Origin of the sequence: Salicibibacter cibarius, assembly GCF_016495725.1 — a bacterium.
Taxonomy (GTDB): Bacteria; Bacillota; Bacilli; order Bacillales; family Marinococcaceae; genus Salicibibacter; species Salicibibacter cibarius.
Window position 1 is genome coordinate 230,686 of the sequence record NZ_CP054705.1, and the last position, 230,686, is coordinate 461,371.

Here is a 230,686-nt window from a genome sequence, read left to right on the forward strand (position 1 = left end):
GGTATACTGGGGGCATCCCTCGATATCAACCTCAAAGGAAGGTGTTTATTGTGTTACAAGAGCAAGACATTATGGATGTTTTAAAACAAATCAAAGATCCCGACCTGAAAAAAAGCATCGTAGAAACTGATGGTGTTCGGGATATTCGTATAAAAGACGGCGACAATGTGAGCTTGAAAATTGCACTGGCAAAAACGGGGACAGGCGCGCAAATGCAAGTACAGCAAAACATTGTTTCCGTTGTTAAAGAAGCCGGCGCGTCCCAAGTAGGGCTCCGGTTTGAGGAACTTTCAAAAGAAGAAGCCGCACAGCACGGAGATCCGGGAGAACAAGAAGAAGGCGACGGGGGTCTCTTGAGTGAAAATAGTCCGGTCAATTTTATTGCGGTAGCCAGCGGGAAAGGCGGCGTCGGAAAATCGACGGTTACGGTTAATTTGGCAGTGTCACTAGCTCGTCAGGGAAAGAAAGTGGGCATTATTGACGCGGACATATACGGCTTCAGTGTTCCGGATATGATGGGAATTGAAAACCGCCCGACCGTTGAAGGAGACAAAATACATCCTGTTGAACGCTATGGCGTGAAAGTCATTTCCATGGGTTTTTTCGTTGAAGATAATGCCCCGGTGATTTGGCGCGGGCCTATGCTCGGAAAAATGTTAACCAATTTTTTCAATGAAGTCACATGGGGAGACTTGGACTACCTCATTTTGGACTTGCCTCCGGGGACGGGCGACGTTGCGCTTGATGTCCATTCCATGCTTCCGGAATCTGATGAGATTATCGTCACGACGCCACACGCGACAGCAGCGTTTGTAGCTGCCCGCGCGGGTGCGATGGCGATCAAGAGCAACCATCGCGTGTTAGGGGTTGTTGAGAACATGGCCTATTACGAAAGCAAATCAGGGGAAAAAGAGTATGTATTCGGCCAAGGCGGCGGCGAACGTCTAAGCGAAGAGCTTAAAGCTGAATTGCTCGGCCAGATCCCGTTGGGCCAACCCACCATCGATGATGATGACTTTGCCCCTTCCGTTTATGAAAAAGAGCATCCGATCGGAAAAATGTATGAAAATATCGCGACACGTGTCATTGAGCGGAAAGAGGGCGCTCGCGTCAAATCGCCATTTGAATAAAAACGAGAAGGTGAGGCCGATGTGATGGCCTCACCTTTCCATGTTATTCCGATGGAAAGCGCCTGCTATTTCGATTTGAAAAGCGCGGGCGGCAAAGTAATCCCCCAAACGGAGGTCGAGCCGCTCTGAGAGGAACAACAAGCCGCGGCGGCTTGTATTGCGTAGAGAATGCAAAGTCGGCACAAATCCGTACGGCGAACAAACCTGGAGGTCAATGGAGACTTCCCTTGATGCCAGAACCCATGTCCTAGCTTCCTCTATGGTGCCTGCGGATCTAGAACGGGTGTTTCAGGAAGAAATTCTTGGCACACATCACTAATGCAAGGAGGCTTAATTACCCGATCATGAGGAAGACATTCGGTCGTCAACAACAGTTGTTTCTGGCCCCTAACCCGGACAATTGACCGCCTCATGGCGACCGGAAAAGCGGTCGGTTTTCGTTTTCGGTCGCCATGACCGCTTTATGACGACCGTAATGGCCTGAATCGAAAGCGTTCGGGCGTCATAGCCGCTTCATGGTGACCGAAAAGGCTTGTATCAAAGATATTCGGTCGGCATGGCTGCCTCATGGCGCCCGAACGAGCGATTGGCTTTTGTCTTCGGTCGCCATGACCGTTTCATGAAAACCGGGAGTCCTGCTTCGAGGGAAGATGTTCGGTCATGGACGAGAGTAATTGATCCCTTGACTCGGGCAGTGACCGTTTACCCTGGTTTGAAGTCCCAATCCAGGCTTCCGGTCGTCGGTGTGATCACTTATTTCAGCCATGCTGTACTAGTGCCGGCATTACCACAGGAGATGGCGAAACCTAAAACCATCAGAGGGGGGTAAAAAGAATGCCTCTGATGAAAGTTTTACTTTATCCACCTTCGCCACCACTTCCGCCGCTGCTGCCGTCTTCTTCTTGATCGCTGTCTTCCTGATTATCGCCGCCACCGTTACTTTCTTGTGAATCGCTCCCCTCCTGTTGTTGCTGTTCCATTAAGTCGGAAAGCTGTTGCTGGAAATTAGGGTTATCAAAGGCTTCCTCGATGGCGGTCTGCATCTCTTCCCGGAACGTTTTGCTTTTCAATAGTTTCACGTGTTCTTGTTGCATCTCCGGATCCTGCATAACTTCCATCATCATCTGTTGGTACTCCGGATCTTTCATTAAACGTTTTAAGATCGCTTCATTTTCTTGTTGCATACTTTTGGCGACGTTTTCTTGAAAGTCAGGCTGTTGCATGACTTCTTGAAAATATTGTTGTCCGTTTTCAGATGTCAACGTCGTCTGAACGGTATCTTGCACAAAATCTTGCTCCATGAGTATGGATGCTTGCATATCTTCGTCCGTTAAAACTTCCTCCAAAGCAGCTTTGCCGTCTTCGGTTTTTAACACATCGGTGACCATTTCCTTTGTATTTTCAAATTCTTGGGGTTCGTTCCCGGATGAGCCGCCCTGGCTTTGCAAGGCTGCGCAACCGGTCATGAATAATAAGAGCAAAATAAGAAAAAGCGCCTGCTTTACGCCCAATGCCATTCCCCCCTTTTTCTTTCTCCATACTACTATGAAGCATTCCGTGACAAATTATGCAACGACTGGTGTTTTGCGCGAGCGATTGATACAATCAGGATGGTGGAATTTAAAGTTAAGGAATGATTTTGTGAACTCCAGAAAAGTCGTTTTTTTATTTTTCTCGACGATGCTTGTAGGTGCCTTTGGAGGCGCACTCGTTGGCACTGTGCTATATGATCCGCTTTTTGCAGAGGGTGGCTTTTGGAACTTCATTTTCGGATTTATTTGGTTGCTAGGCGTTGGCGCGGCAGTAAGTGCTGTAGCACAGATGGGTTATTTTGCGTACTTGCTGTTAAACCGACTTGCTTTATCGCTGTTCAAGACGAAAAGGCTTTGGAACCGGGTACAGCTTTTTTTAATCGCTTTTGTTTTCTTTGATCTGTTCTATTTTCGTTATCTCGCCTATGCAACCGAGGGTGAAACGATTTGGGGCTATTTGCTAACGCCTACACTATTGCTCTTGTTTGCGGCGATTGTCGCGTATTTCAAACAACGGGAAACCCATCGGGGCGCATTCATCCCTGCGTTTTTCTTTATGTATGTCATTACGACGATTGAATGGGTGCCCGCACTTATTATTCCGGAAGTGAACGACAGCAGTTGGCTGTGGATTTATCTTGCGCCGTTGTTATTTGCAAACACGTATCAGTTGATGATGCATCATCGTTTGCAGCGCAACGAGCGAGTTTAGGCAATCGAGGGTTCGGGAAACATATGAGGAAAGCTTAAGCAGAAGGGGTCAAAGACACCATGGTAAAAGAGATTTATGACGTCATCGGCATCGGGATCGGGCCGTTTAACCTCGGACTTGCCGCCTTAATAGAAGAGGGAGCACCCGATTTAAAGGCCCGTTTTCTTGAAAAGGAACCGACATTTGAATGGCATCCGGGAATGCTGATTGACCAAACGGATTTGCAAGTGTCTTTTCTTGCGGATTTAGTGACCTTTGCCAATCCGAAAAGCAGATACACATTTTTAAACTACTTACATGAACATGGTCGCTTGCTTTCCTTTTATTTTCTCAAGAAATTCAACATCCCGAGGTTGGAATACAATGCATATTGTCGGTGGGTCGCCGATTGCTTGGCCAACTGTGCGTTCGGGCATGAAGTAACGAACGTTACCTATGATCGTGAACAAGCGTATTATGTGATCGAAGGAAAAAATACTGAGACGTTGTATGCCCGTCATGTAACGCTTGGCACGGGAAGCATCCCAATGGTGCCGCCGCCGCTTGAAGGGAAAACGAATGACGATATCATTCATTCGAGTGATTACTTATACCATGAAAAGGGGCTAAAACAATCCGGCCACATCACGGTCGTGGGCTCGGGGCAGAGTGCCGCCGAGATTTTCTATGACTTGTTAGAAGATCAAGAAAGATATGATTATGCATTGACATGGTACACGCGATCGCCGGGTTTTTTTCAATTGGAAGAAAGCAGCATCGGCCAAGAATTATTTTCGCCTGAGTATGTGGATTATTTTCATACTCTTTCTTATAAGGATCGCCAACAGGCGCTTGAAGTTTTGGATCCATTACGAAACGGCGTGCAGGAAAAAACGTTATTGAACATTTACGAGTTGCTTTATCACCGTTCCGTGGAACGAAAACGCTCATCGGCAAAGATCCAGGCGTTAACCGAAGTCAACGATGTCAGGGCTTCCGGGGACCGCTATCTCTTATCCTGCCGGCAATGGCAAAAAGATCAGAAATTCAGGCACCGGACGGATAAGGTCGTTCTCGCGACCGGATATAAACCGCTCGTTCCTGATTGGTTGGAGAAAATGGGAGATGAACTGGAGTGGGAAAGCGAAAAGGAATTTAAGGTCACGAGGGATTACCGCCTTGTTTTCAGAGATGAGCGCCCGAATCACTTATTTTCGTTAACGAACCTCGAGCACTCCCATGGAACGAGCGCTACCAATCTTGCCCTCTCCGTCAAACGAAATCAACATATTGTTAATTTGCTGACGGGAGAAGAAACGTATCCTGTTTATCGCGACAACTTGTTCCAGCAATTCATGGATGGCGATGGATAAGGGGAAGGCCGAACGACTGATGGGTTCGACCCGCCGTTCTCTATAACTCCTCATAATCTGTTTCTGCGCCGCTCATGAGCGCTTCAACGGAGGTCATGTTGTAATTCTCGTTTTGTAGCGCTTCAATAATATTAGGCAAAGCTTCAGCCGTTTGTTTTGCCGAATCAGAAGCGTCAAGCATAATGACATCGCCGGGACCTACGCTTTCCATTAAGTTCGCTACGATCCGGTCAACGCCGGGGTTTTGCCAATCCTTTCCGTCCGCTCCCCAATGAATAACAGAATAGCCCATTTGATCGGCGGCTTCCAGCACTTCCGTATCGAATATTCCTGACGGAGGACGGAAGAATACAGGAGACTCGCCCGTTGCTTCTTCGATCGTATTGTGGCCTTCCCGCATATCCCTGCGCATATCTTCATTTTCCTGATCGGGATATGGCTTGAATTGAAAGCCGTAGTTGCCAATGTCATGCCCTTCTTCCATCATCTGTTCCAGCAATTCCGTATGGCGTTCTGCCCACACACCTGACACGAAAAAAGCGGCTGTCGTTTCTGTTTCATGAAGGGTATCCAAAATGGGCTCCACATGCTCTTCACCCCAGCTGACATTAAAGGTGAGCGCAACCTCTCGTTCGTCCGTCTCCGCGCTGGAAAAAGCCGATGGTCCCTCCTCTTCGGTGAATACTGCAATAAATGGCTTTTCCAACAAAATTAAACAAGCGGCACAAAAAGCAATAGCCGCTATAAAAATGTACTGCGACCCTTTTCTTCTATTGAAAACCCAAAATTGTGCCAATCGTACATGTCCCTCCTCATAACCAAAATCGATTCGTTATACCTGGGATATATATATGCGAAGAAGGACAAGATATAACTAACAATTCTGCCAAAGAGGGGATAGCAATGTTTGGAATGGCTTTAAAGGAGAAGGAAGCGGAAGAGATCATTTATTTGTTAAAAAAAGAAATGGATGACGTGTATGAAGATCTTCAAGATTACTCTGTAGAAGGGTGTGTGAAGCGAGCGATTGAAGAAAAATATGCTCTTTTATTTAATGTCTACCGGAGAATGGTCCCCTTCACAGAGAGCATAAAATATGATCCGACGATAATGGAAAAAAGATAGATAAAAAAATTCTAAAACCCCCTTGCGCAAATTCTGTGTACATGATAAATTAGTAATCCGTTGCAGTCAGATTGATGATTACTTGTTTGGAAAAGGTTTGGAAGAAATAAAAAAATAATAATCTCTTATTGACATTACGATTGCACGGTGATATGATAATAGAGTCGCTTTAAACAGCGGCATCAACATTTGCCCATTGAAAACTGAATGAAAGCCAAGCGAACGAAAGAAAGAAGCAAGGAGTCAGCGCTTTGCCCACCCCCGTGAGCGAAGCGGAACTTAACATTTATGGAGAGTTTGATCCTGGCTCAGGACGAACGCTGGCGGCGTGCCTAATACATGCAAGTCGAGCGGGCCACCGGAGGTGCTTGCACCTCCGGCTGGTCAGCGGCGGACGGGTGAGTAACACGTGGGCAACCTGCCTTTGAGTTTGGGATAACACCGGGAAACCGGTGCTAATACCAAATCGATCCTTACTCGCGCCTGCGAGCGAGGAGAAAGACGGTCAATGGCCGTCGCTCAAAGAGGGGCCCGCGGCGCATTAGCTGGTTGGTGGGGTAAGGGCCTACCAAGGCGACGATGCGTTGCCGACCTGAGAGGGTGATCGGCCACACTGGGACTGAGACACGGCCCAGACTCCTGCGGGAGGCAGCAGTAGGGAATCATCCGCAATGGGCGCAAGCCTGACGGTGCAACGCCGCGTGAGTGAGGAAGGTTTTCGGATCGTAAAGCTCTGTTGTGAGGGAAGAACAGCTTTTGGAGGAAATGCCAAGGGTTTGCCGGTACCTCACCAGAAAGCCACGGCTAACTACGTGCCAGCAGCCGCGGTAATACGTAGGTGGCAAGCGTTGTCCGGAATTATTGGGCGTAAAGGGCACGCAGGCGGTGAGGCAAGTCTGATGTGAAAGGCCGGCGCTTAACGCCGGAATGGCATTGGAAACTGCCTGACTTGAGTACAGAAGAGGAGAGTGGAATTCCACGTGTAGCGGTGAAATGCGTAGAGATGTGGAGGAACACCAGTGGCGAAGGCGACTCTCTGGTCTGTGACTGACGCTGAGGTGCGAAAGCGTGGGGAGCGAACAGGATTAGATACCCTGGTAGTCCACGCCGTAAACGATGAGTGCTAGGTGTTAGGGGTTTCGATACCCGTAGTGCCGAAGCAAACGCAATAAGCACTCCGCCTGGGGAGTACGACCGCAAGGTTGAAACTCAAAGGAATTGACGGGGGCCCGCACAAGCGGTGGAGCATGTGGTTTAATTCGAAGCAACGCGAAGAACCTTACCAGGCCTTGACATCCTCTGACCGCCTTGGAGACAAGGTATCCCTTTTGGGCAGAGAGACAGGTGGTGCATGGTTGTCGTCAGCTCGTGTCGTGAGATGTTGGGTTAAGTCCCGTAACGAGCGCAACCCTTGAATGTCGTTGCCAGCATTAAGTTGGGCACTCGACATTGACTGCCGGTGACAAACCGGAGGAAGGCGGGGATGACGTCAAATCATCATGCCCCTTATGGCCTGGGCGACACACGTGCTACAATGGACGGTACAACGGGCAGCGAAGCCGCGAGGTGGAGCCAATCCCCAAAAAAGCCGTTCTCAGTTCGGATTGCAGGCTGCAACCCGCCTGCATGAAGCTGGAATCGCTAGTAATCGCGGATCAGCATGCCGCGGTGAATACGTTCCCGGGCCTTGTACACACCGCCCGTCACACCACGAGAGCCGGCAACACCCGAAGTCGGTGAGCGAACCCTTATGGGACGCAGCCGCCGAAGGTGGGGCCGGTGATTGGGGTGAAGTCGTAACAAGGTATCCCTACCGGAAGGTGGGGATGGATCACCTCCTTTCTAAGGAGCACCACGGCCCCTCGGTGAAGGGGCCGGAGGCCAAGCGCTTAGGCTTTCATTCAGTTTTGAGCGGGCAACTGCTCAAGTGGGAAAGGCGTTCTTTGAAAACTGAATAACGCGATAAAGCTTGAAACGACACACACCGGGTGTCAAAAAAGAAACGAGCGTTTCTTGGAAGAAAGGCCCATGCCTTGTGTGGTTAAACAAGGAAGGGCGCACGGTGGATGCCTTGGCACTAGGCGCCGATGAAGGACGGGACGAACACCGAAATGCTTCGGGGAGCTGTAAGTATGCTTGGATCCGGAGATGTCCGAATGGGGGAACCCCTTCTCCGTCATGGGAGAAGATCATCTGCCCAAAGGATTAAGCAGATGAAGGCAGACCCGGCGAACTGAAACATCTTAGTAGCCGGAGGAAGAGAAAGCAAACGCGATTTCCTGAGTAGCGGCGAGCGAAACGGAAGCGAGCCCAAACCGGACGGCTAGCCCGTCCGGGGTTGTAGGACACGCCATACGGAGTAAGAAAGGGGCAGTGTAGCGGAAGCGACTTGGAACGGTCCGCCACAGAAGGTAAGCGCCCTGTACGCGAAACACAGCCCTCTCCGGCGTGGATCCTGAGTACGGCGGGTCACGAGCAACCCCGTCGGAAGCAGGGAGGCCCATCTCCCAAGGCTAAATACGACCTAGTGACCGATAGTGAACCAGTACCGTGAGGGAAAGGTGAAAAGCACCCCGGGAGGGGAGTGAAAGAGAACCTGAAACCGTGTGCCTACAGGTGGTCAGAGCCCATTCAAGGGTGATGGCGTGCCTTTTGTAGAATGAACCGGCGAGTGACGATGGCGTGCGAGGTTAAGTTGAAGAGACGGAGCCGCAGCGAAAGCGAGTCTGAAAGGGGCGTATGGAGTACGTCGTCGTCGACCCGAAACCGTGTGATCTACCCATGTCCAGGGTGAAGGTCGGGTAACACCGACTGGAGGCCCGAACCCACGTAAGTTGAAAATTACGGGGATGAGGGGTGGGTAGGGGTGAAATGCCAATCGAACACGGAGATAGCTGGTTCTCCCCGAAATAGCTTTAGGGCTAGCCTCGGATGAGAGAGTCCTGGAGGTAGAGCACGGATTGGATGAGGGGTCCCCACAGGATTACCGAGTTCAGTCAAACTCCGAATGCCAGCGACTTGTTCTCCGGGAGTCAGACGGCGAGTGCTAAGATCCGTCGTCAAGAGGGAAACAACCCAGACCACCGGCTAAGGTCCCCAAGTATGGATTAAGTGGGAAAGGATGTGGCGTTGCTTAGACAACCAGGATGTTGGCTTAGAAGCAGCCATCATTGAAAGAGTGCGTAATAGCTCACTGGTCGAGTGACGCTGCGCCGAAAATGTACCGGGGCTAAATCCATCACCGAAGCCGTGGCCCGGCGCTCAACACGTTGAGTGCCGGGGGTAGGGGAGCGTTCTGTGTGCGGGGAAGGTCGACCGAGAGGACGGCTGGAGCGCACAGAAGTGAGAATGCCGGTATGAGTAGCGAAAAGAAGGGTGAGAATCCCTTCCGTCGAAAACCTAAGGTTTCCTGAGGAAGGTTCGTCCGCTCAGGGTTAGTCGGGACCTAAGCCGAGGCCGAAAGGCGTAGGCGATGGATAACTGGTGGAAAGTCCAGTACCACCGATGGCTGTTGGACCGAAGGGGGGACGCAGAAAGGTAGGGCGAGCGTGCTGCTGGAGTAGCACGTCGAAGCGACCGAGGCTGTTGGGCAGGCAAATCCGCCCAACGCGAAGGCTGAGGCGTGAGCGCGAGGGAATTAAAGTACCGAAGTCCCTGATCCTCCGCTGCCGAGAAAAGCCTCTAGGAAGGCCATGGGTGCCCGTACCGCAAACCGACACAGGTAGGTGGGATGAGAATTCTAAGACGCGCGGGATAACTCTCGTTAAGGAACTCGGCAAAATGACCCCGTAACTTCGGGAGAAGGGGTGCTCTTGCGGGTGATGAGCCCGCGGGAGCCGCAGTGACAAGGCCCAAGCGACTGTTTACCAAAAACACAGGTCTCTGCGAAGTCGAAAGACGATGTATAGGGGCTGACACCTGCCCGGTGCTGGAAGGTTAAGAGGAGGCGTTAGCCGAGAGGCGAAGCGTCGAATTGAAGCCCCAGTAAACGGCGGCCGTAACTATAACGGTCCTAAGGTAGCGAAATTCCTTGTCGGGTAAGTTCCGACCCGCACGAAAGGTGCAACGACTTGGGCACTGTCTCAACGAGAGACCCGGTGAAATTATATGACCTGTGAAGATGCAGGTCCCCCGCGACTGGACGGAAAGACCCCATGGAGCTTTACTGTAGCTTGATATTGGGTTTTGATATGGCTTGTACAGGATAGGCAGGAGCCTAGGAAGCCGGAGCGCTAGCTTCGGCGGAGGCGCTGGTGGGATACTGCCCTTGCGATATGAAAATCCTAACCTCGAACCGTGAGCCGGTTCAGGGACAGTGTCTGGTAGGCAGTTTGACTGGGGCGGTCGCCTCCTAAATGGTAACGGAGGCGCCCCAAGGTTCCCTCAGAATGGTTGGAAATCATTCGCAGCGTGCAAAGGCAGAAGGGAGCTTGACTGCGAGACATACAGGTCGAGCAGGGACGAAAGTCGGGCTTAGTGATCCGGCGGCCCCGCATGGAAGGGCCGTCGCTCAACGGATAAAAGCTACCCTGGGGATAACAGGCTAATCTCCCCCAAGAGTCCACATCGACGGGGAGGTTTGGCACCTCGATGTCGGCTCATCGCATCCTGGGGCTGAAGTCGGTCCCAAGGGTTGGGCTGTTCGCCCATTAAAGCGGTACGCGAGCTGGGTTCAGAACGTCGTGAGACAGTTCGGTCCCTATCCGTCGCGGGCGCAGGAAATTTGAGAGGAGCTGTCCTTAGTACGAGAGGACCGGGATGGACACACCGCTGGTGTACCAGTTGTTCCGCCAGGAGCATAGCTGGGTAGCTACGTGTGGATCGGATAAGTGCTGAAAGCATCTAAGCACGAAGCCGACCTCAAGATGAGATTTCCCGCGAGACCCCTTAAAGACGATAAGGTAGATAGGTCTGGTGTGGACGCGTGGCGACACGTGGAGCTGACAGATACTAATCGGTCAAACGGTTTATCCACCCATGGGTCACCCGGAAGCCGTCGGTCAAGCTTAAGCGTTATTCAGTTTTGGGAGAATGGCTCCCACGGTCAGGTGACGATAGCGAAGAGGCCCCACCCGTTCCCATGCCGAACACGGACGTTAAGCTCTTCAGCGCCGATGGTAATCGGGCGGCAACGCCCCGTGAGCGTAGGACGTCGCCTGGCAATGACAACCAAAAACACCCGCTTGTTCCTGAATCAGGAATAGGCGGGTGTTTTTTTGTTAAAGTGACAGATTATATGGCGAAAATGACAGATTCCGCGGCAAAAGTGACAGAATAATTGATCCTGTGTACGACACGTGTTGTGCCGATTTTAAAACGTTTGTCGTATGTATGGCTAGCGATAGGCGACACAAAATCGATGCTGGGCACCTGTCATTGGTTGTTTTTTCCGTTTATAGGTGCCATGAGCTGCTCATGACACCTATAGTTGGTGTAATCATCTTTTTACAGGTGTCATAAGTGATTCATGGCACCTATGATTGGAGGATTTCTCTTCTTAACGGTGTCATACTAATGAAATTCAGGCATACACGGGTGTTTTTATTAATGTGACAGACTTTATTCTTTCAGATTTAGTGGGAGAATTATTCATTTAGTTAAATTAAAGCTTTGCTCAATTGAGTTATAAATTTCACCTTTTGGATCGGTACGATCTAACACAAACGAAATCCAATGTTCTTTGTCCATATGATAACCAGGCAAAATATTTTGTCCGTTTCTTAAACCCCCGATTAATTCAGGAGGACATTTTAAATTCAGAATATCTATTTCTTCTTTTCCATCTAATCCTAATTTTTCTGGGAATACATTCATCACGAGACCATACCATTTTCGATTGGTTGTATGTCTCAAAACAGCATAGTTTGGAAATTTCTTAAACGGATAATCAGGCGATGTACCATATTTTTCTTTAGCATGCTTGAAAATATCTTCTCTAGTTAACATATTGGGCAATTCCTCCAACTGTTGCTTTTTCATCCTTCTACTACACATTTAGCCTTACCCTAATAGAAGAAATGCCAGTACATATTGTTCCCTACTTAAGAATAAAAAAAACTCTTTTATGAAGCAATCAAATTCAGTGGGGAGAGTTTCCGCGATTTTTATTGGCATCGCATCTTTTTACAAACGTGTACTCCGGATCGAAGCTGTTGTACAATAGAAGGAAACAGCCAAGCGTGGTGCTTTCAATGGTCGATCATGAAAAAATCAGCGAATTTTTACAAGTGGCGAAGGTTTCCAGCCCGGCGTTTGCACCGGATGGAAACACGTTATCGTATATTACCGATGCGGAGACAGGGCTCCCGCAATTATGGGCGTACGATTTCAAAACAAGGCGCAAATCGCAAGTGCTTCAAACGGATGATCGCGTGATGTTTGTGAAACATCTTCCGGACTCCGCCGCGCGTATTATCGGTATGGACGCAAATGGAAATGAGCGTAAGCAGCTTTATATGGTGGATGGCCAGCATACCCTTCATCGACTGACGCTTGATGACGATGCGATTTATCAGTATGGCGGAGCATCTTCGGATGGTCGCTGGGTCGCTTGGGCCAGTAACGAAAGGCACAAGGCCTGTTATGATCTTTATATTGCCGAGGTTGAGTCCGGAAATATTCGCATGGTCTATGAGAGCGATGCCGCGACGTATAATATTATGGCTTGGCATCCGGACGGCAAACATTTGCTTGTCCAGGAAAAGTTCACAAATCTTTATAATTGCTTGGGCTTATTGGATATTAGCGGAGGTAATATCAGGTGGCTCACGTCCCGCCGGATACATGCCTCCTACACAAATCCCAGGTTTAGCAAAGACGGAAAAACGCTTTATATCTTAAGCAACCAAGATCGGGAGTTTAAGTCACTGGCTCAAATTGACATGGAGAGCTATGAACTGACGTGGTTAAGCGAACACCATTGGGATGCAGGGAATTTGACGATAGACGAAAAGGGAACGCAACTCGCGTATACGACAAATGAAGGAGGCGTTTACCGAGGTTGGCTGTATAACTTGCAAGACCATCGTGTTATCGATTGGGAAGTCGGAATGGGAACAATCGAGGGTTTAACATTTAATGCTGACGGAACGCAACTTGCGTTTGTTTTCAATGGGCCGACGTCAACCGCGGACGTATGGACGTTGGACACCAATCATTTAAAAATAAATCGGCTTCACTGTACGTCAACAACGCCCTCCTTCGAAAAAAGCCTTCGAAAACCAACCCTTTATAACATACATTCATTTGATGGTCTTGAGATCCCCTCTTTTCTTTATAAGCCAATGAATCTTGATGAGCAAGCGCCGTTGGCATTTTGGGTACACGGAGGGCCGGAAAGCCAGACGAAAGCCGAATACCACCCGGTTATTCAATGTTTGGTGAACCTCGGCTATATCGTCTGCGCGCCCAATGTTCGCGGCAGCCGCGGTTATGGGCGGACGTACATTCATTTGGACGACGTTCGTAAACGAATGGATTCGGTTCAAGATCTCGTTGAAATCGCAAACACTTTGAAAAAAGAACCGGAGGTCGATGAACATCGGGTGGCCGTCATCGGACGCAGTTATGGCGGATTCATGGTGCTTGCTTCGCTCACGCATCATCCGGATGTATTTGACGCCGGTATCGCGCTTGTTGGTATTTCCAGTTTCCGAACATTCCTTGAGAACACAGGGCCTTGGCGTCGAAAACTGCGTGAAATCGAGTACGGGACGATTGAAGAAGACGGTGCGTTTTTTGATCAAATCGATCCCATACATCATACCGACCGTATGACCGCGCCATTACTTGTCTCCCATGGTGCCAATGATCCACGGGTGCCGATCGCGGAAACCGAGCAAATGATCGCTGACCTCAAGAAAAGAAACCATCCCATCGATTACATCCGTTTTGAAGATGAAGGCCACGGCATCGTGAAAATGAAAAATCAAATCACAGCATATTCGCGGATGGTCAATTTTCTAGATACGCGATTATCATAGGCAGCCAAATGTGGCTGCTTTATTTTTTTCATCAAACGTTTAATTAATTGCAACAAAAGCATCAGATAGGCTTGCCGTTTATATATAAATAAAGTAAGATAATAGGTAAAAAGAAGGATAAAGGTGAGCATTAATGAATAGAAAACGCTTTCGTTTTGGCATTCGCAGAAAATTAATACTGGGTGTGACCGGGATATCATTGATTACATATGGTGTGAGTGCGATTTTTATTTTTTTTCTATCTGATTTCTTCACGGCTCAATTTGGCATTTCCGAAGATGGAATGATATTAGCCGTTCTTCTGCTTGGGTTGATTTGGAGTGCGATTTTTGCCTATCTGCTCGCGCCGGTCATTACAAAACCGATCGCCCGTGTGACGGATGCCGCGAGAATAACAGCGGATGGCAATATTCAAGCGGAGATTCCCGTAACAAAGTCCGATGACGAACTTCGTGAACTAGCCCTTGCCTTCAATGATATGAGTCAAAATCTGCGTGTGATCGTGCAAGAGATCGATGAACATTCCAAAGGCACTCACGCTCAAGCAGGTGAGTTGTCAACGTCTTCGCAAGATGCCGCTAGCCGAACGAAAGACATCACCTATACGGTAGGGGAGATTGCAAACGGATCTGAAAATACGGCGCAGGCGATCCAATCCATTGCGGAATCGATGGAGGATATGACGAAAATTGCCGATGATGTCAATGACCGAGCGACGTCTTCAAAAGAAGCATCGACGGAAATGGTAACGATCCTAAAGAAAAGCCGTGAGAATACACTTTCACTTTGGGATGGCATCAATGAAATTGAGAACCGAAGCGAGCAATCGTTAGAAGCGATGGGCAAACTTGAAGAAGGGGCACAGAAAGTCGAGGAAATCATAAATCTTGTCGGCGACATTGCAGACCAGACGAATTTGCTTGCCTTGAATGCGTCGATAGAAGCGGCGAGGGCAGGAGAACATGGCAGAGGGTTCGCAGTGGTCGCCAATGAAGTCAGAAAGCTCGCGGATGAAAGTTCGGACGCCGTTCAAAACATCACATCATTGATTAAAAGTATTCAAGATGATGTAAGCCGGGTTTCGACAGAGATTCAAACGCAAGTGGAAATATCCGGGAAAGAAGCTTCCAAAGGGAAAAACACAAAAACGGTGATCGACCAGTTCGTATCTTCCTGTACCGATGTTGCCAAAGCCGTCGATGCGATCACGCAGCTCGTCGGGGAGCAAAGAGAAGCAATCCAACAAACCTCCCAACAGTCACAGGAAGTGGCGGCAATTGCAGAACAAACATCTGCCGGTGCCCAACAGGTAACGGCGGCAAGCGAATCTCAAAACGAAATGATCAGTGCTTTTGCACAAGCGGCATCAACTTTAACGACACAAGCAGATGATTTGCGAAAGACCACTTCGAAATTTTCGGCTTAATTTCCGTATATCCCGGGGGGTCAGAGGTCGGAAAAGGAAGGGGAAATGAACGTCCGATTTCTGGTTTTCCGATGTATGTGTTCCGGAAAAACGGGCGGCAAATGCCCCTATTGAAGACAAAAATTTGGTATCTTCCGTTGTTTGTCCTGCATATTGGAAACGTTTCACTGGTGTCGGTGTGTCACAGCACTTGAAGGTTTTAGCCGATTTCCTTACTCAGAAGGAAAGTCCCTCTGATGGAAGTTTCACTTTATCCTGGAGGGATATTGTCTATCACAAAGAGAGATGTTATTCTTCTTAAGAAGGAATACTCGCAAAACGTCGAAACACGACAAGGGAATATCAGGAGGTTATTGGATTGTCTAAAGTACTTGTGACTGGTCATAAAAATCCGGATACAGACTCGATTTCTTCGGCCATTGCTTATGCTTATTTGAAAAAACAACTAGGTGTTCATGCACAAGCGGTTCGAATTGGTGAGGTAAATAAAGAAACGGCGTATGCCCTTCATTATTTTCAAGTCGACCCGCCTGTTTTTGCTGATGAGGGTGTCAGACAGGATGTCGAGGAAATCATTCTCGTTGACCATAATGAAGCGCAACAAAGCATAGACGACAGGGAAAAGTATAACGTCGTCGAGGTGATTGACCATCACCGTATCGCTAACTTTGAAACGATGGCTCCTCTCTACTACCGCGCAGAACCTGTGGGATGTACGGCCACGATTTTGTTAAAACTATTTAAGGAGAACAATGTAGATATCCCGAAAGATTTAGCAGGGCTTATGATGTCTGCCATCATTTCCGATTCATTGTTGTTCAAATCACCGACGTGCACGGATGAGGATGTTCAAGCCGCCAAAGAATTGGCGAGAATTGCAGACACGGATTTGGAAAGCTATGGATTGGAAATGCTCAAAGCCGGTGCCGATATGAGCGATAAAACGCCGGATGACCTGTTAACCATAGATGCTAAAACATTCGATGTCGGCCCTAACAAGCTCGAGATCGCACAAGTCAACACGGTTGATGTAGAAGATGTGCTTGAAAATAAAGATCTCATTTCCGATCGAATGAATGAAATTATCCGGGAAAAACAATTATCGGTTTTCATGTTCGTCATCACCGATATTCTAAATAGCGATTCCACCATCGTCGCCAGAGGTGATGATAGCAATAAAGTGGAATGTGCTTTTGATGTAAGCCTAAATGATGATACGGCGGTGTTAAAAGGGGTTGTTTCCCGTAAAAAACAGATTGCTCCCGTTTTGATGAAGGAATTCTCTGCCAAGACAAATGCTTAAAGTTTTAATGGAAGCAAAGCAAACCGCTCTGTATGGAAACAGGGCGGTTTGTTTTTGATTATATGTGGATTTAAATAAAGTCGTAGCGCTTGAAAAAAGATGCACTGTTTTTCTATGAACACAATGGCATCGTTCAAATACGTCACGCTTTGCCAATTTCGCCCGCTTTGATGTTCCATTCCATTTGTTGTCACGCTTGACCGCAAGTTTAAATACCTGTGTTTCTCCAGAAATATGTGATAAAATCATACATTTATTATTGTAATATATCCAAGATGCTCATATGTTAAGCGATAAAATGTATGCTTTTATCTATTTCTTTACATTTTTTAATTTTTCTTGATTTAAGTTAGTAATCATCACTTATCAATTTAAAAAAAGAAACGGTAAAGCACGGTAAAGTTTCTTAATGTGAAACAATGCTATTCACATTCTTTAGATATGGTATTATATTAAAAATAAGCAATAAAATATCTGTTTATTTTAGGAAGTGTGATAAGATTTATGAATCGAGATGATATTTATGACATTACCATCATCGGCGGTGGTCCTGCTGGATTGTTTACCGCTTTCTACGGGGGGATGCGCCAAACAAAAGTGAAAATTATCGAGAGCATGCCACAGTTGGGAGGTCAACTTTCTGCTCTTTATCCTGAGAAGTATATATACGATGTTGCCGGTTTTCCAAAAGTTCGCGCTCAAGATCTTGTAGATGATTTGGTCGAGCAAATGCAAATGTTTGAACAAACTGTCGTGCTCGATCAATCCGTAGAAACAGTAAAGAAGCTGAATGATGAGACGTTTCGTATTGAAACGGATAAAGAGACCCATTATTCACGGACGATTATTATTGCCGCCGGTGTAGGGGCATTTCAGCCCCGAAAACTTAAAATTGAAGAGGCAGAACAATATGAAGGTAAAAATCTTCATTATTTCATTGACAATCTGGGCACATTTAAAAATAAAGACGTCCTTATTTGTGGAGGCGGAGACTCTGCCGTTGATTGGACACTTATGCTCGCTAATGACGCAAACGTCACCCTTACACATCGTCGTGATAAGTTTCGCGCTCACGAGCATAGCGTCGCCGAGTTGCAATCGGCTCCCGTCAAAATGCACACCCCTTTTGAAGTAAGTGAAATACGAGGCAATGGTGAAAAAATTAACCAGGTCATTCTTCAGGAAGTAAAGGGAACCGACCAAAAAGTGGTTGACGTTGACAACGTAATCGTCAATTATGGGTTTATTTCATCGCTTGGTCCTATAAAAACATGGGGTCTCGATACAACAAAGAACTCTATCATCGTAAACTCCCGTATGGAAACAAACATCAAGGGAATCTATGCTGTGGGAGATATCACCTCCTACGACGGCAAAGTGAAACTCATTGCTACTGGATTTGGGGAAGCTCCAATAGCCGTTAGCAATGCCAAATCCTATATGGATCCTAAAGCACGCTTACAACCAGGACACAGTACGCATATGTTTTAGTATGTAATGACCGCTTGATAAAAAATTTTTATTTAGGAATGTACAAAAACAATCAAAAAATCATGGGTTTTTGAGGTGGTCTTGAATTAGATAGAATTCTCATATATATTTCTCTGGAGGTGAGGAAAAATGCCATTTGTTATTACATCACCCTGTGTTAAAGAAAAAAATGGTTCTTGTGTAGAAGTGTGTCCCGTGGATTGCATCGAAGAAGGAGAGGATATGTTCCATATTGATCCTGAAGTTTGTATAGATTGCGGAGCATGTGAGCCAGTGTGTCCGGTTGAAGCTATTTATCCTGACGATGAGGTCCCTGAAGAAGAGGCAGATTATATTGAATTTAACCGGGCTTACTTTTCGTGAAGGCGTATTTATTGCTAGCTAAAAATTATAATTTTAAAAGAAAATTGTAAAGTATATTATATGAGATAATGTATAGTTTCATTATATGAAACGAAAATAACTATAAGTGGGTGAGAATGTTGTTAAAAAAAGAAGATAATCAGTTATTGACTGAAACGAATGAAGATAAACCTTTAGGAGAAGTATTTCGGCAGTATTGGATTCCAGCATTAACAAGCCCTGAAATTGAAGCTGATGGAAAGCCTAAGAGAGTCAAATTATTAGGAGAAGACTTAGTAGCATTTAGAGATTCAAACGGAGATGTTGGATTAGTAGACGAAGCTTGCCCTCATAGAGGAACCTCTCTCTACTTTGGTATTAATGATGGCTGTGGTCTACGGTGTATGTATCATGGATGGAAGTTTGATACGGAAGGAAATTGTGTAGAACTTCCTTCTGAAGAAGAAACGAGTAACTTCAAAAATTCAATTAAATTGAAATCATATCCAACCTATGAAATAAACAATATAATATGGACATATATGGGGCCAGAAGAGAAACAACCTCCTTTTCCAGACTTCTATTGGATGCACTTACCACAAGAAAACCTGATGATCGAAAGAGCTTGGCAAGAATGTAATTATTTGCAGGTTATAGAAAATGATCTGGATTTTGTTCACGCTGCTTTTCTTCATAAAGCTCATGGTCAACAATCCGTTGAAGAGGGAGCTTTGAGTACTGATCTAGGTATTGATCCTGACCATCCATTAGTTAAAAATCCACCCGTAAAACAACATGTTGAAAATACAAACTATGGGAAAAGGTGCATCGCTGTGGGCGTTGGAAACGAAGAAGAGAATGCATTTATGGAAATTCACTATATCTTTCCCTTCTATACCTATCCTCCGAGGTTCGAAGGAGAAGATGGTATGTGGCATGCTTTTATTCCCCGGGATGACCATAGTACTTGGGCTTGGGATGTACAATTTTCGCATGATAAGCCCATTAATAAGGAAGTTCAACACGAACGAAGAGGATTAGAGCTAGATGAAGACTTTAAAAAATTGCGGAATATGGATAATGAATACGAACAAGAATATCAATTAAAAAAAGATGCTAATATGACAGGAATCAGAGGGATAGCTAATCAGGATCACGCAGCTACAGAGACTATGGGTACAATAGTAGATCGATCAAACGAACATTTAGGTACAAGTGATAAACCTGTCATCCAAATGCGTAAAATTTTAATGCGTCAGGTGAAAGAGCATATGAATGGTAATGAACTATTGAAACATGATAATCAAACTTTAAAAGATTTATATAGTGGTGGTTTATATGATGATAAGCATAAGGGATGGGAAGAGGCGTTACCACTAAATCCAAAATATAAAATTAAATAATTGGGCAGGTGGAAAAATGCAACAAAAAAATTATTCCAAGTACGAATCTTTTTCTTATCTTGAAAAAGATAAAGATTTTAGGCAGTTTGTTTTGCCTGGTAAAGAGCGCTGGGCAGAAACAACACATATTCCATTAGATCGCAGAGAGGAGGAGTTATTAAGCTCAGTCTTTAAGGATAATATTACTATTTCCATGAGAGATCATGGCTTTATAGCACCGGATATAGAAAAAGATATTCTTCAATATTGTAAGCAATTGCACACTATATATGATTACGAAGGACTCTCGTGGTCCGGCGTTGATGTTATTTTTGAAAATTTCATGGATGGAATAGCCATTAACAGCTCAGCAAATGGCCTTAAATGGGACGATGTCATTTATAACCTAGGAATAAGGTATGCTGATATAGCTAAACAAGAAACAGTGTATATAGCAACAAATACTAATGAAATAAATTTGGCTCAAGAGAGGAACAAAATTGCCCTTGTTCCTTCTCTTGAGGCGGCTAATATCATCGAAAATGAGGTTGATAGGGTAGACATACTATATGGATTTGGAATAAGGTGTATGGGGATCACTTACAACGATTCGAATACACTAGGTGCTGGTTTAACAGAGGAAAATGACGGAGGGCTAACAAATTTTGGAAAAAAAGTAATAGAACGGATGAACAAAATTGGTATGTTGATAGATATCTCTCATTGTGGGGATAAAACAAGTCTTGATGTGATCGATACTAGTGATAGTCCTGTCCTAATCACTCATGCAGGGGCGCGAGAAATATGGAACACTCCAAGGATGAAGTCTGATGAAGTATTACAGGCATGCGCTAGGAATGGTGGGGTAATTGGAGTGTGTGCAGCGCCTAATACAACACTTTCTAATCGTGATCCGAACCACCATACCATAGATTCAGTTATAGATCATATTGATTACCTCATTAATTTAGTTGGTGTTGAGCACGTAGGATTAGGATTAGATACTTTTTACGGGGATCATGGTGCAATTCAACATGCTTTTGATGATATGTTATCTATTGATGTATCACATAAAGGAACGCAGCAAACGGAGTCAAATTATGTAGTCGGATTAGAAAATCCAACGGAAGCCACCAAAAATATAGCAAAATATTTAATAAAAAATGGACATGAAAAAGATCATATAGTAAAAATTCTTGGAGAAAACATATATAGGGTTTTAGAAAATAATCTTCGATAATGTTAGGAGGGCCTAGAATCTTAGATGGTTATGGACGAGTGGCTATTATTACTGGTGCTGGGCAAGGATTAGGTCAATCAATTGCTTTAGAAATGCTTGATGAAGGAAAAAAAGTAGTTTTTGTAGATAAAAGCAAACAGAAATTGCAGAAATTGGATGATGATATTGATGAAGATCTTAAAAACAAAACAATGTTTTTGACTCTGGATGTTAGGGATAAAGATGCAATTCATGACGCTGTCCAAAAGATCATTACAAAATGGGGAAGAATTGATATTCTGGTAAATAATGCAGGGATTCGAAAATCAACAAAAGTTGAAGATATATCATTAGATGAGTGGGAATCCTTGATTTCTGTAAACCTAACAGGTTCTTTCCTATTTGCACAAGCTGTTATAAACATCATGAAAGAACAACAATGGGGCCGCATCATTAATATATCGTCCTTTGCAGGTCAGTATGGTCCCCTCACTTCAGGAGCTCATTACGCTTCTTCTAAAGCTGGTCAATTAGCACTAACAAAAATTTTGGCTCGTGAACTAAGTCAAGACGGTATTACTGTAAATGCGATAGCCCCTGCTATTATACAAAGTCCAGAGATGGAAAAGTTAGATGAAAAAGAATTAGACGAGATAATACATAACATTCCAGTTGGACGTATTGGAGAACGAGAAGAAGTATCTAAATTAGTATCTTATCTTTGCTCTGAAATATCTGTATACATTACCGGTGCTACTTTTGATATTAATGGAGGATTATTGATGCGTTAAGGAATCCAAAGGTGATTCCTCTACCTTCGCCAAATATGTAAGCGCTTCCTATGCCGAAGATAGTTCATTTGAAAAATTGGATATTAATTAAAAAGATGTTTCACATTATGAATTTAAGCACTTGAAATTAGAATAAAGTGACATAAAATAAAAATATATATTAAGGTTCCTAAAATTAAAATCATAATGACACTATGTAGATGGAATTAAATTTTAGGGGAAACGAAGAGGTTGGAGACTTGTTTCGGACTTTGTTTAAGTAAGAAGGGTATGTTAAATAATCTGATGCATAAATTGTTTTTATATTAACAACTTAACTACAATGGATGTGGTGGATATAAGTGGGATTAGTTCTAGAATAAAAAGCAATTCGTTGTAAATAAATATTTGGATTGTCATCATTTGCATCTTCAACGATTCATCAGATGAGTCTCAGTAATATTTTGTAGCAAGAAGAAAATATAAAATGTAGTTATTGTATGGGAGGGGTGTCGGATAATAGGATCTATCTTTATCTTTACTTGAAGACAAAAAACTGGTTTCGTACTTTTTTTCTTATGAATTATATGGATAGATAATTCGATAATGCTAGGTGTGGGATGTAAGGAAAAATAGGCTATGCTGATTTTTATAGTATAAAAATGGGCTCTAGGGAGTGAACATATGGAAAACAAACAATCTTTTTCAACAAAAGAGAGAATATGGGAAAGTGATCAAGGTTTAAAAAAAACGAGTAAAACCAATATCATCATAAAAATGACAGATCATATTAACCAGGGGATGGCGGTTTTAGCCGGGATTGCGCTTGTGGCAATGGCTGTACTAGTTGTTCTTAACGCAATCCTACGTATGTACATTGCTCCTATACCTGGTACTCCGGAAATGGTCGGATGGTTCGCAGGCATAACAGCAATATTTTCACTCGGATATGCTCAATTGTCTAAAGGGCATGTATTTGTTGATTTACTAATTATCAAATTTACAGATACATGGAAAAAAATCACTCACACGCTTATGAATTTATTAAGTATGGCATTCTTCTTAATCACTGGTGTGATTATTATTTTATATGGCGTCCAATTATTAAATAATAATACGTTATCCGAAACCTTACAATTCCCTTTTTACCCACTTGTCATGCTATGTTCACTAGGGTTTGTTGGTTTATTTTTAGCGATCTTAAAAGAAACGATATTGATTTGGAGGGGAATGGATTAAATGGATTATATAATATTGGCAGTAATTGGTCTCTTTGTTTTGTTTGCCTTATTGTTTCTACGGATGCCGGTTAGCTTTGCGATGTTCTTAATTGGATTTATAGGAGTGGTGGCCGTTGTATCCCTAGATGCTGGTTTTAACATCTTAGCGGCTGATGTTTGGTATCAATTTACAAGTTATTCGTATAGTGTAATTCCTCTCTTTATATTAATGGGTGAAATTATTTATCGTTCTGGCATGGCCGATAAGCTATTTGAGGCAGCTTATAAATGGATTGGCCATTTCCGTGGAGGAATGGCTAGTACAACTATATTAACAAGCGCTGGTTTTTCAGCTGTTAACGGATCAAATTCAGCAACAGCAGCTACAATGGCTACTATCGCGCTCCCAGAACTGAGTAAATATAATTATAGCAAGTCTTTGAGCGCAGGAAGTGTAGCAACAGGCGGAACCCTAGGCATTATATTCCCTCCAAGTGCTGTGCTTATCATTATAGCTCTGCAAATGCAACTATCGATCAGGGATTTATTTCTAGCGATCATTGTCCCAGGTATTCTCCTTACCATCCTATTAATTGCAAATATTATATACATAACGTTTAAAGATCCTACACATGGTCCGGCAGGGGCAAGACATAGCGTAAAAGAGAGATTAATATCATTAAAAGGTGTGCTTCCTATAGCAATTTTGTTTGTTTTTGTTTTAGGCGGACTTTTTATGGGATTTTTTACACCAACCGAGTCAGGAGCCTTTGGAGTATTTGGAGCAGTAGTGATTGCATTGGTTACACGTAGGTTGACATTTAGGAAGTTTCAAATAGCTATTTCATCCTCACTTAAAACCACTGCGATGGTATTAATGTTAGTTGTTGGTGCAATTGTATTTGGTCGCTTTTTAACAGTTACGGGACTTCCAAATGCTTTAGCCGGATGGGTAGAACAGTTGGCTTTCCCGAGTATTGTTATATTACTTATGATTTTATTCGTGTATTTGATAGGCGGGGCGATAATGGACGCTCTTGGATTTTTAGTTGTTTCTATCCCAGTCTTTTTTCCAACAGTAGTTGCTTTAGGTTATGATCCTTTGTGGTTTGCTGTCATTCTTTGCGTTGTTACAAGCATGGGGGCTATTACTCCTCCTGTTGGTGTTAATGCATTTATTGTTCAAGGATTAGCCCAGAACACCCCTATAACAACGGTATTTAGGGGAACAATAAGTTTTATTATTGTCTATATTATTTTTATTGGGTTACTTATTTTGTTCCCACAAATTGTTTTGTTCTCGATATAAAAGTGTGGAGTATTTAACACAAAGGGACAGAAAGGAATGGTAAAAATGAATTCAATGAATGTGGTTAAAGACGCAAAAAAGTCAATTTTCTTTATGTTATTGAACATAACAGCAATCATGCTCATGTTAAGTGCATGTAGTTCACCCAACAATGAAGTAGATTCTTCAACAAATGAAGGCACTATTAATTTGTCTTACGCTACTTTTCCTCCGCCTGGCACATTTCCAAACATTCAAATGAATAAATGGGCTGAGGAATTAGAATTAAGGACAGATGGTCAAGTTGAGGTAGATCCATTTGTAGGAGGATCATTACTAGAGGCGAGCAATATGCTTGATGGTGTTTCCGCTGGAGTATCAGACATCGGTCTAACAGCCACTACCTATGAACCTGGACGTTTCCCATTGTTAGAAATAGCAGAAGCCCCTTCAGGATACCAAGATGCAGAGATTTCCAGTCAAGTGGTGAATGATTTAATTGAAGAATTTTCTCCCGATTCTCTGGAGGACTTTAAAGTTGTGACTTCTTTTGCCACTGATCCTTCTTATATTCAAAGTATAAACCCTATTTCTAGCTTAGAAGATATTGAAGGAGAACAATTAAGAATTTCAGGAGGTGTATCATCAGTTTTGGAGGACTTGGGAGCATCTCCTGTAGGATTGCCCCAAGATCAGGTTCCGGAATCCATGCAAACACGAGTGATTGATGGCAATGTTTCCTCAAGAGAAATATTAATGGATATGAATCTTGCCAACCAGGCTGGCTATGTTACGGATTATCCTCTTACAATTACTATCTTTGTTGTAGTAATGAATCAACAGGTATGGGAAGAACTTCCTGATGATACGAAGGAGGTGATAGATGAACTGAACAAGGAAATGAGTCTATTCACTGGTCAATACTTGGACGGTCATATAGAAGAAGCCATGGAGTGGGGCGAAGAATCAGAAGGTGTAGAGATTCTTTCATTAGATGATGGAGAAGAGGAGAGATGGGACAACGCTATAGAAGGGATGCAAGAAGACCGCGTAAGGAGAGCGGAGGAACAAGGCCTACCTGGTGAGGAGTTTCAAGAGCGATTATACGAACTTATCGAAAAATATTCAGAATAACTTTGAGAGGAAGGATAGTATGGAAATTGCAGTTTTAGGCGGAGGTAATGGAAGTTACGCGGCAGCAGTAGATTTAACGGAAAAGGGGCATGAGGTTCGTTTTTGGAGGAGAAACCAAGATTTATTTAAAGATGTTTTAAATAATCAATCTATTCAAGTGAAGGATGCTAATAGTGTTCGTACGATATCCCTTAGTTTAGCTACAGATGATTTAGAAAAAGCAATACGAGGGGCTAAGCTTATTGTCATCCCTTTGCCAGCCTTTGCACAGCCATCATTGGTTAAAGAGTTGGCGCCTCTTCTTGAAGATAATCAAGTTGTATTTTTACCTCCTGGTACGTTTGGAAGTTATCTAATGTCTAGAAGTTTATCGGAAGAGGGATGTAGAGCAAGTGTTATATTTGCCGAAACCGGGACCCTCCCTTATTTGGCGAGAAAGCATGATGAAAAAACCGTTTCAATCTCTGGACGAGCAACTCGACTTCCGACTGGTATATTTCCGAGTGAGCAATCTGGATATGCCTTTGAGGTATTAAACGAAGCATATCCAGCTGTAGAGACCCTGCAAGATGCTCTTGATGGTGCATTGATGAATGCAGGTCCGATTATTCACCCCCCTCTTATCTTAATGAATGCTGGACCTATTGAACATTTTGACAAATGGGATATCCATGATGAAGGAACGCAGCAGTCAATTCGAAATGTGCATAAATCTTTGGATAAAGAGAGGATCAAACTTCGAGAAGCTTTAGGATATAATAGCCCTCATTTCCCACTTGATGATCATTATAATCCGGGAGGGGATGAATGGATGTATGGCGACGGTGCTCATACTGAACTAGTCGATGGTGAGGATTGGTATGAATCGCTTGACTTAAGAACTCATCGATATATGAAAGAGGATATCTCTTGCGGCCTAGCCTTTCTCGTCTCTCTTGGTGACTGGTTAAATATTCAGTTGCCGACAGCTTCAGGACTATTGGCTATTGCTTCTAGTATTATTAGGGAGGATTTGCGTAAGACAGGGAGAACTATGGAAAATATGAAACTTTCAAATGTATCAAGGAAACAATTGACTCAAACATTGAAAAAAGGAACGAGTTTTCATGAAGTCAAGTGAAAATTTAATTGCAATTGCAGGAATAGGACGTATGGGTAGAGGGATTGCTTTAACTTTTGCATACCAAGGTTATGACGTAATTCTTATCGATCTTAAAAAAAGAGAATACGATGAATTCAGGCAACTAAAGTCAAACTCATTAAATGATATTTGGAATCAATTGGATGTTTTAGTATTAACAGATATAGTATCAAAAGAGTCAGTTAGTGGTATTTTGGAACGAATAAAATTTATTTCTATAGATGATAAAGCACAAGACTTATGGAAACAGGCGGATATACTATTTGAGGCTTTACCAGAAAAATTGGACTTAAAAAGAAATGCTTTTGCCAATATGGTCCCGCTTTTATCGAAAAGAGCGTTGGTTGCCTCAACTACATCAACGTTTTCGGTGAATGATTTATCTTCGTACATCGTTGAACCAGAAAGGTATATGAATACTCATTGGTTAAATCCTGCATATTTACACCCCCTTATTGAAATAAGTGTAGGGAGTAAAACAAGTGACGAGTATTTTCAAACGATGTCTCATTTGTTAGAAAAAGTGGGGAAAGTTCCGGTAAAATGTAGCCCATCTCCAGGTTTTATAGTGCCAAGAATTCAAGCCCTTGCAATGAATGAAGCAGCACGTCTAGTTGATGAAGATGTAGCCTCAATTGAAGATATCGATAAGGCATCACGGATTGGTCTTGGATTAAGATTTGCAGTGTTTGGATTGTTGGAATTTGCTGATTGGGGTGGGGCAGATACTCTTTTTCATGCAAGTAACTATTTAAAGGATTCATTGCAAGATAATCGATTTGAGCCTCCGGAAAATATAACAGAAAAAATGGACGCTGGAGAAATTGGTATGAAAGCTAACAAAGGCTTTTATTCATTTGATGAAAGGACGATTAATGAGTATCAGATCACTACACTTAAAAAGTTTATCGATTTGCTTAAACATCTAGGATTTCTAGGGGATAAAAATATCCACAATGAAAGCTCTGATAACAAAGATGAACAAAAAATTATCAATAAAGAATGATATTGGGTAGGAACGATGAGCATAATTTATTTTTATGATGAATAAGGTTGCTCTGTGCTATATCCTCTAAATTTAGAAATCGGTAAATAGTCGAGAAAGAGGGCAAAGGGATAATAGCCATAAGAGTGTCGCACAAAAATTAAAAAGACAACAAACAATTTTCAAAGGCATAAATCCTGGATTCTCGGAAATGCACAACGAGGAGGGCTTAACCCCGCATAAACACGAGAAAGTAGACTCGTTATGAGTCGGCGGGATTCTAGGATAAATACTGAATTTGGAGTTTTTATAGCATCGCAAGTGTAGAGGGTCATTTCAAGTTTTCCAGACTTCTTATTGACTCCGAACCAGAATTTTTGTGTTGACGATAATACTGGTAAATGCGAGTATAACCCATTATCGTAAAATAGTGCCGACCAGCTTCCGGTTGATAAATTTTTCATTCCTCTAAATGCTTGTTTGACTTTAGTTTGAGGAGCAATGTTTGTAGAGGTCTTTCCACGTTTGAGAGTAACGTGGTGTTTTTGAAGACAAATGTAGATTGTCACGTGGTTTCGTAAGATAGGTTCGACATATTGTCGCGTCCGAACATCCGCAAGATCAAATACATCGTTCTGGATTTGTCAAACTATTTGATTTCACTTCTTTGCCGGCAAGGTAGCTAAGAACGCCTTCCAAAGGGATCCGAATATTACCATTCCTCTCTATGTTCGCTTTGCTTCTGGGGTTTGTCAACTCAATTCGGTTTTATTTCATTGTCTTCGGACAGCTGGGAATGTCCTTAGTGAAATCTAAATATCGTTGCTAGTTGCTTTGTTCACTTTGTTTCGATTGTTCAAATCGATGCCCAGGCTTATCGTAAGTGGCATCCAGAAGTTTACGATCCATTGATCCTAAGGTGTAGCGTTGGTTGAATTTAACCGCGCGACCACACTTCATACGGAAAGCCGAGTGCAGACGTGGATACAACGATAATCGGGGATGTTCGCAGCCGTAAACAGATAGAGATGATAGGTCGTTACAGCACTTCTCTCGGGTACTGTCCTACCCAACGCTACAATAGGGTGGTTTGCTTCGTGGGAGGTGCTGCTGTCGCTTTAATGCATCTGAATCTCGATCAATCCAAATTCCGCAGAAACGCTTAAGATATGCTACTCAAAAACAAAAGCCGAAAAAGAGAATCACCATATATGAGTCCCAACCGCCGTTTGATAAGCTCGACTTTATCTGTCTGGCTCAGGCGCGTTGATTAGCCAAAATTATCCAAGCAAATGACTTAAAAAAATGAAGGCATCACTATGACCATAAAGGTAAACCCTACCAAAGGAGTGATGCCTTCATGGGACAATCTAACACACTTTTAAAGGTTTTTAAATCCTTCGTGTCGATGGAAGAAATCGAGAACATTCTTCGTTCACATGATTACCAAGAAGTCGGGCGAAAATGGCTGGGAACCGATCAAATTTTCTTTTGGCTATTGGCGTCAAGTGAACAATGGCAAAATTACCGTGAAAGCGAGAACAAGCTCAAAATTGATCCGAGCCTCAAAGCCGTTGATCACACGACGTTATCGACAAAAGCTAGCATCCTTCCTTATGAAGCCGTCAAAGAGATACTGGAGCTTTTAGGTTCCCGTTTCAATCGGGAAACTCGTCGTTCCATGGACTTGCCGGTTTCGTTGGCAGCGCTGGATTCAACGACGATGACCGTAGGCGAAAATCGGCTCCCATGGGCGCCTTATCACGGGAAACGTAACGGCGTTAAAATGCATACATTTTTCCGTGTGGATACGCTGCTTCCGATCCAAGTGGAGGCTTCCAAAGGATTGACGCATGATGCGGCTGTTGCTCATTCATTTTCGCACCAATTGATCACATCTGTTCGAGACCGCGCCTATGCCACCATCCGTGATTTCGATAACCTTGAAGACGAGGACAAAGGCTTTGTGATCCGCTTGAAAACGTCCATCTATACCGAAGAGCGGGAGCCTATCCCACGTGTAACGTCTGAACATTCCAGAGTTTTCGATGATTATTCAGCGAAAATAGGGAAAGGGAAGAAGCAGTCCAATCACCGGTTTCGTATCGTTTGTTTTTATGATGATGAAGGGAATACCCTTCGGGTGGCCACAAACCTCAGCACCCTTTTTGCCGAAGATATCGCCGATCTCTATAAGGCACGCTGGCAGATCGAGCTTTTTCACCGCTTTCTCAAACAACACTTGAATCTGAATCACTTCTTTGGAACGACGCCGAATGCGGTCTATGGGCAATTATTTTGCGCCATCATGGTTTATATGGTCCTGCGATTTTTATACAACCAGCTGGCACCTGTATGGCGGATGACCCGGCGTACGTTCATTCAATTTGCACGGGAATTGATCCTTGGTACATCTCCATTGGAAGTCAAAGACACCTTAGCTCAATTTCTAGATGACAGGAAGAACATGACACCTACGTAAGTAATTTTATGGAATTTAATGGTAAATCAACGCGCCTGTGTCTGGCTATTTTTTGTTCTTTTTAGTCCTATCTTTTTCTTCAATTTTTGTTCAAATAACTCATTGAACGTGCCAAATAGGGATATCATCAGGATAAGATTCGCTAGGAGTGCGTTTCATTTCGTTGATCCAATTGGTAATCTCTCATACCGGGGTTCGTTGACAAATAGCCAAGATAGGTATGTAGGATGGAAACCAGATAGTAATTTTCCGGCTGTACTAATAAATTTGAAAATAGGATTTATTATATCAAAAATTCGTAAGAATAGGGGAAAGTCTCTCCAGTCCGAAACGATTGGAGATTCTGATCTTTTGTCCCAAGGCCCCAAATCGGTGGAAGCTCAATTTTAATTTCAATGTGACAGGTCTAAATCCACCGGCTTTAGCCGGTTAGCTTTCAGCACGTTGACAGACCCATGGTTCACTTCTACGCTAAGGAAGAGGTGAAGCCTATGGTCGATTATCGTACGGGTAGCCACTCCGTCTATGACATCAAATATCACATTGTATGGGCCACGAAGTATAGGTATCATGTGTTACGTGGTGAAATTGCACATCGAACAAGGGAATTGATCCGACAATGTTGCCGAGTTTCAGTCGGAAACTTCAGTTGGCTTTCAGCCAAAGGTCTTTTAGCCGGCTTTAGCCGGAATAGTGGGCTTTCAGCCGTGAAAGGAACCTACCGACTTTAGCCGGTAGTCGTTCAGTTTTTGCTAATTAACGGTTAATCTTTATCCTGAATGTGGATAGTTGCTGTAGCACAGTGAACGTTAATAATCCCCGCTAAATATCATGTGGGGATTAATTGATGCTTACCTTAAAAATCACAATTAGCTGAAATTTCCCTTGCTATTTTAAGGACATAATTAATGTAGTTGTCCTTTTCTTTTTTAATGCGAACCTCAGGACCCGATATGCTAATGGCACAAATAACTTCACCCATGAAGTCTCTGACTGGCGACGATATACAGAACAGACCATCTTCATACTCTTGATCATCTATAGCGTAGTCTTGTTCCCTTATTTTTCTCATCTCTTGAATAAGGCTTTCATGAGATGTTATAGTATTTTGCGTTATTTTTTTTAACTCTAGTTTATAAATATCATTATCTGTAAAGGAATTAGACAGTAGTACTTTTCCAACAGCAGTACAAAATAATGGTTTTCGTGAACCAACTGATGTTTGTATTTTAAGAGGAACTTTTGGCTCTACCTTAATCAAGTAACTAACATCCTCATTTTCTTCCACCGCTAAATGCGCTACTTCATTAGTTTTATTAACCAAATCATTTAAATAAGGTAATGCGTCAAAATATGGCTGATATTGATAGGAAACCACCTCCCCCCAACTTAAAATTTTTGATCCCAGGCGGTATTTTCTATTTTTTGTTCGAATGAGAACACCTTCTTCGTATAGAGATTTTACTGCATGGTGAACAGTGCTTTTGTTCATCTTAAGTAAATCGGCTAATTCAGAAACACCTAGCTCAGCTGATTTTATGGAAAAACAATTCATAATTCTTATAGCATTCGTGATTGAAGATATCATTTTTTACACCTCCATGACATGGGGTTAAACTGAAATGAACTTTATCACAATAAGAGTACTTGATCCAAGTACTAACATGATTGTCACACTGTTTTCGATATAAATTAGTATGGATAAGTTGGAAAAATCGATAATATTGAACATAAAAATGTATTGTTCGTTCAGTGCTTCTGCATTATCATTATTATCAACAATTTAATAATAAAAAGAAAATGAACACGAATTAAATCGGAGGGTTTAAAAAATCTTGGTATTTATATAGAAATGCAAAACCCTCAACAAAGTCGTAAGGAACTTCCCTAAGTGTATCAGGAAGCATTAGAACAAATTGAACACGCAGACAAACGAGGAATTAGTACAAACTAGAAAATCATTGGTTTGAAGAGTTTTCAATTTCCACTAATCTAATGGCACTATTTGCAGTTGCAGCCCAACGCACCAATAATATACGATTTAGAACTTTTTCTCACTTACTTCCCTTGGATAACCCTATGAGTTTGCTGGTCAGGCTGCAGTTACAGATATTTTCCTGAAATTGTACTTGTAAAAACATTGAACACATAACCATCAAGGCACACTTCTGTTGGCACCGTAAATGTTCATTAGATAAAATAAAGCCAAAGGAGGAAGAGGGATGTTAGCAAGAGATCTTACGTTAGATCGAATAATGGACATTTCGGAAAAGTCATCGAATACATTTAAAAATTTAAACCTAACATTATCAAGTACAAGTGCATGGGGGGTGTTACGTAGAGACTTAATTAATGCTTTAGGAGTTCAAAGAGCAAAAAGATTTTTAGTTAGATATGGATACGAGTGCGGGAAACATGAAGCAATCATCTTAAAGGACCTTATTGATTGGGAAGATGATACTGAGTGGCTCATAGCAGGCACCCAAGTGCATAATTTAACGGGTAGAGTATTTTCTTATCCTGATCATTTCAAAGTAGATATGAGTAAGGGAGTATTTAATGTTTCTGGGAATTGGTTAAATTCCTATGAGGCATCTCAACATTTAGATCACTTTTCTGAACATTACGAGCCCATTTGTTATTTTTTAACTGGATATGCAAGCGGATACACAAGTACATGTTTCGGGAAAATGATAATTTTTAAAGAAATTAGATGCAAGGGTAAAGGCGATGATTCCTGCGGTTATGTAGGGAAGACCGTGGAAGAATGGGGAGAAGAAATATCAGAAGAACTATTTTACTATGATGATTTAAATATGTCTGATGAGCTTGATCAAATGTATCAAAGAGTGGAACAACAAAAAGAAAGATTTGAAACTGGTTATTCATTAAGTCAGAAATTGAATCAGGCTATGCTTCAGGGCGAAGGTTTTGACAAATTTGCGAAAATAGTAGGAGATACTTTAAATTGTTATGTCCATATAGAAGATAAAAATTTAAAGGAAATTTTCTATTATAGCGGTAATCAAAAGGAATCATTTGATAAAGAAAATACGAGCGATATACGCTTTCATATGACAGTAAAAAATGTACAGAAAAATAACATGAATTCTTTTTCCCACCAAAGCGTTGTTCATAACAGAGTATTTAACTTATTATCCGTTCCAATTAGAATTAACAATCAAATTTTTGGATACATCACCGTAAACCTGGAAAACAACGCTTTTAATAAGGATCTTCTTGAACGAATAGCAACAGTTGCTTCACTATATATACAGAATGAGAGAGTCGCTATTGAAACAGAGCAACGGATCACTGGAGAATTACTTGAGGAATTATTGCACAATAAAGAAGCAGATTTAGCAGAGATTGAAAATCGTTTTTCTCTTCTAGGTTATAATTTAAAAACTCCTCACTATATACTTGATATAGATTTTACTAACCTTGAAAATAATAATAAAACAATCATTAGTGAAGAGTACTTTGATATTCGCAACAAAATAACGAATGTCATCTCTCAAAAGAAAAGTAGCGATCCGTACATGCTTATGTCGCTAAAGTCAAACTCCAGCCAAGTTATAATCCCAAAAAACGAAGTAATAAAAGGTGGATTCGATACTGTAAGGAATTTTGGAGAACGTATTTTAAAACAACTAGAAACTCCGGGGCGCAGTTTATTTATAGGAATTAGTAACGAGGTTAGAGATTTATCAGACTTCTATAAAAATCAACAAGAAGTAAAAAAAGCGATTGAAATTAGTAAAATGAAATTTTCTTCATCTCGTGTTGTAGAAGCTAATGAAATGGGTTATTTATCATTATTCCTTAATGCGAGAGAACCTGAAGAATTGAAAAATTTTTCGAAGAAAAAATTGCAGCCCATTCTAGATTATGATAAAAAGAAAGATTCAGAACTTCTTAAAACACTATATCATTACTCACAAAAAGAATTCAATTTGCATAAAACTGCACGTGAATTGGCACTGTCAATTAGCGGCATGAGATACCGGATTTACAAAATTCAACATCTTTCTTCTACTGACTTATCTCTATCGAATGATCGGTTTGAGATGCAGATAGCTCTAAGCATATTGTTAGTTTATGAAGAGATAAAGCTTTAAGTATTTTAGAGGAGGAATTTTATGGATTTCCAAGCGTTTCGAAACACTCTTGGTCATTTTTCTACCGGAGTAACAGTTGTATCCACAAAGAGTGAATATGAATTTCTAGGATTTACAGCCAATGCCTTTTCATCTGTCTCAATGGACCCGCCTATAATTCTTGTATGTATAGACAAAAAGGCTACTAGTCTTCATGCCTTCAAGCCTAACCATCCTTTTGTAATTAATATTTTGACCAAAGAGCAAAAGGAAGATGGTTTATGGTTTTCCAAAAAATCTGATGAAAAATTCAAGGATATTTCTTACACTGTATCAAAAGATGGTGTCCCTGTATTAGACGGTAACCTAGCAACAATAGAGTGTGATGTAGCAGCTATTATAGAAGCAGGAGACCATTATATAATTACGGGAAACGTGAAGGATGTCGTATATGATGATCAAAAAGATCCGCTAATTTTTTTCCGCGGGCAGCTACAACATTTACCGGAGACACAAGTAAACAACTAAAATGCAAAGAGGAGGGAGTAACTAATTTGTAAAAAAAATGGTTCCAATAAGGTCGCAATAGTAACAGGGGCTGGTCAAGGCATCGGACTTTCTATCGCTAAGAAATTTTTAAAGGAGGGATTAAATGTTGCATTTATTGATAACAATGAACGTTTGTTAAATACAGTGAAAAATTTGTATCAAGATGACACAAAAACACTTTTTTTACTAACAGATGTATCAGATAAACAGTCTGTTAAAGAAGGTGTTAGTACTATCTTGCACCAATGGGGAAGAATTGATGTATTGGTGAATAATGCTGCTATTCGTAAAGAAACTCCTTTAGAAGAGATTACTGAAGAAGAGTGGAACCTGATTATATCAGTTAATTTGGGCGGCACGTTTTTCATATCACAAGCCGTAGTAAATACGATGAAGCAGCAACAAAGAGGGAGGATTATCAACGTTTCTTCTTTCGGAGGACAATTTGGTCCTTTAACATCTGGCGCACATTACTCTGCTTCCAAAGCGGGGCAAATTACACTAACAAAAGTTTTTGCTCGATCTTTAGCAGATCAAGGAATCACTGTTAATGCCATAACACCGGCAGCCATTGAAACACCTGAAATGGACAATATGGACCCTGAGAAATTAAATAAAATGAAAGAAAGTATTCCTGTTAAGCGTTTTGGTGACTCTGAAGATGTTTCTGATATGGTATTATATCTTTCTTCACCTTCTGCGAGTTACATTACAGGTGCAACATTTGATATAAATGGCGGTTTATTAATGCGTTAAATTATAAACAAGGGAGATGAAAAAAATGAGTGAAGTTAAACATGACACACCGAAAGTTCCAGAATTGTTGAGGGTATTTTTTACGTTTGAATCCACTGGTTTTTTTGATACAACGCAAGAAGAAAAAGAAAAAGAGATATTGCCAAAACTTAATGGAATCTTGGATGAATGGAATCAAAACGGATCAGAATTACTAGCGACTTTTGATAGAGATATTTTAACAGCCGGTCAGGCTGGACCTGCAAATTGGCACGCATGTTTCCTTTATAATGTACCTAATTTACAAGTGGTTACGGATATGACGCATGCTTTTCGGTCAACCGGTCTGGATCGTTATTTTCGATTGGAAGCTTCAATAGGACGTCCATTCTTCCTTTTAGAAAAATAGGTACAGAAAATTTTTTTATTAAAAACGCTTATATAGAGCAGTTCAACTTTCAGACTTGTTTATTTCTATAAAGACTAGGCGATGGTTAAATCATCGATTAGAAGATTGATTTTCTCTCAATAAGACTCTTATTTATCCCGCTCTCTTCATAGAACCTATATTATGCGAAATGTGGGGGCGGGGGATTTGCAGATCTACTGTTAAATACCATGTATTTAAACAGCATTTTTTCCTAAAATGGTTTTCGCTATGTCAATGAAATTAAATAAGACCTTCTTCAGAAATTTTTCATTTACCAATCTGACTTGTAGATATAGTGGAATAGATTTTTGAGAAATCAAGAGTATACGGATAATGTCTAATTACAATTGGGGGAGGGACTAAATTGAATACAGAAAAAATAATTCATATAGCAGATTTACCTTTTATGCAATTTTGTCTAGAAAAGTATGGAGTTAACAGAGGGATTTATAACACAATAGATGAATGGTTTTACGATCAAGGAATTGAGGATATTATAGAGAGAAGAAAAGAAATTTTGAGGTTCTTGGAGTTTGTTGAAAATCAATATGAGAAGAAAAATGAAAAACGTAAATTTGGAAAAGGTGGATTAAAAATAAGTTTACAGGATTACTACTTCCCCTCGTATAAAGGTGTTACTTCAAAGGTCGTATAGACAGATTAATATTATCGATATATGGGAGTTATTATGTATACCAGTCCATATATTTTCATAAACCTATACCATCGGAAAAGTAGTAATTGAACCCATAAAAAATAAAACTTTAAAGTATCAGTTTTGGAATATATGGCAATTAATAGGAGAATGATAAACATGGTACAAGAAGTTCTTGATATTATTAGAGGGTATAATACTGTTATCATTCATCGTCATATACATCCTGATCTAGATGCGCTAGGGTCACAGGGGGCTCTGGCAGAAATTTTAAAAATAAGCTTTCCAAACAAAAATATCTATATTGTTGGTGAAGAGGATAAATCATTAAAGTTCGTAAAACGTATGGATGATATATCAGACAGTGAGTATAATGGATCGTTAATTATTATTTGCGATACGGATTGCGAAAGTCGTATTAGCGATAAACGTTATAAAAAAGGTGATTTTATACTAAAAATCGACCATCATCCCAATGTTGTGCCGTACGGTGATCTAAATTGGACTGATGTATCCGCAAGTTCTACAAGTGAAATGATCTATGATTTATTCAATAATGGCAAAAACGGCTTGTTACTGACAAATGAAGCAGCACGATTAATATATGCCGGTATTATAGGGGATACTGGAAGGCTTTTATTTAATAATACTACAAATAAAACATTTTCCATTGTCAATGAACTGCAAAAATGGGATTTTTCGATAGAAGATCTTTATACTGATATATATAAATGCAATTTAAATTTAACCCGTTTGAAGGGATATATTCTTCAACATTTTCATATATCAAAATCTGGTGTCGGTTATATCAAGATTAGAAATAATATTTTGGAAAAATATAAGGTAATGCCTAATGAAGTTACTCACATAATTAATATTTTTTCCGATGTAGATGGAATAAAAGCTTGGACATTCTTTATTGATGAAAAAGACCACATAAAAGTTAGGATTCGATCCAAAAAGATACCTATTGATCAGGTTGCACAACAATATGGCGGTGGAGGGCACTTTCTTTCTGCTGGAGCAACTATTCATACCTGGGATGAGGCTGAAACAATGTTGCAACAACTTGAAAATCATGTGAATGTGCATGCACTTGTTGACTATCATTAATGTGAATTTAATATGATAAAATATTTACATTTTATGGGTTTTAATATCACTTGATATATCTTCAGCTGTTTTGCGAAGAAGTGGAAGGAAGTCCTTTAACAGTTCATTCTCACTAACTCTCCCAGCATGAACGGAACAGTTGATTGCAGCAACCATTTCCCCATTTTGATTTTTAAGTGGCACAGCCAATGACCGTAGTCCTTGCTCTAACTGATTTTCTACATGGGCGAACCCTTGATTTCGAGTATGGTCAATGATCGTTAAAAATTTCTGCTGATCTATTACAGTTTGATTTGTTATTGGCTCAAATATGATTTCATTTATATACTCCCGTAAAATATTGTCATCGAGACCTGACAAAAGAACTCTTCCCATTGAGGTTGCGTATGCAGGAAGACGCGTACCGACATCAATATTGATACTCATAATCCGCTTAGCCGGTACCCGAGCAACATAAATAATGTGCGTTCTATCAAGGACAGATATCGAACAGGATTCGCCAATTTTTTTTACCAAAGCTTGCATTTTTGGATAGGAAAGATTCCATACATTTTGTGAAGATAAATAGGCATATCCAAGGGTTAATGCTTTGGCCGTTAATGAGAAATGCCCGTTCTGTGATGTAGCAAAACCCAGGGATTCCAGTGTTAACATAATTCTTCGAACGGTTGGGCGATTGATCCCTGTTTCTTTCGATGCCTGGCTGACCGTTAAACGGGGATGATCTTCGGAAAAAACTTGAATGACCTTGAGCCCTTTTTCTAAAGATTGAACATGGTCACTTTGTTTAATATTACGATGAAGATTATTTTTTCTACTTGACATATCAATCACTCCTGGTTTTATAATTAAATAACGTTGTACGTTATTTAATTAATTGTACACATAACGTACAATTAGATTTTTATTTTGTCAATAGGAATGTGTAGATACGGTTATACTCAGTATTTTTAATAGATTTTGGAAACGCTTACTATCAAAATTTTAAGGAGTAAAGATCTGATGACCATTAAACAAGGGAATGTATATATTGCAGATATACCAATCTCACGTCCGCATCAGTTGTCAATGCATACCATTACAAAACAAACGATTGTTTTAGTAAAACTAACAGAAGAGGATGGTCTGAGCGGTTGGGGAGAAGTCGCTACCATCGGCGGGGCTTCTTATGAGGAAATGACGCCGGAAGCCATAAAAGTCACCATTGATCATTATCTTATGCCGATGATTTTGGGAAAAAAAGCGGCAGACTACGCATGTATCATGAATGATATCCAGAAACATGTGAAAGGAAACCGATTCGCAAAAGCAGCTGTGGAAAGCGCATTGATTGATCTTTTTGCGAAGCAGAAAGGCTTGCCGGCATACGAGCTTCTTGGTGGAAAAATTCATGATTCTCTTCCAGTGGCGTGGACGCTAGCTAGCGGAGATACCAAAAAAGATATCGAAGAGGCTCAAGAGGCTCTTCAGCAGAGGAAACACCGAATATTTAAATTAAAGATCGGCAAGGGGGATCCAAACGAAAACGTCAGGCACGTGCTCGAAATAAAAAAAGCGCTCGGTGATGAGGTTCGTGTTACTGTTGATGTCAATCAATCTTGGGATGAGCAAACAGCCAATCAGTGCATACCTAAATTGCAGGCTGGTGGTATCGTCATGGTTGAACAGCCACTTCCAGAATGGAACGAAGAAGGTATGAGAAGATTGACAGCTTCCTCCGCACTTTCGGTGATGGCGGATGAAGGAGCCCGATCCATTCACGATGTATTTCGCATCGCAAAGCACCATGTTGGAGATTCATTGTCTTTGAAGATACCGAAACATGGTGGTCCCCATGAAACGAAAAAAGCAGCTGCTATTGCTGAAAGTGCTGGGATGCCTTTATACGGAGGGACGATGATTGAGTCGACGTTAGGAACAGCCATCGCAGCACATGTTTATGCTACCATTCCTGATATGATTTTTGGAACTGAGCTGTTTGGTCCATTACTCTATCAAGATATGGTCTCAACAAATGCACTGATCTATGAAAACTATGAACTTATTATTCCGGAGCGCCCAGGGTTCGGCATAACCATCGATGAAGACAAGGTCCTCTACTACGCTCGTGATCATGAGACCAGACAGAAAGGAGGCAATATGATATGACATCAGTATCTAAACCTACCCTAACTTATATTGGAAGTATGGAGTTGAACGTGAAAGCTCCCCATCTTCCTGGTCAAACACCAGTCGGAAATCGACGGATCATTCGTGTTACTGACGGAAGGATTATAGGGGACCATCTTAATGCCGACCTCATCCCCGGTGGAGATGATTGGATCACTGTGCGTGAGGACGGCACGATTATTCAAGATGTTCGCATTCTGTTGCAAGCAGAAAATGAAGACCTCATTTTAATGACCTATCGCGGGATTCGAACAGGCAACTCTTCTGTTCTTCAAAGGCTTGATGCGAATGAAGATGTCGACCCGTCTGAGTATTATTTCCGGACAGCCCCCATTTTCGAAACATCTTCTGATACGTATGATTGGTTAAATAACCGAGTCTTTATTTCTACTGGCGTCCGACTCCCGGGAAAAGTACAGTATGACATCTATATGGTGGACTAATGGAAAAGGGGGTAAATGACTTGGAGAGGAACTTAACAATTAAAGATAATATTCATTTGCATATATCGGAATCGAGAGGTGGAGACACCACCGTCATTCTCGTACATGGATTAACGGGTAATCATAAACAAATGTATTATTACCAGGAAAAGCTAGCCGAAGATTTCACAGTAATTAGTTACGATATTCGCGGACGTGGAGACAGCTCACCTGCTTCAGAAAATACATCGATTTTTACGCACGCTGAGGATCTACAGGCATTGATTGAAACGTTAAATATCCAAAACCCTATACTTGTTGGTTACTCCATGGGCGGCTATATTTGTGCATTAGTCGCAAGCAAGCTTGAAAACGTTGAAAAGTTAGTACTGTTAGATGGTGCGGGAGCGGTTGATGACACCCAGCGAGAACTAATCGCCCCATCGTTAAAACGCTTGGAAAAGGATTACCCCTCTGCAGAAGCTTATATAAACGAAACGAAAAATGTTTACGAAAAGTTAGCAGTCGATTGGGATGACATAACAGAAGCTGCTGCTAGGCATGAAGTTATGCTTGTCAATGATTATTGGGAACATAAATCAAATGTCTATCTTATTCGTCAAGACTTTGAAAGCTTTTATGATTTTCCGGCTGAGGGCGTTTTTATGGCTATTCAATGCAAAACAATGCTTGTCATAGCCACAGGAACTTTAGGAAGTAAAGCATCGTTGTTTGATAAGTCATCCTATATGAAACTTCGACAGATTCTGGCTCCTTCCGAGGTGAAAGTGACAAATGTGAACCATTATGAACTTGTTTTTAACAAGCAGCTAGAGACGATCCAGAAGGTACATACATTTATTGAAAAAGGAAGGTGATAAATATGGTACAGATGACTAATACATCTGCGATACATGATCATGTTAAGAGCGGAGATACGCTGATGGTTGGTGGCTTTGGCCTTGTTGGTAGTCCGCTTACGCTCATTGAGGCATTGACCAAACATGATGTAGAAGATTTAACGATTATAAGTAACAATGTCGGTGAAACTGGTAAAGGACTTGGGAAATTACTACAGCAAGGAAAAATCAAAAAAGCCATAGGTTCTTATTTTACAAGTAACCGTGAGGTTGCAGACTGGTATAACCAAGGAAAACTGGAGTTAGATCTGCTCCCGCAGGGCACATTGTCGGAAGCTATTCGATCGGGTGGGGCCGGGATTGGAGGATTCTATACAAAAACGGCTGTTGGTACGGACTTAGCAGATGGGAAAGAAACAAAAGTCATTGACGGTGAAACGTATGTATTAGAACGATCGCTCAAAGCAGACGTTGCACTGATCAGAGCAGAGAAAGCAGACACAAAAGGAAATCTTGTTTATTACAAAACAGCACGTAATTTCAATCCAAATATGGCAACAGCTGCTTCTTATGTGATTGCTGAGGTTGATGAAATTGTGGAAGAGGGGACATTATCACCAGAGCTGATTGCCACTCCACATTTATATGTCGATGCAGTTGTGCAAAGTCGTTATGTCCTTACAAAAGAAGGAGTGGTGGAACGATGAGCCATAAAGAAAGAATCGCTCAACGCGCAGCTGAAGAACTTTCTCCTTCCTCGATTATTAATCTAGGGATTGGCATACCAACTTTGGTAGCGAATTATCTCGATAAAGAACAATATATCATGCATACGGAAAATGGCATGCTTGGTGTGACGTCCGTAGAAGAGGAAAATATCGATCCACTCATTGTTAATGCTGGAAAACAGCCTGTCGGAGAAGCAGTTGGAGCGTCCTATTTTGATAGCGCGGCTTCCTTCGCCATGATTCGTGGCAGTCATGTTGACGTGGCCATCCTGGGTGCCCTTCAAGTTGACAGTGAGGGACTAGTAGCGAATTGGGCTATCCCTGGTAAAAATATTATCGGTGTTGGCGGCGCTATGGACCTTCTTGTGGGTGCTAAAAAAATTATCATTACAACCAATCACGTTGCCAAAGATGGATCAGCTAAGCTTGTGCAAGAATGTGAGTACCCAATCACTTCGAGAAGACGTGCCGATGTTATCATTACCGACCTCGCTGTTTTTCATTGGAGAGATGAGGGCTATGAACTCACAGAGGTAATGGAAGGGTCCAACATTGAAGAGATCAAAGCAAAAACAAAGCTTTCCTACCGCGTTCATCCCAGTGCAATGCAGAAGGAGGGATAGGATGGACCCAGTTGTTATAATTGATGCCGTTCGCACCCCAATTGGTCGCTACAATGGAATGCTTAAAGATATACGGCCCGATGACTTAGCCAGTCATGTTATCCGTTGCCTTATTGAACGCCAGCCAGACCTTCCGCCTGAAAATATTGATGATGTGATTTTTGGGAACGCCAATGGGGCAGGGGAAGAGAACCGAAATGTAGCACGGATGGCTGCTCTCCTTGCTGGTCTTCCTCAATCGGTTAGTGGCACAACCATCAATCGATTATGTGGTTCCAGTTTGGACGCGATTAGTATGGGAGCCCGATCTATTTTGTCCGGGGAAGCGGATGTCATCCTAGCCGGTGGAGTGGAAAGTATGAGTCGTGCCCCGCTTGTTATGAAAAAACCTGAAAAATCTTTCCCACGTGGGGATATGACATTGCAGGATACGACGATAGGTTGGCGTTTTGTCAATCCAAAGATGGAGGAGATGTACGGCACAGATTCGATGCCTCATACTGCTGAAAACGTTGCCCAACGCTACAACATTTCCCGGGAAGAGCAGGATTATTTTGCGTATCAAAGCCAACAACGCGCGAAGTTAGCTATGGAAACTAATCGCTTCGAACAAGAAATAATTCCGATCGTCAAAAAAGAAAAAAATGGGGAAGAAACAGTGATTGACAGCGATGAGCACCCTCGCCCCGAAACGACGCTAGAAAAGCTTGAGAAATTGCGACCACTGTTTGCGGACGGAACAGTAACTGCCGGTAATGCATCCGGCGTTAATGACGGAGCAGCTGCGGTATTGCTTATGCGAGAATCGAAAGCCAAAGCGTTTGGGTTAAAACCTCTTGTCCGGTTTCGTGCTTCATCAACAGCTGGCGTCGAACCATCGGTTATGGGGCTGGGACCGATTGCTTCTACCGAGAAATTGATGCAAAGACATGGCATTTCGAACAAAGATTTTGATGTAGTGGAGCTAAATGAAGCGTTTGCATCTCAATCTCTAGAATGTATGCGACAGCTAGATTTTGATTCATCGCGAGTCAATGTCAACGGTGGTGCAATTGCCTTTGGACATCCTTTAGGTGCAAGTGGAGCAAAGATTTTAGCTTCTCTCATATATGAGATGAAAAGAAGTAATCATGAACTGGGACTTGCGACGATGTGCATCGGTGTTGGCCAAGGGATTTCACTAGCAGTGGAAAACGTAGTGTAATGGCATGTGCGAACGTTCATGACTGAGTAGATCTTTCATAGTTAGTAAACTATTTGAGGGGGGTGATAGAGATAGGTGAAGCGATTATTCTAACTCATTTTCTTGACTACTCTGACTAAATTCCTGCATCGGCGAATGTTAATACTCTATCTCGTAAAAGGAGGAAGTAATCATGAATAAAAATACTACAACAAATACTAGGGTGGAAGAAGTATTTAATCTTTATATCAATCATATGAAAGAATTTTTAAAGGAAGCTAAGTTGAATCACGAAGAATATACAAACTTTGTCAACTGGGCCGATCGACTAGGAAGAGAAGGTGAACTCCCTCTTTTCGCCGACGTTTTCCTTGAAACTCATGTATTGCAAGCGATGTATACTGATATGCCTGGGACACAACCTTCACTTTTAGGCCCATTTTTTATTGAAGGATCTCCGTTGGTAGAAAAAGAACCTGGAAAATCCTATGTCGTTTTACCACAACGTCCAGATGAGCCTGGTGAAACTTTCTATTTTAAAGGAAGTGTCAGTAATACTGAAGGAAAGCCATTGGCCAATACACGGGTCGAATTTTGGCAAAACGATCACAATCGAGGTTATTCGCATTTTGATTCAGATGCCCCGGAGTATAATTTAAGAGGCCACTTCTATACAGATGAAAACGGGGATTTTGAAGTCAAAACAATTGTACCACTACCATATTCGATTCCTACCGATGGCCCGACAGGCGAATTCTTGGGTTATACGGATCAGCATTCAATGCGCCCTGCCCACCTTCATATTATGTTTGAAGCAGAAGGGCACGAAACCTTAATTACGCAAGTCTTTTTTGAAGGGGATGAATGGCTAGAGACAGATGTTGCCGAAGGTGTCCGAGACGAACTTTTAACAGAATTAAAGGATCAAGGAACCTATAAAACAGCTTCCTTAGATTTTATGATGAGGAAGATATGACCAACCGAATAACATACAAGAGCATTCCTTTCATGAAAAAAACCTAGCCTTAACCAAAATGAGCCTCCTTCGGATAGTAGGATATGTCGACATATCCTACTGAATAGAAAAACCAAGGAGGCTCAAAATCAGGCGCGTTGATTAGCCAAAATTATCCAAGCAAATGACTTAAAAAAATGAAGGCATCACTATGACCATAAAGGTAAACCCTACCAAAGGAGTGATGCCTTCATGGGACAATCTAACACACTTTTAAAGGTTTTTAAATCCTTCGTGTCGATGGAAGAAATCGAGAACATTCTTCGTTCACATGATTACCAAGAAGTCGGGCGAAAATGGCTGGGAACCGATCAAATTTTCTTTTGGCTATTGGCGTCAAGTGAACAATGGCAAAATTACCGTGAAAGCGAGAACAAACTCAAAATTGATCCGAGCCTCAAAGCCGTTGATCACACGACGTTATCGACAAAAGCTAGCATCCTTCCTTATGAAGCCGTCAAAGAGATACTGGAGCTTTTAGGTTCCCGTTTCAATCGGGAAACTCGTCGTTCCATGGACTTGCCGGTTTCGTTGGCAGCGCTGGATTCAACGACGATGACCGTAGGCGAAAACCGGCTCCCATGGGCGCCTTATCACGGGAAACGTAACGGCGTTAAAATGCATACATTTTTCCGTGTGGATACGCTGCTTCCGATCCAAGTGGAGGCTTCCAAAGGATTGACGCATGATGCGGCTGTTGCTCATTCATTTTCGCACCAATTGATCACATCTGTTCGAGACCGCGCCTATGCCACCATCCGTGATTTCGATAACCTTGAAGACGAGGGCAAAGGCTTTGTGATCCGCTTGAAAACGTCCATCTATACCGAAGAGCGGGAGCCTATCCCACGTGTAACGTCTGAACATTCCAGAGTTTTCGATGATTATTCAGCGAAAATAGGGAAAGGGAAGAAGCAGTCCAATCACCGGTTTCGTATCGTTTGTTTTTATGATGATGAAGGGAATACCCTTCGGGTGGCCACAAACCTCAGCACCCTTTTTGCCGAAGATATCGCCGATCTCTATAAGGCACGCTGGCAGATCGAGCTTTTTCACCGCTTTCTCAAACAACACTTGAATCTGAATCACTTCTTTGGAACGACGCCGAATGCGGTCTATGGGCAATTATTTTGCGCCATCATGGTTTATATGGTCCTGCGATTTTTATACAACCAGCTGGCACCTGTATGGCGGATGACCCGGCGTACGTTCATTTAATTTGCACGGGAATTGATCCTTGGTACATCACCATTGGAAGTCAAAGACACCTTAGCCCAATTTCTAGATGACAGGAAGAACATGACACCTACGTAAGTAATTGTATGGAATTTAATGGTAAATCAACGCGCCTGGCTCAAAATAAATTATTACTCTCAAATTGAAAGACGAAAGAATACCGTTTGGCAAAAAACTAGTTTTTAACTTAACACTGGGCTGAGATAAGGATACCACATGATACGTACATATATGGGAGGGCTGATAATGGTGGTAATAAAATCATTTCTTTTAATGATTCCTGTTGCAGTTATTATATCAATATTCTTTGCGTCCGGTGAGGCAACATCACATTCTAATGAGGAAGAGGTGGTTGAATATACAGCAGTAAGCTTTATACCTGAATCTGACCCTATGACAGATATGATTGATAATTGGATAGAGGATGTTGAATCAGCTACAGATGGAAGGGTTGAAATTAATTGGATAGGAAGCACTGATGTCTTACCAGTTAATGCTCAGGTAGAGGCATTGGAAAGCGGAGTGATAGATGTATTATTTGGTCATGTAGGTTTGTATGAAACCAGGATTCCTGCCACGACTGCCTTGGCTCTTTCAAATTTAGATCCTTGGGAGGAACGTGAAAATGGGTTATATGAAAAAATGGACGAGGAGCATGATGAAATTAATGCGAAATATATCGGAAGATGGTTGGTAGGCGGGCCTCAAATATGGTTAAACGAGCCTATCGAAGAATTAAATGATTTAGAAGAATTACAAATAAGGTCAGCCCCTAATTATACACGATTATTTTCTGAACTTGGTATTTCTCCTGTAATTACCGATCCCGCCGATGTCTATACCTCCCTTCAAACTGGAGTCGTCGAGGGACTTGTTTATGGAGGTTTGTTAGGGCCGCGCGAAAATGGGTGGACTGATTCTGCTAATTATGTGTTAGACCATCCATTTTGGAATCAGAACACTACTATATTAATGAACGAAGATAAGTGGGGTGGAATTACAACAGAAGATCAGAAGGCTATTAATCAAGCTACAACTGATTTTGAAAAAGAAATGGTAAATTATTTTGATGAACAAAATAGCGAAGAAAGAGAGAATTTAAAGGAAATAGGTATACAATTTATAGATTTATCTGCTGAAGAAGAAGAAATTTTTCTTAGGACAGCTCAAGAAGTAGAATGGAATAATTTAGAAAATATTATCCCTCAAAAAGTAGACGAATTAAGAATGCTCACTGATGAAGTACAAGAGAACGAGGAGAATTAAATGCTGCTATGATAAATAAAATTGTAAATGCAATGAGCACATTGGGATTGATACTATTAGTCGGGTTGGTAATATTTATAGTCGTTGAATTAATAAGTCGTAATGTATTTAATTTCGGTATTCCTGGAGCAGTGGAGATTACCGAATATTTAATAGCATATATTGCTTTTTTAGGGGCACCTTGGATTTTGAAAGAAGATGGACATGTTAAAATTAGTTTAGTCATAGACAGATTATCCTCCAAGAAAAGAACCGCGGTATTAATGACAAGTAGTATTATAGGTTTCATCGCTACTTCCATTATATCAGTTGTTGGTTTTTTACAAGTTATAAGTTTATATAACAGAAATGTTCTGACAGAAACGGTTCTAGGGCTACCGCTAGCTTTACTAATAGCTATTGTACCAATTTCATTTTTATTAATTGCAGCTCAATTTATTATTAAATTTTCCAATGCCCGGGAAAATTTCCGACGCATGGAAAAAGGTGATGTTTAATGGAATGGATTATATTTGGTTTTTATATTATAGGCTTTGTTTTTTTACTTATGTTAGGTCTGCCAGTAGCATTTTCTTTTTTAACCATTAACATGATTGCTGTTTTCTTTTTGTGGAATGGTGTTAGCGGGTTAGAAGTGATGACTATTAACCTGTTCGAGTCTATCAGTTTGTTTTCACTCTTACCAATACCAATGTTTATTCTTATGGGTGAACTGATGTTTAGAACTGGGATTGGATTCAACGTAATCAATGCATTAGGAAATTGGATGGGTGCGATACCGGGACGCCTAAGTTTGCTCTCAGTAGGGAGTGGAACCCTTTTTTCTGTTTTGAGTGGTTCAAGTGTTGCAAGTACATCATTATTAGGATCATTACTTGTGCCAGAAATGAAAAAAAACGGTTATAAAAATGAAATGTCTATAGGACCGATATTAGGTAGTGCCGGGTTGGCTACAATGCTTCCTCCTACTGCTCTAGGAGTCATACTTGCTTCTTTAGCTGGCATTCCTGTTGGAGAATTCTTGATAGCTATTATTATTCCTGGTTTAATACTAGCCTCTATATTTATTTTATACATAATTATACGGTGTAGACTTAATCCGGATTTGGCTCCGAAATATGATGTAAATATAGTAAGCACTAGAAAAAAAATAAAAGATACAATCATGTATATATTTCCACTAGGTTTAATTGTGGGAGCAGTGGTTATTATTATCGTATTTGGGATTGCTACTCCTACAGAGTCAGCAGTTATAGGGGCATTAGGCGTGATAATACTTACCGTAATTTATAGAAAAATATCGTTACAACTATTTGTTGATTCCTTTAGAGGCACTCTACGGATTACTAGTATGATTTTGATGATTATGGCTAATGCTGCTATTTTTAGTCAAGTTCTAAGTTTCACAGGAATTACTGATGGTATAATTTCTTTAATCGATAATCTTGATATACCTACTATTATATTGATTTTATTAATACAATTCCTTTTAATAATATTAGGTTTATTCCTGGAACCAGTGTCTATTATGATGATGACACTTCCTCTTCTTGTTCCGATAGCACAGGGGGCAGGATTAGATATAACTTGGTTTGGAGTAATTCTTTTAATCACCATACAAATGGCTACTATCACCCCCCCATTTGGAATGGATCTTTTTGCTATGAAAGGGGTGACAACAAATGACATAAAAATGGGTGATATCTATCGATCAGCTCTCCCATTCGTTATTTTAATGATATTATGCATGATATTAATAATTCTAATCCCTTCTTTGGCCCTATGGTTGCCTAGTTTAATGAATTAATTCAGCCTTCTTTTTGCGCGTATCTTATTTGTATTGTTTTAAACCCAGGAAGACAAAAGTTGTATGAATATCAGGAATGAATTTTTGCAAACAAAAATTTTGGAGGCGGGATTTTGAGCTTACTAAATAGATTAACCATTCATGAAGCTTCAGAGCTCATCAGATCTGGAGATATCACACCTGTGGAACTGGTAAACGATTGTCTCGATCGAATAAAAGAAATAGACGATAAAGTCCTTGCATGGCGGGAAGTTGATGAAGATCGTGCAATTGAATCTGCAAAATTATTGTCTAAAGAAGCAAGAGAAGGGAAGATCCGCAGTCCATTACACGGTATTCCCATAGGAGTTAAAGATATTTTCGATGTTGCTGATTTGCCGACACGGGCGGGCACTGAAATATGGGAGGACATTGCACCATCCGAGAAGGATTCAAATATCGTAGCAAGACTACGAGAATTGGGAGCCATTATAATTGGAAAAACGCATACAACTAAGTTTGCATTTTATGATCCTGCACCAACGCGTAATCCCTATAATACGTGCCATACTCCCGGGGGATCGAGCAGCGGATCGGCTGCTTCTATTTCATCTGATATGGCATTACTTACAATTGGTTCCCAAACCAATGCATCAGTTTGTCGACCGGCTGCCTATTCGGGTGTAGTGGGGTTCAAACCAACAACTAACAGCATTAAAATGGAAGGTGTCCGACCATTGGCTCCGACCTTTGATAGTCTTGGATTTTTCGGACAACATGTACGTGACGTTGCTGAGGGGTATCAACCATTTAGCAAAAGGTCACAGAAGGAATTTGATGATTTGTTATCGGGCTTACATCACTCTCATGTTGGTGTTGTTTCAGATCCGCTATATTCAAAGGCGTCAAGTGATGTACAGGAATTACAGAAGGAAGCCGTTTTAAAACTTAGAGCCAATAATTTTGAAATTAAAGAGGTGACACCTCCTCGACCTTTCGAAAATTTAATCGAAATCCATCAGACAGTTATGGCTTATGAGGCCTCACAAAATTACTCTGAATTGGTGAAAAAACATCATATTGATGGTAAGTTTGCTAAACTTGTTAAAGATGGGGAGCAGATAAGTGAAAAAACATACAAAAATGCACTTAGTGACATTAACGTTTCTAAAAACGAAATGTGGGATCTATTCAATAGCTTTGACGTATTGCTTGCACCTCCAACGGATACGTCGGCTCCTGAAGGTATCGGATGGACCGGGAACCCGAGTTTCACCACTCCCTGGGTCATTTTCGGAGGTCCACTGCTTGTAATACCTGGAGAGGTTGATCACAAAGGCCTCCCTTTGGCTACAATGCTAGCTTCTGCCCCCGGTACGGATCTTGACTTAATAAAAAATGGTTTGTCAATCGAACGTATTATGGATTTTTCACCAAGACCAACGTTTAAATTAAATCATGATAGAAGTAACTAAATGGTACCTCCATCAATCCACTAATGATTCTTCAGAGTTTTGGCCAATATATCTCTGAAAGGTGGAGTGGTGACTGTTAGTTATAAACAGGTGTACGTTATACTGTGATTGCTGAATTAGGTGTTGTTGAATAGATGAAAATTCCCTTATTGACAAGGATTTTCGCTATTTTTATCGAAGTAAAGTGCACAGGAAAGTTTACAAAGAGACGAAAAAACCTTGTATCTGAAAGACGGAATCATGTATCACCATTCGGAACATCAAATGCTTTTACCCAATGACTTTTTTCTACCATTGGGCGGCCGAATGAACCCGTATACCGTTGGGTCGTGCTGGCTATATAAATGGCAGAAAAGGATTTTAAGCATATCCGTCGAACCTTATTAAGTAAGGAAAACACTTATAAAGGGGCGGACGCAAATGAACGTAAAAATCCTAAAAGAAGATCGTGATCCAGCAATTCAAGAAGTCAAAGGAGCTATGCATAAACTTAAGAAGCAGAAGCCAAGAGATCTTCAGATGTTTCGACGTTACCAAGCAATAGTGATGTATTTAAAAGGGCGTACGTACAAAGAGATCGGCGAAGTGATCCATTGTACCGAGCAAACCGTCTGCAGCTACGTTCGCGCATATAGAAAAGATGGATTAGAAGGATTGATTCCCGGCCAATCGCCTGGGCGGCCAAGATTATTGACGGATGAGCAGGAACAGGAAGTCTATCAACTCATCGTTGAGTCTAAACCCGTTGATGTCGGTTTCCCAGCTGAGATGAATTGGACATCATTCATGCTCCAAGATTGGATCAAGCACACCTTTGATGTTACCTATTCTGATCGCGGTGTTCGTCAGTTGCTTTATCGCCTTGGATTCAGTTACACAAAACCAACCTATACATTGAAAAAAGCGGATCCGGCAAAGCAAGAAGTCTTCAAACAAGATTTTGAAACGGCTAAAAAAAATGAAGGAGGGCGAAATTGATCGAATTCTGTTCCAAGATGAAAGCATGATCCGAGATTATCAGGCATTAGCCAATACTTGGTTTCCAAAAGGCCAACAAAAGATGATCCCGACTTATGGGAAACACCGTGGCGTCAAGTTATTAGGAACCCTTGATTATGAAACGGGCGAAACGTTTTGTGTCGAAGAAGAACGATATGACGCTAAAGTGTTTTTATCATTTTTCAAAAAGGTGCTTGAGACGTACCCCAATCAAAAAATCGTCATGATTCTGGACAATTCCAAGATTCATCATGCGAAACTTATTCAACCTTTTTTAAAGGAACATGCGGATCAACTCCAACTCATGTTTCTCCCGCCATATAGCCCACAATTGAATTTAATCGAAGGCCTATGGGGATGGCTGAAAAAATCGGTGATCTATAATGTCTTCTATGAGACCGTTGAACAGATTCGTGAAGCCGTCCAGTCCTTCATTGCTAAGATCAATAAGGACCCGGAAAGAGTCAGGAAACGCCTTTGTATCAAATTATAAATCTTTTATGCCACGTATATAGCTTGATCCCATGGTGGAAAGTTGAAGAGTCCTAGAACCAAGCGTATTCGGTCCGAATGGCTTTGGGTGCATTGATTCAGAGAATTCAGGCAGACAAAGGAAGTATTGCAGGTACAGGCTATCGATCATTTGACGTGTTGCAAGAACCGTTTTGCGGAACACGGAAGAAAACCACGAACCCACGGGAGCCAAGCTCGACGATCATACCTGTCCCTTGCCAAGCAGAAAAGCCCGAAACGCAAAAAGGTACGAATAGTGATTCGAAAGCAGCTGGGCTTCGTTGTGCAAGATCTTAACTATCTGGAGGAACTGTCCAATGATTCCGAGCTCGAGCGCCTAAGCAGCAAACAGTATCGTGAACTTCTTGTTATACAGGAATTGTACCGCCAGCAAAAACAAATGTTTGAAACGAAGACCCCACCGTATTGACGATCGGATCGTTAGCCTTCATCAACCTCATGTTCGGCCATTGTTCGTGGAAAAGCCCATATGAATGTGGAGTTCGGCGCCAAGTTATCCATGAGTCTGGTTCGTATGAACGTTTCTCGACAACTTGTAGTGGGATGCGTATCACGAAGCCGCTGATTTTCCAGATGCGGTGGAAGCCTATGTCCAACGCACAGGTGTCTACCCCGAAGCTGTTTTGGCGGACAAGATTTATCTCACAGCGAAAACCGAAAGCACTACAAGGAACACGGGGTCGGCCTTATGGGTCCCAAGCTGGGATGCCCTCCCAAACAAGAATCCAAAGTGCAAAAGCAGATCGAGAAACAGGATGCCGCAGAACGAAATGCCATTGAAGGGAAATTCGGCGAAGGCAAGCGCACCTATGGCCTCGGTCTTATTCAAGCATACCTTCGAAACCACCAGTGAAACGGTGATTTCCCTTCAAAAGCTCGTCATGAATCTCTCGAAAGCCCTTCGGGAGCATTCTTTTTTTATTTTTTCATGTATTTGGATCCTGGTGAATACAAAATCAAAGTGTACTAATCATGCTATATTACATGTATCATTCAAACCTAAACTGCTGTTGTCTGATACTTATAAATTTTTTTATACTATTAGTATGAAATAAATATAAATTTGCCTCATGCCCAATCACGTTATTAAAAAATCGTATTTGGAAAAACGCTCCCCCCTTTTGCTTTGTTGAAAGTCCCATCAAACGACAGAATGTGAGGATACAAAAATATTTTAATTTTTTCTGTTAGAGTAAATATATTCAGCGAAACTAATTTAAGTTAAGGAGGAGACATTATGAATGTCACAATGAAAAATCAGGAAATATTTGATCGAGTGTTAGATGAAGTCCGCTCCCGACGGGACGAATTTGAAACAAAGCGGCACGTTCCCAAGGACATGGTGGAACAACTCAAAGAAGTTGGTGTCTATCGAGCTCACGCACCAAGCTCTTTTGGTGGAGATTCTCTTTCACCAATGGAGTTTCTCAAGCTAATTGAGTCTATATCAGAGGCTGACGGCTCCACCGGCTGGGTAGCAAGTTTCGGCTCTGCGGCGTTTTACATTGCATGTCTACCGCAAGAGAGTCTCGAAATAGTTTACGCGAATGGACCGGACGTTTCCTTCGCAGGCGGTTTCTTCCCAGTTCAACCCGCAGAGAGGGTCGAAGGTGGCTGGCGTGTGAGTGGTCAGTGGAAATTCGCAAGTGGCTGTGTTGGTGCTGATATTCTCGGCGTCGGTATCGGCACTACAGAAGATGGTAAACCGCTTGTTGCTGTCCTTAGACCTGAGGACGTAGAAATAGTGGACAACTGGGAAGTAATTGGGATGCGCGGAACGGGTAGTCATGACCTACGGGTGAAAGACGTCTTCGTCCCTGATAATTGGACCTTTGTCCGTGGTGGAGTTCCTTCTGTTGAAGAACCAGTCTACCAGTATCCATCCATCGCTTATGCAGCACAGGTACTGGCCGTAGTCAACCTTGGTATTGCACGTGCTGCTATTGATGAGATAACTAAGATGGCAGGTGCCAGTTCTATCACTGGGGCACCGAAGATGGCGGAACGTGCTTATTTACGAATCTCCTTAGCAAAAGCCGAAGCATCACTACGGTCGGCACGAGCTTTCTTTTATGAGACGACTGAGTCAGCATGGGAGTCTATTCTAAAAGGTGATGGTGTATCCGCAGATCAAACAAGTGACCTTCGTCTAGCAGCTACCCAAGCTGCCCGTGAAGGGGCGCAGGTCGTTCAGTCAACCTATATGCTTGCTGGAACCAAGGCAATCTACGACGGACACCCGCTGCAACGCTATCTGCGCGATGCGATGGTCGTGACTCAGCATGCATTTCTCAATGAAAGCATGTACGACGGAGCCGGATCGATATCCCTAGGTGTGCCACCAATGCGCGGTTATATTTGATCTTCTCATGCACTATTCGTTTTTAGTATATAGCCAAGTCTAAAGAAATCTTTTTTGAACATCCACCGTGGGGTTATATGTTCTAACCCTCACCATCCATGCAAAGCAACTTTCCAGGATTTCTAAGTGATTCTTTCGAGCACTTTCATTAGTATAAATGATTTTTCGGCACACATAGCCTTTTGATTGATCGCTGAAAACGCAATTGCTCTCATAATGAGCAGGATGATCGATAATGTGGGCTTATCTCACCTGTTTTCGCTGATCTGTGCCGAGGACAAACCCCGTTATCTCTTTTCAGATGATAACGTAGCCGTCACTCTGCAATGTTCAGCATCATGAGCGCAATCAACAACAGATAGACGAGTCTTCACTCGTTATAAAAAAGATAAAATTCGTTTGAAATCGTTTTGACATCATCATGGGTTTTGTTGTATTCGCAAGTTAACTGTTCACCTGTCATGGATAAGTTATCACTGGTTCAAAAAACATGAACTTCTTGCGAATCCAATCCTCTGCGACCTTATATCGGTGACGGTTTTATCCTTTTCAATATCTTTGATGGGCCTTCTTGGGAGGGATTCACCGTAAATTATCTTAGTAGTTAAATTGACGAAAAAAACAGCTATACTCTGTGACTGAACGTAAATGATTATTAGTGCGGGTATAATCCCGCACTTTCATTCTCGACAAAAAGAGCAGCAACAATCATTCTATTTTGTGCTTGATAGACTTTACGACGAAAGGTTAGAAAGGTAACCGAAACAGATGACGCAAATTGGGAGGGAAATTTACGAGGGGCTTCAGGAATATGACTGACCCCGCTAAAAATCAGGCTGAGTACGGCGGACAATTCTTACCACTTGTGCGGTCTTTTTTACCACCTTTTGCAGGAAAATGTACCACTCAATGCGGATCCCTTTACCACAGATGAAAAGAACGGCTTGAAATAAGATATTCCCCGCCCATGGGCGGGGAATATCTTTAGCCATTAAAATGGGAGTCTCCCTAATTCAAAGTCAAGCTCACATTTCAGCTTATCAATCTTTTTTTGTAACTCTTCCACTTTTTCCTCGAGTCTTACGATTTTGGTTTTATCACTAATTCCTTTTTCATAGGGTGTTCCAACACGACTTAAATCGACCAAAAACGATAATACTGCTGGCTCTGTAATATTGAAATCTTCTCCATTTTCTGTTGCTTCGATTTCACCTTCAGCGATCCATTTTCTAACATCTAATTCATCGCAGTCAATCTCATAATTGTGTAGGAGATCGAGAGTCTCCGCGAGTGTCATGTATTCCCTCATTTTAAACACCCTTTCATTTCTAGGTTTTTTATAAAAAATTGTTGTTCTCTTTATCGTTTGCCGTTTGTTTTTGCACACCAAGACGTTCGCGCATCGACACTTTTCCGTCAATGAAAATATCATAGGAATCATGAATAATTCGGTCGAGAATGGCTTCTGCCAAGGTGCCATCTCCCAGTTTCTCGTACCATCCATCAATATCAAATTGAGAACAAAAGATGTTGGATTGTTTTGCCTGACGTCTTGCGTTTATGATTTCAAGAAGGAGAGCTGCTTCTTCATTGGTTAAGGCGTGAAGCAGCCATTCATCAAGAATAAGAAGATCTACCTTTAGAAGCTTTCTCATGAGTTTGACATAGCTGTCATCCTGTTGATATTTTGCAAGTTTAAATTCCTCTAATAGATCAGGAAGCCGTGTGTAATGTACTTTGAAGAACTGTCGGCACGCCTGTACGCCAAATGCGGCGGCCATCCACGATTTCCCGGCTCCAGACACGCCTTTAAAGATAATATTTCGCCCATCCAGAATATAGCTTCCGCTGGCTAAACGCTGGAGTAAATCTTTGTCTAGTTTCCGGTCATCATAATACATGATCTCTTCGATTGAAGCCGGTTCAGGAAACGCTGCCTGTTTGAGAAGACGGTTGAGTTTATTACTTTTCCGGCGGGATTCTTCATGGTCAATTAAGATGCCGAATAATGTATCAAAATCCATCTCTTTATTTTCTGCCTTCGTGAAAAGAGATTCATAGGCTTCTGCCATCCCTGATAGTTTCAATGTTTTTAGTTTATCAATATTCTGCTGGTTCATTTGTTTTTCCCTCCAAAATAGGAAGCCCCACGTGTAAACGCATGCTTATTTTTGACGTTCTGTTGCTTCTGTGTGAAAGCTTTCTCTGCGTCTGCTTTTTTATTGTTCTTGATGAGCGTTTGAATACTTTTTACTGTAGGCCGATTCGTGATCTGGTGGACCATTTTACACGCACGTTCGATATCATAAACCGTGTAGGTGCGTTCCAATTTCTTTAAGGCAAAAACAGACTTCAGCGCTTGTTTTTCAACCCCGTAGCTCTCCAACAAGAACTTCACCACGGAAAGCGTATGTTCCCCAACATCTGTAGCCCAATCTAATGCATTTTGCGGCGTTTGTTCCACGTAATGCTTATGGTTATCCGGCATATGATCTTTCACAGTAGAATGTTGGCCGTATTTCCCATATAATGTTTGATGTGAGGCAATCCTCATGTGATCGAAATAGACTTCGATCACATGATCTGAGACTTTCACATCGACGTGCTTTCCGATGTATTCATAGGGAACGGAGTAGAACATGCTTTTCACAGAGATGTGATAATCAGGCTGCACCTTGGCGGTTCGCCACTCAGACATCTCGTAGGGTTTAACGGGAAGAGGAGTAAGGGCGAACTTCTCTTCTTCCATAAACGCTGACCAGCGAGAGCCTTCTTTTTTTGTGAAGGGCCGGTGGTTAAACTCCCCTAGCTTCTTTCGGATCTCTTGGTTCATTTCCTCCAACGTAAAACATTGGACATGCCTTAACGCAGCGATAATCCACGTCGACACCGTGTTCACCGAACTTTCCACACTCGGCTTATCTTTGGGTGAACGCACGCGTGCTGGCATGACCACGGAGTGATAGTGGCGGACCATTTCTTCATACGTCTTGTTTAACACCAGCTCTTTGGAGGTATGCTTGGTCACCCCTGTCCTTAAATTATCGGGCACAATAATTTGGGTGGTGCCTCCCATGTATTCAAACGCGTGTTGATGAAGCTTAATCCAAGAAGCTAAATCCATGGATAAAGAGCCCTCCACATAGGAAAGCTGAGAACACGGTAAAGCTGCCACAAATACATAGACTTTCACTTTTTCCCCGGTATCGGGATCAATGATAAATAGGGTAGAACCTGCCCAATCGACTTCTAACAATTCCCCTGGTTTCCGCTTAATTCTCATGGTCGCTTTATACTTCTGGGCAAAATTGTGGTAGTGTTCCGTAAAAGTCCGATAGGCATAGGGAATCTTCGCTTGGTCCCGGGCTTTCCTCACATATTCCTCATGAAGCAATGTCAAAGTGACATGGGGCTTGGCCAACTCCTCATGCAAATAATCAAAATCAATCATTTGCCGTCCAGAAGCTTCTAACTTTTTCTCTGGATATAGAAAATCTTCAATCCAAGCATCTGTCATTTCCTCATCGAGCGGACACTTCAACCCTCTTTTCTCCGCCAAGCGTATGACTTCCGTTACTTTTTGCCTTGAACGGCGGGTCATAGCTGCGATACTTCGTAAACTCCTTTCCTCGTCATGTAATTCCAGCATCTGTCGATATGGGAACATAAAAAACCTCCTGTATTCCTAATGTCATGCCGTTTGGCATGCCCATTAAGTATACAGGAGGTGGTGTATTGGTAAAGGCTTCCGCAATAAGTGGTAAATATCTCCGCACTTGGTGGTAAAAAAGATTGCAAGGGTGGTACAAACCGAATGCAATACTCAATCAGGCCAAAAACCATTTAAGGGATAGCGTCAAGAAAATGCAAATTTACAACGCTAAGCCTAGTTTTCAAGACGATTCTCCACATGAAAAAATTAGCTTAATCTTATAAACGTTATAAGTGTGGTTGTTATTTTAATGCTAAGATTTTTTTGAATGAAACGATAAGGAAACAGAATCTCGGGCTTTTATGAAGGGAATGAGTGGGCAGAGAGGAGTCTTTGTGACCCCTCTCCTTTTTACGGTAATATAAAGATTTGTGAAGTATATTTTTTCGCATCTTATTTTAAAGCTACATTAGGGGGTGTCCTTTTTTTAATACAACATCCGCCACAAGTAGAAGGTCGCGTACGTTTCCCAGCCCCTCCAATGTTCGGCGTATTGCCGGATTTCTGCTTTGGTGGGCTTCTCGTCGTATCCGAGCGTGAGTTTGAAGGCATTTTGTAATCCGACATCGTCGATGGGAAAGGCGGATGGATAACGTAAACAGCGCATGAGCACGTAATTGGCTGTCCAAGGACCGATGCCGCGAATGTTCACGAGCATTTTTTCGGCTGTTTTAAAGTCTGCCTCGAGTAATTTTTCTTTCGATAATTCGTTGCTTTCGATGAGTCGGGCTACGCCGATTAGGTATTCGGCTTTTTTCTGTGTCATTTTTAAAGCAGCCAGATCATCGACTTGGAGCCTCGCGATCGTCTCCGGGAGCGGGAAAAGCCAATAATGATCCACCTTCTTGCCGAATGCTTCCACGAAACGGCGTTTTAGTGTATAGGCAAAAGAAAGATTGATTTGCTGGCCTAAAATCCCCCATGCTAGAGCTTCGAATAAATCGGGGAGTCCAACGTTTCTTAACCCATAAAATTTGGCCGTAGGTTCATGCAATAACGGGTCATTTTTCGTGAGCTGATAAAACGACTCCAGGTTTGTGTCCAGGTCAAACCATTCCCATATATAACGGGCGACTTCGGCTCTGGCATCTTGAGCCGCCCCCGATAAGAAGCGGACGAAGAGAATCCGATCACCCTCCGAGCTGATCTCAACGACGACGGTCTCATTTTGCAATGCCAATGCTCGATAAATCTTTTCATCTGAGATGCTAAACATGCATTCATCCGCCGATCGTGAAAGGTAGCCGATGTTTTCTTTGAAACTGAATGCTTTCGGCGCAAAGATTCGCAGATAATCTTCGTGGTCTTCCCATTCCATATCTTTCTCCCGCCTTTCAATATCTTGCTTTTATAATCACTAAATGTTCATTCATCAGGTTTCATCCGTTATAATAAACAGGAGAGGTGATGAAATGGGCATCCCATCTTCGTATTGGTTAGCGATCATCCATAATGATCCCGCTTATGATGATCTGTTTTTCTATGGTGTGTGTACGACCGGGATATTTTGTCGGCCGTCATGCAAATCGAGGGTACCAAAAAAAGAAAATGTACGTATATTCAAAAATGCACATTTGGCACAGGCTGCGAAATATCGCCCGTGCAAACGCTGTAAACCGGATGGTTTGCGTTTGCCGGATGAAGAATGGGTAGCACAGATAACAGAGTGGATCGACGCCCGTGTTCATGAACCGCTGACGTTGAGTCATTTGGCGAATGCAAGCCACGGGAGCCCGTACCACCTGCAGCGAACGTTTAAAAGGGTTATGGGCATAACGCCTAACGAATACATTCAAACCATTCGTCTCGAAAAGGCAGTTGCCTATCTGGAACATAGCGACCGCTCGATTACCGATGTTGGAAGGGCAGTTGGCATCCGGAATACTCCCTATTTTACCACATGGTTTAAACAAATCATGAAACAAACGCCCGGAGACTATCGAAAGCAGAGGAGGGAAGCAGTTGAGCGATCGTATCTATTGGAGTAGCGTTAAATATGGAAGTTGGCGCTTTTATCTTGCCGCAACGGAAAAGGGACTCTGTTACATTAGTTCCCCGAACCGTTCTTTTGAAGAATTAGAAGCCTGGGCGAATCGGGCTTTTGGGGAATATCACCTTGTGGAGGATGCTAGCGTGTTGTACCCTTACGTTAAGGAACTCGAAGAATATTTTCATGGGCAGCGGCAGGCGTTTTCCTTTACGGTCGATATGCATGGGACGGCATTTCAATGTGACGTTTGGGAAACACTGAATTGTATTGGGTTCGGTGAAACGCTCAGCTATTCGCAAGTTGCCGGACGAATGGGGAAACCGAAAGCGGTCAGGGCGGTTGCCTCCGCCATCGGAGCGAACCCGGTACTAATCGTGACACCTTGCCACCGCGTGATCGGAAAGGACGGCTCTCTTGCCGGTTACCGTGGCGGGTTTGAAATGAAGCAGTTTTTATTGGAGATGGAGCGTCATGCAAAGTGAACTGTTCTATAAATACCCAAAGACAATCCTCAATAAAGGCACCGGATTTTTGTCCGGGTACACCCATTCGTTAAACCCTTATGTGGGCTGTGCGTACGGCTGTTCTTTTTGCTATGTTCGCGAAATGCCGGTTTCCACATTTCGCGATGAGGAGTGGGGAGCGTGGGTTGATGTGAAAAAAGGGGCGGCAGACCTTTTGCAAAAAGAACTGGCACGGGCGAAGAAAAAGGATGGGGTGACCATTTTTATGTCCTCCAGCACCGACCCTTATCAACCGGCCGAGCATAAAGAATGCATCACACGATCGCTCCTCGAAGTGATGGTCGAAGATCCGCCGGATTTTCTGCTTGTCCAGACGAGAAGCCCGATGGTACGCAGGGACATTGATTTATTTTTACAGCTGGAAAATAACGTACGTGTCAGCATGACGATTGAAACCGACCGCGAAGAGATTCGCAAGCATTTCACCCCCGGTGCGCCGGCGATTCGTGGCCGTTTAAAGACATTGCAATTATTAAAGGAAGCGGGTGTGCCGAGCCAGGCGACCATCGCGCCGCTTTTGCCAAGCAGTCGGTCGTTCCCGGATCTATTGCGGGAATATGTGGACCGCGTTTGCATCGACGATTATTTCATGGGCGATGGCAGTGGGGGACGACGCACCGAGAACTTGGGCATTCGGGAAAAATATGAAGAACTGGGCTTGGAAAAATGGTACGAGCCGGTGACCTATCAAAAGCTAATGAGAAGGTTTCAGCGCGTGTTTTCTGACGACCAGATTTATGTCAGCCGAGAGGGGTTTATGCCATAAGGAATTTTATAAGAAATGGGGTTTTCAAAATGAATGGAACCATTCACTCAATCTTTGTGACTGACACTACCGGCGCTACTCCCGCGTCGGTCCATTCGATTCGCGCGGTACCCGGTAAAGGCTTGGAGGGCGATCGGTATTATCATAAGGCCGGCCATTGGTCGCACAATGGAAACCTGCCCCGTGATGTTACGCTCGTTGATATCGAAACGTTGGAACGCGTCGAAAAAGAATACGATATCGTGATTGAACCCGGAGAGCACCGGCGAAATATTGAAACGAAAGGGGTTGATCTGAGTCAGCTCATTGGTCGGGAATTCCGGATTGGATATATTGCTTTACAAGGCATTCGTGTTTGTGAGCCTTGTGCTCATTTGGTTGATCTCACCGGAAAACAGCCATTGCTTAAGGGATTGGTACATAGCGGATTGGTCGCAGAAATCCTGACAGACGGGGTTATGAATGTTGGCGATCAGATTCAAAAGTGATTTCTGCGTTTGGTTATTGGCAAAATGATTGATAAACGAAAAGAAACGAGCTTTTCATGCCACATCTTTTTTCACCATTGCCCATTAAAAATGTCACGTTGCGAAATAGAATTGGCGTTTCACCGATGTGTCAATATAGTGCCGAGGATGGGTTTCCAAATGATTGGCATCTCGTACATCTTGGTTCTCGCGCGGTTGGCGGGGCCGGGCTCGTGATTGCCGAGGCTACGGCAGTAGAGCCGCGAGGCCGAATCTCTGCCGAGGATTTGGGCATTTATACCGATCAACATATCGAAGCTTTTCAAAGGGTGACCCGATTTATCAAAGAACAGGGAGCGGTTCCGGGCATTCAGCTAGCGCACGCGGGAAGAAAAGCATCGACCTATGCGCCTTGGATGCAAAAAGATTACGGCGTAAATCTCCCTGATGCCGAAGGGGGATGGGAGGTTGTCGGCCCGAGTGCCGTTCCGTTTTCCGAAAAAAACCGGGCACCGCGAGCGCTGTCTGTAGAAGCAATTCACGAGGTTCAGGATGCGTTTCGCCAAGCAACGGTTCGAGCTAGGGAAGCTGGTTTTCAATGGATGGAATTTCACGCCGCCCATGGCTATTTGGCGCACAGTTTTTACTCTCCGCTCGCGAACGAACGCACTGATGAATATGGCGGCAGTTTTGAAAATCGCATCCGTTTTACGTTGGAAACGGTTCGAGCCATGCGCCAAGAGTGGCCGGACGATTTGCCGTTCACTGTGAGAATTTCCAGCTCTGATTGGGTCGTAGACGGTTGGACGCTCGACGACTCCATTGAACTCTCGAAACGCTTAAAAGCAGAGGGCGTAGATCTTATCGACTGCAGTTCCGGCGGGAACACGCCCAATCCGGGCATTGATGTCGGTCCGGGGTATCAAGTTGCTTTTGCCGAAAGAATTCGTCAAGCCGCCGATATCCGAACAGCTGCCGTCGGCTTGATTAACGAGGGGATGCAAGCGGATGATCATATTCGTAACGGCCGGGCTGATCTCGTACTGATGGCACGGGAAATGTTAAGGGATCCCTATTTTCCATACAGGGCGGCGCAAGTTGTCCATCAAAGCGACAAGTTGGATATCCCACCGCAATATGAACGGGGATGGAAATAGACCCGCGTATACGTGCGTGGGTTTTGTTTTCCTGCTATACTATAAAAAAATCAATGAAAGGATGTGTGCCGTGATAATAAAATCACGCGAAGCCCCATTTGAATTAAAAATTTTGCGATTACTGAAGCCGCGAATGACCCTTCCGGATACACAGCATTATTTAAATCTGGAAAAAGGATTTGAGGGCGAACGTCAACTGGATGTTTGGATGGAAGACCTTACGAATGATTGCCTGATCATCAATGATTTGTTGCTCAAGCATAAACAACAGCTTTTTCAAATCGACACACTGCTTATTTTTTCTAACAAGATCAATCTTTTTAATGGGAAATATTATGAAGGTGACTATTATACTGAACACGATAAGTGGCATGTGATGCCCGGCAAAGAAGTCAACGATCCATTGCTGCAGTTAAAACGGAGTGATTATCTCCTACGTCAACTGCTTCAACACCTTAAGATGAACTTCCTCCCGATTGAATCCCTCCTTATTTTCAACAACCCGGCATTTATGTTGTACAACGCCTCTCGCAAGTTACCGGCTGTTTTTCCAAACCAACTTCAACGCTATATGAAAAAATTAAACAGCGAACCATCAAAGATCAATCGCAAGCATGAACATCTCGCTGAAAAGTTAGTTTCCGTACATGAAGAAAAGCCCCCGCATATCGAGCTTCCGGATTATGACTTTGTGCAATTGGAAAAGGGGGTGGTGTGCACAAAGTGCTCTACGATTATGTTTTTTTCAGCTGAAACATTCGACTTTAAGTGTGAACATTGTGGCCGCGAAGAAAAATTCAAAACTGGATTGCTTCGAAGTGTTGAAGAATTTACAATTCTTTTTCCGGATAAGAAAATAACCACGCATGCCATTATGGATTGGTGTGCGCTAAATGGGGATAAGAAAAAAGTAGCTAGGGTACTTGCTAGTCACTACAAGCGCATAGGGCATGGTAAGTATTCATATTACATTGATCAATGATACTATAAATGTTTGCAAGCGGTCCATATGACACCCCGGTAAGTGAAAAATCCACAAATAGAGGTGCCATGAGCCGCTTATGATGCCTCGCAATGGAAGAATCTATCAACCGGAGGTGCCATGAACTGCCTATGACACCTCGTAAAAGGAAAATCCATCAAACAGAGGCGTCATGGACCGCGGATGACACTTTAAGAGGAAAAATAATCCAGTTTCTGTGGTTCCATACTCTTACCTTGAGTAGCTTAGTAAAACCTGGCACCTACCTCGGTCGCGCCTCTGCAACAAATTTCCTCGCGTGTGCGGTTAAGCCTTCCCAATCCTGGGCCGAAATCAAGCTTTTATCCAGCAACGAGCCTCCGGCGCCAACGGCAACAGCACCGGCGCGTATATAATCGGCAATATTATCAAGGTCAATGCCTCCCGTTGGCATCATGGGAATATGGCCGAGCGGGCCTTGTAATGCTTTTATAAAAGCAGGGCCGACTGAATCAGCCGGGAATACCTTTACGAGATCGGCCCCCCAGTTTTTCGCTTGCAATGCTTCCGTTGGCGTGAATATTCCCGGGATGACGATCGTATTGTACCGATTGCTTGCTTCAATGGTTGCGCGGTCAAGCGTCGGGGCAAAAATAAACTCGGCGCCCGCTTGAATCGCCTGGACAGCGGTTTCTTGATCCAGTACCGTTCCCGCCCCGACAACCGCTTTGTCCCCCAAACGTTCGCGCAGTTTGCGAATAGAATCAAATGCATCATCCGAGTCAACAGTAATTTCCAGTCCGGTCACACCCCCGGCAACGAGTGCATCGGCAATGTCATGAATATGTTCACTCGGCAACCGGCGCATAACGGCAACAACGCCTGATTCGAGTAATTGCGGCAACTTTGTTTTCATAGAAAGAATGCTCCTTTTTTAGCGACTTACATCGGTCGTTGTTTTTCCTGTAAATGCTTCTACTTCCGCGCGCGTCGGCAATCCTTCAATGTCCCCGGGGGAACTGACGACGAGCGCGCCGACGGCTGATCCCAATCGAACCGCTTCTTCAAGGGATTCACCTTCCAGCAAACCGGCGATCACCCCTGCGGCAAAACCGTCGCCGGCACCGATCGGATCAACCACTTCCTCCACCTTGTAGCTGGGAACGCTCCCTTCTTTTCGATATCGGTCCGCATAGTACGAGTGGCTGGCGCCATTTTTGATAATGATGTCTTTAGCTCCGTCTTTCCACGCCCGTGCCGCGATTGTTTGCTCATCGCGGGTGCCGTACACCCATTCCGCTTCATCAATGCCGGGTAAAAAGAGGTCAGATTTGGCGGCAAGCGACCGGATTCGTTCTTTTGCTTGCTCCTCGCCATACCATTGCATGATTTTAAAACGCAAATTCGGGTCAAAAGAAACCATCAAACCGTTTTCTCGGGCACGATCAATGGCCCGGTCCACCGTTTCGTCGCATGTCTCACTCAGGAACGGCGTAATACCGGTGATATGTAGGATCTTACCTTCCGAAAACACAGCTTCGTGAAGGTCGTCCGGCGATAATTTGCTCGCCGCTGACCCTGCGCGATAATAATGAACGTGGTTTTGATTCGGCCGTCTTTTTTCTTTAAAATACAATCCTGTCGGCGCTTCCGCATCGGTCGTCACAAAGGAAGTGTCTACTCCTTCGCCGCGGATGGCGTGCAGTAAGTACTCGCCAAGTTCGTCTTCGCCGATTTTACTGATCCAAGCCACAGCATGCCCCAATTTCGTCATCCCGATCGCGAAATTGGACTCCGCTCCGCCGAAGCGTTTTTGAAAATAACTCGTATATTTCATCGGCCCTATATCGGTCGCTTCCAATACAACCATTGTTTCTCCGAGCGTAATGACTTCCGTTTCCATTTTGTCCTCCTGTGTATGTAAGATGTATCCATTGTCCCGATCAGTGGGGATGAAAAACACCCTGCTGATGGAAGTTTCCTTTTATCTTATCATAAAACAATGTTTATGTGTTCATGAGACTGTCGAAGTCAAGCGTCCGTCGGTCGTGACCAATTGCCTGCGCTATGATAGGATTTTGGCAGAGAGAGGAGAGATTAGCATGAATCGATATACGAAACGTTTGCTCGTATTCGCTGCCATCTTCGGATTGATCGGAGTGGGGTTAGGCGGACATATGGCAGGCGCCGGGTCGCCGACATTACGACCCGTGCACGCCCACGCCCTCGTCGTCGGCTGGCTATCCCTTTTCAGTTGGAGCATCTATTACCAACTTTTTTCTGTATCAAGAAGATTGGCGAGTGCCCAGACGTGGACAGGGATCATTGGGACGGTCTTTTTGGTGATCGGCATGTGGATTCATCTCGCGGGAGCGCTGGAAGCCTTGCCGTATGCCGTGACACTGATTATTTATATTGGTGGCGGAACCGTTTTGATCGCCAGTTACATTTTATTTTTCATTATCGTTCTTAAACAGAAGGTGATTGATTAGGCCTGGATTCGTTCCAAAGCATAATTGGCAATGGCTGTGTCTTGCACGCCCGTGCCGGTCAAATCCGCTACGGTCACTTGTTGATCTTTCGTGCGACCGGTCGCGTCACCGCTTAAGATTTTTCCGAGTTCCGTCACGTCGTCTTCTTTTATGATGTTTTTCGCGTGCTGGAGCTCTCCGATGGAAAACACTTGTGACGTCACGTCACCGACAATGACATCCGCTTTTGAAAAAATAGCCGGGTCCAATTCTTGCTTTTGTTCAGCGTCGGATCCCATGGCGGTGATATGCAAGCCATCGTGAAGCCATTCCGGTTTAATCAATGGTTCTTTGGCAGGCGTCGTCGTCACCACGAGGTCATTGCCGCGCACGACTTCTTCGGGGCTTTCCGCCAAGCGCACGGTAAGGCCGTGTTTTTCTTCCATTTCTTTTTGGTATTTTTTTACGTTTTCAGCTGTGCGTCCATAGACGTGCACTTCGTGAAAAGAACGCACGAGTTTGAGCGCCTCGACTTGCAAACGCGCTTGCACGCCCGTCCCGATCACACCAACGCTCGATATCTCTTTTACGGCAAGTTGATCTGAGGCAACCGCGCCGGCGAGCGCTGTGCGTACATCAGTCAGGTAACCGTTATCTTGGAGCAGCGCCCGAGGGGTGCCCGTTTCCGAATCCATGGCGAGCATAAGGCCGCCGAGGCTGGGTAATCCTTTTTTTGGATTGTCAAAAAAACCGGCGGATACTTTTATGGCAAAGGTATCGAAACCGGGGATGTAAGCCGTTTTGATATCGGCTTCTCCGTTGTGCTCTGGGATGTTGACGTGGATGACCGGCGGTTGTGAAACTCCTCCTTCGTAGAGACGCCGAAAGGCGTTTTCAATTTGCAATAAAGCGTCTTTTGAAAGAGAGACATTTTGACGGATTGTTTCTTCTTCATGGATATCCATCATCGATCACACTCCTTTTTTAATTCTATTTCCTTTTTCGGGGTTCATTAATCCGCATTTTACGGGTAGAGTCAGATATATATGATAAAAAGGAGGATCCATGATGCGTTCTGTTTGGAAGGCACGAAAGCGACTGCACGAACATTTAGATAAAACCCCGCTTATCAAGAGCCATGCACTCTCGGAAAAAAGCGGTGTGCCGGTTTATTTGAAGCTGGAAACGATGCAACCGAGCCGTTCGTTTAAGCTCAGGGGGGCGTTTAATTTTTTATCTGTTTTAAATAAAGAGGAAAAAGAACGAGGCGTAAGCGCGTTTTCTACCGGTAACCACGGGTTGGCGGTTGCCTATGCGGCGAAGCAGATGAACATACGCGCGATGATTTTTGTATCGGAATCGGTAACGGAAACAAAAAAAGAAGCATTGCGAGGCAGTGGCGCAGAACTCGTCGTCATCGGAAAAAGCCAGGATGAAGCGGGAGCGGCTTGCCAAAAACAAAGCCGTACGAAAGGGTTGACGATTGTGCCGCCTTTCGATCATCCGGAGATCATTGCCGGGCAAGGGACGATCGGGCTTGAACTATTGGAAGATATTCCCGAAATGGAAGCCGTCGTGGCAGGTCTATCGGGCGGTGGATTATTGGCAGGGATCGGGGAGGCCGTAAAACACACCGACCCGGCCATCAATGTCACGGGCATCAGCGTTGAAAAGGGCGCGGCCATGGATGAGAGCATCAAAGTTGGGAAGCCGGTCGAGATCCCCGAACACCCCACTTATGCCGATAGTTTGCTCGGCGGCATCGGGCTTGATAATCAATACACGTTCTCCGCAATCCAAAAATACGTAGACACGCGCACGCGGTTGGCGGAAACCGACATTGCGAAGGGGATGGGTTTTCTGTTCGAGCACCACCATCTCGTTGTGGAAGGGGCAGCGGCCGTTGGCGTCGGTGCATTATTGAATGGCGCTATCCGCCCGAAAGGACCAACGGCAATCGTCGTGACCGGCGCGGGAATTGATGTGAAAAGCCATCAAGAGATTGTAGGGCCTTATTTGGGGGTGTGAGGTTAAACGCGTAGGTTAGCTGGGCATTTTGCAGAGACCACATCCGCGGTCCATGGCACCTCAGTTTGATGGATTCTTCCTTTGCGAGGTGTCATAGGCAGTTCATGGCACCTCCGATTGATGAATCCTCCCTTTACGAGGTGTCATAAGCGGCTCATGGCACCTCTATTTGTGGATTTTTCACTTTCCGGGGTGTCATGTGGGGACAGAAAAAAAGTAAGACAAGCCTTGAGGCGGCTTGCCTTACAATACGTCGATTGGTTCAAAGATTGAATCAATCGCCATATTCACCAGAAGGGAATGCTTCCCCTTCTCCCTATACAGTATTATACATGATTCGTTTTAATTATGCTGCTGAACGCTAAAAGGATTTTCAACCAAAGGGGAGATCGCATGCAGCAAGTAGCAGTCATCCACTAAGCGTCGGTGCTCATGTTTGAACCGCAGACGCTCGGGATACTTGGCAATCGATACGGCCCGCATTCCAATGCGGGTTTAAACATGTTGTTTTATAAAGGTGTTCAAGGGGTAATGTAACCTTATATTACACTGGATTTACCGGAGGGGGAGGTAACATTAACGTTCGCACATTTTCTATCCAAAAACCGAAAGCATTCATAACGATGCTCGTGAAAAAATTTATGGACGATGAGACGACGGGGCTTGCCGCGCAATTGGCGTATTATTTTTTATTGTCATTGTTTCCGTTGTTATTATTTATCCTTACATTGCTGCCTTATTTTTCATTGCCAGTGTCTCAGGTCGTTGAGTTTATTCAGACGTATGCTCCCGGAGAGACCGGAGAAATCATTGCAGATAATATTGTCTCCCTTCTAAGCGAAACGAGAGGCGGGTTACTTTCCGTCGGCCTTATCGGCACGCTTTGGACGGCATCCGGGGGCATTAATGCCTTTATTCGCGCGACGAATCGTGCCTATGAAGTCGAAGAAACGAGGTCTTTTCTTACCGTGAGGCTTTTGTCGATGACCTTAACTTTTTCCATGGTTTTTGTTGTCGCTATTACTTTGTTTTTACCTGTGTTCGGACAAGCGCTTATGAATGTTATTCAGTCATTTATTCCGATTGCCGATCACCTGGAACTTCTTTTCCAAGTTTTAAGATGGGTCTTCGCTGTCGGCATTATGGTATTCGTCCTTATGGTGTTGTATCTTGCCGCGCCCAATGCTGCTTTTAAGCTGCGAGAAGTTTTTTGGGGCGCATTGTTTGCAACCGTCGTATGGCAATTAATTTCCGTTGGTTTTTCTTATTACGTATCCAACTTCGGGAATTATGAAGCGACGTATGGTGCGATCGGAGGCATCATCGTGCTTATGATCTGGTTTTATTTAACGGGCATCATTCTCATTGTCGGCGGCCAACTCAATGCGATGCTCTATAAGTGGAAAAAATCATAAGTTTTGGCGCGGTAAGTGGATGAATGAATGTAAAAAGAGGATGCTCGTTCCTGTGTCATTAGCTCATTCCGCAGTTCTAATCTCCATTTGAACAACGGAGTTGCATATGTCTGTATGGAGGACATTTATCACCAACGGGGAGTTTATCGACGCGATCCGGGGGACCGACCGCCTCTTGCACGCGGTTGCTCCCCCGGGTCGGTGGTCTTAATTGACGCTTTCCGGTTCGGCCGATTGCAGTTGGTCCTCTAACCTTTGTAATTTGCCTTCGAATCCTTCTTCCGAGCCGTCCCGTAATTGATGACTGATGGCTAATTTGCATGTATTGATCGCTTTTTGAATATCGCCGTTTGTTTCATGGATAATGATTAACCGTTTAAAGGATGGCATGAGCGGGAGTTTTTCAGGATCACGATCACCATTAAGGTTTTCTTCGATATACTTTTCGATAAATTCAGGGAAAATTTCAATATCCCTGCCACAATATTCTTTGCAAAGTCGTGGAGCGTGCGCCCATTTATTCCTTTGTCTGTAATACAAATGGATGAATTGATTGTAAATAAAATGCATCTCGATAACGTTTTCTGCATTTGTTTCGGCGTGGGATAACATTTTTTCTTTTTCAAAAGGGTCTTCGATATGTATTGCCTCGGCCCATGTTGATGTTTTTTCCGGATCTTCGGGAGAAGAAAGCTTGTTATCGGCCGATTTTGTTTTAAAAAAAGAAAACACTCCCATGGCAAGCCCCCCTATAGACATAAGTATACCCATTGTTATGCGCATTGTCCAAGTTTAATTCGAACGATTCCTTTTTTGGAAAACTTGGCTTTTCGTCAAGCTTTTATGGCGAAAGCCTGTCGCCAACTTATGCAGGTAATAGCACTTTCTTACCTGCCGAAAAGAAGCTCCGAATCCTCGAAGCTTCCCCTTTTACATCTTTTAACCTTCGCCTTTTGGCTCCGAGGTTGACTGGCTCGTTTGTTGAGCATTCTTTTGATCTTGTTGTAGCTGTTCTTGCTCTTGATCGACTCTTTCCTGTTCGATAAGGTCTTTTTCCAACAGTTTTTTAGCTTCTGTAAATACGATCAATCGTGTCACTCCTTTCTTTCACACGTGTCCCTATTGTGTCCGGGATTGATTGTTGTAAACATATAAAGGCACCCTTCATGTTATGATTGGTACGAGGAGGAGATGCCTTGATGGACAAATCCTATGCAAAAGCGCAGGAATACGATCGATGCGATACGTTGAGCGGATTTCGCGATGAATTTTACATCGATGATGAAAAGATTTATTTTGACGGAAATTCATTGGGGATATTATCCAAGCGAGCGGAAAAAACAGCGTTGGATGCATTGAAAAGTTGGAAACAATACGGCATTGACGGATGGACCGAAGGGGAAGAGCCCTGGTTTTATTTATCGGAAAGGTTGGGAACGAAAACAGCTTCGCTCATCGGAGCCCGGGCAAGTGAAGTGGTTGCCACCGGGTCGACGACGGTAAATCTTCACCAACTCGTTTCCACGTTTTATCAACCGAAAGGGTCGAAAACGAAAATTCTAGCTGACGAATTAGCGTTTCCTACTGATATTTATGCGTTGCAAAGCCAATTAAAGCTCAAAGGGTATGACCCGGAGGAACACCTTGTCTTCGTGAATAGCCGGGACGGAAAAACGTTTGACGAGGAAGATATGATTGAAAAGATGACCGAGGACGTTGCGTTGATTGTTTTGCCGTCGGTTTTATACCGAAGTGGACAGATTCTTCCGATGAAACGCCTGACCAAAGCAGCGCACGATCGAAACATCGCGATTGGATTTGACTTGTGCCACTCGATCGGTGTTTTTCCCCATCATTTACATGATTGGGGCGTCGACTTTGCCGTTTGGTGCAATTATAAATATTTGAACGCCGGCCCGGGTGCCGTAGGAGGATTGTATGTCCATCATAAGCACATGGCTCAAACGCCCGGTTTGACCGGTTGGTTTGGTTCGCGAAAAGACAAACAGTTTGATATGGAGCATGACATGACGCCGGCGGACGATGCGGGAGCATACCAATTGGGAACGCCGCATATATTGAGTGCTGCCCCATTAATCGGTTCATTGGAATTGTTTGAGGAAGCGGGACTGGAACAACTGCGAAAAAAATCCCTTGCGCTCACCCGCTACATGATGGAATTGGCGGAAAGCAAACTGGAAGGAATGGGGTTTTCGATTGCCAATCCTCGGGAAGATGAACAGCGCGGCGGACACGTTTATCTTGAGCACCGCGAGGCAGCACGGATTTGCAAAGCATTAAAGGCGAAAGGGATCATTCCCGATTTCCGCGCCCCGAAAGGCATCCGCTTAGCCCCCGTTCCGTTTTATAATACCTTCACGGAGGTTTGGCGCGTGATCGATCGCTTACAAATGATCATGGAAAAGGAAACGTACAAGAAGTATAAAAATCAGCGAGGGGTGGTGGCATAAAGTGGGTGAGGAAGCAACGTGGATCGATATCTCCCAACCGTTGGATCACACAATCGCCACTTGGCCGAACGACACGCCGTTTTCCTATGAACGAGCGGTAACGAAAAAGAGAAGTGGATCGGTGAATATCGGAAAAATAACGATGAGCTTGCATACCGGCACGCATGTCGATGCTCCGGTTCATTTTGATAACGGCGGTCGCGGCATTCTTGATTTGGATATTAATGTGTTTATAGGCAAGGCTCGTTTAATAGATGTCACGCATTGCAAACAACATATCGATACACAAGCATTTGCAGCGGCGGATACAGAAACGCTCCCTCCGCGCGTGCTATTGCGAACATCGCTTTCGAATGAGCGGGAACGGTTTCCGGCGTGTATTCCATCGATCGATGCAACCATTGCGCCATTTTTAAAAGAAAAAGGCGTTCGTTTAATCGGTGTAGACGTCCCTTCAGTCGACCCGTTGGACAGTAAAACATTACCGGCTCATCACGCCCTTTTTGAGCATGGGATTCACATTTTGGAAAATGTGATGCTCGATGGGTTAGCCCCCGGAGACTATGAATTCGTCGCTATGCCATTGCCTTTGGCAGATGCAGATGGGAGCCCGGTACGGGCGGCAGTGAGGCCATTATATGGAAAGGAAGAGCATGATGCCGGAAAAGAATCATAATGAGGATGATATTCATCTCGATTTTCGGGAGCAAATGACTTACGGCGATTATTTAGATCTTGAACGGCTCTTATCGAGTCAACATCGATTGTCGGGACATCATGATGAAATGTTGTTTATTTTGATTCACCAAGTCCAAGAACTTTGGATGAAATTGATCTTGCATGAGCTTCATGCTTCCGTAGAGGCCATTAAAAAAGAAGAGCTATCGGCAAGCTTTAAAATGTTGGCTCGTGTATCATCCATCGAATCGCAAATGGTAAGGGCTTGGGATGTCCTTTCCACATTAACCCCTTCGGAATATATGGAATTCCGTGAGCATCTCGGAAAGGCTTCCGGTTTCCAGTCGTACCAGTACCGAATGATCGAGTTTGCCCTCGGATATAAGACTCGCCATGTGCTGGAGATTTATGAAAAAGATCCCGAGTTGCATAAGCGATTAAGCGAAGAACTGCACAAACCGGGATTATATGATGTGTCGATTCAAGCATTGGCAAAAGCAGGGTTTGACATCAATCCGGCCATATTAAATCGGGATGTGTCTGAAACGTATGAGGCTGCCCCATCCGTGGAAAAGGCTTGGCTGGATGTTTATCGTGATGTAGAGAACCATTGGCAGTTGTATGAATTGGCAGAAAAGTTGGTGGACGTGGAAGACCAATTGCAGCAATGGCGCTTTCGGCACATGAAAACCGTGGAACGCATTATTGGAAATAAAACCGGCACAGGCGGATCTTCCGGGGTTGGCTATCTTAAACACGTGCTCAACCATCAGTTTTTTCCTGAACTATGGAACGCGCGAACAAAAATTTGAACACGGGGGCTTTAGGAAGCTGATTCATCTTCATTGCTGAATCCCCAACAAAGGCGTATAATTGCCTATTAGTCTCTGAAAAATTGTGGTGGCCGATATGAATCAAAATCAAAATTACAATCGAGTATTGATCGCTGGGTTATTAATTGCCGGCTCTTTTATCGCGGTATTGAACCAGACGTTAATGATTACGGCTATCCCCCCGATCATGGAAGAAATGAATATTACCGCGAATACGGCCCAATGGTTAACCACCGTGTTTATGCTCGTCAATGGGATTATGATCCCGGTTTCCGCGTTTTTGATTGAAAAATTTACGACACGGCAACTTTTTTTGACGGCAATGGCTGTTTTCACGCTCGGGACATTGCTCGGCGGACTCGCGACCAATTTCCCTTCTTTGCTGACGGCACGTATTATTCAATCCGCTGGGGCAGGCGTTATGCTTCCGCTCATGCAAACGATTTTTCTCCTCATATTTCCGGTGGAGCGCCGCGGAACGGCTATGGGTTATATCGGCCTCGTTATTTCGTTTGCTCCGGCAATTGGGCCAACTATCTCCGGATGGGTGACATCCAATTTTGAGTGGCGTTTTTTATTTTGGGGCATCTTTCCATTAGCTATTATTATGATGATCGTGGCTTATTTTGTTATGAGGAATGTGACTGATCGTAAAAATCCGAGCGTTGACCCACTATCCATCATTTTGTCGACTTTCGGTTTCGGCGGATTGCTGTACGGTTTTACGAGTGCCGGCAATTACGGATGGGGAAGCCCGATTACGCTTGCCGTTTTGGCTGTTGGAACAGTGACCATCGTGATTTTTATACTTCGACAGCTTCGTATGGTGCATCCGATGCTGGAAATGCGCGTTTTTAAGCAACGTATATTTACCCTTTCGACAATCATTTGCGCGATTGGTTTTTTGGGACTGATTGGCTTGGAGACCATTATTCCTTTATACTTGCAAAACATGCGCGGATTTACGGCTATGGAAGCGGGGCTCGTACTATTGCCGGGTGCCTTGCTTTCTGGATTGATGGCGCCGATCACAGGCCGCATCTTCGATCGAATCGGCGCAAAATCACTCGCGATTCCCGGACTTATATTAATGACACTTTCGACGTTTGCCTTTCTTTTCGTAGATACAACCACCTCACTCACGTTTATAGCAGTGATGTTTACAATTCGAATGTTCGGTTTTTCCATGGTGATGATGCCGGTGAATACTGCCGGGTTGAATACTATGCCGCCAAAATTGATCCCGCATGGTGCCGCGGTAACCAATACGGTGCGACAAATGGCTGCCTCCATTGGAACGGCTGTGCTGGTGACGACAATGACAACGTCCGCGCAGGTGAGTGACGGAAGCCCAAATATTGCTCATCCGGAAATCTTCGGCGCGATCGTTTCCTTTGGATTGATGGGTCTTTTAACCGCCATCGCGTTACTGCTCGCTTTTCAATTGAAAAAAACATACCCTCCGACAGATGAAGAATGGGATGAGGAGTACATGGGAGATAAAAAACGCCGGAGGGCGGCTTGAAGGGATCGGGGAGAATCGTAAAATAGAGGGACGATGCCTTTTTAAGGATGGGTTAGTATCAAACATTTACTTGCATTGGTGGTCATATGTCTTATGGTTGGATGTGGGAATGAATCGTTTGACGAAGAAACGTTAACCGTTTCCGGGAAGAATGAAGTAAAAGAAGCATACGAAAACGGGGATCTTGAGGGAAACGTATTCGATTATGAAGCGCGCTTTTCCCAAAATGATTACGCCGGTGATATTCATGCAGAGAGCCAGACGGAATTTATAGAAGGTTCACGGGACAGCAATGTGTTAATTTCCGCCCCTCATACAACAACACATATACGCGAAGGGAAAGTCCTTGATGCAGAAATTTACACGGGAGCTACCGCACTGTTGATTCAAGCATTCACGGGGGCTCACGTCATTTACAATGTGCACGAGGGCGAGGATGCGAATTATGTTTTAGGCGGTGCTTATAAAGAAAAAATCGGTGATATTATTGAGGCGTACGAGATAGATCTCGTTATCGATGTACACGGGGCAGGAGAAAGCAGGGATTTCGACTTGGAAATAGGAACGGACTATGGGGAAACTGCCAGTGATGAACGGGTGGATCTTCTTAAATACATCCTTGAAAACAATGATATTCACAACATCAACAATAACGAGCACTTCCCTGCAAGCGCTGAAGGAACAGTCACTTATCAAAGCTGGCACCATTACCGGACGGAAGCGATGCAATTGGAAATTCATAGCGACTACAGGGATCCAAGGAATGACTTTGAATCTTATTTTGAAATGCTAAAATCCCTTGTCTATTTCGTCGATAATGCCGATTAAATAAACAATCCCGAACGTTGAGGTTATACGTTTTGCTTATAACTTTAGCGCGTTGGTGGCGTGTGCCAGAAAAATTCTTTCTATAACTTGATTTTGCCCCATTAGCGGTGGGAAGCGAATCCTAATGACACGAAAAACCTGATTTCATCCTTAAATTAAGATGGAATTTCTCTTTTTCCTGTCAAACCAAACACTAGGCTTCTCGAGAAATCATCGCGTAGGAGCGATCCTATGCTTTATTCGGCCCATATACCCGTTTTTCCGAGGAAGAAGATTGCCCTAGGATACGCTTATTTAATGTATGCTTCCAATTTGGAGCCAAAAGTTCGCATGACGCCAGCTTCTCGGCCAGTTGCAGATTATCTTTATAAATATACATCACATCATTGCACGCCTGTATCGTCCATTTCGGATACGGCCGTTCGATCAATTCAAAATGGACGCCTGCTCGTACATAACCCTCCTGTAAAACACGGTAATACCATCCGGTTCTGCCGCTGTTCTGAATCCTTAACGCTAGATCCATCGTTCGAAATCTTCTTGCCGGCTTCCAACAAGGGCGCCTTGGCTGGGACACTTGAAGCAATGCATCGCCAAATCTATATGTATCCCCGATACAGACGGATGATTCATCCATATCAAAGACGGCAAAATTCTCTCCCATGCCGCCGACATCAATGGCGTCCGTCTCTAAATCTTTTTTCCAATAGTCGTAATGCTTGATTGGATATGAAAAAATGGCTTTTTCCGGTCCGCCATGAGTTTTTTTATCGGCGACTTCATCCCCGATAAGGCCGGTTTCGCTCGCCCAAATAGGCTCTTCCGTTTCCGACTTGAAAATGGCGCTTTCCCACGGCTTGTCCATTGGATTTGTGGCATTTGGGTCGCCTAATTGCTTTATTTTTCCGGAAAATAATTGCCGCACATAAGCTTCCATCATTATATCACCTATATTTTGGGGAATTTTACTGTATACTCATCCTCGTGATGAGTATACCATAACACTCCGTATGCACCTTCAATGCGCCAGTGGCGTGTTTCAAAAATCCTTCCCTATAGGTCATCAGTCGCCATGAAGCGTTTATGAAGCCCGAAACCCGGAGAAGTGAATCAATCATTCGCCTAAGATGTATTTTTGTTCCTCTCGCGGCAGCTCCATCCCCGTTTGAGGGATTACTTTGTATTTCCGAGTAATTCCTTCATTCGCGCTTCCTGTAAACGATAGGAACGAATTTGCCTCGGTAAGAATCGGCGCATGTCCTCTTCCTGATACCCGACTTGAAGCCGTTTATGATCAAAAATGATCGGTTTTCGCAATAGCCCCGGATGTTGACTGACCAATTGAAAAAAATGATGCAAAGACATTTCATCAACATCAACGTTTAAATCCTGAAAGGCTTTGGAACGTTTGGATATAATCTCATCCGTCCCGTTTTCCGTCATGTGCATAATGAACTTCACTTCTTCAACGGAAAGGGGCTCCGCAAAAATATTTCTTTCATTAAAAGGGATATGATGTTTTTCCAACCAGCTTCTCGCTAGTCGGCAAGACGTAGAGCCCGTTGATGTCAGTAACTGGACCAATGAAACCCTCTCCTTTCTCATTTGTTAAATCGCATTAAACGTTCCCGTCATGGGGAGACTCATCGTAAATACCATTGCGGTGATGATGATGCAGTAGAGCATTTTGGGCCATTCACGTTTATGGAAAAAATAAACAGAAAAACCTATAAAGATGAACAATATCGTTAGGGCAATCTCCATCTCCTCATCCTCCTGCCATCAAGATTGTAATTGTTTCAAGAGGTGATCATGAGCGCTTATCAGATGATTCAAATCCTCGGAGGTATAATCATTTAATTGAGTCGATAACCGATGCATGATTTGCCTGTAAGCTTCTTTTTGTTTCCGTTCACCTTCTTCAGTCAGACGCAACGTCAGTAAACGCCGATCCGATTGTGCATGTTCTCTGATCACATAGTTCGCCTTTACAAGACGATCAACGATCCCACTCATTGTACTATTGCTGGAATGCATCTCTTCGGCGATGTCACCAAGGGTACTATTCGGGTTCCTGGATAATCCTGCGAGGACTAACGTTTGCATGATGGTGATGTCGAGCTTATCCGCTTCCTCCTTCATGATTTGATAGAGCCTTTGGCTAATTTCGCGAAAAGAATCCAGCATTCGGCGAATGCTCACATATTCATCTTGATCCATTTTGACGTCCCCCCTTCATTACTTCTTATTCTAATCATTCGTATACGAAATGTTTATATATAAATTATATATACAGCCCAAAGTACGTGTCAACGAATCGAGTATAATGTCACATAGCCGTAAAAAATTTTTTCTTATCCGTAGATCGATAGAAATTGGAAGGATGCACAGACAGGAACAGGAGGTGCACATAATTAGGATACGAATTGTATGTATGGTTCGCGCGGACACACTAAATTAATCAAGTTCATAAACCTTTCACAAACTTAATGATTTAAACATTGATATTCGTGAATAAACCTGATAAAGTCCAAACAGTTATTAATTGTTTTGTTACTTATAATTTAAATAACTAAACAGTGTATAAAATTAATACTGGAGGGAGAGTAGGATGCATGAGCATCAAATCATTTTTCAGGATATCGTAGAAATGATGAAAAGCATTGAGCGAAGCCTGATTCGGCAACAGCAACTTCCGACCTTCGATGTCATCAGTTTGACGAAAAGGCAAGAATCGATTTTGCTGTATATTTTCTCTGCCGAGAACGTAACGATGTCCGATATCGCTTCTTATTTTGACATTTCTAGAAGCGCCGTCAGTCAAACCTTAAATAAACTGGAAGAGCAAGATATTATCGTTCGTTCGATCAATAAGGAAAATCGTAGGGAATTAAACCTTTCTCTGGGAGAAAACGGGAAAAAGCTTCATCAGGAATATAAAAGAATCGAAGAAATGATTGTTCAGGACTACTTTTCTAAAATAAAAATTGAAGATTTGCGGCAAGTTCGAGATATTATTCGTGAGCTTCAAGGCATGATTGTTAAAGAAGAAACTCAATAAAGTCCCTATGGAGAAACGGAGGCAAAACGTGAAAATATCCAATTTCTCAATCCGAAAACCAAAATTTACGATTGTGATCATGCTCTTGTTCTTAATTGTCGGCATGGTTTCCCTAACTCGTTTACCACTTGATCTTTTTCCGGATGTTGAGACTCCTGTGGCCGCGGTGGCGACAAGTTACGAGGGGGCCGGTCCGGAAGAAGTCCTCAGTGATGTGACCGAAGAGCTTGAAGGGGAATTGTCCGCTACTTCCGGTTTGGAGGATATGACGTCCCAATCGGCTGAAGGCTCCTCGATTATCATTTTGGAATTCAGCCAGGACACGTCGATTGATGATGTTGAAACGGATATTGTATCGACGATTACACAGGCAGATCTTCCGGATGATGCCGGTCAACCGTCGTTCATCCAATTTGACCCTTCCATGCTCCCGAGCATGCAGCTAGCCGTCTCCGCCAACGGTGATGAGGTCAGCGATTTTCAAGACGACGCACTCGACTTGCAACAGGAGTTGTCCCGGGTAGATGGTGTTGCAGACATCAACGAAGCCGGTTCCCTCACTGAATTATATGAAGTTGCGCTCAATCAGGACGACTTAAATGATGCCAATTTGCAACAAAGCGATGTTGTTGACATGATCCAGGGGCATGATGTTGCCGTTCCCGGTGGCGTTATTGAAGATGAAGACCGTAATATTACGACGCGTGTATTAAGTGAGCTGACGGACCAGGAAGACCTGGAAGAGCTCGTTGTCTCCATAGACCCTGAAACCGGGGACGACATCACGCTCGATGATGTTGCCGATATTTCTTTTACAACGGACGATGAGGATGCCATTACTCGAGTGAACCAGGATTCCGCCATGCAGTTTAGTGTGATGCAAGAGTCCGATGCAAATACGACCCAATTGGAACAAGCATTCAACGATGAACTGTCGACGTTGCTGCAAGAGGATGCTTATGAAGATTTATCGGTCGTTACGCTTTACAGTGAAGGAGAATTTATTCAAGACGCCGTGGACAATGTTGCCGTCATGTTAGTCTCAGGCGGGATCCTGGCGATGCTTGTCCTTTTTGCCTTCTTACGCAATTTAAAAACACCCTTTATCATAGGGATTTCCATGCCGTTTTCCCTTATTGTCACCTTTGCCCTCTTTTATTTTGCGGACATGAGTTTAAATATGTTGACGCTCGGAGGACTCGCGCTCGGGATCGGGATGTTGTTAGACAACTCCATTGTCGTGATCGAGAATATTTATCGCCATCTATCGATGCGAAAATCGCCGAAACAGGCAGCCTATGAAGGAACGAAAGAAGTGGGGACAGCTATTACCGCATCAACGCTGACGACGATCGCGGTTTTCCTCCCGGTTGTTTTTATTACAGGGTTGGTCGGAGATTTATTTACTCCGCTGGCTTTAGCTGTGTCCTTTAGTATCCTTGCTTCCTTGTTTGTCGCGCTTACCATCGTACCGATGATTGCCAGTCGAGTGTTACGCACGCCATCGGAAAACACGGAAGCAGAGCGCCAAAGTAACTCTCGCCTGATCGGCTTTGTAGAAAAGGGAGCCAAATGGGCACTTAGGCGTCGATTCGTAGTTGTTACTATCACATTACTCCTGTTTGCCACTGGTGTATACGGACTGACAACTGCCGGGCTGGAATTCATGCCTGATGCGGATGAAGGCTCATTTATGGTCGAGGTCGAACATGATTTTGGCACACAACTGGACGAAACGGAAGAAACCGTTGCAGACATTGAAGAAGAAATTGACGATCACCCTGAAATCGAGAATTACTTGAGTACGATCGGGTCCAGTGCCATGGATGAAGGCTTAAATGAAGAAAGCCATATTGCCGAGATAATGATTAATTTGGTCCCGGTAAATGACCGGGATATGGATACAATGGAACTCTCGGAAATGGTTGAAAGTGATCTTGAAAACATCGATACAGATGCTGAAATAGACGTTAACGTGATGTCTCAGGCAGCGATGGGAGATCCGAACACTTTTGTCTTCTCGATTAATGATCCTGATCAGGAGCGTCTGGAAGAAACTGCGGAAGATCTGGTTGATGAACTGGAAGAGGAAACCGAAATTAACCAGGTCGATACGAGCTTGGAGGAAACAGCACCGGAGCTGCAGGTGTTCATCGACGATGAAGCTGCCAGAGAGGAAGGGCTTGTTCCGGCTCAAATCGCCGAAAGTGTAAATGAACAAACAATGGGTGTAACAGCGACGACCATCCAATCAAATGATACGGACCTACACGAAGTAAACGTTCGTGGAGAGGACGAAATCACGGAAAGCGTCGAGAACTTTGAATCGCTTACGATCCAAAACGAAGATGGCGACAACATTGCGCTATCAGATGTAGCCGATATCGAAGAAGGAGAATCACCCGCGACCATCGAGCGTGCCGATGGGATTCCTTCGGTTGAATTTGATGTCGTCTTTGGCAGTGGATATAATTTGGGGGATATAACTCCGCTTGTCGAGGACGTTGTAGCCGATTATGAGCTTGATGACGACGCCGAGTATGTCGTAGGCGGAGACCAGGAAATGTTGGATGACGCGATTGGAAGTATGGTGCTTGCCTTCGTGCTCGGGGTTATCTTTATATACCTCGTGATGGTCGCCCAGTTTGAATCCTTTAAGTATCCGTTTGTGATCATGTTTACGGTTCCGTTCTTTGTTGTCGGCGTTATGCTGGCACTCACAATCACGCAAACCCCTGTTAGCATTGTCGCTTTGATAGGGATACTTGTCCTTACCGGGATCGTCATAAACAATGCTATCGTGCTTGTCGATTATGCCAATCAGAGAAAAGCACAGGGAATGAGAGCCTATGATGCCTTGGTTACCGCTGTTAGAGACCGTGCCCGTCCAATTTTAATTATGGCCATCAGTACGATTTTAGCAGTAACCCCACTTTCCTTGGGTATCGGTGAAGGCGCGGAAATTCAACAACCGATGGCAATCGTTATCATCGGCGGTTTAATCAGCAGTACCTTCTTAACGCTCTTTGTTATCCCGGTGATCTACAGCTTTGTGGACCCTGAAATTCGCAATATGAACAAGAAGTATATGACACCTGAAGGAGACATCGTCTACGCTAGAGATTTACCTCCAAAGGGGGATGAGAACGAGAGAGAAGAAACCGGTGAAGACGGAAAAGAACAAGGAGAAGACATTACCGAATCATCGAGAGAACAATCCGACGATGAACGGGAAAAAGACCTATCCGATAATGATGTTATGGATGCATTAGAGGAAATCCTTCGCCGCAGAAAACGAGATAAATAATTGTCATGAAAAACGGTCCCCTGAGATTTTCAGGGGACCGTTAATGGTTTCTGTTTTTTCAAGTGCAAAGTTGGCATGTTCGACGGTTACAACTTTTAGCGTAGTATACGTACCAGAAATTCTTTCACAACGTTCAAAGCAGTATATTAATCATTTATCCTCGGCTTTTTGAGACAAAAATCGGGTCTATTTTTTGGTGAGTTATGAAGAATCACTACGAAACATTGTTGAAGAAGTAATATCTATATAAGTTGAACTAAAGACCTTCTAGAATTTCGCCTGATTCCATTCTTACACACAGTCGGTCAATGACTTTCACGGGATCAATATTTTCCATGAACGTACCGACATTCTTGCGAATTTCAGCTACGGTATGATAGAAAACATTATTGATGACGTCGGCTTTCAGCCATTTCCAGAGTCCCTCGACAATATTGAGTTGTGGACTGTAGGGAGGCAAAAATGTAAATGTCAATCTTCCATTCATTTCTTGTAGAAAAGGATCAAGCAACCTGGCATGGTGAATCCTTGCATTGTCTAGAATCATGACAATGTTTCCCGTTGGATAGGCTTCTGTCACTTTTTTTAGGAAGGCGAGAAATTGTATATTGCTCTTCTTCTTGCCACACGGTTTCTCCGGTGACGTCATCGACCGTAGCCAAAAGCTTCACACCCCGATGTTTACCGGTCGTTTTAATGATTCGTTGCTTTCCTTTGGCAAACCATGTCGATTGCAACGCCTGGTAATCACGGATCATGCTTTCATCTTCAAACAAAATATGATCAATTTCGCCGTTGTTCCATTTTTTTACCTCTGGAAAGGTGGTTTCGACAAATGCTTTTTGCTTTTCTTCGTCAGCTGCAGCCAGCGTATACGTTGGCCTGGTGTAACTCAATCCTAATCGATGCATCATTTTCGATACACCGCGAATGGAGTATTCATGCCCGAATTCGCGATTGATGTACAAAGCAATAAGCTCTAGCGTCCAATTAAATTTAGCCGGAAACCCAACCTCATGAGGGAGGTAGTCAATGATGATTTGTTTTAATCGAGCCTGTTGTTCTTCATTTAATCGAGGCGGCTTTCCCGTTGAGAATTTCATGGTCAAACCATCGGGTCCATGTTCTTCATAGGATTTAATGTACGTTCGGATTGTTTTATCCGATCGGTTGAGAATGGTCGTCATTTGCTTAACGGAATATCCTTTCAGGTACAAACGAATGGTCTGATACCGTTCATACATCCGTCGTTTTTGTTCGTGTTTAAGCCTATGCTCAACTTCTTGCAACTCTTCTATATTGGATTTCATCACAAATCACCGTCCAATCAGGGTATTTAAATATTCGACATGTGATGGGTGAAAATCCTTCCAATTTGCTTAATAAAACTTTAGTTCATTCTATATAAGTGACAACCAATGGGGAATTTTAGAGAAATTAAAAAATATGATTGTTTGTGTATCCCCACATATGATGATTTTAATATCATCTATGGATTTTAAAGGAAAACAAATTTCAAATACAACTATGTGACTCAACTTTCGGACATGACTAACACTCGTAAACCACTGATATAAAGGGATTTAAGACTAATTCACCCTCGAGAAAGTAACGGTTTTCGCAAAAATTCCGGCAAGTTATCAAACAAGCGATCCAAAAACGGCTGAATTTGCTCGTCCGTGAGCAAGTGTTCTTCCGCCAGCATCGAGCCTAAAACATCAAGGATCATCAAAAGGGCTTCAGAAAATCGAAGATCCTCTATCTCATCACAACACATGAAAAACAGCTGACCAATCGTGCGAGGATCTTCTTCCTCCCGCGAGCTCACAGCGAGCATCATGTAGCGGAGAAAAACAATTGATGTGTGCGCAGTTAACGCATCATAACTGCGGCATTGGAATTCCTTGGCCAATCTCAAGTGAGATTTGGTCACTTTGAAAAAGCATTCAATGGCCCAGCGTTTACCATAAATGCGAACAGTATCTTCTTCGGTATGATCCAGGTTCGTCGTGAGAATGGCTAACCACTGTTTCGAACGGTTACGATCACGAACAAAGATGATGCGAGCTTGAATCTCCCGTCCATTTTCATCCGAACCTAGGCCAACAAGAATGGAAGCAAGGATTTTTGCCCGGCCTCGTTTCTTGCGCACTTTTTGGTAAAGCTGGTTCAACGTATAGGATTCCCCTTCGTAGGTGTAGTGAATCTTGGGGGATCGCTTGATCATACATACGACATCCAGGGGATACTGGGTAACTACGCGTTTGATGATCGAAGGATACGCAAACCAGCTATCGAAAAGGAGCGTTTTAGCGCCAAGCTTCACAGGATTGATGTCATCCAGCAAGGTGAACAACGTTTCCGTCCCTTTCTGCAGTGCTTCTTGTCGGCGGCGGTAACCCACCGTTCGTTTGTCGATGGTCGGATTCACCTCCTGGAAACGGTTTTTTTCATTTCTCGAACTTAGCAATGAAAAAGCCAAGGGCAGAAACGTCGCACCATCCGACCAACCAAGCGTAAGCATGCGAAAACCTTTAAAGTAGGCGCCTGTGCTGTGGTCTTTGACACGTGATAGGAGTTCGACGGCTTTACTGCGATTACGGTCATAGCTCGAGTCATCGACGATCAACACACCATCGCGATCCGTCAATGGTCGGAGGTAGGTCTCAATGAGATGCGCGCTCACCAAGACGAGACATTTTCGCCAGTTATACGTTGCGCGTTTCATCAAGTCGTACACGGCATCCTTTTCCGGCGCATCCGGAAGGCGGCCGGACTCGAGCGTCCGATAAAGATTCTTCCCTTGCAGAACGAGGGAAAAGATAAATTGTACAAGAACGAGGGCAGAAAATCCTTTTTCTTTATGGATATTGGATTGGTGCAAAAACGTACCAATTTTAGCCTGTTTGAAAAAGTGCGTCACGCGAGATTGTTGCTGGTTACCTTGATCAGAATTTGGTATCATTGAAACCACAGAAAACATCCTTTCTTTGGTTTTGGTGTGGTGCCTTTATTTTACCAAAGAACAGGGTGTTTTTTGCTTTTTTGGACAAAAATCTGCTACAAATCCTAATTTTATAAGGGTTTACCTGTGATTTTCTGCTCCGAAAGTTGAGTATGTGACTTTGGTAGCCAAAAGGATCAAATTGAAATTACGCAATGGAAACTCGTAGAAAAAAATGCAACGAAAGAATGGAAGGAACTATCAAAACAAATGAATTCACTTACATTCGGAGCATCAGGTATATTTGAACAAGATGATTCGGAGAACTTAACAGATATTACGCAAAATAGTAAAGGTGTATACCATGTTCAGGAGAATACATCTTTTATATTACACAATGGGCATGCTTAAGGAGCAATTACAAGATTTTGTTGGACCAGGTATTGTTTATGAAAATAAATTTAATGAAGCCAATGCAAGATTATTTTTTAGGAACTGGCTTGATCAAATGACGGCTGAATAATACGTATAGGGGTGACTGGTATGAAGGAACTGATAGAATTACAATATGAAGTCGAGCAAGTGGTGGGTGGGTCTGTCCAAAAGGACAGATCCTTTCCTTTTCTTCAGTGATTATATATATTCTTATTTATTTATGTTTTTGCATATATGAAAACGCTTCAAAAAAGTTCTTGACAATTAATTGTCAGCAAGCTATCATATTACCATATATAAAACACTATTTTATATATGAATTAATAATCTCAGAAAAACAGGAAAAAAGGGAGGAATTTAAATGACAAATTTTTCACTTAAGGAATTTGAAGACAAGTATGTAGCTAGGCTTGAAGATCGCAAATTGGATTGGAATGTATTGAAATTTCAAGAAGAGATCGATCCAGCCTACCAGCGAGCGCAAATGCGCTATATCGGACGAGGAGCTACGGCAAATAATGATCCTGATGTTATTGAAGCTGAACATTTTACATTAAGTACGATGGTACTGCCACCGGGATGTATTGGCCCCTTGCACCACCACGATGACGTAGAGGAAGTATTCTTTATTTTAAAAGGAAAAGTCAAAGCATTAATTCAAGAAGATAGCTACAGTGAAACTCATGAAATTGAACTGAATGAAAGAGATTGTATCAGTAGCCCGCCAGGTGTATATCGAGGTATCAAAAATATCGGTGATGAAGAAGCATTAATGCTCGTCATGCTTGGAGCTAACAAGCCAAATATTCCGACGTATCCAGAAGGAAGCGAGTTGGAAAAAGTGCGAAAAGAGCGCGCTAAAGAAAGAGAAGCCATTATTAAAGAAAAATAATGTAATGACTTCAGTATTTTGTCTATTAAATGCTTTAAACATGTGGACGTCTCTCTTTAGGTTAATCTATGCTCAGCCATGGAGGGGCGTTCATAACTTAATTAAATAAAGTAATTTTTGAGCCCTTGCTAATTATTTCAAAACCTCAAATAAATTGATTATTATAGTTTAAGGGGGTTATAAGATGGAAGGATATAAATCGAATATTTTTATATCCCCAATATTTGTTATTTTATTATTACTCGGAATTGGTACAGGATGCACTTCTTCTGATAATTCCACTCCTACAAACACTTCATCAGAACCTGTTGAAATTAATATTGGTCATGGTATTTCTACAGAAGAACCACTTTATTTAGTTGAACATCTTCCAGAAGTAGCCTCTAATTTAGGTGAAAGCTATACACTAAATATGTCTTCTTTTCAAGCAAATGCCGACCGTATAAATGCTTACCAAGCTGGTGAGATAGATGGAGGTACACTTGGTCAAGGAGCCGCATTGATGATATCTGAACAAGGTGTTGATTTGACAGTATTGGCTAGTGTTGTACAAGATTCAGTGGAGGAAGGCTATAATCATAAGTTTCTTACGATGGCAGACTCCGAATTAGAATATACAGCTGAAGCACTAGAAGGAGCAGTCATAGGCATTCCAGATTATATGTCTCCAACTGATCTATGGGGTCGGGCAGCTGTTCGGGATCTCGGATTAGATCCTGATAGCGATGTTGAATGGGTAAATATAGCAGCCCCAGCAATGACAGCCTCCCTTGAAGCAGGCATAATTGATATAGGGATGTTTGCACAACCTTTTTTTGAAATGACACAAAATAACAACGAGGAGTACGAAGAAGTGTTTAATTCGAAAACTGGCGTACCTATTAACGAAGACTTCTTAGTGCTGTTTATGGATCCGGAATTTATTTCTGAAAACGAAGAGGCTGTAGAAGATTTCCTTGCTGATTATGTAGCTGTCACCGAATATTATTTAGATAATCAAGAAGAGATGAGGCAACTGTTGTTAGACGTTGGCGCTGTTGAGGCAGACCCGGAAGATTATATTGAAATGGAGGACTCAGATCGTTCTAAAACTGGAGAAATCAATCTTGAATCTTGGAAAGAGGTACAAAACCTCATCCTTGAAGAAGAGTGGATTGAAGACCGCGTTAATTTAGAATCTATTGTTGATATGTCCTATCTTCCAGACAGGTAGTAAATTCATTAAATGCAATAAGAAAAAGGAGATGCAAATGAATAAAACATTGCCAGCTATTCAAATTAACAATGTTGAGAAATCCTTTTCAAAAAATAAAGAAAAGATAACAGTTATTGATGATTTCAATCTTGATGTTGCGGAAGGTCAATTTGTTAGCTTTGTAGGACCAAGTGGTTGTGGGAAAAGTACATTATTGCATATTGTTGGAGGTTTTATCCCAGAAACGAATGGTGAAATACAAATTAGAGGAAACAAGGTAACTAAACCAGGACCGGATCGAGGTATGATGTTTCAAGAAGAAGCCCTTTTTCCTTGGAGGAATGTTTATGACAACGTCGCATGGGGGCTGGAAGTACAAAAGAAATCAAAAAAAGAGCGTCAGGAAATTGTTGAGCGTTTTCTGAAATTAGTTAATTTGGAGGACTTTAAAAACAGTATGCCTTCAGAACTTTCTGGCGGCATGAAACAGCGTATCTCCTTAGCTAGAGTTTTAGCTTTCGATCCAGATGTACTCTTAATGGATGAACCCTTCGGCGCTTTGGATGCTCAAACACGAGAAACTATGCAAGTTGAACTGCAAAGGATCTGGTCAGAATCCCAGAAAAGTGTATTATTTGTAACCCATGATATTGATGAAGCTGTCTTTTTAGGAGATGTTGTTGCTGTTTTTTCGAAGAGGCCGGCACAAATAAAAGAACTTGTTAAAATCGATTTGGATCGCCCTCGTGATATTTCAATCCGAAAATCTCCGGATTTTGTTGAATATCGAAATTACATTTGGGATCTTCTTCATGATTATTCACCTGAGACAAATTATTCTCAATTGGGGAGACAAATTTCACATGCAAAATAATATTGGAACGCTTAAATCAAATTCTAAATTGAAAATGATTATAGCGATTGAAATTGCCGCGGTACTTGCATTATGGCAGTTTTTATCAAGCGCCAATTTGATAAACGATTATCTTTCTAATCCGATTGAAATTGGTACTTTTCTATTACAGTCCATTTTTGGCGGAGAGTTAATTATCGATGCGGGAATGAGTTTATACAGATCCTTAACAGGATTTATACTCGTTATTGTATGTGGAACCATATTGGGAATATGTGCAGGTTACTTTCAACCTGTAGGGAGGTTTTTTGACCCGTTAATAAGTTTAGGAAACCCTGTTCCTAAAGTCGCGTTGCTTCCAGTTTTAATTGTTTGGTTCGGACTGAATGATTTCACTCGTATATTTATTATCTTTTTGACAGCCTTTTTCCCATGTTTCATTAATACAGCTGATGGTGTAAGAACAGTTAATAAATACTTAATTTGGTCCGCACGTAATATGGGGAGCTCCCACTTAAACGTTGTTAAAAAAATTATTTTTCCGGCAGCGCTCCCAAAGATTTTCGACGGATATAGAATTTCACTAGCGCTCACTTTTATGATGGTATTTTCCTCAGAGATCATAGGCTCAGCGAATGATCGTGGTCTCGGATTGATGATCCTAAATGCAGATATGTTTGGGCGGACGGATATTATGTTTGCAGCGGTTTTCGTTATTGCCTTACTTGGTCTATGGTGTGATCGAATTTTGTTGTTTACTCGTTCCCGTATTTTATGGTGGGCAAATTGAGGTGTATTCGCGAATGGTAGATAAACTAAAAAATTGGATAAATAATTATTACTCGGTTTTTCTGCTTCTGGTAGTTTGGGAGATAGTTGCTATGTCAGGTATATTCCCAGAGCGATTGTTCCCAAGTATGACACTTATAATACAAAATATATTTGAATTAGCTAGTTCCGGAGTGTTGTGGGGAGACTTAGGAGCTACGCTATATAGACTTTTCATTGGATTTGCATTAGCTGCTGTTATTGGAGTTTTTCTAGGAATCTATATGAGTAAGCATCCGTTTTTTGACGGATTAATGCAGCCAATTTTCTCAATTGGATATCCTATTCCGAGGGTTGCGCTTTATCCGATAGTTGTTTTCGTAATAGGTCTTGGTTCTGGATCCAAGATATTTCTAATTTTTCTCGAATGTCTCTTTCCAATTGTCATTTCTACTTATTTTGGGGCTAAAAGAGTGAACAATGTATATTTATGGTCTGGGCAAAACATGGGAGCTTCTAGTAAGGAAATGTTTTGGAAAATTACACTGCCCGCAACGATGCCTTCAATTTTTACAGGTTTTCGGATCGCAATTCCGCTTGCATTCGTTGTAGCTGTATTAACAGAAATGATTACTTCAACAGAAGGTCTTGGAAATTTACTAACATTTATGGAGGCTTCATTACGACAAGATCAAGTTCTTGCAGTTGTTACTGTTATATCAATTGTAGGATTTATCATTGACCGTATTGTTGGTATCGTTCGAAAAAAATACGTTCATTGGGGATAAGAGACGACATATCAAATATATTCTGTGTCTAATTAAGATTACAACGACTCGTACGTCCACAACAAGCCAAAGTAATAAATTGTTTTAAAGGGTGATTGTAAAAAATGGAGAACTTGAAGGGGAAGGTTGCGATTGTTACTGGAGGCACTGCAGGAATCGGAGAGGCTGTCTCACGAAGGTTTTTAGAAGAGGGGGCCAATGTTTGTATTGTAGGAAGGTCGAAAACCAAGTTAGAGTCTTTGCAAAATGAGTTTGGTGAGAGAACTATAACGATTTCGGGTGATGTATCAGAATATACCAGTCACCAAGAAGCAGTCCGGGAAACAGTTAAGAAATTTGGGAAATTAGATATTTTTGTTTCAAATGCCGGTGTGTTTGATGGTTTTGTGTCATTGGAAAAACTCCCTGAAAACCGCATGGATGAAGCATTTTCTTCCATTTTTGATATTAATGTTAAGGGAGGACTTCTAGGAGTTAAGGCAGCTTACGAAGAATTAAGAAAAACTAATGGAAACATCATTTTTACACTTTCAAATGCTTCTTTTTATCCTAATGGTGGTGGTCCCATCTATACAGCTAGTAAGCATGCGATGCTTGGGCTTGTTCGTGAGTTAGCTTATGAACTGGCGCCTGAAATTCGTGTCAATGGAGTGTCCCCAGGAGGAACTATAACAAAGCTTGCGGCTATTCCAAGTTTGCAGGATGTCGTGGAAACGATCGATCCTGAAACGCGACAAAAATTTATTGAAAGTAGAAACCCTTTAAAATTAGCCCAAAAAGCAGAAGATCATAACGGCGCTTATGTTTTATTAGCATCGAATCAATCTAGAGCTATTACTGGTACAGTTATAGAAAGTGACGGGGGTTTAGGTGTAAGAGGAATGCCTAATAGTAACTAAGTTCTTAATACTTCACGTGAGAAAAGGTGGTATCTGTCACGATTTCATTCATTATAAGACAAATAGTCTATAATGTCGGGCATTTGCAGAAACTTTACGACAGAATTTGAATCTAAAGTTCAAAACATTTCAAGATTAGTTGACTTACTGTTGAAACGTTGATATTATTTGTGTACACCGTATATAAAACAATGTTTTATATACAAATCAAATAATTAGAATTCCCTTTTTTTCACTAAAAATATGAGGTGATAATATGCTTGGTATTACACATCTGAGGCACATTAGTTTGATAACTCCTACATTAAATGAACAATCAAACTATTATGAAAGTGTTTGGGGTCTTGATAAAGTTTATGAAGATGACCAATCTGTATCTTTTCGAGGAGCAGGACCTGAAAATCACATATTAAATTTGAGAGCAGGAGATAGGAAGGCACTTCATCATATTGGCTTTGGAATGGCAGATAATATTGCAGTTGATCAGGCTGCTGAAAAACTCAAAGAGCTTAACATACCGATTGTATCGGAACCGAGTTATCTTGATGAAGAAGGCGGCGGTTATGGGATGCGATTCTTGGATCCGGACGGACGGTGCATTGAGCTTTCTGCTTGGGTGGAAGTTCATACGTCTTATTGGAGAAAAAAAGATGTTGATCCCATGAAGCTTAATCATGTTGTTTTAAATACACCGAATATAGATGAAGCTGTTGATTTTTACACGACAGTGCTTGGGTTCAAAGTTTCGGATTGGAGTGAGCATCAGATGGCGTTTTTGCGCTGTAACAAAAATCATCATTCCATTGCATTTAATCAAGCTGAGCATGCATCGGTAAACCACATCGCTTATGAAGTTGATAGCGTAGATGAAGTGATGCGTGGAATCAAAAATGTCCGAAAGAATGGTTTTGAAGAACTATGGGGACCAGGACGCCATGGCCCTGGGAATAACATTTTCTGTTATTTTAAGGATCCGGCAGGATTTGTTATTGAATATACGTGCTACATTATTACGATCGAGGATGAATCAAAATGGGAATCATTTGTCTGGAAAAGGGTTCCTCATCTAATTGATCGCTGGGGTATTGCTGGGCCACCTTCAAAGGAGGCTCGTGCAGCAATGGCAGGCGAACCAGATGAAGGATGGGCTAAAAAGGAGTTAGAAGAGCAATTTCATCAGTGAAAGGGTTGAATCTAGACTATGAATCTAGGGTTGCAAGATAAGAATGTGATTATTATGGGTGGCACCTCGGGCGTCGGTCTAAAAACAGCTGAAATGTTTATTGAAGAAGGGGCGAACGTTGCTGTTTGTGGACGGGATCAGGAACGTATGGACTCCGCGTATAACCATCTACGAAAGATAGCTGAACATAAGGATATTTACGCGGGAATGTGCGATGTAACAAAGGAAGAGGATGTCATCGCTTTTGTAGAAAACAGCGCACGACATCTTGGTGGTATTAATATTTTAGTGAATGCCGCTGGTCGAAGTTTTATGGGTCATTTTTTTCAAATTAACAATGAACAATGGAATGAACAAATTCAATTAAAATATTTCTCAATTATTTATGCAGTCCGCGCTGTTCATCCTTATATGGTGTCATCTGAGGGTGGAAGAATCATTAACATTAATGCCACGTTAGCGAAAGAGCCAGAACCACACATGGCAGCAACGGCAGCGACGCGCGCAGGTCTTCTTAATTTAAGTAAGACACTATCCCATGAATTGGCAACAGATAATATTCTGGTGAATTCTGTAAGCTTAGGGTTGATTCGCACAGAGCAATGGGAGAGAAGAAGAAAGCAAAATGCACCTGAAGCTGATCCAGAAAAATGGTATAAAGATATAGCGCATAAACGCAATATACCACTGAAAAGAGTTGGAGAAGCAGAAGAGGTTGCCAGTGTTATCGTCTTCCTTGCTTCGGAGCGTTCCAGTTATGTTTCAGGATCTACCGTTGAAGTTGCAGGTGGTTTGGGAAAGAGTGTGTAATATATATACGAGGAAGGACAATTATGAATAAAGATGTGGAGACCGAATTTATAGTAGCTGATGCAATTGTAGAGGAACTAGTGAAATCAGGCGTTGAAGTTGTGTTTGGAATTGTGAGCATTCATAATATGCCAATTTATGATGCAATTAAAAGAGATGGAAGCATTTACTGTGTGACTGCTCGCGGAGAAAGTGGTGCCGTAAACATGGCCGATGGTTATGCACGCACTACCGGAAAGCTTGGTGTAGTCATTACCAGTACAGGAACTGGAGCAGGGAATGGAGCAGGGTCACTTGTGGAAGCATGGAATGCTGGCGCGCCTGTTTTGCACCTTACGGGTGAAGTTTCTTCCTCTTATTTGGGGATGGAAAATGGATATATTCATCAATGTAAAGATCAACATTCGATGATGAAGGGAGCTTGCAAAAATGCTCATTTGTTAAAAAAACCAAATCAAATATATCCGTTCATTCGTCAGGCGATTAATCAGGCACTCACCCCTCCTCAAGGGCCAATTACCGTTGAAATACCCATTAATTATCAGTCGGCGATAATTACAAAAAATAATTATATGGAAAATACACGAACCTTTGGAAACCCTCAGGACATATCATTATCTATTGTGAAAAAAATCCGTGCAGCGAAACGGCCAGTTCTATGGACAGGTAGCGGTGCAATTGCCTCAGATGCTGCAGAGCAAGTAACGGAACTTGCAGAATTAATTGGGGCGCCAGTTATTACGAGTCAAGCAGGTAAAGGGATTATACCCGAAGACCATCCTCTTTGTATAGGCCATTTTGCATCTTATCCAGAAGTTCAGAGGCTTTTAAAAGAGGCAGACTTGCTCATTAGTATTGGCATTCGTTTTCGTAGCAATGAAACAGCTTCATGGAAAGTAGAAATTCCGAAAGAGCATATTTCAATAGATATCGATCAAAACGCGATCAATCGCAATTATGAATGCACACACTCGATTATTGGTGATGCAAAGGATATTGTTGATCAATTACTCACCCATTTACATCAAGAATCAAATGAAAAATTACATGAATATAGACATGAAGTAGAAAATGTACGTAATCAAGTTCGTCAAAGCTTGCGTAGCACACTTGGCCCTTATGAACAGTTTGTTGACGCTATGAACGATATTCTCCCTGATAATGCCATTCTCGTTCGAGATGTTACTGTTCCTGCAAACGTATGGGGTAGTCGCTTAGTTGATATTTCTAAACCAAGGACTTCTATTCATGCGTCAGGGGGAGGTATTGGCCAAGGTTTACCAACAGCAATTGGTGCTCACTTTGGAGAAAAAAATCGATCGGTTGTATTAATGGCTGGCGATGGCGGATTTATGGTAAACGTTGGGGAAATGTCCACAGCAGTTCAAGAAAATCTTCCCCTTGTAGTTTTGCTATTTGATGATGGTGGTTATGGCGTGCTGAGGAGTATTCAGAATAATGCCTATGGCCGTCAAGTTGCAGTAGATTTAAATAGTCCGGATTTTGTCTCACTTGCTAGATCAATGGGTTTTACGGCAATGAAAATCCGATCAGCAAATGATTTTACTTTGAAGTTATCTGAATCTATTAAGTCAAAAAAACCAACGTTGCTTATGATAGATATGCAAGCTGTAGGTCCAATGGCAAAACCATTTGAAGGTCCTCCAGGTGCGGCAGAAGCATTTCAACCAAAAAAAATATAAGAGAGGAATAGCAAATGGCAAAAACGTTATTACCAAACGTATCTGGAAATTATTTAATGAATGGAGAATTAAAACAGACACAAGATGTAAAATCTGTTATAAATCCAGCGAAAACGGATGAAATCGTTGGCAAAGTCGCGCTGTGCACAGAAAAAGATGTGAGAGAAGCTGTAAGCGTTGCTGATGAAGCCTATCAAACATGGTCGCAAACAAAAATTACTGATCGAGCAGAACGAATGCGTAAAGCATCAGAGACATTAGGCGAAATTGTCGAAGAAAATGTTTCACTGTTTGTAAGGGAAAATGGAAAAACAATGGTCGAAGCGAAAAAAGATATTCTCAGGTGTGTAGAAATAATGCATCAACTTGCAGAAACCTCAGTTGAATGGTGGAAACCTATTCCTTTAGATGGCCATGGTCAGAATGTTTCAATTCGTAGACGCCCGCGCGGCGTAACAGCAGTTATTTCACCATGGAATTCACCCATGATTCTTACATTCAAGCGCCTCATTCCTGCTTTACTAGCTGGAAATACCGTTGTTGTAAAACCAGCAACTAATTGTCCGCTTACTGTACTTACAAGCCTCGCTGCTATTGCTAATCAATTTCCTCCTGGAGTCATTAATGTTGTAACGGGATCTGGAGAAATGGTTGGCGACCTCTTAAGTTCGGATTCACGTGTACGTGCGATTGCTTTTACGGGGGGGACAGAAACCGGGAAGGAGATTATGGCCCGGTCATCATCGACGATCAAAAATTTGTATATGGAACTTGGTGGAAATGATCCCGCATTAATCCTTCCGGACGCAGCATTAGATGACCAAGAAATTCAGAAGCTTCATGGTGCAATATTACGCTCGGCGGGGCAAGTTTGCTCTGCAGTGAAGCGAATATATGTACATGAGTCTCGTCATGATGAAATTGTAGAAAAGCTTACGAAATCTTTTGAAAAAGTTGTTGTAGGAAATGGCCTTCAGCCTGATGCGATGATGGGTCCTTTGAATAATGAAAGCCAGTACAAATATGTGATGGAATTGCTTAAGCGAACGGAAGAAAACGGCTCGAAAGTTAATACTGTCGGGGTGAAGTTAGATTCAGAATCGTGGGAGGATGGTTACTTCGTACTCCCATCAATTGTGACGGACATTTCGCATGATGCTGAATTAACACAAGCAGAACAATTTGGACCGGTTATTCCAATTATTCCTTACACTGATCTTGAAGATGCCATTAGAAAAGCAAATGATTCACCCTTTGGGTTACGAGCTTCTGTATGGACATCAAGTCGTGAAAATGCGATTTCAATCGCAGATCGACTAGAAGCCGGTGCAGTGTTTCATAACAACCATACAATCTTTAACAATCTTCACTTAGATTTTGCAGGTACAAAAGAAAGCGGAATGAATCGAGAAACTCAATGGGGGAATTTAGACTTATTCGCAGATTCTTATGGCTTTTCAAATTAGCGGATGGAGGCATCACATGAAAGTAGGGCTCATTGGATACGGGAACATTGGAAAGTATCTTATACAAAAGCTAAATGATGATCAATTGTTACCGGGTACTAGAATCACGTCTACGTTTTCTCGAAGTCGTAGGGAAATCAACGGAGTAGAAGTTTATAATGACTTTCAGGCTTTTCTTGATTCAGATATCGAAATCGTTGTCGAAGCTTCATCAATCAATGCTGTTAAAAAATATGGATATGATGTGCTTAAAGCTAGAAAAAATCTACTCATAATAAGCGTAGGAGCATTCGCCGATCAGTATTTTTATGATCAAATTCAAGCATTAGCATGGAAGTATGAGAGGAAAGTTTATCTCCCTTCAGGTGCAATTGGAGGATTGGATATTTTAAAAGCTGCGAAGACTTCAAATCAGTTAGATGCTGTTCAAATTATTACAAGGAAGCCGGCTTCATCACTTATTGATGAGCCTTTAGAAGAAAAGCAAACAGTGTTTGATGGAACTGCTTCGGAGGCTATTCAGTTATTCCCCAAAAATATCAATGTTTCGATTATATTATCGTTAGCAGGTATAGGCTCGGAGCAGACGCGAGTGAAGATTATTGCTGATCCCGCAGCTACAGAAAATATGCATTGTATAAAAGCATATGGTGGTTTTGGAGAAATGACGGTGGAAGTGAAAAACTCACCAATGCCAGAGAATCCTAAAACCAGTCATTTGGCAGCCTTAAGTGTACTTTCAACATTAAAGAAGAAAGAAGAAAATATTTTGATTATGTGAGAGGTGAAAGTTAATGAACAACACAGACGTGAAGACGGAAGAGCGACTTAATGACATGACACACGAAGAGGTTATACAACACCTTGAAAAAACAGTTCGTCCCGAGGAAGGTGTTATTCCTTCCTATGTGATGGGGGATCCAAAAATTCATGATATTGAACATAAAAAATTATTCACAAAAACTTGGCTTTTTCTTGCCCACGAGTCTGAAATTCCGGAAAATGGAGATTTTGTAACACGTGACTTAGCTAGTTATTCAATTATTTTAACAAAAGGAAATAAAGATGGAATTATCCGTGGTTTTTACAACATGTGCACGCACCGCGGGATGAAGTTATGTCGGGCGGATAAAGGGAATAAAGGACAATTCACATGCCCTTATCATGGGTTTACCTTTCAGAATAATGGTGATTTAGTTGGTGTTCCACTTCAAAAAGACATTTATGATGGCAAGCTGGATTTTGCTGGAATGGGATTACATTCTGTTCGAATTGATTCTTATCGAGGGATGATTTTTGGGACGTGGAATGAAGATCCTGAACCTCTTACAGAATTTCTTGGGGATTTTAAGTGGTATCTAGATCTTGCTCTTGGTCGCACTGAAATGGAAGTCGTTGGACCACCTCAGAAATATGTAATCAACGCACATTGGAAAATAGGAGCGGATAACTTCATCAGTGATTCATATCATACGATGGTCACTCACGGATCAATTGCTCGTCTGGGAATGGTTCCTAGTTCGAAATATTCAAAGAAAGGTTATCAAGTCCATACGAGAAATGGTCATGGCTTCAATTTGGGGGTTCCCAATCCGGATTTTGCCTTTCCAGAAGAACTTATTCCAGAATATAAAAGAAATTTGAATGAAGAACAATTTGATCTGCTTTCCAATATCAAAAATATGATTGGTACGATCTTCCCTAATTTGTCCATCCTTGTTTCTCATACAGAAATAAAAGGGAAGCTAATCTCAAATACGTCCGTTCGATTATGGAGACCGATTTCTGTCGATAAGATGGAAGTCATAACATGGTTTTTTGTGGAAAAGAATGCAAGTGATGATTGGAAAGAACGCTCACGAGAATCATTCATTCTAACTTTCAGTCCTTCTGGTATTTTCGAACAAGACGACACAGAAGTATTCACAGATATTACGGAAATGGCGTCAGGGTATATTCCATATGCGAAAAACTTTAATTACAACTACACAATGGGAATGCACCGCGAACCAGTTCAGGACTTCCCAGGACCAGGGGTCGTCTATGACGATAAATTTACTGAAGCAAACGCGCGTGCTTTTTACAGACATTGGTTGGATTTCATTCGTAAATAGCAGAAAGGTTGGGGAGAATGAACACGCAAAAGTTAGTAGCACAATATACATTTGAACAATGGCTGTTTCAGGAAGCGCGGTTACTTGATGAAATTGACTTTGATAGCTGGTTCGATCTAATGCATTCGGATCTCCAATACGAAATGCCTGTACGTGTAAACAAAGAAGGAATGGAGAAGCCAGATTATGCTCCGGATATGTCCGCTTTTCTTGATGATATCGAGACGTTGAGAATGCGGGTGGATCGTTTGAAGTCTGGTTTTGCTTGGGCGGAGATGCCTCCTTCAAGAACGCGAAGATTTGTAAGTAATGTCACAGTGAATGAATGCGATGAGGAATGGGCCTCAGTGACGAGCTATTTGTTAATTTATCGAAGTCGTGCGAAAGATATTTCTTACGATCTCATATCAGGAGAGCGGAGAGATGAATTCAAAATTGAAGATGGAGAATGGAAACTTTTAAAAAGGTTCTTTCTCGTTGATCAGACATCGTTAGCGACACGTAATCTAGCCATATTTGTATAGTATATCAAGTATGAAGTGAGTTATAAGCTTTTCTAAAAGAAAGGGGGGATCGAATCGTTATGCCCCATATTGACCTAGGGGATTACACGATTCACTACCGGATAGAGGGGAACGGTCCTACACTTGTACTTCTTCATGGAATGGGGAATAATTCGAAATCGTGGAAATCTCAACTAGATATGTTGAAGCACTCATTTACTGTTATCGCTTGGGATGCTCCGGGATATGGTCTAAGTTCGGACCCTAAAGAAGAATTTCAAACATTTACGGATTTTGCTGTAGTATTAAAAAAATTTCTTGATGCGATGAGTCTAACTCGCGTGTACGTACTAGGACATTCAATGGGAGCGGCTATCGCTTTAGAGCTTTACAATATATCTCCTAATGCGATAAAAGGGCTTATTCTTGCAGATGCAACGAGAGGTGCTGCAGATATTACCTCGTTTGAGAATAAGCAAAAGATGAACAATAGGCTGTATGCGATTAACACACTGCCCCCCAATGAACTGGCAAAGCAGAGAGCTAAACATCTCTTAGCACCGAATCCTTCAGAAAAAGTGCTGTTAAACGTTGAGAACATTATGTCTGAAGTTCGACCACCAGGTTATCGTTCTGTCATATATTCATTAGCAAACCTTGATCAAACAAAACTATATTTGTATGTGAACATACCAACTCTAATTATCTGTGGAGAGAAGGATAAAGTGACACCAGTACAAGTATCGAAGCTTATTAATGATAGCATTACAGAATCTGATCTTGTGATTATCCCGGAAACAGGGCATCTATGTTATCAGGAAGATCCAGATTCGTTTAATTACCATGTTATGCTTTTTTTGCAAAAAACAGAGCACTCTAACGAGATTCTTAAAAAAGATTATGCTGTAAATATAGGCGAAAAGGATTTTAATTGAGACAAAAGGGAAACTGATAATTGCGTCAATAACAGATGATGTAGTTTTGAAGGATCAATCGGGATAGAGTTTTGAAGGGAGAAAAAAGAATGTCAGAGCAAGATGTTTATGATGTGACGATTATTGGCGGAGGTCCTACTGGTCTTTTTACTGCTTTTTATAGTGGAATGCGTGGTTTGAAAGTCAAAATTATCGAAAGCATGCCACAGTTGGGTGGTCAACTTTCTGCACTTTACCCCGAAAAATATATTTATGACGTAGCCGGCTTTCCGAAAGTTCGTGCGCAGGATCTCGTCGACAACCTAGTCAGGCAAATGCAGATGTTTGAACAAACTGTTGTGCTTGATCAATCTGTGGAAACGGTTCATAAGTTGAACGATGAAACGTTTCGACTCGAGACCAATCAGGAGGTTCATTATTCACGGACGATAATCATTGCCGCCGGTGTCGGGGCTTTCCAACCGCGAAAGCTAAAAGTTGAGGAAGCGGTACAATATGAAGGCAGAAACCTTCATTATTTCATTGACAATATAAATGCTTTCAAGAATAAAGACGTCCTTATTTGTGGGGGTGGAGACTCTGCGGTTGATTGGACACTCATGCTCGCCAACGAAGCAAACGTTACACTTACGCATCGCCGCGATAAATTCCGAGCTCACGAACACAGCGTTGCCGAATTGCAATCCGCTCCTGTCCAAACGCACACCCCGTTTGAAGTAAGCGAACTTCGGGGGAACGGGAAGAAAATTGAGCAGGTAGTCCTTCAAGAAGTGAAGGGAACTGACCAAAAAGTAGTTAACGTTGATAACGTGATCGTCAACTACGGTTTCATTTCATCACTTGGCCCCATTAAAACGTGGGGGCTCGATACGACAAAGAATTCTGTAATCGTTAATTCTCGCATGGAAACGAACATTCCAGGGATTTACGCTGCAGGGGATATTACCTCTTTCGATGGAAAAGTGAAATTGATTGCCACCGGATTTGGCGATGCACCAACAGCTGTAAGCAATGCCAAATCCTATATGGATCCTAATGCACGCCTGCAACCTGGACACAGCACGCATATGTTCTAGAACGAATGTTACTTCTAAAGATTTTATTTAAACTTCTGAAGAGGTAAAGGGATTGTTAACGTCACAATTTCTTCTCATCCTCAGTGTGGTGCAAAGCGCCATGTTTGTTTATAATGAAAGGAGACAAAAAGAAAAAATGCCATTTGTTATCACATCACCTTGTGAAAGTGAAAAAAATGCGTCATGTACAGAAGTGTGTCCAGTGGATTGTATAGAAGAAGGAAAAGATATGTTTTTTATAGACCCAGAAGTGTGCATCGAATGCGGTGCATGTGAGCCTGTATGCCCTGTAGAAGCTATTTATGATGAGGAAGAGGTTCCGGAAAATGAACAGGCATATATTGAATTGAATCGATCCTTTTTTTAGATTAGAAGAACGCTCTCTGTGCAAGACTTAGACACAGGGAGCGTTAATACTGTTAAAATTTATGATATATGAAAGCATGCTCGCTGCGTAAAAATGATTTATGTTAGAGTATGAATCATTTGTGACTTATAATGTTCAGGAATCAATCAGGAGGTAACGTTCATGTCGGAAAAGAAATATAGCGCGAATTCCTTAGCAAGAGGGCTAGAAATCATAACTCTTTTTAATGAAGAGACCCCTACTTTGTCACTTGCAGAAATAGCGAAAAAGCTAGGTGTGAGTCGCAATGTTCCTTATCGATTGCTTTATGTTTTGCAAAGCATTGGCTATGTAGAACAGGATGAGAGTACAAAACGGTATAACCTTACCCCAAAAGTACTTGAATTAGGATTTTCTTATATGAATAGCATGGAGTTTCCGAAGATTGCTCAGCCATATTTAGAAGGGTTGAGAGATGAACTTGGGGCAACATGTCATTTATCAATTTTAGATGGTCAGGATGTTGTTTATGTAGGAACAGCTGTAGTCCGGGGGGTGTCCACTATTAATGTGGATATTGGAATGAGACTGCCAGCGCGCTCAACAGCAAATGGTCGCTTGCTAATGGCTTTTACAGACCCTTACTCAGAGTACACAAAGGGATTGGAAAAAGAAATTGAGACAATTCGAGAGCAGGGGTATGCGATTACTGAAGGAGACTTTCACCCTTCCATCTCATCAGTTGCTGTCCCCATATTTTATCGAACAGGACAGATTATGGCGGCCATTAATGTTGTAGTTACTGATACAGATTTTCCTGTTGGTTTTATAAATGATGTTGCACTCCCTAAAGCTCTTGAAGTCGTAAAGACATTGTCTAATTACACTGGATATCAAGAGCAAATTTCAATTAATAAGTAAACTGGGGCAAAGAGCGGTAAAGAGCAGTTATTTATAAAGTACAGCATGCCCAGAATATAGAATGGTTGAGTCGACGAATTGATTGTCTCCAACCATCTCTTATCCGGGTTTAATTAAAATGTCTATGAATGCTATTTTGCCCGCCGCTGAAGTCCCGTTTGAACATCTCATTACGATACTCATGAATAAAAGGTATGTCGTATGCATTTGTTGATGCGGGTGCGAGAAAAGGGAAAAGTAAGTTTAGACATACTCTACTCTTTTTTAAAAATCCTAGAGAGAAATTCGGCCGATTCTACCCATCATACTTGGTTTGTTTGTTATTTCTAAAGCTACTTAGGTTTTTGAGCAGCAATCTAACCATTTTTAACATTCAAACGTTACGTTTTCGATAATTGCACCACTCGTCACTTCGCTATTGGTTTGCACCGATGATGTAATGGTCATTTTTTGTGATTAAAGGCCTCATTATCTTTTTCCCGCCACCATTTTGCTCATCCCGAAGATATTCTCATTTAAAACCGCCTGATGTACAGGCAGTATCTGTTATGTTAAAAAGATAGTCCCGGTTACATGCTTTTCACCCTCTCTTTTGATATCCTAATAAAAGCTTGATAAAAGGAGCGGACGAATGTTTTTTGGGTATCGGACACTTAAGACTGCTGTAGGGGCGGGTATTTCCTTATTGATCGCCCAATGGTTACAGCTTGATTTTTTTGCATCGGCAGCGATCATTACTGTTCTTTGTATCACCGTTACAAAAAAAGGCTCAATCAGCAAAGCTTGGGAACTGTTTATTGCATCATGTGTGGGTTTGATCTATTCTGCAGTCATTTTCGAAACGATCGGATACCATCCTTTATCGATCGCGATCTTACTGTTGGTGTTTATCCCCACCCTGCAAAAAATCAAAGCGCTAAAAGGGGTTATTACTAGCATCGTAATTATCTCCCACGTGTACTCGGTAGGGGAAATTACTGCCGGAACCCTTTTTAATGAATTTCTACTTATTCTCATTGGCGTTACCGTTGGGCTGATTATGAACATTTATATGCCGAGCATTGATGAGGATCTCTATCAGGATCAACTGAATCTTGAAGAACAATTTTCAAGGATTTGGAAAGAATATGCCCGTTATTTGCGAGACCATCGTGTCGATTGGGATGGGCGTGAGATCACACGGGCAAGTAAACTCATCGAAGACGGAAAATCAAAAGCATTAAGAAGTATGGATAACCACTTTTTGCGGCACGACAACTATTTTTACCATTACTTTGAAATGAGAGGGAGTCAGTTCGCCATTATTGAACGGATTTTACCGTTTGTATCTTCTTTAGATAAAGTTGATGAAGGAAAAATTATGGCTAATTTTATGGATGGGCTTAGCAGTGCCGTCCAGCCCGGGAATACTGCGAGTTACTATTTGGAAGAGCTAAGTGAAATCAGGGGGGCGTTTAAACAGCACCCACTCCCGGAAACCAGGGTCGAATTCGAAACGCGGGCATCATTATTTTACATTCTTCATGAACTGGAGCAATACTTGCTGATCAAAGATATGTTCAAACCGGACCGTCAACGTACGCTGGATTTAAAAAGGAAAAAGCGAGCACGGACGCTACGAAAAAGAGAGAAAAGGAATCAATAAAAGACAAAGGAAAACAGCCGGAACTCTATAAATGTTTGGCTGTTTTTTAATCAGTAGCTTGTTTTTGGGTATGAAATGCTTCAATAATCATACTCGCCTTAAACGATTCGCTGGATACATTTCCCGAAAACCTGTCGCATAATTCAAGCGTTTCGTGTATAATACTGTATAGGGAGAAGGGAGCAAGCTCCCTTCGTAGAGTATGGGTGGCTTGATCAATCATCAAACCACTTTGCAAGCTGTAAGGCGAGTTTGTGCAGGGCTCGCCTTACTTTCCTTCTGTCCCAGATTGCTAATAGCAAAAGGAAAAGAAGGAGGCCGCGACATCCATAATCTATCACCCCCTTTCATTCGGGAGTGGCAACCATCCCTATACAGTCAAAAATAAAAATGGTTGCTACTTTATTCTATCATATTCTTCATTCTAAACTTCTTCCTTTCATAATTATTTCCGCGCAAAACCGCAATAGTTTTAAAGTATTCCACATAGGGCAGTTTTTTTTGGAACATATTTATCTTTTAAACGTCCGTAACGATTTTTTCGTAACTTTTTTCAGTTAATTTAACTAAGTTAGTGATTAACGTATTATAAGGAGTGGGGATAGCGTTTTTGGTTCCGTAGTCAACGATCGCTCCGTTTATGTAGTCAATCTCGGTTTTTCTTTCTTTGATAATGTCAACTAACATCGAAGATTTGTTCTCGCCTATGTTCTCTATCCCTAATCGTAAACATTCAGCTACCGGGTCACTATAAATTAATTCAATCCCTTCCGCCTGAGCTACACGGGCAGCTTCATTCACGAGTTCTTTTATAATTTCTTTTCCTTCAGGCGGAGCGATAGCATTGCCGTTTGATAGTCTTGTTATAGCGGTTAAACCATTGAATGCAATGTTGATGATCAATTTACTCCAAATGATTGACGCAATGTCAGTAGTGACTGTGGCAGGTAAACCGCTTCGAGTAAACATATCAGCGATTGATTCGCTTACTCTGCTATGCACACCCTCCGAAAAACCAATATAAGTTCTTCCATTAGCCCGATGTCCTACCGTTCCATTCTCAAGGATTCCGCCCCCGCAGCCGGCTCCACCGATACCAACATTACTGTATGGAACAGCGTTCTTTACGCTTTCAAGATTCCCTATGCCATTTTGTAGAGACAAAACTGCCGTATCCTCGTCAATGGTATGTAAAACTTGATTCAACACCTTATCGGTTGCATGTGCTTTTACCAGCACAATAATAAGATCGTATCGATTGGAAAGATTGTAAGGGTGACTGACGACAGGGATATTAACCGTGGTCATATTGCCATCATTGTCCAAAATTCGCAAACCGTCTTGATTGATCTTTTTTACATGGTCATTTTCCCTGTTGTAAAGCGTAACATCAACGCCAATTTGCTTTAATCGACCACCGAAAAGAGACCCCATAGCACCGGCGCCAAGTATAAGCGTTTTCATAATTGATATCCCTCCTCAAAGGGGATTATAACATAATCCAATTTTTGAAAAGGCAGTGGCAAACGTTCACTAACGTATGATAGGATATGAAAGATTGACATGTAGTACACAAACTGACGTAAATCGGTAAGGAGATCGAAAAAGTGAATACATCGGTTTCACGCATTTTATTCGTCTCGACTGCTAGTGCCTTCGCCTTTGCTGTGATTGGTATTGTGTGGGGGATATACAGTTCATCACAAATGATTTTATTTGATGGTCTGTACTCGATCATCAGTTTAGTCATGTCGTTAATGGCTATTCTCGCGTCTCAATATATCAATAAAGATGATGAGAAAAAGTTTCCTTTCGGCAAAACCGCCATTCAGCCCATGATAGTGGTCATGCAAGCCATCGTTATGGGATTGTTATGTGTTTCCGCGCTTACTTCCTCTGTTATTGCCTTACTTACCGGGGGAAGAGAGATCGCTGTAGGAAGCGCCCTATTATACGGGGTTTTTTCATTGGTCTTTTGTTTTGTAGTTCAACGCTTTTTTAGCAAAAACAAACATCGATCGGAGTTTATTCGCTCTGAAGCTGCCCAATGGTTCATGGATACGATTTTAAGTTCGGCCGTCGTTCTCGGTTTTCTTTTGGCGTTGTTTCTCGATAATACGTCGTGGGCGTTCGTCATTAACTATATAGATCCAACGATGGTGTTATTAGCCGGTTTATATTTTTTGTCTGTTCCATTCAGATTGATTCGTAAAAATGGCAAAGAACTCCTCATGATGACACCTGATCAAGATTTATTTAACAATATTCGTTTTGAAATGGCGGCCCTGGAGCAAAAATACAACATTCAAGATTCCTGGTTACGAATGGCTAAAATGAGTGATGTTTTGTATCTGGACATCGATATCATCGTGACTAACGATTCAGCGATTTCCACCATCGAAGATTCGGATATGTTTCGTGAGGAATTTCAACAACAACTGGATCAATATGATGTTATCCCTTGGGTGACTATTGCTTTTACAAAAGAGAAAAAATGGGCGGAATGACGCAAGTGGGAAAATTTGATAATCGTGGATTCTTTACAAATTAATGTAAAGCCCGTACAATAAAATTGATGGCAATAAGGAGGTTGAGTTTTATGAGTAAGCATATTGCTGTTCTCGTAACAGACATGGTAGAGGAAATTGAATTAACCGATCCCGTGAAAGCTTATAAAGAAGCTGGTCACACGGTAGATATTATTAGCAACGAAGGAAATAAAACAATTAATGGCAAAAATGGCGATGAAATACAAGCTGATCGGGGAATTGAGGAAGTGAATGCAAATGATTATGATGCATTGCTCGTTCCCGGCGGTTTCTCTCCGGACTTGCTACGTATTGATCCGAAGAATAGTGAGTTTGCAAAAGCATTTTTGCAAGATAATAAACCGGTATTTGCAATTTGCCATGGCCCTCAGTTCCTCGTTGAAACTGACGAGCTAAAAGGAAGAGAGCTAACGAGCTTTGTTTCCGTAAGAAAAGACTTGGAAAATGCAGGTGCCACTGTAAAAGATGAAGAGGTTATCGTGGATGGAAACCTTGTAACAAGCAGAACACCAAATGATCTTCCTGCCTTCAACCGCGAATCTCTAAACCTTTTGGAGAAATAACTTGTCAATCGTAAGGGAAGCTGCTAATGACGCAGCTTCTCTTTATTTTTATCTAATTTTTTACGAATTTAATCCGCCCCTGCATCCAATGCCGTCTTGTAATACATGTATTTATGAATGATTGAAGTCAACTCCAAGTCAAGGGATGTTGATAAATAAATTTCAGCAATCTGATTTATATTAGGGTCACCCAAGATAAAAAGGGTGAAATGGATCAGGTGCGTTGTTCGTCGGGTTTATAAAAGCAAAAAGATAATATGCAGTGGGATATTTGGACTTCTTGATAACGGTGTCAGTCTACAGTGTATTCAACACACTTTATTGTAGAGCGTACTCGTAGGATGTAAAGGCTTCGGAATTGTCCGAAGTCTTTTTTCAGTATATGCTTATTTGAATCGATCCTGTTTGTGGATGGAAAGGAGGGCAGTTTTACAATCAAAATACTACTAGCGAGGGTGTTACAAATGGAGGAAGAAAACGAGTCGTCGATTCATCGTAACAATCAAGATATTGCACAAAAAGCAATACAGGAAGAATTCAGCGCCGGCACAAAACCGTTGATTGGTCTTGGACTGGATACGCCTGCAATATCGCAGTCTTTGCCCACAGGGAGAGTGGCTGTTGAAACAAAAACAAACAACATCGATTATTTGTACGAATTAGAGGATGGTTCTTGGCTGCATATCGAGTACCAAAGCACAAATGAGAAATGGGATATATACCGCTTCTTGACCTACTATGTGCAACTCATGCAAAGATATCATAAGGTGAAAGGTGTGCCTGTTGAGGATAACCTGCTTAGTGTAGTAATATATACACAAAGAGCAGATGTTAAGGAAGAGAAACAGACGTTAAGGTCGAAGCAAAATAAATTGTATTTTGAAACAAAGGTTGTTCATGTTCCGCAAAAAGATGGGGAAAGTAAGTACGTGGAGATAAAAGAGAAAATAAACACGAGGCCATCTGAACGACTGACTCAAGATGAACGTCAGTATTTGATGTATAATCCTTTCATGGAAAAAAGCGATCCTAGTGAAAGTGTTCAAGACAGGGCACTAGAAATTATTGACTTGTTGAAACATCTAACGGATGAAAATGACAAATTTCAGTTGATTGGCACGATGTCAGTGCTCACTTATAATTTGTTATCAGACGATGCAAAAAAAGAGATTTGGAGGGTGTTCGAAATGACTAAAGTATTCGAAAAGGAAATGAGAGAACGAGACAGGGAAAGAGATAAAGAATCGAAAGATCAATTGTTATTAGACCAGTTATCAGGTCATCTAGGGCGAAACAAATCGGATGATTATATTAAAGAAGCGTTATTAATCACGGATGAAAAACTACGTGAATTAAAGAGAAAATTAAATAGCTAACACTAAAAATATATAGGCGCGATTATGCGCCTTTTTCCTTGCACTTTAAGAATGTTTAACTTTGGTAAAGGATTAAAGTATAAGTAAAACTAAGGCTCCCGCTGTAAAAACTTGGCGGAAGCCAAGTTTTTCTAACCAAAATCAGCCCTGAAAACAGTTAATCAAGGTGAAGGTCATTGGGTACCGGAATTATAGGTTCAAGGTTACCTTAACCGGGCAGATAGAGGTGCTAAGGGGTATTTGCAGGGTGATCAATTATTTGTGCCGCTCTCCAAATAATTGTTGGCAACACCCGCCGCAAACATTAGTTAACATGAAGATCTATTTTGTCAGTTTTATGAACATCCTCCGTCCCTGTATCCAAAGCAGTTTTGTAATACCAACATTTATGATTGATGAGTTCCATCGTCTTATTTAGTTCTTTCATCTGTGTTTCTACAACCGCTTTTCGTTCCATAAACATGTCATATCTTTGTTGCAACGTGGAATCTCCTTCAGAAACCCAATCAATGAAATTTTTTATTTCCTTAATGGGCATTCCGGTCGCTTTTAAACATTCAATGACATTTAAAGCCTCGATATCTGATTCATTAAACACCCTTGTTCCGCTAGATGTACGCTTAACAAAAGGCATAAGTCCCTCTTTGTCGTAGTAACGCAAGGTGTGTACGGTAAGATTCAATTCTTTAGCAACCTCGCTGATTGAATAGGTCTCCATCATTTATCTCCTCTTTCTTTATTAGACTTAGAGTTAACTCTACGCATTGCAATAAGTGTATCACGCTATTTTCTAATGGTCAAAATAAATCTTTTTATTGACCTCGAGTTAACTATAGGGGTTAAGGTTTGTTTATATAAGATGAAGGAAAAATTTATTGTGAAGACTTTGATCTATGTAAATATAAAGAATAGTGGAGAGGTAAAACCTATTTATGGCTACCGTCAAGTAGTATGTGTAAGGTAGTAAGGTATAGCACGGATTGGTGTGGTGCTCAGACATTCTCCCTCGGATACCCAAAGGAGAATGCCTGAAAAGTCATTTTTCTACTCTGTAGTTAATAAAAATGTGAGCTATGTAACAAAATTGGATGAGAAGAGGGAGTTTTTACTATGAAAAAATATATGGCATTTGGCTTGAGTTTGGCATTGGTAGGCTGTGCTCCGGAAGAAGAGGAATCGGAACCTGATACAGGCGATGAGGTTGATGAACAGGCAACGGATGAAGAAGAGGAAGCCCTTGACGTCGAAGGCGGGGAATATGAAGAACTCGCCGCCGGACTCGAAGCGCCCTGGTCGATCGTGCAAATCGATGATGATGAAATTTTTATCACGGAACGAGCAGGCGCGATCGCCCATATTGATGGGGAAGATGTGACACATGAAGATATCAGTCTAGGCGAAGAGGTCTTGGATGAAGGAGAAGGTGGCCTTCTTGGGATGGTGATGATTCCGGAGGAGGATGAGTCAGCGATCGTGTACCACACGTACGAGGATGATGACGGTGAAACAATGAATAGAATCGTGGCGATCGAACGTGGGGACGGCGTCTGGGAAGAAACTGACATACTCCTCGACGAAATCCCCGGAGATATGTTCCATAACGGCGGGCGTCTCGCGATTGGTCCCGATGATCATTTGTACGCCACGACCGGGGACGCCAGCGTTGAGCAATTATCTCAAGATGTCGACAGCCTGGCCGGCAACATTTTGCGTATGGACATCGATGGATCGGTTCCTGATGACAACCCCTTCGATGATTCTTATGTGTATTCGTACGGGCACCGGAATCCGCAAGGCATCGATTGGTCGGAAGATGGGCGCATGTTTAGCTCAGAACACGGGCCGACCGCCCAAGATGAAGTGAATGAGATCGAAGCCGGTAACAATTACGGCTGGCCCGAGATCACCGGGGATGAAGGGGCTGAAGGAATGGAATCCCCCGTCTTCGAATCCGGCGATGACACATGGGCACCGTCAGGTGTAGCATTCGCCGGAGAAAGCGACTTTTACGTTACCGGACTCGCCGGAGAAAGTTTGATGCTTTTTGATGTGGACGAGAGCGAAATGGAAACGGTACTCGAAGATGAAGGTCGATTGCGTGACGTTCTCATTGACGATGACGATGTCTATGTGATCACGAACAATACAGATGGCCGCGGGGATCCCGGTGAAAATGATGACCGGTTGTTGCGTTTGGGAAATTAAGTCTCGGGTGGCACATTGCCTGTTGGTTTTATGTCTGGCGCACTGTTTGAAAAATGGTGGGGGAATTCTTCCTACATGACACATATGATTGGAAATTATCCTTTTTAATGGTGCCATGTAACGCCATTCATGGAGCTAAACAGTCTAAAAATGGTGTCGGACGGCTAGGAAAGCAACTGAATGACTATCGGTTTTATCTGGTAGTCGTTCAGTCCTTGACTTCATTAACCTCTAAATTGTAGAATTGAAAAAACTACAATGAGTAGTTGAAATCATTGGCACACGAAAACGCAAACGAATGAAAAAAGGAACGAGGAAGAAACTTTGAGAGTAGGTGCCTTCTGTGACAGAAATTTATATACATATTTTCATTATGACGGTCGTAGCAAGTGTTGGTTTCTTTTTTATGAAGTTGACGAGTAAAGCAACGGAAAAATATCTCCCTGCATCATGGCATTATTACTCCTCCATAATATTGTTTTCCCTGTTTGCCGTTCCTATTTACGCTTGGGTGCAGCCGAAGGATTTATCATCTGCGGTCACTGTCTTTATTCCTGTGAATAACGCGGCAGATACATCATTAATAGATGTGATTCCCTATGTGTTGCTCGTGGGCACCATTTTTATTTTGGGGTTTCATGGGTACCGATATGTAAAAATGCACCGATGGCTACAATTCGCGTGTGAAGAATCCTTTGATGATCATCATCTTATGGCGCTCAGACGGGCTAAGCAAACACTGACCATTAAACGAAATATCCCTGTTTATATTTCGCCGTATATGACCACGCCCTTTATATACGGCATTTTAAAACCGAAAGTGGTCTTGCCGAAGCTAGATTTCAGCGAGGAAGAACTGCGGCATATTTTCCTTCATGAATTAACTCACTATAAACGTGGCGATTTAGTAACGAAAGCACTTGCTACAGTCATTCAAGCGCTACACTGGTTCAATCCGATGGTTTACATGGCCCGGCGAGATATGGACCGTTTTGGCGAATTTGCTTGCGATGAACGGATTACCAAGCATATGGACCCCAAGGAAAAAACGAGATACTGTGAGCTCTTGCTCGCCGTACTTTGGAATGTTCTCAATCAAAAAGAAAGTCATTTTGCAGCGATGAGCCAAGGAAGGAAGCATTTGGAACGAAGGCTGAAGGCCATTTCTGCCAGTAGAGCTCGCCGGCAGCGAACCGTTCTGGCATGTGGAGTAGTTATCACGGTATTGATGGTTACGTTGGGGACAACAGCAGGCTTCACGGCTAACGCCCATGTTGAGACTTTTGATCAACATATAAGTGACGATTCACAAGTGAAAGCAAGCCATTCGGATGCTGAATCGATGCACGACATTCACGGCGAAGATAGTAAAACAAAAACAAAAGGTTTTTTTATGAAAAAAGAGGACGTCAAAGATGTTGAGGTCAAGAAAGAACAGTAAGCATAACTGATGGCAAGCAAGTGACAATGGTATTTTTATTATAAAAGTAGATCGGAGGGACTCGCGGTGCAGAGAATGTCTCGTTCTGAAAAACAGATTATGAAGATTATTTGGCAGAATGATCGAGCCCTTACAACAGCTGAAATTTTACAGCAACTGCCCGATGAGAAAGCTTGGAAGCAAAATACTGTTATTACATTTTTGGCACGTTTGATTGAAAAGGAATGTGTAAAAGCCACTCGAGTCGGCCGGGCCAATCACTATGAAGCTTGTATTACGGAGGAAGACTACCGGACCCAGGAGACCAAAGAGTTTCTCAATGACGTACACAAAGGCTCACTATCCGGATTTCTGCAGACACTCACGGAGAGTGGTGATTTAACGAAAGCAGATATCGAAAGCATCATGAAAAAAATGCGGGAGTAACACTATCTCAGCATTGGAAAATCCGAGAACCATGTGGATGTGGAGAGGTTCATTTAAACGACCCACCTGCTTTTAGCAGGTGGGTCGTTTAAAAAAGTAGGAAGTTATGATGGTCAAATTATCCTGTCACACCCAAGGGAAACATCAAAAAAGGAGGACGGTCACTAGTGAATTATGGCTGAATTTCCTCATACTTGATGATTTTACCTTCCAGTTGTCCATCTGACTTAATCATGGCACCTCTAATTAGGATATTATTGCTTTTAGAGGTGTCATATCCTAGTAGTTTATCTACACAATAGGATGGGAATTGATTTAAAAGTATATCAACAGAGTCAAAACGGCAGAGATGGTGAGCAGTTAGATTCATGTTCGAAATTTTTAATATGGAGGATTCACATTGAAAAGGTTAGAAAAATCAAGTACAGATAAGGCAATAGTAGGAGTTTGTGGAGGGATAGCTGAGTATTTTGGTATTCCCTCTATTGCGGCAAGGCTAATATTTATGGTAACGCCTGCTGCTTTAATTATATATATAATTCTTGGAGCTACCCTTCCAGAAAAACCGCCTTCATTGTAATTAATGATAGACATCTCGCTAAGAAGGATGTGTAAGGTAATAGGGTATGACTCAGATAAGGGTGGTGTTCAGACATGATCCTCGAGTATCCGGAGGCAATGTCTGAAAAATTTTGATCCAGGCATTGATTTATTTAACTACAGACTGTAGAATTAAATGAACTACATTACATAGTTATTAAATATGTAAGAGCCACTCGGATCAGCCGTATATGTTAAGTGAGGAGAGTGAAGGGGATGAATGCTGCCCTAACTATATTGTTCATCTTCATAGGTTTTGCGGTTTATTTTTTTCGCAAACGCGCATGGGGCGGAATGCTTTACTGTGTCATTATCACCGCATTGGTGTTTACGGTGAGCCTTCCCATGGTTGGAACGTTTAATGGCATTTAAGTTGAACGAAGAAGGAGAGGCTTTTATTGGTTCATTTACTGACAGCATCGGGTTGTTCTTCCTGTCGGCAAGCAAAAGAATGGTTGACCGCCCAACATATTCCTTTTAAAGAACGAAATATTTTTACGGAGCCCCTTTCCGTTGAAGAAGTGAAAACGGTTATGTTTATGACCGAGGATGGGGTGAATGATGTCATATCCAGGCGTTCCAAAACATTTCGGAGATTAAACGTTGACCTTGATGCGTTATCATTGCAGCATTTGTTTCAATTGATCAGTCAATATCCCGGGTTGTTGCGAAAACCGATCATTTTTGATGATAAACGGCTTCAAGTCGGCTATCAGGAAGAGGAAATGCGCCAATTCTTACCCAGGCAGGTTCGTTCCTATCTCTTGCATGAAGCGCGGAAAATAGAAAAATTAGCCGAATAAAGACAAGCGCTGATTTAAAAAGTAGGAGATGCTATAAATGAAGAAATCTTTAGTGGCATTATTTGTATTTCTACTCATGCCATCCGTGACGGTGGCGCAAGAAGAAAGCAGCAACGTAGACGACTGGGATGGATTTTTTGAAACGATTGAAACCATCTGGAATGATATCAGCCAAATGATTGAAGACCTCTTTGACATCGATCTCGATAACATTGAGATACAACCGCCGGGAGAACAAAACACGGAGGAAGAAGCCTCTGATGATGAGCCATCCGAACAAGATGAAGCATTGGATAGCGATCGAACGAGTGAGCAGGATATCGAAACAGGCAGCGAGTTCGAACAGGAAGTCGTGCGCCTGACGAATGAAGAAAGAGAAGCTCAAGGGTTAGAGCCATTAGAAGCCCACGAAGAACTCGCTGAGGTAGCGGCGGTAAAATCTGAAGATATGCGGGATAACAATTATTTTTCCCATGAAAGCCCAACGCATGGGTCCCCTTTTGAAATGATCAGTGATCACGGGATTGACTTTACAGTTGCCGGTGAAAATATTGCCGCGGGGCAACCATCCCCGGAACAAGTCGTTGAAGCCTGGATGGACTCTGAAGGGCATCGGGCTAATATCCTTAACGACGACTTTACACACATTGGCATTGGCCATGTTGAGGGTGGCAGTTATGGAGAATACTGGACGCAAATGTTCTTAACGGAATAAGCAGAAAATCATTGTATTTTTTGTGATTCAACTCTTGACCTGATAAACTACAACCTGTAGAATAAACTACATAATGTAGTTTTAAAAATAAAGAGAGCACGTATACCATCAAGTTTTTAATGATTTCGATATTCCCGTTTTCTTCTTATAAAAGCATTCAGGAGGATTTACGGGAGTATTGTTTTATCATCGCAAAAGGCGGTGTGTTAGTGATATTAAACATGATTTATTCGACATTCCATCGTCATACCGGCTTTGTTTTTTCCGTGATTGCAACCGTATCGTTTGTACTTAGTGGGTGTACCTCGGAGGAAGAGACGGACAATGAAACCGAACCTTCTGAAACGCAAGATCAAAATGTTACGCCACCGGATGATCAAAACGTTGACGATGAGATCGATAACGAGTCAGAAGACGATGAGCCTGACATACCGGCTGCATATGGAGTGAGCGCCGGGCATCCGGAGGCCGTCGACGCCGGCATGGAAGTTCTGGAAAACGGAGGGAATGCAGCAGATGCTGCGATTGCAGCTGCTTATGCGATATCCGTTGTGGAACCATTCGCCTCCGGCATCGGCGGCGGAGGTGTGGGGTTGATCCAGGAACAGGGACAGGAACCACAGGCCTACGATTACCGGGAGGTTGTCCCGGAGGAAGGAATACCAGCATCTGATATTGGTGTGCCGGGGTTTGTGGCCGGAATGATGGAATTACATAAAGGCCATGGGATGGCTGATTGGCAAGACCTCATGGACCCGTCTATTGACTTAGCTGAGAGTGCGGAGGTTTCAGAAACCCTCGCCCAACAGCTTCAATCCGCTCAAGATCGGCTGCCGACAGAACAGCTTGAGCATTTCTATCCCGGGGGTGTGCCATTAGAGGAGGGTGCCAATCTGGAACAGCCGGAATTGGCTGATACGTTGCGGGAGATCCGTGATCGTGGAGGGGAAGCCTTCTACGAGGAAGACATTGGAGAAGCATTGGCCGCCGAAATAGAGGGACTGAACATGAATTCTTTGTCAGACTACAACGTTGGGCAATATGATCCGGTTACCGGAGAATTTGCCGGGTATGAAGTGATCGGTGCTCCTCAGCCACTTCCCGGAACCAGTGTTATTCAGATGCTGCAAATCAGTGAAGAACGAGACATTTTAGAGGAAGAACGAAACAGCACTGCATTTATTCATGACATTGCCATGTCTTGGAGGCTTGCGCAACAGTTTATCGAAGCAGATTTCGGTGACCCTGATTTTGTGGATGATCTGGATGATAACATAAACGACCCTGAACGCAATGCTGTTTGGGCAGAAGAAATCTCCAGCGACAGTCTGCTGCCCATGGATGCTGAGCAGTCTTACGAAGACGCTGATCCTAACACCACTCATATTACCGTCGTTGATGACGATGGAACCGTTGTCTCCATGACGAACACACTTACAGATTTCTGGGGAGCCGGAGAATATACCGAAGGATTTTTCCTTAATAACCAGATGGCGAGGTTCAGCATCGGCGAGGGAGAGGAAAATGAACCGGAGCCCGGCCGGCGTTCCGTGACATGGTCTTCTCCGTTGATTGTCGCTGATGAAGAGGGGCCGGTGATGGGCATTGGAAGTCCCGGAGGTGAGCGAATTCCAATCATGCTTACGCAAGTGGTAGCTGATTGGGCCGGAGGTACGGATCTTGATGAAAGTGTGGAAGCCCAACGTTTTCATTTGGATGAAAATGAGCTCATCATGGAAGAAGCCCCAGACCCTGACCAACGGGATGCATTGCTTGACATCGGTTATAGTGAGATTCGTGAACCCCCTACACAGCTCTACTTCGGATCGATTCAGGCTTTGGCTATCGATCGGGAAACCGATGAGCTTTTAGGGGCAACTGATCAACGGCGTGAAGGGGACTGGCGCATGGAAACAACAGATTAATGCAGTATGGTTGAAATAAATGATTGCCTAGTTGTGACACCAAATAATCATGAAATGGCTGACATGAATCGCCCGAGCGGTTGTGTCCGCCAATGCTGATCTTTTTATGTCGGTCGGACATCGGTGGTAAAACCGAGGCGTGAGCGGTAAATTAAATCAATATGCACTAATCTCTTAGCATTCAGGGAACCCTAACTTAGACGTTGTTTAATCCCGACTTTTTCTTCTCGTATTTCACGCGGGCTTTCCTCCAACGTCATCATTTTTAAAAAGAGGAAGGTTCTATGGCATCGATAAATGGAAAAGATCAATATCAAAGAATCGCTATTTTAGATCAAATGAGGGGACTGGCTTTACTAGCCATTTTTTTGGCCAATGTGCCTGGGCTGGCGCAAGTAAATACGGATGGCCAGTCCTTCATAAATCAAGCCGTATATGATTTTTTATCCATCGTGCTGGACGATAGCGCAAGGCCATTGTTTGCGTTTATGTTCGGTATGAGCCTGCTTCTCATTTATACCAAATTACAAAATAAAGACGTGAATCCATATCCGACGTTATTGAGAAGACTTTTATTGTTGGCTTTTGCAGGGGCTATTCACGGCTATGCCATATGGGCAGGCGACATCCTACTTATGTATGCCATGGCGGGATTTGTGTTGTTGCTATTTATGAATTTGTCTGCAAAATGGTTACTTACAGCCGCCTTGCTTTTTTGGTTAGGATATACGGTAGGGATCGATGTTATGAATTATTACTCGCCCTATGATTTTTCCCTTAATGGGTGGTTGAAACATCTATTACTTGGTTCGGGGGAACCTCCAACAGGAGCAGAGTATTTAATTAATGAGTTCACTTCGATGGTGCGGCATTTAGGCTTTTTCCTTTTTGGGATGTATGCTTATCGTAAGGGGCTGCTCTCGTTCATAAAGGGGAAAAGAACGTTTATGTGGTTCCTGACTTTTGTTTTTATTGCCGTCGGGTTAGCGGGGAAGACAAGCCTTTATTACGGTTCTTACAGTCCTATGGACACTTTTTATCCCTTTGTTTTGACCATTGGCATGATCCTGTTCATTATTTTGTTGGGGACAAGCAGAACGATGATCTCAAAGGCTCTCCTGCCGTTTTCCGCTATCGGGAAAATGGCGTTCACTCATTATCTCCTGCAATCCCTTGTGTTCGTGAGTGTGTTTTATTTAAGTGGACGGACAATTTTTCCGGGAATCGGCATATGGACAGAACCAACTTATTTGTTTGCCCTCAGTATAGGTATCATTTTATTCGTGGCACAAATGATTTTTAGCCATTTTTGGTTAAAGAAATTTTATTATGGCCCGTTTGAATGGCTTTGGAGGATAGGGACATATAGAAGGGTCGTTTCGTTAAAAAGAAGAATTTAAGGAGAGACGAAAAAATCACATTCCGTTGCGAATGTGATTTTTTGGCTGTTTTTCATGATTAGCGATAAGGTATCCGATAACCTTAAAAAATGCAAGAGCTATCGGTGTATGATTTGGATTATGGATGCCGTATCCATTGATCTTCATCAATATCAATGTCAATGGTCACATGACCTCCGAGTTTCTGCACAAGGTTCTCTAATTTTCCGATGGTCATGTTTACTTCCCCATTTTCCAGTCGTGAGAGATAGGATTGCTTGACCCCTACACAATCCGCAAATTCTTGTTGGGTCATCTGGAGGCGGCTTCGCAATTCCACTAATTTGCAGCTTAGTTCAAATTCCCTTTTCCGTTCAGGATCATCCCAAACCTCTTGAAAAGCTGGATTTTTTTCTTTCAGTTGCTCCGCTAAACGATTAGCTGTACTCAATTTCATGATCCCTCCTTTGAGTTTCCAAATCTTTGTAGCCATTCTTTTCGATAATTTTCTGCCCTACGTATTTCCCTCCGATCTGTTTTGTTTTGCTTTTTCTGATACCCATGTGTTAATACAGCGACTCTGTTATACCATTGGAACCAAAATATTCGAAAGGTATCATTGCCATGCTTTGTCCGAATGTAAGCAATGGTTTCTGTAAGTTTTTCAGAAAAACCAGGTTTGTGGCGAGGGCCAAACCGTTCAAATCGTTCAATGTCCTCCAAGATTTTTGTGGCTTTTTTAGGTGGTAATTGATGAAGCCATTCAAGTAACGGACAGTCACCATCTTCGGTTTTGTATTCATGGGTTTTCCATTTTTCTATATTCATATCCGTCATTATAATATATATGTTATAAAAATAAAAGTGTTAATCGGTTGTCACAGAAGTTGGAAAAAAAACAAACCTTTTATTTACAATGTAATTAACGTATGAAGTTCATCGATTTTTTCCGAAGGATTTAAATCGCCTTTTTATATTCTTACATTGACAAAGCGGTTGATTCTCCTTACATCCACCTTCACTAATCATCAATTCGCTTCACAACTTTTGCCGGTAATCCTGCGACAACAGCATTTTCCGGGACATCTTTTGTGACAACGGCGCCTGCTGCTACAACAGCGTTGTCCCCAATCGTCACACCGGGTAGGATTGATGCGCCTGATCCGATCCAGACATTGTCGCCTATGGTGACCGGAGAGGCGTAAGTTGTATTTCTTGTTTCGAGAGGCAATCCATGCGTAAGGGTGGATATGGTGACATTCATGCCGATTAAGGCACCGTCTCCAATGTGAATGCCACCTCGATCTTGGAATGAACACCCTGTGTTAAAAAACACGTTTTTTCCCATCGTGATATTTTTACCAAAGTCTGTATAAAATGGTGGGAAACACATGAAAGAAGAATCAACTTCATTACCGGTCAGTTCGCTAAAAATCTCTACGATTTCTTCTTTTGAATGATAGGAAGTATTTAATTCCATCGTGATTCTCTGGGCTTCGAAGCTACATTGCGTGAGTAGTCCATGGAGTTCCTTATCCTCTCCGGGAATAGGATTTCCTTCTTTACAAAAATCAATAAATTCGTCCATATTCATTCTGGAATACACCTTCCATTATTTATTATTCAATACAGGCTCACTTCACCACAAGGCTAATGGCTCGCTAACCGTTGGTTCCGGATAAACAGAATCTATTTTCGCCAAGTCCTCTTCGGTAAGCTGAATATCTGCCGCTTTCACATTATTTATAACGTGTTCCGTATTACTGGACTGTGGAATAGCAATCGTTTGCCCATTACGAATACACCATGCCAATAAAATTTGAAAAACATCAGCATTGTGCTTTTTCGAAATATCTTGTAACACTTGTTGTTTCATAAAATCAAACCGATCTTTCCTGCCTACAGGGGCATAGGCCATTATCGGGATGCTATTTTCTTTCATCAGAGGAACTAAATCGTAATCAATGCCACGATCTCCTAAATTATAGCGGACTTGATTCGTGGCACAGTGATGACCATTGGGCAGCTTCAATAAGTTCGTCATATCATTCACATCAAAATTCGAAACGCCCCAGGCTTTGATTTTCCCTTGCATTTTCGCTTGTTCCAGAGCTTCTACCGTTTCTTCAATTGGTATGCCGCTTTTCCAATGAAGTAAATAAAGATCTAGATAATCTGTTTTCAACCGTTTTAAGGCGTTATCTAAACTGATGGGGATTTGTTTTTTGAAGCATTATTAGGAAGAACTTTTGACACAAGGTAAAGATTTTCCCGTTCATAAGGTTCAATGGCATGACCGACTAATGTTTCAGCATTCCCGCTCCCATACATTTCCGCTGTGTCAATGAGTTCAACGCCATGATCAAGACCTGCTCTTATCGCTTTTACTTCTTGATCAAACTTATCTGCTTCGTCTCCCATATTCAAAGTACCTAAGCCTATGGGAAAAATTTCTCTCTCGGCTATTTTTACTTTTTTCAATAGCTTCACTCCTCGTTCAATGAGTTTATAACCTTTACAATAGGTGTTTCTCCACCATTCATATCAAAGGCTTTGCCGATGGTTTGGTCATGCTCAAGTACAGCAACGATGGCTGAAGCAACATCTTCACGAGGAATTTCCTCATGCTCAAGGGCAGCTGCCACTTTTATCTTTCCGGTCCCAGGTTCGTCGTTCAGGTGTCCGGGACGGATGATCGTATAATCCAAACCGCTATTCTCTAACCAAACGTTTGCGTAATACTTGGCGGCACTAAGGTTCGGATAACTACCCATCCATTCAGGGCGATTGTTGTCATGCCATCTGTGAACACTATTTCCACTAACATTGACGAAACGTTTTGCTCCGGCTTGTTCGGCAGCTTTCATCGACTTAACGGCTCCGTCCAAATCAATGAGCATGAATTTATCGACACCTTCATGGCCGCGTGCACCGGCTGTAAATACGACTGTATCCACACCCTTCGCTGCATTGGTTATCGTCTCAATGCTTCCTTCCAGATCGGCGAGCGCTGTTTCAACGCCTTGTTCCGCAAATTTTGCTTGTTGCTCTTCCTTACGAACCATGACGATGGGGTTATGCTTATCCGACTCTTGTAGTTTTCTCACAAGATGTTGGCCTATTCGTCCGTTCGCTCCTATGATTAGTACGTTCATGCTCATAACCTCCATTTCTTATGACCAATACGAAAACAACGGACCGCTTTCTCCAAACAATGGATCAGTGTCCGGTAAAGGTACTTTTTTGATATTCTCCAGTTTTTCAGGTCGTTCGTCTGCATAGCCGTAGCAAAAATCATAACTCTGCCCGTTAGGGTACGCGCCAATGACTTCAAAATCGTCACTGGCTTCAAGGCGCTTGTGGCCAAATCCGGCAGGAAGAATGACTGTATCGTCTTGTTGAATATTTACTTCGGCCCCTTGTTCTCCTCCCAGTTGAAGCAGCGCCGATCCGCTGGATACGACGAGAACTTCGTGTGAGTTACTGTGATAGTGATGATAAGGCGCAACACTGCCACGCCAAGCACCAAGCCAGTTGTTTTGTGCAAAAACATCTTTTGGGTCGTCCTCGGAAGTCATGACGTTTTTATATAACAGCAACGGATATGAGGGATGGTTAGGGATAGAGCCGTCATCATCATATTTCAATGGCTCTATTGCAATATCTTTAGACGGTTTCATTATTTTTCCTCCCTTCGCCTTGAGATTGTCCCCTCTCCTTTTAATGGGAGAGGGGACTCAATTTTACTTCTTTTTCACAGAATAGCGTATCCATAATGTATCGTGTTCCAATTCTTGAACAGATTTAAGTTGAAAAGATGTTTCTTCAATGCTGGAATACGGGTCTTTGGCGACGAAGAAACGATGGCCATCAGGATCAGCATTTGCGATAGGAGCTAGGATAACGCTGACTTCATCAACGAGTCCGTTTTGAACGATAGACCAATTAAGGGTTCCACCTCCCCCAACCATCATTCGCTTGATATGGAAGAGGTTATAGAACTTATCCAGCATGACGTCATAGTCAATTTGTTCTTTGCCGGCAATGATATAGGATATCTTTTTCTTTCTGAGAAAATCTTTATAGGCGTTTGACACTCGCTCCGTTAAGGCAACGACAATGTGAGAAGGGACACCGCCATAGCCAAACGTATTCTCCTCAAAGGCTAATTCTCCTCGTGTATCCATGGCTAAATAATACATCGGAGCATCGGGATCCGCCACATAATCCCCTTCGGGGACGGGGGCTGCATTTTCATCTAACTCCGGTCGCTTATAATGGGTGATGTTGTCTTCGGTGGTCGTCTTACCGTTCAGATAGCCTTGTATCTCAAATTGTTGTTTTTCAGGGTCCAGTGAAAGCTCTTGATATTGTCGACTCGCTTCTTCAAATGCTTGCAAATCCATAATATCCAGATTGCCATCGATGGACGTATGTGTGTGGATAATCACATAAGGTTTGTTCATTTTTGCTCCTCGCTTCGTGTAATTTTGAATGAAAATGTGGCTCTTGAATCAGTCATCTCCCCTATTACCAAGGCTGCGTCGTTGGTCCAATCGTAAATTCATTAACATTGGTATCTTCCGGCTGATCGATGGCAAGTGCGACAACATTGGCAACACGGTCTGGTCCAATTTCATATTGATTATACATAGCATTCGCATCTTTCGCTGTTTGTTCATCCGAGATTGTTTCAAGTAATTCCGATTTGATTGCAGCTGGATAAATGGTCGCTGTGCGAATATTCGTTCCTTCTTGAGCAGACTCCATACGCAGAACTTCCATCAAATCGCGCACGGCCCATTTTGTTGCACCGTAAACAGCGCCACCAGGATAAGCTTTAAGCCCAGCTACCGAAGAAGTGGTAATGACATGTCCGGATTTTTGCTCGATAAACGTTGGCAATATCGCAGCTATTCCGTTTAGAACGCCTTTGATGTTAACATCAACCATGCTGTTCCACTCATCGGTTTTCAATGCTGATAATGGTGAGTTGGGCATAAGCCCGGCATTTAAGAAAATAACATCAACCTTGCCAAACGTATCTTTTGCTGCGTTGACAAGCGCATCATTGTCTTCTGGGTTCACAACATCCATGACCTTGTAGGTGGCTTCCCCACCTTCGTTTTTAATTTTCTCGGCCAGAGCTTTTAAATTTTCTTCACGACGAGCGCCCAATACGACTTTCGCGCCTTTTGATGCTAATAATTTTGCGGTAGCCTCGCCAATTCCTGAGGAAGCACCTGTGATAATGACGACTTTGTCCTCGATTGCCATAAAAGCATTTCTCCTTTATCTATTGATAGGTAAACTCTACACCTTTGAGTCGACTCAAAGGCAAGGCTGATGCTCTATTTATAAACTATTCGTTTGTGGCAGCACGGTGGACTTCAATTCCGAGAGGCTATTGTAAACCCGTGCGTTCTTTTTGTTTTCAAATGGTTCGGCCATTCCACCGGAACTTTATTCCATGTTTGCCCGGCATCATGCGACATATAAAAGCCAAGATTATTGACAGCGTAAAAAACACCCGATTCGGCTGGATGGGAGGCGAGCGCAAAGACTGCGGAACCCTCTGGGTCAGGAAGACCATCATAGACAGGCGTCCAAGGGCCAGCCTTTTCGAGGCGCACTAAAATCGTGCTTGCCCTCGATGGGTCATATGCTTCATAGGGACTTTTGGCAGCGGAAGCTACCATCATATCTGCATTTGCAGGATCCACGGCAATATCGACTACATAGTTATAGGGATCAAGTCCCTTATTAACCGTCTGCCATGTGGTTCCGGCATCAAAACTTTCCGCATAGCCACCACCCGCGGCTTCATATACCCGGCCCGGGACGTGCGGGTGGGTCGTTAATGCGTGGCAGTCATATTGGGAATTTGGTTTGCGATCCTCCCAATTCGCTCCTTTATCTTCACTTTTCATGACCCCGCCGAGTTCAATGCCGATAAAAATGCGATGCTCATCATGCATATCCGGTTCAATCCAACGTACGTGGTGGGTATGGGGGCGGGGCGGGAAACTCCAGGAAGATCGCGACGGTAAATCCAGCAATGCCGGACAATCGGTCCACGTTTGACCGCCGTCTTCGGAACGAAATAAACCGCTGGGTTCCGTGCCCGCCCATACAACACGATAGCCATGTTTGACTTCCGTCGGACTGACGGCGACACTCATCACCCGGTTATGTGAAATGCCCGGCCCGGCAGGCTCCCACGTTTCGCCACTGTCATCACTGATCCACAACCCATCGTTAAATGTTCCCCCATACAGTCGCCCCGGACGAGTCGGGTCTGTTGCCAGGCATAAAAATACATCCGGCGCTGATCTTTTCTTCATCGTCCATTTTCTGTCCACCTGTTTTATTTCATAAACAGAGCTTCCGGCTGAAAAATAGAGAACATCCACGCTGCTCACCGCCTTCATTTATTAAAAAGCTAGTTTGTGACTGTCTATACGATCTATACCCGGTTTGCTTAGTCCATCTAACCCTCCTTTTTTACTTGGAGATTATGCTATATCATAGAGTTAACTCTAGGTAAAGAAAATAGATTCCCAGCGTTCAAACAATTTAGTCCATTGGAAAGAATCTTAACAGGAGAGCTGAGTGATCAAAATAGATGAGCAACTGAACACACGCGTTCTGTCATTAATCAGCCAAAAACGCCTCGATATCAGCCAAATTTTGCAATATATCAGCCAAAACAAGCAGTTTATCAGCCATTTGAACGCATGGTGAAAGAATGTTCACCCTAAGCACTTCAAATCTGTTACACCCTAAAAGGAGCAGCAGACCAAGAGAACCACACACTTATACAGGCTGTGTAGTCGGATGGACAATCATATCACTTACTGCCATGCGGTCTGGTGTATCAATCGCGAATACGACAGCTGATGCAATATCTTCTGAAACTAATCCCCATTCTTTTTGTGATTCGTGAAGGGTTTCAGATACATTTTTGTCACTAATTGTTTTATATAGTTCGGTTGCAACGGCTCCCGGTGAGATAATGGTTGATTTAATATTATTTTCCCGTTGTTCTTGTCTTACACCTTCCATAATCGCGCGTACCGCAAACTTCGTTCCGCAATAGACGGCTGAATCAGGGTATACCACATGTCCTGCTACGGAATCCGTCGCGATAATATGTCCTGATTTTTGCTCGGCCATGATAGGTACGACAGCAGCAATACCGTTTAAAACACCCATAACATTGATATCTAGCATATTCTGCCATTCATCACGACGGGCTTCCACAATTGGAGCCGTTGGCATAATTCCTGCATTGTTATAAAGAACGTCAATTCTGCCATAGGTCTCCATCGCAAGCTCCACGACCTTGGTTACATCATCATAGTTCGTTACGTCTGCTGGTTGAATATGAATGTCTGCTTCCGGGTATTCCCCCTTGATTGCTTCGAGCCGATCTAATCGGCGTGCAGCAAGAATCAATTTAGCATCTTTTTCAGCAAGAAACTTAGACGTTGCTTCACCAATCCCGCTGGACGCACCCATAATAACGATCACTTTATCTTTAACTGCCATATAAAATTCCTCCTATTTTGTGTCAATCTATTATTCATTACGAGGTAAAATTTTCACGGTTGCACTTACAGGGCCTTTTTCTAACATAGGTGGGAGGTAGCGGCTGTTACTGTATTTTTCTTTATAAGCTTCGTCTATCTTTTCTGTTAATGCAGGATCATTGTCTATAGGTTGAAAAATAACATCGTATTCTTCACCGGCTAATTTGATCTTTCCCGCTTTTTGTTCAATAGCAGATTGATACCATCTTGAATTTCGACCGTTATAAGCTCGGACATATAGGTTGTTGTCTACAACGACTGACCAAATCCAAGTCGGTGTTCCAGGCGTTTTCCCATCGCTATAAAATGGGGATATATAGAAATCGTCAGATTTGGCAAAAGCCCCAATTTGTTCTTGAGTCCAGTTGGTTTGCATCGTTTTCACTCCCTTTTTGAAAGTAAATTTAATATTAATCCTTAGAGTCCACTTTAAGTCAAGAATAATGGTCAAAAAACCACTTTTGCAGTTACCTCGTGTTTCTTACCTTTGCACTAAAATCATAAAATGGTATGCTTCAAATATCAAATACCTTGGTATGTCTTTGATTTATAGGAAGGCCCCATTATGGAAATCCGATTGTTGCGATATTTTATTGCGGTAGCGAATCAACAGAGTATTTCGGCTGCAGCACAATATTTGCATTTATCACAGCCGTCGTTATCGAGACAATTAAGTGAATTTGAAAAAGAATTGGGTACCACTTTATTCATCAGGGGAAATCGAAAAATAACGTTAACGGATGAAGGTATGTTCTTGCTAAATAAAGCGAAAGAAATTGTTGAGTTAGTCGATAAAACGGAAGCTAATTTTAACCAATCAACAGAAATAATTAGCAGTGAAATCTACATCGGTAGCGGTGAAACCGAGGCGATGCGTTTTATTGCTGAAACGTTAAAAGCGTTAACGGAAGACTATCCAAACATTCGATTTCATTTATATAGTGGCAATGCGGATGATGTTATGGATAAGTTAGACAGTGGGCTATTAGATTTTGGCATTGTTATAGAACCGGCAGATAAACAAAAATATGATTATATGCAATTGCCGTGTACAGATGTTTGGGGTGTTTTAATGCGCAAGGATAGTCCTTTGGCTGGGAAGCCATTTGTTCAGCCAATGGATCTAATAGATAAACCGCTGATAACGTCACGTCAAACGGCTGTTAGTAATGAATTGACAGGATGGTTTGGACAGAATGTTGAGGATTTAACGATTACCGGAACATACAACTTACTTTACAATGCTGCACTCATGGTCGAAGAAAATATTGGATATGCATTTACATGCAGTATGGCGTGAAGGAATATTGGATTATAAATCCTCTTTTGAACAAAAAAGTTAGCGCAGCATTCCCCTTTAAAATTTTCGATTTAGTGGGGGTTAGGCGCTAAGGTCTTGGTCTTTTTATTTTTAAAAATATTTTGGGTAAGTATAGAATTAGACTTCGTGTAAAGGTAAGGTATAATAAAATCAAACAAATGTTTCTGTTATAAATAGATAACCTTGGAAGGAGGGTTTGATGATGAAGATAGCCAAAACATTGTCGCATAAGATTACGAACTCAACTTTCGGAGCTAAAAATCACAGGTAAACCCTTGTGAAATCAGGATTTTCAGCAGATTTTTTATCCGAAAAAAGCAAAAAACACCCTGTTCTTTGGTAAAATAAAGGTACAACCACCAAAACCAAAGAAAGGATGTTTTCTGTGGCTTCCATGGTACCAGATTCCTATCAAAATGACCAACAACAATCTCGGGTGATGCGCTTTTTCAAACAGGCCAAAGTTGGTACGTTTTTGCATCAATCCAATATTCATAAAGAAAAAGGGTTAACTGCGCTCGTGCTTGTGCAATTTATCTTTTCTCTCGTTCTTCAAGGGAAAAATCTTTACCGGACGCTTGAATCTGACCGTCTCCCTGATGCACCGGAAAAGGATGCGGTGTACGATTTGATGAAACGCTCAACGTACAACTGGCGGAAATTTCTCGTCTTGGTTAGCGCTCATCTCATTGAGACCTACCTCCGACCGTTAACCAATCGCGATGGTGTGTTAATCGTCGATGACTCGAGCTATGACCGTAATCGAAGTAAAGCCGTCGAACTTCTCGCGCGTGTTAAAGATCATACCACAGGCGCCTACTTTAAAGGCTTTCGGATGCTCACGCTCGGCTGGTCAGATGGCACAACATTTCTGCCTCTGGCCTTTTCACTACTCAGTTCGAGAAATGTAAAAAACCGTTTCCAGGAGGTAAATCCGAACATCGACAAACGAACGGTGGGTTATCGCCGCCGACAAGAAGCGCTACAAAAAGGAACGGAAACGTTGTTCACTTTGCTGGATGACATCAACCCTGTGAAGCTTGGCGCTAAAACACTCCTTTTCGATAGTTGGTTTGCATACCCTTCAATCATCAAACGAGTGGTCACCGAGTATCCCCTGGATGTTGTGTGTATGATCAAGCGATCCCCAAGATTCACTATACCTACGAAGGGGAATCCTATACGTTGAACCAGCTTTACCAAAACGTGCGCAAGAAACGAGGCCGGGCAAAAATCCTTGCTTCCATTCTTGTTGGTCTAGGTTCGGATGAAAATGGGCAAGAGATTCAAGCTCGCATCATTTTTGTTCGTGATCGTAACCGTTCGAAACAGTGGTTAGCCATTCTCACGACGAACCTGGATCATACCGAAGAAGATGCTGTCCGCATTTATGGCAAGCGTTGGGCCATTGAATGTTTTTTCAAAGTGACCAAGTCTCATTTGCGATTGGCTAAGGAATTCCAATGCCGCAGTTATGATGCGCTAACTGCGCACACATCAATCGTTTTCCTCCGCTACATGATGCTCGCTGTGAGCTCGCGGGAGGAAGAAGATCCTCGCACGATTGGTCAGCTGTTTTTCATGTGTTGTGATGAGATAGAGGATCTTCGATTTTCTGAAGCACTCTTGATGATCCTTGACGTGTTAGGGTCGATGCTCGCGGAAGAACACTTGCTCACGGACGAGCAAATTCAGCCGTTTTTGGATCGCTTGCTTGATAACTTGCCGGAATTTTTGCGAAAACCGTTACTTTCTCGAGGGTGAATTAGTCTTAAATCCCTTTATATCAGTGGTTTACGAGTGTTAGTCATGTCCGAAAGTTGAGTTATGATGAAAAAAATAAAGAAGAACCCAATTCATTTAAAATGAGTTTTCCCTTTTTGGATGTATTGCAATTTAACTATTTGACGGTTGAGTTAAGTAAATTGGACTGGCGGGAATACATTCGGAAAGATAACCCTGTGGCAGGTGCATTAATGAGTAAAATGGGGTACACTAAGGATGAAAAGATCGAGGTTAAAAAAGAATTTTTACGGATGCTTGTTCGGCTCGAACTTGACCCAGCAAGGAATCATCTGCTAACCACATTTTTTGAAACGTATTTGGAGCTTTCAGAGCGTGAAGAGCATATACTGGCAGACGAAGTCAATCAACTTGATCCCAATGAGGAGGCGAGAGTTATGGAATTAATGACTTCTTATGAACGAAGAGGGATGGAAAAAGGGAAACAAGATTCTATTTTAGCTTTTTTGGACGTAAGGTTTGGCCCGACGACGGATTCAGTACAAGAACAGGTGCGTTCGATTGAAGATGTAGAATTGTTAGATGAAGTATCACGCAAAGTATTTTCAGCAAAATCTTATGAAGATGCGCAAAAGATTATTAATGAAACAGTAAAAATTCAAAATGAATGATTTGCTTATGATTTCATTCTTTAATGGTAGTACGGATGAATTGTTTGTGGATTATACACCGATACACCAACACGCTATAAGTGTTGGTGTTTTTATATGGGTTTCACTCTATGTAAATAAGTGGGAAACATGCTACGGAATTTATTCATCATTCACGTGAACGGGGAAATATTGCATATTGCCTTTATTAAAAAAGGGGACAAAAAAGGAGGAAGTTAAAATGAAAATGGCGAACAACCTGGTGGTCAAGGGACGTTGGAAATGAACGAAATGTATTCCGTTAGGAAAGTACGTACGACTTTGACTGTTCAAACGTCGGGTGAACCGGATACATTGGAAACAGGCGATGGATTACTTGTGTGCGGTCGTTATGTCATTAACTTTATTGAAGAACCTGTGCAACATGTTTCTGTCCATGAATTACGAGCGTGCCAATTCACCTCCGGCGATCACATCATTTACGATTATATCGGTGATGTTAGACGGCAGTTAATAGCCGAAAAAGGGCTGTATTTAAGCGCTGATGAACTTCGAAACATGTCCGCCATAGCTTTTCTGATCCATCTTACCATAAATCAAAAAGAGATTATATGAATGCAAATGACTACTCAAGATGGGTTGATGTTAGGTTTTTAAACTAACAAAAAATTAACGAATTGGAAAATGAAAAGAGAGGTCATTACAATGATTAATACGCCTTTTGTAAATATTCAAATTGATGATGAAGCATTGGAACAGCAAATCCTCAAACAAATCGAAGAACAGATGCAGGAAATCGGGCATGACAAGATTTTTTACAGCCTAGATGATTTGATGGAAGTCACGTCCTTTTCAAAAGGGCACATTATGAATACCTTTTTCGATGACCCACGGTTTAAACAAATCAGGCGAAAAATCGGTCGAAAATGGGTGTTTCCCGTTGCAGAAACGAACGAGTTCCTAAAGCAATGGATTCAGGAACAGCCGCACGAATAAAGAATTGAATTATAGGAGAACAGTTTGCTATGCTCTTAGTGTATGTAGCTGTTCTCCTTAAATTTTTAAGGGGGTGAGGGAAAATATGGCAATTGAAAAGATTAAAGAAAACGGAATTGTCGTAGCGTATCGTTCCAATGTCTACTATAAAGGCAGGCGCTACATTGGGGCAAGAAGACACTCAAAGAAAGAAGCTGATTTAGATGAAGCGGAGCAAAAGAGGGATTTGCTCACAGGCAACCATCTTGAAGAGTCTCGAAAAACATTAAAAGATGGCTTCGATGATTACATGACGTTGGTTGCGCCGAAACGTTTAGGATCAATCGCTCTACAAGGTGCAGAGTCCTACTTTAAAAATCATATTGAACCAGTGTTCGGTTTCGAGAGATGGTAAGCATCAAATCCATTGAAATTCAAAAATTTTTTGTGCAAAAAGAAAAAGAGTTGGCTAATTCCACCATCATCAAGATGTATACGCTGATGAATCAAATCTATAAAATGATGCTTCAATGGAATTGAAAGCGAACCCGTTGGATGGCGTTCAAAAGCCACAACCTGACTACAAAGAAAAAAGTACGTGGACAAAAGAAGAATGCCACAGGTTTTTATCTGTTGCGGAGGAATATCATAGCTATATAGCTTTCTGGCTTGCACTACAGTTCGGCTTGCGCTTCTCGGAAGTTCTTGGTTTACAATGGGGAAGCATCGACTTTAACACTAATACCTTACATGTTTATGAAGCCTATCATGAAAAGGAAAAAGAACTAGGTCGACTAAAAACGGCATCCTCTCGACGAGACATCCCGATTTCTGATCGACAAGCAGAATATTTAAAGCAATATAAAGAGAAACAAACGCCGAAATCTGATGTTGTTGTTGCAAACTTAAAAGGCGGTTATATGATGAAACGAAACGTACGACGAGCGATGCAACGCATTTGTGAACGTGCTGAAGTCAAACAGATCACGTTTCATGAATTGAGGCATACGCACGCTACTTTAATGCTAGAAATGAACGAACACGTAAAAATCGTTCAGCAACGTTTAGGGCACGTTAAAGCTGAAACGACTATGGACATTTATTCGCATGTCCGCCCACAGGTGCATCAAGATTCTGCGGAACGTTTCTCAAACTTTTTTAATGCGTAGAAAAGGTAAGGGTGAGCGGCTCATGTCGTCACTGTCTCGTCACTGCAATTCATAATGCAAACATGAGGAAAAGCTGAAAACCTTGATATGACTGGAGCTTCCTGCCGGACTCGAACCGGCGACCTCATCCTTACCATTGATGGGAAAGGGTTAAAAATCGTTTTTGATCATTTTACCGTATCACCATAATAGAAGCCCCAACCCTTGATATAAAGAGATAATTTTGGACCTCTTATAATGAACAAAGATCGTATTGTGCCAAAAAATGATCCAGTTTCGAATGTTTTGGTGCCAAATTTGTGCCGCTATTGTTTTATGTAATTAAGTTCTTTACTTGGAAAAAAATGTTGTTTGCTGTGAAATAAAATTCTATACTGAAACTGGTTGTTACCCTTAAGCAAACGGTATTATTGAATAAGGATTTCTCGCTAATGTACACAATTGCTGAAGAAGAAAGAAAGAATAAATCAAATTAACTTGATATATTATCGGTGTTTGTGCTATCGTTAACTGGATCAATAATATTTGATTAAGGTGGTGGATGATTTGGATGCAGTATCACCCGATGAACTTTCCATTAATACTTTAGAGAAGTATGAACATACGTTTAAAGCTTTAGCAGATAAAAAACGATTGCATTTACTTCATCTGTTGAGTAGAAGAGGAAAAACTTGTGTCTGTGACCTGACAGAAGAGTTAGATATGAGTCAATCGAAGCTTTCATACCATCTGAAAATACTGATGGATGCTAACCTTTTGGTTAGGGAAACCAAAGGTACATGGAGTTATTATGAGATTAACGAAGTGGAAATGGATCGGGTGCTCTCGGATGAATTATGTTGTGTGTTTAAACCTGGATTCAATAAGTGTTAGTAACTTTTTGAATCCAATAAATCAAAAAAAATTGATGATATAGGAGATGTATTCATGACCAACGTGCATATTGGGTTAAACGTAAGAGATCTAGAGGAAAGTAAAACCTTTTATGAAAAAATGCTCGGCGTTACGCCTGCAAAGGAAAAACATGATTATATTAAGTTCCTAACGGCTGATCCAAATTTGAATTTAACTTTAACACCAACAGAACAAGTGGAAGGAAATCATATTAACCATTTAGGCGTACAATTGGAGAGCAAAGATGAAGTGACCAAACATAAAGAACGGCTTGAAAAGGTCGGTTTCTTTGCCCGGGAAGAAATGGATACTACATGTTGCTACGCTCTGCAAGATAAGTTTTGGGTAACCGATCCTGATGGGAATGAATGGGAATATTTTTATACTAAGGATGATGTAGAAGAAAATAATGCTTGTTGTGCAGGTTAATATTCGATGGTGAAAACCATACTCGTTAATCGTAAGGGAGAACGCATACGTTGATTTCAGTCATTTTAGCATCTGCGATATTTATCATTACGCTCGTTTTAGTCATTTGGCAACCTAAGAACCTTGATATTGGTTGGTCTGCATGCGGCGGTGCCATCATTGCATTACTTCTCGGTGTTGTTTCCTTTGGCGATGTCATTGAAGTCACAGGTATTGTTTGGAATGCGACCTTAACGTTTGTTGCCGTTATTATCATTTCGTTAATTTTGGATGAGATTGGTTTTTTCGAATGGTCAGCACTCCATATGACGCGTGCGGCCAAAGGAAATGCCGTGCTCATGTTTGTCTATGTCTGTATTTTAGGTTCCATCGTCGCTGCATTTTTCGCCAATGACGGTGCAGCTTTAATTCTAACGCCTATCGTTTTAGCCATGGTTCGCTCTTTGAATTTTAACGAAACGATGGTGTTTCCATTTATTATTGCGAGTGGATTTATTGCTGATTCCACCTCACTCCCGTTGATTGTGAGTAACTTAGTCAACATTGTTTCGGCGGATTTCTTTGGGATAGGATTTATTGAATATGCAACACGGATGATTGTTCCAAATTTCTTTTCATTAGTGGCCAGTATCCTTGTTTTGTATCTCTATTTTAGAAAAAGCATTCCAAAACGATATGATTATGAAAAACTACAAAAGCCTGTGACAGCCATTAAAGATGAAAAAATGTTCCGGATCTCGTGGTTTGTTTTATCAGTATTATTAATTGGTTATCTCGTTAGTGAGTTCCTACATATTCCTGTATCCATTGTTGCGGGAATGATTGCCCTTATCTTTTTGGGGATTGCCAGCAAGAGCCCTGCTGTCGCTACACGCTCCGTTCTCAAAGGTGCACCATGGAACATTGTCTTTTTCTCGGTTGGGATGTATGTCGTTGTGTTTGGTCTGCAAAATGTCGGCTTAACGGATGTTCTAGCTTCAGGACTTGAATATGTTGCGGAGCAAGGTGTTTTTGCGGCAACCATGGGCATGGGCTTTTTAGCAGCGGTTCTGTCTTCGATCATGAACAATATGCCTACGGTCATGATCAATGCAATAGCGATTGATACAACCGCAGCAACGGGATTGATGAAAGAAGCAATGGTTTATGCAAATGTGGTCGGTTCTGACTTGGGGCCAAAAATTACGCCGATTGGTTCATTAGCAACGTTATTGTGGCTACACGTCCTTACGCAAAAGGGAGTGAAAATTTCCTGGTGGACGTACTTTAAGACAGGCATTGTTATTACATTACCCGTCTTATTTATCACCTTACTTGGACTTTATCTCTGGTTAATGCTGATTAGCTAAGGAAAAGGAGAAAACCCTTCATGTCTAAAAAAACGATCTATTTTATTTGCACGGGAAACGCATGCCGTAGCCAAATGGCGGAAGGATGGGCCAAACATTATTTAGGTAAGGAATGGAACGTGTATAGTGCAGGTGTCGAAGCGCACGGTTTAAACACAAATGCAATAAAAGCCATGCGTGAAGTAAGCATCGATATTTCTAATCAAACATCAGAAGTGATTGATACGGACTTATGGAACGACGTTGATATGATTGTGACCCTTTGCGGAGATGCGGCGGATCGTTGTCCGATGCCACCGTCGCATATTCGCCGTGAACATTGGGGGTTTGATGATCCGGCGAAAGCTGAAGGATCAGATGAAGAGAAGTGGGCTGAATTCCAACGCGTACGTGATGAAATCGGCCACCGCATTCAAGAATTTGCGAAACAAGGACTACCTAATAGATAGCCCTCAAAGTAAGCCGATGAGCGAACCTCCTATGGCTCCGGAAAGAACAATGATCCAAGGCGGGAGTTTCCAATAAGCGAGCATAAAGAACAACAGTGCAGCTAAAGCAAAGTCCATAGGGGTGAGAATGGCACTTGTCCATATGGGTTGGTAAAATGCTGAGATGAGTATTCCTATAACGGCTGCATTAATTCCCATAAATGCACCTTTAATCTTACTGTTTTCTCTCAATGAATACCAAAATGGCAACGTTCCTAATATAAGGAGAAATGCTGGTAGGAAGATCGCAACTGTTGCCATTAGTCCACCTGCCCAGCCACCAATATCAGCTCCGATATAGGAAGCAAACGTAAAAAGGGGTCCCGGAACAGCTTGGGCTGCACCATAACCGGCTAGAAATGACTCTTCACTGATTAATCCGGTAGGAACAAATTCTCGTTCTAAAAGAGGAAGGACCACATGTCCGCCCCCGAACACTAAGGATCCTGCACGATAAAAGCTATCGAATATGCTAATCCAAGTGATTGAACTAAAATGACTTAAAATCGGGAGGGCTGCCAATAGTCCGAAAAATAATGTTAAGCAAATCCCCCCAAACCTTTTTGAAATCGGAAATTTCATGGATAGTTTTTCTTCGTTTTGGTTGTTTCTAAATATAAAGTAACCTAGGAGCCCTGCAACAAGAATGACACCGATTTGAGAAAGAAAGTGAGGGATCATCAATGTCGCGATTAAAGCAAATAACGCAATGGTCTTTCTTGTTAAATCCGGTGTTAAGTTTCGAGCCATACCGAGGATTGCATGAGCAACGACAGCAACGGCTACAATTTTCAATCCTTGAATAAAACCAGCGTCTGCTACCCCGAACTCTTGGGCGATAAATGCGAATAGAATTAGAGCAATGACGGATGGCAATGTAAATCCGAGAAAAGAAATAAAGCCACCAAAAATTCCACCTCTCATTATCCCAATACCTATCCCGACTTGACTGCTGGCGGGTCCGGGTAAAAACTGACTTAAAGCGACCAAGTCAGCATAACTTTTTTCATCCATCCATTTCCTTCTGCGCACATATTCTTCATGAAAATAACCCAGGTGAGCAATAGGACCGCCAAATGAAGTAAGCCCAAGTCTTGTGGAAACAACTAAAATCTCTAAAAGTTGTTTGAAGTAATTCATTACTACGCCTCTTTTCTAATCTTTGATTTCCTTAAAAAGTTCATAAGCCTTATTCCTGGCTTCAACTAATATTTTTTCCCCTTGCTCTGTGATGGAGTAGTATTTTCGAATCTTGCCGTCAACATTTCGATTCTCTTTCGTTAACAATCCATCGGATTCCATCGTGTGTAGAATGGGATAGAGTGTTCCGGCGCTAATATCGTATCCGTGTTCTTTTAACTCCTCGACCATCCATACACCATAAATGGGATGCTCTTTTGCATGATGTAGAATATGGATTTGAATAAAACCAAGGAATAGCTTTCGTAGAATTTTCTTTTCCAAATTCAGACCTCCTAAACTATATAAAAAACCGATATCTATATACGATATCGGAATTATATAATGAAGGAGTTATGATTTCAAGACTCTCACATGGATATTTACATAATCTTAATGTTCATTTAACAAGGAGGTTTTAAGTCAATAAGTACATGTAAATCACTCAACAAAAGAGCACCTATTCTATCCGATTAAAAAGAAAAAAGGCACGCTTCATCGTTGTATCCACACGTGCCTGCTATTTTCTCTGTTTACGCTTCTTCCTCAATCAGCTCAACAATCCGTTCGTAATCAAAAGGGTCTTCGAGCATGATACCGTTTATTATGATTGTTGGAGTTAAGGAGACCTCATACTCTTCAACCAGTTCTTGATCCATCATCACGTTTTCACTGAATGCAGCATTTTGAATATCTTCTTCAAGCTGTTCTTCATCAATGGTGCCATCCGAACCAGAAGCAATCTCCACCAGTTTATCAATGGTCACCCATGCATCATCATGAGATTGAGCCTCAGGCTGTTCTTGAAAAACATCTTTATGAAAAGACCAGAAAGCTCCAGGGGATTGTTCCCAAACGGCTTCACTGGCTAGCGCAGCCAGCAAGGATTCCTCGCCATGGAAGAGCGTATTAATATAGGCAAACTGGACTTGCCCCGATTCTATATAGTCTTCTTCAAGTTGGGGAAATACGGTTTCATCCCAATCTTTACAAGCCGGGCATTTATAATCTCCAAACTCAATAACCGTAACCGGAGCGTCCGAATCACCGAGCGTTGGTTGCTCTTCAACGGAAGGCATATCAACATCCGCCTCTTCATTTTGATTTAGCAAGAAAAATGAAAGGACAACCACACCCAAAACTGCAATACTTGTAATGAGCACCAACCTTTTTACTTTTGCATTTGTATTCAATCGTCTACCTCATTTCGTATCTAAGAGTGTATATTTTAATAGTCATTAACCCCTAACTACAGACACAATCATCTAAATCATCCAGGAAGGGACAAACTGCCCTAAATACATGGATATGGTTTGAAAATAGCCTGTAAAAAGAAGAATGCCTAAGACAATCATAATGATTCCACTGATTTTCTGAACGGCTGGCAAAAAACGATGAATAGAACTGAGCTTCTGAAAGGATTTTGCATAAAGGAGCGAAACTCCCATAAATGGAACCCCTAACCCCATAGAATAAACAAAAAGCATGCTTGATCCGGCAAGCATTGATCCGGATGTTCCTGCGAGCGTTAAGATGGATCCCAGGACGATCCCAATACAAGGCATCCATCCAGCCGCAAATACAAGACCAAAACCAACGGAACCCGTGAAACTCGTGCTCTTTTTCGGGGTTTTCGCTACTTTTTTTTCGGAAAGTAAAGCACGAATCGTGATAATGCCGGACATTTGCAACCCAAACAGGATAATGATAATACCACCAAGTTGCATAATGGCTTCGCTGTACTGTCTAAACAATGAGCCGAGCAGGGTGGAAGATAAGCCAAGCAATAGGAAAATGATCGTAAAACCAATGATAAATCCTATACTCCGGGAAAAAATCAGCTTACGATCCGCGTCAATGGCCTCCGACGATATGTTGCCCCCGGTAAGTTGGGCTAAATAAGCGGGTAAAAGCGGGAAAACACAAGGCGAGAAAAAAGATATTAATCCTGCTATAAAAGCGATCCCAAGTGATACATCATCCATTATCAAAACCTCCAACCTATGTAAAATTCTCGTCATATTCCTTTGTTATAGAAAAGGTTCAAGCCTCTCTTCAATCATGTCTTCAGTCACTTCCCCTACAACCGTATCGACAATAATGCCCTCTTCGTTAATGAAATACGTCGTCGGAAGACCTTCAATCTGATATGCATCAGCCACTTCTCCCTCCATGTCAAAGAGGATGGGCATTGTGACTGGATGATCATTTAAGAATTCCATCGCCTCATCCGTGGTCCGTTCAAAGGACGTCATATTGACGGCGAGCACTTTAACACCGTCGTCACTATATTCTTGATGTACTTGATCGAGTAAAGGGAATTCCCGAATACAAGGTTCACACCAAGAAGCCCAAAGATTCATAATCACAAATGTTCCCTGTAGATCGCTTAAGGTCATGTCCTCTCCGTTAGCTTGCGGTAACTCAATATCCGGTGCTTCTTCACCTTGATTGGCACCAACTGGTGGAGAAGAAATCGTATTATAGATGACACTACCGATGACCAAGACAGCAATCAGAAGGGCTCCAATACTGATGACTTTCCGAATCATTCGTTGTTACCTCCAAAGGCTATTTTTAGTTAAATCTCTCTAGCCATGTGAAATAAAATTTCTCTTAAAGTCTAGCAAATTTCAATAAATAGTTGCATATTCATTTGAATATAATATTGACAGTTTAGTAACCATTCCATAAACTTGTTAAAGAAATGGAGAGCCACAGTTACGAGCTCTTAATAACTCTTCGCAATTAGCCACTTCAACCGCCCTTTTTTCGCTAAAATATCAATCTTTATGCATTCATTTACTTGGAGGTATCCATATGCCGAAGCGTTATCTACCCATTGTAGTGTCATTTCTGTTGCTCGCGGCTTGTAATTCGACTGAAGAAGAAAACCCGGAAGAGGTTTCTACAGAACCCATTGAAGTAGAAATTTTAATTGATCAAGAAGTCGAACCCAATGAACAAATCGAGATTCAAACTAAAGTGACTCATGAAGGAGAACCCGTTGACGATGCCAATGACGTTCAAATTGAAATTCGGGATGAAGATCAAAATGAAAATAGTGACGTGACTGATGAAGATCATGAAGGGGATGAGATGTATAACGAAAATAGCGATATGATTGAAGCCGACCACGAGGGAGATGGTATATATAGCATTTCATACGATTTTGACCAAGAGGGTACATATGAGATCCAATCCCATGTAACAGCTCGAGGCATGCATAATATGCCTACGGAATCGATTGTTGTGACGGAATAAGGAGGAACCATGTTTAAGGGAAAAATATGGCTACTGATTGCTGCCGCGTTATTTTTAGCGGGTTGTCAAGATCAGGTATATGAGAACACAGATGGAGTTACCAACGTGTCAGATGCAGATTGGGGGAAAGTTAACGACTTTCAATTTACCAATCAATTTGACGAAGCATATGGAACAGAGCAATTAGACGGAGAATACTGGATTGCCAATTTTATTTTTACCCGTTGTCCAACGGTCTGTTTAACCATGACGCCAAACATGGCTCGTGTTCAGGAAGCTGTCAACGAGGAGGGGTTGGACGTTGAATTTGTTTCGTTTTCCGTTGACCCAGCCTATGACACACCGGATGTGTTAGAAGAATATGGACAAGATTATGGGGCGAATTTCGACAACTGGAATTTCCTCACAGGCTATGATCAAGAAGATATTCAAGAGCTCTCTGAAGAGAGTTTTAAACAAGATATGATGGATGATCGTGATTCTAATGACATTATACACGGGGTCGATTTCTTTTTGGTGAATGATGAGAGAGAGATTATTCGCTTTTATGATGGGATGAGCCCGCCGGTAGACGCTATTGTTGAAGACCTGAAACAAATTGGGGTAGATGAAAGGGATTAGGCATAAAATGAGCAAGTCATTGCTTCAAATAATTGATTTCCTAATTTCTTGGTGATTTATTGAACAACCCTATGAAAGTTTGATCCGTTCTATTCTGTACAAGAATAGTGTATGAATATACTCATCTTGAATATAGCAGCAGACCTTCACATTATTAAGGGTGGGGTGACAATTATGAACAAGAAGGAAAGACATCAACGTAAACGACGCAGACTAATCATGCGAGTAACGGTATTAACGCTGATTTTGATCGCGACTGGCTATGTGTTTTACTCCAATTTTGTTCTAGCAGAAGGCAGTGTCGTCTCAGAAGGTGATCAAGCACCCAATTTCGCTTTGGTCAATATGAACGGTGAAAGAGTGGAATTAGACGATTACAAAGGACAAGGGGTCTTTCTCAATTTTTGGGGTACGTTCTGTCCTCCTTGTGAAGATGAAATGCCTTATATGGAAGATCAATATCAGGCATTTCAAGATGAAAATGTTGAGATCCTGGCTGTCAATGTTGGCGAATCTGAATTAACGATTGATCGATTTGCAGATCGTCTTCAACTTAATTTTCCGATTTTAATGGATGAGAACCGTAATGTTCTTGACCAATATGGGGTCAGTCAACTGCCAGCTACTTACCTCATCGATGAGAGTGGCGAGGTGATTCTGGAGCATATTGGAGGAATGACAGAAGAAAATGTCCAAGACTATATGGAAATGGTTAATCCGGCTGCTTCATCCTGAAGCAGTCGTTTCTTTTGATATATATTAGGGTTATTCATGATATAAAATTATTGATTGACAATGAATGAAGTGAAGCATAGTATTATAATCAAATGATTATTTGAATGAAGGTGAAGGATATGAAAACGAAAGAAAAACAGGATCAATGTGAGGTTTTTTGTTATGACGAGGAAAAAGTTCAGCGACTATCCTCTCTTGTCGAATCCGAAACCTTTACATTCACAGGGGATATCTTTAAAGCGTTATCTGATGAGACACGACTAAAAATAGCTTATGCATTGACGCAAGAGACTGAACTCTGTGTCTGTGACGTCGCCCATATTATTGGGACAACAACGGCAACGGCTTCTCATCATCTCCGTCACCTTAGAAATTTACGTATTGCGAAAAGCCGAAAGGAAGGAAAATTGGTGTTTTATTCCTTAGATGATCACCATGTTACAGAAATCATTGCAACGGCTATGGCGCATGGCCGGGAGGAAAACCATCATGGCTGATCATACCGAAAAAACGGATTATCGCGTTCAAGGCTTTTCGTGTGCCAATTGTGCCAATACGTTTGAAAAGAATGTTCAACGATTAGACGGGGTGACCGATGCACAGGTGAATTTTGGGGCTTCAAAGATCACCGTTTACGGCTCAACAACGAAGGAGGAATTGGAGAAGGCAGGTTCCTTTGAAAATTTGAAAGTCCGGTCAGACTATGCATCTGAGGAATCGGAACCAACCCATCAGCCATCCTTTTTCCAAAAATATCAGACCGTGCTATTGGCCATCCTCTTTTTTGGTTTTGGAGTGGCTTCTCAAATCATTAATGGAGAAGATAACCTTCTCACTTGGCTTGCTTATGCCACCTCAATGGTCGTTGGGGGCTATACCCTCTTTAAGGCTGGGCTTATGAATTTAATGCGCCTTCGATTTGATATGAAGACCCTAATGACTGTCGCTGTCATAGGGGCGGCCATTATCGGAGAATGGGCGGAAGGAGCCATTGTGGTTATTCTTTTTGCCATTAGTGAAGAACTCGAGGGATTCTCCATGGATCGGGCGAGACAATCCATTCGTTCGCTCATGGATATTGCCCCCAAAGAAGCGCTTATTAAACGAAACGGCCAAGAGATGAGTGTCCATGTCGACGACATTGCGATCGGGGACATCATGATTGTCAAACCGGGGCAAAAAGCGGCCATGGATGGCGTTGTTGTGTCCGGTCATTCCTCGATAAATCAGGCAGCTGTTACCGGCGAGTCCATTCCGGTTGAAAAAAACCTCGATGATGAGGTTTTTGCGGGAACATTGAATGAAGAAGGATTCCTTGAAGTTCGTGTCACTAAGTATGTCGAAGATACGACCATTTCAAAAGTGATTCATCTCGTGGAAGAAGCACAAGCGGAGCGTGCCCCGGCCCAAGCTTTTGTGGATCGTTTTGCGGCGTATTATACACCTGCTGTTATGGTTTTGGCTATGCTTGTGGCTGTTTTGCCCCCATTGGTGATGGGAGCATCCTGGGAAGCGTGGATTTATCAAGGACTTGCTGTTTTGGTCGTGGCTTGTCCGTGTGCACTTGTGATTTCAACCCCGGTTTCCATTGTTACAGCCATTGGTAATGCGGCTAAGAATGGCGTTTTAATTAAAGGTGGTGCTTATTTAGAAGAAGCTGGGTCGTTAAAAGCAATCGCTTTTGATAAAACAGGGACCCTAACTAAAGGGGTCCCGGTAGTTACGGATTTTTCCCTTTTTCACCCGGGAGACAAAGATGAGTTATTAGCCAAAGTCACTGCGTTAGAGTCACGATCCCAGCATCCGTTGGCTTCGGCCATCGTCGATCAAGCCAAGCATGCGAATATTTCTTACCAAAATCATGAGGTTCAAAATTTTAATTCAATCACAGGAAAAGGGGTCAAAGGTACGATCGATGGGACGACGTACTACGTTGGGAACCTAAGTTTATGGGAAGATGCGCTGGGGTATGCCATTGTTCCAGAAATTCGAAGTTCCCTTGAAGATCTCCAAAAGCAAGGGAAGACAGGTATGTTTGTTGGAACGGATCAGTCCGTATTAGCTCTGATTGCCGTTGCTGATGAAGTTCGTGACACGAGCCAAGAAGTAATCACGAAACTCCATGACATCGGTATTGACCAAACAATTATGCTTACGGGTGATCATCAAGACACGGCGTCTGCCATTGGCAAGCAAGTGGGTGTGACCGATGTTCAGGCCAATCTTTTACCTGAAGATAAATTATCTTATGTTAAAGCGTTTCGAGAAAAGTATCGAAAAGTAGCTATGGTCGGAGACGGGGTTAATGATGCCCCGGCCTTGGCTGCGTCCAATGTTGGCATCGCCATGGGGGTCGCAGGCACTGATACCGCATTAGAAACCGCCGACGTTGCCTTGATGGGGGACGATTTACAGAAACTGCCCTATACCATGAAACTGAGTCGTCGAGCGTTGCGCATTATTAAACAAAATATCAGTTTCTCCTTAGGCATTAAATTACTGGCACTGTTATTGGTGATACCAGGATGGTTAACCCTTTGGATTGCGATCTTAGCGGATGTAGGGGCGACACTCCTTGTGACAGCTAATGGTCTACGTTTGTTACGGGTAAAAGATTAAAACGATGGGCGTTAGGGACGTTCTTAACGCCCTATTTTTCATGTAAAAACATCGAGTGATTGAGTGCGAATATGAATTTAACACGTATGTGTTCATCATCAAAACCAATGGTGTTTAAGTAGAGGGGTCGGTGGGCGGCTTGATACGTAACTATGACGTTGTTGTAATTGGCGGCGGGCAAGCGGGTTTAGCAATGGCATTTGCATTAAAACAAAGGAATGTTTCATTTATAGTTCTTGATGAAAACGAACATATAGGTGATTCCTGGCGTAAAAGATATGAATCATTAAGTTTGTTTACACCACGAAATTATAGTCAATTGCACCAATTTCCATTTCAAGGAGATCCGAATGGTTTTCCTCATAAAGATGAAGTTGCGACATATTTATCAGATTTTCAAGCTGAAAATGGTTTACCCATTATGCATAAGCAAAAAGTTATAAAGCTTTCACAAGAGGATTGCCAAAAGTTCCTTGTAATCACTCAAAATGAAAGGTACACAGCAAAACATGTTGTAGTTGCTACTGGGGCTTTTCATCATCCTTTTATTCCAAAAATACATGATAATTCAATTCCTTTTATGATTCATGCTTCTGATTATCAAAACCCATCACAGATCCCAAAAGGAGAAGTTTTAATTATCGGTGCTGGGAACACAGGTATTCAAATTGCTGCAGAGCTATGCAAAACCCATACTGTGTTGCTTGCGAAAAGTAAACCGATTAAAAGACTACCTCAGAGTATTGCAGGTAAAAGTTTATTTTGGTGGTTTGAGTTTTTATGGTTGTCTAAAGCAAAGCCTGACTCAATGCTAGGAAAGTTTCTTCAAAAAAGAGATCCAATTATAGGGAATAATTATAAGATAGTTAAAAAACATGTTGAGATTTTGGGACGTGTTAAGAGCGTAAATGATGGTCAAGCATACTTTCAGGGTTCGTATCCAAGGAAAGTGTCATCAATCATTTGGGCAACTGGTTATCGTAATGATTACTCATGGATTGATATTGATGGAGTACTTAATAAACATGGCAAACCCATTCATCGTTGTGGAATCACCAATATAAAAGGACTCTATTTTATTGGTTTGAGCTGGCAAAGTAAAAGAAGTTCAGCATTAATTTATGGTGTGAGTAATGATGCTAATCGGATTGCTAAAAAAATTGTGTGATGATTTAACTCATTTGAAAAATCCTCCTGTGCAACAACCGGTCGCTTTCAAGAGCATCGGCATAGGAGCTGCTGGCTCTACCTCCTTCTTTAAGGGTTAGGCAAAAAAACCATGTATGAAAAAATTTTAATAAAGGTGGAGAACAATGAATCATATTCATATAAACATTCAGGGAATGACCTGTACAGGCTGTGAAGAACAAATTGCAGTAGCCCTTGAGAATATTGGAGCGAAACATATTGATGCCAACTATCCTCGAGGAGATGTCACCTTTAAACTCCCCAAAAATGTGGAAATTGAAACGGCCAAAAAAGCAATTGATGAAGCCAAATACCAACCTGGACAAGCTCAAATCTTACAACGACAGGAAAAACCTATTTTAGATGATGGCGCAGATTACGATTTTTTGATTATCGGTTCGGGAGCTGCGGCATTTTCTTCAGCTATCAAAGCTAGCGAAACCGGTGCGAAAGTCGCCATGGTGGAACGAAGTACAGTTGGAGGAACTTGTGTTAACATCGGTTGTGTACCGTCAAAAACCATGCTTCGTGCCGGTGAAATCAACGGTCTTGCCCAAAACACTCCATTTTCTGGGCTTCAAACGAGTGCAGGTCCGGCTGATCTTGCCCAATTGACCGAACAAAAAGATGAATTGGTTACTCAAATGCGTCAAGAAAAATATATAGACTTGATTGATGAATACGGATTTGACCTTGTTCGTGGAGAAGCCGAATTTATTGACGATAAGACAATACAAGTAAATGGACAAAGCATCACTGCTAAAAGCTTTTTAATTGCAACGGGAGCACCTCCGGACATCCCGGCCATCCCTGGGATGGATATGGTGGATTATTTAACAAGTACAACCGCGCTTGAATTAAAAGAGATGCCAAAACGCTTGGCAGTGATCGGTTCCGGCTATATCGCCACGGAGTTGGGCCAAATGTTTCACAATCTAGGAACGGAAGTCACCCTGATGCAAAGAAGCGAGCGTCTATTCAACACGTATGATCCTGAAATTTCGGAAGCCATTGGTGAAGCCTTAATTAAGGAAGGCCTTAATCTGATCACCGGGGTCACTTATCTAAGAGTGGAGCAAAAGGCTATTACAAAAAATGTTTATATTGAAGTCAATGGAGAAGAACAGGTGGTCGAAGCCGATCAAATTCTTGTAGCAACAGGACGAAATCCGAACACAAAAGCTTTAAACCTAGAAGCAGCAGGCGTGAAAACAGGAAAAAAAGGCGAAGTGCAAACCGATGAATATCTGCAAACGACCAATAACCGAATATATGCCGCTGGTGATGTTACTCTCGGTCCGCAATTCGTTTATGTTGCGGCTTATGAAGGTGAGATTGTGGCGGGTAATGTGCTTGGGTTGACGAAACGAAAAATCGATCTTCGCTTTGTTCCCGGTGTCATTTTCACCAAACCATCGATGGCCACAGTCGGTTTGACAGAACAACAGGCAAAAGAACGAGGCTACGATGTCAAAACATCGGTTCTTCCGTTGGACGCTGTGCCACGAGCTCTAGTCAATTATGAAACAACTGGAGTTTATAAACTTGTCGTTGACACCCAAACTCGTAAATTGATTGGAGCGCACATCGTTAGCGAAAATGCAGGTGATGTCATTTATGGAGCGACCTTGGCGGTGCAATTTGGATTGACTATTGAAGACCTAACAAATAGCTTTGTACCATATTTAACAATGGCCGAGGGATTAAAGCTCGCAGCTTTAGCATTTGATAGAGACGTTTCGAAATTATCTTGTTGTGCAGGTTAATCACTGGGCCTTCTAGAAAAGTCCATATTCTAGAATAACGTCTACTGTAAAAACAGCTCTCTTTGGATTGGTTCTTTATTTCCTTCTTTTCCCTCTTAATGAGAGTAATATTTGCGATACAATAGCTAATATAGGTAGCTCAATAAGTGGTCCAATGACCAAAGCTAATGCAATTAGTGGTTGGTCCGGAAAGGCTGTTACAGCTATAGCCAAAGCAACAGGTGAATTTCGAGCAATAACGGTTAGGTTTAAACTAACGGTATCTTCATATGAAAATTTCATTGCTTTGCCTACGGTTTGTGCCACAACAAAGTTAATGACAAAGTAGAGTAAGATCGGAATGATTAAGATATAGATGACCTCTAGATTGTTGACTAAATAAGAGCCTTGTGAAGCGAACATTGCTGTGATGGCTAAAGCTAAAAATATTATTTGTGCAGATGAGAAAGAAGGAACGAGTTTATCATTCAAAAATGTTTCCCTGTTCCTTAATAAATACCGAGTCAAATGCGCAAAGGCAAAAGGTATAATTAAAACCAATACAACGCTTTCTATAATGGTTGAAAGTGAAACCGATTCTATTGTACCTGCAAAAATGAAGAGATAAACGGGTAAGAGCAATACTTGCAGGATTAAGTTGATCGGGAGTACAGATGTTGATAATGACAGATTCCCTTTAGCTATAGAAGTGAAAAATAAATACCAGTCTGTACATGGCGTGACCATTAACATGATAAATCCGATCCATAAAGCAGGATGATCTGCAAGGAAGACTGCACCAAGCCCCCAAGCTAATAAGGGGGTCCAAACAAAATTTATAATGGTACTCGCGCTTAAAAACCTGATATTTTTAAACGCATCTTTTAAATGTTTTAATGGGATGGTTAGAAATAACCCATACAGCATGAGTAATAAAAACGGAATGATAAAGAACTCTGCATTCTGTTCAAAAAAGGTGAACTGACCTAATAAAAGTCCGACACCTACTGCGGTTAAAATAATGATCGTTTGAAATTTCTCTAAGACATTCATGATGATACCCCTTCAATAAAATAGAGGTAGGTGCGCACGACTAACTCTTTGTTTTAAGTATAACTGTTATGGACTTTAATTGCTTTTATAATCTTGACTTCGAATTCGAAATGAGGAAAATAGCCATTGAACAACAAACAGTGGAGGGCGATCTATCATAATGTCAACCTTCGTGCCAATTGGTGCCCTTGATGATGAAACATGACGATCAAAAAAAAGAAGTAACCACCCTTGGGCTGCAGTCCAAAAGGGTGGCTACTTCATCTAATCATTAGGTGAACAAATCCCTTGGTAGGAGTTGTTCTATTGGGAGACCGTTGGTGCAACCACACCATAGTCTTTTTAAATATATGCCTTTTCTAAACTTAGTATACAATAACATCTTGCTGGTGGCAAATAACGGTGGGGCCGATTAAACGATATGATTTTTCTGGCCGATGATTCAGAGGAGGGCGTTTCCATTACCTTTCCCGATCTTCCCGGATGCCAAACTCAGTGAGACGAGTGACCTGAACGGTTGTTCGGACGGATTAGACGAAAAAATGTATTGCTCCATATTTTCTACACATTTATGTAGTAAATTATCATATGGAAAAGGAGGAATTATAAAATGAAGAAGAAAATCATGATAGGGTCCGTTACTCTAGTAACAGCTTTTGCATTAGCTGCATGTGGCAATGGTGATGAAGATCCAATGCCAGATGAAGGTATGGATATGGATCCCGATTCTGATAATATGGAAGATATGGAGGAAGAGATGCCCGGTAACGACGATATGGATGACATGGATATGGACGATGACGAGCACGAAGACATGGATCATTCCAGCTCCGGTGAGGTTCCGGATGATTTAGAAGAAGAAGAGAATCCAACGTTTGAAGTGGGAAGCCAAGCAATGGTGGAAGGTGGCCATATGGAAGAAATGGAAGGTGCTGAGGCCACCATCGTTGGGGCATATGATACGATTGCCTACATTGTTTCTTACGACCCAACCACCGGCGAAGAAAGAGTAGAAAATCATGAATGGGTGGTTCATGAAGAAATCGAAGAAGCCGAGGAGGAAACATTTGAACCGGGGACAGAAGTCACATTACAAGCTGATCATATGGACGGCATGGAAGGAGCCGCAGCCGAGATTGATGAGGCTGAAGAGACGACGGTCTATATGATTGATTACACACCGACGGACGGTGGCGAAGAAGTGGAAAATCATAAATGGGTCATAGAAGATGAACTCTCAGAGGTTGAATAAAAAAGCGATTAAGGCCCACTTTCTACCGATCAGTAAAAGGAGAAATGGAAGATTGATGTACCCTTGATGGCTGATATGTCATAAGTTATATCCTGCAAATGAAGAGGATATATAACGTCATGGATGAAAAATGGAAAACAATATTGATTAGCCCTTATCCGATCATCCCACGGGCCTTTAAGGTCAAAGGAATCCGATAAGGGCATTTTGTAACTTATAGAAGGTTTATCGTTTCAATGAGAGAGATATTTTTTAACTGTTTTGACCAATCACCCCCTTAACACTCAGTGTTAGTAAGTCATACACAAGCAAAAAAAAGATTTCCCGACTTCATAAAAACTACATATTTAATGGATAAACCATTAAGGACACCGCACACTAGCTAGTGGAGTGCAAATCATGTGTCATAAGAAAGGAGCACCAAGATTAATGACTTATCAAGAGTGTATCCAAGCATGTTTAGAATGCATGGAACAGTGCAATCGGTGTTTTGATGAATGTCTGAAGGAAGACAACGTACAAATGATGGCGGAATGCATCCGACTAGATCGAGAATGTGCCGATGCCTGTGCGTTTGCGGTACAAGCTATGCAAACAAACAGCCGTTTTGCTAAGCAAATCTGTGAATTATGCGCGGACATCTGTCAGGCTTGTGGCGATGAATGTGCAAAGCATGATGCTCAGCATTGTCAAGATTGTGCGGAAGCTTGTCACCGGTGTGCAAAAATCTGCCGTGAGATGGCGGCTGCATAAATTCCTCGACCCTGAGGCGGTTTCCTATCCGTCTTCAGGGTTTCTTTTTATGATGAGATGACACTCTACATCAGTGCCTTTGTCAAAAAATTATCAAATTTTACGAAGCCATTATTTTAGATATTATGATGCCCTACCGATGGTTGGGCTGTATGTGAACGTCTGCGTACTGAGGGATTCAATATAGGTATTTTGATAATAACAGGGGTAAAGGTAGCATCCGGCGATTTTGCCGCCATTTATCCTTAAACCACATATAAGTAGCAATACCACTCAAGATAAAGCATTGAGCTAGGTGCTCTTTGCTTCTTTATATTCCTTCATGATTTTATAAAATGTGTTTTTCTTTAGTTCTAACATACCCATAAACATAACGCCTGTTATGTTGTCTCCATTTCTCCATTTTAGATGGTTGTCTTCTATGATCTGTAGCTGTTTCTTGCTCAAATTGGAAAGGTTCATTTGCGGTCGCCCTAAATGTTTCCCTTGAGACTTAGCCACTTCGATCCCTTCAGCTTGTCTCTGACGAATTTTCTTTCGTTCTTGATCCGCAACATACGAAAGCAAAGATAAAAATTGATCTTCCATTAACTGTCCCATATCACCCATCTCACGGAACTTACGGCTGTCAAATAAATATTCATTCTCTAATACGACAATACCTGCTTTTAATTCTCTTGTTATGTATTTCCATTCTGAAATCACTTCATCATAGTTACGCCCCAAACGATCAAGCGCATCCATATAGATGATATCTTTTTCATTAAGAACCTTGCGCAGTAATTGATATTGGGGACGTTCAAAATTTTTCCCACTCGCTCGATCAACAAAAATACGACGTGCCTCAACGCCTTTCTCTATCATTTTGTGTAACTGTCGCTGTTCATTCTGGTACTCACTCGTATGTATCCGTAAGTAGCTGCCATGATCATCACCCCTATTGTTTTGGTTACTATTCATTATAAAGCTTTTGTTTATAAAGGTGAATGTCAATAATAAACGTTTATAAAAATTTTTCACAACATTTATAAACTTGATATGCTGCCGTTTTATAAATATTTTCTTGCTTTCCTTAAAGATATACCTTTATAAACGCTGTGATAATATCCATATATTTATAGGACAAATGTTTTTCTAGCGTATTGGCGTCTTCAAAGATTCTCCATATTTATTTGGTATCTTTTATGTTGAGGTCGATGATTAAAGACCTGCGGTAATATGTCAAGTTCAAAATCACAGTAAATGAAGTTGTCAAAGGACATTTAGGCGAAAAAAGCGCGCACTGAACAACACCAGTAATAAAATGTAAAATACTGGTAAAATGAAAGGCTAGCCCTCAGCCGATGTCGGTCAGAGGTTCACGCCCCTTTCTGGCGTAAAGAGTTGGTTTTTGCGTAGCAGCGCATCCACCAATCGCACGAGTTTTCTTGCCGTGAGCACGAGTGCACGTTTGTGTTGATGTTTCGGGACTTCTTGATACTTCTTCTGATAAAAGACTTGGTATTCCGGAATTTGCCTTCGTACCGAGTTGGCGGCTTCAACGAGGTAATAACGCAAATAATGGTTCCCTTGACGTGTCAGTGAAGTATCTTCGGCGGTAAACCGCCCGGACTGGTGTTTTCGCCAGTACAGTCCCGCATATTTAGCTATTTTTGTTTCATCGGGAAACCGGTCAATCTGACCGAGTTCGGCAATGATGCCTGCGGCGAAGACCGGACCAATGCCCGGGATTGATTCCAGCGTCTGCGTCAGTCCTTTCATGATTCGAGTAATGGACTGATCGATCGCCTTGATTTGCTTTTGGAAGGAACGAATGAGCTCAATGGACGTTCCTAAAAGTACATCGATGGAATCTTCGACCACTTTGTCCAATCGGTACGATGAACGGACGGCTTTCTGGATGGATGCGGCGACAGCTTCCGGATCGGGAAAACGATTTCTCCCTTTCTCTTGAAGAAACCGAGCCAGGTCCTCAAGCGGAAGCTGGGCAAGTTCATCCAGGCTGTATTTTTCAAGAAAGAGTTCCATCATAGCATGGCCAAACACCGATGAATCCACTTCTTTGGAAAAGGTGTTGCATTTATACTCCAAGTGCTGCAAGAAGTGTTGTTTCTCTTTCGTCATCGCTTTGGTCAAGTGATAACGCGAACGTGTCAACTGCTGGAGAGCCACGTATTGGCTTTCTTTGACAACGGACATCTGATTGCGCCCGAAACGCATATAATCGGCGATCACAAAGGCGTCAATCTCATCGGTCTTGTTCATGTCTGCGAAGCTCTTTTTAAAGTTGGCGATCTGCTTCGGATTGATCACAAAGACTTGGGCGCCATAGGGTTTTAAATCATCGTCATCATGCAAGAACATGGATGGATGAAAACTGTAGACGGATGTGGACTCCAGACCGATCTTTAGGATGTCAACCTCTGTATCGGCCAAGAGCTCGAGCAACCGTTCTTTGAGCACCTGGGCACCCGGCCAGTCATTGGAAACCGTAAAAACCGAAAGCTGATCACCTTCTTGATCAAGCACACACACTTTCATATCAAACGAGCTAACGTCAAGCCCGACAAACATTCGCATGGGGGGATTCCTCCTTTCATTGTAGAATCATTCGGTCGTTCTTTGGACGCCTCGAGATATCTCTAGTGTGAACGCCGATCATCAACCTCGTGTATCAGAACTCCATCGGCATTGAAAGCCGCCCCAGGGGCTGCTTCCCCTGAGTTCAAGAGGCCGAGGGCTCAGCCTGCGAGTAGGAAGTGCCGCACGTACACTGAGAGACAGTCTTTAGTTGTGGTCGAACCACAGGAGAGAAAAGAATTGTCCCAAATGATCCTATGATCATTATCTAGAAATATCTAGAGACATCCAAGGAAAAACCATATGAATCTACAAAATATCTTGTGGAATTTGCCCAAGATTTGAAGGGCTTAAACTTACTATACGAGGAGGGAGTCTGCATGAAAAACAAAAAGTTCTTACTCATTCCATCGCTTGCTATTACTGCTTTATTGGTGGCAAGTCCGATTGGTATTACATGGGCATCTGGAGATCAAAGTGAAGGCGGTATGATGAATGGAATGATGATGGAAGATGGCAAGAATGAGATGATGGATGCTATGAATTCCCCAGAGGGTGAAAAGATGATGAATGCTTGTCAGGATTTCATGTCCTCCAATAACACAGAAGAATCAGATTAACTGGGGATTGAAGTCATAGTAGGTTTCTCAAGTTCTTCATCAATGATTATCACTTTATCGAAATATGCTTGTTCTTGAGAAGAATGTCATACGGTATTTCTGCAAGAACCAGGCGTCCATGACAACGTCCCTACCGTTCGATTGTAACCTTTTTAAATCTGATACCGAAAGGGCTGTCCCAATGGTTAATGACCTTATGAGGCAGCCCTTTCATGTTTGAAACACGATAAGGCGACCCGAGTGAGAGATAACTAAATGTTTGAACCCCACCCTAATCTAAGCTATACCCTATTATTTTTACTTCTTGAAGGAATATAGTAATTGATGTGTATTTTTCTGAAATGGTCACTTTACCTAATTAGCAAGCATATATGGGGGCGGCAACGATTCGGAAAATATATGGATATTTTTCCCAACTCTGCCGATAATGAGTAGATAATTATCTGGCATAGAAAAAGCCCTAGCATAAGGGCTTGAGGTAACTCCAGATACTTCTTTTGGACGAAACTGCGGCGGCTTTCCACCGACTATGGGGAATCAATAACTCTTGGGTGCCTAAAGGCAAAGAAACAAGCTGTAGAAAAATAATTGCAAATGTAATTGTGCGCTTATAAAAGGAGAAGACAATTAAAGTCCAGTGGCTAAGTTGGTGGGCATTGGGTTTTACCACCGCGTTAGCGGTTTAGTCCAACATGGATTATCGGTGGGGTTTCCTGCCCTTTTCCGATGTTATCGGAGGAGTCAAGGAGATTAACCCCGGAAAAACTGTGCCGATAATATTTCTCCAGTGATAACATCGTCTTTCCCTACATGGCAACAATCTTTCAGTAATCCCTCGGAATATTGTCGGCTGAGTTTAAGAAAATGGCCCGAAAAAACAGGAATCGTTGCCATCCCTTATAGTATGATGAATTTCGGTCAGTTAGCAAATGGCAGGAGGAGTACAATGACAATGAAATACATTATTACAATTATAGCTCTATCAATTGTTTATATTTTGATACCTTTTACAGCAAGTGCACATGTGAAATGGTTTTCAACAGAGACACCTATTAAAGCTCCTCTTGAGGAAATTGTTTCACCATTGTTTATCACACTTACTTTAATCATATCAGTTACTTTAGGAGTACTTCCGAAACTTTCAACTAAATTACAGCATTTCAATTTGGTGAAAACGGCCGATAAACGATTAACATCTTTAAGACCTTACTCACCTATATTGCTAAGACTGGGAGTTGCTTTTGCTTTAATGATTCAACTACTCTCTGGAAGTATTTTAGCACCAGAAATTCCTGTCAGACAAATGACCATGTGGATTGCTATTTTGACAATCAGTTTACTTCTCATGCCGAATAAAATGGCAACACAATTGGGTGCCATAGGATTATTTATGTTATTTGTTTTCGAGATTCAATTTTTTGGTTTTTTTCATATGCTGGAATATAGTTATTATCTAGCCATTGTCCTTGCTTTGCTTATTCAGAAAACAAGATATCATCATTTTGGAATACCAATTCTTTATCTTGGAACAGGGTTTTCTCTTTGTTGGGCTGCCTTGGAAAAGTTGGTATTTCCGGAACTTAGTATAAATATTATTGAAAGCTTTAATATCCCAACATTCGGTATAGAACCATCCATTTTAGTTGTTTTAGGTGCTTTCATTGAATTTGTATTGGGTTATTTATTATTAATTGGAATCTTCAACCGCCTGTTAGCATTGTCAATAACCCTTCTTTTTTTCATGACAACGACAGTTTTTGGCATTACCGAGATAATTGGCCATTCTATCATACACATTATCTTAATTATTTTTATCATCGAAGGAAAAGGGTTTTATCCCACACCTATTGAAATCCATCGAGGTTTACGTCATCAAACGGTTTTTATTGTATTTAACTTTTTACTCATAAATTTAGCTCTTCTACTTCTTTATTATCGTTTTGCTTAGTTTTTGGTATAGTACAGAACTTTCTTGTAACCATTCAGTTCGTTGGAGAAATCCAAAAGTAGGCACCCACCGCCGGTTACATTCATATACTATGGATGATAACTGATTAATGAAGTGAAGCCAATGTATTACCATTCTCCATATGTATGTCCTTCTGCGTATCCATCCGGGTACCACCCAAGAGTGAGGGCTGAACATGCACAACCAAATGACATGATGCCTAATGGAAATATGAGCTCCATGATGGATATGATGCGGGGGGCGCTCTCAAGTTTTTCATCAATGATTACTACTGTATCGAAAAATGCTTGAAATATGATCGTTCTTGAGAAGAGTGTCATACAGCATTTCTGCAAGAACCAGGTATCCATGACAACACCCCTACCGTTCGATTACAACAGTTTTAAATCTGATACCAAAAGGGCTGGCTGTCCCAATGGTTAATGATCTTATGAGGCAGCTCTTTCATGTTTGAAACACGATATGGCGACCCGAGTGAGAGGTAACTAAATGTTTGAGCCCCACCCTAATCTGAGCCATACCTATTATTTTTACTTATTGACCAAATACAGTAATTGATGTTTATTTTTCTGAAATGATCACTTTACCTAATTGGCAAGCATATATGACATAGTGTCATCACTTTATGTGATGCTAATGTTGATGGATCCTGAACGAAATGAGGAAGTTGATGTATCGGCGTTACATCAACTTCAACCTATCGACATTCCATGTAAACAAAGCTTTTTGTATGAAAACACTTTTGGCTAGAAGGCATCAAGAAACCATGCCCTCCATATTTGTTTTGTAGGACTAAAACGTACATATTTTATTCGATAAGATCTATTTAAGCTGTTTCTGGATCAGCATTTGATATGGTGTATCCTTTCTTTTTGAGGTATTCGATCATTTTTTGTTCTTTTTGTTGTTTCTTTTGGTGAACGTATTCGGGGCCTAGTTCCTGATACGGTTCTCCATTTTTTAAGATGTTGTACGCGATGGTTACGATTAAATGAGCGGAAGCGAAATGAGCCTTTTTCTTGCCTTGCCGTTTCATAATTCTTCGCTGATGGGCAGAAATCCGGTTGTTTTGCCTGGCTGTCGTCAACGCGCATTGGACCGCCATGGTCTGTAATGCTTTGTTCCCTTTTGAGGTTTTACTTCCTTTTTTTTTACCAGCACTTTCGTTGTTTCCAGGACTTAATCCGGCCCAGGAAGCAAGGTGTTTGGAAGACTTAAATACGGACATGTCCACGCCCATTTCAGCGATGAAAGTGGCCGCGCCCGATTGATCCACGCCGGGAATCGTGTCCAAAAGTTCGACTTCTTTGCGATAAGGTTCTAGGCACTGATCGATTTGTTCTTCTAAGTCTTGGATCATTTTCTCAACATATAGCATGTGGTCCCAGTGATACTGCAGCATGTCACGGTGATGACGGCGTAAGCGACCATTGATGGCTTTGGCAATATCAGGGAGACTCGCTTTCGTGCGCCAGTGGACCATTTCCTGAAGTTCCTTCATCTCTATCTTTTCACCATTGATGATTGCTTCGAGGATGCGGCGTCCAGATAAACCAAAGATATCGGACAGAACCGACGTCAGCTTGATGTTGGCATCTTGAAGGATTTTGTGGATGCGGTTTTGCTCGGCTGTACGCTGGTGAGTCATCTTTTTTCGATAGCGCGTCAGATCTCGTAAATCGCGAATATCCTCCGGGGGAACAAAATTGCTTTCGATTAGCCCACTTTTCAATAGTTTGGCTAACCACTCGGCATCTTTGACATCGGTTTTGCGACCGGGAACATTTTTGACATGTTTTGCATTAGCAAGGATAAGCTGAAAATCACTTTCTAGAATGTTCCATACGGGCTTCCAGTAAACGCCGGTGCTTTCCATGACAAGATCGGTGACTTTAAATGATGCGAGCCAATCATTTAATTCCAACAATCCAGCTGTTGTGGTTGAAAATGATTGAATCGTTTTCTCCGGCTTCTTGTCTAATGGTCCAAATAAAGCACAAGCGACAATCGTTTCTTGGTGTACATCTAGGCCTGCACACCTTTCAATCATAGCTTCCATGGGACAACCCACCTCCTACATGAATGAACAATACAAATGACAGTGGATCCGTTTCAAAACTTTTGTATTCGTGCTCTAGGCACAGTAAATGGTTCTTTCATACTGTCAAAACCAGTTTCTTACGCAGGGTATCTTTTTCCAAAATCCACCAAAAAGCATTCAGCCTGGTTGTATTGTTAGTAAAGATATCGCCAATTCATAAAGAGGATATACTCCCATTTTGAGCAAACACCCATTTTCATGGTAGATGGTGGCTACCGGGAGCGTAGCCACATTGTTTCTTATATGAATGAACAAAATATTGTCTCTGAGGCACGTAATACAGCAATGACAATGGCTCAAGATAATTTTAACTCTTCCTTAAGTATGAACGCACAGAATGTAAGGAATATTCATTTACAAATGGCCCTACAACAGTTTGGGTTACAAAGCAGATATAGTGATTTTATTGAATCAAAAGGGTGGGATTATACTCCAAATGCCTCGATTCAAGAGCAGTTACATGCGCTAAAAGTATTTCAACAGATGTATTATAATCTATGAATATAGCCATTCCTGTGCCGATCATCATGATCGGCACAGATATTCCCCGAGCCCCTTGGAGAAATGAAGTTAAAGGTATGCTTCGGCTATGGCCTATAAGTCAGGGTGGGTGCTCTGAAGTTCTGACCACTGTATAAAAGAATACTTGAAATGTGCTCGTTCTTGAGAAAAAACGCATGTCTTTCCAAAACAATTAAAGACATATCGCCAACGGATGATTCAATTCTGAGACCTTCGAGAACTTTGGCGATATCCGCCCCAAAATTGGACCATTAGACACGTTCTAGTAAAAGTATTTTCTAAATAGAATGATAGCGTAAGGAGGGACAGGCCCTTGCGCAGACCATATCACTACTCAAATGCCTTCTCAGTATCGAAATCGAATGTTCAGTCAATCTTTATGGTAGCCGTCGCTTTTATCGTTGGAACCTTTCTTATTATTGCTATGCTAACGACTGCGGATAATCAACATCGCTTTTCTTCATCAGTCCTTCATGATTGGACGAAAGAGGCACAAAGTGATTGGTTTATCCATTTATTAGGGGCTGAAAATCGGTATTATCTAGATGCAATGCAAGATACTTCTACCCCCAGTTTGACAACAACAGTTATAGAGCTTGCTACGAATATGAACTTGAATGACCCACGCACATTTTTGGGAAGAGAGATTCCCGGTTTTTCAGGTTTTGACAATACGCTTGTAATTGCTGGGCAAGGAACTGACTTTACAAATATGGCTATGGAATCTCCCCCTCCTTTCGAGGAACATCAATATGAACAACCCGAAACTGATGGAAGTGAAAGGGGAGATACTGTAGACGATGATCCACCTGAGATTTCCGATGAAGAACCGATCATTCATCTCTTACATTCACATAGCCGTGAGTCTTTTTTGCCTGAAATCGAGGGAGACGATCCAAACCACCAAGAAATTAATATTGTTCAGGTTGGCAACTATCTAGCCGATCAATTTCGCGAATACGGGCTTCCTGTAGAAGTGTCTGATCATGACATTCAACAGAAATTAAATGAGCGAGAATGGGATTATAGCCAATCTTATGAGGTATCTCGCGAGATTCTCATGCAAGACGTGGAAGAACATGAACAACTCGAATTTTTCTTTGATCTTCACCGTGACTCTGTAGAACGAGAGCTTACTACAGCTACAATTAATGATGAAGTTTATGCGCGAACATTTTTTGTTATCGGAGAAGACCATCCGGACTATGAACATAATTTGGAAATGGCGGTAGAAATCCATCACCGCCTGGAGGATAAGTGGCCGGGATATTAAGTAGAGGCGTCATGACCTCGGGAGGTGCCGGCGTGGATGGGGTTTATAATCAGGATTTATCACCGAATTCGATGACCATCGAATTCGGAGGGGTGGACAACACGTTTGAAGAAGTCTATCGCAGTGCTGACGCAGTAGCTGAAGTTATACAAGAATATATCTACGAGGAACTTGACCGTTAGATTTGGGGGTGTTTCTCGCCTCCTCTTCATTATCGTCAGCGTACAATTTCATTCCGCGTTTTGCTGCTAATACTGCACTTAGAGCCCCCCTCGTTGTTATAGCGAGGGGGTTCTAAATGCTTGGGGGGTATATTGTAGTAGGTGAAGTAAATGCCTAAGGGTATTACTTCATTTTGATCGTCTGAGCACAACAGTAAATGTAAGAACTGTTGAGAACCATGCCTCCATGTGAAAGCAGAAATTATTAACTTAAAATGAACGTAACCCATTTCGGTTGATTTCCTCATATTAGACAGGAGGCCATGTTTTGAATAGAAATTTATGTTTTCCTCCTTAACGGAACCTTCTTTCCATATGTTCCCATTCTCCAAAACCATTCAAAAGGGCCATAGTAAAACGTTTTTAGCCAGAGGTGGCTGAAAATCATTTGTACGACAAATAAAATGATACCTATAAAAAGGGCGAATACATAGCTTGGTTCCATCCAAATTCCGACCCTTTCAAAAATTGTTCTCCCACTGTGCATAAACAGACTTACGAATACCAGCGACTGCAAAAGGTAATTGGTGAAAGCCATTTTTCCAACAGCAGTAAATGGCAACAACGCATTTGATAGGGTCGTCGTTCTGCTCGTTCCTAAAAGAATAATGCTCATTAAGATTCCAACGGTTACGACAAACGGATAAAAATTTTCCAGAGGCGTGAAGACAAGGGCATCAACCTCATAATAAGGGGCTGTTTTTCCGGAAACACCAACAGTAAGGAAAATCAAAGATAGGAGCCACATTCGCTTTCTCCGTGCTATTGCTTGTGAAAGTAAACCCTTACGATAAGTGTACATCCCAAATAAGAAAAAGCCCAAATGTTCCACCATAGAAGAAAATTCATTAATGAGATATTCGGACCCCGTGGGAGATTCTCCCGGTCCAAGTAGTAAGTCTTTGAGCCATTCGTCAAGAGAAAACGAGTGAGGGAAAAAATAATTTAGAAAATCCACTCCAATCGTATACCCCAGCCAAAAAAACAAAGCCATTGTAAGCAACCACTTCTCTGGAAACTTAATAAAAAAAAGAAGTACGTAACCAGCCATGGCATACATAAGCAGGATGTCCCCCGCCCAAATGTAATACCCATGGAGAGCCCCAATTATAAATAGTAATAGCAACCTGCGGAATAACGTTGGGAATGGATTCAAATTTTTTTTGCTTAGTCTTTGATAAATAAGAATAAGACTGATTCCGAACATAAATGCAAATAATGGCCTGGCGCTATCTTCCAGTAAAATTGACATCAAGGTATCGATGGATTCATTGATAGAAGATTGGTTTTCCGTCTCTATGGAAGCCAATCCAGAAATATTTACTAAAAAAATAGCTAGTAAAGCTAATCCACGCAGTTGATCTAAAATCTTAATTCTATTACCCTGACCCTGACCTTCATTCTTCACCGATCGCATGAGAACCTTCTTTCCAAGTATTTACGTTTTCGAAAAACCTAGTTGGATTTTAAGAAAAAAATGTGTAGAAAGAGTGAAGTTGATAAAACTCCAAAAACGGGCATCTTTGTACATCCATATTCCTTCAGTCAAGATGACAAAAGAAAAGAGACTTCTCGAAGAAGCCCCTGTTTTAATATTATTCAGGTTGATTGGAACATCTGGATCAGGCGTAAAGGCTGGCTCAAATCCATCGCGTTAGGGACGGGGAACCCATGTAGATGAAGGGCAGTGGGTTCTTCCAAATTGTTTTTGACATTTAATATAACCTCATCCCCTTCCTGGACACGAATCTTCTCGCCGGGTACGGATCCATTATACGTCCAGGCATCTGTCATGGTTTCCTCATCAAACATCCAGTGCGTCTCGGTAACATTTAGATTAAACACTTCTTTACCGTCTTCAGTCATCATTTCATTCCCTTGATCCTCTTGTTGATTCTCGGTAGATCCCGTAGATCTCTAATCTAACCCCTCATCCGAGCAACCACCTAGCGCTAAAACAATGGTACTCATTCCTATATATACTTTTTTCAATTTTCTTCCTCCTTTTGATTGGTTATGTCACACTGTAAACGAAAAAAATGTAGAATTTATGAATAAAACTTAAATCTAATGAAAACTGTTTTTTTGCTCTATGAACGATCACTCCATATTTTCTACACATTTTTTTAGTACATTAACGTTATTCATGAAAAGGAGGAATTATAGAATGAAGAAGAAAATCATGATAGGGTCCTTTTCCCTAGTAACAGCTTTTGCATTAGCTGCATGTGGCAATGATGATGAAGATCCAATGCCAGATGAAGGTATGGAGATGGATCCCGATTCTGATAATAATATGGAAGATATGGAGGATGAGATGCCCGATAACGACGATATGGATGGCATGGATATGGATGACATGGATATGGACGATGACGAGCACGAAGACATGGATCACTCCACTTCCGGTGAAGTTCCGGATGATTTAGAGGAAGAAGAGAATCCAACGTTTGAAGTGGGAAGCCAAGCAATGATCGAAGACGCCCATATGGAAGAAATGGAAGGTGCTGAGGCCACCATCGTTGGGGCTTATGATACGACTGCCTACGTTGTTTCTTACGACCCAACCAATGGCGGAGAAAGAGAAGAAAATCATGAATGGGTGGTTCATGAAGAAATTGAAGACGCCGGGGAGGAAACATTTGAACCGGGAGCAGAAGTCACATTAGAAGCCGATCATATGGACGGTATGGAAGGAGCCACGGCTGAGATTGATGAGGCTGAAGAAACGACGGTTTATATGATTGATTACACACCGACGGACGGTGGCGAAGAAGTGGAAAATCATAAATGGGTCACCGAAGATGAACTATCAGAAGTCGAATAAAAAAAGCATGTATTGGCCACCTTCTAACCGATTAGTAAATGGGGGAATGTAAGATTTAATAAACTTGATGGCTCATGTCAAAAGCTATATTCCGTAAATGAAGGGGATATATAATGGCCAGATAAACCGATGACAAATGGAGAACAGATAGCCCTTATCTGATCATTCCATGGGCCATTAAGGTCGAGTGATCCGATAAGGGCATTTTTGTAATTTATAGAAGGATTGTCGTTTTATGATATAGATATTTTTGTACTGTTTTGACCAATCAGTTTCCTTTAATTCACAGTGTTAATAAGACACTCACAAGCAAAAAAATTTATCCTTCTTCATAAAAACTACATATTTTATGGGTAAACCATTAAGGACACCGCATACTAGCTAGTGAATGCAAATTATGTGTCGTAAGAAAGGAGTACCAAGATTAATGACTTATCAAGAGTGTATCCAAGCATGTTTAGAATGCATGGAACAGTGCAATCGGTGTTTTGATGAGTGTCTGAAGGAAGACAACGTACAAATGCTGGCGGAATGTATCCGTTTGGACCGAGAATGTGCCGATGCCTGTGCGTTTGCCGTTAAGGCTATGCAAACAAACAGCCGTTTTGCTAAGCAGATCTGTGAATTGTGCGCGGACATCTGTCAGGCTTGTGGCGATGAGTGTGCAAAGCACGACCACCACCAGCATTGCCAAGATTGTGCGGAAGCTTGTCACCGGTGCGCAAAAGTATGCCGTGAGATGGCGGCTGCATAATCTCTCCACCCTGAGGCGGATTTCTATTCGCCTTCAGGGTTTCTTTTTATAATGAGAGGTGACACTCTACCTCAGTGTCTATGTCAAAAAATGATCAAATTTTACGAACGCAATCTTCACATCAACTACATATTTACTAGCTAAACTTGATATGTAGTACTTCATGGGAGGAGCAAAAGTGGCTGAACGTATACTTATTGTGGATGACGAGAGAAAAATGAGACAGTTGGTTGGTCTTTATTTGACAAATGCAGGCTATGAACTTGATGAAGCAAGTTCCGGAATAGAAGCGATACATAAGGCAACCGATCAACCTTACGATGCCGTTATTTTAGATATTATGATGCCCCGGACCGATGGTTGGACCGTATGTGAACACCTTCGTACTGAAGGATCCAATATAGGTATTTTGATGCTAACAGCAAAAACAGAAATAGAAGATCGGGTCAAGGGGCTTGACCTTGGGGCAGATGATTATCTCGTGAAACCGTTCGCTCCAGAGGAACTCGTTGCACGTGTAAAAGCATTGCTCCGACGTAAATCCAGCTCTTTAAACGAGGATCCAGCAAAGATAACAGACGGGGCATTATTTATTCACCCAGATCGACACGAGGTTAAGGTGGCGGGACAATCCGTTGATTTAACCGCAAAAGAATTTGCGATTTTGTATTTAATGGCCTCCCGTCCGGAACGCGTGTATACAAGGGAAAATGTCATCGAGCAGATTTGGACAATGGATTGTGAATGGCACGATCCTCGAACGATTGACACCCATATCAAAAATATCCGAACCAAATTGAAAAAGGCTGGTCTGCCATTTAATCCAATGAAGACCGTATGGGGAGTGGGATACACATTTAATACAACGGAAGGGAAATAACCGATGAACAGGATATTTTATAAGCTCGGTGGATCAATCATGATTTTGTTTCTCATCGTATTGCTTCCGTTAGGGTATGTCATGGTTCAAATTTTCACCAATTATAATGAAGTCCATTTATACGATGAAACGGATGAAATGGCTTCCCAATATGCAACCCTCCTTGCTGTAGTTGATGATCCTGACATCGAACTTCTTGTCCAATCGATGGATCGGGAGACAGCCCGAAAAATGGTCATTATTGATGCAAATGGAGACGTTGTCGAAGATTCCGGGATCCGTGGTTTTCATCCCTCTGAGCATTCCGCATTGCAGGGGGAGGCAGGAAGATTTACCGACCCAAATGATCACCAAGAATATATTTATGCTGGGGAACAAGTGCAGGATGACGATCTAGGAGAGGTCATTGTCTTTTCACCTTCGGATCTTATGGATCAGTCTGCCATTCAAGTACAGCAGGCGCTGCTTCTATCAGGCGTTGGAGCCCTTCTTCTTGCCTTTGGTTTTACGTTTATTGCCTCCAGAGAATTTTCAACGCCCCTGCAGGAGATGGAAAGAGCCGCAAACCAAATGGCGAGGGGGGATCTAGATGTGGAAGTGCCTGTGAAAACGAAGGATGAGTTGGGTTCGCTCTCCCATTCCATGAATGAGTTGGCACGTGAACTAAAAAGGTACCGGAACAACAGGCAAGCTTTTTTTTCGGACGTGTCTCATGAAATACGGACGCCACTGTCTTATGTTCAGGGGTATTGTGATGCACTAAAAAAGGAGCTTTATCAGGATGAAACCGAAAGGCAACAGTTTGTCGATATTATTCATGAAGAAGCCCACCGCATGAATCGATTGATTCATGATTTATTTGAATTATCCCGAATGGAAGAAGAGCGTTTTCCCTTGGACCTTGAACTCGTTCATATCGGAGACGTTACCAAACGAGCAACAGCAAAACTGGCCACCGAAGCTAAGAAAAAGAACAATACCATAAAGGTTGATATGGAAGGGAAATTTCCAACGATTGTAGCTGATAGTTTCCGGTTGGAACAGATCTTCACAAATTTACTTCAAAACGCGGTGAGTTATACGGAAAACGGGCATGTTTGGATCGAGGGATCCTTGAAAGACGGGAATATCGAAGTAAAAATTTCGGATACGGGAAGGGGTATCGATCCTGAAGATCTTCCCTACATTTTTGAACGTTTCTATCGGGCTGAAAAGTCCAGATCACGTGATTTTGGGGGGACCGGTTTAGGGCTTGCCATCGTGAAACAATTGACGGAACTTCAATATGGAAGCATTCAGGTGGAAAGTGTTACCGGAAAAGGGACGACATTTACGCTACGTTTTCCAGAAGCAAAGGAGGGCGATGAATGACTAGAAGGGATTGGTGGATTGCTTCGTTGGTAATCGCCATCGGCTTGCACTGTTTGGTAATGTCCGGCATTATATCGGCTTCAGCCGATGTTCCTTCTTATCTCCAGCTCCTTTTTCAAATCTGTTTCTGGATGGGGATCCCTCTATTAGTAGGTGCAATGATTTACATTATCATTTCATTCATAAGCAAACGGAAAGGAAGAAAAACATGAGATTGTATCTTGCAAGTTTAGCAGCAGTTGGAGTACTCATGAGTGGGTGTCAAACCGAAGCTCAAGAAGAGGTTGAATTTACGCATATCCATGGGCTTGGCTTCACAGAAGATGGGGAGCAGGCATATATTCCGGCACATGATGGGTTGCGAGTCTATGAGGATGGGACATGGAAGAATGTGGAGAGTGGCGAAGGGGAGCTTCATGACTTTATGGGCTTCACCATGACGTCTGAAGGTTTTTATAGCAGTGGACATCCAAACATGCAGTCGGATTATGAGAACCCGTTTGGACTTGTAAAAAGTACGGATGGGGGCGAAACGCTTGATTTACTCGCGCTCGAAGGGGAGGTTGATTTTCATGTCATGTCGGCCAGTTACAACACAGACGCCATCTATGTCATGAATCCGGAGCTTAATTCAAAAATGGATGAGCTGGGGCTGCATCGAACCCTCGACGAGGGACAGGAATGGGAGTCGCGGGACGCTGACGGGGTGAACGGAAGCGTGATTGCGATTGCCGCCCATCCTGATGAGGAAGATAGGGTGGCTCTGAGTACAGAAGAAGGGGCCTTTCAATCTGATGATGGCGGAGATACCTTTGAACAGGTGCTAAGTGGTGTGCCAGCGCCAGCTTTAACTTATGCGCACACCGGTGAATTGCTTGTTGCCGAGGGTATAGATGAAGAAACAACCCTCAAAGCGATAGACGCCTCCGGCGAAGTAGTTAGAGAGATCCCTGCCCCATTGATCGAAGAAGACGCCATTGGTTACCTGGCCCAGAACCCACAGTCTGAAAACACTCTCATGGTGACGACCATCGAACGTGATATTTTTTATACCGAAAATGGTGGAGAAACATGGGAACAACAAGCGGAACAGGGCTTTAGTGTAGATGAATCATAAGCGCAAACGTAAGTCGTTGATCATACATCAATGTTGGAGGAGGGTCTCGTTATATGGATGATGTGTCGCTCGGCCTTGCTTTTGCGGCAGGCCTCATATCTTTCTTTTCCCCTTGTATTTTCCCGTTGCTTCCGGCTTATTTGGCTCAACTGACCGGCACTGACGTTTCATCGGGAGCCATCAATGCGGAGCGGCGGCTGATTTTCACCCGCAGCATCGGATTTATTCTTGGCTTTACGATTATTTTCTTGCTGCTTGGATTATCCTCAACCCTTATCGGGTCATGGTTTAATCAGTACAGTACAGCCATTATGCAAATGGGCGGGATCATCATTATTTTATTTGGGCTACAAATGAGTGGGCTTATTTCCATTCGTGCCTTACTGACCGAGAAAAAAGTAGCCAAAACCCCTAAAAAGGCTTCGAGCTTTTCCGGTTCGGTGCTGTTTGGTCTGGTATTTGCAGCTGGATGGACCCCTTGTATTGGCATCACCCTCGGTTCCATTCTCACGCTTGCGGGAGCATCCGGAAGTATGCTAACCGGGTCAACCATGCTATTTGTTTATTCCATGGGGCTAGGGGTACCATTCATAGCAGTTTCGCTCCTTTATGCGCAATCTTTCCAGAAGCTTAACGCCATCAATCGTTTTTTACCGGCTATTCAAAAAGGGGGAGGGGTCGTTATGATTATCCTGGGCATCCTTCTTCTCACAGGTTATTTCGAGACGATCGCAATGTATTTAGGGCAGTATGTCCCGTCCTGGATGATATAAATGGTTGTGGTTATGAGAAATTCTTTCAAAAAACTGATCATCTATGAAACTAAATTTATGGGGGCTCATGATGAACAAAAATTGCGAGTGTGGACGAGTCAACCCTTACGGCACAGAAGTATGTGGATCATGTGGTAAACCACTGGCAGACCCTGATTCGAACCGACTGCTCAACATGCGTTACGAGGGTGCCGCACGTCGTTCCCAAATATATAGCACATCCATTATCGATAAAATCTGGAATTTCTTTTCGTCTGTCAAAGTAGGGATAGGCATTATAATTGTAACACTAATTGTCTCTTCCCTCGGAACCATTTTTCCGCAAGAGATGTTTATGCCGCCCGGCGAAACGCCGGAAGTGTATTATGAAGAGGAGTACGGAGGATTAGGCCAAGCTTATTATGCTTTAGGGTTGCACAATATGTATGGATCTTGGTGGTATATGTTGTTGATTGCTGCGCTGGGCATATCGATCATCATTGCTAGTATCGATCGTTTTTTTCCATTATATAAAGCTTTGAAATCGCAGCGTGTAACAAGACACAAAAGTTTTATGAAACGTCAGCGTATTTTTGGGACAAGTCGGGTGGAGGATGTCGACCACACGTTTCAAGCAGCCCAAGATCTATTGAAAAAGAAGCGCTACAACATCCGGGAAGAAAACGGCCATATACTGGCGGAGAAAAACCGTTGGGCACGGTGGGGACCTTATGTGAATCACATCGGGTTGATTATATTTTTAATCGGGGCATCGCTTCGGTTTTTCCCTGGCATGTATGTAGATGAAAATATGTGGATTCGTGAAGGCGAGACCGAAGTGGTCCCTGGCACATCCGGTGAATATTACGTTGAGAATCAGGGATTCACGTACGAAGAGTTCGATGAAGATGATGAAATTTTTGCGGATGGCATGGAAGCAAGTGCCGCCCTTCAGTTTGAAGAAACTTTTCGAACAGACGCAGTATTATATAGACCAGAAGGCCCTCTGGGCGTCGATCAAGAGCTCGAAGAAGTCGATCGGCATCCGATCGAAGTCAACGATGCCTTCCACTTCGATGATTACACGCTTTATCAAGTGGACTATAAATTGGATGAGTTAAAAGAACTGAGTTTTGAAGTTGAGGACACGGAAACCGATGAGGTGTTGGGTTCCTTTACCGTAGATTTAAATGACCCGGATGATACGTATGCCCTTGATAATGGGGAGGATGTTCGCATTAATAGCTACTTCCCGAATTTCTATATGAATGATGAGGGCATGCCAACAACGGAAAACGATGTCCCGGATAATCCGGCATTCATTTTTGAAATGGCGAACCCGGATACAGAAGCATTAGACCACACTTTTCTCGGTATTCAAGCGAATTACAATGTGAGCCCTGATCAAGAAGAGAATCGGTACGAGTTTTCGTTAGATGGTCTTGATACTAATGATTTAACAGGTCTTACCGTTCGAAAAGATAACACCATTCCCTATCTTAGTGTTGGAGGGGCCATTTTCCTTATCGGTCTTGTACAAGGATCTTATTGGCCACATCGTCGCATTTGGTTGCAACGAAACGACGGAGAGGTTTGGCTCGCTGCTCATACGAATAAACACTGGGCACCCCTGAAAAAAGACATCGATGCGATCACGAAAGAGACAGGCATTACGGCGCCTCGGGATCAAATCGATGATGAATATGAGAAGGGAGAGGAGAAGGACAATAGCTAAGGTTCACTCTTAATGAGAGGATAGGAGGTAAATAAAGATGAGTTTGAGCATGATCCTACTCACGATCGCATTCTTTTTCTATTTAGTTGCGACGGTTTTATACGCGGTGTCTGTGACAGGGCGAAAATGGAGGAATAAAGAAGGCTGGGTAACGGGAAATAACTGGGGTCTTTTCGGGTATATAACAGCCATTGGTGGCCTCGTTTTTGCCTTAGGGTATTTCGTGACCAGATGGATCACGGTCGGGTTTGCCCCGGTAAGTAATATGTTCGAGTATCTCACATTTTTTGGTATTACGTTAAGCCTCGCTTTTGTGATCATCTATGGCATATATAGAAGTAACGTCCTTGGTGTCATTACATTGCCTGTTGTGATGCTCATGATTGGGTATGCCACAGTATTTGTAACTGATTATCAACCACTACAACCGGCTTTACAAACCTATTGGCTTGAGATTCACGTGTTAACAACAGGGTTGGCTCAGGGAATTCTTGCCGTTAGTTTTGGGGCAGGGGTCATTTACCTTCTACGGACAATCGATTTAAAAGAAAAAAAAATGACCAAAAGGACGTTTGGCGTCGAGTTTATTATGTACACCTTTATGACTCTTTTTGCCTTCATCGTTTTGACCAACGCGTTTAACGCATTCGGTTATGAAGCTCAATTTGCTTATGTCAATGAATTTGAAGAACCAGCCGAAATCATTTATGATCTTCCCCCGATATTTGGCCCGAACGAGGGAGAGTTGCTCTCTTCAGATCGTATGGAGCCTTGGTTCGAAATGCCCGATTGGATTGATAGTGATTCCTTGAACACAACAGCATGGGCTTTTGGTTCTGGTCTCGTTTTATTTGGGGCGGTTCGTTTAATCACGAGGAGACGTATAGGGACTCTTTTACAACCATTCGTGAAAAGGGTCAATCCGGACTTAATGGATGAAATAAGCTATCGTGCCATAGCAATTGGGTTCCCACTTTTTGCATTAGGAGGGCTTGTTTTTGCCATGATCTGGGCTCAAATTGCTTGGACAAGGTTTTGGGGGTGGGATCCGAAAGAAGTGTGGGCACTCATTACCTTTCTCTTCTATGCAGCTTACCTGCACTTACGGTTGAACCGCAGTTGGCAAGGGGAACCTTCTGCTTGGTTGGCTGTTATTGGTTTCGCGATTATCATGATTAATTTAATATTCGTCAACCTTGTTATTGCAGGTCTTCACTCTTATGCTTAGAATCAAAAGCATCTTTGACAAGGTATCCATGCAGAGAGAACACGTCTAGGAAACGCCTAAAAGCGCCATCAATGGCAATCTATCAATAGTGAGGTGGACTATGGATAAAGAGGAAAGAGCTAAACGTAAACGACGGCGCCTATGGATGCGTACGGCTGTGTTAATGACGCTGGCTGTCGTTGTTTCTTACGTGTTTTACACCAATTTTGTTCACACGGAGGAGGCGGTTTCTGAAGGAGATCAAGCCCCCAATTTCACGCTGATCAATATGGATGGTGAAAGGGTAGAGCTTGCCGATTATGAAGGGCAAGGCGTATTTCTTAACTTTTGGGGCACCTATTGCCCACCATGTGAAGAAGAAATGCCTTATATGGAAGATCAACATCAGGCGTATTTGGATGATGATGTTGAAATTCTTGCCGTAAATGTGGGGGAATCCGAGTTGACCATTGATCGATTTGTTGATCGTCTTCAGTTAACTTTCCCTATCCTCATGGATGAAAATAGCGATGTGATGGATTATTATGGTGTCGGGCAACTCCCGGCAACCTATATGATTGATGAAAACGGGGAGGTTGTTCACATTCGCGTAGGTGGCATGAGTGAAGAACACGTCCAAGATTTTATGCAAATGGTCGACCCTACAGCTTCTTAACAACGGTCGTAATCGATTAAAAATCTAATCCTGACAGCGTAGAGTTATTTCAATGGTTAGATGACCCGGAAGGTGGAAAGGTGCTAATCTCCTTAGAAAGCGGGTCGACGGGGGAATACGAATGGTTCGAAAAGTAAGCAGTATAGGAGCTCTTCTGATTGCAACGTTGGTGATGGGAGCAATCATCTATAATTCTGTTTCTTCTCCACCGATGGGTGTCAACCAGGGAGAAAAAGCCCCGGATATGGAGTTGCCGAAAGCCGAAGGAGAGAGTATGAGTTTAAACGATGTACGTGGCACATTTGTCATTATGAATTTTTGGGCTTCTTGGTGTGAACCCTGCATTCGAGAATTTCCTCTGCTTGATCAAGTCCATCAGGAATTTAATGACGATGAGGTAAATGTGCTAGCGGTCAATATGTCATCGTTTGAGCGTACGATGGATGAAGCAATGGAATTTTTAGATGAGCGACCAGTCACTATGCCTATCCTCTTCGACCAGGATGGGGAAATGGCTGATGCGTATCAAGTCGCCGGTCTTCCAACCACGTATTTGATTAATGAAGAAGGCATTATCGTTGATATCATTATGGGAGAAGTGACCGAAGAAATGCTTATGGAGAGACTCCAACCTTTCTTATGACTAGCAATAGATTTCGATTAAAAGTCCATCTTGTAAGACATTGTGACAGTACATTTCCTAACATGCCTTATTCCGCAATCGCGCTTATATTCTTGAACAGTCATTCTCGCTTCGTTCGTATTATGAGTTTAACCAGTCATTTCTGGTTGAACTCATAATACAAAGGGCGTAATTGCGGAACATTCCCTAAAAAATACCCTTTGGAATCATCTTATCCAAAGGGTTAAACTTCGCAACTAATTGTTATTATTCTTCTAGTGTACCAACAGTTGGTAAGTCTTCCAATACATCAGTTCCATGTGGAGCTTCTTCAATTTCTTCTGTGTGGTCATCACCAGCCTCTAATCCACCAGCGGGGGCGTGTTCTCCACCTTCCCATTCATCAACATCTGTAACGTCGTAAACGACTCCATCAACCGCTACATAAGCATCGTTTCCATCGTGCCCATCATATTCTTCAAGTTCTTCCAAAGTAAATTCTCGATCTTCTTCAGTTTCATCTCCTTCATCCGCTGCTTCTTCTCCGCCACAAGCAGCAAGTAGCATGACTGAGCTGCCAAGAATCATCAATAATTTATTCACAGAATACCTACTCCTTAAGTTAAATAGATACTAATGGTTTCTCCATACACATAATATAACATTTCGAATTTGGTCCTAAATAGACATTTCATAGATTTGTCAGCTTTAATTCAAATGGGATTTTATATTTATAAGTGATAGACATAAGAAACTGTATCTCTCCCTAATAGTTTGAATAAGCACTGATAGGTTACAATGTAATAAAAAGGATTATTCAACAATCGTTGTTATGAGTACATCATAGCAACAGCTAATTTTTGTGAGGAATTATTGCATGGTTTTGGTTCCGATGATGTGCTCTTGCCAATAATCACTGGTAATGTCAGCTTGAACAACACCTTCACTCCCTGCGTGAATCATTTGGTTATCCCCGATATATATGCCACTGTGTGAAGCTCCTGTCATATCATACGTGCCTTCGAAAAACACAACATCCCCAATGCTCATAGACGTTACGTGTTCCCCATCGTTCTCCCACATCTCTGCATGAGTTCGAGAGACATCGATGCCATTTTGATCAAACACATAATTGATAAAGCCGCTGCTATCAAATCCATCAGGCGTTGTGCCGCCCCATTGATAAGGCGTTCCCAGTACACTCTCAGCTGTTGCAGCAATATCTGAATCTGAAGAAGCAGGATCTTGGTTTTCTGAATCTTCATTTGACGGATCACCATTACTTGAAGTGTCTGGTTCTAATGCCTGATATGTATTTGGGCCGGCTATTCCATCTATAACAAGGCCTTGATCGCTTTGATACTCTTTAACAGCATTTTCTGTTTCAGAACCAAACGTTCCATCGACTTGAACAGCGTACCCTTGATTACTTAACTCAGACTGTAATTGCTCCACTTCACTACCTTGGTCATCTCTTAGGAGATAGTTTTGTGAAGCGCCCATGTTTTCCTCTGTGTAATAATCTTGTTTGCTATGATCATCCTCGTCTGGCTCAGCGTATGCGGAGACACTTTCACTCCACATCGGTGCAAACATAACAACTGTCACGAGTGATGAAGATAAAAATAGTTTTCTCATGTTCATTTAAAATTCCTCCCTATTTTTGTATTCCTAAATTAAAATAACAAGAAAATATGGAGAAACTATGAGTATACTATTACTGTATGATTACAAGTATCTCCCTTCATAATATTTTCAGTAGATATAGCGCCATCATCCCAATCACGCGCGTAAAGTTTTTGGGATATCCATAAACTGAGCCCTTTATGCTTCTCTATGAAAGTAGTTGATTACCCTAGATTAAAGGAAGATTTTAAAAAGACCTTGACAGGATCAATGTGTTTCTCTAATCTTAAATCGTAATCATTACTATTTGAAAGGGTGTTTATTTGGATGCGGAAACCATGTATGATGATCATCATTTCCGGCATAGCACTTGCCGGTTGCCAAGGGGAAAGCTTGGGTAACGAAAGGGAGGAGGATCCTTTACAGATTCACACGACGGTTTTCGCTTTGGAGGACTTTACGTCCAAAATCGGCGGCAGCGAAGTCAATGCCGAAACCATCTACCCGCCGAACGCAGACGCGCATTCCTTTGAACCGACAGCTAATGAGTTGATCCAACTCGCGGAAAGCGATGCCTTTATCTATTCCGGCGTAGGTATGGAAGGCTTTGTTGAAACAGCCGAAGATATGCTCGCTGATGAGGGTGTGGCTATGGTCCCTGCGGGCGAAGGCATTGAACTAATTGGCAACGACCATGACCATGATGATGATCATGACCATGAACAAGATCACGAGGCTGAACATGAGGATGGCGACCCGCATATTTTTTTGGATCCGGTCCGTAGTATAGACGTTGCGGAGAATATTAAACATACACTTATCGAGTTGCGGCCGGAACAGGAAGCTTATTTTACGGAAAACTATGAAGCGCTACGTGATGATTTGGAAACGCTCGATCAAACGTTGGAATCGACGTTTGCAGAGGCCGATCGTGATGAGTTGATTGTCTCCCATGCTGCTTATGGCTACTGGGAAGATCGTTACGGATTAGAACAATTGAGCGTTCTAGGTCTTTCCCCTAATGAAGAGCCGTCCCAATCAGAGCTTGCCGAAATCGTCGAAATCGCGGAAGAAGAGGATATCGGCTACGTCGTTTTTGAAAATAACGTGAGCAGTTCCGTCACCGAAGTGATTCAGGAGGAAATCGGCGCAGAAAGCCTGGTGCTTCGAAACTTGGAATCCATTTCCGAAGAAGACATGGAGAATAATGAAGACTATTTCAGCATAATGGGAAAAAATATTGAGACGTTGCAGACGGCGTTAAATGAGTAGAGTAGCGCTTGGAGGACCCTTTATTTGGAAAGGTCCTTGCCTTTTCCAGTGCATCTGAGAAGAAGGTTTTTTCCAATTCAAGGTGCGCCGAGTCCTCGATTTGGAAAAAGAAACAAGAGTGCTTGTTAGATGCGGGTTTAAAGAATGTTTCAGAAAAAAATGCCTGCCATTAGGAAAGATGAAAAAATTTTAGGGAAAGTAAAGAATGAGCTGATTTCCCCTACAAATCTTTGACAAAAGGAAACAGCCAAAAAAAACCAGCATTGTTGCGGTTCCTTGGCTGTTTTTGTTGATTTCGCAAAACTTAGGACTATTTTTGCTTCAAATCGCTTGGAGGATCATCTTTGGCTATTTGTCTTCATTTTACCTCTTCTCATTTCGGCTCAACACCAAAATCTATGGTTGACTAAGCTCATATTTCCATATATTGATTCATGTAGTCTTCATTACATTCAACAAGAATGCGTTGGTGGTAAACATTAGGATTTCTCGTGAAATAATGACGCCGTTGAAGCGCTTTGATTTTGTTATGCCGCCCTTCAACAACGGCATTCGTGTAGCGTAAACGATGATAATTAACAATCTCTTTCTCCCAGTTCTTCAAGGTTTTCAGACATTCTTCGCTCGCTTGGTGCTGGATGGCATGCCCTTGTTTGTACCATTTTTGGAGTGTTATGGCCGCTTGCTTGGCATTTGTACTAAGGTCATACCATTCGATAAAGGCTTCCTTCCACTCGTACGCTTGGGCGAGTGTTGGATGGTAATGAATAATGGTTTGCACAGTTGCTAGTTCTTTGTCTGATAACTCATCTCCGCGCTTTGCCAGAAGCCGATGATTCCTTTTCAGTTTTTTCCGAGCGTGCGGGGGCAATCCTTTCTGCACATCGCGGCGAACGTCTTGAAGGGCTTCGGTCACATAGCGATTCACATGGAATCGATCAACAATCCGAATAGCCCGGGGGAACCAGGAACCGATCACTTGGTGATAAGTGAAACTCATATCCATGACGACGGCGACGGGATTCAAAACATGGAGAAACGGATGCGCTTCGGCATACGTGTGTAAATCTTCTTTTTTTCGCCCAGAGATGATATCGAGCATACTTCCGCCTTTTAAGTCATGGATCCCGGTGTTATAGGTATGGCCCTTACGGATCGCAAAATCATCGATCCCTAAAACCAAGCCCTGTCGATCCATCGCATCTTGAAAGCATGTCTGTTGCGTTGCTTCACTTTCGATTTGGATACCGACCTTAAAGAAACGTTCGACCGTTGTGTAAGGGGCTTCTTCAAATCTTGCCAAGCTTTTTACGGTTGTCCCGTGGCCTTTTTGAAGGCATTGGTTTTGAAAGGCGATCGTATAACGCTTTTTCGGAGCTACAAAATCATATTGCCATACAAAGTTAGCCCCGCAGTTTTGACACTCCAAAGCAATCGCCTGGAGCAACAAGTAGGTGTGTGAAACACCCATGGATAAATGACGAACACAGCGTTTATATGGTGTCCCGTTTCGTTTCACCTGTTCCGAGTGACAAATCGGACAAGGTTGGATACGATCGATAGGCATTATCTCAAAGATTATGTTCTTCTCGTTATCGAGATAACTTTGTTTAATATCGATGGCTGGAAGTCCGAGCAATTGCTTGATACAATGATTGTGCACCTGATCACCCCACTATGGTTTTTGGTCGCACATTCATCATAGCAAGGGTGACGGGTGCTTTTCATTTATTTGGGTTTATTACCATATTTGTCCTTAGTTTTCAGCCATAGATTTTAGTGAAGACCCCTCATTTCTTATTCTTATTTTTTTTCCTATTCTTTTTCTTCGGTGGATCATCGGATAAATACCTGATCCTAGATAAGCCTGTTTTTCTTCGATAAATGATAGTGATGACACCACCGACAATTAAAACAATGGAAATGACTTGTGCCGTACGCAGGAGGTCAAAGATCATTAAACTGTCCGTACGTAATCCTTCAATGAAGAAACGACCAAATGAGTACCAAATAACGTACGTGAGAAAAAGCTCACCACGCCTCAAGTTGACTCTTCGTAAATAAAGAAGAATCCCAACCCCGATAAAACTCCAAATGGATTCATATAGAAAAGTTGGATGATAGTAGCTGCCATCAATGAGCATTTGATTGATAATCCAATTCGGAAGCATAAGGTTTTCAAGAAATTGCCTCGATACCTCTCCGCCATGAGCCTCTTGGTTTATAAAATTGCCCCAGCGCCCAATGGCTTGCCCAAGTAAAATACCCGGAGCTGCAATATCTGCAACTTTCCAAAAAGAATAGCCTCGAATTTTTGCAAATACATACCCAGTAAGAACGCCACCAACTAGCCCACCGTGGATCGCAAGGCCACCTTCCCAGATTGCAATTATTTGTCCTGGGTTTTCCAAATAATAATCCAAGTTGAAGATGACATAATACATCCTTGCAAAAACCAGTGCAACTGGAACTGCCCAGATGAGTAAGTCTGCGATAAAGTCTTTTGGAAGTCCACGACGTATGGCTTCACGGTTGACTAATACGTACCCTAGTAAGGCACCAAGAATGATAATAACGCCATACCAATATATCGGCCAGCCGAAGATTTCAAAGGCAACGGGGTTTAATGGTTGTACATTAGAAAGCAGCATTTTCTTCACTCATTTCTAGGCATTTGATCAAAAATTCCATGAACTTGACAATAAGTTGTATGAGAATTTTCTTTCCCGAATAGATAGTTTTACCTGTGTAATAGCATTAAGGTATTTACAAATTCTAAAACTACGACTTACGTTAAGACAAAAATGTGATCCTATATTACACGCAATATAAGATCACAAAATCATACCATCACTTAATGCTCACCAAACGGCGACCATGGGCTTTTCCACGTTAGGGCAATGGTAGTCGTTAATTTGTTTCCAGTGGCCCTTCCCAAACGGCCATTCCTCCACCAAAATTGGCGACATCATCAAATCCTTGATTAACAAGAAAGTCCGCACTATCAACCCCCATGCTCCCTGTGTGGCAAATTAAGATGATACGGTTGTTATCGCTCAATTCGTTATAACGTTGTTGAAATTCATCGTAAGGAATATGAATCGCACCGGGGATATGTCCTTCGTCGTAAAGCTCTTTTTCACGCAAGTCAACCAATTCAACGTTTTCCTTACCAATCTCTGCACTCACCTTGTTTTGGTTAATCTCTACCCACTCCCCTGTTTCCTCGGCTTCAGGTTCAACTGTAAATGGGTTAAACGTTAGAAGAAACACTAAAGTTATTACCGTCAAAACAATGGGTATGATATATTTACCCCGCAATTGCTCCCCCCCTTTATAAATATCCAGATGATGAAGTTATTGACCCTTTAACATTCAATGTATGCCCCCTTACTGAGGAATCATTGTGTTTTTCTCCTTTTATCATTCCTCATCTTTCCTCATAGTTCTAGTGTAGGTGAAAAAAGTGAAGAAAAAATGAAGTATTTTTATGAAAGATACAAAAGCTGCCGGTGTTCCATAGATCTCCATAGTTTTTTCATATATTTTTTCTATACTGATAAAAAAACGTATGGAAAGGGATGAAAGAAAAGAATGAGCCGAGCGATCAAAAAACATATTACCTTGTTCATTGTAACCGTGGCACTTATGGCTTTCTTTCTCTTTTTAAGAAGAGAATGGGATCCGATGCATGCCTGGAACCGTGCTTTTGCCGACATATCTGTTCTTTACATCGTAGCGATTCTCCTTCTTGGATCCTCTTCAAAGTTCAGCAACAGCATGAAATTATTGCTGCACTGGAGGAAACAGTTGGGAATTTGGGTGGCCATAACGGCTTTTGCTCATGTTTACATTATTTTTGACGGTTGGATTATGTGGGACTTCATGAGGCTGTTCTTTGTCTTTAATCCCATGACAAATAGTTATGATATTGATCCAGGCTTTGCCATCGGTAACCTTATTGGCATAGTGGCCTTGGTTTATTTATTTGCACTTTTCATGACCTCGAATAAAAAGAGTATAAAAGTGCTTGGTCGAGAAGGTTGGAAATACCTCCAACAGCGTGTGCACCTATATTATATTTTGGTCGTTCTACACACGGTTTATTTCTTGTTCTTTCACATCCCGTTACCAAATTTTGCTCGAATTCCATTTCTATTTTTAATTGTTATCGTGTGGGCTGCACATATCTTTGGTTTTATTAAAGTCCTTTCGGAGAGGAATCAAAAAAATTAGCTGGTTTGAAACCTAAATAAATGACAATCTCCATTGGAATGATGCAAAAGCTTTTACCTATCTTTTGTGGAGATTTTTTTGAAGCGCAGGAGGCCTTAACAAGCGCTATAGGGGAGGAGATCGGAAGTTGGCTGACGGTGGGTGGGTTCTTTGCCGGTATGTTGCTGGGGGCGTTGATCGACAAGCTCGTTCTTAATCAAGGCAACCCTCATAAAGTGAAAAAAGTAGAAGAGATGGATCAATCTCCCCCCAATCGGCCAGAAATCCGGAACTAATGAGAATGGGGGGGTTCACCGCACTTGCCATAACCATTCACAACTTTCCGGAAGGCATTGTTGCCTTTACCGCGGCTTTACAAGAACCTACGATCGGCGTTGCCATAGCGATCGCAGTTTCCCTTCACAATATCCCGGAAGGCATCAGAGTATTTATCCCCATATATTATGCAGCAGGAAGCAGAAAGAAAGCACTTTTGTATCCATTCTTGTCAGGGTTATCAGAGCCCCTCGGTGCGGTGGTCGCATTTATGGTCTTGATGCCTTTATTAAATGATATTCTGTTCGGCATCGTATTTGCTTCCGTTGCCGGGATTATGTTTTTATCTCATTGGATGGGCTCATTCCTGCGGCTGAAAAATATAATAAAGAGCATTCCTCGATTTATGGGTTTTCGTACGGCTGTCACGGCGTTTAGCTTGCAGTGCTTTCCTGAAAGAGGAAAAAAGCTACCTTGTGAGTATGTGATTTATAGCGTGCACTTTTCATCCGGTCTAATTGACTGTGAAACAGATTCCCTATTTGAGTTTAATATACATTACCCCCCTAATGCATTTTTGCATTTATCATATGTTGATATTATAGCCATAAAATAGTGGTAAAGGACAAGGAGTATGATTAAATGATTACGGGGTATATGTATATAATTGGTTTCTTATCCATACATCTGGGTTTCATTTTTTCCATTTATTTTTTTAGCAGATATAAAGGTAGCCTTATGGTCAATATGATGATGACCATGGCTTTGGCCATGGTATTTGGCTTGTCATTAGGTTTTTTCATCGGAATCGTTCTTCATGGAAATTTGTTATATTCGACCTTGTTCAGCATAACCTTTGCTGGAATCACCGGATTTATTCTCGGTATACGCTTACATGTGCTAGCGAGTATTGAAGGGCTTTTTTCCGGGATCATGGCAGGGATGATGGGAACAATGGTTATAGAAATGCTCACGATTTCGGAAGGGGCAGCCCTCCTGTTGATCAGCTTGTTATTGCTAATGGGCACCACAATGTTTTGTATTCGCCACGTCCTTCAGGAAAGATTTTCAACTTTCATTCAAAAATATGATTATGTCCTGCTCGTTGCAACGTGTATGTTAATGCTACTCACATTCTGGACCTTCCCCTTTTCAAGTATGGAAAAGCAACCACCCCCGCAACACGAGGAAAACCATCATATAATGATGATCGGCGAATCGGAAAAAAATCCAATTAATGAGGAGGAAGACATTCTGCCAAATACAATCTACCCCCTCAGAACGAGCTATAGAATAGCGTAGTGGGAATCATGACTTTCATGGTGTCTTCAAAGATTCTCCATATTTATTTGTTATGATTTGTGTTGAGTACGAGGATAAAAAGAAGGGAGGGATTCCGCATGAAAAACAAAAAGTTCTTACTCATTCCATCACTTGCTATTGCTGCTGTCTTGGTCGCAACCCCGATCGGTATTACATGGGCATCTGGAGATCATAGTGAAGGCGGTATGATGAATGGAATGATGATGGATGCTATGAATTCCCCAGAGGGTGAAAAGATGATGAATGCTTGTCAGGATTTCATGTTTTCCAATAGCGGATCAGATTAACTGGAGATTGAAAGTCTGATGGGTGCTCTCAGCTGCAGAAAAAATAGCCAAACTTAACTGAAGCCCTATGATTGAAAATCAGAATCAGCTCATGCATAGCATAAAAGGCGCAATCCTAGATTAAAGGAAAGCGCCTGATTACGTGTAACCTTGTTTCTGATAAATTTATTTACCTAGTATCTCTGCTTCTAAAGTATTGAAGTTAACGCCGTTGTTATTGCAGCAATCCGCTAATTTCCCGTCAATAGCAACCGATGGGACCGATTTAACCCCATACTCTTTAGCTTTATCATCACATTCGTCGGTGTCACATTTCTTATTCAAATCATACACAACAACTTCATGCTCAGCACTATATTGCGTAAGGTCTTTGACTTGTTTTACAGTCCCTTCACAGATAGGGCAACCTGACGTAAATACTTCAACTAATTTTTTAGCCATCTTCGATCTCTCCTCGTATAGTAAGTTTAAGCCCTTCAAATCTTGGGCAAATTCCACAAGATATTTTGTAGATTCATATGGTTTTTCCTTGGATGTCTCTAGATATTTCTAGATAATGATCATAGGATCATTTGGGACAATTCTTTTCTCTCCTGTGGTTCGACCACAACTAAAGACTGTCTCTCAGTGTACGTGCGGCACTTCCTACTCGCAGGCTGAGCCCTCGGCCTCTTGAACTCAGGGGAAGCAGCCCCTGGGGCGGCTTTCAATGCCGATGGAGTTCTGATACACGAGGTTGATGATCGGCGTTCACACTAGAGATATCTCGAGGCGTCCAAAGAACGACCGAATGATTCTACAATGAAAGGAGGAATCCCCCCATGCGAATGTTTGTCGGGCTTGACGTTAGCTCGTTTGATATGAAAGTGTGTGTGCTTGATCAAGAAGGTGATCAGCTTTCGGTTTTTACGGTTTCCAATGACTGGCCGGGTGCCCAGGTGCTCAAAGAACGGTTGCTCGAGCTCTTGGCCGATACAGAGGTTGACATCCTAAAGATCGGTCTGGAGTCCACATCCGTCTACAGTTTTCATCCATCCATGTTCTTGCATGATGACGATGATTTAAAACCCTATGGCGCCCAAGTCTTTGTGATCAATCCGAAGCAGATCGCCAACTTTAAAAAGAGCTTCGCAGACATGAACAAGACCGATGAGATTGACGCCTTTGTGATCGCCGATTATATGCGTTTCGGGCGCAATCAGATGTCCGTTGTCAAAGAAAGCCAATACGTGGCTCTCCAGCAGTTGACACGTTCGCGTTATCACTTGACCAAAGCGATGACGAAAGAGAAACAACACTTCTTGCAGCACTTGGAGTATAAATGCAACACCTTTTCCAAAGAAGTGGATTCATCGGTGTTTGGCCATGCTATGATGGAACTCTTTCTTGAAAAATACAGCCTGGATGAACTTGCCCAGCTTCCGCTTGAGGACCTGGCTCGGTTTCTTCAAGAGAAAGGGAGAAATCGTTTTCCCGATCCGGAACGTAAATTGCAATATTAAATGCAACACTTCCATCATGGACCGTGGCACAGGGTTTCCTGGGTTTATCCGGGGCGGGCTAGCCCGCCCCGGATAAAGCTCGCGCAAAAACGTCATCGGGCGTTTCATAGCCTAAGATTTTACGTGGGAGACTGTTCATCCATTTTTCTACGTCTTGCAGCTTTTCGTCCGTGTACGAATGGATCGCTTCACCTTTCTTGATAAATCGTCGTATCAGCCCGTTATGGCGCTCATTGGAGCCACGCTCGTACGATGCAAAGGGGTGGGAAAAATAGATGGAGATCCCTTCTTTTTGGCCTAGGGTATCTAACTCGCTAAATTCCGATCCATTGTCGGCGGTGATCGTCTTAAATACCGAGGTAAGATTCTTTTGATAAGGTGCTAATATGGCATTCAGCCCTTTCTCAACGGAGGGTGCATTCTTTTCCTCGAGACGCACCATGAGTTCTTTTCGCGTCTGTCGCTCCACCAACGTGAGAAGGGCTTCATCGTTCGATTTCTTCCCAATAACCGTGTCGATTTCCCAGTGCCCAAAGGTTTCTCGGGTGTCCACCGAAGGACAGCGTTCATCGATGCTTGTCCCATAAACGCGCTTGTTTTCGCGGGAGCGTTTTTTCTTGGTTGACCGCCGGAGCTTGAGCGGCAGATCCATATTGATAACCGTTAATTGCCCGGCATCGATCCAGTTGTAAAGGGTTTTGGCGCAGGGGATGTAGGTACTTTGCCACTCCGGGCATTTACGGGCGTAACCCACGAGGACATCAGGCGACCATTTGTCCTTCAAGATTTTCTTCTCGGCGAATGCTAGAAACGCAGAAGCCTTGGGGCGCACAGAAGGACATCCGCTGTTTTGACGATGGGCTTCATAAACACGCGCCCCGGCATCCGGATAATACTTTTTATACGATATTCGGTTCGTATCCATCTGTTGGACTGTCCCCCGTTTTTTCTCGCGGGAGAGCGTGCTGACATGGCGGTCCATTTTCTTTGCGATGGCTCGTAAAGACAGCCCCATCGTGAGATAGGCGGAGAATTCCCCTCGCTCTGTCTCGGACAAATGTGAAAACGTACGTCGGGTTGTGTTAGAATCAGTGTTAGCCATCGTTGAGACCTCCGTGTGTTAAGTGTTGTGGTGACATTAATGATACACGGTCTCACGATGGTTTTGTTGTTTAATTTATGTGTTGCAATTAATTTTACAATGAACCTCCCGATCCGGAAGCTGTCGCCGCATCCATCCAGAAAGCCGTCCGTTCATCGTACCGATTGGACAAAGTGGTCGAAGATTCCATCGATGTACTTTTAGGAACGTCCATTGAGCTCATTCGTTCCTTCCAAAAGCAAATCAAGGCGATCGATCAGTCCATTACTCGGATCATGAAAGGACTGACGCAGACGCTGGAATCAATCCCGGGCATTGGTCCGGTCTTCGCCGCAGGCATCATTGCCGAACTCGGTCAGATTGACCGGTTTCCCGATGAAACAAAAATAGCTAAATATGCGGGACTGTACTGGCGAAAACACCAGTCCGGGCGGTTTACCGCCGAAGATACTTCACTGACACGTCAAGGGAACCATTATTTGCGTTATTACCTCGTTGAAGCCGCCAACTCGGTACGAAGGCAAATTCCGGAATACCAAGTCTTTTATCAGAAGAAGTATCAAGAAGTCCCGAAACATCAACACAAACGTGCACTCGTGCTCACGGCAAGAAAACTCGTGCGATTGGTGGATGCGCTGCTACGCAAAAACCAACTCTTTACGCCAGAAAGGGGCGTGAACCTCTGACCGACATCGGCTGAGGGCTAGCCTTTCATTTTACCAGTATTTTACATTTTATTACTGGTGTTGTTCAGTGCGCGCTTTTTTCGCCTAAATGTCCTTTGACAACTTCATTTACTGTGATTTTGAACTTGACATATTACCGCAGGTCTTTAGATAGGTTTGTAATGATTGGACACTGGTCTTTAGGGACACCTGAACCCGGACAATTTGCTGCTAATTCTTCTAATAATGATTTCATGTGAATAAATTCGTTTATTTTCGAGTCAATTTCTTGGATTTTATTATTTGCAAATTCGTACATATCTTCTGAACGAAAGTTTTCGTTATGAGAAGCTAATAGCAGCTTTTTAATTTCTTCAAGACTAAATCCAACATTCTGGGCACGTTTAATAAATTGAATGTCTTGTACCACCTCTTTCGGAAACATTCTGTAGCCAGATTTTGTCCGAGGAGGTTCAGAAATAAGCTCACGTTTTTCATAATACCTTACTGTTTCAACATTAACGTTCGAGGCATTTGCTAATTGACTTACCGATAAACCATTCATTCCTTTCCCTCCTCGGTTATTATGGTAAAGTCTGTACCCTGATACAAAGTCAAGGCACGTAATTCGATTTTCATCCGATTGCTTATAGAGCCAAGAGTATTTACTTCATTTTGAGCGTCTGGGCATTGATCGCTACGATGACGGTACTCAGTGACATGAGGACCGCACCTAAGGCTGGATCAAGGAGAAAACCCCATGTAGCAAGCACACCTGCTGCGAGTGGAATCGCCACAATGTTATAGCCGGCGGCCCACCAAAGGTTTTGAATCATCTTGCGATAAGTGACTCTTGACAGATCGACAATGGATACGACATCGAGGGGGTCACTATTGACGAGTACAACATCGGCTGTTTCCATGGCGACGTCTGTACCTGCTCCAACGGCGACGCCGAGATCGGCATTTGCAAGTGCGGGTGCATCATTAATGCCATCCCCGGTCATACCAACCCGTTTTCCGTCAATCTTTAGTTCTTTAACTTTTTCTGCTTTTTCATGAGGAAGGACTTCGGCAATGACTTGATCGATACCAATCTGTTTGGCCACTTCCTGGGCCACTTTTTCGTTGTCACCGGTTAGCATCACGGTTTCGATGCCGATTTGGTGCAATCGCTCAACGGCTTCCTTGGCGGATTCTTTGACGACGTCAGCTAAGGCAATGGCACCGAGTAATGTTTGCTCCTGAAGGACAAAAACAACGGTTTTGCCTGTTTCGGCCAGTTTGGAAAAGTCTCTCTCATCGTAGCTGATTCCTTCCCTTTGCAGATAACCCGGACTAACGACCGAAATTGTCTTGCCGTCAATTTTTCCGGTAATGCCTGCGCCAGTCATCGAATCAAAAGCTTCCGGTTGAGGAATATCGATGTTTTCTTCTCTTCCTTTTGCAACAACCCCGGCAGCAATCGGGTGCTCCGATTGTGATTCAAGGGAAGCCGCCAGCCTTAGTAGTTCCTCTTCGGATACATCCTTCTCCGGGAGAATGTCTGTAACTCCGAATTCCCCATGCGTGAGTGTTCCGGTCTTATCAAAAATCATCGTGTCTATCCTTCTGGCACTTTCAAATCCGATGCGGTTTCTAATAAATAACCCTTTCTGAGCTGAAATCCCTGTGGAACGCGCGGCTACTAACGGAATCGCGAGACCGAGGGCGTGCGGACAAGAAATAACAAGCACGGTGACCATTCGGGTGACCGCGAACTCTGTGCTCACACCAAGTCCCATCCAAGTGCTGAAGGTCACGATTCCGGCAACAACAGCAACATAGAACAACAGTTTTGCGGCGCGATCCGAAAGCATCTGTGTTTTTGATTTGCTTTCCTGTGCCTCTTTGACGAGTTGAACGACTTGCGATAAATACCCTTCGTCACTCGTTTTGGAGACTTCGATCGTTAACGATCCAGAGGAGTTGATGGCTCCCCCGATGACTTCGTCCTCTTCTCCTTTTTCAACCGGTTCAGACTCCCCGGTAAGCATCGATTCATTGATCGAGGATTTTCCTTTTAAAATGTGTCCATCTGCCGGTATTTTCTCGCCCGGCTTAATAAGAAGACGATCTCCCTTTTTAAGCTCAGATACAGCGACGGATGTTACCTGATCGTTATCATCGAGTTTATTGGCTTCTTGAGGCATCAGCTCCACAAGAGATTCAAGGGAATCGGAAGCTTTCATGACGGATTTCATCTCGATCCAATGACCAAGAAGCATGATGGCAATCAATGTTGCTAGCTCCCAAAAGAAATCCATCCCCTCAAGGCCGAAGACCGTAGCGGCACTGTAGACATACGCAACAGTGATGGCAAAGCCGATGAGCGTCATCATCCCCGGGGATTTATCTTTGATCTCATTTACAAGACCCGTTAAGAAAGGCCAACCGCCGTAGAAGAAGACGATGGAGGCCAAGATGAGCTCAACGGCTGTATCGCCGGGAAATGCAACGGTATAGTTAAAAAACATCTGGATCATATCGGACAATATGATAATGGGTATAGCCAAAATAATCGTGACGAAAAAGCGTTTCTTAAAATCAGCCATCATATCTTCATGATTGCCATGGCCGTGATGGCCGTGGCCGGAATGACCGTCATCCCCATGGCTGGAATGGTTCCCATGGCTGCTGTGATGAGCATGGTCGTCATGGTCACGGTTATGTTCATGGTCATGATCATGATGATCATGTTGGCTATGTGGCTCGTCATGATCATGGTTATGATGACCATCTTCGTGATGAGCATGATGGCCATCGTCTTTGTGATGGTGATGTTCATGCTCATGATGATCTTTATTCGACATTATATCCCCTCCTTATAATCAATATACCCAGTATAGGTATATAGTAAACATGCTTGTAGTCCTGTTAACGATAGCATTCGCCATTGATAAGATTTCTATAAGCTATGTTTTGATGAAGATTTAAACCACTTTATGATAGCGCATGGAGAAAAAACATATATGCGCTTGTCATAATAACAGGAAAGTGATCGTTTAAGGCTGCAATGAAAAAATATAATCTAACCATTTACATACCATATGGGGGTATGGTATATTGATTTCAGAAACTGATCTTCCCGATTTGTATATTGTTTCATTCGCCTTAACAGAAGGAGGGAGTGGATGGATTTACATGGCGTTTGTCACCATCTTCTACTGTGCAATGGGAAATCTTGCATCAGTAACGGTGCTGAAACAGTCACCAAGGCGATACGAAAAGACATCCGCGATCAAAACTTAACGGATACGATCCACACGACAAAAACGTTGTGTAATGGTCAATGCAAGTACGGTCCTATTGTTGTTTTATACCCTCAAGGGTATTGGTATCGTTCCATGACACCGACGCTTGGGAAAGCACTCGTGGGAAGCATTGGTACTCACCATCCGTTGAAACAATCTCTTCTTTATTCATACGCACGCAAAGGATTTCGATCAGAGCTTTTCTAACGAGGAGAAGGAGATGAAAACAAGTGGAACAAAAAGAAGCGTCCCTACAAATCGCAGGCATGACCTGTGCGGCTTGTGCCACAAAAATTGAGAAAGGTCTTGCCAAAATCGACGGGGTCAGCGAAGCAAATGTGAATTTTGCGATGGAAAAAACCAATGTTGTTTACGATCCCGATCAAACGGATGTCCAAGATTTTGAAGCGAAAATTGATAAACTTGGGTATCAAGTGATTCATGAAAATCAAACCTTTGATATTTCGGGCATGACCTGTGCGGCTTGTGCGACAAAAATTGAAAAAAAGCTCTCGAAAATGGAAGGAGTCTCTTCGGCAACGGTCAATTTTGCCATGGAGAATGCTTCCGTTGAATATGATAAAGGCCAAGTATCCGTCGGTAATATGATCGAAGGGATCCGCAAATTGGGATATACCCTTAAACCGCAACAATCACGGGAAGAATCAGCAAGTACGAAAGATCAAGAAATACGCAAGCAAACCGGCAAATTTATTTTTGCGGCGATTTTAACGTTGCCATTGTTTTGGACGATGGTGGCCCACTTTGAGTTTACGTCCTTCCTCTATATGCCGGATATGTTTATGAATCCTTGGGTGCAGCTAGCGCTTGCGGCTCCCGTACAGTTCTTCGTTGGGGCCCAGTTTTACAGTGGTTCCTACAAAGCCTTGAAAAACAAAAGTGCAAACATGGATGTATTGATTGCCCTCGGAACAACGGCGGCCTTTTTCTATAGCATCTTCTTGGGTTGGGAATGGTATGCCACTGGGCAACAAGGGATGCCGGAGCTTTACTTTGAGACGGCTGCCGTGATTATTACGCTCGTGGTCCTCGGGAAACTGTTTGAAGTACGTGCCAAAGGACGCACGAGCAAAGCGATTGAAAAGTTGCTCGGTATGCAAGCCAAAACGGCACACATCATTCGTAATGGCGAGGAAATGAAAGTCGCTATTGAAGAAGTGCTTGTGGGAGACACGGTTATGGTGCGCCCCGGAGAGAAAGTGCCGGTGGACGGAAGGATTCATGAAGGGCAATCGGCCATGGACGAATCGATGATCACTGGTGAAAGTATCCCGATTGACAAGAAACCAGGAGACGAGGTCATCGGGTCAACGATCAATAAGAATGGGCTTCTCAAAGTCGAAGCGACGAAAGTCGGGAAAGATACGGCGCTTTCCCAAATTGTGAAAGTTGTAGAAGAAGCGCAAGGAAGCAAGGCAAATGTCCAACGGACGGTTGATAAAGTGTCAGGGATTTTTGTGCCCGTCGTTGTCTTGTTTGCCATTGCAACGTTCCTTGTTTGGTATTTCGTGATCAACCCCGGGGATTTACGTTCAGCGTTAGTGCCCCTCATTACCATCCTCGTCATCGCTTGCCCCTGTGCGCTTGGATTAGCAACACCAACATCCATTATGGCAGGTACGGGTCGCTCTGCTGAAAATGGTGTGCTCTTTAAGGGCGGCGAGCACTTGGAAAACACACGTGGGATCCAAACGATCGTACTTGACAAGACGGGCACAGTGACAAAGGGAGAACCTGCATTGACAAATGTCGAAGTAGCTCCTGATTTCAATGAGGAATCAGTGCTTGCCATCGTCGGTGCCGTAGAGAAAAACTCGGAGCACCCCCTTGCAGAAGCGATGGTCAAAGGCATTGAAGAAAAAGGAATCTCGTTGCGAGAGAGCGAAGGTTTCGAAGCGTTGCCAGGATTTGGAGTGCGTGCCTTTGTCGATGGAGACGAAGTCCTTGTCGGGACACGCAAACTCATGCAAACATCTTCTGTCCCGATCGGATCTGCTGGTGATGAGATGTCCGTCCTCGAGAAAGAAGGAAAGACAGCGATGCTCATTGCTATTGACGGCAAGTATGCCGGGATGATTGCTGTTGCCGATACGGTGAAAGAAACGTCCCAAGCCGCGATTAAACGGCTGCATGACCTCGGCTTAGAAGTGGCTATGCTGACGGGAGACAATCAGCAAACGGCCGAAGCGATCGGCAAGCAAGTCGGAATTGACCGTGTGATTGCAGAAGTGGTTCCGGAACAAAAAGCCGAAGAAATTAAAAAGATCCAAGACCAAGGCAAAAAAGTTGCCATGGTTGGCGATGGCATTAACGATGCACCGGCACTCGCGGTCGCCGATATTGGGATGGCGATCGGAACAGGGACAGATGTGGCGATTGAATCCGCCGATATTACGCTTATGCGCGGCGACTTGCACAGTGTGGCTGATAGCGTGCAGCTCAGTACAAAAACGTTTCGCAACATTAAGCAGAACCTATTTTTTGCCTTCTTTTACAATACGGCATCCATCCCGATTGCCGCAGCCGGTCTACTTGCTCCATGGGTGGCCGGGGCAGCGATGGCCTTCAGTTCGGTATCCGTTGTATTGAATGCCTTGCGTTTGCAACGTTTGAAGTTAAGCCGATAAGGAGGAAAGAACATGAAAGTAAAACACTGGGCGCTCGTGGGGGTCTTGTATGTGGCGGTTGTTATTGGCAGCTACACGGCCATCACGGGTGAGAATCCGTTAGAGAGCAATGATATGCATGAAGATCACGGAAGTGGTGAAGAAAGAATTGAAAGCCATGAAGCTTCTTCCGCACAAAACGAGGAGGGCGAATAAATGGATCATCAGTATGACAACATGGAAGGAGAATCTGAAATCCATACCAACGTTTTTTATAACGATGGTGAGGTTCGCGTTCAATTGGAGGATGTGTACGGAACAGTACCTGAATTGGAAAAACCACGAAAAAGAGATGCATTTGATCATCGTCTCCAATGATCTGGAATCCTTCATTCACCTCCACCCGAAACGCGTGGAAAACGGGGTCTATGTGGCGTCGAAAGAACTTGAGGGTGGCAGTTACCAAGCTTTTGTCGATATTGCTCCGAAGAAGCGAAACAATGTTGTCCAACCGAATGACTTTCAGGTAGGCGAAGAGGATCAGCCCAGTCCCTTGGTTTCCCTCTCAGCGAGTGAAGATCGGACTCAAGGTATCGATGGGAAGACGGCCACCTTGGAAGCCGAAGGTTTGAGCACCAACGGTCCTACGACGCTAGACTTTTATTTGCATGGTGAAGATCCGGAACCCTATTTGGGGGCCCTGGGACACGTGGTCATTCTTGATGAGGACGCGGAGACATTTATTCATGTCCATCCGACTTCGGACAATGGAACCACTTTTGAAACCCATATTGATCACCCAGGGCTGTATAAGGTATGGGCAGAGTTCAAGTATGAAGATGACGGTCTTATCACGTTTGCATTTATCATTCAAGTGGAGGAATGAGAGGAGGATTAGTATGTATGAACTCGAGCTATATACGCATCCACTTTGTTCCGACTGCAAAGAAAGTAAAGCGTACTTGGACGAACAAAATGTGCTATACACGGAGTATGACGTAAGCAAAGCAGCCGAGAAAGAAGATGCCTTAAAAAAACAAACCGGATCGAAAGTTGTACCGGGTTTTGTTTTCACCAAAAAGTCACTGCTGGGAAAAATGAAAAGACCACTAGTCTTTACTGGATTTGAACGCAATGCATCTGAGATAAAATCGTTGATTCAAAAGATGTGATTTTACCGTAAACTAGGAGTGGATCAGCACATGATTACCGTGTATACATCGTCAAGTTGTTTGTCATGCCGGAAAACAAAGGAATGGTTACGAGAACATCGGCTTCCCTTTCGTGAAATAGATATCACGAAAACGAAACTGACCATCGATGAGGTCAAACACATTTTTTCATTGACGGAGAATGGCATCGATGATGTGATTTCGAGACAATCGAAAGCTTTTGCCAGATTGGCGATCGATATGGAAGATTTATCTTTGCATACGCTCTTCCACATCATTTGTAAACATCCAACGCTTTTAAAACGACCGATTATTATGGATGATAAGCAGTTGCTCGCCGGCTATCATGATGAGGAGATTCGTCGCTTTCTCCCACGATCTGTTCGGAACCAATTAAAGGAGGGGATATATGTGTAGGCAATGACGTTAGAATAAATGATATCATGCAAGATCCTACACGAAATTGGGAGAAGCAATTGCAAACACGTGCCGAAAGTTATTTAGCTATACAAGGTACACGAAAGGAGCAAAGAATCATGAAGGAAATGACATTAAACGTACAAGGGATGTCTTGTGGCCATTGTGTAAACTCCATTGAAGGTAATGTCGGCAGCCTAAATGGCGTAGATAATGTGCAGGTTCATTTGAGTGAAGGAAAAGTAGATGTCACCTTTGATCCGAACAAAGTAGATCTGGAAAAAATTACAGAAGAGATTGAAGATCAGGGATATGATGTAGCCTAAAGCCAAGTGGAGGGATCGCGCGCGTAAGTGCACGGTCCCTTTAACCAATGAAAGGAGGTAACACATATGACAGCGCAAGAAAAAAGAACGGTCCAGCCAAACAAACAAGAATTACTCAATCGTTTGAAACGCATTGAAGGTCAAGTGCGTGGGGTGCAAAAGATGATTGATGAGGATAAGTATTGCGTGGATATTCTCCATCAAATCTCGGCGATTCAATCAGCCATGAAAAAGGTGAGTATTGCTTTGATGGAAGATCATACAAACCACTGTGTCGCCAATGCCATCCAAGAAGGTAACAAGGAAGAAATGATCGATGAATTGATGGATGTCATGAAGCGATTAATGTGAATGTAGAACGAGGTGCTTAACGGGCGCGATCGTAATAAGAAAACCAGTATGTGAAACTGCTTTGGATTGTCGAGTTCGCGTTGGCTGCTATCTACGAGAGTTTTCATAGTTTGCATGGTTTGAAATATCGGGAGGATCAAATATCATGTTTCCGAGTTTTTGTGCAGCTGTTTCTTGTAATCCTGGCATTAAGTGCGAGTAGGTGTCAATTGTAACTTGGATGGAGTTGTGACCTAATCTTTCTTGAACAATTTTGGGATGGAATCCTAACTTTAGTAAATGTGTTGCATGTGTGTGCCTTAATTCATGGAATGTAATGGGTTTGACGTTTAAAGATTTTCTAATTTGATAATATGCTCTAAGTAAATTTCGATGAGAAATGAGGGTTCCCCACTTTGTGGAAACAACTAAATTCTTATTTTCATAAGCTTTTCCTAATTTTAATTGCTGTTCTTTTTGCCATTTCCAATGTCTTTGTAACTCGTCTACGGTTTGATCTGGAATAGAAACAAGACGGGCACCAGCATCTGTTTTAGTTGTGCTGATTTCCATATTTCGGCGTAACGACTTATCTACAGATATCGTTTTCCGTTCCATATCAATCTGATTCCATTGTAGTGCCAATATTTCACCCTGCCTCATGCCTGTAGATAAAGCGAGGTGGAAGGCTATATATGAATAATGTTTTTTTGCTTTTTTTAAGAATTCTTGTGTTTCTTGCTCATCCCATATCTCAATCCTTGTTTTCTCAAATGAAGGGAGATCTGCCAAAGTTGATGGATTGTCTTTGAGGTGCTTTTTCCTTATAGCCTCGTTCAATCCAGCCTTACAGATGGAATGATGGATTTTTCGAATTGTTGCGGGCGATAACTCTTTTTCATTTAGCAAATGATTATAAAAATCGTCGAAGTCCTCAACCTCTAGATCTGTCAGCTTAATGTTATGAAAAAACTCTGAAACGTGCATATCGACAAGATACTGATAAGTTTTAGCTGTTCCTTTTGATAGAGAGTTTTTGCGTCCGTTCACCCAGTTTTGAAGAAACTCAACAAATGTAATGTTTTGTGGTGGAACATAGGTACCTTCATTCACATCATTAAGGATATTGGACATGGCTTTTTCAGCTAACTTTTTTGTTTTATACCCAGAATAACGTTTCTGTTTCCTTTTTCCACGCTTATCTCTACCGTAATCAATCCTAAAGCCATATCCGTTAGCAGTTTTGTATACTGAACCTCTCATATAATCTTCCCCCCTTTTATGGTGATGTGTGCTTTAATCTGATCCATGCGTCTTTCAGCAAAAAAGATGGGAATATTAAATACATAGGATAATGTGTACGGTGTTATTTCACAAATTTTTTTGATCAGAAAGTAGGGCATGGAAGCGTGTAAAGCAAATCTATATGCTTGCAATTCCATAAAAAATGATACACCCTTTAACGCTTTTTTCTGGTCAATATTATGAAGGAGAATATGACCAAGTTCATGGAAGAAATCCCAACGTTGATAATGAGAAGGTATACGCTTGTCCAGGGATATTAGTTTGTAATGGCCAACTTGTAGGGATGACGTTTGTGAATAAGAATAATCGAGATCAATCATGAACCGTCGGCTGAGTGTTTCTAATGAAAGATCATCCAACGAGCAAATGTTTCTTTTTTTGTAGGCTTCACTAACGATCTGGCGAATGGTTGAATGAAACATTTTACCCACCCCTATAAAACATATGTTCGGTTTAATGTATAATAAAGGATGAGGAGAGAAACGTCAACCAAATTTTAGAAATTTAATTCATTTTTTTCTTTAATAGAAAATCAGAAAGGGTAAAGATCGTACAAGACTATTTCACTCTTCTTTATCTCCCTTTCTGTACAGTTCCTCCCACCGCTTTTTCATTTTCCGAAATCGCTGTAATTCTTCTTCCAGATGCTCTTTTTCTTCTGCTGTTAGACTTTCGTATCCCCCGGAAAAGAAAATTTTCTCTTCCTCGTTATCAGCTGCAGGAAGCGATTGAGTATTGGGGTCGTCGGTGAGACCGAGTAGGTAGTCGGTGGTTACATCGAAGTATTCAGCAATTTTTCGTAACGTATCATAATCAGGGTTTCGTGTCCCTCGTTCGTATGCTGTATATGCTGGTCTAGTGATCCCTAATATAGGGGCCATATCTTGTTGGGTTTTTTTATTTGCTTTTCTTAATTGCGTTAATCTATCTTTTAACACGATAAAAACACCGCCTTTTCACCTCCTTATTTTAATGTAACAATTAGTTACTTTAAACGTATTGTATCAAATCGAAACTTTTTTAGTGGAAAAGCTTGACATTGTAACGGAATGATACTATTATTAATGTAACGTATCGACACATGAGGTGATGAAATGAGAAAATGGCTTAAAGATATTAGGGATCAAAAAGGTTACACTCAGGAAAAAGTTGCGGAATTAGCAAATATCCACAGAGCATATTATACAATGATTGAATCTGGGACAAGAAATCCAAGTGTTACAGCTTCCAAAGCAATAGGAGAAGCACTTGATTTTCAGTGGACTATTTTTTTTGATGATGGATGTAACGATACGAAACAAATAATCGCGTCATTATAAAAAGGAGGTGATCAAATGAACCCGGTCGCCGAACGGTTAATTGTTCTTGTCCTGGAATCTGATAAAAGAACCCTCACTCAAGCAGAGTTGGTAGAACTTAACGAGAGCAAACAGTATTTCAATAATTTCTTCTGGGAATACGAGAAATTAAATGTCATGTCTTATGTCGCATCAGAGACCGACGATTACAAGTGGCAACATGACATTCTTGAACGTGTTGAACAACTGAAAGGAGGGCGAGCATGAGTATTGAAGAAACCATCCAGAAAGCTGTTCAGGAAGCCATTCAACCATTAGAAGAAAAGCTGGACAAACTGACTGTTCATGATGATCCATATCCTCGCAGGCTCACGGTTAAAGAAGCCGCAGAGATTCTCAGAGTTTCTGAAAACCGAGTAAGAGAACTCGCTAACTATGTCGAAGGTTTTCCGTCCACACGTGCTGAGGGTGAAAAGAGTCGAATTTATATCCCACGCGACCGCCTATATCAATGGATCGAGAATAACTATGAGCTCATCCCATAATGACTATCTATAATCTACCAATATATCGCGTCTAAAGGAGGACAAAATAAGGTGAATACGTACTATCGTAAATCAAATCTCGGGGAGTGGTTGCGATACTTTAGAATAAATAGCCGAGACTCTAGCATTGAATCGCAAAGTTCATTAGGAAAAGAGTTACATTTGGATCAAAAGCAAATCTCAAAAATCGAACGCGGGGAAGTAGAGCCACGAATCGAGACTGCTTTTAAATGGTGTGAGATTACTGGATGGGAAGAAGGTCAAGACATCATCGCTCATATGTATCAACTCCATCTTTTTGCAGTTCCGCCCGTACATCCTGAATTGAGCGCGCGTCTATCAGATTCAATTGGTAACATGCGTCAGCAAATGCTGACAGCCATTGAATCACTCGATCACATTGAAAGGGTCAACAATAAACGTAGGCCTGGCAGAGATTTAGAAATCGATGATGTATTAAAGAAGAGGATCAGCGATTTGTTCGACCTTATGCCAGCTGTAAAAAGCATGATGTACGCCGCAAAACGTGACATCGGTCTGGATATTAAAGAAATCAATCAAATGTGGACCCGTAGGTGCGTCGCAGATCAGGTGGTTATGCCGACAATGAGCCAAATGGAGCAGGAGAAGGTGATGGTGTGAAGGACAGGATGATTCTACATCTGTTCTATTGCTCGATTATCACGACAATGATTATTACAACGATATGGGGGTGAAAACATGCATCGACGCCAGCTTCAAGAACTCAAAGAGGACGTTGACATGGTGGACGATAGTGGAACAGTAGCGATCAACGTCAAGGAGTTGAAGGATCTAATCAGTGTGTATGAGGAGGCTAAATATGGAGCCGTTTCTTCCATATATGAATGAGGTGGGGAACAAGATTAACGAACAATAAAAAAATACATCCGTTTGAGTGGGGTGCTCAAACGGATTGAAAAGGGGTTAATTAACAAGATTATATTTCCATTGTATAGTATCCTTCACGGGTTCGCAATGGGAGGAGCCTAGGTTAAACAAAATCGAAGGCATGACGGCCATGTAAACGTAAGTAGGTGATGACATGAACTATATGAAGGAGCTTAACGCCTTTAGGGATTGGCTGCTTATGAACGATCTACCCACCAGTGCAATTGCTTTATGGCACACACTGATGTCCATAAACAATATGACCGGCTGGAAAGAACGATTCAATGCGCCAAATTCCACAGTAGAACGATTGACCGGACTTTCAAAGCAAGGGCTGGTTGATGCTCGAAAGGTACTGATCAATAATAACTTGATCGAGTATCAAAAAGGTAAAAGAAATCAAGCTCCTGTTTATAAAATGATTTCATTAGTCAACTCAGATGACTTAAGTTCTTACCATATACTTGACTCAAATCCCGACCAAACGCTTGACTTAACATCTGATCAGAACTTGACCATACCTAAACAGAAACGAAATGGTCATGAAGGAGAGGAAGATGAAGAGGAGACGCGCACAGAAGATCCATATGTTGTCTATCAAGAAAACTTTGGAGTGATGCGGCCGATGATCACCGAATCCATCAGCGATTGGTGTACTTTTTTCTCCTCAGAAGTTGTCGTTGCTGCAATGAAAAGAAGTATAAAGCAAAATGCTCGATCCTTTGCTTACATCGAAAGCATTCTCAGGAATTGGGCCCAACAAGGCATAAAAACGATCGATGATATCAAGGCATACGAACGACAGCCAAGCCAAACATCAAAGACCATTCCTTTTCCAAAGCATAAAGATCAGCGATTAGAAGCACTTCAACGAATGCGAGAAAAGAGGGAGTAAATCCATGGAGTACAATCTGGCTATAGATATTTTGGAATCGATTGCGGCTGTGTACCCCCGATTCGAACTTAGCGAAAAGAAAATCAAAATAATCATGCCTGCCCTTCTTAAAATGGATTATGAAGGCGTTATGGCCAATGTTGAGCGTCATGTAACAAAAAATCCCTTTCCACCTACGATCGCTGAAATTGCTTCGTACCCTGCTCAAAAAAATGAAAGCCTTGAGAAATGGCGGGAATGGGAATTGGAGGCGGCAAAAGTTTCTCAAGAACGTAAAAATCAATTCGCTATCGATCTTAAAAAGGTATTGGCAGAGAAAGCGAGTGATAAGAATGATTGACTGTATAGAGTCCGAGCATGCGGTATTAGGGTCGATTCTTATTGACCCTACATTGATACATGAGTCGGTGCTCCAACCCTCCAATTTCGCAAAGGTTGATCATTGCCTGATTTTTAAAGCCATGAGAACGGTCGCAGAGGAAGGAGCAGAACCTGAATTAGCCGCCGTTACAACAGCATTAGGAGAATCCACAAATCAAATCGGTGGGATTCAATACCTGACGCAGCTAGCAGGTTCAGTCGCAACGACTGCTACGTTTAACCATCATGAACGTAAAATAGTAGAAGCTTACCGGCTCAGAGAAAGCCGTAAAGCAGCGATTCGATACGTGGAAAATCCGAAAGATTCAGCTTTTCAGCGATTATTTCAGGAATTAACGGATCTTCAACGTTTGGGAGAGATCAACCAAGAGAAAACGTTAAAGGAATGGTTGTATGAGATCTCTGATGATATTAGTGGTACACAGAAAGAAAATCAGAACAGTTACAAGACAGAATATGAATCTTTTGATCAAATGACCGGCGGGTTACAACGGAAAGAATTGATTGTTGTCGCTGCTCGTCCCTCCATGGGGAAAACCGCCTTTGCATTAAACATTGGATCTAGCCATTGTAAAAACGAAGGCAGATGTCTTTTATTTAGCCTGGAGATGGGGTCCAAGCAGCTATTACACCGGATGATTTCGGCGGATGCCCAAATCGATGGTCAAAAATGGAAATTTCCCTCTCGATTTTTTAGTGAAGAAGACTATGATCGGGCAACGACTTCAATCGCCACGTTACTAGATTGGAAGTTAGATATGTACGAGAATACATCGTTGATCAATGATATTTGTTCCATTTCCCGCCAGACGGCAAGAGAAAACCCAGATGATGACTTACTCATCGTGATCGATTATTTACAGATGATCCAAGGTTCCGGACGTTATGAGCGTAAAGATTTGGAAGTAGGCGCCATTACTCGTGAACTTAAGCGACTGGCTACGGATCTCAATATTCCTATTGTTGTTTTATCTCAACTATCAAGAAATGTTGAAAACCGTCATAATAAACGCCCCGTGATGGCTGACCTTAGAGACTCTGGAAATATCGAGCAAGATGCGGATATAATTGCCTTTTTATATCGCGAGGAATACTATGACCAAGAATCCAAGCATCCAAACCAAGTAGAAGTGGATGTTTCGAAACAAAGAAATGGACCAACAGGAACGATTCATCTGGGCTTTATGAAAGAATGTGGGCGTTTCATTGATATCGACGGTAAGCATGAAAGGAATGTCGTATGAATCAATATCAATGTTTTGGTATGTTAATGAGCTACTATGAGACAGAAAAGGCAATTATCCCCCTTGAGGACCTAGAAAAAGGGGCCTCTTCAACGGAGTTAGTCCAGGGGTTGTATTTGTTCATCCATTATTTAAATGGTAAATATAAGTCCGTAAGTATAGATTCAAGTTCTTATGTCGAGGAATAAATGTCTGCCCATAACTGCATCAGAATGGAGGATATATCATGAATAAAATGGAGATTCATGAAGCTCTTATGAATTATAAATGGATGATTAACGTCCTTGTCACAAAACGTCAAGAAATGACTGGTGCTAGTCAAGCGATGGTATCAAAATATGGCATAGAAGCAACCCTGCCATCATCTGACAGCACTCCGTCTGACCCTGTATATAATGAAATGTTAAGGATTGACCGTTATGATAAAAACACGAAAAACTTGCAACGTAAAGTTTCATTTATCCAGCGCCATTCTGCAGGAATAACAGATATCAAAGATCAAATCATTTTAGATGAATTATTAAATGGAAAAACATTGCGGAGAATTTCTAGGGAGCATCATCTATCGGTTGCAGCTGTCAAACGGCGAAAAGATCATATTATCGAAGAGATGCATTTGAATGCTGAATGTGAACAATATGTACAAACGTAACAATGTAAACATCTGAAATTCTTTAGACAGATCAAAGAATAAATCTTTATAATAAAGGAAATACATTTATCTTTTAATCATTGAAAATCGTTCGTTGATGTTGTAGCATCTCCCTAACTCATCTTTCGGAAGGGTATTAGTTCAATAACTAGGCATTAACATTTTTGTCAGGAGGGATAGTATGAAAAACAACAAAAGTTTCCTTTTCGGAGGAGTGATTAGTTTTTCCTTGTTACTAACAGGATGTGGTGAGAGTGCAGGGGTGGAATCTTTGTCACCGCAAGAGATGGAGGAGTATTTGAAAGAAAATGAGGAAGCTTTTGTCTTAACGACAAATACTGAGGACGAGGAAGAATACCAAGATGCCGTAAATATTGTTGGCGAGAATATTGATAACATTCCTGTTAAAGAAATAAATGCAAAATCAGATCAGATGCTTGATAATGATCTTTTGTTAGAGGATATTGGCATTGATGGGCCAAGTGTTCTTGATTCATTAAGTTATTTTGAAAATGGAAACTTAGAAGAAAGGATTTCGGTCAGGGAAGCCAATTATGATAGTGAAGAAGAATTATCTTTAGAAATACAAAATTTTGATCGTTCATTTGAATAATCATTGATCATTTTCATTAAGGATACAAGCAACAAACAGCATACATTCATGTCCTAATAAGGAGAACAGTTCATTAAACTGTTCTCTTTTTTAATGCCATAAAGGGGGTGATGCAGGGCAATCACACACGAAGCGCAAGGCGCTTCTTTTTTCATGTCGGAAACACATTAGGAAAGGAAGATGATGTATGGCATCGCAACGCGACGTGAAGCAATCAAAAGAATTAGTCCAAACGCTATTAAGCGTCAAGGGTGAAACGTACAATGAATGGCTTCATGCCCAACATCAGGCTTTTATCAGTGATCATCAAGATTTGATCATGGAAGGGTTAATGCACTATCAAGACACGCAAGAAGGAAAAACAACGGAACAACGGACGGAGAAGAAAGCGTCAGACCAAAGGAAAACCGATGAACAGCCGCACACATCAACCTTAAAAGGAGTGGAAGAAGCATGAATACAATGATTCAATGGGTGGAATCGATGATTATTATGGCAGCCATTGATAACATACAAAACACGGGTGAATCAATCTTATTGGGCATGCAAGTCGTAGGCGGTGTCGTGGCAGCGATCGCGATTGGGGTGGGCTCTTATTTCCTTATGGCCGGAGGTGCTCGTGGACGCATGATGTCGGTTGGCTGGTTTGTTGGCGCCGCTGGTGGTTTGGTCATGCTCCTGGGCGCACTGGCCTTTAGTCAGTGGATCGAAAGCACCATCACATTTTAAACAAGGAGGGCGCAAGCGATGCAGGTATTATTTACGACACCCTTGGAGGACGAGATTCCAGCCTTTCAATCTCTTTCCTTGACGGACGCTGTGCAACGGACCCATGACATCGATCAACGGTGGAAAAAGCAAAACAAATCGCCGGTGGCGTTGGATTTTATGGTTCATGACGGGGAAGGTCAAAAACTGTATACCGGAACCTATCATATCGGTTCGTCGTACGCGGCGAACCTTTATGAGCATATGTGTTACCGGTTGATTGAACGGCGCATGCGTGGGGATGAAGATCGTCAGCAACGGGATCGGTTGCTCCATCAACTGACGCAAGAGGCACCGGCCGCGCTCCACATCGATGTGAACGACCACTTGCGTCGTCAAGATGAAGCGAATCAAACATGGTGGAGCCGGTTGAGTCTGAAAGCGCGGATCATGGGTAGCGCGGCTGCAGGGATCACGCTTTTGGTTATGGTCTTTGCCATCGGCATGGTGGCGGTGGTGAGCGAACAATCGAACGCGATCGCCGCCATGCACGCATCCTATGAGGAAGAACAACAGATGAATGAGCTTTATGCCGAAGCTATGGCTGGTGATCCAGACACAGCGATCAATGTGCTCCAAGAAAAATCGTATCGCAGTGATCAAGAAACCGCCGTGCTAACCCATTTACTCATTGGGCAAGGCGCTTACGGGGAAGCCATGGAACGGACGGGTCAATCGGCAGAGGCGATCGCGAATGCCATCTTTGACCAACAAGGCATCGAAGCACTCACAGACTTTCAAGACGACCATGAAACCGCCATTGGCCATTTTGAATTGGCCTATGAAGACGCACGTTATGACGATGTAGTGGCGGTTGAGGACGTACCGATGAACACGGAACGACAGGAAAAATTGGGCTATGCTTACATGAAAACCGGCAATGTCGACGAAGCCAAACAAATCGCGAGTGAGATGAGCAGCGAAAGCCTGAATGATCACATTCAGACGTATGAAACATTAACGGCTGATATTGAGGAGCGCAAGACACAAATCGATGAAGAAGCCGATGCGGATGAGCCGGACGATGACCAAATCGACGAATGGGAAGACGAAATCGCAGATATGGAAGCCCAAAGGGACGACTTATAGAAAGGAGCGAAAGGATGAGCCATCGGAGGTGTTCAACCATTGCATTAACCGGCCAAGAACGATATGAACTCAGCTGCAAGTTTTTAGACGAATTGGTGCGTTATAGTCAAAACCATCAGTACCCAGAAGTGATCAGTAATACCATTGCGCACCTTTGGCATCATGAATCACAAACCAAAGATAAACTTTGGACGAATGCGGCGCAGTCGCTTGGGACAGCAATCGTTTTGATCAGTGCCGAAGCCCATGTGAAACAACCGAAAACCGGCATAATCGATCACGTCATGGCCTTATGGAAATATATGGTCTTTGAGCAAGGCCATCGCGTCAAGAAAATGTTGAACCAACTGGCCACGGATCATCCGGCGCGGGATCATTGGTTGGCGTCGCTCGGAACGGAAACCAATGAAACGGTCGTGCAAGCCATCCTTTTCACCGGTTGGGCGGGCATCCAGCAAATGCTTGCCTATCAGGATGAGCTCTAAAAAAAAGGAGGGTTGAACGTATAATGAAAGCCCTTTTAGCCAATAAGGGAATTTAAGAAAAATAACAAGCCAATAATGGGGCGAGGCCGAATGATGAGGGATTTATTGTCATTCACACCCCACTCATCGTGTCAAATTTATTGATATTTAGGCTTACAGAACGAATATTAACGTGTGGACATACACCTCCCCTTTCCCCCAATTTTATTCACTGTGTCTTTAAGCCCATATATAACGCTGCCTTACACTGATGAGGGTGGATCTCCACAAACCATTTCCCGATCCCTTTGGCTCGATCAATCATCTTTTCATATTGATCCATTACGTTCTTTTCAACTTTTTTCCCTGTCTCATAGGTGTTTTCTTCAAGGGTGACAGAAGGGTGCTTCTTTTTCCAAGTCATACTCTCAGCGAATCCTAAAACCATCTCTTGTGTGTTCAAAAGGGCCCCGTTCCAATGTTGCTCAAGCACTGCCCACACCCTTTCAATTGGGTTGTATTTACTGTGATAGGGCGGGTAATAGGCTAAGATGACTTTGATGTCGTAGGTAGCCGCAAACTCAATCATTCTTTTCATGAATTGTGTTCGACGACTGTTATTTTCAGGACCATTATCGGCGTTTATGATGAGGGTATCCACCTCCTGTTGTGAACGCAACTTGTGAACATAGGCTTCGATTTGATCAGCGATTAAATCAGCTGTCACTTTCGATGCCGTGAAAGTGAGTTCGACATGCTCATTGGACATATCCAGGATTCCAAATAGTGATAAAAATGTCTGACCAAAATCATGATCTGCGGCCTCTACACGCACTCTACTTTTTCCACCTCTCGAAAACGGTCCGATTTTCACTCGATCCTTGGTATCAAAGGAAAGACGAACCGCATTGCTTTCTCCTTGATAAGCTTCATGAGTGGCGTGGAGATTTTCAAAGATCGCATCGGTTTCTTCGATTTTCTTGACCGGTTTTGTTTTCTGCACCTTCTTGAGGTGGTAGCCCAATTGATGGAGTTTGGTATTTAACGTCTGGTTGGTCGGCAAATCTGCATCTTGATAGCCTTTTTGGAGAACGAGTTGATCTCTGACTTCTTGAATGGTCATTCTTGTATACAGTTGAGTCGTGTTGAAACTGGGGTCGGTTTGGCTTTGGCCATCTACAATGGCTTGGATATCTTCTAACAGGTGAGGGAGATGGCCTTTTTCGACTTTCTTTCTACCCCTTGCTTGAAAAGCATCTGTGATTGGAAACCCTGATTCTAGCTCATAACTTCCTTTTCTTATCGTATCTCTACTCACATGAAATGTTTCCGCTACAGCTGTTTGTCCTCCATCTCCATAGGTTTTGGCGATCTTGGCTAAAGCGATGCGTTTATCGGAACTTTTTAATTTGTCGATCGTTTCTATCATAATTTCTTTGAATCCGTTAGATAATTTCTGTATCATGGTATCAGTATCCTTTGTTATATTTTTGGTTGCTGTTACTACCATTAAAACATATACAAAGGATACTTTTGTGTATATTACCATAATTGACTAATTATTTATTTGAACATCCCTAAATTTGTGCTGATGCCTTTATGTATCGGCTTATTTTTCGTGGTGCAGGTGATCGGCACCTTTTTATTAAACCTTGTGCAAGAGGCGTTGAGGCTCCTGCAACAATTTCCGGCGATCGAAGAACCTCTGACCGTTGAATGGGCGTATTTTACCACGTTTCAGATTAGCGAATACCCTTGGTTTTATGTCCTCACGTCCATGTTTGGATTGATTCTCGTCGGCATCACGATCTATAAACTCACCAGCAACTTCGCTTCCATTGGCCGGGATGAAAAAGGCTCGCAACGGTTTGCGACCAAGCAGGAAGTGGCCGAACAGTACAAGAAAATTCCTGAGAAGGAAAAAAGCTATCCGGGCAAAGGCGGCGGCGTGATTGCGCACAAAGGAAAATCGCTTTTCATCGATGATGAAGCCGTTCATAACATGGTGATCGGCACGACCCGATCCGGGAAAGGACAACTGTTTGTCGATCCCACCATTGACGCCTATTCCAGAGCAAAGGAAAAGCCAAGCATGATTATCAATGATATGAAGGGCGAACTTTTTGTTCGCTTCAAAGAGACGTTAGAACAGCGCGGGTTTGACGTGTTGGCGCTCAATATGATGAATCCGATGCAAAGCATGAGTTATAACCCTTTGCAATTGATTAAAGACGCCTACGAAGAAGGCAATTATTCGGTGGCGGAAACCTTGTGTGAGTCGCTCACGCACATGCTCTATTATAATCCGCATGTGAAAGACCCCATGTGGCAAAACAGTGCGATGTCACTGGTGAACGCCATGATTTTGGCAGTGACCGAAGACTGCATCCAAAATGATGAAGAAGAAAAAATCACCCTTTACACCGTCGCGAATATGCTCTCCGAACTTGGATCGCAGGAGTTGCCGCATCCGACGGTACCGAAGGCCACGGTCAATGCCTTGGATCAATACTTTCAAGCCCTTCCGCAAGATAGCGTGGCGAAAATGCAGTATGCCACCAGCAACTTTGCCAAAGGCAATACACGCTCGGGGATCTTTACCACCGCCATGGCGGAACTTCGGCGCTTTACGTTGAGTGAACAAGCGAAAATGACCGCGAAAAACTCGCTTGATTTGAAAAAGGTTGGGTTTGGCCAGTCCATTGAAGGGAAAGGCACACCCTTTGCCAAAGTGACGGTGACACTTCCGGACGGCGCGCAGGAAACCAATCAAACCGGTGAGGGCGGCTATTGGGTGGTGCATGTTCAAGGAACGATCCAAGCAAACGATGCCTTGATCGTGGAACATGATCCCGATCCTCTCTCGAAAAAAGTAATCAAAAAGCTAACCAAAGACCAAAAAGCGAAAAAAGCAGCCGAACAAACACGCATTGAGGCAACCATAAAAACCGTCAACGAGGAAACCGGCGAAACATCGTTTGAACAGGAACACCATCCGGCGGTTAGTATCACGGAGGTGGTGAGTTACGATCGACCGGTGGCGCTCTTTATGATCACCCCGGATTATGATGACTCGACGCATGTGCTCCCATCCATGTTTGTGGATCAATTGTACTTCACGTTGGCGAAACATGCCTCCATGGCAAAAGGGCAAGCATGTCAGCGTCAAGTCATCTTTATGCTCGATGAATTTGGGCAGATGCCGGCGATCTCCGGCATGGGCTCAAAAATGACGGTATCCCTCGGGCGAAACATTCGCTTTCATCTTGTCGTGCAAAGTTATGCGCAACTCAAAGAAAAATACGGGGAGGATGACCAAAACACCATCCGGGGGAATTGTGGCAATCACATCTACATTATGACCGCAGACGTGGACACGGCGAAGCACTTTTCCGAAAAAATCGGAGAGGAAACACGCGAAGTGGAAACACGGTCAGGCACACCGTTTTCCTTGAAAAAAGCAAAAACCGATAACACGGAAGGGCGCAAACTGTTAGACGCCAATGAACTGATGGAATTGAAGAAAGGGAGCACGGTCGTTTCCCGAAGCATGAAGCGTGAAACGCAAGACGGCAAGCACAAGGTCCGTCCGTTTCCGATTTATAACAAAGGCATGCCCTTTGCCTATCAGTATTTAAAACTGGATGCCGATCGATCAATCACGGATGTCGAGGTGGACACGCCGCATCGACACATCCGATTAGCCGATCTTGTCATCCAATTTTCCTTCATCCTTAGTGACAAAGGGATGACGCCAACGATGAAGGCAAATAGCGATACAAAAGAAGTCAATGAAACCCAAGAAACGAAGGCACAACCGCCGCAAGAGGATGAAGCAAAGGAAGAAGATGAGTGGAAACAAACCCCCGTTTCTGAGGTGTTGACGGGTTCGTTATGGATGATGGTCATGGATCGGATCGCGCCGTCATTGGATGCGGATGAAACGACGATGCAAACGATGCCTTTGGGCGACTTTCTCCAAACGCTCCGCATGCTTGGCGATTCCGACGAGGTGGATAAAAACACCTATGCGGCGATCCGCAAAACCATTGATCAGCACCTTAAATCGTGGGAAGATAATGAGGAAACCCATAAAGACAACCACCAAGAAGCTATCAGCTAAATCAAGGAGGAACCGATGAAACCAAACATTATGACCATCATCCAACGTTACCGCGTCAGATCGAAGAAGGCGAGGTGATCACGATCGTTCTGCAAGACGCTGTCGTGACGCTGCAACCCGGCCAAAATGAGGCGCCGGTGGACGCGCTTATTGAAAGCATCGACGAAAGAATCGATGTCACCCGTGACATGTTTATGGAGGATGACTAACAGCAGACAGCAGGAGAGGAGGGGGACGGTGGAGGAACAAGAACTACTGGACACCTTACGCCAATTTGAAGATGAACTTAATACAGGCAACATCATAAGCTACCTTGTCCGATTCATCGGCTGGTGGCTTCTTTTAGGTTTTCGGGCGATTGTGAGAGGGATGGAAGGCGTCATTGATGGGGTTCTTGTGCTCTTGGACTTTTTTCAGACCGAACCGGTGCTTGCATTTCTCGAAACGATTCAACCCATTTTGTATATCCTGCTTGCCCTTGCGCTTGGCCTGATTGCCTATCAGTTGATGTTTCAACGCGGCCAGCAACGCTCACAAATCCCAATCAACATTTTCATTTCAGTCATGACAGTGACCCTTCTCACGTGGGGGATGGATCAGGCCAGCAGTTTCACCGATGATGCGGTGGAAGTCGCCTCCGTCGGGGACGATGCGTTTGACATGGCCGATCAAATTGTCCATGACCATATCACCGATATCGCCATTTACGACGAAACCGGCTGGCAAAGCCCGAATGTAGAAACGCGGCACCATGTTGACCCGGAAAACATCGATCAAATAGATGTTAACGAGGAGATCACGGAGGACTTTGAAAGAGCCGATGGAGAAGAACTTTCCCAAACAGGTCAAGAAGTATTATCAAACAAAATCGGCATTGAATCGAATGGCGACGAAGGGTTGGTCGATATTGGCGATGACGGCTGGTTCGACTTTTTCCCGGAGAACTATTACCGTTGGGACGTAAATTGGGGAACGGCTTTGATTACGCTCGGCGTGATGGCCGTCACCATGATTCTCGTCTCCATAAAAATAGCCAAACTATGCTTTGAACTCGCCTTTAACAAAGTCGTTGCGCTGATCATGGCCTATGCGGATATTAGCACCGGGCAACGCTTGAAAGAAATCCTCAAAAACATCGGCAGCATTTTCGTTTCCATCATTATGGTGTTTTTGAGTTTACGCATGTATATGTACTACACGGAGTATATCGCAACCGAAATGAGTGGGTTTGGTTATCTCATTGCGATGATCGCCGGCAGCCTTGCGGTCATTGACGGGCCAAACATCGTGCAAAAACTCTTTGGCATTGATGCCGGGTTACGGAATGCTTGGACGGTCGCTGCCGGTTCCTACTTTGCCGGTAAAGCCGCCAAACCTGCGGTTAAAGGCGCCGCGAACATGGCCAGTAAGGGCGTGAAGGGTGCTACGACGGGTGGCGTGAGTACGGCGGCAGCCACCGCCGGTGGCATTAACGGTTTAGCCGGTGGCAACAAAGGAACGCCAAACAATGGTGCCGCAGGAAACCAAGGATCACCGACGCAAGCCGGATCAACACCCGGCCAATCCGGTGGCGGTCAGAAACCCGGTGGAGGCGGCGGCCAGCAGGGCGCACCATCACAACAACGCCGACCGGCACAAGGCACACCGGGGGCAGGATCACCGACAAACGCCCAAGCCTCCGGTGGGGAAGGCGAAGGCTCCACCGCGAACGCCAACGCCGGTGCCTATCAAGATACGCAGCAGCAACCGCAACCAACAGGCGCCAAGGGGAACCGGCCAGCACCAGCGCCGACCCATGGCGGTAAAACGCCATCGCTCCAAGCCGAGATGCGTGAAGACGCCCGAAAAGGCGGCGGTGGCAATCAGCGACCGGCCACACTGAACCAACAAATGCAAGCTGATCAAAACGGCCATGAACCGCCCACAACGAGGGATATTCCCATGCCGAACCGGTCGGCTGCCGGGGAAACGCGAACCGTTGGGCAATACATGCGTGACGGGGCTTCACGTCGGTTTAACAAAAATCCTTATGTGCAAACGAGCAAACGAAGTTATCAGCTTGGCAAAAACACCACATCGAACTGGAAGCAGAAAAGGAAAAATAAACATTAAAGCAATAAGCGCAGGTTTCATCTTTTCTTGAAACCTGTGCTTTTTGTTTTAGAAAGGGGCTGTGGGATGCACTACAAAATTCCGACTGAAATTACGGCAGAGTTAAAACTAAACAAATGGTTTTATTTGATCGATTTACTTGTCTTGATCGGCATGCTCGTGATGGGCTTTATCCTTCACGCGCTCATTCATCCGTCACTGACCATTCCCTTTGTGATCTTTATGGTCGCTCTATACGGCTTTTGGTTGTACCGCCCGAAAACGAATCCGCATATGCGCATGATACAGGCGGTATGGATGATGATCAGCCGCGACCGTTCCACTTATCACGCGCATGATCCGCACGAAGTAGCGACGAAGGAGGAAGATGCATGATGTATGAAGACATGGTAGGGCAAGACGCCCTCTTTGATGAGCATAAAAAACCAAAACGACGGCTGCGCCTTGGCGAGCGCTCGCAACCGAAGGAAAAACGAGAACGAGCGCCGGATCGCATTGCCGACATTATCCCGATTCGAGACATGACCGACGACGGCGCGATTGAACTCCAAGACGGCCAAGGGTATATGGATGTCTTTCAACTCACCACAAAGGATGTGTATGCCCAGAGTGAGGCCGAAGCCGAGATGGACATTTTGGCACTCACGCAATATTTACGCGCGTATGAGGCAGATATTAAGATCGTCTCGCTCAATTTCCCGGTGAACATGACGCCGCAACTGGCGCATATCCAGCAAAAAATCGATGCCAATAACTCCCCACTGATCGAACGCTTTTTGCAAAAGAAAAAGGTGGAACTGGAATTTTTGGAAAAACATCGCACGAATCGTGAATTTTACCTTTATGTGTATGGCGATTCGATGAAAGATTTATCAGAGCGCTGCCAATTTACGCGCCGAAAACTGCAACGGGTCTTGCCGATCGCTGACTTAGAAAACACGAAGAAATTGGATGTGACCTATAAACTCAACAATCAAAACTCAAAACTGGATCATCAGAGGGGGTAACAACGATGAGTCTTTTACAGATGCTTTCGCCATGGAAACGCAAAGACGACACCGATGCCACGGAGACGGAACGCAAAGGGTATAACCCGTACTTGCTCGCCAATATTCAACCGCAAGGCGGCATCAGCTTTAAGGAAAGTTTTATACGCAAAGGGGACGGTTACGAAACGTGTGTGCACGTGTATAGCTATCCGAAAAATACCAAGGATTTTTGGTTGGAATCCATCGTGAATATGGAAAACGTCATCACGACCATTGATGTTACCTCGGAAGATCGCCATAAGGTGCGCGAAGGCTTAAATAAAGGGATCGATGAACAAAGTTCCCGCATGATGACGGAAAAAGAAAGCGTGAGTATCTTAGAGGCTCATAAAAACTTGGATGATCTTCAAGACTTGTATGCCTCCGTCTACGAAGAAGGCGAAGTGATCAAACGGGTGCATCTTCGCCATTACGTCAATGCGCGAACGAAAGAAGAACTGGAAGACAAAGTGAACGACGTCTTAACGGCGCTTGAAGGGGAAAATTTCAGAGGCGCTGTTTTTCTCAATGAGCAAGATATGGAGTGGAAGGCGCTCCATGAACCATATACGGCACAAGCGAAACGCCGCAACCGTCGAAAAGGGAAGGGGCTGCCAGCGTTATCTTTAGCCGGTGGCTTTCCGTTTCATTTCACCCAACTCCATGATCCCACGGGCACCTTTTACGGCACAACGATGACCGGCGGAAACGTTGTGTTTGATCTGTTTCACCGTGATAAGGATCGAAAATCGTATAGCTCTGTGGTGATCGGGGCGATGGGGGCAGGGAAGTCCACGCTCTTGAAAAAAATCATGCTCGATAATGCCATTAAAGGGCATAAAATTCGTGCCTTTGATGTCGTTGGTGAGTTTTTACCCCTCACCGAGGCGGTCGGCGGCAAACAAATTGCCTTGGACGGCACGGATGGCATCATTAATCCCTTGCAAGTATACCGGACGGCCAAAGACGATTTCACATCGTTTACGCAGCACTTATCAAAACTGACGACGTTCTACCGGTTTCTAGCCCCGGAAGCCTCCGATAATGAACTGAAAGAATATGAAAATATGCTTCGGAAATTGTATATCTCTTTAGAGTTATGGAACGATGAAGGGGATACCAACCTTACGGGGCAACCGGTGGAAGCCTACCCAATTTTCTCGGATTTTTTGGCCTTTATTCGTGAGGAACTTTACGCCGATGTAGCCACAAGCAAGCAGCGCGACAACCTCAGTCCGGAGCGCAAACGCCGGCTGGAAACGATTGAGTTGAACATCCAAAACCTTGTTGAAACGTACGCCCATTTGTTTAATGGGGTATCCAGCGTTGCCGATTTTCAAGACGAACACGTCGTTATCTTTCAGTTACGGGGCTTAAGTCAGATGCGCATCGAAATCTTTCAAGCGCAGTTGTTTAACGTGTTGAACTTGTTGTGGGATGCGATGCTGACCAACGGCGCGCCACAATTTGAAGCCTATAACCGAGGGGAATTGAAGAAAGAAGATGCCGAGAAATTTCTCATCCTCATGGATGAGGCGCACCATATCATTAATACGAAAAAAGGCAGTGGCCATGCTTTAGAGTTTCTCACAAAATTTGTACGGGAAGCCCGCAAGTATTTTGCTGGGTTCACGTATGCGTCGCACACGATCCGGGATTTTGTGCCGGAAGGCTCTGATCAAACCTTGGTCGAGGAAATTAAAACGCTCTTTGAACTCACGCAGTACAAGTGGATCATGCAGCAAGACAGCAATAACTTAGACATGTTGCAAACCATTTTTGCCGGGCAGTTATCCGAAAGTGAGGTTACGCAAATCCCATATTTACAAACCGGGGACGTGGTTTTAAACATTCAAGCCGTTAAAAACCTACGCTTTTCCGTGGAAGCCTCAGACGAGGAATTGGCGTTGTTCGGGGGAGGGGCTTAACATGTCCGTTTCTTCGCTCATCGCCTTTCTTATTTTCCTTTTTTCCTTAATTCCGAAGAAATGGAAAGGGCTTGTGGTGTTAGGCTTGCTTGTGGCTGTGAGTGGCTTGATCGGCATGGTGTTTGTGGCCATTCTTTCGCTCGCTGGCCAATATGACCAACAACAAGCAGATGATGTTGAATCGGTTGGGAATGTGGCCGAAGATGAAGTACCCTCGGAATACATTCCCATCTATGAAGAAGCCGGCGAGGCATATGATGTACCAGCGCCCCTACTGGCGGCGATTCATCGCGTGGAAACGGTGTTTTCAACGATGGACGATGAGGCGGGGTTGGTCAGTTACGCGGGAGCAGAAGGTCACATGCAATTTATGCCTTGTACTTGGGTCGGATGGGATCACCCGTCATGTTCTGGTTTAGGCGCCGGGGACATTCCCGAGGATGAACTTACGGATTTAGATGCGATCGACGAATATGGCGGTTTTGCCGTGGATGGCAGTGGCAACGGGGAGGCTGATCCTTACGACATCGAGGATGCCGTTCATTCAGCCGCGAACTATTTAGCTGCAAATGGGGCAGCCGATGGGAACGTGGAAGAAGCCGTATTTGCGTATAACGGCGCGGATTGGTACGTGGATGATGTGATGGGATATATGGATACGTATACGGACGGTGACGGTGGTGTTGAAGCCGTTGCCGGGGACATTCCGGATGTTGTCGAGGTTGGTGAACAATGGATCGGCAACTCCGAGTATGACTTTGGCGGTGGACGAAATGAAGTGGAACAGGCGGCCGGTATTTTCGATTGTTCCTCGTTTGTCCATTGGGCGTTTGAAGAAATGGGGGTGCAACTTGGCTCCCTTGGATCAGTGACGACGGATACGCTTTATGAAGAAGGGCAGTCGGTTGATCCGGACGACATGCAGCCCGGGGACATGGTGTTTTTCAACACGTACAAATACAACGGCCATGTCGGTATCTACGCCGGTGATGGGCAATTCATCGGGGCGCAGTCCAGTACCGGTGTTGCCTATGAATCTTTGGAATATGGTTATTGGGGTCAAACCTTTAACGGCAATGTGCAGCGTATCGGCTAGAGACAAAACGTTTGAAAGGCGTCATGCCATGATCAAAAGCAAAGGGTTATGGGTGTTTGTCTATGGCTTTCCATTTATGGTTTTCTAGGTCGGGGTGTGGCTATCATCCCCGACCATGATAACCGTTGCATTGATTGGGATGGGCATCACCATTTTGATGTATGCACTGACCACGATCATGATTTATGCCGTCGATTTTTTAAACGTTCTACGAAAAGATGGAAGGAGGTTTCATTTATGAAATCAAAGACGCGGATCACGTTATTTACGATCGCGCTGGTCGCGATTATCGCCGTCACCGGCATAAATGTTTACAGTGTGATGGCCGGTGACGATGAAGAAGCAACTGTATCCATTAATCAGATGCAGGAGGTCATCGATGCGAATGAGCAATTAGAAAGTGAAGTCTCGCGCCTTGAAAACGAACAAGAGATGGAGGAACCGGCGGCGATGCAAGAACGTCAAGAGGCGTTACAAGCAACCGCCGAAACCTTTGTCCAAACGGTTTATACCGAAGAAGCAGAATCGTATGACGACCGCAAAGATGAAGCCGAACCCATCATGCAAGATGATCTGCATGACTTTTTATTCCCGGAAGATGATCAAGACGAAACGAAGCATCGAGCGATTCCGGAAGATATTCAATTTTTTGTAGAGTCAGGTGAACTGAACCAACCGGAAGCCACTATCATGGCTCGTTTTACGCAAACGTATAGCGCCGGCAGTGAGGATGATACGACGGCAACCTTTATAGAATTAGATGCCGAGCAACAAGACGATGGCACGTGGATCATTCAAGATTTTAGAGATGCGGTCGAAAGCATGGAAGGAGATGAGGGCGTATGATGCGGAAACGTTTCGCCCTAAGCACGAAACGAACGGTTCCCTTGCTTGTGATCACGCTTGCCTTTGTCGTGACAGGGGCGTTTCTCATGCTTTCCCGGACAATATTTGGTGCACCACCGGGCGACATTCAACACACGGACATCGGAGAAACGATCCCGATGCAAGGGAACGGTGAAGTCGTGATTGAAGATTGGGCGTATAATCCTCATGAGCAGCATATGATCGCAACCCTCCATATTGATCGATCAGCCGTTGATCGGAATACGGAGATGACCTTCGCCGCCCAAGATCGTTCAAATGCCCGTGATGAATTACCAGTAACCATGCTCTATGAAGATCGGGATTATGTTGTGATTCATATTGATGCCGTCCCACCATCCTTTGATGTGATTGGGATGGATATTCAAGAGCAAGAAACCGATGATGGGATTGAACCAGAAGAATCAACGAACGACAACACACCGGCTGACTTAGCACGCATCTATGCGGATCACCGAATGGTTGACGTTGATGAATCGTTGACAGCCGAAGATGAAACCACCTATGACCAACACGTGCTGAGTTTGGAGTATGACCGATTAAACGATGACCAAGAGGATCATCAGCAGGTGATCGAAAATATGGATGAACGTATTGATCAACTGGAACAAGAATTGGTCGATATTGAAGCAGATATTTTGTACAGCACCGACGATGAAGAAGTGGAACTGGAAAGTGAACACAGTCAAATCGAGTCAGAAATCGATGGGCTGGAGACAGACATGGCGCAAGAACAAGAAGCCCTTGAAGTGGTTCAGGATGAACAAGACATGATCGAAGAACAAATGGACATTGCGATCGATGAGTGATCAAAAAACCATGCAACAACCTTACACCATCGGTTGCAACAACCTTACACCACCAAGCTAAAAAGCAACAGACGTTCGATAAAACCATGCAACAACCTTACACCAATTACGATTTTCTTGATATCGTTGTTTCCCCCGGCTCTGCCGGGGATATCACCCTATGTGATATCAGAAACCCCTTATGCTCTTTCTCTCTACCCCTCTCTTACACGATCCAATCACCAATCGTTACAAGTGGGGCGAAGATGATGATCATTTGCTGAATGAAAAATCAGAAGGAAAAAATCAAAAGGAGGATGCAAAATGGATATTGTGATCCGAAATGTTGAACCAAGAGCGATTCAAAAAGTGGAAGAACTGGCGAAAGAACAAGGTCTATCACGCGAACAATTTTTACGAGAACGAATCATACAGATGGCGCAATTCTATATGGAGGATCAACGGGTACAACGTTTGGAAGATTTAGTAGCCAGCAATCTGCAAGTGATGGAACGATGTGCTGACAGCATGCAAACGATGAATGACCTCATTGGTGACGAACCGGAGCTAACACCATGAGCACGTCAACCGTCACACCGGGCGTGGTATTGAAAACAAAATTTATTACATCCAATGCCAAAGCCTTTGATCAGTACGTCAATTATGTTGATCGGGAAGAAGCCAAAGGGGATAAGCAACTGCCTTCGCAAATGTTTTCGCTATACAATCATTACATGGATGATCCGGAAAAGACATCGGCGCTTTTTACGGAAACATCCGATCACCTTCATAACGATGATAAAGAGGATTTAAAACATGCCTTTCAACATGCGCAAGAAAATAAGAGTCTCATGTGGCAAGATGTGATCACCTTTGATAATCAGTGGTTAGAAAAACAAGGGATCTATGATCGGAAAACCGGCTCGTTAGATGACAAAGCATTGAAGGCTGTCACCCGTTCATCAATGCAAACGATGCTCAAAAAAGAAGGGATGGAACAAAGCGCCGTTTGGTCGGCGGCCATTCACCGAAACACGGATAACTTACACATTCATGTGGCTACCGTTGAACCCGAACCGACGAGAGAGCGTGGCAAACGAAAACCCAAAACCTTAGATGCGATGAAAGGGGCAGTGGTCAACGGCTTACAAGATCGAAGTCATGAACGTGAGCAAATTAATCAAATCATTCGAGGGAAGATGGTCGATGGCAAGAAAGAACAAAGCACACTGAAATGGCGCAATCGTGAAATGAAACCACTCTTTAAAGATATTTATGAACGGCTGCCGGAGAAAAAACGGCATTGGAATTATGGTTACAACACCCTAAATCCGATCCGTCCAATGATCGATCAACTAACCACAAAGTATTTGGAGAAACATCATCCGAATGATCTCAAAAACTTGCATCAACGTTTGGATCGTGAAGTGGATGAAATGAAAGCAGCCTATGGCGATGGAACAAAAGAAAGCAAACGGTATGAAAACTATAAAACGAATAAGATCGATGATCTTTACAAACGGATGGGCAACGCCTTTTTGAAAGAAATGAAGTCGTTTGACGATCAATTGCACCCAAAATCAAAGGCAGAAGGAAAAGAAGATCGTCATGCGTTGCGTCATGGTCGGTCATCAGGGATCGCGATGCAGCAATCATTAAACCGTATGAACCGATCGATGAAACAGACCTATCAAGAGTATATGAATGACATGGATCATGAGCGACTAGAACGAGACATTGAACGCGAAAGGTAGGGAGCAATGATGAGTGAACGTGAACGCATGAGTCTCCGTGTGCTTCCGGAAGTGATGGATTATATCGATGCTTACCGTGATCAGCATGATATTACCTATCACGGGCAAGCATTGGAAAAAATCATCCAAGAGCATGAAGCGTGGAAAATTGAAGATCGATCCAATCGAGCCATTATGGATATAGCCGCCGAGCAATTCCATCAAGTGTTTGCATCAGAATTAAAGAAACTTCAATTGGGGGTGAATAATAGTGATAGAAACACGCAAATCCTTATGGAACTCATGAATGGCATGCTTATGAATGAAAACCATCTCATCACAACATCCAATATGGAAAGCAAGCCGGTAAGCATCGCCAAAGAAGAAGTCAGAGAACGCATCGTCCATCAACGGCAGAAAAAGATCGATTGGGAAGAAAGTCAAAAGGCGAAACAAACAGAAAATCATTAAATGGAAAGGAGAGTAAACCGCTGATAAAATCATTTTTTAAAAAGTTTAAACCCAAAAAGCAATCGAAAAATTATCGTATCATTGATCGTGAATATAGTGGCGTTATGATAGAGGAACCGAAAAAACGTCGGTTTTTAAAGGTTATCAAAGACCAAGGATGATTGCTGTTGGTACAAAAGGAAGCGCCCTATCATTAATCAGTCGAGCTTCTAATGGCGACAAAGAGGCACAAGAAAAGATTAAATCCATGCAGAAGGAGGAATGATCATGTTTTTTTTAGATGATCGCTACGAAGTGGGTGTGTTTGAAAGTTTAGGCGATCATGATGTTGAAATCTTGGTCGGCAACACCCGTTATACGATTGAACTCGATCCGGCAGATAAAGCTGCCCTTGAACAGCACTTGATCAATCAAGAAAATTTGTTGATTCCGTTTGATACGCAAACGAAAAAAATGGTGTTGGACGTTGGCCAAAATTATCATGAAGTAGACATGGAAGAACTGATTGATGCCGCCGATCGGAGGTGGGACGATGGCGAGAACGAGACCCCGTAAATCACCGGAAGCGATCAAACAAGAAGTTGAGGAACTAACCAATGGCATGGAAGAAAAGGTGGCCACCCATTTTCATTCCAAGGATCAAATGAAGGAATACTTGCGGTTTATGGGACAATTTCATAACTACTCCCGGAATAATGTCCAGCTCATGCAATTGCAATTTCCGGGTGCAGAAGCCGTTGGTTCATATAAGTTTTGGAAGGATAAAGGTTTCCCCGTTCAAAAAGGAGAGAAAGGCTTCAAAATTTTGGTTCCGCAACGGCTCGGTGATCAATTTCAAAACGAGGAAGGCACATGGAAGCCCGTCAAATATGCGACTAAAAATGAAAATTCACACATTGAAGATGGCCATCTCCCCAAACGAGATGGTCGTCTTGTGTTTTCAACGGGAAGCGTCTTTGATATTAGCCAGACGTCGGCCACACGGGATGATTTGCCGGCTTTATTCCCAAATAAATGGATGGAAGGGAAGGTGGAGGATTACGGCCAACTTCGTCAAGGCATGGAAGCCATCGCCAAGGAAAATGGCATTGCCATTGTCGAACCGAAACAAGAGTTAGGCGCAGCCAAAGGCGTTAGCTATACCTTAACAAAGGAGGTGGCATTAAATCCGCGCAACGATGAACGGCAGGATGTCAAAACCTTGGTGCATGAGTTGGCGCATGCGAAATTGCACACGGCAGAAACGCACCATCAATATTCGCAGCCGGAAAAAGAGTTTCAAGCAGAGATGACGGCTTATACGGTAGCCTCTCATTTTGGCGTGGACACTTCCGATTATTCGCTGGATTACCTTACATCTTGGACGAAAAACCGCACCTTTGACGATCATCAGCAATTGCTCAAAGAAGTGCAAGACACATCACACCAGTTTATCACCACGATGGAACGAACGTTAGACAAACCACCGGAAAAAGATCAGCCTCGGGACAAAGAGGAAACGAAGGGAGACGATTCAATGATTCATCAAACGAAACGGCAAACGAATGAGCGAGAACAATTTGAAAAAGCCCCAATAACGGCACAATATCAAAACAATCGATCGATGCATCCGGAGGAACGAGAAAAGCCAATGCCAGCACATCAAGAAAGCCCGTTGCGAGCTTACCGCAACGAAATGACTGCCCATGAACGCAATGCAAGCCCAAAAGATGATAAAACAACGGAGCATCAAGCGTTTAAAGACCTTTATAAGCGTGAAGTCATGGGCGTGATTGAGCCAGAACAATTTGAAAAAGCCCCGATAACGGCACAATATCAAAACAATCGACCGATGCATCCGGAGGAACGAGAAAATCCAACGGCAACACGTCAAGAAAGCCCGTTGTTGAAAGCCTACCGAAACGAAGTGACTGCCCATGACCGCAATGCAAGCCCGTTTGAAAAAGAAGATAAAAATGCCGATCATCAATCATTTAAAGACCTCTACAAGCGCGAAATCATGAATATGATTGAGCCGGGCGTCGGCAAACAATTAGACCGGGAGGAATCCGGCGACCGACAAGAACGAGTGAAGCGCATGCAAGCCTTTGAGAAGGAACATGATCCGCATACGGTGTATCAACTGAAAAAAGAGTCGTTGCAAGAAATAAAAGAACTTCCTCTCTCTGAACAAGGACAGAAACGCCTCAATTCGCTTGAAAAACAGTTAGATGAAGAATACGGCAAGGATCAGGAAAAAACATCTACGAAAGGCGCTGAACGTTCCAATGAGCGCGAACGTCGCGAACAAAATGAACCGGTGGCTACCTCATCGATCAGCACGGGAACGCAAACGAATATCAAAGGGCCAGAACCGGATGTGTGATGGGTCAGAACCATAGGGATGATGAAATCCCTGTGGTTTTTTCATTTTATTTAAAAAATGAAAGGAGGGAGTACGGCATGGTTAACCGTGTCCGTACGGAACAAGTGGAACGTGCCAAGCGCGTCGATCTCATGGACTACTTGGAATCCAAAGGGGAAACGTTTAAAAAGGAAGGGAATTACTACCGGCACACCGAACATGACAGTTTGATCATCCGTGATCAAATGTATGCATGGAACTCACGCGGGGAAAAAGGCGCTGGCGTGATCAATTTTGCGCAAATGTATTATGGCATGTCTTTTCCCGAAGCCGTGGAGGACATTACAAACGGTTCTTACAAGGAAAAAGAACGGCCGCCATCAGCCAAAATACCGTCCGAACCCTACCGATATCCTAGCCACTATGAGGTGAGCGATACGACGCGCATGCATCAGTATTTAACCCAGGATCGCAAAATTCACCCTAAAGTCGTGAATTGGTTGGAGCGCAGGGATTATATGGCGCAAGACAAACGGGGAAATGTCGTTTATAAGTGGAAACAGCAGGGCGAAGTTGTGGGGGCGGATCGGCAAGGCACCCAACCAATGTCTCGCACCGGCGACTGGTTTAAAGGCATTGACAAAAACAGCCCAGGGAACGCTGGTTTCTCTTTTGATATTGGAAAGCCGGAAACGCTCTATGTGTTTGAAAGCGCCGTCGATGCGTTGTCTTATTGGAGTGAAAAGAAGGGGGATATACAAAATGCACGTATGCTTTCAATGTCTGGTTTGAAACGACACACTGTTAGCGCAGAAATGAACCGGATGAATAGGGAAGGATACCCACCGAAACAAGTGGTCATTGCCGTGGACAATGATCCGTCTGGTCGTGATTTCGCCTATGGCCTAAAAGATGTGTTGCAAAACTATGTAAATCAAGACGGGGAACGGGTTGGGAACGTTGATTTGCCAAAGGAAAAGGATTGGAATGAACAATTAAAAAAGAATGTGGCCGTCGAACAGCCGCGAGCGAAAGAATCCCAACCCTCTCCAGTCAAGGATACGGAACCGGAACGATAATGGAAACCTTTACGCACGGGTTTCGGCCCGTGTATTTTTGTTGGACGCTGAAAGGAGTTTGAAGCATGATAGACGAGGGTACGGTTGTCAGCATTTTTCTTGTGGTACTTTTTCTTTTCACCTGCCCATTGATTATTGTTGGTTTTGTTTGGGTGATGAGAAAATGGATGAAGCATCGTCGGGAAAAACAAGCGTTCCAACGAGTCATTCAAAGTGGCATTCGTTCGATCGACCAAATGGATGGCCACCAATTTGAATATTTTTTAGTGCAACTGCTTAAAGCATTAGGCTATCGATCCGTGAAAGGAACGAAACGTTCCAATGATTTTGGGGCTGATTTGGTGATGGAAAAGGAAAAAAAGAAGATAGTTGTGCAGGCGAAGCGATACGGGTATAAGCAAAGGGTGGGAATCCAGGCTATTCAGCAAGTATTTGCGGCAATTCCTTTTTACCAAGCTCAGGAGGCCTGGGTGGTCACAAACAGCTTTTATACGGCTTCGGCCTGTAAACTCGCCCAGGCTTGTGGTGTTCATCTGTTAGATCGTTGGCGCCTGCAGCAATTTATCGTGAATGTGAACCCGGAAATGACGGCTCAAAAGGTGTATGAAAATGTAGAGCCAGCGCGACGCAATTGCCCCTTGTGTGGCTCACCTTTAGTGGTGCGAAGTCATCAGGAGAATACGAGACGATTTTTTGGATGTTCTTCATTTCCGAATTGTCGGCATACGGAACCATTAAATGCTTCCTGATTTTCTCCTATGGGGGAGGCGAGTCCTTCAAAGTATGGTATACTAGAGAAACAATAAACAACTGTCCAGGGGTGGACGTTCACCTTGTCAACCTTCGTGCCAATTGGCGCCCTTTTTCTTGAGGGGGAAGGGAGGTGAACAGTCATGGTGATCACTTATGAAACGGCCATGTTATGTGTGGCCGTAGCCACGTTGGTGGTCTTGATGATGAAACATGACGATCAAAAAAAGAAGTAACCACCCCTGGTGTCCAATCCAAATGGGTGGCTACTTCATCTAATCATTAGGTGAACAAATCCCTTGGTAGGAGTTGTTCTATTGGGAGGCCGTTGGTGCAATCACACCACGGTCTTTTTAAATATATGCCTTTTCTAACCTTAGTATACAATAACATCTTGCTGTTGGCAAATAAAATGTGGAACCGATTAAACGATATGATTTCTGGCCATCTATTTCGTTCGAACATTCGCAAACAATAAAGATTGCGGCTACTGTCATGTTTAAGTTTATGGGAGATTAAAATGCTAAAAATGCACTTTAGTTAAGTAAAGGTGCCAAATTTGTGCCAAAAGACCTCATCCGTAATTGAAAAGCGACTTCCAACAAACGCCAAAACCCGCATCATGTAAGTATTTGTACTGGAGCTTCCTGCCGGACTCGAACCGGCGACCTCATCCTTACCATGGATGCGCTCTACCTACTGAGCTAAGGAAGCGTGGCTCCGCAGGCCGGATTCGAACCAGCGACCTACCGGTTAACAGCCGGTTGCTCTACCACTGAGCTACTGCGGAATATGTATTATATTAACGGTCACGGATAGTATAATATCACATTGTTCTGTTTGTAGCAAGTGACATCAACAACCGTTCTGCCCTATTCTACTATTTCCGGAGATGGCTCTGCCTATACATTTTCTTGCCCTTGCTATCACTTAAAATGACACGGATTTCAACTTTGGAATCATTTATAATTTTATAACTGCGCTTTTCCTGTTATAATAATAAAAATAGTCTCTTCTTTATAATTAATGATAGTTTACATAATGAATGAATATTCAATCACTGAGGAGGGATCGATATGCAGGTTTATAAGCGGATCGATGAGTTAACATCTGAAGGTATTGCGATCCTCCAAATGAACGAAAGTTCCATTGCCAAGGAATGGGAGAAATTACTGCACCGCCACATTATTAAAGAAGGACAAGTGATGCAATGGGACGAAGAAACGTTGAAATCACACCTGGAAACGATGATAAAATGCCTGAAATCTCAATTACTTTTAGGTGAAAAAAAGAATATTGAAGATGACATCGATGGAAAAATGATTTTAAATCAAGTAATAAGGACATGGCGAACACAGGGCGTTCACATTGATAAACATGAAATTACTTTTATCTGTCATTTATTGGAGAACGCAACTCATAAAGCCATACATACACCGGACGGTTCCGGGATCACATTCCGAAATCATCAGGCGGTCCATCATTTTTTCACAGTGCTGAGCCAATATTTAACGCCCTACCGTTTAGATGCAATAAATTTGAAATCGTACGTAAATTATTTGTTTTCACTTCCTGAGTTTTCTGTTCAGTTTATCGTGTGTGCTCGTAAGGAAGATTCCATTTTTCATGTAAAAGATGTATTGGAAAAACATGGGGATGCAATGGATCCGGGGTGGCTAAACATGTTGCAAAGCATCCGGACGGAATCAATCGAACTCTTGAAAAAAGCCGTGTTGCGTTTGATGGGGAGCGAGGATGAAGCGACTGGAAAACATGCATTTATTACACAAGAAATTGGAAATGAGCTGCTTTTGTTTTATGTTCCCCAAAAGAATATTTCGCGCACAAAATCGTTTTTAAAGCTGGCTTTTCATATGTATGGAGACATTCGTGAGGCCGCTTCCAATGCTGAAAATCAAATAAATTGGAATTCAATGGTAGCCCTTTTTTATGAATGGGTGATGCGGGGGCGGCGATTGGAAGATGCTTTTGAGCACATTGCCTCCGGGTACGTGCGTTACTTGCCGTTTGAACGTTGCGCGCTTTTTTTATATTTGCCGAAGGAAAAAAAGGGCGTTGGCATGACGGGGTATAATTTGAACGTCGAGGATATTAAAAATATCACCGAGCATTTCTCGGGAGCCTCTGTCGTTAGGGAATTCTTGGAAAAGATGCGAACTTATCGCCCTATTTTTATCGATGATGCGTCTGACGCTCTTCCAGAGTACTATATTAACAAATTTAAACTGAATTCTTTGGTTGTGTCTCCCATTTATTCATTGTCGAAAAAAGAATTCATAGGAGCTGTCTTTTTGGATCAAGGAGAAGGACAGGAGTTTTCGGTTAACGATGAACTGATGAATGTGTTGGTGAAAATGGGTCATCATGTCGGGGAGATGTTGATGCAATATCAAGACTCCCAGTACGATAATTTGCAAAAAACGATTTCATCCCGCCTTTCGCCACGGGAAATTGAGGTGATGAACCTCGTCAAAAACGGGAGATCTATCAGTGAAATTTCCTATGCTTTGCATCTCAGCCAATACACTATAAGAGATTATATTTCCAGTTCCATAAAAAAAGTGAATGGAAGAAACCGGACGCACGCTGTAGCCATCGCTATTCAACAAGGGTTTATATAAAGATGAAACCGGAAGGGGTGCTATCACACCCCTTCGGTTTTAATGGTTCTCCTCTGTGTGACTTGGCAAGGTAACGACCATCGTTCCGGGCCCCACGGAAATCCCTTCCGAATTTTCCGACCACATTTCCAGTTCGAGAAAATGATCGTTTCCTTCCTGCCACTTGTTCTTTACCTGTCCTTTTGTGGAAACTGTGTCTCCAACAGTGTTGAAGCGTTTCATCCGAAATCCTTTCAAATTTCTGATTGTTCCCGCGAGGCCAATGTATGCGCGGGCGGTTTTCTCCCACATGCCTTGCAGGAAAATATTATTCGCGTACATTTCCGGTGCTCCGGTTTCGCGGGCATACTCCGAGTTATGGTGAATGGAATTGAAATCACGATTTGCGCCGGCTTCCATAACGAGCCTGTAAGCCGTAAGCGGAAAATCGACAGCGGGGATTTCGTCACCTTCGGAAACATCTTCCCAATAGCGAGGTTTCATTAATTTGCCTCCATTCTCGTTGTATGCGGATTGTACTTATAGGTTCCGATGCGCATCTTTGCTACTTCTTCGCCATGTTGGTTGCAAATGGTTGATTCCCAAACCAAAAATGCCCCGCGCCCTACTTTTGTTTCTTTAGGAGCACACGAAAGCAATACGTTTCCGTTGTTGCAGAGCCAATCTCCCACTTTAACCGGTTGTAGATAATCGAATTCGATATCAGTGGCAAAAAATCCCGTCGTTTGCGGCTCCAAATCTGTTTGCACCCCTCCCACAGGATTGCGGGCAGGTTGTGCATTTCGATCGGAACTGGTAAATATCTTTTCCCCCGGGTACCAGTGAGCGGCGATCGTCCATGTTAACAAGCTACTATATGGAGCAATCACATCCGAGTAACCATATTGGTCGGCGACAGTCTTGTCATAATGAAGGGGCAGTCAAATTCCAAAGGTTCAAGAAATCGGCGAATCGCCCCTTTTTCCACCGGATCTGCCCCCCATGTTTTTTCTCCGTCACTAAAATCTAGCCCAACCGCGTCCATCATAGGCCGCCAATCTTTCTTCCAATCCTCCATATTCGCTCTCCTTTCTTCCAATGCCTCACCTCTTATTTATGCAACGTTTATGCCAAATCGTGCCCTAACGAAATCTGAACTCATTTATTTGGTCGGCAAAGTAATCCCTCAGATGGAGGTCGAGCTGCTCCGAGAGGAACAAGATAAGCAAAGTAATCCCTCGGACGGAGGTCGATCTGCTCCGAGAGGAACAAGATAAGCAAAGTAATCCCTCAGATGGGGATCGAGTTGCTCTGAGAGGAACAAGATAAGCAAAGTAATCCCTCAAACGGGGATCGAGCAGTTCTGAAAGGAACAAGAGACACAAAGTAATTTGTGTTACGGGTCCAACGCACCTCCGTAAGTGAGAAAGCGCGGACCCGAGGTGCGATGAAAACTACATCAAAATGCGAAGTTGGCGCCCTAACGCGGGGGCGCGGGTTGCGTTAGGGCACAATATTTTCCTAACTTCTTATAGAGCAGCAGTCGCGTTGAACGAGATCAAAGAAAAAACTCCAATTTTTCTTTGATCTCGTATTTTTTCAACTTTTGGTATAAGGTTGAGCGGCTGATTCCAAGTTTTTTGGCGGCGATTGTGCGGTTCCCGCCCGCCTGTTTCAGTGCATCCAGAATGGTCACTTTATCAGTTTCTTCCATACGTTTTTTTCGGTTTGTTTTTACGGATCCATGTTCGTTTGCTTCATTTATGCCTGAATGCTCTGTTGAGCTCGGATCTTTGGCGTCGATAAGAATGTGACTAGCCTCGATGCGATTCGTTTGCGCGTACAAAAAGGCTCTTTCCATCACATTTTCCATTTGGCGGACATTTCCCGGCCAATGATAATTCCGGAGTTTTTCTACTGCTTCGGAACTTATGTCGTTAATGCTCGGTTTATCAAGTTTGGTTTGCATTTTTTTCATAAAATGGTTTGTCAATAGCGGAATGTCATCCAGGCGGTCGCGGAGGGGTGGAATCTCCAATTGAATGACGTTTATCCGATAGTAAAGGTCTTCCCTGAAGACTCCTTCTTGAACAAGTTTTCCTATATTTTTGTTGGACGCAGCGAGGATACGGACGTCCATTTTTCGAGTCTGGGTATCCCCGATTCTTTCGATTTCTTTTTCTTGGACGGCTCTTAATAATTTGGCTTGCATGGGCAAGGACATATCGCCAATTTCGTCCAGGAACAACGTTCCTTTATCCGCTTGCTCAAATTTTCCCGGGCGCCCGCCTTTTTTTGCGCCTGTAAAAGCTCCGTCCGCGTATCCGAATAGTTCCGATTCAATTAAATTTTCCGGGACAGCTGCGCAATTAATTTTAATGAATGCTCCTTTCCGGTTGGACACAAGATGAATGCCATTTGCAAGCAATTCTTTCCCGGTGCCACTTTCACCGTTAATCAATAGGTTGGATAGGGAAGGGGCAACCGCCGTTGCATCTGCTTTCAGTTGCTCTATTTTTCCATTATTTGAAATGAGCGGCGTGAATGGATCGTTATTTTTATTTAATTCACCTCGATAGTAAGAAATTTCTCTCTCCAGTTTGTCTATTTGGTTAAATAGATCTTTCCATAAGTGTAAATGCTGGTAAATAATTTTATAGATAGAACCGATGGTTTTATCGTTTTGTACAATTGGTGTTTGGCTTACGATTGCTTTATATTGGTTAATTTGAATAATTTCCGCTTCTAATATATCTTTTTTATTCTTGTTTTGCTGCTGTTGGATTTCGGGAGCTATGTTTTGTAGGGGCTGATGTTCGATTTGAGAAAAAGAAGCGATGCCGTATAGTTCCATGAAACCGTGGTTAGCTTTCGTGATGTTGCCGTCTTGATCGGTAATGATGACCCCGTCGTAAGCCACTGCCAATGCGCTATCCAGGACTTTTTCAATTCGTTTTGTTGATTCCAATTCATTTGCCACTTTTTCGAGTTCGGTGATATCTTTTAACACAGCCATGGCTCCGTTAATCTTCCCCCATTCTTGGATGGGGATAATCGAGGCAATGACAATGGTTGAATGTAGGCTGATTTTTTTAACTTCCGTTCGTTTGCTATGCAAGACAGCGTTCGATAAATCGTCATATAACGTGGGAAACCAGTTGCCCGAGGGTTTTCCTAATATTTCGGTGTCTTCCAGTTGGAAAAGTTTTTGGGCAGAAGCGTTAATGGCGGTGATATTTAGCTCTGTATCCACGGAAATGACGGATTCCTGTAAATTATCGACAAGCGATTGCAGCCGGGTCATTAAATGATTTGTGCCGGCAACTAATCCGTAGATTAAATCTGATGTGGCCAAAACGCCGACAACATTCTTGTTGTTATTAAGCACAACCGCATGCCCAACACCTTTTTCCAAAAGGATATCTCTCGCCCGGTAAACGCTTATATTTTCCTGCAGGGAAATGACGTTTGTTTTGATTGCCGGCTGTATCGTTACATCCATCGAGGTGCTTTTTAATAAAAGACGGTATAGCGAATACTTCGTCACAATTCCGAGAAGATGTTCATGCTCCATGACACAGCCGATATCCTGGCGGTTTTGTAAAAATAATTCCATTGTTTCACGCGCAGTCGTGTCCGGTTGAAGTTTCACGAACGTCGTCGCTGAAAGTTCTCCAACGTGCATCGAGGTCACCTCCCTACAATTAACTAAATGTTAATTCAATTAAGAGAACAAGTCAACACAGTTGTATGAATAGATAGTCAACTGTCTGATTTTATGAACATATTTCAGGGGCAATTGCCTGTTTAAAAAGTGGAATAAAACTTGCATTTTTAAATGGTAAGGGAGGGAGCCGATGAGTTACGAAACGATTGTTTATGAAGTAAGCGAACATATTGCAACGATCACGCTGAATTTACCGGATAAAAGAAATCCGCTAACGGCCACACTCACAACGGAATTGATAGATGCGATGCAACGGGCGGATGAGGATGAAGACGTAAGAGTGATGATACTCACAGGTGCCGGAAAATCGTTTTCGGCTGGCGGAAACCTAGAGGAATTCAAAAGCAACTTCACAAAACCGATTCCGGAACTTCATTTTGATGGCAGAAAAAGCACGGAATTATTTAAGATGGGGGAAACGCTCAGAACGCCGTTGATTGCTTCCGTGAACGGTGCGGCACTTGGCGGGGGCACTGGGCTTGTAGCCATGTCTCACATCGCGATCGCTTCAAAGTCGGCAAAAATGGGGTTAACCGAACTCAAACTTGGCATTGTTCCGTATGTCATTCTCCCATGGGTGCGGCGCGCGGTCGGGGATAGGAAAGCGATGGAGATGATGTTAACTGCCGATATTCTGTCCGCTGACGAGGCAGCTGAACGGAATCTCGTCCATCGCATCGTTGAACCTGAAGATTTGGAAAAAGAAACATGGGAACTGGCTCAAAAAGTAGCTTCTAACAGCCCACTTGCGGCGAGTCTCGCCCTTGACGCTTTTTATACGACAGAACAAATGGATTTGCAGAAATCGTTCGATTATCTTTCGACACTACGCCTCGTTTCCTTTCGCAGTGAAGATTTGAAGGAAGGCGCGACAGCCTTTTTGGAAAAAAGAAAACCGGAATGGAAAGGGAAATAGGGGAGAGTGCCAGATTATCTTAATGAAAGAAGGTTGATGACATGGAAATCAAGTCCCCAATGGGAGGAAACATGTGGAAAATAGAAGTCAAGGAAGGCGATCGGGTGGAAGTCGGACAGGTCGTTGCCATCTTGGAATCGATGAAGATGGAAATTCCGGTGGAAACAGAAAAAGCCGGTACCGTTAGCAGCATTACGGCCAGCGAAGGTGATTTTATACAGGAAGACGACACCGTTATGGAGATTGAAGAATAATCCCGAAGGAGGTGCAAACGTCATGAAAACAGTACGGATCGGAGCGGCGCAAGGGTTCTATGGCGATACCATTGAGCCTGCGGTCGCGACGGCTCAAGAAGGAAATGTTCACTATTTATGTTTTGACGCGCTCGCTGAATTAACGATGTCCATCCTCACGAAGGACAAAGAAAAAGATCCAAATATGGGCTATACGAAAGATACGCCGATGAACATGAAATATTTGCTGCCGTTTGTAAAATCAAAAGGGATGAAACTATTGACGAATGCCGGTGGCATCAACCCTGTAGCCGCCGGGGAAGTTGTCATGGGTGCCGCCAAGGAGCTTGGCATCACAGGATTAAAAATCGCGGTCATTACCGGCGATAACGTCATCCATCGCATCGATGAGCTGATCGACAACGGCGTTTCTCTCAACCATTTGGAGACAGAAGAAGCGATCGACACGGTGAAGGATGATTTACTCTTCGCGAATGCTTACCTTGGCACGCGTCCCATCGTTGAAGCGTTGGAACAAGGGGCCGATGTTGTTATCACAGGTCGAACGACGGATACTGCCCAATTTTTAGCCCCTTTGATTTACGAATTTGGCTGGGGCGAGGAAGAATGGGATCGTTTGGCTTCCGGCATTTTTATGGGGCATTTGTTGGAATGTTCAGCCCAGTCTACCGGCGGAAATTTCAGCGGCGAGTGGTGGAATGTCGAGGGGTTGGAACAGATTGGTTATCCAATCGCGGAGGTCTCGGAAAATGGCGAATTCGTCGTCAGTAAAGTCGAAAACCGCGGCGGGTTGGTAACGGTGGATACGGTCAAGGAACAGATGTTGTATGAAATTCACGATCCGTCTGCGTATGTCACCCCGGATGTTGTCGTTGATTTGACTGGGGTGAAGCTGGAGAATATTGCCGAAAATGAAGTGAAAGTAACAGGAACGAGGGGAAAACCGAAGCCGAATGAATTGAAAATGGTCGCCGGCTATGAAAGCGGCTACATGGGGCAGGTGATGATCGGTTATTCGTGGCCTGATGCCCTGAAAAAAGCGCAAAAAGCGGATGAAATTGTTCGCGCGCAAATGAAGCGGTACGGGTGGGTGTATGATGAAATCCGCACGGATTACGTTGGCTACAATTCCCTTCTCGGTCCGGTCGCAGAGGAGCCGAATGAACCGTTGAATGAAGTGTATTTACGGATGGCGGTACGCTCGAAAACGAAGAAGGATGCTGCCAAGTTAAGTCGCATGTTTCCGCCTTTAGCCCTGGATGGTCCGCCATCGATGGGAGGAGCGGTCGGCAATATTCCGCCGCGAAAGCTTATCGGGATGTGGTCGAGCCTTATCCCCCGCGAGCTCATCGAAAAAGATGTCGAAATTCAAATGAATGAAGTTTAAACAAGGAAGGTGAGGCATGTGGAAAGAGAAAATAAAGTGCTTGCAGAAATGGAACGGATTAAACAAGGCGGCCCGGAAAAAAACCATAAAAAGAATGAACACATCGGCAAACTGTTTGTAAGGGACCGTCTTGAACTATTTTTCGATGAAAATAAACCTTATTATGAAACAGGATTATTTGCGAATGCGATGAAAGAAAAACTCCCTTCTGACGGCGTTGTCGCCGGCACTGGGAAAATCGATGAACGAAAAGCATTCTTTATCGCAAGTGACTACACGGTAAAAGCCGGATCAATCGGAAAATTTCACGGCGAAAAGATTTTACGCATGCAAGAAGCCGCCATTCGCGGACGGAGGCCGATTCTTTATTTAATTGATTCATCCGGGGGCCGTATCGATGAATCCGGCGGCTATCATGTCGAAAAATATTCTGGGGGTAAAATCTTCTATAACCATAGCGTGCTTTCCGGGCGCGTTCCGCAAATCGCTGTGATGTATGGTCCGTGTTTTGCCGGTACCGCTTATATGCCAGTGTTCTCCGATTTTAACATCATGGTGAACAAAATAGCGGGGATGGCGATTGCTTCGCCGCGTATGGTGCAAATGGCGACAGGCCAAGAGGTTGACGTGGAAGAATTGGGCGGTGCGCGCATGCACGCGACAAAAAGCGGCTCGGCGGATTTCGTCGTTGAATCAGAAGAGGAAGCGGCAGCTGTTACGAAGCGGTTATTGTCTTATCTTCCCGATCATTTTGAAGCGAAGGTGCCGGAACAACCTGCGGTTGAACCAAGTCGGGATCCGCGCGGCATTGACGATTTGATCCCGAAAGACCCCAATAAACCGTATGATGTTTTGGCGTTAATTGAATCGATCGTTGACGGTGACAGCTTCATGGAAGTGAAAAAAGATTACGCAAAAGAGCTCGTCGTCGGTTTTGCCCGACTCGATGGAAAAACAGTCGGCGTGGTTGCCAATCAGCCGAAAGTGAAAGGCGGGACGATTTTCCCTGAATCGGCCGATAAAGGGGCAAAATTTGTGTGGGCGTGCGACGCGTACGATATTCCGTTGCTGTATCTATGTGATACGCCAGGGTTTATGGTCGGGACCAAAGTCGAACAGGAAGGCATTCTCAGACGGGGACGCAACTTTATTTACGCGAGCTCGAATGCCAATGTTCCGAAAATGTGTGTCATCGTTCGAAAAGCATACGGGGCAGGCATTTACGCGATGGCCGGCCCGGCTTATGAACCGGATACGACCATCGCGCTTCCATCAGCAGAAATTGCCATCATGGGGCCGGAGGCTGCCATCAATGCCGTCTATGCTAACAAATTGCAAGCGATTGAGGACCCGAAAGAGCGCGCGGAAACAATGCAGAAACTCCGCGATGAATACCGCGCCGGTTATGATGTTTATAAGTTATCCGGAGACCTCGTCGTTGATGATTTAATCGTGCCGAGTGAGTTGAGGAATGAACTTATTTCCCGTTATGATACATTTGAAAACAAAGAGTTCCCTCTTCCGCGGAAAAAGCATGGTACGATTATTGATTAAAGGGAGTGATGGTTTTGTTCAATAAAATTTTAATCGCCAATCGTGGAGAAATAGCGGCCAGAATCATCCGAACATGTGGAAAAATGGGAATTACAGCCGTTGCCATTTATTCGGAAGCGGACGCTGATGCTCCCCATGTTGAGATGGCGGATGAATCCCATTTAGTCGGGAAACCGCCTGTGAATGAAAGTTACATGAATGTCGATAAAATTATGGAGATCGCAAAAACATCAGGCGCGGAAGCCATTCACCCGGGTTATGGGTTGTTATCGGAGAATCCTGATTTTGCCCGCAGGTGTGAAGAAGCGGGACTTACGTTTATCGGGCCTTCACCAGACGTTATTGCGCAAATGGGGAGCAAAATAGAAGCGCGAAAAACGATGAAAAATGCAGGCGTGCCATTGGTTCCCGGGATTAGCCACGCGTTGAAAGATGCGGATGAAGCGGTTGTGGTCGCAGAAGAAATCGGCTATCCGGTCATGTTGAAAGCTTCCTCCGGCGGAGGTGGCATTGGCATGCAAGTGGCCTATAACAATGAGGAAATTTTAAAGGCCTTTGAAGGGAATCAAAAGCGGGCGAATGATTTTTTTGGCGATGGTTCCATGTATGTGGAAAAATTTATCGAAAATCCACGACACATTGAGATTCAAATTTTATCCGATAAATATGGGAACACGGTTTATTTATGGGAAAGAGAATGCTCCATTCAACGCCGTCATCAAAAAGTAGTTGAAGAGGCGCCCTCTCCATTTCTGGATGAAGAGACGAGAAAGAAAATGGGAGAAGTAGCGGTTAAAGCAGCAGATTCTATTGGATACAGCAATGCAGGAACGATTGAATTTATCGTGGATGAAGAGAAAAACTTTTATTTTCTGGAAATGAATACGCGTTTGCAAGTGGAACACCCGGTGACCGAAGAAATTACCGGATTGGACATCGTTGAACAGCAAATCAAAATCGCGGCAGGAGAAACGTTGCCCTTTAAGCAGCCTGAGATTGAACGGAATGGCCATGCCATCGAAGTGCGAATCTATGCCGAAGATCCAAAGACATTTTTCCCGTCACCTGGTCAAATTACAAAATTTGAGGTTCCAAACGAATCGTATGTGCGTCATGAATTGGCTATCCATGGCCAATCAA

236 protein-coding genes, 3 tRNA genes, 3 rRNA genes and 7 pseudogenes (1 of these 249 cut by a window edge) are annotated in these 230,686 nt (G+C 42.9%); 182 read left to right on the plus strand and 67 right to left on the minus strand.

The features are described from left to right. Positions 1–50 precede the first annotated feature (50 nt). Positions 51–1,130 (plus strand): Mrp/NBP35 family ATP-binding protein, encoded by a 1,080-nt coding sequence (locus tag HUG15_RS01255; RefSeq protein ID WP_200126504.1) that lies wholly within the window; start codon positions 51–53, stop codon positions 1,128–1,130. A 532-nt stretch (positions 1,131–1,662) separates the two neighbouring features. Continuing rightward, on the plus strand, positions 1,663–1,959 hold the full coding sequence (locus HUG15_RS01260; protein ID WP_211202318.1) for a hypothetical protein: 297 nt from the start codon (positions 1,663–1,665) through the stop codon (positions 1,957–1,959). 28 nt (positions 1,960–1,987) lie between these two features. Here HUG15_RS01260 and gerD read toward each other — a convergent pair whose 3' ends face one another. Next, positions 1,988–2,641: a spore germination lipoprotein GerD gene (gene gerD, locus HUG15_RS01265; protein WP_211202319.1), complete on the minus strand. Its 654-nt coding sequence runs from the start codon at positions 2,639–2,641 to the stop codon at positions 1,988–1,990. A gap of 130 nt (positions 2,642–2,771) precedes the next feature. Between gerD and HUG15_RS01270 the strand changes: the two genes are divergently transcribed. Both HUG15_RS01270 and HUG15_RS01275 read left to right on the plus strand, forming a co-directional pair. Continuing rightward, complete coding sequence (locus tag HUG15_RS01270; RefSeq protein ID WP_200126510.1) at positions 2,772–3,374, plus strand: KinB-signaling pathway activation protein; 603 nt, start codon at positions 2,772–2,774, stop codon at positions 3,372–3,374. A 59-nt stretch (positions 3,375–3,433) separates the two neighbouring features. Further along, a complete protein-coding gene (locus HUG15_RS01275; protein ID WP_200126512.1) occupies positions 3,434–4,726 on the plus strand; it encodes a lysine N(6)-hydroxylase/L-ornithine N(5)-oxygenase family protein in 1,293 nt (430 codons plus the stop codon). Between the two features lie 40 nt (positions 4,727–4,766). On the opposite strand, the gene HUG15_RS01280 is transcribed toward HUG15_RS01275, so the two are convergent. Then, complete coding sequence (locus HUG15_RS01280; RefSeq protein WP_200126514.1) at positions 4,767–5,522, minus strand: polysaccharide deacetylase family protein; 756 nt, start codon at positions 5,520–5,522, stop codon at positions 4,767–4,769. Positions 5,523–5,629: 107 nt separating this feature from the next. Between HUG15_RS01280 and HUG15_RS01285 the strand changes: the two genes are divergently transcribed. The 4 genes from HUG15_RS01285 (at position 5,630) to rrf (ending at position 11,012) form a co-directional block, all read left to right on the plus strand. Continuing rightward, the gene (locus tag HUG15_RS01285; RefSeq protein ID WP_200126516.1) at positions 5,630–5,851 is read left to right on the plus strand and encodes a hypothetical protein; all 222 of its coding nucleotides are present in this window, start codon (positions 5,630–5,632) and stop codon (positions 5,849–5,851) included. Positions 5,852–6,136: 285 nt separating this feature from the next. After that, positions 6,137–7,693 (plus strand): 16S ribosomal RNA (locus HUG15_RS01290). Positions 7,694–7,890: 197 nt separating this feature from the next. Further along, positions 7,891–10,826, plus strand: a 23S ribosomal RNA gene (locus HUG15_RS01295). Between the two features lie 69 nt (positions 10,827–10,895). Further along, positions 10,896–11,012, plus strand: a 5S ribosomal RNA gene (gene rrf, locus HUG15_RS01300). The 16S, 23S and 5S rRNA genes sit together here, the layout of an rRNA operon. Before the next feature lie 428 nt (positions 11,013–11,440). Here the strand turns inward: rrf and HUG15_RS01305 are convergent. After that, positions 11,441–11,797: an MmcQ/YjbR family DNA-binding protein gene (locus HUG15_RS01305; RefSeq protein WP_200128797.1), complete on the minus strand. Its 357-nt coding sequence runs from the start codon at positions 11,795–11,797 to the stop codon at positions 11,441–11,443. A 245-nt stretch (positions 11,798–12,042) separates the two neighbouring features. On the opposite strand from HUG15_RS01305, the gene HUG15_RS01310 reads away from it, so the two are divergent. From HUG15_RS01310 to HUG15_RS23575, 16 genes and pseudogenes are all read left to right on the plus strand, one after another. After that, entirely contained in the window at positions 12,043–13,833 is a 1,791-nt protein-coding gene (locus tag HUG15_RS01310) for a S9 family peptidase (protein WP_200126518.1), read from the plus strand. Between the two features lie 133 nt (positions 13,834–13,966). Next, positions 13,967–15,259, plus strand: a complete 1,293-nt coding sequence (locus tag HUG15_RS01315) for a methyl-accepting chemotaxis protein (protein ID WP_200126520.1) — start codon at positions 13,967–13,969, stop codon at positions 15,257–15,259. Positions 15,260–15,617: 358 nt separating this feature from the next. Next, positions 15,618–16,562 (plus strand): manganese-dependent inorganic pyrophosphatase, encoded by a 945-nt coding sequence (locus tag HUG15_RS01320; protein WP_200126522.1) that lies wholly within the window; start codon positions 15,618–15,620, stop codon positions 16,560–16,562. A gap of 504 nt (positions 16,563–17,066) precedes the next feature. Continuing rightward, a complete protein-coding gene (locus HUG15_RS01325; RefSeq protein WP_200126524.1) occupies positions 17,067–18,053 on the plus strand; it encodes an NAD(P)/FAD-dependent oxidoreductase in 987 nt (328 codons plus the stop codon). A 129-nt stretch (positions 18,054–18,182) separates the two neighbouring features. Then, on the plus strand, positions 18,183–18,416 hold the full coding sequence (locus tag HUG15_RS01330) for a DUF362 domain-containing protein (RefSeq protein ID WP_200126526.1): 234 nt from the start codon (positions 18,183–18,185) through the stop codon (positions 18,414–18,416). A gap of 116 nt (positions 18,417–18,532) precedes the next feature. Next, positions 18,533–19,798, plus strand: a complete 1,266-nt coding sequence (locus tag HUG15_RS01335) for a Rieske 2Fe-2S domain-containing protein (protein WP_246516451.1) — start codon at positions 18,533–18,535, stop codon at positions 19,796–19,798. Positions 19,799–19,814: 16 nt separating this feature from the next. Then, a complete protein-coding gene (locus HUG15_RS01340; protein ID WP_200126527.1) occupies positions 19,815–21,017 on the plus strand; it encodes a dipeptidase in 1,203 nt (400 codons plus the stop codon). Positions 21,018–21,055: 38 nt separating this feature from the next. Then, entirely contained in the window at positions 21,056–21,787 is a 732-nt protein-coding gene (locus tag HUG15_RS01345) for an SDR family NAD(P)-dependent oxidoreductase (protein WP_246516452.1), read from the plus strand. Positions 21,788–22,450: 663 nt separating this feature from the next. Beyond that, complete coding sequence (locus HUG15_RS01350; RefSeq protein WP_200126531.1) at positions 22,451–23,005, plus strand: TRAP transporter small permease; 555 nt, start codon at positions 22,451–22,453, stop codon at positions 23,003–23,005. Further along, positions 23,006–24,295, plus strand: coding sequence for a TRAP transporter large permease (locus tag HUG15_RS01355; RefSeq protein WP_200126533.1), 1,290 nt, complete (start codon positions 23,006–23,008; stop codon positions 24,293–24,295). A 45-nt stretch (positions 24,296–24,340) separates the two neighbouring features. Then, entirely contained in the window at positions 24,341–25,408 is a 1,068-nt protein-coding gene (locus tag HUG15_RS01360; RefSeq protein ID WP_246516453.1) for a TRAP transporter substrate-binding protein, read from the plus strand. Positions 25,409–25,427: 19 nt separating this feature from the next. After that, positions 25,428–26,528, plus strand: a complete 1,101-nt coding sequence (locus HUG15_RS01365) for an NAD/NADP octopine/nopaline dehydrogenase family protein (protein WP_200126537.1) — start codon at positions 25,428–25,430, stop codon at positions 26,526–26,528. Continuing rightward, positions 26,515–27,555: a 3-hydroxyacyl-CoA dehydrogenase NAD-binding domain-containing protein gene (locus tag HUG15_RS01370; RefSeq protein WP_200126538.1), complete on the plus strand. Its 1,041-nt coding sequence runs from the start codon at positions 26,515–26,517 to the stop codon at positions 27,553–27,555. Before HUG15_RS01365 ends, HUG15_RS01370 begins: the two co-directional genes overlap by 14 nt. Before the next feature lie 1,339 nt (positions 27,556–28,894). Next, positions 28,895–30,016, plus strand: coding sequence for an IS4 family transposase (locus HUG15_RS01375; RefSeq protein WP_200125136.1), 1,122 nt, complete (start codon positions 28,895–28,897; stop codon positions 30,014–30,016). A 304-nt stretch (positions 30,017–30,320) separates the two neighbouring features. Beyond that, positions 30,321–30,394, plus strand: a pseudogene (locus HUG15_RS23455) (ArsR family transcriptional regulator); the annotation flags it as partial. Positions 30,395–30,507: 113 nt separating this feature from the next. Continuing rightward, the gene (locus HUG15_RS23575) at positions 30,508–30,747 is read left to right on the plus strand and encodes a transposase (protein ID WP_425504024.1); all 240 of its coding nucleotides are present in this window, start codon (positions 30,508–30,510) and stop codon (positions 30,745–30,747) included. 125 nt (positions 30,748–30,872) lie between these two features. Here HUG15_RS23575 and HUG15_RS01385 read toward each other — a convergent pair whose 3' ends face one another. Next, on the minus strand, positions 30,873–31,604 hold the full coding sequence (locus HUG15_RS01385) for an IclR family transcriptional regulator (protein WP_200126540.1): 732 nt from the start codon (positions 31,602–31,604) through the stop codon (positions 30,873–30,875). A gap of 634 nt (positions 31,605–32,238) precedes the next feature. On the opposite strand from HUG15_RS01385, the gene HUG15_RS01390 reads away from it, so the two are divergent. The 6 genes from HUG15_RS01390 to HUG15_RS01415 all read left to right on the plus strand — a co-directional run bounded on the left by HUG15_RS01390 (position 32,239) and on the right by HUG15_RS01415 (position 37,598). Continuing rightward, positions 32,239–34,137 (plus strand): XylR N-terminal domain-containing protein, encoded by a 1,899-nt coding sequence (locus HUG15_RS01390; RefSeq protein ID WP_200126541.1) that lies wholly within the window; start codon positions 32,239–32,241, stop codon positions 34,135–34,137. A gap of 21 nt (positions 34,138–34,158) precedes the next feature. Beyond that, positions 34,159–34,644 carry a flavin reductase family protein gene (locus HUG15_RS01395; RefSeq protein WP_200126542.1) on the plus strand — a complete coding sequence of 162 codons (486 nt, stop codon included), beginning with the start codon at positions 34,159–34,161 and terminating at the stop codon, positions 34,642–34,644. An 81-nt stretch (positions 34,645–34,725) separates the two neighbouring features. Continuing rightward, complete coding sequence (locus tag HUG15_RS01400; protein WP_246516606.1) at positions 34,726–35,421, plus strand: SDR family NAD(P)-dependent oxidoreductase; 696 nt, start codon at positions 34,726–34,728, stop codon at positions 35,419–35,421. Between the two features lie 25 nt (positions 35,422–35,446). Then, positions 35,447–35,809, plus strand: a complete 363-nt coding sequence (locus tag HUG15_RS01405; RefSeq protein ID WP_200126543.1) for a hypothetical protein — start codon at positions 35,447–35,449, stop codon at positions 35,807–35,809. A 385-nt stretch (positions 35,810–36,194) separates the two neighbouring features. Then, the gene (locus HUG15_RS01410) at positions 36,195–36,485 is read left to right on the plus strand and encodes a hypothetical protein (RefSeq protein WP_246516454.1); all 291 of its coding nucleotides are present in this window, start codon (positions 36,195–36,197) and stop codon (positions 36,483–36,485) included. A gap of 159 nt (positions 36,486–36,644) precedes the next feature. Next, positions 36,645–37,598, plus strand: a complete 954-nt coding sequence (locus tag HUG15_RS01415) for a DHH family phosphoesterase (protein ID WP_200126544.1) — start codon at positions 36,645–36,647, stop codon at positions 37,596–37,598. Between the two features lie 24 nt (positions 37,599–37,622). On the opposite strand, the gene HUG15_RS01420 is transcribed toward HUG15_RS01415, so the two are convergent. Then, the gene (locus HUG15_RS01420) at positions 37,623–38,423 is read right to left on the minus strand and encodes an IclR family transcriptional regulator domain-containing protein (protein ID WP_200126545.1); all 801 of its coding nucleotides are present in this window, start codon (positions 38,421–38,423) and stop codon (positions 37,623–37,625) included. A 177-nt stretch (positions 38,424–38,600) separates the two neighbouring features. On the opposite strand from HUG15_RS01420, the gene HUG15_RS01425 reads away from it, so the two are divergent. From HUG15_RS01425 to HUG15_RS01505, 16 genes are all read left to right on the plus strand, one after another. Next, the gene (locus HUG15_RS01425) at positions 38,601–39,746 is read left to right on the plus strand and encodes a muconate cycloisomerase family protein (protein WP_200126547.1); all 1,146 of its coding nucleotides are present in this window, start codon (positions 38,601–38,603) and stop codon (positions 39,744–39,746) included. Beyond that, on the plus strand, positions 39,743–40,210 hold the full coding sequence (locus HUG15_RS01430; protein WP_200126549.1) for a DUF3237 domain-containing protein: 468 nt from the start codon (positions 39,743–39,745) through the stop codon (positions 40,208–40,210). The genes HUG15_RS01425 and HUG15_RS01430 overlap by 4 nt, the downstream gene beginning before the upstream one ends. Positions 40,211–40,230: 20 nt before the next feature. Further along, entirely contained in the window at positions 40,231–41,067 is an 837-nt protein-coding gene (locus HUG15_RS01435; RefSeq protein WP_200126551.1) for an alpha/beta fold hydrolase, read from the plus strand. A gap of 5 nt (positions 41,068–41,072) precedes the next feature. Further along, positions 41,073–41,756 (plus strand): CoA transferase subunit A, encoded by a 684-nt coding sequence (locus tag HUG15_RS01440; protein ID WP_200126553.1) that lies wholly within the window; start codon positions 41,073–41,075, stop codon positions 41,754–41,756. After that, positions 41,753–42,400 (plus strand): 3-oxoacid CoA-transferase subunit B, encoded by a 648-nt coding sequence (locus HUG15_RS01445; RefSeq protein WP_200126555.1) that lies wholly within the window; start codon positions 41,753–41,755, stop codon positions 42,398–42,400. Before HUG15_RS01440 ends, HUG15_RS01445 begins: the two co-directional genes overlap by 4 nt. Before the next feature lies 1 nt (position 42,401). Next, complete coding sequence (locus tag HUG15_RS01450; protein ID WP_200126557.1) at positions 42,402–43,604, plus strand: acetyl-CoA C-acyltransferase; 1,203 nt, start codon at positions 42,402–42,404, stop codon at positions 43,602–43,604. A 172-nt stretch (positions 43,605–43,776) separates the two neighbouring features. Beyond that, positions 43,777–44,559: a dioxygenase family protein gene (locus tag HUG15_RS01455; protein WP_200126559.1), complete on the plus strand. Its 783-nt coding sequence runs from the start codon at positions 43,777–43,779 to the stop codon at positions 44,557–44,559. A 231-nt stretch (positions 44,560–44,790) separates the two neighbouring features. After that, positions 44,791–45,816, plus strand: a complete 1,026-nt coding sequence (locus tag HUG15_RS01460) for an IS4 family transposase (RefSeq protein ID WP_200126561.1) — start codon at positions 44,791–44,793, stop codon at positions 45,814–45,816. Between the two features lie 264 nt (positions 45,817–46,080). Then, entirely contained in the window at positions 46,081–47,100 is a 1,020-nt protein-coding gene (gene dctP, locus HUG15_RS01465; protein WP_200126563.1) for a TRAP transporter substrate-binding protein DctP, read from the plus strand. Between the two features lie 8 nt (positions 47,101–47,108). Further along, the gene (locus HUG15_RS01470; protein ID WP_200126565.1) at positions 47,109–47,597 is read left to right on the plus strand and encodes a TRAP transporter small permease; all 489 of its coding nucleotides are present in this window, start codon (positions 47,109–47,111) and stop codon (positions 47,595–47,597) included. After that, positions 47,597–48,907, plus strand: coding sequence for a TRAP transporter large permease (locus HUG15_RS01475; RefSeq protein WP_200126567.1), 1,311 nt, complete (start codon positions 47,597–47,599; stop codon positions 48,905–48,907). The genes HUG15_RS01470 and HUG15_RS01475 overlap by 1 nt, the downstream gene beginning before the upstream one ends. A 113-nt stretch (positions 48,908–49,020) precedes the next feature. After that, positions 49,021–50,361 carry an amidase gene (locus HUG15_RS01480; RefSeq protein ID WP_200126569.1) on the plus strand — a complete coding sequence of 447 codons (1,341 nt, stop codon included), beginning with the start codon at positions 49,021–49,023 and terminating at the stop codon, positions 50,359–50,361. A 420-nt stretch (positions 50,362–50,781) separates the two neighbouring features. Then, positions 50,782–51,853, plus strand: a protein-coding gene (locus HUG15_RS23580; RefSeq protein WP_425504025.1) for an IS630 family transposase whose coding sequence is annotated in 2 segments (ribosomal slippage) — positions 50,782–51,299 and positions 51,298–51,853 — 1,074 coding nt in all. Because the reading frame shifts where the segments join, the coding sequence is not laid out codon by codon here. Between the two features lie 276 nt (positions 51,854–52,129). Beyond that, positions 52,130–52,303, plus strand: coding sequence for a hypothetical protein (locus HUG15_RS01495; RefSeq protein WP_200126575.1), 174 nt, complete (start codon positions 52,130–52,132; stop codon positions 52,301–52,303). A 279-nt stretch (positions 52,304–52,582) separates the two neighbouring features. Beyond that, positions 52,583–52,747, plus strand: a complete 165-nt coding sequence (locus HUG15_RS01500) for a transposase (protein WP_200128801.1) — start codon at positions 52,583–52,585, stop codon at positions 52,745–52,747. Positions 52,748–53,131: 384 nt separating this feature from the next. Further along, entirely contained in the window at positions 53,132–54,256 is a 1,125-nt protein-coding gene (locus HUG15_RS01505) for an acyl-CoA dehydrogenase family protein (protein ID WP_200126577.1), read from the plus strand. An 824-nt stretch (positions 54,257–55,080) separates the two neighbouring features. Here the strand turns inward: HUG15_RS01505 and HUG15_RS01510 are convergent. The 5 genes from HUG15_RS01510 to HUG15_RS01530 all read right to left on the minus strand — a co-directional run bounded on the left by HUG15_RS01510 (position 55,081) and on the right by HUG15_RS01530 (position 59,286). Then, complete coding sequence (locus HUG15_RS01510) at positions 55,081–55,248, minus strand: hypothetical protein (RefSeq protein WP_200126579.1); 168 nt, start codon at positions 55,246–55,248, stop codon at positions 55,081–55,083. Beyond that, complete coding sequence (locus HUG15_RS01515) at positions 55,248–55,565, minus strand: hypothetical protein (protein ID WP_200123699.1); 318 nt, start codon at positions 55,563–55,565, stop codon at positions 55,248–55,250. Before HUG15_RS01515 ends, HUG15_RS01510 begins: the two co-directional genes overlap by 1 nt. Positions 55,566–55,593: 28 nt before the next feature. Continuing rightward, positions 55,594–56,376, minus strand: a complete 783-nt coding sequence (gene istB / locus HUG15_RS01520) for an IS21-like element helper ATPase IstB (RefSeq protein ID WP_200123700.1) — start codon at positions 56,374–56,376, stop codon at positions 55,594–55,596. Then, on the minus strand, positions 56,373–57,923 hold the full coding sequence (gene istA / locus HUG15_RS01525) for an IS21 family transposase (RefSeq protein WP_200123701.1): 1,551 nt from the start codon (positions 57,921–57,923) through the stop codon (positions 56,373–56,375). The genes istB and istA overlap by 4 nt, the downstream gene beginning before the upstream one ends. A 472-nt stretch (positions 57,924–58,395) precedes the next feature. Beyond that, on the minus strand, positions 58,396–59,286 hold the full coding sequence (locus tag HUG15_RS01530) for a DNA-3-methyladenine glycosylase family protein (RefSeq protein WP_200126581.1): 891 nt from the start codon (positions 59,284–59,286) through the stop codon (positions 58,396–58,398). Between the two features lie 94 nt (positions 59,287–59,380). On the opposite strand from HUG15_RS01530, the gene HUG15_RS01535 reads away from it, so the two are divergent. From HUG15_RS01535 to HUG15_RS01560, 6 genes are all read left to right on the plus strand, one after another. After that, positions 59,381–59,956, plus strand: a complete 576-nt coding sequence (locus HUG15_RS01535; protein WP_246516455.1) for a bifunctional transcriptional activator/DNA repair enzyme AdaA — start codon at positions 59,381–59,383, stop codon at positions 59,954–59,956. Then, positions 59,931–60,440: a methylated-DNA--[protein]-cysteine S-methyltransferase gene (locus HUG15_RS01540; protein ID WP_200126585.1), complete on the plus strand. Its 510-nt coding sequence runs from the start codon at positions 59,931–59,933 to the stop codon at positions 60,438–60,440. The genes HUG15_RS01535 and HUG15_RS01540 overlap by 26 nt, the downstream gene beginning before the upstream one ends. Further along, positions 60,430–61,248 (plus strand): SPL family radical SAM protein, encoded by an 819-nt coding sequence (locus tag HUG15_RS01545; RefSeq protein ID WP_200126587.1) that lies wholly within the window; start codon positions 60,430–60,432, stop codon positions 61,246–61,248. Before HUG15_RS01540 ends, HUG15_RS01545 begins: the two co-directional genes overlap by 11 nt. 29 nt (positions 61,249–61,277) lie before the next feature. Continuing rightward, on the plus strand, positions 61,278–61,736 hold the full coding sequence (locus HUG15_RS01550; RefSeq protein WP_200126589.1) for an MOSC domain-containing protein: 459 nt from the start codon (positions 61,278–61,280) through the stop codon (positions 61,734–61,736). Between the two features lie 56 nt (positions 61,737–61,792). Beyond that, positions 61,793–62,872, plus strand: coding sequence for an NADH:flavin oxidoreductase/NADH oxidase (locus tag HUG15_RS01555; RefSeq protein WP_200126591.1), 1,080 nt, complete (start codon positions 61,793–61,795; stop codon positions 62,870–62,872). Positions 62,873–62,942: 70 nt separating this feature from the next. Then, positions 62,943–63,854 carry a nuclease-related domain-containing protein gene (locus HUG15_RS01560; protein ID WP_200126593.1) on the plus strand — a complete coding sequence of 304 codons (912 nt, stop codon included), beginning with the start codon at positions 62,943–62,945 and terminating at the stop codon, positions 63,852–63,854. Positions 63,855–64,116: 262 nt separating this feature from the next. Here the strand turns inward: HUG15_RS01560 and HUG15_RS01565 are convergent, their stop codons facing one another. Next, positions 64,117–64,749 (minus strand): bifunctional 4-hydroxy-2-oxoglutarate aldolase/2-dehydro-3-deoxy-phosphogluconate aldolase, encoded by a 633-nt coding sequence (locus HUG15_RS01565; RefSeq protein WP_200126595.1) that lies wholly within the window; start codon positions 64,747–64,749, stop codon positions 64,117–64,119. Positions 64,750–64,767: 18 nt separating this feature from the next. Further along, entirely contained in the window at positions 64,768–65,736 is a 969-nt protein-coding gene (locus HUG15_RS01570; RefSeq protein ID WP_200126597.1) for a sugar kinase, read from the minus strand. Positions 65,737–65,935: 199 nt separating this feature from the next. Between HUG15_RS01570 and HUG15_RS01575 the strand changes: the two genes are divergently transcribed. Continuing rightward, positions 65,936–66,325: a hypothetical protein gene (locus tag HUG15_RS01575; RefSeq protein WP_200126600.1), complete on the plus strand. Its 390-nt coding sequence runs from the start codon at positions 65,936–65,938 to the stop codon at positions 66,323–66,325. Here the strand turns inward: HUG15_RS01575 and HUG15_RS01580 are convergent. Further along, complete coding sequence (locus HUG15_RS01580) at positions 66,322–67,272, minus strand: cyclodeaminase (RefSeq protein ID WP_246516456.1); 951 nt, start codon at positions 67,270–67,272, stop codon at positions 66,322–66,324. The two genes, HUG15_RS01575 and HUG15_RS01580, sit on opposite strands and share 4 nt — an antisense overlap. Before the next feature lie 100 nt (positions 67,273–67,372). Between HUG15_RS01580 and eutB the strand changes: the two genes are divergently transcribed. Together eutB and HUG15_RS01590 are read left to right on the plus strand one after the other, a co-directional pair. Then, positions 67,373–68,332: a hydroxyectoine utilization dehydratase EutB gene (gene eutB, locus HUG15_RS01585; RefSeq protein WP_246516457.1), complete on the plus strand. Its 960-nt coding sequence runs from the start codon at positions 67,373–67,375 to the stop codon at positions 68,330–68,332. Positions 68,333–68,955: 623 nt separating this feature from the next. Continuing rightward, the gene (locus HUG15_RS01590) at positions 68,956–69,747 is read left to right on the plus strand and encodes a YihY/virulence factor BrkB family protein (protein WP_200126604.1); all 792 of its coding nucleotides are present in this window, start codon (positions 68,956–68,958) and stop codon (positions 69,745–69,747) included. 207 nt (positions 69,748–69,954) lie between these two features. Here the strand turns inward: HUG15_RS01590 and HUG15_RS01595 are convergent, their stop codons facing one another. Both HUG15_RS01595 and HUG15_RS01600 read right to left on the minus strand, forming a co-directional pair. Then, complete coding sequence (locus tag HUG15_RS01595) at positions 69,955–70,485, minus strand: hypothetical protein (protein WP_211202320.1); 531 nt, start codon at positions 70,483–70,485, stop codon at positions 69,955–69,957. Between the two features lie 201 nt (positions 70,486–70,686). Beyond that, positions 70,687–70,836, minus strand: coding sequence for a hypothetical protein (locus HUG15_RS01600; RefSeq protein ID WP_200126608.1), 150 nt, complete (start codon positions 70,834–70,836; stop codon positions 70,687–70,689). A 110-nt stretch (positions 70,837–70,946) separates the two neighbouring features. On the opposite strand from HUG15_RS01600, the gene kynU reads away from it, so the two are divergent. From kynU to HUG15_RS01625, 5 genes are all read left to right on the plus strand, one after another. Further along, positions 70,947–72,218, plus strand: coding sequence for a kynureninase (gene kynU / locus HUG15_RS01605; protein WP_200126610.1), 1,272 nt, complete (start codon positions 70,947–70,949; stop codon positions 72,216–72,218). 1 nt (position 72,219) lies between these two features. Continuing rightward, complete coding sequence (kynB, locus tag HUG15_RS01610) at positions 72,220–72,894, plus strand: arylformamidase (protein WP_200126611.1); 675 nt, start codon at positions 72,220–72,222, stop codon at positions 72,892–72,894. Then, positions 72,857–73,708, plus strand: coding sequence for a tryptophan 2,3-dioxygenase (kynA, locus tag HUG15_RS01615; RefSeq protein WP_200126613.1), 852 nt, complete (start codon positions 72,857–72,859; stop codon positions 73,706–73,708). Before kynB ends, kynA begins: the two co-directional genes overlap by 38 nt. A 97-nt stretch (positions 73,709–73,805) precedes the next feature. Then, a complete protein-coding gene (locus HUG15_RS01620; protein ID WP_200126615.1) occupies positions 73,806–75,254 on the plus strand; it encodes an MDR family MFS transporter in 1,449 nt (482 codons plus the stop codon). Between the two features lie 93 nt (positions 75,255–75,347). Further along, positions 75,348–76,082, plus strand: coding sequence for a hypothetical protein (locus tag HUG15_RS01625; protein ID WP_200126617.1), 735 nt, complete (start codon positions 75,348–75,350; stop codon positions 76,080–76,082). A 229-nt stretch (positions 76,083–76,311) separates the two neighbouring features. Here the strand turns inward: HUG15_RS01625 and HUG15_RS01630 are convergent, their stop codons facing one another. The 4 genes from HUG15_RS01630 to HUG15_RS01645 all read right to left on the minus strand — a co-directional run bounded on the left by HUG15_RS01630 (position 76,312) and on the right by HUG15_RS01645 (position 78,302). Then, positions 76,312–77,019 (minus strand): MOSC domain-containing protein, encoded by a 708-nt coding sequence (locus HUG15_RS01630; protein ID WP_343073143.1) that lies wholly within the window; start codon positions 77,017–77,019, stop codon positions 76,312–76,314. 236 nt (positions 77,020–77,255) lie between these two features. Then, on the minus strand, positions 77,256–77,666 hold the full coding sequence (spx, locus tag HUG15_RS01635) for a transcriptional regulator Spx (RefSeq protein WP_200126621.1): 411 nt from the start codon (positions 77,664–77,666) through the stop codon (positions 77,256–77,258). A 24-nt stretch (positions 77,667–77,690) separates the two neighbouring features. Continuing rightward, positions 77,691–77,846, minus strand: coding sequence for a hypothetical protein (locus HUG15_RS01640; RefSeq protein WP_200126623.1), 156 nt, complete (start codon positions 77,844–77,846; stop codon positions 77,691–77,693). 18 nt (positions 77,847–77,864) lie between these two features. After that, complete coding sequence (locus HUG15_RS01645) at positions 77,865–78,302, minus strand: MarR family winged helix-turn-helix transcriptional regulator (RefSeq protein WP_200126625.1); 438 nt, start codon at positions 78,300–78,302, stop codon at positions 77,865–77,867. Positions 78,303–78,693: 391 nt separating this feature from the next. Between HUG15_RS01645 and HUG15_RS01650 the strand changes: the two genes are divergently transcribed. Further along, positions 78,694–79,143, plus strand: a complete 450-nt coding sequence (locus tag HUG15_RS01650; protein WP_200126627.1) for a MarR family winged helix-turn-helix transcriptional regulator — start codon at positions 78,694–78,696, stop codon at positions 79,141–79,143. 28 nt (positions 79,144–79,171) lie between these two features. Next, a complete protein-coding gene (locus HUG15_RS01655) occupies positions 79,172–82,450 on the plus strand; it encodes an efflux RND transporter permease subunit (protein ID WP_200126629.1) in 3,279 nt (1,092 codons plus the stop codon). Positions 82,451–82,706: 256 nt separating this feature from the next. Here HUG15_RS01655 and HUG15_RS01660 read toward each other — a convergent pair. Both HUG15_RS01660 and HUG15_RS01665 read right to left on the minus strand, forming a co-directional pair. Beyond that, a pseudogene (locus HUG15_RS01660) lies at positions 82,707–83,763 on the minus strand (IS630 family transposase). A 281-nt stretch (positions 83,764–84,044) separates the two neighbouring features. Next, on the minus strand, positions 84,045–85,415 hold the full coding sequence (locus HUG15_RS01665) for an IS4 family transposase (RefSeq protein WP_246516607.1): 1,371 nt from the start codon (positions 85,413–85,415) through the stop codon (positions 84,045–84,047). 775 nt (positions 85,416–86,190) lie between these two features. Between HUG15_RS01665 and HUG15_RS01670 the strand changes: the two genes are divergently transcribed. The 18 genes from HUG15_RS01670 to HUG15_RS01755 all read left to right on the plus strand — a co-directional run bounded on the left by HUG15_RS01670 (position 86,191) and on the right by HUG15_RS01755 (position 103,926). Continuing rightward, the gene (locus HUG15_RS01670; protein WP_200126633.1) at positions 86,191–86,721 is read left to right on the plus strand and encodes a cupin domain-containing protein; all 531 of its coding nucleotides are present in this window, start codon (positions 86,191–86,193) and stop codon (positions 86,719–86,721) included. A gap of 184 nt (positions 86,722–86,905) precedes the next feature. Further along, the gene (locus HUG15_RS01675; RefSeq protein ID WP_200126634.1) at positions 86,906–87,934 is read left to right on the plus strand and encodes an ABC transporter substrate-binding protein; all 1,029 of its coding nucleotides are present in this window, start codon (positions 86,906–86,908) and stop codon (positions 87,932–87,934) included. Between the two features lie 37 nt (positions 87,935–87,971). Further along, a complete protein-coding gene (locus HUG15_RS01680) occupies positions 87,972–88,790 on the plus strand; it encodes an ABC transporter ATP-binding protein (protein WP_246516458.1) in 819 nt (272 codons plus the stop codon). After that, positions 88,780–89,559, plus strand: coding sequence for an ABC transporter permease (locus tag HUG15_RS01685; RefSeq protein WP_200126636.1), 780 nt, complete (start codon positions 88,780–88,782; stop codon positions 89,557–89,559). The genes HUG15_RS01680 and HUG15_RS01685 overlap by 11 nt, the downstream gene beginning before the upstream one ends. A gap of 13 nt (positions 89,560–89,572) precedes the next feature. Then, positions 89,573–90,325, plus strand: coding sequence for an ABC transporter permease (locus tag HUG15_RS01690; RefSeq protein WP_200126637.1), 753 nt, complete (start codon positions 89,573–89,575; stop codon positions 90,323–90,325). 104 nt (positions 90,326–90,429) lie between these two features. Beyond that, positions 90,430–91,224: a 3-(cis-5,6-dihydroxycyclohexa-1,3-dien-1-yl)propanoate dehydrogenase gene (gene hcaB / locus HUG15_RS01695; protein WP_200126638.1), complete on the plus strand. Its 795-nt coding sequence runs from the start codon at positions 90,430–90,432 to the stop codon at positions 91,222–91,224. A gap of 256 nt (positions 91,225–91,480) precedes the next feature. Continuing rightward, a complete protein-coding gene (locus tag HUG15_RS01700) occupies positions 91,481–92,407 on the plus strand; it encodes a VOC family protein (RefSeq protein WP_200126639.1) in 927 nt (308 codons plus the stop codon). Positions 92,408–92,425: 18 nt separating this feature from the next. After that, complete coding sequence (locus HUG15_RS01705) at positions 92,426–93,217, plus strand: SDR family oxidoreductase (RefSeq protein WP_200126640.1); 792 nt, start codon at positions 92,426–92,428, stop codon at positions 93,215–93,217. Between the two features lie 23 nt (positions 93,218–93,240). Beyond that, on the plus strand, positions 93,241–94,920 hold the full coding sequence (locus HUG15_RS01710) for a thiamine pyrophosphate-binding protein (RefSeq protein ID WP_200126642.1): 1,680 nt from the start codon (positions 93,241–93,243) through the stop codon (positions 94,918–94,920). 14 nt (positions 94,921–94,934) lie between these two features. Beyond that, complete coding sequence (locus HUG15_RS01715; RefSeq protein WP_200126644.1) at positions 94,935–96,386, plus strand: aldehyde dehydrogenase family protein; 1,452 nt, start codon at positions 94,935–94,937, stop codon at positions 96,384–96,386. Positions 96,387–96,402: 16 nt separating this feature from the next. Next, a complete protein-coding gene (gene nadX, locus HUG15_RS01720; RefSeq protein WP_200126646.1) occupies positions 96,403–97,167 on the plus strand; it encodes an aspartate dehydrogenase in 765 nt (254 codons plus the stop codon). Between the two features lie 13 nt (positions 97,168–97,180). Continuing rightward, on the plus strand, positions 97,181–98,500 hold the full coding sequence (locus HUG15_RS01725) for an aromatic ring-hydroxylating oxygenase subunit alpha (RefSeq protein WP_200126648.1): 1,320 nt from the start codon (positions 97,181–97,183) through the stop codon (positions 98,498–98,500). Between the two features lie 17 nt (positions 98,501–98,517). Then, entirely contained in the window at positions 98,518–99,024 is a 507-nt protein-coding gene (locus HUG15_RS01730; protein ID WP_200126650.1) for an aromatic-ring-hydroxylating dioxygenase subunit beta, read from the plus strand. Positions 99,025–99,083: 59 nt separating this feature from the next. Then, positions 99,084–99,938 carry an alpha/beta fold hydrolase gene (locus tag HUG15_RS01735; protein WP_200126652.1) on the plus strand — a complete coding sequence of 285 codons (855 nt, stop codon included), beginning with the start codon at positions 99,084–99,086 and terminating at the stop codon, positions 99,936–99,938. A gap of 89 nt (positions 99,939–100,027) precedes the next feature. After that, entirely contained in the window at positions 100,028–101,014 is a 987-nt protein-coding gene (locus HUG15_RS01740; protein ID WP_200126654.1) for an NAD(P)/FAD-dependent oxidoreductase, read from the plus strand. A gap of 136 nt (positions 101,015–101,150) precedes the next feature. Then, positions 101,151–101,381, plus strand: a complete 231-nt coding sequence (locus HUG15_RS01745; protein WP_200128803.1) for a ferredoxin family protein — start codon at positions 101,151–101,153, stop codon at positions 101,379–101,381. Between the two features lie 162 nt (positions 101,382–101,543). Beyond that, positions 101,544–102,281, plus strand: coding sequence for an IclR family transcriptional regulator (locus tag HUG15_RS01750; RefSeq protein WP_200126656.1), 738 nt, complete (start codon positions 101,544–101,546; stop codon positions 102,279–102,281). Between the two features lie 631 nt (positions 102,282–102,912). Continuing rightward, positions 102,913–103,926, plus strand: a complete 1,014-nt coding sequence (locus tag HUG15_RS01755; protein ID WP_200126658.1) for an aromatic acid exporter family protein — start codon at positions 102,913–102,915, stop codon at positions 103,924–103,926. Positions 103,927–104,445: 519 nt separating this feature from the next. Here the strand turns inward: HUG15_RS01755 and HUG15_RS01760 are convergent. Next, positions 104,446–105,390, minus strand: a complete 945-nt coding sequence (locus HUG15_RS01760) for a ketopantoate reductase family protein (RefSeq protein WP_200126660.1) — start codon at positions 105,388–105,390, stop codon at positions 104,446–104,448. A gap of 143 nt (positions 105,391–105,533) precedes the next feature. Here HUG15_RS01760 and HUG15_RS01765 point away from each other — a divergent pair, with 143 nt between their 5' ends. The 3 genes from HUG15_RS01765 (at position 105,534) to HUG15_RS01775 (ending at position 108,414) form a co-directional block, all read left to right on the plus strand. After that, positions 105,534–106,433, plus strand: coding sequence for a cation diffusion facilitator family transporter (locus tag HUG15_RS01765; protein ID WP_200126662.1), 900 nt, complete (start codon positions 105,534–105,536; stop codon positions 106,431–106,433). Positions 106,434–106,525: 92 nt separating this feature from the next. After that, complete coding sequence (locus HUG15_RS01770) at positions 106,526–107,038, plus strand: type 1 glutamine amidotransferase domain-containing protein (RefSeq protein WP_200126664.1); 513 nt, start codon at positions 106,526–106,528, stop codon at positions 107,036–107,038. A gap of 464 nt (positions 107,039–107,502) precedes the next feature. After that, positions 107,503–108,414: an RpnC/YadD family protein gene (locus HUG15_RS01775; RefSeq protein ID WP_200126666.1), complete on the plus strand. Its 912-nt coding sequence runs from the start codon at positions 107,503–107,505 to the stop codon at positions 108,412–108,414. Positions 108,415–108,718: 304 nt separating this feature from the next. Here HUG15_RS01775 and HUG15_RS01780 read toward each other — a convergent pair whose 3' ends face one another. Continuing rightward, positions 108,719–109,132: a MerR family transcriptional regulator gene (locus HUG15_RS01780; RefSeq protein WP_200126668.1), complete on the minus strand. Its 414-nt coding sequence runs from the start codon at positions 109,130–109,132 to the stop codon at positions 108,719–108,721. A gap of 392 nt (positions 109,133–109,524) precedes the next feature. On the opposite strand from HUG15_RS01780, the gene HUG15_RS01785 reads away from it, so the two are divergent. From HUG15_RS01785 to HUG15_RS01820, 9 genes are all read left to right on the plus strand, one after another. After that, positions 109,525–110,619 (plus strand): PQQ-dependent sugar dehydrogenase, encoded by a 1,095-nt coding sequence (locus tag HUG15_RS01785; protein WP_200126670.1) that lies wholly within the window; start codon positions 109,525–109,527, stop codon positions 110,617–110,619. 343 nt (positions 110,620–110,962) lie between these two features. Continuing rightward, on the plus strand, positions 110,963–112,060 hold the full coding sequence (locus HUG15_RS01790; protein ID WP_200126672.1) for a M56 family metallopeptidase: 1,098 nt from the start codon (positions 110,963–110,965) through the stop codon (positions 112,058–112,060). A 75-nt stretch (positions 112,061–112,135) separates the two neighbouring features. Continuing rightward, on the plus strand, positions 112,136–112,486 hold the full coding sequence (locus HUG15_RS01795; RefSeq protein WP_200126674.1) for a BlaI/MecI/CopY family transcriptional regulator: 351 nt from the start codon (positions 112,136–112,138) through the stop codon (positions 112,484–112,486). A 400-nt stretch (positions 112,487–112,886) separates the two neighbouring features. Then, positions 112,887–113,066 carry a PspC domain-containing protein gene (locus tag HUG15_RS01800; RefSeq protein ID WP_200126676.1) on the plus strand — a complete coding sequence of 60 codons (180 nt, stop codon included), beginning with the start codon at positions 112,887–112,889 and terminating at the stop codon, positions 113,064–113,066. A 236-nt stretch (positions 113,067–113,302) separates the two neighbouring features. Beyond that, positions 113,303–113,458, plus strand: coding sequence for a hypothetical protein (locus HUG15_RS22720; protein WP_211202321.1), 156 nt, complete (start codon positions 113,303–113,305; stop codon positions 113,456–113,458). A gap of 26 nt (positions 113,459–113,484) precedes the next feature. Beyond that, positions 113,485–113,889: a transcriptional regulator Spx gene (spx, locus tag HUG15_RS01805; protein WP_200126678.1), complete on the plus strand. Its 405-nt coding sequence runs from the start codon at positions 113,485–113,487 to the stop codon at positions 113,887–113,889. Between the two features lie 37 nt (positions 113,890–113,926). Further along, on the plus strand, positions 113,927–114,604 hold the full coding sequence (locus tag HUG15_RS01810) for a CAP domain-containing protein (protein ID WP_200126680.1): 678 nt from the start codon (positions 113,927–113,929) through the stop codon (positions 114,602–114,604). A gap of 209 nt (positions 114,605–114,813) precedes the next feature. Continuing rightward, entirely contained in the window at positions 114,814–116,529 is a 1,716-nt protein-coding gene (locus HUG15_RS01815; RefSeq protein ID WP_211202322.1) for a gamma-glutamyltransferase, read from the plus strand. A gap of 284 nt (positions 116,530–116,813) precedes the next feature. After that, entirely contained in the window at positions 116,814–117,929 is a 1,116-nt protein-coding gene (locus HUG15_RS01820; protein ID WP_200126684.1) for a DUF418 domain-containing protein, read from the plus strand. 118 nt (positions 117,930–118,047) lie between these two features. Here HUG15_RS01820 and HUG15_RS01825 read toward each other — a convergent pair whose 3' ends face one another. The 10 genes from HUG15_RS01825 to HUG15_RS01865 form a co-directional block, all read right to left on the minus strand. Next, complete coding sequence (locus HUG15_RS01825) at positions 118,048–118,359, minus strand: helix-turn-helix domain-containing protein (RefSeq protein WP_200126686.1); 312 nt, start codon at positions 118,357–118,359, stop codon at positions 118,048–118,050. A gap of 2 nt (positions 118,360–118,361) precedes the next feature. Next, on the minus strand, positions 118,362–118,736 hold the full coding sequence (locus HUG15_RS01830) for a type II toxin-antitoxin system RelE/ParE family toxin (protein ID WP_200126688.1): 375 nt from the start codon (positions 118,734–118,736) through the stop codon (positions 118,362–118,364). A gap of 193 nt (positions 118,737–118,929) precedes the next feature. Further along, positions 118,930–119,502, minus strand: a complete 573-nt coding sequence (locus tag HUG15_RS01835) for a DapH/DapD/GlmU-related protein (RefSeq protein WP_200126690.1) — start codon at positions 119,500–119,502, stop codon at positions 118,930–118,932. Positions 119,503–119,547: 45 nt separating this feature from the next. Continuing rightward, positions 119,548–120,093: an aldo/keto reductase gene (locus HUG15_RS01840; RefSeq protein WP_281393581.1), complete on the minus strand. Its 546-nt coding sequence runs from the start codon at positions 120,091–120,093 to the stop codon at positions 119,548–119,550. A gap of 17 nt (positions 120,094–120,110) precedes the next feature. Continuing rightward, entirely contained in the window at positions 120,111–120,389 is a 279-nt protein-coding gene (locus HUG15_RS23280) for an aldo/keto reductase (RefSeq protein WP_281393582.1), read from the minus strand. A 5-nt stretch (positions 120,390–120,394) separates the two neighbouring features. Next, positions 120,395–121,063 (minus strand): SDR family oxidoreductase, encoded by a 669-nt coding sequence (locus HUG15_RS01845; protein WP_200126692.1) that lies wholly within the window; start codon positions 121,061–121,063, stop codon positions 120,395–120,397. A gap of 18 nt (positions 121,064–121,081) precedes the next feature. After that, positions 121,082–121,588, minus strand: a complete 507-nt coding sequence (locus tag HUG15_RS01850) for a hypothetical protein (RefSeq protein WP_200126693.1) — start codon at positions 121,586–121,588, stop codon at positions 121,082–121,084. A gap of 63 nt (positions 121,589–121,651) precedes the next feature. Then, positions 121,652–122,374 carry a dihydrofolate reductase family protein gene (locus HUG15_RS01855; RefSeq protein WP_200126694.1) on the minus strand — a complete coding sequence of 241 codons (723 nt, stop codon included), beginning with the start codon at positions 122,372–122,374 and terminating at the stop codon, positions 121,652–121,654. Positions 122,375–122,438: 64 nt separating this feature from the next. Beyond that, the gene (locus HUG15_RS01860; protein ID WP_200126695.1) at positions 122,439–123,185 is read right to left on the minus strand and encodes an SDR family oxidoreductase; all 747 of its coding nucleotides are present in this window, start codon (positions 123,183–123,185) and stop codon (positions 122,439–122,441) included. A 113-nt stretch (positions 123,186–123,298) separates the two neighbouring features. After that, complete coding sequence (locus tag HUG15_RS01865) at positions 123,299–124,321, minus strand: WD40/YVTN/BNR-like repeat-containing protein (RefSeq protein ID WP_200126696.1); 1,023 nt, start codon at positions 124,319–124,321, stop codon at positions 123,299–123,301. 199 nt (positions 124,322–124,520) lie between these two features. On the opposite strand from HUG15_RS01865, the gene HUG15_RS23285 reads away from it, so the two are divergent. Beyond that, the gene (locus HUG15_RS23285; protein WP_281393583.1) at positions 124,521–124,652 is read left to right on the plus strand and encodes a hypothetical protein; all 132 of its coding nucleotides are present in this window, start codon (positions 124,521–124,523) and stop codon (positions 124,650–124,652) included. Between the two features lie 72 nt (positions 124,653–124,724). Here HUG15_RS23285 and HUG15_RS01870 read toward each other — a convergent pair whose 3' ends face one another. Beyond that, entirely contained in the window at positions 124,725–125,459 is a 735-nt protein-coding gene (locus HUG15_RS01870; RefSeq protein WP_200126697.1) for an SDR family oxidoreductase, read from the minus strand. Between the two features lie 30 nt (positions 125,460–125,489). Then, the gene (locus HUG15_RS01875; RefSeq protein ID WP_200126698.1) at positions 125,490–125,876 is read right to left on the minus strand and encodes a DUF2255 family protein; all 387 of its coding nucleotides are present in this window, start codon (positions 125,874–125,876) and stop codon (positions 125,490–125,492) included. Positions 125,877–126,065: 189 nt separating this feature from the next. Between HUG15_RS01875 and HUG15_RS01880 the strand changes: the two genes are divergently transcribed. Then, positions 126,066–126,800, plus strand: coding sequence for a LysR family transcriptional regulator (locus HUG15_RS01880; RefSeq protein WP_200126700.1), 735 nt, complete (start codon positions 126,066–126,068; stop codon positions 126,798–126,800). Between the two features lie 282 nt (positions 126,801–127,082). On the opposite strand, the gene HUG15_RS23290 is transcribed toward HUG15_RS01880, so the two are convergent. Next, positions 127,083–127,217 (minus strand): hypothetical protein, encoded by a 135-nt coding sequence (locus HUG15_RS23290; RefSeq protein ID WP_281393566.1) that lies wholly within the window; start codon positions 127,215–127,217, stop codon positions 127,083–127,085. Here HUG15_RS23290 and HUG15_RS23585 point away from each other — a divergent pair. The 6 genes and pseudogenes from HUG15_RS23585 to HUG15_RS01910 all read left to right on the plus strand — a co-directional run bounded on the left by HUG15_RS23585 (position 127,198) and on the right by HUG15_RS01910 (position 131,358). Then, positions 127,198–128,585: pseudogene (locus tag HUG15_RS23585) on the plus strand (IS4 family transposase). The gene HUG15_RS23290 and the pseudogene HUG15_RS23585 sit on opposite strands and share 20 nt — an antisense overlap. 59 nt (positions 128,586–128,644) lie before the next feature. Then, a pseudogene (locus HUG15_RS01890) lies at positions 128,645–129,061 on the plus strand (DUF4351 domain-containing protein); the annotation flags it as partial. Between the two features lie 435 nt (positions 129,062–129,496). Next, positions 129,497–129,829, plus strand: a complete 333-nt coding sequence (locus tag HUG15_RS01895) for a hypothetical protein (RefSeq protein WP_200126704.1) — start codon at positions 129,497–129,499, stop codon at positions 129,827–129,829. 90 nt (positions 129,830–129,919) lie between these two features. After that, on the plus strand, positions 129,920–130,210 hold the full coding sequence (locus HUG15_RS01900) for a group-specific protein (protein ID WP_200126706.1): 291 nt from the start codon (positions 129,920–129,922) through the stop codon (positions 130,208–130,210). Positions 130,211–130,295: 85 nt separating this feature from the next. After that, positions 130,296–130,604, plus strand: a complete 309-nt coding sequence (locus HUG15_RS01905; protein WP_200126708.1) for a hypothetical protein — start codon at positions 130,296–130,298, stop codon at positions 130,602–130,604. Between the two features lie 115 nt (positions 130,605–130,719). Further along, positions 130,720–131,358: a site-specific integrase gene (locus HUG15_RS01910; RefSeq protein ID WP_200126710.1), complete on the plus strand. Its 639-nt coding sequence runs from the start codon at positions 130,720–130,722 to the stop codon at positions 131,356–131,358. A 92-nt stretch (positions 131,359–131,450) separates the two neighbouring features. Here the strand turns inward: HUG15_RS01910 and HUG15_RS01915 are convergent. Next, positions 131,451–131,554, minus strand: a tRNA-OTHER gene (locus tag HUG15_RS01915). A gap of 350 nt (positions 131,555–131,904) precedes the next feature. On the opposite strand from HUG15_RS01915, the gene HUG15_RS01920 reads away from it, so the two are divergent. The 4 genes from HUG15_RS01920 to arsC are packed head-to-tail and all read left to right on the plus strand — an operon-like array spanning position 131,905 to position 134,479. Beyond that, a complete protein-coding gene (locus tag HUG15_RS01920) occupies positions 131,905–132,231 on the plus strand; it encodes an ArsR/SmtB family transcription factor (protein ID WP_281393584.1) in 327 nt (108 codons plus the stop codon). Between the two features lie 54 nt (positions 132,232–132,285). Next, positions 132,286–132,681, plus strand: a complete 396-nt coding sequence (locus HUG15_RS01925; RefSeq protein ID WP_142090470.1) for an ArsI/CadI family heavy metal resistance metalloenzyme — start codon at positions 132,286–132,288, stop codon at positions 132,679–132,681. 50 nt (positions 132,682–132,731) lie between these two features. Continuing rightward, positions 132,732–134,030: an arsenic transporter gene (locus tag HUG15_RS01930; RefSeq protein ID WP_142090471.1), complete on the plus strand. Its 1,299-nt coding sequence runs from the start codon at positions 132,732–132,734 to the stop codon at positions 134,028–134,030. Positions 134,031–134,050: 20 nt separating this feature from the next. Next, entirely contained in the window at positions 134,051–134,479 is a 429-nt protein-coding gene (gene arsC / locus HUG15_RS01935) for an arsenate reductase (thioredoxin) (protein WP_142090472.1), read from the plus strand. Between the two features lie 3 nt (positions 134,480–134,482). Here arsC and chrA read toward each other — a convergent pair whose 3' ends face one another. The 5 genes from chrA to HUG15_RS01960 all read right to left on the minus strand — a co-directional run bounded on the left by chrA (position 134,483) and on the right by HUG15_RS01960 (position 138,249). Then, a complete protein-coding gene (gene chrA, locus HUG15_RS01940; protein WP_142090473.1) occupies positions 134,483–135,658 on the minus strand; it encodes a chromate efflux transporter in 1,176 nt (391 codons plus the stop codon). 15 nt (positions 135,659–135,673) lie between these two features. Continuing rightward, positions 135,674–135,982: a PadR family transcriptional regulator gene (locus HUG15_RS01945; protein ID WP_142090474.1), complete on the minus strand. Its 309-nt coding sequence runs from the start codon at positions 135,980–135,982 to the stop codon at positions 135,674–135,676. A 248-nt stretch (positions 135,983–136,230) separates the two neighbouring features. After that, positions 136,231–136,890, minus strand: a complete 660-nt coding sequence (locus tag HUG15_RS01950; RefSeq protein ID WP_142090475.1) for a DsbA family protein — start codon at positions 136,888–136,890, stop codon at positions 136,231–136,233. A gap of 72 nt (positions 136,891–136,962) precedes the next feature. Continuing rightward, positions 136,963–137,682, minus strand: a complete 720-nt coding sequence (locus HUG15_RS01955; RefSeq protein WP_142090476.1) for a cytochrome c biogenesis CcdA family protein — start codon at positions 137,680–137,682, stop codon at positions 136,963–136,965. A 45-nt stretch (positions 137,683–137,727) separates the two neighbouring features. Then, positions 137,728–138,249, minus strand: a complete 522-nt coding sequence (locus tag HUG15_RS01960; RefSeq protein ID WP_142090477.1) for a TlpA family protein disulfide reductase — start codon at positions 138,247–138,249, stop codon at positions 137,728–137,730. A 268-nt stretch (positions 138,250–138,517) separates the two neighbouring features. Here HUG15_RS01960 and HUG15_RS01965 point away from each other — a divergent pair, with 268 nt between their 5' ends. The 7 genes from HUG15_RS01965 (at position 138,518) to merA (ending at position 145,890) form a co-directional block, all read left to right on the plus strand. Next, entirely contained in the window at positions 138,518–138,961 is a 444-nt protein-coding gene (locus tag HUG15_RS01965) for a FixH family protein (RefSeq protein WP_142090478.1), read from the plus strand. Between the two features lie 9 nt (positions 138,962–138,970). Beyond that, positions 138,971–139,582: an SCO family protein gene (locus tag HUG15_RS01970; protein WP_142090479.1), complete on the plus strand. Its 612-nt coding sequence runs from the start codon at positions 138,971–138,973 to the stop codon at positions 139,580–139,582. Positions 139,583–139,756: 174 nt separating this feature from the next. After that, positions 139,757–140,317 (plus strand): thiol-disulfide oxidoreductase ResA, encoded by a 561-nt coding sequence (gene resA, locus HUG15_RS01975; protein ID WP_142090480.1) that lies wholly within the window; start codon positions 139,757–139,759, stop codon positions 140,315–140,317. A 119-nt stretch (positions 140,318–140,436) separates the two neighbouring features. Then, positions 140,437–140,814, plus strand: a complete 378-nt coding sequence (locus tag HUG15_RS01980) for an ArsR/SmtB family transcription factor (RefSeq protein WP_142090481.1) — start codon at positions 140,437–140,439, stop codon at positions 140,812–140,814. Next, a complete protein-coding gene (locus HUG15_RS01985; RefSeq protein ID WP_142091613.1) occupies positions 140,786–142,936 on the plus strand; it encodes a heavy metal translocating P-type ATPase in 2,151 nt (716 codons plus the stop codon). Before HUG15_RS01980 ends, HUG15_RS01985 begins: the two co-directional genes overlap by 29 nt. A gap of 139 nt (positions 142,937–143,075) precedes the next feature. Further along, a complete protein-coding gene (locus HUG15_RS01990; RefSeq protein ID WP_227003904.1) occupies positions 143,076–144,104 on the plus strand; it encodes a flavin-containing monooxygenase in 1,029 nt (342 codons plus the stop codon). Positions 144,105–144,249: 145 nt separating this feature from the next. Then, on the plus strand, positions 144,250–145,890 hold the full coding sequence (gene merA / locus HUG15_RS01995; protein WP_142090482.1) for a mercury(II) reductase: 1,641 nt from the start codon (positions 144,250–144,252) through the stop codon (positions 145,888–145,890). 75 nt (positions 145,891–145,965) lie between these two features. Here the strand turns inward: merA and HUG15_RS02000 are convergent, their stop codons facing one another. After that, entirely contained in the window at positions 145,966–146,922 is a 957-nt protein-coding gene (locus HUG15_RS02000; RefSeq protein ID WP_142090483.1) for an arsenic resistance protein, read from the minus strand. Positions 146,923–147,532: 610 nt separating this feature from the next. On the opposite strand from HUG15_RS02000, the gene HUG15_RS02005 reads away from it, so the two are divergent. Continuing rightward, positions 147,533–148,174 carry a YdhK family protein gene (locus HUG15_RS02005; protein WP_142090484.1) on the plus strand — a complete coding sequence of 214 codons (642 nt, stop codon included), beginning with the start codon at positions 147,533–147,535 and terminating at the stop codon, positions 148,172–148,174. A 429-nt stretch (positions 148,175–148,603) separates the two neighbouring features. Then, positions 148,604–148,927: a four-helix bundle copper-binding protein gene (locus tag HUG15_RS02010; RefSeq protein ID WP_142090485.1), complete on the plus strand. Its 324-nt coding sequence runs from the start codon at positions 148,604–148,606 to the stop codon at positions 148,925–148,927. A gap of 291 nt (positions 148,928–149,218) precedes the next feature. On the opposite strand, the pseudogene HUG15_RS02015 reads toward HUG15_RS02010, so the two are convergent. After that, a pseudogene (locus HUG15_RS02015) lies at positions 149,219–149,853 on the minus strand (recombinase family protein). Between the two features lie 424 nt (positions 149,854–150,277). After that, positions 150,278–151,507: an IS110 family RNA-guided transposase gene (locus tag HUG15_RS02020; protein WP_142086371.1), complete on the minus strand. Its 1,230-nt coding sequence runs from the start codon at positions 151,505–151,507 to the stop codon at positions 150,278–150,280. 380 nt (positions 151,508–151,887) lie between these two features. On the opposite strand from HUG15_RS02020, the gene HUG15_RS02025 reads away from it, so the two are divergent. Beyond that, entirely contained in the window at positions 151,888–152,127 is a 240-nt protein-coding gene (locus tag HUG15_RS02025; RefSeq protein WP_142090486.1) for a hypothetical protein, read from the plus strand. Between the two features lie 946 nt (positions 152,128–153,073). Then, positions 153,074–154,075, plus strand: coding sequence for a DoxX family membrane protein (locus HUG15_RS02030; RefSeq protein ID WP_160141763.1), 1,002 nt, complete (start codon positions 153,074–153,076; stop codon positions 154,073–154,075). Between the two features lie 847 nt (positions 154,076–154,922). On the opposite strand, the gene HUG15_RS02035 is transcribed toward HUG15_RS02030, so the two are convergent. Next, entirely contained in the window at positions 154,923–156,155 is a 1,233-nt protein-coding gene (locus HUG15_RS02035) for an IS110 family RNA-guided transposase (protein ID WP_142090488.1), read from the minus strand. A gap of 240 nt (positions 156,156–156,395) precedes the next feature. Here HUG15_RS02035 and HUG15_RS02040 point away from each other — a divergent pair, with 240 nt between their 5' ends. The 3 genes from HUG15_RS02040 (at position 156,396) to HUG15_RS02050 (ending at position 158,174) form a co-directional block, all read left to right on the plus strand. Beyond that, on the plus strand, positions 156,396–156,698 hold the full coding sequence (locus tag HUG15_RS02040; protein WP_142090489.1) for a spore coat protein: 303 nt from the start codon (positions 156,396–156,398) through the stop codon (positions 156,696–156,698). A gap of 334 nt (positions 156,699–157,032) precedes the next feature. After that, positions 157,033–157,992, plus strand: coding sequence for a stage II sporulation protein P (spoIIP, locus tag HUG15_RS02045; RefSeq protein ID WP_200126712.1), 960 nt, complete (start codon positions 157,033–157,035; stop codon positions 157,990–157,992). Next, positions 157,977–158,174: a stage II sporulation protein P gene (locus HUG15_RS02050; protein ID WP_200126714.1), complete on the plus strand. Its 198-nt coding sequence runs from the start codon at positions 157,977–157,979 to the stop codon at positions 158,172–158,174. The genes spoIIP and HUG15_RS02050 overlap by 16 nt, the downstream gene beginning before the upstream one ends. A 319-nt stretch (positions 158,175–158,493) precedes the next feature. On the opposite strand, the gene HUG15_RS02055 is transcribed toward HUG15_RS02050, so the two are convergent. Together HUG15_RS02055 and HUG15_RS02060 are read right to left on the minus strand one after the other, a co-directional pair. Continuing rightward, positions 158,494–159,621 (minus strand): DUF418 domain-containing protein, encoded by a 1,128-nt coding sequence (locus HUG15_RS02055; protein WP_200126716.1) that lies wholly within the window; start codon positions 159,619–159,621, stop codon positions 158,494–158,496. A gap of 191 nt (positions 159,622–159,812) precedes the next feature. After that, complete coding sequence (locus HUG15_RS02060; protein WP_246516460.1) at positions 159,813–160,079, minus strand: multicopper oxidase domain-containing protein; 267 nt, start codon at positions 160,077–160,079, stop codon at positions 159,813–159,815. A 301-nt stretch (positions 160,080–160,380) separates the two neighbouring features. Here HUG15_RS02060 and HUG15_RS02065 point away from each other — a divergent pair, with 301 nt between their 5' ends. From HUG15_RS02065 to HUG15_RS02115, 11 genes are all read left to right on the plus strand, one after another. Continuing rightward, the gene (locus tag HUG15_RS02065) at positions 160,381–161,040 is read left to right on the plus strand and encodes a YdhK family protein (protein ID WP_142090492.1); all 660 of its coding nucleotides are present in this window, start codon (positions 160,381–160,383) and stop codon (positions 161,038–161,040) included. A 427-nt stretch (positions 161,041–161,467) separates the two neighbouring features. Further along, on the plus strand, positions 161,468–161,794 hold the full coding sequence (locus HUG15_RS02070) for a four-helix bundle copper-binding protein (protein ID WP_142090493.1): 327 nt from the start codon (positions 161,468–161,470) through the stop codon (positions 161,792–161,794). Positions 161,795–161,972: 178 nt separating this feature from the next. Then, positions 161,973–162,674, plus strand: a complete 702-nt coding sequence (locus HUG15_RS02075) for a response regulator transcription factor (RefSeq protein WP_227003906.1) — start codon at positions 161,973–161,975, stop codon at positions 162,672–162,674. Between the two features lie 3 nt (positions 162,675–162,677). Then, positions 162,678–164,045: a sensor histidine kinase gene (locus tag HUG15_RS02080; RefSeq protein ID WP_142090495.1), complete on the plus strand. Its 1,368-nt coding sequence runs from the start codon at positions 162,678–162,680 to the stop codon at positions 164,043–164,045. Then, positions 164,042–164,257, plus strand: coding sequence for a hypothetical protein (locus HUG15_RS02085; RefSeq protein ID WP_142090496.1), 216 nt, complete (start codon positions 164,042–164,044; stop codon positions 164,255–164,257). Before HUG15_RS02080 ends, HUG15_RS02085 begins: the two co-directional genes overlap by 4 nt. Further along, positions 164,254–165,162, plus strand: coding sequence for a F510_1955 family glycosylhydrolase (locus tag HUG15_RS02090; RefSeq protein ID WP_142090497.1), 909 nt, complete (start codon positions 164,254–164,256; stop codon positions 165,160–165,162). Before HUG15_RS02085 ends, HUG15_RS02090 begins: the two co-directional genes overlap by 4 nt. A 53-nt stretch (positions 165,163–165,215) precedes the next feature. Then, positions 165,216–165,935: a cytochrome c biogenesis CcdA family protein gene (locus HUG15_RS02095; RefSeq protein ID WP_142090498.1), complete on the plus strand. Its 720-nt coding sequence runs from the start codon at positions 165,216–165,218 to the stop codon at positions 165,933–165,935. A 67-nt stretch (positions 165,936–166,002) separates the two neighbouring features. After that, positions 166,003–167,649: a cytochrome c biogenesis protein ResB gene (gene resB / locus HUG15_RS02100; RefSeq protein WP_142090499.1), complete on the plus strand. Its 1,647-nt coding sequence runs from the start codon at positions 166,003–166,005 to the stop codon at positions 167,647–167,649. A gap of 37 nt (positions 167,650–167,686) precedes the next feature. Next, positions 167,687–168,877, plus strand: coding sequence for a c-type cytochrome biogenesis protein CcsB (gene ccsB, locus HUG15_RS02105; RefSeq protein ID WP_142090500.1), 1,191 nt, complete (start codon positions 167,687–167,689; stop codon positions 168,875–168,877). A gap of 100 nt (positions 168,878–168,977) precedes the next feature. Beyond that, a complete protein-coding gene (gene resA / locus HUG15_RS02110; protein WP_142090501.1) occupies positions 168,978–169,532 on the plus strand; it encodes a thiol-disulfide oxidoreductase ResA in 555 nt (184 codons plus the stop codon). Between the two features lie 121 nt (positions 169,533–169,653). Beyond that, positions 169,654–170,175 (plus strand): TlpA family protein disulfide reductase, encoded by a 522-nt coding sequence (locus HUG15_RS02115; protein WP_142090502.1) that lies wholly within the window; start codon positions 169,654–169,656, stop codon positions 170,173–170,175. 246 nt (positions 170,176–170,421) lie between these two features. On the opposite strand, the gene HUG15_RS02120 is transcribed toward HUG15_RS02115, so the two are convergent. Together HUG15_RS02120 and HUG15_RS02125 are read right to left on the minus strand one after the other, a co-directional pair. Further along, on the minus strand, positions 170,422–170,757 hold the full coding sequence (locus tag HUG15_RS02120) for a cytochrome b5 domain-containing protein (protein ID WP_227003907.1): 336 nt from the start codon (positions 170,755–170,757) through the stop codon (positions 170,422–170,424). Positions 170,758–171,024: 267 nt separating this feature from the next. Then, on the minus strand, positions 171,025–171,798 hold the full coding sequence (locus HUG15_RS02125; protein WP_142090503.1) for a C40 family peptidase: 774 nt from the start codon (positions 171,796–171,798) through the stop codon (positions 171,025–171,027). A gap of 309 nt (positions 171,799–172,107) precedes the next feature. Here HUG15_RS02125 and HUG15_RS02130 point away from each other — a divergent pair, with 309 nt between their 5' ends. Then, the gene (locus HUG15_RS02130; protein ID WP_142090504.1) at positions 172,108–173,052 is read left to right on the plus strand and encodes a metal ABC transporter solute-binding protein, Zn/Mn family; all 945 of its coding nucleotides are present in this window, start codon (positions 172,108–172,110) and stop codon (positions 173,050–173,052) included. 412 nt (positions 173,053–173,464) lie between these two features. On the opposite strand, the gene HUG15_RS02135 is transcribed toward HUG15_RS02130, so the two are convergent. The 3 genes from HUG15_RS02135 to HUG15_RS02145 form a co-directional block, all read right to left on the minus strand. After that, complete coding sequence (locus tag HUG15_RS02135) at positions 173,465–174,715, minus strand: ISL3 family transposase (RefSeq protein WP_246516461.1); 1,251 nt, start codon at positions 174,713–174,715, stop codon at positions 173,465–173,467. A gap of 127 nt (positions 174,716–174,842) precedes the next feature. Further along, positions 174,843–175,703 carry a prolipoprotein diacylglyceryl transferase gene (lgt, locus tag HUG15_RS02140; RefSeq protein ID WP_142090505.1) on the minus strand — a complete coding sequence of 287 codons (861 nt, stop codon included), beginning with the start codon at positions 175,701–175,703 and terminating at the stop codon, positions 174,843–174,845. A gap of 259 nt (positions 175,704–175,962) precedes the next feature. Next, positions 175,963–176,373 carry a rhodanese-like domain-containing protein gene (locus HUG15_RS02145; RefSeq protein WP_142090506.1) on the minus strand — a complete coding sequence of 137 codons (411 nt, stop codon included), beginning with the start codon at positions 176,371–176,373 and terminating at the stop codon, positions 175,963–175,965. A gap of 273 nt (positions 176,374–176,646) precedes the next feature. Here HUG15_RS02145 and HUG15_RS02150 point away from each other — a divergent pair, with 273 nt between their 5' ends. From HUG15_RS02150 to HUG15_RS02165, 5 genes are all read left to right on the plus strand, one after another. Further along, on the plus strand, positions 176,647–177,288 hold the full coding sequence (locus tag HUG15_RS02150) for a ferric reductase-like transmembrane domain-containing protein (protein ID WP_142090507.1): 642 nt from the start codon (positions 176,647–176,649) through the stop codon (positions 177,286–177,288). A 38-nt stretch (positions 177,289–177,326) separates the two neighbouring features. Then, entirely contained in the window at positions 177,327–177,563 is a 237-nt protein-coding gene (locus HUG15_RS23590) for a ZIP family transporter (RefSeq protein WP_425504026.1), read from the plus strand. Positions 177,564–177,568: 5 nt separating this feature from the next. After that, positions 177,569–178,159 carry a ZIP family metal transporter gene (locus HUG15_RS02155; RefSeq protein WP_405127388.1) on the plus strand — a complete coding sequence of 197 codons (591 nt, stop codon included), beginning with the start codon at positions 177,569–177,571 and terminating at the stop codon, positions 178,157–178,159. A 26-nt stretch (positions 178,160–178,185) separates the two neighbouring features. Next, positions 178,186–178,845 carry a hypothetical protein gene (locus HUG15_RS02160; protein WP_211202324.1) on the plus strand — a complete coding sequence of 220 codons (660 nt, stop codon included), beginning with the start codon at positions 178,186–178,188 and terminating at the stop codon, positions 178,843–178,845. Positions 178,846–178,943: 98 nt separating this feature from the next. Further along, complete coding sequence (locus HUG15_RS02165) at positions 178,944–179,153, plus strand: hypothetical protein (RefSeq protein WP_142090509.1); 210 nt, start codon at positions 178,944–178,946, stop codon at positions 179,151–179,153. 165 nt (positions 179,154–179,318) lie between these two features. Here the strand turns inward: HUG15_RS02165 and HUG15_RS02170 are convergent, their stop codons facing one another. Next, positions 179,319–179,594: a thioredoxin family protein gene (locus tag HUG15_RS02170; protein ID WP_142090510.1), complete on the minus strand. Its 276-nt coding sequence runs from the start codon at positions 179,592–179,594 to the stop codon at positions 179,319–179,321. A gap of 380 nt (positions 179,595–179,974) precedes the next feature. Between HUG15_RS02170 and HUG15_RS02175 the strand changes: the two are divergent. Continuing rightward, positions 179,975–180,637: pseudogene (locus tag HUG15_RS02175) on the plus strand (IS110 family transposase); the annotation flags it as partial. 76 nt (positions 180,638–180,713) lie between these two features. Here the strand turns inward: HUG15_RS02175 and HUG15_RS02180 are convergent. After that, positions 180,714–181,757, minus strand: coding sequence for an IS30 family transposase (locus HUG15_RS02180; protein WP_200126720.1), 1,044 nt, complete (start codon positions 181,755–181,757; stop codon positions 180,714–180,716). A 110-nt stretch (positions 181,758–181,867) separates the two neighbouring features. Here HUG15_RS02180 and HUG15_RS02185 point away from each other — a divergent pair. Next, positions 181,868–182,443: pseudogene (locus HUG15_RS02185) on the plus strand (IS110 family RNA-guided transposase); the annotation flags it as partial. 133 nt (positions 182,444–182,576) lie between these two features. On the opposite strand, the gene HUG15_RS02190 reads toward HUG15_RS02185, so the two are convergent. Then, the gene (locus tag HUG15_RS02190) at positions 182,577–182,987 is read right to left on the minus strand and encodes a MerR family transcriptional regulator (RefSeq protein ID WP_142090511.1); all 411 of its coding nucleotides are present in this window, start codon (positions 182,985–182,987) and stop codon (positions 182,577–182,579) included. A 100-nt stretch (positions 182,988–183,087) separates the two neighbouring features. Beyond that, complete coding sequence (locus HUG15_RS02195) at positions 183,088–185,274, minus strand: copper-translocating P-type ATPase (RefSeq protein WP_142090512.1); 2,187 nt, start codon at positions 185,272–185,274, stop codon at positions 183,088–183,090. Positions 185,275–185,595: 321 nt separating this feature from the next. Between HUG15_RS02195 and HUG15_RS02200 the strand changes: the two genes are divergently transcribed. From HUG15_RS02200 to HUG15_RS02240, 9 genes are all read left to right on the plus strand, one after another. Further along, positions 185,596–185,922, plus strand: coding sequence for a (2Fe-2S) ferredoxin domain-containing protein (locus HUG15_RS02200; RefSeq protein WP_142090513.1), 327 nt, complete (start codon positions 185,596–185,598; stop codon positions 185,920–185,922). Positions 185,923–185,981: 59 nt separating this feature from the next. Further along, the gene (locus tag HUG15_RS02205) at positions 185,982–188,363 is read left to right on the plus strand and encodes a heavy metal translocating P-type ATPase (RefSeq protein ID WP_246516609.1); all 2,382 of its coding nucleotides are present in this window, start codon (positions 185,982–185,984) and stop codon (positions 188,361–188,363) included. Positions 188,364–188,375: 12 nt separating this feature from the next. Further along, entirely contained in the window at positions 188,376–188,558 is a 183-nt protein-coding gene (locus HUG15_RS02210; protein WP_142090515.1) for a hypothetical protein, read from the plus strand. Then, positions 188,559–188,720, plus strand: a complete 162-nt coding sequence (locus tag HUG15_RS02215; RefSeq protein ID WP_160141764.1) for a hypothetical protein — start codon at positions 188,559–188,561, stop codon at positions 188,718–188,720. Continuing rightward, entirely contained in the window at positions 188,701–189,228 is a 528-nt protein-coding gene (locus HUG15_RS02220; protein WP_142090516.1) for a hypothetical protein, read from the plus strand. The genes HUG15_RS02215 and HUG15_RS02220 overlap by 20 nt, the downstream gene beginning before the upstream one ends. 13 nt (positions 189,229–189,241) lie before the next feature. Then, on the plus strand, positions 189,242–189,514 hold the full coding sequence (locus HUG15_RS02225; RefSeq protein ID WP_142090517.1) for a glutaredoxin family protein: 273 nt from the start codon (positions 189,242–189,244) through the stop codon (positions 189,512–189,514). 30 nt (positions 189,515–189,544) lie between these two features. After that, a complete protein-coding gene (spx, locus tag HUG15_RS02230; protein WP_142090518.1) occupies positions 189,545–189,931 on the plus strand; it encodes a transcriptional regulator Spx in 387 nt (128 codons plus the stop codon). 119 nt (positions 189,932–190,050) lie between these two features. After that, the gene (copZ, locus tag HUG15_RS02235) at positions 190,051–190,257 is read left to right on the plus strand and encodes a copper chaperone CopZ (protein WP_142090519.1); all 207 of its coding nucleotides are present in this window, start codon (positions 190,051–190,053) and stop codon (positions 190,255–190,257) included. Between the two features lie 66 nt (positions 190,258–190,323). After that, on the plus strand, positions 190,324–190,608 hold the full coding sequence (locus tag HUG15_RS02240) for a metal-sensitive transcriptional regulator (RefSeq protein ID WP_142090520.1): 285 nt from the start codon (positions 190,324–190,326) through the stop codon (positions 190,606–190,608). Between the two features lie 87 nt (positions 190,609–190,695). Here HUG15_RS02240 and HUG15_RS02245 read toward each other — a convergent pair whose 3' ends face one another. The 3 genes from HUG15_RS02245 to HUG15_RS02255 form a co-directional block, all read right to left on the minus strand. Next, entirely contained in the window at positions 190,696–191,850 is a 1,155-nt protein-coding gene (locus HUG15_RS02245; protein WP_142090521.1) for a site-specific integrase, read from the minus strand. Beyond that, a complete protein-coding gene (locus HUG15_RS02250; RefSeq protein ID WP_142090522.1) occupies positions 191,847–192,314 on the minus strand; it encodes an ImmA/IrrE family metallo-endopeptidase in 468 nt (155 codons plus the stop codon). The genes HUG15_RS02245 and HUG15_RS02250 overlap by 4 nt, the downstream gene beginning before the upstream one ends. Positions 192,315–192,455: 141 nt before the next feature. Further along, positions 192,456–192,830: a helix-turn-helix domain-containing protein gene (locus HUG15_RS02255; RefSeq protein ID WP_142090523.1), complete on the minus strand. Its 375-nt coding sequence runs from the start codon at positions 192,828–192,830 to the stop codon at positions 192,456–192,458. A 156-nt stretch (positions 192,831–192,986) separates the two neighbouring features. Between HUG15_RS02255 and HUG15_RS02260 the strand changes: the two genes are divergently transcribed. From HUG15_RS02260 to HUG15_RS02325, 14 genes are all read left to right on the plus strand, one after another. Beyond that, on the plus strand, positions 192,987–193,211 hold the full coding sequence (locus HUG15_RS02260) for a helix-turn-helix transcriptional regulator (RefSeq protein ID WP_142090524.1): 225 nt from the start codon (positions 192,987–192,989) through the stop codon (positions 193,209–193,211). A 15-nt stretch (positions 193,212–193,226) separates the two neighbouring features. Beyond that, the gene (locus tag HUG15_RS02265) at positions 193,227–193,457 is read left to right on the plus strand and encodes a DUF7667 family protein (RefSeq protein ID WP_142090525.1); all 231 of its coding nucleotides are present in this window, start codon (positions 193,227–193,229) and stop codon (positions 193,455–193,457) included. Next, a complete protein-coding gene (locus HUG15_RS02270) occupies positions 193,454–193,735 on the plus strand; it encodes a helix-turn-helix domain-containing protein (protein ID WP_142090526.1) in 282 nt (93 codons plus the stop codon). The genes HUG15_RS02265 and HUG15_RS02270 overlap by 4 nt, the downstream gene beginning before the upstream one ends. A 51-nt stretch (positions 193,736–193,786) precedes the next feature. Continuing rightward, entirely contained in the window at positions 193,787–194,377 is a 591-nt protein-coding gene (locus tag HUG15_RS02275; protein ID WP_160141765.1) for a helix-turn-helix domain-containing protein, read from the plus strand. A 78-nt stretch (positions 194,378–194,455) separates the two neighbouring features. Beyond that, positions 194,456–194,605 (plus strand): hypothetical protein, encoded by a 150-nt coding sequence (locus tag HUG15_RS02280; RefSeq protein ID WP_160141766.1) that lies wholly within the window; start codon positions 194,456–194,458, stop codon positions 194,603–194,605. 193 nt (positions 194,606–194,798) lie between these two features. Further along, positions 194,799–195,539: a DnaD domain-containing protein gene (locus HUG15_RS02285; RefSeq protein WP_142090528.1), complete on the plus strand. Its 741-nt coding sequence runs from the start codon at positions 194,799–194,801 to the stop codon at positions 195,537–195,539. A 4-nt stretch (positions 195,540–195,543) separates the two neighbouring features. Further along, positions 195,544–195,879, plus strand: a complete 336-nt coding sequence (locus tag HUG15_RS02290) for a replicative helicase loader/inhibitor (RefSeq protein WP_142090529.1) — start codon at positions 195,544–195,546, stop codon at positions 195,877–195,879. Beyond that, positions 195,872–197,164, plus strand: a complete 1,293-nt coding sequence (locus HUG15_RS02295; protein ID WP_200126724.1) for a replicative DNA helicase — start codon at positions 195,872–195,874, stop codon at positions 197,162–197,164. The genes HUG15_RS02290 and HUG15_RS02295 overlap by 8 nt, the downstream gene beginning before the upstream one ends. Before the next feature lie 226 nt (positions 197,165–197,390). Next, on the plus strand, positions 197,391–197,816 hold the full coding sequence (locus HUG15_RS02300) for a hypothetical protein (RefSeq protein WP_142090531.1): 426 nt from the start codon (positions 197,391–197,393) through the stop codon (positions 197,814–197,816). A gap of 181 nt (positions 197,817–197,997) precedes the next feature. Further along, the gene (locus tag HUG15_RS02305) at positions 197,998–198,429 is read left to right on the plus strand and encodes a hypothetical protein (protein ID WP_142090532.1); all 432 of its coding nucleotides are present in this window, start codon (positions 197,998–198,000) and stop codon (positions 198,427–198,429) included. A 187-nt stretch (positions 198,430–198,616) separates the two neighbouring features. Then, positions 198,617–198,886 carry a hypothetical protein gene (locus tag HUG15_RS02310; protein WP_142090533.1) on the plus strand — a complete coding sequence of 90 codons (270 nt, stop codon included), beginning with the start codon at positions 198,617–198,619 and terminating at the stop codon, positions 198,884–198,886. Continuing rightward, entirely contained in the window at positions 198,883–199,158 is a 276-nt protein-coding gene (locus HUG15_RS02315) for a hypothetical protein (RefSeq protein WP_227002602.1), read from the plus strand. The genes HUG15_RS02310 and HUG15_RS02315 overlap by 4 nt, the downstream gene beginning before the upstream one ends. 18 nt (positions 199,159–199,176) lie before the next feature. After that, positions 199,177–200,286, plus strand: coding sequence for a hypothetical protein (locus tag HUG15_RS02320; RefSeq protein ID WP_142090534.1), 1,110 nt, complete (start codon positions 199,177–199,179; stop codon positions 200,284–200,286). A gap of 14 nt (positions 200,287–200,300) precedes the next feature. After that, a complete protein-coding gene (locus tag HUG15_RS02325) occupies positions 200,301–200,771 on the plus strand; it encodes a hypothetical protein (RefSeq protein ID WP_142090535.1) in 471 nt (156 codons plus the stop codon). A gap of 208 nt (positions 200,772–200,979) precedes the next feature. On the opposite strand, the gene HUG15_RS02330 is transcribed toward HUG15_RS02325, so the two are convergent. After that, positions 200,980–202,215 (minus strand): ISAzo13 family transposase, encoded by a 1,236-nt coding sequence (locus HUG15_RS02330; protein ID WP_200124195.1) that lies wholly within the window; start codon positions 202,213–202,215, stop codon positions 200,980–200,982. A gap of 162 nt (positions 202,216–202,377) precedes the next feature. On the opposite strand from HUG15_RS02330, the gene HUG15_RS02335 reads away from it, so the two are divergent. From HUG15_RS02335 to HUG15_RS02405, 16 genes are all read left to right on the plus strand, one after another. After that, a complete protein-coding gene (locus tag HUG15_RS02335; protein ID WP_211202325.1) occupies positions 202,378–204,873 on the plus strand; it encodes a VirD4-like conjugal transfer protein, CD1115 family in 2,496 nt (831 codons plus the stop codon). Positions 204,874–204,947: 74 nt separating this feature from the next. Further along, the gene (locus HUG15_RS23295; RefSeq protein WP_264371951.1) at positions 204,948–205,082 is read left to right on the plus strand and encodes a hypothetical protein; all 135 of its coding nucleotides are present in this window, start codon (positions 204,948–204,950) and stop codon (positions 205,080–205,082) included. A 28-nt stretch (positions 205,083–205,110) separates the two neighbouring features. Then, positions 205,111–206,985, plus strand: a complete 1,875-nt coding sequence (locus HUG15_RS02340) for a pLS20_p028 family conjugation system transmembrane protein (protein WP_200126727.1) — start codon at positions 205,111–205,113, stop codon at positions 206,983–206,985. Between the two features lie 66 nt (positions 206,986–207,051). Further along, positions 207,052–207,360, plus strand: coding sequence for a DUF5592 family protein (locus HUG15_RS02345; protein WP_142090538.1), 309 nt, complete (start codon positions 207,052–207,054; stop codon positions 207,358–207,360). Beyond that, positions 207,357–207,992 carry a hypothetical protein gene (locus tag HUG15_RS02350; RefSeq protein ID WP_142090539.1) on the plus strand — a complete coding sequence of 212 codons (636 nt, stop codon included), beginning with the start codon at positions 207,357–207,359 and terminating at the stop codon, positions 207,990–207,992. The genes HUG15_RS02345 and HUG15_RS02350 overlap by 4 nt, the downstream gene beginning before the upstream one ends. 20 nt (positions 207,993–208,012) lie before the next feature. Then, positions 208,013–209,941: a VirB4 family type IV secretion system protein gene (locus HUG15_RS02355; protein ID WP_142091616.1), complete on the plus strand. Its 1,929-nt coding sequence runs from the start codon at positions 208,013–208,015 to the stop codon at positions 209,939–209,941. A gap of 1 nt (position 209,942) precedes the next feature. Continuing rightward, positions 209,943–211,037 carry a C40 family peptidase gene (locus HUG15_RS23300; RefSeq protein ID WP_281393588.1) on the plus strand — a complete coding sequence of 365 codons (1,095 nt, stop codon included), beginning with the start codon at positions 209,943–209,945 and terminating at the stop codon, positions 211,035–211,037. Positions 211,038–211,274: 237 nt separating this feature from the next. Further along, entirely contained in the window at positions 211,275–211,883 is a 609-nt protein-coding gene (locus HUG15_RS02365) for a hypothetical protein (RefSeq protein ID WP_142090540.1), read from the plus strand. Next, positions 211,880–212,731 carry a hypothetical protein gene (locus HUG15_RS02370; protein ID WP_142090541.1) on the plus strand — a complete coding sequence of 284 codons (852 nt, stop codon included), beginning with the start codon at positions 211,880–211,882 and terminating at the stop codon, positions 212,729–212,731. Before HUG15_RS02365 ends, HUG15_RS02370 begins: the two co-directional genes overlap by 4 nt. 303 nt (positions 212,732–213,034) lie before the next feature. Then, a complete protein-coding gene (locus tag HUG15_RS02375; RefSeq protein WP_142090542.1) occupies positions 213,035–213,289 on the plus strand; it encodes a hypothetical protein in 255 nt (84 codons plus the stop codon). After that, the gene (gene mobP2 / locus HUG15_RS02380; RefSeq protein ID WP_142090543.1) at positions 213,286–214,464 is read left to right on the plus strand and encodes a MobP2 family relaxase; all 1,179 of its coding nucleotides are present in this window, start codon (positions 213,286–213,288) and stop codon (positions 214,462–214,464) included. Before HUG15_RS02375 ends, mobP2 begins: the two co-directional genes overlap by 4 nt. Before the next feature lie 9 nt (positions 214,465–214,473). Then, a complete protein-coding gene (locus HUG15_RS02385) occupies positions 214,474–214,914 on the plus strand; it encodes a hypothetical protein (protein ID WP_200126729.1) in 441 nt (146 codons plus the stop codon). A gap of 267 nt (positions 214,915–215,181) precedes the next feature. Next, positions 215,182–215,469 (plus strand): hypothetical protein, encoded by a 288-nt coding sequence (locus HUG15_RS02390; RefSeq protein WP_142090545.1) that lies wholly within the window; start codon positions 215,182–215,184, stop codon positions 215,467–215,469. Beyond that, a complete protein-coding gene (locus tag HUG15_RS02395; RefSeq protein WP_142090546.1) occupies positions 215,447–217,279 on the plus strand; it encodes an ImmA/IrrE family metallo-endopeptidase in 1,833 nt (610 codons plus the stop codon). The genes HUG15_RS02390 and HUG15_RS02395 overlap by 23 nt, the downstream gene beginning before the upstream one ends. A gap of 77 nt (positions 217,280–217,356) precedes the next feature. Then, positions 217,357–218,337 carry a toprim domain-containing protein gene (locus tag HUG15_RS02400; protein ID WP_142090547.1) on the plus strand — a complete coding sequence of 327 codons (981 nt, stop codon included), beginning with the start codon at positions 217,357–217,359 and terminating at the stop codon, positions 218,335–218,337. A 65-nt stretch (positions 218,338–218,402) separates the two neighbouring features. Continuing rightward, positions 218,403–219,086 (plus strand): restriction endonuclease, encoded by a 684-nt coding sequence (locus HUG15_RS02405; RefSeq protein WP_142090548.1) that lies wholly within the window; start codon positions 218,403–218,405, stop codon positions 219,084–219,086. Positions 219,087–219,725: 639 nt separating this feature from the next. On the opposite strand, the gene HUG15_RS02410 is transcribed toward HUG15_RS02405, so the two are convergent. After that, positions 219,726–219,801, minus strand: a tRNA-Thr gene (locus HUG15_RS02410). A 1-nt stretch (position 219,802) separates the two neighbouring features. Next, a tRNA-Asn gene (locus HUG15_RS02415) sits at positions 219,803–219,877 on the minus strand. Positions 219,878–220,163: 286 nt separating this feature from the next. Here HUG15_RS02415 and HUG15_RS02420 point away from each other — a divergent pair. Beyond that, positions 220,164–221,729, plus strand: a complete 1,566-nt coding sequence (locus tag HUG15_RS02420) for a LuxR C-terminal-related transcriptional regulator (RefSeq protein WP_200126732.1) — start codon at positions 220,164–220,166, stop codon at positions 221,727–221,729. Between the two features lie 39 nt (positions 221,730–221,768). Here HUG15_RS02420 and HUG15_RS02425 read toward each other — a convergent pair whose 3' ends face one another. The 4 genes from HUG15_RS02425 to HUG15_RS02440 all read right to left on the minus strand — a co-directional run bounded on the left by HUG15_RS02425 (position 221,769) and on the right by HUG15_RS02440 (position 225,393). Further along, positions 221,769–222,212, minus strand: coding sequence for a hotdog family protein (locus tag HUG15_RS02425; protein WP_200126734.1), 444 nt, complete (start codon positions 222,210–222,212; stop codon positions 221,769–221,771). Further along, the gene (locus tag HUG15_RS02430) at positions 222,212–222,598 is read right to left on the minus strand and encodes an FAS1-like dehydratase domain-containing protein (protein ID WP_246516462.1); all 387 of its coding nucleotides are present in this window, start codon (positions 222,596–222,598) and stop codon (positions 222,212–222,214) included. Before HUG15_RS02430 ends, HUG15_RS02425 begins: the two co-directional genes overlap by 1 nt. After that, a complete protein-coding gene (locus HUG15_RS02435; protein WP_200126736.1) occupies positions 222,595–222,807 on the minus strand; it encodes a hypothetical protein in 213 nt (70 codons plus the stop codon). The genes HUG15_RS02430 and HUG15_RS02435 overlap by 4 nt, the downstream gene beginning before the upstream one ends. Before the next feature lie 459 nt (positions 222,808–223,266). After that, positions 223,267–225,393 (minus strand): sigma 54-interacting transcriptional regulator, encoded by a 2,127-nt coding sequence (locus HUG15_RS02440; protein WP_200126738.1) that lies wholly within the window; start codon positions 225,391–225,393, stop codon positions 223,267–223,269. Positions 225,394–225,565: 172 nt separating this feature from the next. Here HUG15_RS02440 and HUG15_RS02445 point away from each other — a divergent pair, with 172 nt between their 5' ends. The 5 genes in view from HUG15_RS02445 to HUG15_RS02465 are tightly spaced (at most 48 nt apart) and all read left to right on the plus strand, a layout consistent with a single transcriptional unit that may run on beyond the window. Continuing rightward, on the plus strand, positions 225,566–226,351 hold the full coding sequence (locus HUG15_RS02445) for an enoyl-CoA hydratase/isomerase family protein (RefSeq protein ID WP_200126740.1): 786 nt from the start codon (positions 225,566–225,568) through the stop codon (positions 226,349–226,351). Positions 226,352–226,392: 41 nt separating this feature from the next. Further along, positions 226,393–226,605 carry an acetyl-CoA carboxylase biotin carboxyl carrier protein subunit gene (locus tag HUG15_RS02450; protein WP_200126742.1) on the plus strand — a complete coding sequence of 71 codons (213 nt, stop codon included), beginning with the start codon at positions 226,393–226,395 and terminating at the stop codon, positions 226,603–226,605. Positions 226,606–226,627: 22 nt separating this feature from the next. Then, positions 226,628–227,992: an acyclic terpene utilization AtuA family protein gene (locus HUG15_RS02455; protein ID WP_200126744.1), complete on the plus strand. Its 1,365-nt coding sequence runs from the start codon at positions 226,628–226,630 to the stop codon at positions 227,990–227,992. A gap of 48 nt (positions 227,993–228,040) precedes the next feature. Then, entirely contained in the window at positions 228,041–229,546 is a 1,506-nt protein-coding gene (locus HUG15_RS02460; protein WP_200128805.1) for an acyl-CoA carboxylase subunit beta, read from the plus strand. Between the two features lie 14 nt (positions 229,547–229,560). After that, on the plus strand, positions 229,561–230,686 hold the 5' portion of the coding sequence (locus HUG15_RS02465) for an acetyl-CoA carboxylase biotin carboxylase subunit (protein ID WP_200126746.1). 227 nt of this gene lie beyond the right edge of the window; only the first 1,126 of its 1,353 coding nucleotides appear in the window; it begins with the start codon at positions 229,561–229,563; its stop codon lies beyond the right edge, outside the window.

What these genes read in the sequence shown, in the direction of transcription:
- HUG15_RS01355 (WP_200126533.1), top strand. Translation starts at nt 23,006, where the DNA reads ATGGATTATATAATATTGGCAGTAATTGGTCTCTTTGTTTTGTTTGCC.
- HUG15_RS01775 (WP_200126666.1), top strand. Translation starts at nt 107,503, where the DNA reads ATGGAGGAAGAAAACGAGTCGTCGATTCATCGTAACAATCAAGATATT.
- HUG15_RS01820 (WP_200126684.1), top strand. Translation starts at nt 116,814, where the DNA reads ATGGCATCGATAAATGGAAAAGATCAATATCAAAGAATCGCTATTTTA.
- HUG15_RS02345 (WP_142090538.1), top strand. Translation starts at nt 207,052, where the DNA reads ATGCACTACAAAATTCCGACTGAAATTACGGCAGAGTTAAAACTAAAC.
- HUG15_RS01390 (WP_200126541.1), top strand. Translation starts at nt 32,239, where the DNA reads ATGTTAGCAAGAGATCTTACGTTAGATCGAATAATGGACATTTCGGAA.
- HUG15_RS02005 (WP_142090484.1), top strand. Translation starts at nt 147,533, where the DNA reads ATGAAGAAGAAAATCATGATAGGGTCCGTTACTCTAGTAACAGCTTTT.
- HUG15_RS02210 (WP_142090515.1), top strand. Translation starts at nt 188,376, where the DNA reads ATGAAAGTAAAACACTGGGCGCTCGTGGGGGTCTTGTATGTGGCGGTT.
- HUG15_RS01980 (WP_142090481.1), top strand. Translation starts at nt 140,437, where the DNA reads ATGAAAACGAAAGAAAAACAGGATCAATGTGAGGTTTTTTGTTATGAC.
- HUG15_RS02195 (WP_142090512.1), bottom strand. Translation starts at nt 185,274, where the DNA reads ATGTCGAATAAAGATCATCATGAGCATGAACATCACCATCACAAAGAC.
- HUG15_RS02065 (WP_142090492.1), top strand. Translation starts at nt 160,381, where the DNA reads ATGAAGAAGAAAATCATGATAGGGTCCTTTTCCCTAGTAACAGCTTTT.
- HUG15_RS01590 (WP_200126604.1), top strand. Translation starts at nt 68,956, where the DNA reads ATGCTCGTGAAAAAATTTATGGACGATGAGACGACGGGGCTTGCCGCG.
- HUG15_RS01430 (WP_200126549.1), top strand. Translation starts at nt 39,743, where the DNA reads ATGACATCAGTATCTAAACCTACCCTAACTTATATTGGAAGTATGGAG.
- HUG15_RS23290 (WP_281393566.1), bottom strand. Translation starts at nt 127,217, where the DNA reads ATGGAAGCCACAGAAAACATCCTTTCTTTGGTTTTGGTGGTTGTACCT.
- HUG15_RS02330 (WP_200124195.1), bottom strand. Translation starts at nt 202,215, where the DNA reads ATGATACAGAAATTATCTAACGGATTCAAAGAAATTATGATAGAAACG.
- HUG15_RS01965 (WP_142090478.1), top strand. Translation starts at nt 138,518, where the DNA reads ATGCCGAAGCGTTATCTACCCATTGTAGTGTCATTTCTGTTGCTCGCG.
- HUG15_RS01450 (WP_200126557.1), top strand. Translation starts at nt 42,402, where the DNA reads ATGGACCCAGTTGTTATAATTGATGCCGTTCGCACCCCAATTGGTCGC.
- HUG15_RS02240 (WP_142090520.1), top strand. Translation starts at nt 190,324, where the DNA reads ATGACAGCGCAAGAAAAAAGAACGGTCCAGCCAAACAAACAAGAATTA.
- HUG15_RS02400 (WP_142090547.1), top strand. Translation starts at nt 217,357, where the DNA reads ATGGTTAACCGTGTCCGTACGGAACAAGTGGAACGTGCCAAGCGCGTC.
- HUG15_RS02305 (WP_142090532.1), top strand. Translation starts at nt 197,998, where the DNA reads ATGAAAAACAACAAAAGTTTCCTTTTCGGAGGAGTGATTAGTTTTTCC.
- HUG15_RS01700 (WP_200126639.1), top strand. Translation starts at nt 91,481, where the DNA reads ATGCTTGGTATTACACATCTGAGGCACATTAGTTTGATAACTCCTACA.
- HUG15_RS01900 (WP_200126706.1), top strand. Translation starts at nt 129,920, where the DNA reads ATGATTAATACGCCTTTTGTAAATATTCAAATTGATGATGAAGCATTG.
- HUG15_RS02280 (WP_160141766.1), top strand. Translation starts at nt 194,456, where the DNA reads ATGCATCGACGCCAGCTTCAAGAACTCAAAGAGGACGTTGACATGGTG.
- HUG15_RS02265 (WP_142090525.1), top strand. Translation starts at nt 193,227, where the DNA reads ATGAACCCGGTCGCCGAACGGTTAATTGTTCTTGTCCTGGAATCTGAT.
- HUG15_RS01335 (WP_246516451.1), top strand. Translation starts at nt 18,533, where the DNA reads ATGTTGTTAAAAAAAGAAGATAATCAGTTATTGACTGAAACGAATGAA.
- HUG15_RS01645 (WP_200126625.1), bottom strand. Translation starts at nt 78,302, where the DNA reads ATGGATCAAGATGAATATGTGAGCATTCGCCGAATGCTGGATTCTTTT.
- HUG15_RS01370 (WP_200126538.1), top strand. Translation starts at nt 26,515, where the DNA reads ATGAAGTCAAGTGAAAATTTAATTGCAATTGCAGGAATAGGACGTATG.
- HUG15_RS01455 (WP_200126559.1), top strand. Translation starts at nt 43,777, where the DNA reads ATGAATAAAAATACTACAACAAATACTAGGGTGGAAGAAGTATTTAAT.
- HUG15_RS01350 (WP_200126531.1), top strand. Translation starts at nt 22,451, where the DNA reads ATGGAAAACAAACAATCTTTTTCAACAAAAGAGAGAATATGGGAAAGT.
- HUG15_RS01725 (WP_200126648.1), top strand. Translation starts at nt 97,181, where the DNA reads ATGAACAACACAGACGTGAAGACGGAAGAGCGACTTAATGACATGACA.
- HUG15_RS01675 (WP_200126634.1), top strand. Translation starts at nt 86,906, where the DNA reads ATGGAAGGATATAAATCGAATATTTTTATATCCCCAATATTTGTTATT.
- HUG15_RS01630 (WP_343073143.1), bottom strand. Translation starts at nt 77,019, where the DNA reads ATGGAAGCTTATGTGCGGCAATTATTTTCCGGAAAAATAAAGCAATTA.
- HUG15_RS02270 (WP_142090526.1), top strand. Translation starts at nt 193,454, where the DNA reads ATGAGTATTGAAGAAACCATCCAGAAAGCTGTTCAGGAAGCCATTCAA.
- istA (WP_200123701.1), bottom strand. Translation starts at nt 57,923, where the DNA reads ATGTTCCCATATCGACAGATGCTGGAATTACATGACGAGGAAAGGAGT.
- HUG15_RS01850 (WP_200126693.1), bottom strand. Translation starts at nt 121,588, where the DNA reads ATGAAACCGTCTAAAGATATTGCAATAGAGCCATTGAAATATGATGAT.
- HUG15_RS01510 (WP_200126579.1), bottom strand. Translation starts at nt 55,248, where the DNA reads ATGGCTAAAGATATTCCCCGCCCATGGGCGGGGAATATCTTATTTCAA.
- HUG15_RS01365 (WP_200126537.1), top strand. Translation starts at nt 25,428, where the DNA reads ATGGAAATTGCAGTTTTAGGCGGAGGTAATGGAAGTTACGCGGCAGCA.
- HUG15_RS01860 (WP_200126695.1), bottom strand. Translation starts at nt 123,185, where the DNA reads ATGGCAATCGAGGACAAAGTCGTCATTATCACAGGTGCTTCCTCAGGA.
- HUG15_RS01665 (WP_246516607.1), bottom strand. Translation starts at nt 85,415, where the DNA reads ATGATACCAAATTCTGATCAAGGTAACCAGCAACAATCTCGCGTGACG.
- HUG15_RS02370 (WP_142090541.1), top strand. Translation starts at nt 211,880, where the DNA reads ATGATGCGGAAACGTTTCGCCCTAAGCACGAAACGAACGGTTCCCTTG.
- HUG15_RS01925 (WP_142090470.1), top strand. Translation starts at nt 132,286, where the DNA reads ATGACCAACGTGCATATTGGGTTAAACGTAAGAGATCTAGAGGAAAGT.
- HUG15_RS02450 (WP_200126742.1), top strand. Translation starts at nt 226,393, where the DNA reads ATGGAAATCAAGTCCCCAATGGGAGGAAACATGTGGAAAATAGAAGTC.
- HUG15_RS02350 (WP_142090539.1), top strand. Translation starts at nt 207,357, where the DNA reads ATGATGTATGAAGACATGGTAGGGCAAGACGCCCTCTTTGATGAGCAT.
- HUG15_RS01845 (WP_200126692.1), bottom strand. Translation starts at nt 121,063, where the DNA reads ATGAACGTACTAATCATAGGAGCGAACGGACGAATAGGCCAACATCTT.
- HUG15_RS02300 (WP_142090531.1), top strand. Translation starts at nt 197,391, where the DNA reads ATGAATAAAATGGAGATTCATGAAGCTCTTATGAATTATAAATGGATG.
- HUG15_RS23300 (WP_281393588.1), top strand. Translation starts at nt 209,943, where the DNA reads ATGTCCGTTTCTTCGCTCATCGCCTTTCTTATTTTCCTTTTTTCCTTA.
- HUG15_RS01955 (WP_142090476.1), bottom strand. Translation starts at nt 137,682, where the DNA reads ATGGATGATGTATCACTTGGGATCGCTTTTATAGCAGGATTAATATCT.
- HUG15_RS02320 (WP_142090534.1), top strand. Translation starts at nt 199,177, where the DNA reads ATGCAGGTATTATTTACGACACCCTTGGAGGACGAGATTCCAGCCTTT.
- HUG15_RS02200 (WP_142090513.1), top strand. Translation starts at nt 185,596, where the DNA reads ATGGATTTACATGGCGTTTGTCACCATCTTCTACTGTGCAATGGGAAA.
- HUG15_RS02155 (WP_405127388.1), top strand. Translation starts at nt 177,569, where the DNA reads ATGGGGGGGTTCACCGCACTTGCCATAACCATTCACAACTTTCCGGAA.
- HUG15_RS01565 (WP_200126595.1), bottom strand. Translation starts at nt 64,749, where the DNA reads ATGAAAACAAAGTTGCCGCAATTACTCGAATCAGGCGTTGTTGCCGTT.
- HUG15_RS01460 (WP_200126561.1), top strand. Translation starts at nt 44,791, where the DNA reads ATGGGACAATCTAACACACTTTTAAAGGTTTTTAAATCCTTCGTGTCG.
- ccsB (WP_142090500.1), top strand. Translation starts at nt 167,687, where the DNA reads ATGAGTTTGAGCATGATCCTACTCACGATCGCATTCTTTTTCTATTTA.
- HUG15_RS01625 (WP_200126617.1), top strand. Translation starts at nt 75,348, where the DNA reads ATGGTTGGATGTGGGAATGAATCGTTTGACGAAGAAACGTTAACCGTT.
- istB (WP_200123700.1), bottom strand. Translation starts at nt 56,376, where the DNA reads ATGAACCAGCAGAATATTGATAAACTAAAAACATTGAAACTATCAGGG.
- HUG15_RS01795 (WP_200126674.1), top strand. Translation starts at nt 112,136, where the DNA reads ATGTCTCGTTCTGAAAAACAGATTATGAAGATTATTTGGCAGAATGAT.
- HUG15_RS01680 (WP_246516458.1), top strand. Translation starts at nt 87,972, where the DNA reads ATGAATAAAACATTGCCAGCTATTCAAATTAACAATGTTGAGAAATCC.
- HUG15_RS02285 (WP_142090528.1), top strand. Translation starts at nt 194,799, where the DNA reads ATGAACTATATGAAGGAGCTTAACGCCTTTAGGGATTGGCTGCTTATG.
- HUG15_RS01780 (WP_200126668.1), bottom strand. Translation starts at nt 109,132, where the DNA reads ATGGAGACCTATTCAATCAGCGAGGTTGCTAAAGAATTGAATCTTACC.
- HUG15_RS02125 (WP_142090503.1), bottom strand. Translation starts at nt 171,798, where the DNA reads ATGAACATGAGAAAACTATTTTTATCTTCATCACTCGTGACAGTTGTT.
- HUG15_RS02325 (WP_142090535.1), top strand. Translation starts at nt 200,301, where the DNA reads ATGAGCCATCGGAGGTGTTCAACCATTGCATTAACCGGCCAAGAACGA.
- HUG15_RS01340 (WP_200126527.1), top strand. Translation starts at nt 19,815, where the DNA reads ATGCAACAAAAAAATTATTCCAAGTACGAATCTTTTTCTTATCTTGAA.
- HUG15_RS02295 (WP_200126724.1), top strand. Translation starts at nt 195,872, where the DNA reads ATGATTGACTGTATAGAGTCCGAGCATGCGGTATTAGGGTCGATTCTT.
- HUG15_RS02445 (WP_200126740.1), top strand. Translation starts at nt 225,566, where the DNA reads ATGAGTTACGAAACGATTGTTTATGAAGTAAGCGAACATATTGCAACG.
- hcaB (WP_200126638.1), top strand. Translation starts at nt 90,430, where the DNA reads ATGGAGAACTTGAAGGGGAAGGTTGCGATTGTTACTGGAGGCACTGCA.
- HUG15_RS02040 (WP_142090489.1), top strand. Translation starts at nt 156,396, where the DNA reads ATGGTAGATGGTGGCTACCGGGAGCGTAGCCACATTGTTTCTTATATG.
- chrA (WP_142090473.1), bottom strand. Translation starts at nt 135,658, where the DNA reads ATGAATTACTTCAAACAACTTTTAGAGATTTTAGTTGTTTCCACAAGA.
- HUG15_RS02245 (WP_142090521.1), bottom strand. Translation starts at nt 191,850, where the DNA reads ATGAGAGGTTCAGTATACAAAACTGCTAACGGATATGGCTTTAGGATT.
- nadX (WP_200126646.1), top strand. Translation starts at nt 96,403, where the DNA reads ATGAAAGTAGGGCTCATTGGATACGGGAACATTGGAAAGTATCTTATA.
- HUG15_RS01640 (WP_200126623.1), bottom strand. Translation starts at nt 77,846, where the DNA reads ATGGAGATTGCCCTAACGATATTGTTCATCTTTATAGGTTTTTCTGTT.
- HUG15_RS23590 (WP_425504026.1), top strand. Translation starts at nt 177,327, where the DNA reads ATGATGCAAAAGCTTTTACCTATCTTTTGTGGAGATTTTTTTGAAGCG.
- HUG15_RS02250 (WP_142090522.1), bottom strand. Translation starts at nt 192,314, where the DNA reads ATGTTTCATTCAACCATTCGCCAGATCGTTAGTGAAGCCTACAAAAAA.
- HUG15_RS02170 (WP_142090510.1), bottom strand. Translation starts at nt 179,594, where the DNA reads ATGGCTAAAAAATTAGTTGAAGTATTTACGTCAGGTTGCCCTATCTGT.
- HUG15_RS01545 (WP_200126587.1), top strand. Translation starts at nt 60,430, where the DNA reads ATGCAAAGTGAACTGTTCTATAAATACCCAAAGACAATCCTCAATAAA.
- HUG15_RS02150 (WP_142090507.1), top strand. Translation starts at nt 176,647, where the DNA reads ATGAGCCGAGCGATCAAAAAACATATTACCTTGTTCATTGTAACCGTG.
- HUG15_RS01375 (WP_200125136.1), top strand. Translation starts at nt 28,895, where the DNA reads ATGGGACAATCTAACACACTTTTAAAGGTTTTTAAATCCTTCGTGTCG.
- kynA (WP_200126613.1), top strand. Translation starts at nt 72,857, where the DNA reads ATGGAAAGGAAGAGCATGATGCCGGAAAAGAATCATAATGAGGATGAT.
- HUG15_RS01325 (WP_200126524.1), top strand. Translation starts at nt 17,067, where the DNA reads ATGAATCGAGATGATATTTATGACATTACCATCATCGGCGGTGGTCCT.
- HUG15_RS02365 (WP_142090540.1), top strand. Translation starts at nt 211,275, where the DNA reads ATGAAATCAAAGACGCGGATCACGTTATTTACGATCGCGCTGGTCGCG.
- HUG15_RS01745 (WP_200128803.1), top strand. Translation starts at nt 101,151, where the DNA reads ATGCCATTTGTTATCACATCACCTTGTGAAAGTGAAAAAAATGCGTCA.
- HUG15_RS01550 (WP_200126589.1), top strand. Translation starts at nt 61,278, where the DNA reads ATGAATGGAACCATTCACTCAATCTTTGTGACTGACACTACCGGCGCT.
- HUG15_RS01360 (WP_246516453.1), top strand. Translation starts at nt 24,341, where the DNA reads ATGAATTCAATGAATGTGGTTAAAGACGCAAAAAAGTCAATTTTCTTT.
- HUG15_RS02310 (WP_142090533.1), top strand. Translation starts at nt 198,617, where the DNA reads ATGGCATCGCAACGCGACGTGAAGCAATCAAAAGAATTAGTCCAAACG.
- HUG15_RS01785 (WP_200126670.1), top strand. Translation starts at nt 109,525, where the DNA reads ATGAAAAAATATATGGCATTTGGCTTGAGTTTGGCATTGGTAGGCTGT.
- HUG15_RS02420 (WP_200126732.1), top strand. Translation starts at nt 220,164, where the DNA reads ATGCAGGTTTATAAGCGGATCGATGAGTTAACATCTGAAGGTATTGCG.
- HUG15_RS01445 (WP_200126555.1), top strand. Translation starts at nt 41,753, where the DNA reads ATGAGCCATAAAGAAAGAATCGCTCAACGCGCAGCTGAAGAACTTTCT.
- HUG15_RS01415 (WP_200126544.1), top strand. Translation starts at nt 36,645, where the DNA reads ATGGTACAAGAAGTTCTTGATATTATTAGAGGGTATAATACTGTTATC.
- HUG15_RS02455 (WP_200126744.1), top strand. Translation starts at nt 226,628, where the DNA reads ATGAAAACAGTACGGATCGGAGCGGCGCAAGGGTTCTATGGCGATACC.
- HUG15_RS01670 (WP_200126633.1), top strand. Translation starts at nt 86,191, where the DNA reads ATGACAAATTTTTCACTTAAGGAATTTGAAGACAAGTATGTAGCTAGG.
- HUG15_RS02460 (WP_200128805.1), top strand. Translation starts at nt 228,041, where the DNA reads ATGGAACGGATTAAACAAGGCGGCCCGGAAAAAAACCATAAAAAGAAT.
- HUG15_RS01575 (WP_200126600.1), top strand. Translation starts at nt 65,936, where the DNA reads ATGAATCGATATACGAAACGTTTGCTCGTATTCGCTGCCATCTTCGGA.
- HUG15_RS01715 (WP_200126644.1), top strand. Translation starts at nt 94,935, where the DNA reads ATGGCAAAAACGTTATTACCAAACGTATCTGGAAATTATTTAATGAAT.
- HUG15_RS01305 (WP_200128797.1), bottom strand. Translation starts at nt 11,797, where the DNA reads ATGTTAACTAGAGAAGATATTTTCAAGCATGCTAAAGAAAAATATGGT.
- HUG15_RS01310 (WP_200126518.1), top strand. Translation starts at nt 12,043, where the DNA reads ATGGTCGATCATGAAAAAATCAGCGAATTTTTACAAGTGGCGAAGGTT.
- HUG15_RS01960 (WP_142090477.1), bottom strand. Translation starts at nt 138,249, where the DNA reads ATGATTCGGAAAGTCATCAGTATTGGAGCCCTTCTGATTGCTGTCTTG.
- HUG15_RS01905 (WP_200126708.1), top strand. Translation starts at nt 130,296, where the DNA reads ATGGCAATTGAAAAGATTAAAGAAAACGGAATTGTCGTAGCGTATCGT.
- HUG15_RS02390 (WP_142090545.1), top strand. Translation starts at nt 215,182, where the DNA reads ATGTTTTTTTTAGATGATCGCTACGAAGTGGGTGTGTTTGAAAGTTTA.
- HUG15_RS01440 (WP_200126553.1), top strand. Translation starts at nt 41,073, where the DNA reads ATGGTACAGATGACTAATACATCTGCGATACATGATCATGTTAAGAGC.
- HUG15_RS02115 (WP_142090502.1), top strand. Translation starts at nt 169,654, where the DNA reads ATGGTTCGAAAAGTAAGCAGTATAGGAGCTCTTCTGATTGCAACGTTG.
- HUG15_RS02060 (WP_246516460.1), bottom strand. Translation starts at nt 160,079, where the DNA reads ATGACTGAAGACGGTAAAGAAGTGTTTAATCTAAATGTTACCGAGACG.
- HUG15_RS01315 (WP_200126520.1), top strand. Translation starts at nt 13,967, where the DNA reads ATGAATAGAAAACGCTTTCGTTTTGGCATTCGCAGAAAATTAATACTG.
- HUG15_RS01750 (WP_200126656.1), top strand. Translation starts at nt 101,544, where the DNA reads ATGTCGGAAAAGAAATATAGCGCGAATTCCTTAGCAAGAGGGCTAGAA.
- HUG15_RS02405 (WP_142090548.1), top strand. Translation starts at nt 218,403, where the DNA reads ATGATAGACGAGGGTACGGTTGTCAGCATTTTTCTTGTGGTACTTTTT.
- HUG15_RS02030 (WP_160141763.1), top strand. Translation starts at nt 153,074, where the DNA reads ATGACAATGAAATACATTATTACAATTATAGCTCTATCAATTGTTTAT.
- HUG15_RS02090 (WP_142090497.1), top strand. Translation starts at nt 164,254, where the DNA reads ATGAGATTGTATCTTGCAAGTTTAGCAGCAGTTGGAGTACTCATGAGT.
- HUG15_RS02160 (WP_211202324.1), top strand. Translation starts at nt 178,186, where the DNA reads ATGATTACGGGGTATATGTATATAATTGGTTTCTTATCCATACATCTG.
- resA (WP_142090480.1), top strand. Translation starts at nt 139,757, where the DNA reads ATGAACAAGAAGGAAAGACATCAACGTAAACGACGCAGACTAATCATG.
- HUG15_RS01395 (WP_200126542.1), top strand. Translation starts at nt 34,159, where the DNA reads ATGGATTTCCAAGCGTTTCGAAACACTCTTGGTCATTTTTCTACCGGA.
- HUG15_RS01385 (WP_200126540.1), bottom strand. Translation starts at nt 31,604, where the DNA reads ATGATATCTTCAATCACGAATGCTATAAGAATTATGAATTGTTTTTCC.
- HUG15_RS02095 (WP_142090498.1), top strand. Translation starts at nt 165,216, where the DNA reads ATGGATGATGTGTCGCTCGGCCTTGCTTTTGCGGCAGGCCTCATATCT.
- HUG15_RS02025 (WP_142090486.1), top strand. Translation starts at nt 151,888, where the DNA reads ATGAAAAACAAAAAGTTCTTACTCATTCCATCGCTTGCTATTACTGCT.
- HUG15_RS01405 (WP_200126543.1), top strand. Translation starts at nt 35,447, where the DNA reads ATGAGTGAAGTTAAACATGACACACCGAAAGTTCCAGAATTGTTGAGG.
- HUG15_RS02395 (WP_142090546.1), top strand. Translation starts at nt 215,447, where the DNA reads ATGGCGAGAACGAGACCCCGTAAATCACCGGAAGCGATCAAACAAGAA.
- HUG15_RS02180 (WP_200126720.1), bottom strand. Translation starts at nt 181,757, where the DNA reads ATGGCTAACACTGATTCTAACACAACCCGACGTACGTTTTCACATTTG.
- HUG15_RS01740 (WP_200126654.1), top strand. Translation starts at nt 100,028, where the DNA reads ATGTCAGAGCAAGATGTTTATGATGTGACGATTATTGGCGGAGGTCCT.
- HUG15_RS01420 (WP_200126545.1), bottom strand. Translation starts at nt 38,423, where the DNA reads ATGTCAAGTAGAAAAAATAATCTTCATCGTAATATTAAACAAAGTGAC.
- HUG15_RS01895 (WP_200126704.1), top strand. Translation starts at nt 129,497, where the DNA reads ATGAACGAAATGTATTCCGTTAGGAAAGTACGTACGACTTTGACTGTT.
- HUG15_RS23575 (WP_425504024.1), top strand. Translation starts at nt 30,508, where the DNA reads ATGGTCGATTATCGTACGGGTAGCCACTCCGTCTATGACATCAAATAT.
- HUG15_RS02215 (WP_160141764.1), top strand. Translation starts at nt 188,559, where the DNA reads ATGGATCATCAGTATGACAACATGGAAGGAGAATCTGAAATCCATACC.
- lgt (WP_142090505.1), bottom strand. Translation starts at nt 175,703, where the DNA reads ATGCTGCTTTCTAATGTACAACCATTAAACCCCGTTGCCTTTGAAATC.
- HUG15_RS01985 (WP_142091613.1), top strand. Translation starts at nt 140,786, where the DNA reads ATGGCCGGGAGGAAAACCATCATGGCTGATCATACCGAAAAAACGGAT.
- HUG15_RS02035 (WP_142090488.1), bottom strand. Translation starts at nt 156,155, where the DNA reads ATGGAAGCTATGATTGAAAGGTGTGCAGGCCTAGATGTACACCAAGAA.
- HUG15_RS02080 (WP_142090495.1), top strand. Translation starts at nt 162,678, where the DNA reads ATGAACAGGATATTTTATAAGCTCGGTGGATCAATCATGATTTTGTTT.
- HUG15_RS01710 (WP_200126642.1), top strand. Translation starts at nt 93,241, where the DNA reads ATGAATAAAGATGTGGAGACCGAATTTATAGTAGCTGATGCAATTGTA.
- HUG15_RS01770 (WP_200126664.1), top strand. Translation starts at nt 106,526, where the DNA reads ATGAGTAAGCATATTGCTGTTCTCGTAACAGACATGGTAGAGGAAATT.
- HUG15_RS01470 (WP_200126565.1), top strand. Translation starts at nt 47,109, where the DNA reads ATGATAAATAAAATTGTAAATGCAATGAGCACATTGGGATTGATACTA.
- HUG15_RS02385 (WP_200126729.1), top strand. Translation starts at nt 214,474, where the DNA reads ATGAGTGAACGTGAACGCATGAGTCTCCGTGTGCTTCCGGAAGTGATG.
- HUG15_RS02070 (WP_142090493.1), top strand. Translation starts at nt 161,468, where the DNA reads ATGACTTATCAAGAGTGTATCCAAGCATGTTTAGAATGCATGGAACAG.
- HUG15_RS01595 (WP_211202320.1), bottom strand. Translation starts at nt 70,485, where the DNA reads ATGGGAGTGTTTTCTTTTTTTAAAACAAAATCGGCCGATAACAAGCTT.
- HUG15_RS01515 (WP_200123699.1), bottom strand. Translation starts at nt 55,565, where the DNA reads ATGAGGGAATACATGACACTCGCGGAGACTCTCGATCTCCTACACAAT.
- HUG15_RS01735 (WP_200126652.1), top strand. Translation starts at nt 99,084, where the DNA reads ATGCCCCATATTGACCTAGGGGATTACACGATTCACTACCGGATAGAG.
- HUG15_RS02000 (WP_142090483.1), bottom strand. Translation starts at nt 146,922, where the DNA reads ATGAATGTCTTAGAGAAATTTCAAACGATCATTATTTTAACCGCAGTA.
- HUG15_RS01855 (WP_200126694.1), bottom strand. Translation starts at nt 122,374, where the DNA reads ATGAACAAACCTTATGTGATTATCCACACACATACGTCCATCGATGGC.
- HUG15_RS01285 (WP_200126516.1), top strand. Translation starts at nt 5,630, where the DNA reads ATGTTTGGAATGGCTTTAAAGGAGAAGGAAGCGGAAGAGATCATTTAT.
- HUG15_RS01555 (WP_200126591.1), top strand. Translation starts at nt 61,793, where the DNA reads ATGCCACATCTTTTTTCACCATTGCCCATTAAAAATGTCACGTTGCGA.
- HUG15_RS01530 (WP_200126581.1), bottom strand. Translation starts at nt 59,286, where the DNA reads ATGGAATGGGAAGACCACGAAGATTATCTGCGAATCTTTGCGCCGAAA.
- HUG15_RS02165 (WP_142090509.1), top strand. Translation starts at nt 178,944, where the DNA reads ATGAAAAACAAAAAGTTCTTACTCATTCCATCACTTGCTATTGCTGCT.
- arsC (WP_142090472.1), top strand. Translation starts at nt 134,051, where the DNA reads ATGTCTAAAAAAACGATCTATTTTATTTGCACGGGAAACGCATGCCGT.
- HUG15_RS01425 (WP_200126547.1), top strand. Translation starts at nt 38,601, where the DNA reads ATGACCATTAAACAAGGGAATGTATATATTGCAGATATACCAATCTCA.
- HUG15_RS01810 (WP_200126680.1), top strand. Translation starts at nt 113,927, where the DNA reads ATGAAGAAATCTTTAGTGGCATTATTTGTATTTCTACTCATGCCATCC.
- HUG15_RS01275 (WP_200126512.1), top strand. Translation starts at nt 3,434, where the DNA reads ATGGTAAAAGAGATTTATGACGTCATCGGCATCGGGATCGGGCCGTTT.
- HUG15_RS01705 (WP_200126640.1), top strand. Translation starts at nt 92,426, where the DNA reads ATGAATCTAGGGTTGCAAGATAAGAATGTGATTATTATGGGTGGCACC.
- HUG15_RS02205 (WP_246516609.1), top strand. Translation starts at nt 185,982, where the DNA reads ATGACCTGTGCGGCTTGTGCCACAAAAATTGAGAAAGGTCTTGCCAAA.
- copZ (WP_142090519.1), top strand. Translation starts at nt 190,051, where the DNA reads ATGAAGGAAATGACATTAAACGTACAAGGGATGTCTTGTGGCCATTGT.
- HUG15_RS01875 (WP_200126698.1), bottom strand. Translation starts at nt 125,876, where the DNA reads ATGCAAACCAACTGGACTCAAGAACAAATTGGGGCTTTTGCCAAATCT.
- HUG15_RS01760 (WP_200126660.1), bottom strand. Translation starts at nt 105,390, where the DNA reads ATGAAAACGCTTATACTTGGCGCCGGTGCTATGGGGTCTCTTTTCGGT.
- HUG15_RS02085 (WP_142090496.1), top strand. Translation starts at nt 164,042, where the DNA reads ATGACTAGAAGGGATTGGTGGATTGCTTCGTTGGTAATCGCCATCGGC.
- HUG15_RS02315 (WP_227002602.1), top strand. Translation starts at nt 198,883, where the DNA reads ATGAATACAATGATTCAATGGGTGGAATCGATGATTATTATGGCAGCC.
- HUG15_RS02130 (WP_142090504.1), top strand. Translation starts at nt 172,108, where the DNA reads ATGCGGAAACCATGTATGATGATCATCATTTCCGGCATAGCACTTGCC.
- HUG15_RS01830 (WP_200126688.1), bottom strand. Translation starts at nt 118,736, where the DNA reads ATGAATATAGAAAAATGGAAAACCCATGAATACAAAACCGAAGATGGT.
- HUG15_RS02290 (WP_142090529.1), top strand. Translation starts at nt 195,544, where the DNA reads ATGGAGTACAATCTGGCTATAGATATTTTGGAATCGATTGCGGCTGTG.
- HUG15_RS02355 (WP_142091616.1), top strand. Translation starts at nt 208,013, where the DNA reads ATGCTTTCGCCATGGAAACGCAAAGACGACACCGATGCCACGGAGACG.
- HUG15_RS01580 (WP_246516456.1), bottom strand. Translation starts at nt 67,272, where the DNA reads ATGATGGATATCCATGAAGAAGAAACAATCCGTCAAAATGTCTCTCTT.
- HUG15_RS01730 (WP_200126650.1), top strand. Translation starts at nt 98,518, where the DNA reads ATGAACACGCAAAAGTTAGTAGCACAATATACATTTGAACAATGGCTG.
- HUG15_RS02425 (WP_200126734.1), bottom strand. Translation starts at nt 222,212, where the DNA reads ATGAAACCTCGCTATTGGGAAGATGTTTCCGAAGGTGACGAAATCCCC.
- HUG15_RS02260 (WP_142090524.1), top strand. Translation starts at nt 192,987, where the DNA reads ATGAGAAAATGGCTTAAAGATATTAGGGATCAAAAAGGTTACACTCAG.
- resB (WP_142090499.1), top strand. Translation starts at nt 166,003, where the DNA reads ATGATGAACAAAAATTGCGAGTGTGGACGAGTCAACCCTTACGGCACA.
- HUG15_RS01535 (WP_246516455.1), top strand. Translation starts at nt 59,381, where the DNA reads ATGGGCATCCCATCTTCGTATTGGTTAGCGATCATCCATAATGATCCC.
- dctP (WP_200126563.1), top strand. Translation starts at nt 46,081, where the DNA reads ATGGTGGTAATAAAATCATTTCTTTTAATGATTCCTGTTGCAGTTATT.
- HUG15_RS01970 (WP_142090479.1), top strand. Translation starts at nt 138,971, where the DNA reads ATGTTTAAGGGAAAAATATGGCTACTGATTGCTGCCGCGTTATTTTTA.
- spx (WP_142090518.1), top strand. Translation starts at nt 189,545, where the DNA reads ATGATTACCGTGTATACATCGTCAAGTTGTTTGTCATGCCGGAAAACA.
- HUG15_RS01690 (WP_200126637.1), top strand. Translation starts at nt 89,573, where the DNA reads ATGGTAGATAAACTAAAAAATTGGATAAATAATTATTACTCGGTTTTT.
- HUG15_RS01685 (WP_200126636.1), top strand. Translation starts at nt 88,780, where the DNA reads ATGCAAAATAATATTGGAACGCTTAAATCAAATTCTAAATTGAAAATG.
- HUG15_RS02010 (WP_142090485.1), top strand. Translation starts at nt 148,604, where the DNA reads ATGACTTATCAAGAGTGTATCCAAGCATGTTTAGAATGCATGGAACAG.
- HUG15_RS01620 (WP_200126615.1), top strand. Translation starts at nt 73,806, where the DNA reads ATGAATCAAAATCAAAATTACAATCGAGTATTGATCGCTGGGTTATTA.
- HUG15_RS01570 (WP_200126597.1), bottom strand. Translation starts at nt 65,736, where the DNA reads ATGGAAACGGAAGTCATTACGCTCGGAGAAACAATGGTTGTATTGGAA.
- HUG15_RS01870 (WP_200126697.1), bottom strand. Translation starts at nt 125,459, where the DNA reads ATGGCAGTTAAAGATAAAGTGATCGTTATTATGGGTGCGTCCAGCGGG.
- HUG15_RS02440 (WP_200126738.1), bottom strand. Translation starts at nt 225,393, where the DNA reads ATGCACGTTGGAGAACTTTCAGCGACGACGTTCGTGAAACTTCAACCG.
- HUG15_RS01500 (WP_200128801.1), top strand. Translation starts at nt 52,583, where the DNA reads ATGGGTCCCAAGCTGGGATGCCCTCCCAAACAAGAATCCAAAGTGCAA.
- HUG15_RS02190 (WP_142090511.1), bottom strand. Translation starts at nt 182,987, where the DNA reads ATGAATGGTTTATCGGTAAGTCAATTAGCAAATGCCTCGAACGTTAAT.
- merA (WP_142090482.1), top strand. Translation starts at nt 144,250, where the DNA reads ATGAATCATATTCATATAAACATTCAGGGAATGACCTGTACAGGCTGT.
- HUG15_RS01475 (WP_200126567.1), top strand. Translation starts at nt 47,597, where the DNA reads ATGGAATGGATTATATTTGGTTTTTATATTATAGGCTTTGTTTTTTTA.
- mobP2 (WP_142090543.1), top strand. Translation starts at nt 213,286, where the DNA reads ATGAGCACGTCAACCGTCACACCGGGCGTGGTATTGAAAACAAAATTT.
- HUG15_RS01505 (WP_200126577.1), top strand. Translation starts at nt 53,132, where the DNA reads ATGAATGTCACAATGAAAAATCAGGAAATATTTGATCGAGTGTTAGAT.
- resA (WP_142090501.1), top strand. Translation starts at nt 168,978, where the DNA reads ATGGATAAAGAGGAAAGAGCTAAACGTAAACGACGGCGCCTATGGATG.
- HUG15_RS02225 (WP_142090517.1), top strand. Translation starts at nt 189,242, where the DNA reads ATGTATGAACTCGAGCTATATACGCATCCACTTTGTTCCGACTGCAAA.
- eutB (WP_246516457.1), top strand. Translation starts at nt 67,373, where the DNA reads ATGCGTTCTGTTTGGAAGGCACGAAAGCGACTGCACGAACATTTAGAT.
- HUG15_RS22720 (WP_211202321.1), top strand. Translation starts at nt 113,303, where the DNA reads ATGAATGCTGCCCTAACTATATTGTTCATCTTCATAGGTTTTGCGGTT.
- HUG15_RS02020 (WP_142086371.1), bottom strand. Translation starts at nt 151,507, where the DNA reads ATGCGAATGTTTGTCGGGCTTGACGTTAGCTCGTTTGATATGAAAGTG.
- HUG15_RS01330 (WP_200126526.1), top strand. Translation starts at nt 18,183, where the DNA reads ATGCCATTTGTTATTACATCACCCTGTGTTAAAGAAAAAAATGGTTCT.
- HUG15_RS01650 (WP_200126627.1), top strand. Translation starts at nt 78,694, where the DNA reads ATGCATGAGCATCAAATCATTTTTCAGGATATCGTAGAAATGATGAAA.
- HUG15_RS01910 (WP_200126710.1), top strand. Translation starts at nt 130,720, where the DNA reads ATGGAATTGAAAGCGAACCCGTTGGATGGCGTTCAAAAGCCACAACCT.
- HUG15_RS01755 (WP_200126658.1), top strand. Translation starts at nt 102,913, where the DNA reads ATGTTTTTTGGGTATCGGACACTTAAGACTGCTGTAGGGGCGGGTATT.
- kynU (WP_200126610.1), top strand. Translation starts at nt 70,947, where the DNA reads ATGGACAAATCCTATGCAAAAGCGCAGGAATACGATCGATGCGATACG.
- HUG15_RS02375 (WP_142090542.1), top strand. Translation starts at nt 213,035, where the DNA reads ATGGATATTGTGATCCGAAATGTTGAACCAAGAGCGATTCAAAAAGTG.
- HUG15_RS01835 (WP_200126690.1), bottom strand. Translation starts at nt 119,502, where the DNA reads ATGAATATGGACGAATTTATTGATTTTTGTAAAGAAGGAAATCCTATT.
- HUG15_RS01880 (WP_200126700.1), top strand. Translation starts at nt 126,066, where the DNA reads ATGGAAATCCGATTGTTGCGATATTTTATTGCGGTAGCGAATCAACAG.